The 200,282-nt window shown below is 70.0% G+C and carries 214 protein-coding genes and 1 pseudogene (1 of these 215 running past the window's edge); 80 read left to right on the forward strand and 135 right to left on the reverse strand.

Annotated elements, in window-relative coordinates; all coding sequences use genetic code 11:
- The 3 genes from DEI96_RS16985 to DEI96_RS16995 all read right to left on the reverse strand — a co-directional run.
- Positions 1-706 carry the 5' portion of an APC family permease gene (locus tag DEI96_RS16985; protein WP_110863247.1) on the reverse strand. It extends 770 nt beyond the left edge of the window, so the window shows 706 of its 1,476 coding nt (coding positions 1-706); it begins with the start codon at positions 704-706; the stop codon falls past the left edge of the window.
- A gap of 176 nt (positions 707-882) precedes the next feature.
- Positions 883-1,755, reverse strand: a complete 873-nt coding sequence (locus DEI96_RS16990) for an HAD family hydrolase (RefSeq protein WP_111023324.1) — start codon at positions 1,753-1,755, stop codon at positions 883-885.
- An 18-nt stretch (positions 1,756-1,773) separates the two neighbouring features.
- Entirely contained in the window at positions 1,774-2,595 is an 822-nt protein-coding gene (locus DEI96_RS16995) for an alpha/beta fold hydrolase (protein ID WP_110863248.1), read from the reverse strand.
- Positions 2,596-2,806: 211 nt separating this feature from the next.
- On the opposite strand from DEI96_RS16995, the gene DEI96_RS17000 reads away from it, so the two are divergent.
- Together DEI96_RS17000 and DEI96_RS17005 are read left to right on the forward strand one after the other, a co-directional pair.
- Positions 2,807-3,373: a hypothetical protein gene (locus DEI96_RS17000; RefSeq protein ID WP_111023325.1), complete on the forward strand. Its 567-nt coding sequence runs from the start codon at positions 2,807-2,809 to the stop codon at positions 3,371-3,373.
- Positions 3,374-3,382: 9 nt separating this feature from the next.
- Complete coding sequence (locus DEI96_RS17005; RefSeq protein ID WP_111023326.1) at positions 3,383-3,976, forward strand: TetR/AcrR family transcriptional regulator; 594 nt, start codon at positions 3,383-3,385, stop codon at positions 3,974-3,976.
- A 25-nt stretch (positions 3,977-4,001) separates the two neighbouring features.
- Here DEI96_RS17005 and DEI96_RS17010 read toward each other — a convergent pair whose 3' ends face one another.
- Genes DEI96_RS17010 through DEI96_RS17025 form a run of 4 tightly spaced genes read right to left on the reverse strand, consistent with a single transcriptional unit; the run spans position 4,002 to position 6,649 of the window.
- Complete coding sequence (locus tag DEI96_RS17010; protein ID WP_017885834.1) at positions 4,002-4,262, reverse strand: type II toxin-antitoxin system RelE family toxin; 261 nt, start codon at positions 4,260-4,262, stop codon at positions 4,002-4,004.
- Positions 4,259-4,519 carry a type II toxin-antitoxin system Phd/YefM family antitoxin gene (locus DEI96_RS17015; RefSeq protein ID WP_027466775.1) on the reverse strand — a complete coding sequence of 87 codons (261 nt, stop codon included), beginning with the start codon at positions 4,517-4,519 and terminating at the stop codon, positions 4,259-4,261. The genes DEI96_RS17010 and DEI96_RS17015 overlap by 4 nt, the downstream gene beginning before the upstream one ends.
- Positions 4,520-4,547: 28 nt before the next feature.
- A complete protein-coding gene (locus tag DEI96_RS17020) occupies positions 4,548-5,060 on the reverse strand; it encodes a methylated-DNA--[protein]-cysteine S-methyltransferase (protein WP_111023327.1) in 513 nt (170 codons plus the stop codon).
- A complete protein-coding gene (locus DEI96_RS17025) occupies positions 5,057-6,649 on the reverse strand; it encodes an AlkA N-terminal domain-containing protein (protein ID WP_111023328.1) in 1,593 nt (530 codons plus the stop codon). Before DEI96_RS17025 ends, DEI96_RS17020 begins: the two co-directional genes overlap by 4 nt.
- Before the next feature lie 89 nt (positions 6,650-6,738).
- Between DEI96_RS17025 and DEI96_RS17030 the strand changes: the two genes are divergently transcribed.
- Positions 6,739-7,338, forward strand: a complete 600-nt coding sequence (locus DEI96_RS17030) for a molybdenum cofactor biosysynthesis protein (RefSeq protein ID WP_244993278.1) — start codon at positions 6,739-6,741, stop codon at positions 7,336-7,338.
- Between the two features lie 63 nt (positions 7,339-7,401).
- On the opposite strand, the gene DEI96_RS17035 is transcribed toward DEI96_RS17030, so the two are convergent.
- The 5 genes from DEI96_RS17035 to folE form a co-directional block, all read right to left on the reverse strand.
- Positions 7,402-7,944 (reverse strand): type 1 glutamine amidotransferase domain-containing protein, encoded by a 543-nt coding sequence (locus DEI96_RS17035; protein ID WP_071245566.1) that lies wholly within the window; start codon positions 7,942-7,944, stop codon positions 7,402-7,404.
- A gap of 457 nt (positions 7,945-8,401) precedes the next feature.
- A complete protein-coding gene (locus DEI96_RS17040) occupies positions 8,402-9,055 on the reverse strand; it encodes an HAD-IA family hydrolase (protein WP_111023330.1) in 654 nt (217 codons plus the stop codon).
- A gap of 55 nt (positions 9,056-9,110) precedes the next feature.
- Positions 9,111-9,860 carry a pyrimidine reductase family protein gene (locus tag DEI96_RS17045; RefSeq protein WP_258372821.1) on the reverse strand — a complete coding sequence of 250 codons (750 nt, stop codon included), beginning with the start codon at positions 9,858-9,860 and terminating at the stop codon, positions 9,111-9,113.
- Entirely contained in the window at positions 9,857-10,792 is a 936-nt protein-coding gene (gene folP, locus DEI96_RS17050) for a dihydropteroate synthase (protein WP_111023332.1), read from the reverse strand. Before folP ends, DEI96_RS17045 begins: the two co-directional genes overlap by 4 nt.
- Positions 10,789-11,400, reverse strand: a complete 612-nt coding sequence (gene folE / locus DEI96_RS17055) for a GTP cyclohydrolase I (RefSeq protein WP_111023333.1) — start codon at positions 11,398-11,400, stop codon at positions 10,789-10,791. Before folE ends, folP begins: the two co-directional genes overlap by 4 nt.
- A gap of 157 nt (positions 11,401-11,557) precedes the next feature.
- On the opposite strand from folE, the gene DEI96_RS17060 reads away from it, so the two are divergent.
- The gene (locus tag DEI96_RS17060; RefSeq protein ID WP_111023334.1) at positions 11,558-13,033 is read left to right on the forward strand and encodes an NCS2 family permease; all 1,476 of its coding nucleotides are present in this window, start codon (positions 11,558-11,560) and stop codon (positions 13,031-13,033) included.
- A 150-nt stretch (positions 13,034-13,183) separates the two neighbouring features.
- Here DEI96_RS17060 and DEI96_RS17065 read toward each other — a convergent pair whose 3' ends face one another.
- On the reverse strand, positions 13,184-13,636 hold the full coding sequence (locus tag DEI96_RS17065) for a hypothetical protein (protein ID WP_017887957.1): 453 nt from the start codon (positions 13,634-13,636) through the stop codon (positions 13,184-13,186).
- Positions 13,637-13,769: 133 nt separating this feature from the next.
- Here DEI96_RS17065 and DEI96_RS17070 point away from each other — a divergent pair, with 133 nt between their 5' ends.
- Genes DEI96_RS17070 through DEI96_RS17080 form a run of 3 tightly spaced genes read left to right on the forward strand, consistent with a single transcriptional unit; the run spans position 13,770 to position 14,961 of the window.
- Positions 13,770-14,036, forward strand: coding sequence for a hypothetical protein (locus DEI96_RS17070; RefSeq protein ID WP_035809269.1), 267 nt, complete (start codon positions 13,770-13,772; stop codon positions 14,034-14,036).
- A 26-nt stretch (positions 14,037-14,062) separates the two neighbouring features.
- Positions 14,063-14,578 (forward strand): DUF1697 domain-containing protein, encoded by a 516-nt coding sequence (locus tag DEI96_RS17075; RefSeq protein ID WP_111023475.1) that lies wholly within the window; start codon positions 14,063-14,065, stop codon positions 14,576-14,578.
- Positions 14,575-14,961, forward strand: a complete 387-nt coding sequence (locus DEI96_RS17080) for a VOC family protein (RefSeq protein WP_111023335.1) — start codon at positions 14,575-14,577, stop codon at positions 14,959-14,961. Before DEI96_RS17075 ends, DEI96_RS17080 begins: the two co-directional genes overlap by 4 nt.
- Positions 14,962-14,985: 24 nt before the next feature.
- Here DEI96_RS17080 and budC read toward each other — a convergent pair whose 3' ends face one another.
- From budC to DEI96_RS17095, 3 genes are all read right to left on the reverse strand, one after another.
- Entirely contained in the window at positions 14,986-15,753 is a 768-nt protein-coding gene (budC, locus tag DEI96_RS17085; RefSeq protein WP_111023336.1) for a meso-2,3-butanediol dehydrogenase, read from the reverse strand.
- A 197-nt stretch (positions 15,754-15,950) separates the two neighbouring features.
- Positions 15,951-18,461 carry a glycoside hydrolase family 65 protein gene (locus tag DEI96_RS17090; protein ID WP_111023337.1) on the reverse strand — a complete coding sequence of 837 codons (2,511 nt, stop codon included), beginning with the start codon at positions 18,459-18,461 and terminating at the stop codon, positions 15,951-15,953.
- A 70-nt stretch (positions 18,462-18,531) separates the two neighbouring features.
- Positions 18,532-19,299 carry an HAD family hydrolase gene (locus tag DEI96_RS17095; protein ID WP_071406212.1) on the reverse strand — a complete coding sequence of 256 codons (768 nt, stop codon included), beginning with the start codon at positions 19,297-19,299 and terminating at the stop codon, positions 18,532-18,534.
- A gap of 201 nt (positions 19,300-19,500) precedes the next feature.
- Between DEI96_RS17095 and DEI96_RS17100 the strand changes: the two genes are divergently transcribed.
- Positions 19,501-20,856, forward strand: a complete 1,356-nt coding sequence (locus DEI96_RS17100; RefSeq protein ID WP_111023338.1) for an APC family permease — start codon at positions 19,501-19,503, stop codon at positions 20,854-20,856.
- A 71-nt stretch (positions 20,857-20,927) separates the two neighbouring features.
- Here the strand turns inward: DEI96_RS17100 and DEI96_RS17105 are convergent, their stop codons facing one another.
- The 4 genes from DEI96_RS17105 to hxlB all read right to left on the reverse strand — a co-directional run bounded on the left by DEI96_RS17105 (position 20,928) and on the right by hxlB (position 23,487).
- Complete coding sequence (locus DEI96_RS17105; protein ID WP_111023339.1) at positions 20,928-21,650, reverse strand: alpha/beta hydrolase; 723 nt, start codon at positions 21,648-21,650, stop codon at positions 20,928-20,930.
- On the reverse strand, positions 21,647-22,153 hold the full coding sequence (locus tag DEI96_RS17110; protein ID WP_111023340.1) for a GNAT family N-acetyltransferase: 507 nt from the start codon (positions 22,151-22,153) through the stop codon (positions 21,647-21,649). Before DEI96_RS17110 ends, DEI96_RS17105 begins: the two co-directional genes overlap by 4 nt.
- Before the next feature lie 135 nt (positions 22,154-22,288).
- A complete protein-coding gene (gene hxlA / locus DEI96_RS17115; RefSeq protein WP_071406215.1) occupies positions 22,289-22,912 on the reverse strand; it encodes a 3-hexulose-6-phosphate synthase in 624 nt (207 codons plus the stop codon).
- 11 nt (positions 22,913-22,923) lie between these two features.
- Positions 22,924-23,487: a 6-phospho-3-hexuloisomerase gene (hxlB, locus tag DEI96_RS17120; protein WP_071406216.1), complete on the reverse strand. Its 564-nt coding sequence runs from the start codon at positions 23,485-23,487 to the stop codon at positions 22,924-22,926.
- Positions 23,488-23,597: 110 nt separating this feature from the next.
- Between hxlB and DEI96_RS17125 the strand changes: the two genes are divergently transcribed.
- A complete protein-coding gene (locus tag DEI96_RS17125; protein ID WP_071406217.1) occupies positions 23,598-24,443 on the forward strand; it encodes a helix-turn-helix transcriptional regulator in 846 nt (281 codons plus the stop codon).
- Here the strand turns inward: DEI96_RS17125 and DEI96_RS17130 are convergent.
- The 3 genes from DEI96_RS17130 to DEI96_RS17140 all read right to left on the reverse strand — a co-directional run bounded on the left by DEI96_RS17130 (position 24,427) and on the right by DEI96_RS17140 (position 28,214).
- Positions 24,427-24,945: a helix-turn-helix domain-containing protein gene (locus tag DEI96_RS17130; RefSeq protein WP_111023341.1), complete on the reverse strand. Its 519-nt coding sequence runs from the start codon at positions 24,943-24,945 to the stop codon at positions 24,427-24,429. The two genes, DEI96_RS17125 and DEI96_RS17130, sit on opposite strands and share 17 nt — an antisense overlap.
- A 96-nt stretch (positions 24,946-25,041) precedes the next feature.
- On the reverse strand, positions 25,042-25,725 hold the full coding sequence (locus DEI96_RS17135; RefSeq protein ID WP_027466795.1) for a response regulator: 684 nt from the start codon (positions 25,723-25,725) through the stop codon (positions 25,042-25,044).
- On the reverse strand, positions 25,722-28,214 hold the full coding sequence (locus DEI96_RS17140) for an ATP-binding protein (RefSeq protein WP_111023342.1): 2,493 nt from the start codon (positions 28,212-28,214) through the stop codon (positions 25,722-25,724). The genes DEI96_RS17135 and DEI96_RS17140 overlap by 4 nt, the downstream gene beginning before the upstream one ends.
- A 236-nt stretch (positions 28,215-28,450) precedes the next feature.
- Between DEI96_RS17140 and DEI96_RS17145 the strand changes: the two genes are divergently transcribed.
- The gene (locus DEI96_RS17145; protein ID WP_111023343.1) at positions 28,451-29,215 is read left to right on the forward strand and encodes an Abi family protein; all 765 of its coding nucleotides are present in this window, start codon (positions 28,451-28,453) and stop codon (positions 29,213-29,215) included.
- Positions 29,216-29,223: 8 nt separating this feature from the next.
- Here the strand turns inward: DEI96_RS17145 and kdpC are convergent, their stop codons facing one another.
- From kdpC to DEI96_RS17170, 5 genes are all read right to left on the reverse strand, one after another.
- Entirely contained in the window at positions 29,224-29,823 is a 600-nt protein-coding gene (kdpC, locus tag DEI96_RS17150) for a K(+)-transporting ATPase subunit C (RefSeq protein WP_111023344.1), read from the reverse strand.
- 2 nt (positions 29,824-29,825) lie between these two features.
- Positions 29,826-31,925, reverse strand: a complete 2,100-nt coding sequence (gene kdpB, locus DEI96_RS17155; RefSeq protein ID WP_111023345.1) for a potassium-transporting ATPase subunit KdpB — start codon at positions 31,923-31,925, stop codon at positions 29,826-29,828.
- A complete protein-coding gene (kdpA, locus tag DEI96_RS17160; RefSeq protein ID WP_111023346.1) occupies positions 31,922-33,604 on the reverse strand; it encodes a potassium-transporting ATPase subunit KdpA in 1,683 nt (560 codons plus the stop codon). Before kdpA ends, kdpB begins: the two co-directional genes overlap by 4 nt.
- Entirely contained in the window at positions 33,604-33,693 is a 90-nt protein-coding gene (locus DEI96_RS17165; RefSeq protein ID WP_017887940.1) for a potassium-transporting ATPase subunit F, read from the reverse strand. Before DEI96_RS17165 ends, kdpA begins: the two co-directional genes overlap by 1 nt.
- A gap of 251 nt (positions 33,694-33,944) precedes the next feature.
- Complete coding sequence (locus DEI96_RS17170; RefSeq protein WP_111023478.1) at positions 33,945-34,889, reverse strand: helix-turn-helix transcriptional regulator; 945 nt, start codon at positions 34,887-34,889, stop codon at positions 33,945-33,947.
- Between the two features lie 62 nt (positions 34,890-34,951).
- Between DEI96_RS17170 and DEI96_RS17175 the strand changes: the two genes are divergently transcribed.
- Positions 34,952-35,371, forward strand: coding sequence for a VOC family protein (locus DEI96_RS17175; protein ID WP_111023347.1), 420 nt, complete (start codon positions 34,952-34,954; stop codon positions 35,369-35,371).
- Between the two features lie 19 nt (positions 35,372-35,390).
- Here DEI96_RS17175 and DEI96_RS17180 read toward each other — a convergent pair whose 3' ends face one another.
- Entirely contained in the window at positions 35,391-36,203 is an 813-nt protein-coding gene (locus tag DEI96_RS17180) for a putative RNA methyltransferase (RefSeq protein ID WP_111023348.1), read from the reverse strand.
- 34 nt (positions 36,204-36,237) lie between these two features.
- Between DEI96_RS17180 and DEI96_RS17185 the strand changes: the two genes are divergently transcribed.
- Genes DEI96_RS17185 through DEI96_RS17200 form a run of 4 tightly spaced genes read left to right on the forward strand, consistent with a single transcriptional unit; the run spans position 36,238 to position 39,218 of the window.
- Positions 36,238-36,993 (forward strand): SDR family NAD(P)-dependent oxidoreductase, encoded by a 756-nt coding sequence (locus DEI96_RS17185; RefSeq protein ID WP_111023349.1) that lies wholly within the window; start codon positions 36,238-36,240, stop codon positions 36,991-36,993.
- Positions 36,994-37,042: 49 nt separating this feature from the next.
- Entirely contained in the window at positions 37,043-37,663 is a 621-nt protein-coding gene (locus DEI96_RS17190; RefSeq protein WP_111023350.1) for a CG0192-related protein, read from the forward strand.
- Positions 37,664-37,714: 51 nt separating this feature from the next.
- Entirely contained in the window at positions 37,715-38,653 is a 939-nt protein-coding gene (locus DEI96_RS17195; protein ID WP_111023351.1) for an aldo/keto reductase, read from the forward strand.
- Between the two features lie 37 nt (positions 38,654-38,690).
- On the forward strand, positions 38,691-39,218 hold the full coding sequence (locus DEI96_RS17200) for a GNAT family N-acetyltransferase (protein ID WP_111023352.1): 528 nt from the start codon (positions 38,691-38,693) through the stop codon (positions 39,216-39,218).
- A gap of 112 nt (positions 39,219-39,330) precedes the next feature.
- On the opposite strand, the gene DEI96_RS17205 is transcribed toward DEI96_RS17200, so the two are convergent.
- The 5 genes from DEI96_RS17205 to DEI96_RS17225 form a co-directional block, all read right to left on the reverse strand.
- The gene (locus DEI96_RS17205; RefSeq protein ID WP_139179591.1) at positions 39,331-39,543 is read right to left on the reverse strand and encodes a hypothetical protein; all 213 of its coding nucleotides are present in this window, start codon (positions 39,541-39,543) and stop codon (positions 39,331-39,333) included.
- A gap of 64 nt (positions 39,544-39,607) precedes the next feature.
- Positions 39,608-39,844 carry a hypothetical protein gene (locus DEI96_RS17210; protein WP_111023353.1) on the reverse strand — a complete coding sequence of 79 codons (237 nt, stop codon included), beginning with the start codon at positions 39,842-39,844 and terminating at the stop codon, positions 39,608-39,610.
- A gap of 34 nt (positions 39,845-39,878) precedes the next feature.
- Positions 39,879-43,031: a GH92 family glycosyl hydrolase gene (locus tag DEI96_RS17215; RefSeq protein WP_258372823.1), complete on the reverse strand. Its 3,153-nt coding sequence runs from the start codon at positions 43,029-43,031 to the stop codon at positions 39,879-39,881.
- Positions 43,032-43,077: 46 nt separating this feature from the next.
- On the reverse strand, positions 43,078-44,733 hold the full coding sequence (locus DEI96_RS17220) for a serine/threonine-protein kinase (protein WP_111023355.1): 1,656 nt from the start codon (positions 44,731-44,733) through the stop codon (positions 43,078-43,080).
- A 127-nt stretch (positions 44,734-44,860) separates the two neighbouring features.
- Complete coding sequence (locus tag DEI96_RS17225) at positions 44,861-45,679, reverse strand: phosphatase PAP2 family protein (protein WP_111023356.1); 819 nt, start codon at positions 45,677-45,679, stop codon at positions 44,861-44,863.
- A 103-nt stretch (positions 45,680-45,782) separates the two neighbouring features.
- Here DEI96_RS17225 and DEI96_RS17230 point away from each other — a divergent pair, with 103 nt between their 5' ends.
- Complete coding sequence (locus DEI96_RS17230) at positions 45,783-46,328, forward strand: hypothetical protein (RefSeq protein WP_111023357.1); 546 nt, start codon at positions 45,783-45,785, stop codon at positions 46,326-46,328.
- Positions 46,329-46,401: 73 nt separating this feature from the next.
- Here the strand turns inward: DEI96_RS17230 and DEI96_RS17235 are convergent, their stop codons facing one another.
- The 8 genes from DEI96_RS17235 to DEI96_RS17270 form a co-directional block, all read right to left on the reverse strand.
- Complete coding sequence (locus DEI96_RS17235) at positions 46,402-48,087, reverse strand: bifunctional 3'-5' exonuclease/DNA polymerase (RefSeq protein WP_111023358.1); 1,686 nt, start codon at positions 48,085-48,087, stop codon at positions 46,402-46,404.
- A 54-nt stretch (positions 48,088-48,141) separates the two neighbouring features.
- A complete protein-coding gene (locus DEI96_RS17240; protein WP_017887924.1) occupies positions 48,142-48,336 on the reverse strand; it encodes a hypothetical protein in 195 nt (64 codons plus the stop codon).
- A 34-nt stretch (positions 48,337-48,370) separates the two neighbouring features.
- Positions 48,371-49,144, reverse strand: a complete 774-nt coding sequence (locus DEI96_RS17245) for a hypothetical protein (protein ID WP_111023359.1) — start codon at positions 49,142-49,144, stop codon at positions 48,371-48,373.
- Positions 49,141-50,001 carry a carbohydrate ABC transporter permease gene (locus DEI96_RS17250; RefSeq protein WP_246566096.1) on the reverse strand — a complete coding sequence of 287 codons (861 nt, stop codon included), beginning with the start codon at positions 49,999-50,001 and terminating at the stop codon, positions 49,141-49,143. The genes DEI96_RS17245 and DEI96_RS17250 overlap by 4 nt, the downstream gene beginning before the upstream one ends.
- Entirely contained in the window at positions 49,998-50,975 is a 978-nt protein-coding gene (locus tag DEI96_RS17255; protein WP_111023360.1) for a carbohydrate ABC transporter permease, read from the reverse strand. Before DEI96_RS17255 ends, DEI96_RS17250 begins: the two co-directional genes overlap by 4 nt.
- 9 nt (positions 50,976-50,984) lie before the next feature.
- Positions 50,985-52,310, reverse strand: coding sequence for an ABC transporter substrate-binding protein (locus tag DEI96_RS17260; protein WP_111023361.1), 1,326 nt, complete (start codon positions 52,308-52,310; stop codon positions 50,985-50,987).
- Positions 52,311-52,333: 23 nt separating this feature from the next.
- Positions 52,334-53,575 (reverse strand): Gfo/Idh/MocA family protein, encoded by a 1,242-nt coding sequence (locus tag DEI96_RS17265; protein ID WP_111023362.1) that lies wholly within the window; start codon positions 53,573-53,575, stop codon positions 52,334-52,336.
- A 147-nt stretch (positions 53,576-53,722) separates the two neighbouring features.
- Complete coding sequence (locus DEI96_RS17270) at positions 53,723-54,511, reverse strand: DeoR/GlpR family DNA-binding transcription regulator (protein WP_027466817.1); 789 nt, start codon at positions 54,509-54,511, stop codon at positions 53,723-53,725.
- Between the two features lie 133 nt (positions 54,512-54,644).
- Here DEI96_RS17270 and DEI96_RS17275 point away from each other — a divergent pair, with 133 nt between their 5' ends.
- The 5 genes from DEI96_RS17275 to DEI96_RS17295 are packed head-to-tail and all read left to right on the forward strand — an operon-like array spanning position 54,645 to position 59,437.
- Complete coding sequence (locus tag DEI96_RS17275) at positions 54,645-55,523, forward strand: SIS domain-containing protein (protein ID WP_111023363.1); 879 nt, start codon at positions 54,645-54,647, stop codon at positions 55,521-55,523.
- Positions 55,523-56,434 carry an ROK family protein gene (locus tag DEI96_RS17280; RefSeq protein ID WP_111023364.1) on the forward strand — a complete coding sequence of 304 codons (912 nt, stop codon included), beginning with the start codon at positions 55,523-55,525 and terminating at the stop codon, positions 56,432-56,434. The genes DEI96_RS17275 and DEI96_RS17280 overlap by 1 nt, the downstream gene beginning before the upstream one ends.
- On the forward strand, positions 56,431-57,549 hold the full coding sequence (nagA, locus tag DEI96_RS17285; protein WP_111023365.1) for an N-acetylglucosamine-6-phosphate deacetylase: 1,119 nt from the start codon (positions 56,431-56,433) through the stop codon (positions 57,547-57,549). The genes DEI96_RS17280 and nagA overlap by 4 nt, the downstream gene beginning before the upstream one ends.
- Positions 57,546-58,604, forward strand: a complete 1,059-nt coding sequence (locus DEI96_RS17290; RefSeq protein ID WP_111023366.1) for a 1-phosphofructokinase family hexose kinase — start codon at positions 57,546-57,548, stop codon at positions 58,602-58,604. Before nagA ends, DEI96_RS17290 begins: the two co-directional genes overlap by 4 nt.
- Positions 58,601-59,437 (forward strand): class II fructose-bisphosphate aldolase, encoded by an 837-nt coding sequence (locus DEI96_RS17295; RefSeq protein ID WP_181440535.1) that lies wholly within the window; start codon positions 58,601-58,603, stop codon positions 59,435-59,437. The genes DEI96_RS17290 and DEI96_RS17295 overlap by 4 nt, the downstream gene beginning before the upstream one ends.
- Before the next feature lie 23 nt (positions 59,438-59,460).
- Here DEI96_RS17295 and DEI96_RS17300 read toward each other — a convergent pair whose 3' ends face one another.
- From DEI96_RS17300 to DEI96_RS17310, 3 genes are all read right to left on the reverse strand, one after another.
- The gene (locus DEI96_RS17300) at positions 59,461-60,867 is read right to left on the reverse strand and encodes an L-serine ammonia-lyase (RefSeq protein ID WP_111023367.1); all 1,407 of its coding nucleotides are present in this window, start codon (positions 60,865-60,867) and stop codon (positions 59,461-59,463) included.
- A 56-nt stretch (positions 60,868-60,923) separates the two neighbouring features.
- Positions 60,924-61,118 (reverse strand): PspC domain-containing protein, encoded by a 195-nt coding sequence (locus tag DEI96_RS17305; RefSeq protein ID WP_027466823.1) that lies wholly within the window; start codon positions 61,116-61,118, stop codon positions 60,924-60,926.
- A gap of 98 nt (positions 61,119-61,216) precedes the next feature.
- A complete protein-coding gene (locus DEI96_RS17310) occupies positions 61,217-62,143 on the reverse strand; it encodes an NADP-dependent oxidoreductase (RefSeq protein ID WP_258372825.1) in 927 nt (308 codons plus the stop codon).
- 95 nt (positions 62,144-62,238) lie between these two features.
- On the opposite strand from DEI96_RS17310, the gene DEI96_RS17315 reads away from it, so the two are divergent.
- Positions 62,239-63,057: a shikimate 5-dehydrogenase gene (locus tag DEI96_RS17315; protein ID WP_111023369.1), complete on the forward strand. Its 819-nt coding sequence runs from the start codon at positions 62,239-62,241 to the stop codon at positions 63,055-63,057.
- Between the two features lie 75 nt (positions 63,058-63,132).
- Here the strand turns inward: DEI96_RS17315 and DEI96_RS17320 are convergent, their stop codons facing one another.
- From DEI96_RS17320 to DEI96_RS17345, 6 genes are read right to left on the reverse strand one after another with little or no spacing between them, the layout of a single operon-like run.
- Positions 63,133-63,576, reverse strand: a complete 444-nt coding sequence (locus DEI96_RS17320) for an SRPBCC family protein (protein ID WP_027466826.1) — start codon at positions 63,574-63,576, stop codon at positions 63,133-63,135.
- A 5-nt stretch (positions 63,577-63,581) separates the two neighbouring features.
- On the reverse strand, positions 63,582-65,027 hold the full coding sequence (locus tag DEI96_RS17325; RefSeq protein WP_111023371.1) for a phytoene desaturase family protein: 1,446 nt from the start codon (positions 65,025-65,027) through the stop codon (positions 63,582-63,584).
- A 39-nt stretch (positions 65,028-65,066) separates the two neighbouring features.
- Positions 65,067-65,735: a hypothetical protein gene (locus tag DEI96_RS17330; protein WP_111023373.1), complete on the reverse strand. Its 669-nt coding sequence runs from the start codon at positions 65,733-65,735 to the stop codon at positions 65,067-65,069.
- A gap of 54 nt (positions 65,736-65,789) precedes the next feature.
- Positions 65,790-66,317: a GNAT family N-acetyltransferase gene (locus DEI96_RS17335; RefSeq protein ID WP_181440536.1), complete on the reverse strand. Its 528-nt coding sequence runs from the start codon at positions 66,315-66,317 to the stop codon at positions 65,790-65,792.
- A gap of 27 nt (positions 66,318-66,344) precedes the next feature.
- Entirely contained in the window at positions 66,345-67,622 is a 1,278-nt protein-coding gene (locus DEI96_RS17340) for an ABC transporter permease (RefSeq protein WP_111023377.1), read from the reverse strand.
- A complete protein-coding gene (locus DEI96_RS17345) occupies positions 67,619-68,347 on the reverse strand; it encodes an ABC transporter ATP-binding protein (RefSeq protein WP_111023481.1) in 729 nt (242 codons plus the stop codon). The genes DEI96_RS17340 and DEI96_RS17345 overlap by 4 nt, the downstream gene beginning before the upstream one ends.
- An 80-nt stretch (positions 68,348-68,427) precedes the next feature.
- Between DEI96_RS17345 and DEI96_RS17350 the strand changes: the two genes are divergently transcribed.
- On the forward strand, positions 68,428-69,057 hold the full coding sequence (locus tag DEI96_RS17350; RefSeq protein ID WP_111023379.1) for a TetR/AcrR family transcriptional regulator: 630 nt from the start codon (positions 68,428-68,430) through the stop codon (positions 69,055-69,057).
- A gap of 80 nt (positions 69,058-69,137) precedes the next feature.
- On the opposite strand, the gene DEI96_RS17355 is transcribed toward DEI96_RS17350, so the two are convergent.
- The 8 genes from DEI96_RS17355 to DEI96_RS17390 form a co-directional block, all read right to left on the reverse strand.
- Positions 69,138-70,169, reverse strand: coding sequence for a glycine betaine ABC transporter substrate-binding protein (locus DEI96_RS17355; RefSeq protein ID WP_111023381.1), 1,032 nt, complete (start codon positions 70,167-70,169; stop codon positions 69,138-69,140).
- Positions 70,166-70,930: an ABC transporter permease gene (locus DEI96_RS17360; protein ID WP_111023383.1), complete on the reverse strand. Its 765-nt coding sequence runs from the start codon at positions 70,928-70,930 to the stop codon at positions 70,166-70,168. Before DEI96_RS17360 ends, DEI96_RS17355 begins: the two co-directional genes overlap by 4 nt.
- Positions 70,927-72,198, reverse strand: a complete 1,272-nt coding sequence (locus DEI96_RS17365; RefSeq protein WP_017887899.1) for an ABC transporter ATP-binding protein — start codon at positions 72,196-72,198, stop codon at positions 70,927-70,929. The genes DEI96_RS17360 and DEI96_RS17365 overlap by 4 nt, the downstream gene beginning before the upstream one ends.
- Positions 72,185-72,832 carry an ABC transporter permease gene (locus DEI96_RS17370; protein WP_071245638.1) on the reverse strand — a complete coding sequence of 216 codons (648 nt, stop codon included), beginning with the start codon at positions 72,830-72,832 and terminating at the stop codon, positions 72,185-72,187. Before DEI96_RS17370 ends, DEI96_RS17365 begins: the two co-directional genes overlap by 14 nt.
- A gap of 208 nt (positions 72,833-73,040) precedes the next feature.
- Positions 73,041-73,784 carry a DinB family protein gene (locus DEI96_RS17375; protein WP_111023385.1) on the reverse strand — a complete coding sequence of 248 codons (744 nt, stop codon included), beginning with the start codon at positions 73,782-73,784 and terminating at the stop codon, positions 73,041-73,043.
- Positions 73,781-74,392 (reverse strand): DUF6197 family protein, encoded by a 612-nt coding sequence (locus DEI96_RS17380; RefSeq protein WP_111023387.1) that lies wholly within the window; start codon positions 74,390-74,392, stop codon positions 73,781-73,783. Before DEI96_RS17380 ends, DEI96_RS17375 begins: the two co-directional genes overlap by 4 nt.
- Before the next feature lie 58 nt (positions 74,393-74,450).
- On the reverse strand, positions 74,451-75,326 hold the full coding sequence (locus tag DEI96_RS17385) for an aminoglycoside phosphotransferase family protein (protein WP_111023389.1): 876 nt from the start codon (positions 75,324-75,326) through the stop codon (positions 74,451-74,453).
- 117 nt (positions 75,327-75,443) lie between these two features.
- Positions 75,444-76,094 carry a ScbR family autoregulator-binding transcription factor gene (locus tag DEI96_RS17390; protein WP_111023391.1) on the reverse strand — a complete coding sequence of 217 codons (651 nt, stop codon included), beginning with the start codon at positions 76,092-76,094 and terminating at the stop codon, positions 75,444-75,446.
- Between the two features lie 90 nt (positions 76,095-76,184).
- Here DEI96_RS17390 and DEI96_RS17395 point away from each other — a divergent pair, with 90 nt between their 5' ends.
- A complete protein-coding gene (locus DEI96_RS17395; RefSeq protein ID WP_111023393.1) occupies positions 76,185-76,628 on the forward strand; it encodes a disulfide bond formation protein B in 444 nt (147 codons plus the stop codon).
- A gap of 29 nt (positions 76,629-76,657) precedes the next feature.
- Here the strand turns inward: DEI96_RS17395 and DEI96_RS17400 are convergent, their stop codons facing one another.
- The gene (locus DEI96_RS17400; RefSeq protein ID WP_111023395.1) at positions 76,658-77,815 is read right to left on the reverse strand and encodes a GAF domain-containing protein; all 1,158 of its coding nucleotides are present in this window, start codon (positions 77,813-77,815) and stop codon (positions 76,658-76,660) included.
- A complete protein-coding gene (locus DEI96_RS17405; RefSeq protein WP_027466841.1) occupies positions 77,812-78,588 on the reverse strand; it encodes a ThuA domain-containing protein in 777 nt (258 codons plus the stop codon). Before DEI96_RS17405 ends, DEI96_RS17400 begins: the two co-directional genes overlap by 4 nt.
- A 140-nt stretch (positions 78,589-78,728) precedes the next feature.
- On the opposite strand from DEI96_RS17405, the gene DEI96_RS17410 reads away from it, so the two are divergent.
- Both DEI96_RS17410 and DEI96_RS17415 read left to right on the forward strand, forming a co-directional pair.
- Complete coding sequence (locus DEI96_RS17410; protein WP_111023397.1) at positions 78,729-80,168, forward strand: DUF4832 domain-containing protein; 1,440 nt, start codon at positions 78,729-78,731, stop codon at positions 80,166-80,168.
- Between the two features lie 79 nt (positions 80,169-80,247).
- Positions 80,248-80,703 carry a DUF3817 domain-containing protein gene (locus tag DEI96_RS17415; RefSeq protein ID WP_111023399.1) on the forward strand — a complete coding sequence of 152 codons (456 nt, stop codon included), beginning with the start codon at positions 80,248-80,250 and terminating at the stop codon, positions 80,701-80,703.
- A 223-nt stretch (positions 80,704-80,926) separates the two neighbouring features.
- Here DEI96_RS17415 and DEI96_RS17420 read toward each other — a convergent pair whose 3' ends face one another.
- The gene (locus tag DEI96_RS17420; RefSeq protein WP_111023401.1) at positions 80,927-83,137 is read right to left on the reverse strand and encodes an NADP-dependent isocitrate dehydrogenase; all 2,211 of its coding nucleotides are present in this window, start codon (positions 83,135-83,137) and stop codon (positions 80,927-80,929) included.
- A gap of 193 nt (positions 83,138-83,330) precedes the next feature.
- Here DEI96_RS17420 and DEI96_RS17425 point away from each other — a divergent pair, with 193 nt between their 5' ends.
- Positions 83,331-83,696 carry a hypothetical protein gene (locus DEI96_RS17425; protein ID WP_111023403.1) on the forward strand — a complete coding sequence of 122 codons (366 nt, stop codon included), beginning with the start codon at positions 83,331-83,333 and terminating at the stop codon, positions 83,694-83,696.
- 3 nt (positions 83,697-83,699) lie between these two features.
- Here DEI96_RS17425 and DEI96_RS17430 read toward each other — a convergent pair whose 3' ends face one another.
- Entirely contained in the window at positions 83,700-84,194 is a 495-nt protein-coding gene (locus DEI96_RS17430; protein WP_071406257.1) for a hypothetical protein, read from the reverse strand.
- Positions 84,195-84,356: 162 nt separating this feature from the next.
- On the opposite strand from DEI96_RS17430, the gene DEI96_RS17435 reads away from it, so the two are divergent.
- The 5 genes from DEI96_RS17435 to DEI96_RS17455 all read left to right on the forward strand — a co-directional run bounded on the left by DEI96_RS17435 (position 84,357) and on the right by DEI96_RS17455 (position 89,481).
- On the forward strand, positions 84,357-85,475 hold the full coding sequence (locus DEI96_RS17435) for a M23 family metallopeptidase (protein WP_146246910.1): 1,119 nt from the start codon (positions 84,357-84,359) through the stop codon (positions 85,473-85,475).
- Between the two features lie 160 nt (positions 85,476-85,635).
- Complete coding sequence (locus tag DEI96_RS17440) at positions 85,636-86,910, forward strand: hemolysin family protein (protein WP_111023405.1); 1,275 nt, start codon at positions 85,636-85,638, stop codon at positions 86,908-86,910.
- A gap of 235 nt (positions 86,911-87,145) precedes the next feature.
- Positions 87,146-88,057, forward strand: a complete 912-nt coding sequence (locus DEI96_RS17445) for a helix-turn-helix transcriptional regulator (protein WP_071406260.1) — start codon at positions 87,146-87,148, stop codon at positions 88,055-88,057.
- A 31-nt stretch (positions 88,058-88,088) separates the two neighbouring features.
- Entirely contained in the window at positions 88,089-88,829 is a 741-nt protein-coding gene (locus tag DEI96_RS17450; RefSeq protein WP_111023407.1) for a class I SAM-dependent methyltransferase, read from the forward strand.
- Between the two features lie 169 nt (positions 88,830-88,998).
- Positions 88,999-89,481, forward strand: coding sequence for an FBP domain-containing protein (locus DEI96_RS17455; RefSeq protein ID WP_110865322.1), 483 nt, complete (start codon positions 88,999-89,001; stop codon positions 89,479-89,481).
- A gap of 95 nt (positions 89,482-89,576) precedes the next feature.
- Here DEI96_RS17455 and DEI96_RS17460 read toward each other — a convergent pair whose 3' ends face one another.
- On the reverse strand, positions 89,577-90,563 hold the full coding sequence (locus DEI96_RS17460; RefSeq protein ID WP_111023409.1) for an aldo/keto reductase: 987 nt from the start codon (positions 90,561-90,563) through the stop codon (positions 89,577-89,579).
- Between the two features lie 111 nt (positions 90,564-90,674).
- Between DEI96_RS17460 and DEI96_RS17465 the strand changes: the two genes are divergently transcribed.
- From DEI96_RS17465 to DEI96_RS17495, 7 genes are all read left to right on the forward strand, one after another.
- Positions 90,675-90,911: a hypothetical protein gene (locus DEI96_RS17465; RefSeq protein WP_111023411.1), complete on the forward strand. Its 237-nt coding sequence runs from the start codon at positions 90,675-90,677 to the stop codon at positions 90,909-90,911.
- A gap of 127 nt (positions 90,912-91,038) precedes the next feature.
- On the forward strand, positions 91,039-91,584 hold the full coding sequence (locus DEI96_RS17470; RefSeq protein ID WP_111023412.1) for an acyl-CoA thioesterase: 546 nt from the start codon (positions 91,039-91,041) through the stop codon (positions 91,582-91,584).
- Positions 91,585-91,616: 32 nt separating this feature from the next.
- Entirely contained in the window at positions 91,617-92,204 is a 588-nt protein-coding gene (locus DEI96_RS17475) for a YdeI/OmpD-associated family protein (protein WP_111023414.1), read from the forward strand.
- Positions 92,205-92,278: 74 nt separating this feature from the next.
- Complete coding sequence (locus DEI96_RS17480; protein WP_027466858.1) at positions 92,279-93,160, forward strand: aldo/keto reductase; 882 nt, start codon at positions 92,279-92,281, stop codon at positions 93,158-93,160.
- A 177-nt stretch (positions 93,161-93,337) separates the two neighbouring features.
- A complete protein-coding gene (locus DEI96_RS17485; protein WP_220039120.1) occupies positions 93,338-93,928 on the forward strand; it encodes a PadR family transcriptional regulator in 591 nt (196 codons plus the stop codon).
- A complete protein-coding gene (locus tag DEI96_RS17490; protein ID WP_111023418.1) occupies positions 93,925-94,653 on the forward strand; it encodes an ABC transporter ATP-binding protein in 729 nt (242 codons plus the stop codon). The genes DEI96_RS17485 and DEI96_RS17490 overlap by 4 nt, the downstream gene beginning before the upstream one ends.
- A complete protein-coding gene (locus tag DEI96_RS17495; protein ID WP_111023420.1) occupies positions 94,650-97,472 on the forward strand; it encodes an ABC transporter permease in 2,823 nt (940 codons plus the stop codon). The genes DEI96_RS17490 and DEI96_RS17495 overlap by 4 nt, the downstream gene beginning before the upstream one ends.
- A gap of 121 nt (positions 97,473-97,593) precedes the next feature.
- On the opposite strand, the gene DEI96_RS17500 is transcribed toward DEI96_RS17495, so the two are convergent.
- Both DEI96_RS17500 and DEI96_RS17505 read right to left on the reverse strand, forming a co-directional pair.
- Positions 97,594-98,265: an SDR family NAD(P)-dependent oxidoreductase gene (locus tag DEI96_RS17500; protein WP_027466861.1), complete on the reverse strand. Its 672-nt coding sequence runs from the start codon at positions 98,263-98,265 to the stop codon at positions 97,594-97,596.
- Positions 98,262-98,660: a (R)-mandelonitrile lyase gene (locus DEI96_RS17505; protein WP_071248546.1), complete on the reverse strand. Its 399-nt coding sequence runs from the start codon at positions 98,658-98,660 to the stop codon at positions 98,262-98,264. The genes DEI96_RS17500 and DEI96_RS17505 overlap by 4 nt, the downstream gene beginning before the upstream one ends.
- A 110-nt stretch (positions 98,661-98,770) precedes the next feature.
- On the opposite strand from DEI96_RS17505, the gene DEI96_RS17510 reads away from it, so the two are divergent.
- The 6 genes from DEI96_RS17510 (at position 98,771) to DEI96_RS17535 (ending at position 104,145) form a co-directional block, all read left to right on the forward strand.
- The gene (locus tag DEI96_RS17510) at positions 98,771-99,928 is read left to right on the forward strand and encodes a PQQ-dependent sugar dehydrogenase (protein WP_111023422.1); all 1,158 of its coding nucleotides are present in this window, start codon (positions 98,771-98,773) and stop codon (positions 99,926-99,928) included.
- A gap of 55 nt (positions 99,929-99,983) precedes the next feature.
- On the forward strand, positions 99,984-100,862 hold the full coding sequence (locus tag DEI96_RS17515; RefSeq protein WP_111023424.1) for a helix-turn-helix transcriptional regulator: 879 nt from the start codon (positions 99,984-99,986) through the stop codon (positions 100,860-100,862).
- A 201-nt stretch (positions 100,863-101,063) separates the two neighbouring features.
- Complete coding sequence (locus tag DEI96_RS17520) at positions 101,064-101,996, forward strand: helix-turn-helix transcriptional regulator (protein ID WP_111023426.1); 933 nt, start codon at positions 101,064-101,066, stop codon at positions 101,994-101,996.
- Positions 101,993-102,196 carry a hypothetical protein gene (locus DEI96_RS17525; RefSeq protein WP_111023428.1) on the forward strand — a complete coding sequence of 68 codons (204 nt, stop codon included), beginning with the start codon at positions 101,993-101,995 and terminating at the stop codon, positions 102,194-102,196. Before DEI96_RS17520 ends, DEI96_RS17525 begins: the two co-directional genes overlap by 4 nt.
- A 60-nt stretch (positions 102,197-102,256) precedes the next feature.
- Complete coding sequence (locus DEI96_RS17530) at positions 102,257-102,955, forward strand: carboxymuconolactone decarboxylase family protein (protein ID WP_111023430.1); 699 nt, start codon at positions 102,257-102,259, stop codon at positions 102,953-102,955.
- Positions 102,952-104,145 (forward strand): MFS transporter, encoded by a 1,194-nt coding sequence (locus tag DEI96_RS17535; protein ID WP_111023432.1) that lies wholly within the window; start codon positions 102,952-102,954, stop codon positions 104,143-104,145. Before DEI96_RS17530 ends, DEI96_RS17535 begins: the two co-directional genes overlap by 4 nt.
- 1 nt (position 104,146) lies before the next feature.
- Here DEI96_RS17535 and DEI96_RS17540 read toward each other — a convergent pair whose 3' ends face one another.
- The 3 genes from DEI96_RS17540 to DEI96_RS17550 form a co-directional block, all read right to left on the reverse strand.
- Positions 104,147-104,482 (reverse strand): helix-turn-helix domain-containing protein, encoded by a 336-nt coding sequence (locus DEI96_RS17540; RefSeq protein WP_258372829.1) that lies wholly within the window; start codon positions 104,480-104,482, stop codon positions 104,147-104,149.
- 70 nt (positions 104,483-104,552) lie between these two features.
- Entirely contained in the window at positions 104,553-105,524 is a 972-nt protein-coding gene (locus tag DEI96_RS17545) for an NAD-dependent epimerase/dehydratase family protein (RefSeq protein WP_111023434.1), read from the reverse strand.
- Positions 105,525-105,670: 146 nt separating this feature from the next.
- The gene (locus DEI96_RS17550; protein WP_181433003.1) at positions 105,671-106,156 is read right to left on the reverse strand and encodes a DUF4126 family protein; all 486 of its coding nucleotides are present in this window, start codon (positions 106,154-106,156) and stop codon (positions 105,671-105,673) included.
- Between the two features lie 136 nt (positions 106,157-106,292).
- Between DEI96_RS17550 and DEI96_RS17555 the strand changes: the two genes are divergently transcribed.
- Positions 106,293-106,943: an NAD(P)H-binding protein gene (locus DEI96_RS17555; RefSeq protein ID WP_111023436.1), complete on the forward strand. Its 651-nt coding sequence runs from the start codon at positions 106,293-106,295 to the stop codon at positions 106,941-106,943.
- 104 nt (positions 106,944-107,047) lie between these two features.
- Here the strand turns inward: DEI96_RS17555 and DEI96_RS17560 are convergent, their stop codons facing one another.
- Both DEI96_RS17560 and DEI96_RS17565 read right to left on the reverse strand, forming a co-directional pair.
- Complete coding sequence (locus tag DEI96_RS17560; RefSeq protein WP_111023438.1) at positions 107,048-108,034, reverse strand: matrixin family metalloprotease; 987 nt, start codon at positions 108,032-108,034, stop codon at positions 107,048-107,050.
- A 121-nt stretch (positions 108,035-108,155) separates the two neighbouring features.
- Positions 108,156-108,857 carry an SDR family oxidoreductase gene (locus DEI96_RS17565; protein WP_111023440.1) on the reverse strand — a complete coding sequence of 234 codons (702 nt, stop codon included), beginning with the start codon at positions 108,855-108,857 and terminating at the stop codon, positions 108,156-108,158.
- Positions 108,858-108,952: 95 nt separating this feature from the next.
- On the opposite strand from DEI96_RS17565, the gene DEI96_RS17570 reads away from it, so the two are divergent.
- Positions 108,953-109,348 (forward strand): MerR family transcriptional regulator, encoded by a 396-nt coding sequence (locus DEI96_RS17570; RefSeq protein WP_111023441.1) that lies wholly within the window; start codon positions 108,953-108,955, stop codon positions 109,346-109,348.
- Positions 109,349-109,407: 59 nt separating this feature from the next.
- On the opposite strand, the gene DEI96_RS17575 is transcribed toward DEI96_RS17570, so the two are convergent.
- From DEI96_RS17575 to DEI96_RS17615, 9 genes are all read right to left on the reverse strand, one after another.
- Entirely contained in the window at positions 109,408-110,685 is a 1,278-nt protein-coding gene (locus DEI96_RS17575) for a family 1 glycosylhydrolase (RefSeq protein ID WP_111023443.1), read from the reverse strand.
- A 53-nt stretch (positions 110,686-110,738) separates the two neighbouring features.
- Entirely contained in the window at positions 110,739-111,611 is an 873-nt protein-coding gene (locus DEI96_RS17580; protein WP_111023445.1) for a carbohydrate ABC transporter permease, read from the reverse strand.
- Entirely contained in the window at positions 111,608-112,561 is a 954-nt protein-coding gene (locus DEI96_RS17585) for a carbohydrate ABC transporter permease (RefSeq protein ID WP_111023447.1), read from the reverse strand. Before DEI96_RS17585 ends, DEI96_RS17580 begins: the two co-directional genes overlap by 4 nt.
- A 25-nt stretch (positions 112,562-112,586) precedes the next feature.
- The gene (locus DEI96_RS17590; RefSeq protein ID WP_111023450.1) at positions 112,587-113,852 is read right to left on the reverse strand and encodes an ABC transporter substrate-binding protein; all 1,266 of its coding nucleotides are present in this window, start codon (positions 113,850-113,852) and stop codon (positions 112,587-112,589) included.
- 134 nt (positions 113,853-113,986) lie between these two features.
- Entirely contained in the window at positions 113,987-115,027 is a 1,041-nt protein-coding gene (locus tag DEI96_RS17595; RefSeq protein WP_228516462.1) for a LacI family DNA-binding transcriptional regulator, read from the reverse strand.
- A 137-nt stretch (positions 115,028-115,164) separates the two neighbouring features.
- Positions 115,165-115,809 carry a response regulator transcription factor gene (locus DEI96_RS17600; RefSeq protein ID WP_071248572.1) on the reverse strand — a complete coding sequence of 215 codons (645 nt, stop codon included), beginning with the start codon at positions 115,807-115,809 and terminating at the stop codon, positions 115,165-115,167.
- Positions 115,806-117,149 carry a sensor histidine kinase gene (locus DEI96_RS17605; RefSeq protein ID WP_111023455.1) on the reverse strand — a complete coding sequence of 448 codons (1,344 nt, stop codon included), beginning with the start codon at positions 117,147-117,149 and terminating at the stop codon, positions 115,806-115,808. Before DEI96_RS17605 ends, DEI96_RS17600 begins: the two co-directional genes overlap by 4 nt.
- Positions 117,150-117,278: 129 nt before the next feature.
- Entirely contained in the window at positions 117,279-117,971 is a 693-nt protein-coding gene (locus DEI96_RS17610; RefSeq protein WP_258372830.1) for a DUF6766 family protein, read from the reverse strand.
- A gap of 97 nt (positions 117,972-118,068) precedes the next feature.
- A complete protein-coding gene (locus DEI96_RS17615) occupies positions 118,069-118,785 on the reverse strand; it encodes an SDR family NAD(P)-dependent oxidoreductase (RefSeq protein ID WP_111023458.1) in 717 nt (238 codons plus the stop codon).
- A gap of 138 nt (positions 118,786-118,923) precedes the next feature.
- On the opposite strand from DEI96_RS17615, the gene DEI96_RS17620 reads away from it, so the two are divergent.
- Both DEI96_RS17620 and DEI96_RS17625 read left to right on the forward strand, forming a co-directional pair.
- Complete coding sequence (locus DEI96_RS17620; RefSeq protein ID WP_111023461.1) at positions 118,924-120,327, forward strand: hypothetical protein; 1,404 nt, start codon at positions 118,924-118,926, stop codon at positions 120,325-120,327.
- Positions 120,328-120,424: 97 nt separating this feature from the next.
- A complete protein-coding gene (locus tag DEI96_RS17625) occupies positions 120,425-120,757 on the forward strand; it encodes a DUF4190 domain-containing protein (RefSeq protein WP_111023464.1) in 333 nt (110 codons plus the stop codon).
- Between the two features lie 82 nt (positions 120,758-120,839).
- On the opposite strand, the gene DEI96_RS17630 is transcribed toward DEI96_RS17625, so the two are convergent.
- From DEI96_RS17630 to DEI96_RS17645, 4 genes are all read right to left on the reverse strand, one after another.
- Positions 120,840-121,409 (reverse strand): manganese efflux pump MntP, encoded by a 570-nt coding sequence (locus DEI96_RS17630; protein ID WP_111023466.1) that lies wholly within the window; start codon positions 121,407-121,409, stop codon positions 120,840-120,842.
- A 230-nt stretch (positions 121,410-121,639) separates the two neighbouring features.
- Positions 121,640-122,494 (reverse strand): LamG domain-containing protein, encoded by an 855-nt coding sequence (locus DEI96_RS17635; protein ID WP_111023469.1) that lies wholly within the window; start codon positions 122,492-122,494, stop codon positions 121,640-121,642.
- Positions 122,491-123,375, reverse strand: a complete 885-nt coding sequence (locus DEI96_RS17640) for a S26 family signal peptidase (RefSeq protein WP_111023472.1) — start codon at positions 123,373-123,375, stop codon at positions 122,491-122,493. Before DEI96_RS17640 ends, DEI96_RS17635 begins: the two co-directional genes overlap by 4 nt.
- Before the next feature lie 170 nt (positions 123,376-123,545).
- Complete coding sequence (locus DEI96_RS17645) at positions 123,546-124,199, reverse strand: COG1361 family protein (RefSeq protein WP_027466885.1); 654 nt, start codon at positions 124,197-124,199, stop codon at positions 123,546-123,548.
- 176 nt (positions 124,200-124,375) lie between these two features.
- Between DEI96_RS17645 and DEI96_RS17650 the strand changes: the two genes are divergently transcribed.
- Positions 124,376-124,822 carry a MarR family winged helix-turn-helix transcriptional regulator gene (locus DEI96_RS17650; protein WP_181440613.1) on the forward strand — a complete coding sequence of 149 codons (447 nt, stop codon included), beginning with the start codon at positions 124,376-124,378 and terminating at the stop codon, positions 124,820-124,822.
- Between the two features lie 23 nt (positions 124,823-124,845).
- Here DEI96_RS17650 and DEI96_RS17655 read toward each other — a convergent pair whose 3' ends face one another.
- From DEI96_RS17655 to DEI96_RS17670, 4 genes are all read right to left on the reverse strand, one after another.
- The gene (locus DEI96_RS17655; RefSeq protein ID WP_111025047.1) at positions 124,846-125,814 is read right to left on the reverse strand and encodes an NAD-dependent epimerase/dehydratase family protein; all 969 of its coding nucleotides are present in this window, start codon (positions 125,812-125,814) and stop codon (positions 124,846-124,848) included.
- The gene (locus tag DEI96_RS17660; protein WP_228516464.1) at positions 125,814-126,374 is read right to left on the reverse strand and encodes an MOSC domain-containing protein; all 561 of its coding nucleotides are present in this window, start codon (positions 126,372-126,374) and stop codon (positions 125,814-125,816) included. The genes DEI96_RS17655 and DEI96_RS17660 overlap by 1 nt, the downstream gene beginning before the upstream one ends.
- Before the next feature lie 71 nt (positions 126,375-126,445).
- On the reverse strand, positions 126,446-126,865 hold the full coding sequence (locus DEI96_RS17665; RefSeq protein ID WP_027466888.1) for a DoxX family protein: 420 nt from the start codon (positions 126,863-126,865) through the stop codon (positions 126,446-126,448).
- A gap of 53 nt (positions 126,866-126,918) precedes the next feature.
- Positions 126,919-127,383, reverse strand: a complete 465-nt coding sequence (locus DEI96_RS17670; protein ID WP_146246864.1) for a hypothetical protein — start codon at positions 127,381-127,383, stop codon at positions 126,919-126,921.
- Positions 127,384-127,458: 75 nt separating this feature from the next.
- On the opposite strand from DEI96_RS17670, the gene DEI96_RS17675 reads away from it, so the two are divergent.
- Positions 127,459-128,901, forward strand: a complete 1,443-nt coding sequence (locus DEI96_RS17675; RefSeq protein WP_146246863.1) for an ArnT family glycosyltransferase — start codon at positions 127,459-127,461, stop codon at positions 128,899-128,901.
- Between the two features lie 244 nt (positions 128,902-129,145).
- Here DEI96_RS17675 and DEI96_RS17680 read toward each other — a convergent pair whose 3' ends face one another.
- Together DEI96_RS17680 and DEI96_RS17685 are read right to left on the reverse strand one after the other, a co-directional pair.
- On the reverse strand, positions 129,146-129,961 hold the full coding sequence (locus DEI96_RS17680) for a hypothetical protein (RefSeq protein ID WP_131845101.1): 816 nt from the start codon (positions 129,959-129,961) through the stop codon (positions 129,146-129,148).
- 155 nt (positions 129,962-130,116) lie between these two features.
- Positions 130,117-130,611 (reverse strand): ImmA/IrrE family metallo-endopeptidase, encoded by a 495-nt coding sequence (locus DEI96_RS17685; RefSeq protein WP_111022545.1) that lies wholly within the window; start codon positions 130,609-130,611, stop codon positions 130,117-130,119.
- A gap of 170 nt (positions 130,612-130,781) precedes the next feature.
- Here DEI96_RS17685 and DEI96_RS17690 point away from each other — a divergent pair, with 170 nt between their 5' ends.
- The 4 genes from DEI96_RS17690 (at position 130,782) to DEI96_RS17705 (ending at position 133,450) form a co-directional block, all read left to right on the forward strand.
- Positions 130,782-131,315: a Pycsar system effector family protein gene (locus DEI96_RS17690; protein WP_111022544.1), complete on the forward strand. Its 534-nt coding sequence runs from the start codon at positions 130,782-130,784 to the stop codon at positions 131,313-131,315.
- A 146-nt stretch (positions 131,316-131,461) separates the two neighbouring features.
- Positions 131,462-132,253: an adenylate/guanylate cyclase domain-containing protein gene (locus tag DEI96_RS17695; protein ID WP_207896076.1), complete on the forward strand. Its 792-nt coding sequence runs from the start codon at positions 131,462-131,464 to the stop codon at positions 132,251-132,253.
- Between the two features lie 23 nt (positions 132,254-132,276).
- Positions 132,277-132,849, forward strand: a complete 573-nt coding sequence (locus tag DEI96_RS17700; protein ID WP_146246862.1) for a type II CBASS E2 protein — start codon at positions 132,277-132,279, stop codon at positions 132,847-132,849.
- A 217-nt stretch (positions 132,850-133,066) separates the two neighbouring features.
- Positions 133,067-133,450, forward strand: coding sequence for a hypothetical protein (locus DEI96_RS17705; RefSeq protein ID WP_131845099.1), 384 nt, complete (start codon positions 133,067-133,069; stop codon positions 133,448-133,450).
- Between the two features lie 574 nt (positions 133,451-134,024).
- Here the strand turns inward: DEI96_RS17705 and DEI96_RS17710 are convergent.
- The 6 genes from DEI96_RS17710 to DEI96_RS17735 form a co-directional block, all read right to left on the reverse strand.
- Positions 134,025-135,962 (reverse strand): TniQ family protein, encoded by a 1,938-nt coding sequence (locus tag DEI96_RS17710; RefSeq protein WP_111022542.1) that lies wholly within the window; start codon positions 135,960-135,962, stop codon positions 134,025-134,027.
- A complete protein-coding gene (locus DEI96_RS17715; protein ID WP_146246861.1) occupies positions 135,959-137,056 on the reverse strand; it encodes an ATP-binding protein in 1,098 nt (365 codons plus the stop codon). Before DEI96_RS17715 ends, DEI96_RS17710 begins: the two co-directional genes overlap by 4 nt.
- Before the next feature lie 20 nt (positions 137,057-137,076).
- Positions 137,077-139,242 carry a Mu transposase C-terminal domain-containing protein gene (locus DEI96_RS17720; RefSeq protein WP_146246860.1) on the reverse strand — a complete coding sequence of 722 codons (2,166 nt, stop codon included), beginning with the start codon at positions 139,240-139,242 and terminating at the stop codon, positions 137,077-137,079.
- An 11-nt stretch (positions 139,243-139,253) separates the two neighbouring features.
- Complete coding sequence (locus DEI96_RS17725; RefSeq protein WP_111022538.1) at positions 139,254-140,183, reverse strand: TnsA-like heteromeric transposase endonuclease subunit; 930 nt, start codon at positions 140,181-140,183, stop codon at positions 139,254-139,256.
- Positions 140,184-140,389: 206 nt separating this feature from the next.
- Positions 140,390-140,644 carry a hypothetical protein gene (locus DEI96_RS17730; RefSeq protein WP_131845096.1) on the reverse strand — a complete coding sequence of 85 codons (255 nt, stop codon included), beginning with the start codon at positions 140,642-140,644 and terminating at the stop codon, positions 140,390-140,392.
- Positions 140,645-140,911: 267 nt separating this feature from the next.
- Positions 140,912-141,943: a hypothetical protein gene (locus DEI96_RS17735; protein ID WP_111022537.1), complete on the reverse strand. Its 1,032-nt coding sequence runs from the start codon at positions 141,941-141,943 to the stop codon at positions 140,912-140,914.
- A gap of 313 nt (positions 141,944-142,256) precedes the next feature.
- Between DEI96_RS17735 and DEI96_RS17740 the strand changes: the two genes are divergently transcribed.
- The 5 genes from DEI96_RS17740 to DEI96_RS17760 all read left to right on the forward strand — a co-directional run bounded on the left by DEI96_RS17740 (position 142,257) and on the right by DEI96_RS17760 (position 146,216).
- The gene (locus DEI96_RS17740; RefSeq protein WP_146246859.1) at positions 142,257-143,177 is read left to right on the forward strand and encodes a hypothetical protein; all 921 of its coding nucleotides are present in this window, start codon (positions 142,257-142,259) and stop codon (positions 143,175-143,177) included.
- Positions 143,141-143,740, forward strand: a complete 600-nt coding sequence (locus DEI96_RS17745) for a hypothetical protein (RefSeq protein ID WP_146246858.1) — start codon at positions 143,141-143,143, stop codon at positions 143,738-143,740. Before DEI96_RS17740 ends, DEI96_RS17745 begins: the two co-directional genes overlap by 37 nt.
- 244 nt (positions 143,741-143,984) lie before the next feature.
- The gene (locus tag DEI96_RS17750) at positions 143,985-144,908 is read left to right on the forward strand and encodes a metallophosphoesterase family protein (RefSeq protein WP_165901310.1); all 924 of its coding nucleotides are present in this window, start codon (positions 143,985-143,987) and stop codon (positions 144,906-144,908) included.
- Positions 144,901-145,779 (forward strand): type II toxin-antitoxin system prevent-host-death family antitoxin, encoded by an 879-nt coding sequence (locus DEI96_RS17755; RefSeq protein WP_111022533.1) that lies wholly within the window; start codon positions 144,901-144,903, stop codon positions 145,777-145,779. The genes DEI96_RS17750 and DEI96_RS17755 overlap by 8 nt, the downstream gene beginning before the upstream one ends.
- The gene (locus DEI96_RS17760; protein WP_131845091.1) at positions 145,776-146,216 is read left to right on the forward strand and encodes a hypothetical protein; all 441 of its coding nucleotides are present in this window, start codon (positions 145,776-145,778) and stop codon (positions 146,214-146,216) included. The genes DEI96_RS17755 and DEI96_RS17760 overlap by 4 nt, the downstream gene beginning before the upstream one ends.
- Before the next feature lie 210 nt (positions 146,217-146,426).
- Here the strand turns inward: DEI96_RS17760 and DEI96_RS17765 are convergent, their stop codons facing one another.
- From DEI96_RS17765 to DEI96_RS17785, 5 genes are read right to left on the reverse strand one after another with little or no spacing between them, the layout of a single operon-like run.
- On the reverse strand, positions 146,427-146,822 hold the full coding sequence (locus DEI96_RS17765; protein WP_111022532.1) for an arsenate-mycothiol transferase ArsC: 396 nt from the start codon (positions 146,820-146,822) through the stop codon (positions 146,427-146,429).
- Positions 146,823-146,836: 14 nt separating this feature from the next.
- Positions 146,837-148,234 carry an NAD(P)-binding domain-containing protein gene (locus DEI96_RS17770; RefSeq protein ID WP_220039107.1) on the reverse strand — a complete coding sequence of 466 codons (1,398 nt, stop codon included), beginning with the start codon at positions 148,232-148,234 and terminating at the stop codon, positions 146,837-146,839.
- A gap of 20 nt (positions 148,235-148,254) precedes the next feature.
- Positions 148,255-148,671 (reverse strand): arsenate reductase ArsC, encoded by a 417-nt coding sequence (locus DEI96_RS17775; protein ID WP_111022531.1) that lies wholly within the window; start codon positions 148,669-148,671, stop codon positions 148,255-148,257.
- A 19-nt stretch (positions 148,672-148,690) separates the two neighbouring features.
- Positions 148,691-150,088, reverse strand: coding sequence for an arsenic transporter (locus DEI96_RS17780; protein WP_111022568.1), 1,398 nt, complete (start codon positions 150,086-150,088; stop codon positions 148,691-148,693).
- A 5-nt stretch (positions 150,089-150,093) separates the two neighbouring features.
- Complete coding sequence (locus tag DEI96_RS17785; protein ID WP_111022530.1) at positions 150,094-151,482, reverse strand: FAD-dependent oxidoreductase; 1,389 nt, start codon at positions 151,480-151,482, stop codon at positions 150,094-150,096.
- Between the two features lie 116 nt (positions 151,483-151,598).
- Between DEI96_RS17785 and DEI96_RS17790 the strand changes: the two genes are divergently transcribed.
- Positions 151,599-151,952, forward strand: a complete 354-nt coding sequence (locus DEI96_RS17790) for an ArsR/SmtB family transcription factor (RefSeq protein WP_111022529.1) — start codon at positions 151,599-151,601, stop codon at positions 151,950-151,952.
- 27 nt (positions 151,953-151,979) lie between these two features.
- On the opposite strand, the gene DEI96_RS17795 is transcribed toward DEI96_RS17790, so the two are convergent.
- On the reverse strand, positions 151,980-152,465 hold the full coding sequence (locus tag DEI96_RS17795; protein ID WP_181440454.1) for a DUF4396 domain-containing protein: 486 nt from the start codon (positions 152,463-152,465) through the stop codon (positions 151,980-151,982).
- Between the two features lie 197 nt (positions 152,466-152,662).
- Here DEI96_RS17795 and DEI96_RS17800 point away from each other — a divergent pair, with 197 nt between their 5' ends.
- The 3 genes from DEI96_RS17800 to DEI96_RS17810 all read left to right on the forward strand — a co-directional run bounded on the left by DEI96_RS17800 (position 152,663) and on the right by DEI96_RS17810 (position 154,917).
- On the forward strand, positions 152,663-153,127 hold the full coding sequence (locus DEI96_RS17800) for a hypothetical protein (protein ID WP_111022528.1): 465 nt from the start codon (positions 152,663-152,665) through the stop codon (positions 153,125-153,127).
- 112 nt (positions 153,128-153,239) lie between these two features.
- Positions 153,240-153,842, forward strand: a complete 603-nt coding sequence (locus DEI96_RS17805; protein WP_111022527.1) for a DUF305 domain-containing protein — start codon at positions 153,240-153,242, stop codon at positions 153,840-153,842.
- Between the two features lie 379 nt (positions 153,843-154,221).
- The gene (locus tag DEI96_RS17810; RefSeq protein ID WP_146246857.1) at positions 154,222-154,917 is read left to right on the forward strand and encodes a hypothetical protein; all 696 of its coding nucleotides are present in this window, start codon (positions 154,222-154,224) and stop codon (positions 154,915-154,917) included.
- Between the two features lie 108 nt (positions 154,918-155,025).
- Here DEI96_RS17810 and DEI96_RS17815 read toward each other — a convergent pair whose 3' ends face one another.
- The 13 genes from DEI96_RS17815 to DEI96_RS17875 form a co-directional block, all read right to left on the reverse strand.
- Complete coding sequence (locus DEI96_RS17815) at positions 155,026-155,664, reverse strand: TlpA family protein disulfide reductase (protein ID WP_111022525.1); 639 nt, start codon at positions 155,662-155,664, stop codon at positions 155,026-155,028.
- A complete protein-coding gene (locus tag DEI96_RS17820) occupies positions 155,664-156,350 on the reverse strand; it encodes a DsbA family protein (RefSeq protein ID WP_111022524.1) in 687 nt (228 codons plus the stop codon). The genes DEI96_RS17815 and DEI96_RS17820 overlap by 1 nt, the downstream gene beginning before the upstream one ends.
- 18 nt (positions 156,351-156,368) lie before the next feature.
- Positions 156,369-157,592 (reverse strand): M23 family metallopeptidase, encoded by a 1,224-nt coding sequence (locus DEI96_RS17825; RefSeq protein WP_111022523.1) that lies wholly within the window; start codon positions 157,590-157,592, stop codon positions 156,369-156,371.
- Complete coding sequence (locus DEI96_RS17830; protein ID WP_181440453.1) at positions 157,589-158,191, reverse strand: copper resistance CopC family protein; 603 nt, start codon at positions 158,189-158,191, stop codon at positions 157,589-157,591. Before DEI96_RS17830 ends, DEI96_RS17825 begins: the two co-directional genes overlap by 4 nt.
- A 14-nt stretch (positions 158,192-158,205) precedes the next feature.
- Positions 158,206-158,880 carry a M23 family metallopeptidase gene (locus tag DEI96_RS17835; RefSeq protein WP_284183620.1) on the reverse strand — a complete coding sequence of 225 codons (675 nt, stop codon included), beginning with the start codon at positions 158,878-158,880 and terminating at the stop codon, positions 158,206-158,208.
- A 253-nt stretch (positions 158,881-159,133) separates the two neighbouring features.
- On the reverse strand, positions 159,134-159,547 hold the full coding sequence (locus DEI96_RS17840) for a hypothetical protein (RefSeq protein WP_146246854.1): 414 nt from the start codon (positions 159,545-159,547) through the stop codon (positions 159,134-159,136).
- Positions 159,548-159,610: 63 nt separating this feature from the next.
- Positions 159,611-160,522 carry a cation diffusion facilitator family transporter gene (locus DEI96_RS17845; protein ID WP_111022520.1) on the reverse strand — a complete coding sequence of 304 codons (912 nt, stop codon included), beginning with the start codon at positions 160,520-160,522 and terminating at the stop codon, positions 159,611-159,613.
- Positions 160,523-160,547: 25 nt separating this feature from the next.
- The gene (locus DEI96_RS17850) at positions 160,548-161,234 is read right to left on the reverse strand and encodes a cation diffusion facilitator family transporter (RefSeq protein ID WP_111022519.1); all 687 of its coding nucleotides are present in this window, start codon (positions 161,232-161,234) and stop codon (positions 160,548-160,550) included.
- Positions 161,231-161,584 (reverse strand): Cd(II)/Pb(II)-sensing metalloregulatory transcriptional regulator CmtR, encoded by a 354-nt coding sequence (cmtR, locus tag DEI96_RS17855; protein WP_111022518.1) that lies wholly within the window; start codon positions 161,582-161,584, stop codon positions 161,231-161,233. The genes DEI96_RS17850 and cmtR overlap by 4 nt, the downstream gene beginning before the upstream one ends.
- A gap of 42 nt (positions 161,585-161,626) precedes the next feature.
- Entirely contained in the window at positions 161,627-162,364 is a 738-nt protein-coding gene (locus tag DEI96_RS17860) for a cytochrome c biogenesis CcdA family protein (protein WP_111022517.1), read from the reverse strand.
- The gene (locus DEI96_RS17865) at positions 162,361-162,852 is read right to left on the reverse strand and encodes a signal peptidase II (protein ID WP_181440452.1); all 492 of its coding nucleotides are present in this window, start codon (positions 162,850-162,852) and stop codon (positions 162,361-162,363) included. Before DEI96_RS17865 ends, DEI96_RS17860 begins: the two co-directional genes overlap by 4 nt.
- Positions 162,853-162,872: 20 nt before the next feature.
- Entirely contained in the window at positions 162,873-163,481 is a 609-nt protein-coding gene (locus DEI96_RS17870; protein ID WP_111022515.1) for a cadmium resistance transporter, read from the reverse strand.
- A complete protein-coding gene (locus DEI96_RS17875; RefSeq protein ID WP_220039106.1) occupies positions 163,478-163,810 on the reverse strand; it encodes an ArsR/SmtB family transcription factor in 333 nt (110 codons plus the stop codon). The genes DEI96_RS17870 and DEI96_RS17875 overlap by 4 nt, the downstream gene beginning before the upstream one ends.
- Positions 163,811-164,152: 342 nt before the next feature.
- Here DEI96_RS17875 and DEI96_RS17880 point away from each other — a divergent pair, with 342 nt between their 5' ends.
- The 6 genes from DEI96_RS17880 (at position 164,153) to eno (ending at position 168,259) form a co-directional block, all read left to right on the forward strand.
- Entirely contained in the window at positions 164,153-164,659 is a 507-nt protein-coding gene (locus DEI96_RS17880) for a universal stress protein (RefSeq protein WP_060915497.1), read from the forward strand.
- Positions 164,656-165,399 carry a 2,3-bisphosphoglycerate-dependent phosphoglycerate mutase gene (locus DEI96_RS17885; protein ID WP_055960826.1) on the forward strand — a complete coding sequence of 248 codons (744 nt, stop codon included), beginning with the start codon at positions 164,656-164,658 and terminating at the stop codon, positions 165,397-165,399. The genes DEI96_RS17880 and DEI96_RS17885 overlap by 4 nt, the downstream gene beginning before the upstream one ends.
- Positions 165,400-165,488: 89 nt before the next feature.
- Complete coding sequence (locus DEI96_RS17890) at positions 165,489-165,899, forward strand: CrcB family protein (protein WP_055962328.1); 411 nt, start codon at positions 165,489-165,491, stop codon at positions 165,897-165,899.
- Positions 165,896-166,267: a fluoride efflux transporter FluC gene (locus DEI96_RS17895; RefSeq protein ID WP_055960823.1), complete on the forward strand. Its 372-nt coding sequence runs from the start codon at positions 165,896-165,898 to the stop codon at positions 166,265-166,267. Before DEI96_RS17890 ends, DEI96_RS17895 begins: the two co-directional genes overlap by 4 nt.
- 26 nt (positions 166,268-166,293) lie before the next feature.
- On the forward strand, positions 166,294-166,779 hold the full coding sequence (locus tag DEI96_RS17900) for an inorganic diphosphatase (RefSeq protein ID WP_055960822.1): 486 nt from the start codon (positions 166,294-166,296) through the stop codon (positions 166,777-166,779).
- 145 nt (positions 166,780-166,924) lie between these two features.
- Positions 166,925-168,259 (forward strand): phosphopyruvate hydratase, encoded by a 1,335-nt coding sequence (gene eno / locus DEI96_RS17905; protein WP_083393829.1) that lies wholly within the window; start codon positions 166,925-166,927, stop codon positions 168,257-168,259.
- On the opposite strand, the gene DEI96_RS17910 is transcribed toward eno, so the two are convergent.
- Positions 168,244-169,176, reverse strand: coding sequence for a LysR family transcriptional regulator (locus DEI96_RS17910; RefSeq protein ID WP_208385475.1), 933 nt, complete (start codon positions 169,174-169,176; stop codon positions 168,244-168,246). The two genes, eno and DEI96_RS17910, sit on opposite strands and share 16 nt — an antisense overlap.
- 165 nt (positions 169,177-169,341) lie before the next feature.
- On the opposite strand from DEI96_RS17910, the gene DEI96_RS17915 reads away from it, so the two are divergent.
- The 5 genes and pseudogenes from DEI96_RS17915 (at position 169,342) to DEI96_RS17935 (ending at position 173,926) form a co-directional block, all read left to right on the forward strand.
- Complete coding sequence (locus DEI96_RS17915; protein WP_240614499.1) at positions 169,342-170,406, forward strand: TDT family transporter; 1,065 nt, start codon at positions 169,342-169,344, stop codon at positions 170,404-170,406.
- 140 nt (positions 170,407-170,546) lie between these two features.
- Positions 170,547-170,975: a uracil-DNA glycosylase family protein gene (locus DEI96_RS17920; protein ID WP_228506156.1), complete on the forward strand. Its 429-nt coding sequence runs from the start codon at positions 170,547-170,549 to the stop codon at positions 170,973-170,975.
- 140 nt (positions 170,976-171,115) lie between these two features.
- Positions 171,116-171,718 (forward strand): recombinase family protein, encoded by a 603-nt coding sequence (locus DEI96_RS17925; RefSeq protein WP_111022513.1) that lies wholly within the window; start codon positions 171,116-171,118, stop codon positions 171,716-171,718.
- Positions 171,719-171,725: 7 nt separating this feature from the next.
- Positions 171,726-173,117: pseudogene (locus tag DEI96_RS18115) on the forward strand (transposase).
- The gene (locus DEI96_RS17935; RefSeq protein WP_111022512.1) at positions 173,114-173,926 is read left to right on the forward strand and encodes an AAA family ATPase; all 813 of its coding nucleotides are present in this window, start codon (positions 173,114-173,116) and stop codon (positions 173,924-173,926) included. The pseudogene DEI96_RS18115 and the gene DEI96_RS17935 overlap by 4 nt, the downstream one beginning before the upstream one ends.
- Positions 173,927-174,051: 125 nt before the next feature.
- On the opposite strand, the gene DEI96_RS17940 is transcribed toward DEI96_RS17935, so the two are convergent.
- The 11 genes from DEI96_RS17940 to DEI96_RS17985 form a co-directional block, all read right to left on the reverse strand.
- Positions 174,052-174,303, reverse strand: a complete 252-nt coding sequence (locus tag DEI96_RS17940; protein ID WP_111022511.1) for a hypothetical protein — start codon at positions 174,301-174,303, stop codon at positions 174,052-174,054.
- A 167-nt stretch (positions 174,304-174,470) separates the two neighbouring features.
- Positions 174,471-175,424: a hypothetical protein gene (locus tag DEI96_RS17945; protein WP_146246853.1), complete on the reverse strand. Its 954-nt coding sequence runs from the start codon at positions 175,422-175,424 to the stop codon at positions 174,471-174,473.
- An 88-nt stretch (positions 175,425-175,512) separates the two neighbouring features.
- A complete protein-coding gene (locus DEI96_RS17950; protein WP_111022510.1) occupies positions 175,513-177,147 on the reverse strand; it encodes a hypothetical protein in 1,635 nt (544 codons plus the stop codon).
- 452 nt (positions 177,148-177,599) lie between these two features.
- Complete coding sequence (locus tag DEI96_RS17955; protein ID WP_146246852.1) at positions 177,600-178,433, reverse strand: SMODS domain-containing nucleotidyltransferase; 834 nt, start codon at positions 178,431-178,433, stop codon at positions 177,600-177,602.
- Positions 178,430-178,924 carry an SLATT domain-containing protein gene (locus tag DEI96_RS18105; protein WP_181440451.1) on the reverse strand — a complete coding sequence of 165 codons (495 nt, stop codon included), beginning with the start codon at positions 178,922-178,924 and terminating at the stop codon, positions 178,430-178,432. The genes DEI96_RS17955 and DEI96_RS18105 overlap by 4 nt, the downstream gene beginning before the upstream one ends.
- Before the next feature lie 1,652 nt (positions 178,925-180,576).
- Entirely contained in the window at positions 180,577-181,941 is a 1,365-nt protein-coding gene (gene dnaB / locus DEI96_RS17960; RefSeq protein WP_031260130.1) for a replicative DNA helicase, read from the reverse strand.
- Between the two features lie 569 nt (positions 181,942-182,510).
- Positions 182,511-182,963 (reverse strand): 50S ribosomal protein L9, encoded by a 453-nt coding sequence (gene rplI, locus DEI96_RS17965; RefSeq protein ID WP_027466901.1) that lies wholly within the window; start codon positions 182,961-182,963, stop codon positions 182,511-182,513.
- A 14-nt stretch (positions 182,964-182,977) separates the two neighbouring features.
- Entirely contained in the window at positions 182,978-183,235 is a 258-nt protein-coding gene (gene rpsR, locus DEI96_RS17970; protein WP_017887834.1) for a 30S ribosomal protein S18, read from the reverse strand.
- Positions 183,236-183,335: 100 nt separating this feature from the next.
- Complete coding sequence (locus DEI96_RS17975; protein WP_027466902.1) at positions 183,336-183,905, reverse strand: single-stranded DNA-binding protein; 570 nt, start codon at positions 183,903-183,905, stop codon at positions 183,336-183,338.
- Positions 183,906-183,908: 3 nt separating this feature from the next.
- Positions 183,909-184,292, reverse strand: a complete 384-nt coding sequence (gene rpsF / locus DEI96_RS17980) for a 30S ribosomal protein S6 (RefSeq protein WP_027466903.1) — start codon at positions 184,290-184,292, stop codon at positions 183,909-183,911.
- Between the two features lie 176 nt (positions 184,293-184,468).
- Positions 184,469-185,908: a CCA tRNA nucleotidyltransferase gene (locus DEI96_RS17985; protein WP_111022563.1), complete on the reverse strand. Its 1,440-nt coding sequence runs from the start codon at positions 185,906-185,908 to the stop codon at positions 184,469-184,471.
- Positions 185,909-186,035: 127 nt separating this feature from the next.
- Between DEI96_RS17985 and DEI96_RS17990 the strand changes: the two genes are divergently transcribed.
- From DEI96_RS17990 to DEI96_RS18010, 5 genes are all read left to right on the forward strand, one after another.
- A complete protein-coding gene (locus DEI96_RS17990) occupies positions 186,036-190,199 on the forward strand; it encodes a DUF6049 family protein (RefSeq protein ID WP_220039105.1) in 4,164 nt (1,387 codons plus the stop codon).
- Positions 190,200-190,293: 94 nt separating this feature from the next.
- Complete coding sequence (trxB, locus tag DEI96_RS17995) at positions 190,294-191,292, forward strand: thioredoxin-disulfide reductase (protein ID WP_071404123.1); 999 nt, start codon at positions 190,294-190,296, stop codon at positions 191,290-191,292.
- A 66-nt stretch (positions 191,293-191,358) separates the two neighbouring features.
- Positions 191,359-191,685: a thioredoxin gene (trxA, locus tag DEI96_RS18000; protein WP_111022505.1), complete on the forward strand. Its 327-nt coding sequence runs from the start codon at positions 191,359-191,361 to the stop codon at positions 191,683-191,685.
- 150 nt (positions 191,686-191,835) lie between these two features.
- A complete protein-coding gene (locus DEI96_RS18005) occupies positions 191,836-193,140 on the forward strand; it encodes an aminotransferase-like domain-containing protein (protein ID WP_071404124.1) in 1,305 nt (434 codons plus the stop codon).
- A gap of 60 nt (positions 193,141-193,200) precedes the next feature.
- The gene (locus DEI96_RS18010) at positions 193,201-194,163 is read left to right on the forward strand and encodes a D-alanine--D-alanine ligase family protein (RefSeq protein WP_111022504.1); all 963 of its coding nucleotides are present in this window, start codon (positions 193,201-193,203) and stop codon (positions 194,161-194,163) included.
- Positions 194,164-194,778: 615 nt separating this feature from the next.
- On the opposite strand, the gene DEI96_RS18015 is transcribed toward DEI96_RS18010, so the two are convergent.
- The 8 genes from DEI96_RS18015 to rpmH all read right to left on the reverse strand — a co-directional run bounded on the left by DEI96_RS18015 (position 194,779) and on the right by rpmH (position 199,768).
- Positions 194,779-195,747, reverse strand: coding sequence for a ParB/RepB/Spo0J family partition protein (locus DEI96_RS18015; protein WP_111022503.1), 969 nt, complete (start codon positions 195,745-195,747; stop codon positions 194,779-194,781).
- The gene (locus tag DEI96_RS18020) at positions 195,747-196,640 is read right to left on the reverse strand and encodes a ParA family protein (protein ID WP_269149421.1); all 894 of its coding nucleotides are present in this window, start codon (positions 196,638-196,640) and stop codon (positions 195,747-195,749) included. Before DEI96_RS18020 ends, DEI96_RS18015 begins: the two co-directional genes overlap by 1 nt.
- 81 nt (positions 196,641-196,721) lie before the next feature.
- Entirely contained in the window at positions 196,722-197,381 is a 660-nt protein-coding gene (gene rsmG, locus DEI96_RS18025) for a 16S rRNA (guanine(527)-N(7))-methyltransferase RsmG (RefSeq protein WP_111022502.1), read from the reverse strand.
- Positions 197,378-197,878 (reverse strand): Jag family protein, encoded by a 501-nt coding sequence (locus DEI96_RS18030; protein ID WP_071248630.1) that lies wholly within the window; start codon positions 197,876-197,878, stop codon positions 197,378-197,380. Before DEI96_RS18030 ends, rsmG begins: the two co-directional genes overlap by 4 nt.
- Positions 197,879-198,847, reverse strand: a complete 969-nt coding sequence (gene yidC, locus DEI96_RS18035) for a membrane protein insertase YidC (protein ID WP_027466913.1) — start codon at positions 198,845-198,847, stop codon at positions 197,879-197,881.
- A gap of 8 nt (positions 198,848-198,855) precedes the next feature.
- Complete coding sequence (gene yidD / locus DEI96_RS18040) at positions 198,856-199,236, reverse strand: membrane protein insertion efficiency factor YidD (RefSeq protein ID WP_111022501.1); 381 nt, start codon at positions 199,234-199,236, stop codon at positions 198,856-198,858.
- The gene (gene rnpA / locus DEI96_RS18045) at positions 199,233-199,583 is read right to left on the reverse strand and encodes a ribonuclease P protein component (protein WP_111022500.1); all 351 of its coding nucleotides are present in this window, start codon (positions 199,581-199,583) and stop codon (positions 199,233-199,235) included. The genes yidD and rnpA overlap by 4 nt, the downstream gene beginning before the upstream one ends.
- 47 nt (positions 199,584-199,630) lie before the next feature.
- On the reverse strand, positions 199,631-199,768 hold the full coding sequence (gene rpmH / locus DEI96_RS18050; RefSeq protein WP_022889115.1) for a 50S ribosomal protein L34: 138 nt from the start codon (positions 199,766-199,768) through the stop codon (positions 199,631-199,633).
- Positions 199,769-200,282: the final 514 nt, after the last annotated feature.

Here is a 200,282-nt window from a genome sequence, read left to right on the forward strand (position 1 = left end):
CACCGGTGAACCACGACACGAGTGACTGCGTCCAGACGCTGCCCTCGGCACCCTTGGCGGGCTCGGCCGGCGGGATGAACGGGGTGAAGTTCGCGGCCTTGACGAAGAACGCACCGGCGACGATGACGAACACGACGATGGCGACCTTGATGACCGTGATGACCGCCGACACCCGCGACGACAGGCGGGTGCCGAAGGCGAGGAGCACCGTGAAGATCCCGACGATGAGCACCGGCCCCCAGGTGAAGGGGATCGGGCCGAGCTGGATCGTGCTCGGCAGGTCGACGCCGAACACCTTGAACGCTTCGCTGAGGTAGATGCCCCAGTACTTCGCGATCACGGCGCTGGCCGTGAGGGTCTCGAGGATGAGGTCCCAGCCCACGATCCAGGCGAGCAGCTCACCCATCGTGGCGTAGGTGAACGTGTACGCGGAGCCGGCGACGGGGATCGTCGACGCGAACTCGGCGTAGCACATGATCGCCAGGCCGCAGGTGACGGCGGCGAGCAGGAAGGAGATGATGACGCCGGGCCCCGCGAAGTTCGCGGCGGCGTTCGCGCCGACCGAGAAGATGCCGGCGCCGACGGCGACCGCGATCCCCATCGCGGCGATGTCGAACGTCTTCAGGGAGCGTTTCAGGGACCTGCCCTGCTCCTCGGAGTCGGCCAGGGAGGCCTCGATCGACTTGATGCGGAGCTTCGTTGCCATGGGGTGGATCCCGTCATCGGCTGGCGGCGGACCTCGGAAGGGTACTGGTGTACCACTGTGTCACGCAAAGCGTCCGCCCGGACGGTGGTCCGGTCCGGCGACGGCCGGGAGGCGCGGCGGCGGTCCGGCACGCACCGCTCGGGCGGCCGACGGGTGCGTCCAGGGCCGCGGTCGCGTCAGCGGCCGGCGCGCCAGTCCGCAAGGAACCGGGCTCCGGCCTCGTCGTGGATCACGCCGTCGGGCGCGGTGAGCACCGGGTAGGGCGTGGCCGGCACCCCGTCGGCGGGACGGACGTCGACGTGCGCGACCTCGTGGCCGTGGGCGTGCAGCCAGTCCGCCATGGCGTAGTCGCTGCGGGAGTCCCCCACGGTGCGCCAGGTGGCCGGGAGCTCGCCGTCCTGCCCGAGGAGCTCGAGCGAGCGCTCGGCCCCCAGGTCCTTGCCGCTGCGGTCGGACTCGACGTCGGTCGAGATGATCGTCGGGTCGATGCGCCACTGCACGGCACCGTCGGCGTCGGGCCGGACGTCGTCGAGGCGGCGGACACCGAGCCCGCGACGCTCGAGCGCGGCCATGGCCTTCGCGTCGAACTCCGGCTGGCGGGCCAGGTAGGTGGCGTTCGGCACCTCGACGCGCTGCTCGATCGACACCATGGCGCGCTTCGTCTCGTCGAAGAACACCAGGTCGGCGTACTCGTCGCGGACCAGCTCGCGCATCTCGTCGGCGTAGTCCCGCGGCAGCGCGAGGTCCTCGGCGACCGTCAGCTCGCCCATGCCGCCGTCGTACTGCGGACCGATCGAGCACCACACGGCACCCTTCTCGCAGACGGCGTGGACGCGGCCACCCTCGGCGAGGCCCCCGGCGAGCAGCGGACCGACGACCTCGGAGCGGATGAAGGCGTCGCTGCGGCCGGTGTTGAAGACGATCGGGATGCCCTCGGCGGCGAGCGCGACGAGGTCCGCGACGATGCTCGGGATCGCGATGGTGCGGGAGACCGGGCTGGCGATGGGCCCGTCGACGTCGAGCAGGAGACCGAGGCGGGGTGCGTTCACCCGCCCATCCTCTCGCAGTCAGCTGCTGGGCGAGACGATCCGGCTCCGGACGCGGTCGATCAGGGCTCCGAGGGCCGCCGGAGCGGGGACGTGTCCCTGCCCGGGCACCTCGGCGTACTCGGAACCGGGCACCGCGTCGACGAGGGCGCGGGCGGCTCGTCGCATCCACTCGAGTCCGTCGCCACCGGCGCCGACGAGCACCGGTACGCCGACCGCGGCGGCGACGCGCTCCGGCACGGCGAGGCCGTTGAGCACCCGGACCTCGCGGCTGAGCACGTGGGCGTCGACGACCAGGGAGCGCCAGAGCGACCCCTTGAGCCGCAGGGCCGTGACCTGGCCCATCGGGACCCCGAGCACCTGGGTCAGGAACCCGCGGACGGCCTGGGCCCGGCGGCCGGCACCGACGTGTTCGTCGAGCAGGTCGGCGAACACGACGTCGTCGGCGTGCGGGTCGACCGAGGCGCGGTACGGCGGTTCCCACAGGACGGCACCGTCGACGGGCAGTCCGGTGGCGAGCCCGTGCAGGACGACGCCGGCGCCGACGCAGATGCCGACGGCGGTGGTCGGTGCGCCGATGCTCTCGACGACGGCGCGCAGGTCGTCGACCTCGCGCTCGATCGCCCACGTCGCGGAGTCACCGCTGGCACCACGGCCACGGCGGTCGTAGGTCACCACGCGGTGGGTCGAGCCGAGCTCGGCGACCACACGGTCGAGGTACGGGGTCCCCCGGTGGTCGAAGGCACCGCCCACGACGACGACCGCCGGCCCGTCCCCTGCCTCGGAGACGGCGATGGTGGTGCCGTCGGAGGAGACGACCGTTCGGTCGACTGGAGGGAGCATGGGGTCCTTTGCGGGCTGTCGACGGCGATGCGTCGGGCCTCGGAGGGGACCGTGCGGATTACCGGTCCTCCGAGTGTCGCAGGCGTGGGAGTCCGTGTCTCCCCCCGCTTCCAGGGGCAGAACCCGGTCGCTCGACACCGTGGTGGTCGCCGTGCCATCCTGTTTGAGTACACCTGTACTCAAACGAACACCGCCACCGCCTCGGGGAACCATGACACTCATCGCCATCATCGCCTGCGAGATCGCCTTCTGGGTCGCGATCCTCGGCGGCCTGACCACCCGGTACCTGCTGCGACGGCCGCGCACAGGTGCGGCGATGCTCGTCGCGGCACCCGTGATCGACGTCGTGCTGCTCGCGGTCGTCACGGTCGACCTGCTCGGTGGCGGAACCGCGTCGTGGCACCACGGACTCGCGGCGATCTACATCGGCTTCTCGGTCGCGTACGGGCACCGGATGATCGCGTGGGCGGACGTCCGGTTCACGCACCGGTTCGCCGGGGGTCCCGCACCGGAACGCCTGAGTGGACGGCGGTACACGGCCCGGTGCTGGGGCGACGTGCTGCGGACCGGGCTCGCCGTGCTGATCGCCGGTGGGATCATCGGTGCGCTCGTCCTCGTCGTCGGGGACCCGGAGCGCACGGACGAGCTGCAGGGCACGGTCGCACTGCTCGGGGTCGTCCTGGGCGTCGAACTGCTGTGGGCGATCAGTTACACGATCTGGCCGCGCCGAGTCACCACCGCAGCCGCGGACCCGGCCGGAGCATCGAGCCAGCCGTAGGCTGACCCGGTGCCCCGCCGTGTCGACCTCGAGGAACGGGGATCCCTGGTGGCCGCGGCCTGCCTGCGGATCCTGGAGCGGGACGGCCTGAGCGCACTGTCGGTGCGGAACGTCGCGGACGAGGCCGGCATCGCTCCGGCATCACTCCGTCGCGTGTTCCCCACGCAGGACGCCCTGCGCGAGCACTGCCTGACGATCATCGAGGAACGGGTCACCGCTCGGCTCGCCGCTCTGCGTTCGACGGGTCGTGCGCTCGCACTGGACGTCCTCGCCCAGGTGCTGCCGCTCGATGCCGAGCGCACGACCGAGATCCTGGCGCAGGTACAGCTCGGCGTGCTCGCGCGCACCGACGAACACCTGGCTGCGAGTGCCCGACGCCTGAACGACGGGGTCCGCCGGGTGTGCACCCGGGCGCTGGAGATCCTGCGCGAGGACGGCGGCTTCGGCGACGGTCGCGACCTGACCGACGAAGCCGACCGGCTGCACGCGCTGATCGACGGGCTGGCGGTCGAGCACACGTGGGATCCCGCGGCACGGGCGCCCGAGCGGGTCCTGGCGCTCGTCGAGCTGCACGTGGACAGCCTGCGCGGCGCGATCGCCTGACGTCTGCCGGCTGCCGCCCGACGCCTCAGCGATCCCGGTAGACCTCGCGCCGGTGCCCGGCGTCGACGACCACCACGACGAGCTTGCCGTCGTCGATCCGGTAGATCAGCCGGTAGTCCCCCGAGCGGACCCGCCACCCGGGCCGGTTCACGAGCTTGCGTGCAGCGGGCGGCCGAGGGTGCTCGGCGAGGATCGCGAGGAGCCCCTCGATCCGCCGCCGCCCGTCGAGCGGGAGCTTGCGGATGACGCGTTGCGCGGCCGGGATGACCTCGACCGAGTACGTCACCCGAGACCGAGTTCGCGCTTGAGGTCGTCCCACTTGACGTTCTCGCCACCGATGCGGGCGCTCTCGGCGACGGCTTCGTCGTAGGCGACCAGGTCGTCCAGGTCCTCCGCCGCCTCGAGCAACCGGTCGAGGACGGCCGCGTCGACCACGGCTGCGACGCGCTTGTTGCGCCGGGTCAGGTAGACGGGTTCGTGCCGGGCGTCGTCGATGATCGACGCCAGGCGGCCACGGGCTTCGGAGATCGACACTTCGCTCACCTGTACATTCTAGAGCGTTTTGTACAAGTCAGACGAGTGCCGTGGTGCCGACCGACTCCCGTTCGAGCAGGGACCGCTTGACGTCGAGCCCCCACGCGAAGCCGCCGAGCGTGCCGTCCGAGCGCAACACCCGGTGGCATGGGACGAAGAGCGCCGGGGCGTTCCGGGCGCACACGCTCGCCGCCGCCCGCACGGCGTCGGGCCGGCCCATCGCCGCCGCGAACCCGGTGTAGGTCAGGGTGCCGCCGGCGGGGATCCGGCGGAGCTGGCGCCACCCCTCGGTGAACAGCTCCGTACCGAACTCGCGCACGGGCACCTGCATGGCGTGCTCGACCTCGCCCGAGTAGAAGGCGTCGACCGCGTCGGCCGAGGCGACCACGCCGTCGAGCACCCGGTCGGGGCGGTGGTGGTCGGCCAGACGGGCCAGGATCCGCTCGACGGAGTCGGTCCACCCGGACGCGAGGACCCTGCCCTCGGCGTCTTCGAGCACGGTGAACGCCCCGTCGGGGGTGTCCAGGGTCTGGATGGTTGCGTCGGTCATCGGTCGTCCTTCCGGGGGTCCTCTGAGGCACGGGCTGCACGGGCACCGGCGGTCGTGGTCATCGCGCGGTCGATGATCGGTCGCCAGCAGTGCATCGTGAGGTAGCTCCGCCAGGGGGCCACCTGCTCCGACCATAGGGAGAGCTCGCGCGCCGTTTCGGGCAGCCCGAGTTCCTGTGCACCGTTCCGCACGGCGAGGTCGCTGTGGAGGAAGATGTCGGGGTGGTGCCGGACCCGCAGCGCGACGTAGTCGGCGGTCCACGGTCCGATGCCCTTCACCGCGAGGAGTCCGTCGCGCAGGTCACCGAGGGACTGCCCACCGTCCACCACCAGGGACCCGTCGGCGAGCGCGGCGGCCACCCGCAGGATCGTGTCGACGCGGGCGGCCGGGCCGCGCAGCACCTCGTGCCCGCGTTCGGCGATCACCGCCGCCGACGGGAAGAGCAGCCCGCCGGGCCGGATGGCGTCCGGCACCGTCGCGCCGAGTGCGGCCACGAGCCGGGTCTGCGCCGTGCGCGCCGCGGCCACCGAGACCTGCTGCCCGATCAGGGTGCGGAACACGATCTCGTGCGCGTCCACCGCGCCGGGGAGCCGGAGGCCGGGCACCCGTGCGACGGGGCCGGCGAGCTCGGGCACGGCTCCGAGGACGGCGTCGACGGCGACCGGGTCGGCGTCGAGGTCGAACAGCGCACGCACCCTCGCCACGAGCGCGGGCAGGTCGGAGAGGTCGGTGACCCGCACGCGCAGGTCGATCCCGGTGCCCCGCCCGGCCACGTCGGGGACGGCGGCCGACGCGCTGAACCAGCCCGGGCCTCCAGGCAGGTCGACCAGCCGCCCGTACGACGTGACCCGACCGGTGGAGTCGGTGTCCACCTGCTCCGTGCCCGGCAGGGCGTGCAGCGCGTGCCAGTCGAGCAGGCCCTGCGCGTCGAAGGGTGCCCGGGCCGGCAGGTGGACGTGCAGTGCCCCGTCGCCGCCGTCCGTGGCACCGTCGCCTCGCCCGGACCGACGTGCGCGGAGCTCCGTCGGGGTGACGGCGAAGACCTCACGCACGGTGTCGTTGAACTGCCGGACGCTGGCGAAGCCCGCGGCGAACGCGACGTCGGCGACGGGCAGGTCGGACGAGGTGAGCAGGGTCCGCGCGGTCTGCGCCCGGTGCGCCCGGCTGAGCGCCTTCGGCCCGGCACCGAGCTCGGCCGTCATGATGCGGTTGAGCTGCCGCTCCGAGTAGCCCACGCGCGCGGCGAGCCCGGGGACGCCGTCACGCTCGACGACACCGTCGAGGACGAGTCGCATCGCTCGGCCGGCGACGTCCTCGCGCAGGTCCCACTCGGGGCTGCCGGGGGTCGCCTCGGGCAGGCAGCGCTTGCAGGCGCGGAAGCCGGCCAGGTGCGCTGCGGCGCTCGTGCGGTAGAAGGTGACGCCCGAGACCCTCGGCGTGCGCGCCGGGCAGCTGGGCCGGCAGTAGATGCCGGTGGAGTGCACGGCGGTGACGAACTGGCCGTCGAACCGCGCGTCGCGCGAGGCGACGGCGCGGTGCCGTTCGGCGTGCAGCGCGTCCGGCTGCGCGTCGGTGTCCGGGGTGGTCATGGGCTCAGCCTGACATGCGCCGCCGACGTCGACTGGCGGGAATCGGACGGAGCAGCGCACGGCCGGGAGGCCCGGCTAGCGTTGGCCGGGTGACTTCCGCAGACGACGTGGCCGGTCTCGACGACCTGCCGTTCCGGACCGAGGTCGAGGTCGCGCTGCTGCTCGTCTCGCCGCGGCACCGGTACGAGGGACGCCCGGCCGACGGCGCGCTGCCGGTGGGCGCGGACGATCCGGACGAGTCACGCGACCGGATCGAACTGCGGGCCGGGCTGGGCATCGTCGGCGACCGGTACTTCGCGGCCCGGGCGCACGTGCACGCCTCGGTCACGGTGATCGGCCTGGAGGGTCTCGAGGCCGTCGGCGCGGCGATCGGGGCGACCGTCGACCCCGCTGCGACCCGGCGGAACGTGTTCCTCCGCGGTGCCGACGTCGAGGCGCTGCGGGGCGAGCCGTTCTCGCTCGAGAGCGTGCTTCCCGGTGGCGACGGCAGCGGCACCCTTGGCCGTGCAGTCCGGTTCCGTGGCTACCGGGCGGCGAACCCCTGCGCCTGGATGGACCACGAGGTGGCGCCCGGGGCGTTCCGGGCGATGCGCGGCCGGGGCGGCGTGCGGTGCGATCCGGAGTCCGACGGTGTGCTCACCCTCGGACCCGCGGTGCTCCGCACGGCCCGCCCCGTGGCGCTCGGCTGACGCGGTCGCCGGGCGGGGCGACCGTCCTGCGCCGGCCGAGACCCGGCTCAGGCGGCGCAGTGCTCAGGCGGTGAGGGCGCTCTCGATCGCGTCGACGAACGCCGGCAGGTCGTCCGGGGTGCGGGAGGTGATGAAGCCGCCGTCGACCTGGACCTCTTGGTCGACCCACTCGGCTCCGGCGTTGCGCAGGTCGGTCTGCAGCGACGGGAACGACGTGACGGTCTTGCCCGACAGCACGCCCGCCTCGACGAGGGTCCACGGGCCGTGGCAGATCGCCGCGACCGGCTTGCTCGCCTCGGCGAAGGCCTGTACGAGCGTCGCCGCGCGGGACTCCTGGCGCAGCGTGTCGGCGTTGATCGTGCCGCCGGGGATGACGAGGGCGTCGAAGTCCTTCGCGTCGACACCGGCGATGGTGGTGTCCGGCTCGAGCGTCTGCCCCGGGTCCTTGTCACCGACCAGGGTCTGGATCGTGCCGGTCTCCTTCGCCGCCACGGTCACCGAGGCACCGCGCTCACGCAGCTGCTCGGTGGGGACGACGATCTCGTCCTGCTCCACGCCGTAGTTCGTCGTGATGACGAGGATCTTCTTGCCGTCGAGGGTTGCCATGATCCGCTCCTTCCGCGGCCCGGTCGTTCCGGCCGCACATCCGAGGGTCGTCGGGGTCGGCTGGGCAGGCCTCCAGGGGCGGCTCGGGGGTCCACTCGGGCGGTCGGGCGGGCGGTCGCGACACCCCGCTCACGTCCGCCGGGCGGTCGCGAAGCGTCGGCTGGCGGCGGCGCAGCCGACGGTTCCCGCCCACTCGGCGCAGGCCGGGCGGGGTGTCCTGACCGGCCGGCGAGGCGACGTGGACGCGCCCACGGTCGGCCTGGAGGCGCAGTGCGAGCCCGCCACGGGCCTCCAGGCCGCCACCCGGTCGGTCGCGACTCCCCGCTCACGTCCGCCGGACGGTCACGAAGCGTCGGCTGGCGGCGGCGCAGCCGACGGTCCCTGACCACGCGGCGCGCGCCGGGCGGGGTGTCCTGACCGACGGCAGACCGCCAGCCGGGCAGGACGGGCGCCGCGCTCAGCCGCGGATACGGAAGGCCCCGCCGTCGCGCTCGACGGTCAGGCCGTCGTACCCGTGCACTCGGTGCAGGCCGGCCGTCACCGGGTGCTCGAGGGGCCCGACGACGACCGTGGTCGCGCCGGAGGCGATGGCGGACTCCAGTCCGGCCGGGGCGTCCTCGAACGCCACGCAGTCGGTCGGGTCGACCCCGAGCAGAGCAGCCCCGCGCAGGTAGCCGTCGGGGTGGGGCTTGCCGTGCTCGACGTCCTCCGAGGGCACGAAGGCCTCGGGCACGGCGAACCCGGCGGCGGCCATCCGGCCCGCGGCGAGGTCACGCGGGGCACTCGTCACGAGGGCCACCGGGACGCTGAGTTCGACGAGCCGCTGCACGAAGGCGACGGCGCCGGAGATCTCGAGGATGCCCTCGGTGCTCGCGGTCTCCTCGGCGACGAGCTCCGCCGCGATCCGCTGCTGCTCGGCCAGGGGCAGGTCGGGCAGGAAGCGCCGCAGGGTGTCGATCGCCTGCCGTCCGTGCGAGAACGCGAGGATCTCGTCAGGGTCGATGCCGTTCGCGTTCCCGAACCGGGTCCAGGTCGCCTCGACCACCGCGGTCGAGTCGACGAGGGTCCCGTCCATGTCGAAGAGGACCCCGGACGCCACGATGTCGATCACGCGCCCGACCCTAGCCCACGGGGGTCAGCGCGCCCCCGGCGCCAGCGCGGGCGGGTCAGCGCACCCGGACGTACCGGGTGAGCAGCACGCCGCCGGCGCCGAGCAGCACGTGCGCCGGTCGCATCCGCCGGAGCTCCGGCGACGACCCGCGGGCGATGCGCGGCCCCTCCCCGCCCTCGAGCGACGGATCGATCGTCAGGGTCAGCTCGTCGACGGCGTCCGCCGCGATGAGCGCCCCGAGGAACGACGGCCCACCCTCGCAGTGGATCATCCCGAGCCCACGGTCGGCCAACACGCCTCGGATCCGTCGGGAGTCCACCGAGTCCGGCTCGTCGTCCGCGCTGCAGGGCACGACGTCGGCGACCTCGGCGAGCGCCTGGGCCTTCGACGACGCAGCCGCCGTCGCCGACGTCAGGACGATCGGGCGCACCGGCGCCTCGGTGAACACCCGAGACCCCGGGTCGAGCGACAGTGAGCCGGTGACGATCGCGAACACGGGGTGGTCCGGCTTGCCGTGCGCCCGACGCCAGGCGACGTCGGCGTCGTGCAGGACCATCGGCCCGTAGCCCTCGTCACGGACGGTGCCGGCGGCGACGAGCACGACGTCGGCCACCCGGCGGAGCAGGTCGAAGACGCGCAGGTCGTCGTCGCCGCCGAGCGACCCGGACACCCCGGCAGCCGAGGCCGAACCGTCGAGCGTCGCGACGAAGTTCACCCGGAGCCAGGGGGCCCCGGCGTCGGCGGTGTAGAGGTCGAGCAGGTCGTCGTCGGACAGGTCCGCGATCGACGGGGGCAGGACGTTCACGTGTTGTGCCTCGATTCCACGGGGGTGCGCCATCCGAGCGTGGCCTCGACCATGCGCATCGCGTCGACGCTCTCGGCGACGTCGTGCATCCGGACGATCCGGGCGCCGAGCATCGCGCTCACGGTCGCGACGGCGAGCGATCCGGAGAGCCGTTCCCCGCGGGAGCGTCCGAGCGACTCCCCCACGAAGTCCTTGTTCGACACCGCGGCGAGGACCGGGTAGCCGAGCGCGACGACCTCGGGCAGCCGACGGGTGAGCTCGAGCGTGTGCACGGTGTTCTTGTGCAGGTCGTGGCCCGGGTCGACGATGATCCGCGACTCGGGGATGCCCGCGGCGAGCGCCCGGTCGACCCGTTCGCGCAGGAACGCGACGACCTCGCCCGCGATGTCGCCGTACTGCGGCGGCGCCGGCAGGGGCCGTCGGGGTTCCGCGAGCGAGTGCGTGATGACGACGGTGGCCTCGGAGTCGGCGACCACGGCGGCCATCCGCGGGTCGGACAGGCCGGTGGTGTCGTTGACGACGGTCGCCCCGGCTGCGATCGCCGCCGCGGCGACCTCCGGGCGGAAGGTGTCGACGCTGATGACGACGTCGGACTGCTGGGCGAGCTGCTCGACGACGGGCACGACGCGGTCGATCTCATCGGAGGCGGGCAGTTCCGGACCAGGGGCGAACTTCACGCCACCGATGTCGACCCAGTCGGCGCCCTGTTCGGCAGCTCGGACCGAGGCGGCGACGGCACGGTCGAGCTCGAAGGTGGCGCCGCGGTCGTGGAACGAGTCGGGCGTACGGTTCACGATCGCCATCACGGCGATGCGGTGGTCGAAGTCGATGGTGCGGCGGCCGAACGTCCGGACCGGGTGGCGCAGGTCCGGCACGACCCAGCCGGGTCCGGCCGTGCCCGATGCGCCCGAGACGCCAGGGAGGCCCGTCATGCGTCGGCCCCTACAGTCTCGTCGTGCCCGGCGTCGGTCGCACGCCCCGCACCGATGAGCGCGATCGCCTCGGCCCGTCCCGCGGTGTCGGCGAGCGAACCGGTCGCCGCCACCGTCACGGTCGTCGAACCGGTCTGGCGCTCCCCACGCGTCGTGACGCACTGGTGCTGCGCGTCGAGGACCACCAGGACGCCCTCGGCGCCGAGCCCCTCGGCGATGGTCGCGGCGACCTGTTCGCCGAGTCGCTCCTGCAGCTGCGGACGGGAGGCCACCGCGTCGAGCACCCGCGCCAACGTGCCGAGCCCGATGAGCCGGTCGCCCGGCGCGTACGCCAGGTGCGCGACCCCGAGGAACGGCAGCAGGTGGTGCTCGCAGACGGAGCGGAACTTCACGTCGCGCACGATCACGAGCCGACCGCGCTCGCCGTCCTCGGCGTGCACGGTGCCGTCCCGGGCGATGGCGACCGCGTCGGTGCCGATCCCGGAGAAGAACTCGGCGTACGAGTCGGCGACACGGGCGGGGGTGCGGGTGAGTTCCGGGCGGTCGGGATCCTCGCCGATGGCGAGCAGCAGCTCGCGGACGGCGGCCTCGACACGGGCGCGGTCCATGGGTGACGTCACCCGCTCATCCAACACCAGCCCTGGCCGGAGAACGCGGGCAGACGCCCAGCGCGAGGTGCGCGAACCGCGTGGAACGGGCCTCCCGGCTGTCGCAACCTGTGAGACCGGTGTGACACGCCCGAAACCCAGCGTCCTTTAAACTCTCGTGGTGAGCGCCCCGCAGACCGACACCACGCCCCGGAACCGCTTCGCGACCGGCCTCGATCGATTCTTCTCCATCACGCAACGCGGATCGTCGATCCCCCGCGAGGTCCGCGGTGGCCTCGTCTCGTTCGTGACGATGGCGTACATCGTCATCCTGAACCCCCTCATCCTCGGCGGGTTCAGCGCCGACCAGGCCGCCAAGGACGTGAGCGGCGGATGGCTCGAGAACGCTCAGGTGGCCGCGGCGACCGGCCTCGTCGCCGGCGTCATGACCATCGCGATGGGCATCATCGCGAACCTGCCGTTCGGCATCGCCGCGGGGCTCGGGATCAACTCGTTCCTCGCCGTCAGCGTCGTGCACCAGGTCACCTGGGCCGAGGCGATGGGCCTGGTCGTCATCAACGGTGTGATCATCGTGATCCTCGCGCTGACCGGGATCCGGACGATGATCTTCACCGCCGTCCCGGCGCAGCTCAAGGCCGCGATCACAGTCGGCATCGGCCTGTTCATCGCGTTCATCGGGCTCGTCGACTCCGGCTTCGTGCGGTCCTCCGGGCTCGCGTCGCCGCCGCTGCAGCTCGGCGAGGACGGCTCCGTCGGCGCCCTGCCGACCATCGTGTTCCTGATCGGCCTGATCATCATCGGCACGCTCATGGCCCGCCGGGTCAAGGGTGCACTGCTCATCGGCATCGTCGCGACCACGATCATCGCGATCATCCTGCAGGCGATCTTCCAGGTGCCGACCTCGGTCGACTCGAAGACCGGCTGGAACCTCAACGCCCCCGGCCTGCCGAGCGCGCTGTTCGCCGTGCCGGACCTGTCGCTCGTCGGCCACGCCGACGTCTTCGGTGCCTTCACCCGCATCGGCCCGCTCGCCGCGTCGATGCTCGTCTTCACCCTGGTCTTCACGAACTTCTTCGACGCCATGGGCACCATGACCGGTCTGGCCAAGGCCGCCGGCGTCGCGAAGCCCGACGGCACGTTCCCCCGCCTGAAGTCGGCGCTCGTCGTCGAGGGCGTCGGCGCGATCGCCGGCGGTGGCGCGTCGGTGTCGTCGAACACCGTCTTCATCGACTCGGCCTCCGGCATCGGGGAGGGCGCCCGCACGGGCATGGCCTCGGTCGTCACCGGCCTGCTGTTCCTGGCGTCGATGTTCCTCACGCCGCTCACCCAGGTCGTCCCGCTCGAGGTCGCCGCCGCCGGGCTCGTCGTCGTCGGTGCGCTCATGGTCGCGCAGGTCGCGGACATCTCGTGGACGGACTTCGGGTCGGCCCTGCCGGCGTTCCTGACGATCGTCGTCATGCCGCTGACCTACTCGATCGCGAACGGCATCGGCGCCGGCTTCATCAGCTGGGTGCTCATCAAGCTGCTGTCCGGCCGTGGCCGTGAGGTCTCGTGGCTGCTCTACGTCGTCGCCGCGGGCTTCCTGCTGTACTTCGCGCGCGGGCCGCTGGAGGCGCTGCTCGGCGTCGGCTGAGGCGTTCGTCCGACCTTGCTTCCGGACGGTTCGGTTCGGTCCGGCACAACCAAGATCGGCTCGCGCCACGGGATTCCGTGGCGCGAGCCGTCTTTGGTTGTGCGGCGGCGGGCGGGACGCGGTCGACGGCGTCGGCCTGGAGGCCCGTGCTCAGTCCGGCAGGTCGCTCGGCGTCGCCTCGTGGTGGCGCTGGTCCTGGGTGCGACGGTCTTCCTTCATGCCCGCCTCGAACAGGTGGCGGCGGCCCTGCACGAGCTCGTCGCGCGCGGTGCGCTCGAGCTCCTTGGCGAGGGCGTAGTAGCCGTCGTCGTAGTCCTCGACGATCTGGAACGTCCAGCGGCCCGCGATGACGTTGCGGCCCACGAGTTCGGTGTCGATGCGCTCGGCGAGTTCGGTGTGCCCGGCCTTCCGCAGCTGCTCGACCGCCTCACCGAGGTTCAGGTCAGCGGTGCCGGTCAGTCGGTGGAACCCGTAGAGCAGGCCGCGGGCGTGCTCGATGACCTCGACCGCGGCGGACAGGCTGCCGAGTGCCTCGACCGTGGCCTCGGACACCCCCTCGGGAACCTGGTGCTGCGCGTCGGGGCCCTGTGCGTCGTTCGTCATGGGTCCCGTCTACACGAGGGCTGCTGCGTCGTTCGAGGGGTTCGTCCACGACCCGCCGGGGTCGACCGCCGGCGGTTGCGACGTCGGAGGTCGACACCTACCATTCGAACACACGTTCGAATGAGGAGACCCGATGATGATCACCGACACGGCGGCCACGGTGTGGTGGGCCGAGGGCACGCCGACGCGGCTCGTGTGGGCCGGACGGCGCTGGCGGGTGAGCGACACCCCCACCCGGCTGACCGTGACGCGCGCCGAACTGCCGACCGCGATCACCCATGCGCCCGAGCGCACCGTGGGCTGGCGGTTCCAGGCGACCAGCGACGACGACGGTGAGGCCCTGGTGGTCGACATCGTGCCGCAGGGTGCCGGCTGGGGCGTGGCCCGGACGTGGACGTGAGCGGCCCGGACCGCTACCGTCCGGACATGGACAGGTGGGTGGCGCTGCTGCGCGGGGTCAACGTGAACGGCATCACGATCCGGAGCGCTGAACTCGCGGAGCTCTTCCGAGAGCTCGGGTTCGACGACGTCCGCACCGTGCTCGCCTCGGGCAACGTCGTGTTCTCCGCCGACGTGCCCGCCGAGCAGCTCAAGACGTCGATCGAGCAGGGCTTGCGCGACCGGTTCGGGTACGACGCCTGGATCGTGCTCGTCCGGCACGACGCCCTCGCGGCCGTGGTCGACGGGTTCCCCTTCGCGCGTGCCGACGAACGGCACGACTACGTCGTGTTCGGGTCCGACGACGGTGCGCTCGACGCGTTGGTCGCGGACCTCGAACTCGACGAGTCGGTCGAGCAGGTCACCCGCGGAGACGGCGTCGTCTACTGGTCGTGTCCGAAGGGGTCGAGCACCGACACCGTGTTCGCCAAGCGGGCCGGCGCCGCCCGCTTCAAGCGCACGACGACGACCCGCAACACGAACACCCTGCGGAAGCTCCTGTGACGCTCGGCACGCTGCACCACGTCGAGCTCCGCACCGCCGACCTCGACACCGCCGTCGGCCCCTGGGGCTGGCTGCTCGGAGAACTCGGCTACGAGCCGTTCCAGCGCTGGGAGCACGGCCGGAGCTGGCGGCTCGGCCCGTTGTACGTCGTCCTCGAATCGGCGCCGCTGGACGGCGACCACGACCGGCGCCGCCCGGGGCTCAGCCACCTGGCGTTCCACGCCGGTACCGCCGAGACCGTGGAGCGGCTCTGGGCCGAGGCTCCCGGTCACGGCTGGGCACGCCTGTACGAGGACCGGCACCCGTTCGCCGGTGGCCCGGAGCACCACGCGGCCTTCCTCGAGGACGCCGAGCGGTTCAAAGTCGAGCTCGTCGCCAGCTGACGGTGCCGCCGACGCCGGGGTGGCTCAGGCCTGCGGCGGCTGCCCGTTGCTCGCCATGGTCCCGCCGTCCACCGGCAGGACCGCACCGGTGATGAACGAGGCCGCGTCGCTGGCCAGGAACAGGATCGCCTCGGCGACCTCGGCAGAGCGGCCCCCGCGGCCGAGGGCGATGCGCTCGGTGAACTTCGACTGCAGGGCCTCGTCCTCCGCCTGCTCCTGGGTCAGGTCGGTCCAGATGAGTCCCGGAGCGACGGCGTTGACGCGCACGCCGAACTGTCCGTTGTCGAGCGCGGCGGCCTTGGTGAAGTTCGTCACGCCACCCTTCGCCGCGTTGTAGGGACTCATCCGCCAGTCGGCGTCCTCACCGGAGACCGACGAGGTGTTGACGATCGACCCCTTCGTCTCGCGCAGGAACGGCAGGGCCGCCCGGGTGCCGTAGAACACACCGGACAGGTCGGTCTCGATGACCCGGCGCCACTCGGCCGTGCTGATGTCGGTGATGTCGCCCGAGCTGAAGGTCCCGGCGTTGTTCACCAGGACGTCGAGCCGGTCGAAGCGATCGATCGCCGCCGAGACGACGGTCTCCCAGTCCTCCGGGCTCGCCACGTCGGCGTGCAGGGCGACGACCCGGTGCGTCGGCAGGGCGTCGCCCACCGCGCGGACCTTCTCCTCGACGCTGTCGGTCAGCACGACCGACGCGCCCTCGTCGATGAACGCCCGCACCGTCGCCTCACCGATGCCGGACCCCGCGCCCGTGACGATCGCGACCTTGCCCTCGAACCGGTTGCCCATGATGTCTCCTCTCGTTGCACGAACCGTGCCCGGGGAGACGCCATCGACCCGAGGGGCACGGCAGACCACGGTGCCCCGGACCGACTGGACGCGTTCGGAGGCGCCGGCAACGTCCCGGGAACACAGGTCGCCCCGGCCCCGCGAGACGGAACCGGGGCGACGTGCGACTGCAGCGCAGGGCAGGGCAGGTACCGGTGTCAGCCGGTCGAGTCGTCGAGGTCGAAGTCGCGCTCCAGGGAGATCGTCGGGATCGACGCGGTGATGACCGAGCCGTCCGCCCGCAGCGTGCCCTGGATGTCGCTCGTGGTCGGAGCGTGCCCGGACATGCGCGGCCCGTGGTGCGGCAGGGGCACCACGGTGGGCTCCCCCGCCTCGATGTCCCACTGCTGGTTGTGCACCCACACCGTGAAGCCCGAACCGGTCTCGACCGTGAGCGTCATGGCTTCCTGCTCGAGGTCGACCCGGACCCGCGATCCGCGCACCGTCAGACGGTAGGACAGACGGTCCCAGTGCTTCGGCAACCGCGGGTTGAAGCTCATCCGCCCGCCGTGGTCGCGCATACCGCCGAAGCCGTTGACGAGCGCACCCCAGATGCCACCGGTCGACGCGATGTGCACGCCGTCCGAGGTGTTGCCGTGCAGGTCCGCCAGGTCGACGTAGAGCGCGGTCTGGAAGTACTGGTCGGCGAGGTCGTGGTACCCGACCTCGGCCGCCATGATCGACTGCACGACCGCGGAGAGCGTCGAGTCGCCGGTGGTGAGTGCGTCGTAGTAGTCGAAGTCGCGACGCTTCTCGGCCGCCGTGAACTCGTGTCCCTGCAGGAACAGCGCGAGCACGACGTCGGCCTGCTTCAGCACCTGGAACCGGTAGATGACCAGCGGGTGGTAGTGGAGCAGCAGCGGGCGCTTGGACTCGGGGGTGTTCTCGAGGTCCCAGAGTTCCTTGTCGAGGAACTGGGCGTCCTGCGGGTGGATGCCGCGGTGCGGGTCGAACGGGATCTCCATCGACTCGGCGGCGTGCTCCCACTCGACGAGCTCGTCCGGCTGCAGACCGGTCCGGCGCACCATGCGGTCGTACTCTTCGGCGTCGTCGGCGGCGAGCTCGCGGCACGCGTTGACGGCGAACCACAGGTTCGCCCGCGCCATGACGTTCGTGTAGAGGTTGTCGTCGACGACGGTCGTGTACTCGTCCGGCCCGGTGACGCCGTCGATGTGGAACTTCTTGTCGCCGTTGGACCGCCAGAACCCGAGGTCGGCCCAGAGCCGCGCGGTCTCCACGAGCACGTCGATGGCGCCGCGCTTCAGGAACTCGCGGTCGCCCGAGGCCCGCACGTACTGCATGAGCGCATGCGAGATGTCGGCATCGATGTGGTACTGCGCGGTGCCGGCGGCGTAGTACGCGCTGGACTCCTCGCCGTTGATCGTCCGCCACGGGAACAGGGCGCCGCGCTGGTTCAGCTCCCGGGCCCGCGCCCGTGCCGCGTCGAGCATGTTGTAGCGGAAGCGCAGGGCGTTCCGCGCGACGATCGGCGCCGTGTACGACAGGAACGGCAGGACGTAGATCTCCATGTCCCAGAAGTAGTGGCCGCCGTAGCCGGAGCCGGTGACGCCCTTCGCGGCGATGCCGTGGCCGTCGGTGCGGGCGGTGGCCTGCGCGAGCTGGAAGAGGTTCCAGCGGACGGCCTGCTGGATCGCGGGCTGACCGGCGATCTCGACGTCGCTGCGGGCCCAGTAGTCGTCGAGCCACTCGCGCTGCTTCGCGAAGGTCTCGTCGACGTTCTCGGCGTGCGCGCGGTCGAGCGTGCGGTCGCACCGGTCGGCGAGCTCGCGCACGGGCACCCCGCGGGAGGTGTGGTAGACCACGTGCTTCACGAGCCGGATGGGCTGACCGGCGCGGGCCTGCACCCGGTAGACGTGCTTCGCCAGGTCGTCCTCGATCGACGACGACTCGTCCCAGCTGTTCTCGGTCTCGATGTGGTGCTCGACGCCGACGCAGATCGTCATGCCGGAGCTGGACGCCTGGTACCCGAGGACCGAACGGCCGCCGGTGCTGCGCTTGAGCTTCGGCACGAGCACCCGCTCGGTGAACGACTCGGCCTTGCGGGGGTCGAACGCGTTCGCCGCGGCGCGCATGCCGGCGTGGTACTCGTCCTGGACGTCCTGGCGGTTGAGGATCTGGCTGGACAGCAGGATCGAGGCGTCCGCGTCGAGCACGGTGACCTCGTAGTCGATGACGGCGAGGTGCCGGTCGGTGAACGACACGAGTCGACGTGCCCGGATGAGCACCCGCTTGCCGGACGGCGTCGACCACTCGGTCTCGCGGAACAGGTACCCGCCGCGGAACTCCAGCCGGCGGGTGTGCCGGAGGATGTCGGCCTCGGCCAGCACGAGCGGCTCGTCGTCGACGTAGAGGCGGATGACCTTGGCGTCCGGCGCGTTGATGATCGTCTGCCCGGTCTTCGCGAAGCCGAAGGCGTCTTCCGCGTGCCGGATCGGCCAGGTCTCGTGGAACCCGTTGACGTACGTGCCGTACTGCACGCCGCCACGGCCTTCGTCGAGGTTGCCGCGCAGGCCGAGGTACCCGTTGCCGACGGCGAAGTTCGTCTCGGCGACGCCCTGCTCGTCGGGGGTGTACTCGGTCTCGACGAGGGCCCACTCGTCGATCGGGTAGCGGACGCGGTCGAGGGGGTCCGAGGTGATGGGGTTCATGCTGCTCCGTGGGAAGGGAGGGAGATGGGTGCGTCGGTGGCCGGCAGCCAGGGAGCGCCGGCCGGGTGGCCTACGTCGTGCTGGTGGCCGGTGCGGGCAGCTGGTCGATGAGTTCGTCGAGGTCGGACACGACGACGTCGGCACCGTGCTCGCGCAGGGCGTCCGCCCCGGCACCGCGGTCGACACCGACGACGAGACCGAACGACCCGTTGCGGCCGGCTTCGACCCCGCTGGTGGCGTCCTCGACCACGACGCACTCGGCGGCGGTGAGCCCGAACCGGGTCGCCGCGTCGAGGTAGGTGTCGGGAGCGGGCTTGCCGGTCAGGCCGTCCTGGCGCGCGACGAGCCCGTCGACGACGACGGGGAACCGGTCGAGGATGCCCGCCGTCCGGAGCACCGACGTGGCGTTCGCCGAGCTGGAGACGACCGCGACGGACATGCCTGCGGCGATCGCGGCGGTCAGGAACCGGAGCGAGCCCGGGTAGGGCTCGACGCCGTGCTCGTCGAGCTCGGCGGTGAACTCCGCGTTCTTCCGGTTGCCGAGCCCGCACACCGTGTCGGTGTCGGGTGCGTCGTCCGGGGTGCCCTGCGGCAGGTCGATGCCGCGCGACTCGAGCAGCGAGCGCACGCCGTCGTAGCGGGGCTTGCCGTCGATGGAGGTGAAGTAGTCCTGCTCGGTGTACGGCGCGACCCCGTGTGCTTCGAGGTACGGCGTGAAGAGTCGGCTCCACGCGCGCATGTGCACGTCGGCGGTGGGGGTGAGCACGCCGTCGAGGTCGAACAGGAGCGCGCGCTGGTCACTGAGTCGCGCGGGCGTGCGCTGGTCCTGCGTCGTCATCTGCGGTCCTCCGGGGACTGGTGGTGGACGTGTGGCTCCCGACGAGTCTAGGACCGCTCCAGTCCGGACGTTCCGAAGCGCCGCGCCCTGTGGAGAGAGTTCACCGGCCGCTCCGCTGCGCATGGAGGACCCCCGCTACGGTGCACCTGTGAGGTCTCTGAGACACGCCCCGGCACGCTGACCCGGACGAAAGGCACCACCATGACCAGCGACACCACGGCCGCACCCCACGACGGCACGCAGTCGAAGCTCCGCCAGGCGATCACCGGCCCGCTGCTGTTCCTCTTCATCCTCGGCGACGTGCTCGGCGCCGGCATCTACGCCCTGATGGGGACGCTGGCGAAGGACGTCGGCGGGGCGCTCTGGGCACCGCTGGTGCTCGCGCTCCTGCTGGCCCTGCTCACCGCGGGCTCCTACGCCGAACTCGTGACGAAGTACCCGAAGGCCGGCGGTGCCGCGGTCTTCGCCGAACGCGCCTACAAGGCGCCGATCGTCTCGTTCCTGGTCGGGTTCAGCATGCTCGCCGCCGGCGTCACGAGCGCCGCCGGTCTGTCGCTCGCCTTCGCCGGCGACTACCTCGGCACGTTCGTCGACCTGCCGCCCGTGCCCACCGCGATCGTCTTCCTCGCCCTGATCGCCTGCCTGAACGCCCGCGGCATCTCCGACTCGCTCAAGAGCAACGTCGTGATGACGATCATCGAGGTCTCCGGCCTCGTCATCGTGATCGTCGTCGTGGCCGTGATGCTCGGCGGTGGCGGCGGTGACGTCTCCCGGATCGGCGCGTTCCCGTCCGAGGCGAACCCGGCCCTGGCGACCCTGAGCGCCGCGATCGTCGCCTACTACTCGTTCGTCGGCTTCGAGACGTCCGCCAACATCGCGGAGGAGGTCCGCGACCCCCGCCGCGTCTACCCGAAGGCCCTGTTCGGCGCCCTCGCCACGGCCGGCGTCGTCTACGTCCTCGTCGCCCTCGCCAGCGCGATCGCCCTGCCCGCTTCGGAGCTGTCCGAGTCCAGCGGCCCGCTGCTCGCGGTCGTCTCCGCCACCGGCGTCCCGATCCCCGACTGGGTCTTCAGCCTCATCGCCCTGGTCGCCGTCGCGAACGGCGCGCTGCTCACGATGATCATGTCGAGCCGCGTGACCTACGGCATGGCCGAGCAGCGGCTCCTGCCCGCCCTGCTCGCGAAGGTCCTGCCGAACCGGAAGACCCCGTGGACCGCCATCGTCGCCACCACGGTCGTCGCGATGCTCCTGACCCTGGTGGGTGACGTCGGCGTGCTGGCCGAGACCGTCGTGCTCCTGCTGCTCTTCGTGTTCATCAGCACGAACGTCGCCGTCCTGGTGCTGCGCCGCGACCACGTCGAGCACGACCACTTCCGGGTCTGGACGTTCGTCCCGGTGCTCGGGGTGCTGTCGTGCATCCTGCTGCTGACGCAGCAGAGCGGTCAGGTCTGGCTCTACGCCGCGATCCTGCTCGCCGTCGGCGTGGTCCTGTACTTCGTCGCCCGGTTCACCGGGCGCCGTTCCGGACGCGACCACGAGGCGGGCGTGATCCACTGACGTCACGCACCACGGGCCTCCAGGCAGACCGTCTGGAGGCCCGTGGTGCGTCCGCCGGTCCGCCCGCGTGATCAGCGCAGGTCGCGCACCCAGGCCTCGATCGCGTCCGAGATCTGCTGGCGGGCATCAGCACGGCTGATGGTCGCCGTGCGGTCGCCCGGCTGGTCGCCGTAGGCACCGAAGTCGGCGTGGTTCGAGCCCTGGATCTCGGTCATGGTGGCGGTCGACGGCAGTTTGTCCCGCGCGGCGTCGACCTTGGCCGGGGTCGACAGGCCGTCACGCGAACCGGAGACGCTCAGCACGTCGATGTACGAGCGGCTGATGTCGTTCGCGCAGTAGCTGCCGAGCAGCAGCAGGCCGTCGGCGTCCTGGGCGAGCTGGCACGCGCGGACCCCGCCGAGGGAGTGCCCGCCGACCCCCCAGCGGGTGACCGAGGGCGCGTGGGCCTCGAACGTGGCGAGCGGCCGGGTGTCGAAGAACGCGAGGTTCAGCGTCGGCTTCGTGATGACCACCGTCGTGCCGTTGGCGACCACCTGCCGGAACGTGGCCATGTAGGCGTACGGATCGACCTTCGCGCCGGGGATGAAGACGATCCCGACCCCGTCGGCCTGGCCGGTCGGGGTCATCACCACCGAGTCACCGGCGTCCCGGACCGCGATCCGGTCGTCGCGCCAGACCTGCAGGGCGGCGCTGCGGGTGCCCTGCATGACGATGTGCGCCCAGACGAGGAACACCACCGCGATCAGCACGACGACGGCGACGATCCAGGTGGTCCAGCGCAGCGCTCGGTTCATGTGGCCACCGTACGGCGCATCCGGACCTCGGTCCGACCGTCGGGCAACGGATCGCCGGGTTCGTCGCGGGCGCTGAAGCCGACTCGCTCGTAGGCGCGGCGGGCGACGGCGTTGTCGGGCAGCACCGAGAGTTCGAGTTCGGTGGCTCCGGAGGTCGCCGCCCACACGGCGATCGCGTCGATGAGGGCGCGGGCGACACCGCGGCCGCGCGCTGCCGGGTCGACCCACATCGAGATGAGCTCGGCGGGGCCGTCGGGGCCGGTGGGTGGGATCCCGCTGGCCATCCCGACGACCGTGCCGGGAACCTCGGCAGCGGTGTCGACTGCGAGCAGGTCGAGCGCTCCCGGGATCGACAGGCGGGTGCGCCACCGGTGTTCGGGTGCGTTCGCCCAGTCCTGCAGCGTCGAGCCGAAGGCGTGCGGGGCATCGGCGAGCGCGCGGAGGCGCACTGGTCGCCAGGCTTCCCAGTCGTCGGCGGTCGCGCGGCGCAGTTCGATCCCCACGGCCCGACGCTACCGCGGGGCGGGGTGTGACCGCAGGGGCGGGAGCCAGTGAGCAGAAGACGTCGGGTGCGGTGGTCGCACTCGACGTCTTCTGCTCACTCGTTGACCGTCGCCCGGACGGGCGACCGAGACGCGCTACTTGATGGCGGCGCGGATCTCGGCGGCTGCTGCGCCGACGTCCGAGGCGCTGTAGATCGCGCTGCCGGCGACGGCGATGCGGGCACCGGCCTCCTGCACCGAGGCGACCGAGGACGCGTTCACGCCGCCCGCGATCGAGAACGGGACGCCCGAGTCCTTGCCGGCGTCGAGCAGGGTCGAGAACGTGAAGCCCTCTTCCGCCTGCTCGTCGAGCCCGGCGTGGACCTCGACGAACTCGGCGCCGAGCGCGACGACCTCACGGGCACGGGCGGCCTTGTCGGAGACGCCGATCAGGTCGACGACGATGCCCTTGCCGTGCTTCTTGGCGGCCTTGACGGCGCCGACGATCGTCGAGTCGCCGGCGACACCGAGGACGGTGACCAGGTCGGCACCGGCCGAGAAGGCGATGTCGGCCTCGAGCTCACCGGCGTCCATGGTCTTGAGGTCGGCGAACACGATCTTGTCGGGGTGTGCTTCCTTGATCGCGGTGACGGCGGACAGGCCGGCGCTCTTGATCAGGGGCGTGCCGAGCTCGAGGACGTCGACGTGCGGCGCGGCCGCAGCGGCGAGCTCGAGGGCGGCTTCGGTGGTCAGGGTGTCCATGGCGAACTGGAGCTGCATGGGTGTGCCTTTCATTCGAGGTTGGCGTGACGGGGCCAGAGGTCGTCGGCGGACTGCCCGCCTCGGGTCCACAGGGCGTGGAACACGGCGTCGCCCACCAGGGCGACCGCCTGTTCGAAGAGGCCACCGGCGTACTGGGCCGAGGCGGTGCCGGAGCGGTCGGTCTTCGTCGCGGCGGGCAGCACGATCGTGACGTCCGCCAGCTCGGAGAGCGGGGAGTCGTCGGTGGTCGAGAGCGCCACGACGGATGCGCCGACCTCGTGCGCGGTGCGCGCGGCCTGCACGATGCCGGTGGTCGTACCGGAGCCGCTCGCGACGAGGAGCAGGTCACCCGGTCGGATGGCCGGGGTGGTGACCTCGCCGACGACGTGGGCGTCGAGCCCGAGGTGCATGAGGCGCATCGCGGTCATGCGGAGGGCGAGGCCGGAGCGACCCGCGCCGTGGACGAACACCCGGTCGGCGCCCTCGATCAGGTCGAGTGCGCGCTGGGCCGGGGCGTCGTCGAGGCGGGCTGCCAGGTCGCCGACCTCGCGGACGACCAGGTCGAGCGCTGCGGAGACGGTGGTTGCTGCCATGCCGTCGATCCTTCCGTCGCGCGTCCCGGTCCGCCGCTACCCGCCCCGGCAGGGGTCCCATCCCATCGGGTGGGCCCGTTCGCTCGGGTGGGACGGGTACGGTCGCGTCCATGGACGCATCGGTCGACACCCTGGAGGCCCGGGGCGGCTCCGCCATCCGGCTCGCGGCCGCCGAGCACGCCCGGACCGTCGCCGAGCAGGCGGACCGGCACGCGCTCACCCTGGAGTCCGTCCTCGCCGTGCTCCGGTCGTCGCGGGTCACCGACGCTGCCGCACGGGCCGAGGCCGTCGAGATCGCCTCGGCCGCCCTCGTCGACCTGCGCACCGTGACCGATCAGCAGCGGAGCACCCTGCTCGAACCCGTCACCGGCGCGTTCTCGCGGTTGCGCGCCGACCTGCGGCCGCTCGTGCGCTTCGGGGACCTCGACGTGCAGTTCGTCGAGCCGCCGGCCACCGGGCGTGCGCTCCCGGGTGACGTCGCCCACGCGGCCCGGGCGATCGTCCGGACCGCGGTGCTCGCCCTGGTCGACGACGGTGCGGCGAAGCGGGTGCGCATCCAGTGGGACTGCGACGGCCGGAACCTGCTCATGCAGCTCCGCGACGACGGCTCCGGCACGCTCGACGTGCACGACGACGCCATGCGGCCGATCGCGGAGCGGGTCGTCACGCTCGACGGGCGGGTGCAGGTCGCGAGCACGCCCGGCTGGGGGTCCGTGCTCGACATCTCACTGCCGCTCGACCCGCGGCCGACCGAGGTGGACGCGGTCGACGACGGCGACCTGACCCCGCGGGAGCGCGACGTCCTGCGGCTCGTGGCGACCGGTGTCGGCAACCGGGAGATCGCCGAGGGACTCGGCATCAGCGTCAACACGGTGAAGTACCACGTGGCGAACCTGCTCCGGAAGCACGGTGCCCGGACCCGGGCAGAGCTCGCGGCGTTCAGCTCCCGGGCGTGAACCGTCGGGACCGCGACGAGGCGTCCCGACGAGACCGCGACAACGGGTACCGACGGTCGAGCGCGGGCTCGACGACGGTCGCCATCAGGAACTGCGAGAGCAGCCGCCCACCCGCCCAGTAGATCGGGATGACGAAGACCGCGGCACCCGGCCAGATGCGCGAACCGATCAGTGCCAGGGTGCCGAGCGTCACGACGATGCCGACGCCGGAGTACAGGTACTGCCAGCCGCGCGAAGCCGCGTCGCGCTGCGCCTGCTCCCGCTCGGCGCGCTCGTCGAGACCGCGCACCCCGGGGTCGAGCGACGCCGGCTCCTCGGTGGCGAACAGGTCGCGCACGGGGACCTCGAGGGCCGTGGCCACCGCGGACAGCGACTCGAGGCTCGCGTCGTTGCCGCTCTCCATCCGTTGCACCGTCCGCACGGCGATGCCGCTCGTCTCGGCCAGTCGTTCCTGGGTCCAGCCCCGCAGTCGTCGGAGTTCACCGATCCGCATCTCGTTCATGTCCTGAACAGTAGGGAACCGCGGAACGGCGCACCACGACAGGGACCCGCCACCGACACGACAGCTTCCCGCCAGTCCCCCGACAGCGGCGCTCGCCTACGCTCCGGGGGCGAAGCGGTAGCCCATTCCGGACTCCGTCACCAGGTACCGCGGGTGCGCGGGGTCGGGCTCGAGCTTCCGCCGCAGCTGGGCCATGTAGAGGCGCAGGTACCCGGAGTCGTTGCCGTGCGTCGGCCCCCAGACCTCGGTCAACAGCATCTCGCGGGTCATCAGGCGGTCGGGGTTCGTGACCAGGACCTCGAGCAGGCGCCACTCGGTGGGCGTCAGGCGGATCGCGGGACCCTCGGCCGGGGTGACCTGCTTCGCGACGAGGTCCACGAGCAGCGGTCCGATCGCGATCGTCGGGGTCTCCTCGGACGCCACCACCCGGCGCCGTCCGAGTGCCCGCAGCCGGGCGAGGAGCTCGTCCATCTGGAACGGCTTCGTCACGTAGTCGTCGGCACCGGCGTCGAGCGCGTCGACCTTGTCGGACGAGTCGGTCCGGCCGGAGAGCACGAGGACCGGCACCTGCGACCAAGCCCGGACGCCCTCGAGCACCCCGATCCCGTCGAGCCGGGGCATGCCGAGGTCGAGCAGCACCAGGTCGGGGCGCTCGGTGATGACGGCGTCGATCGCCTCGCGCCCGTCCCGAGCCGTGACGACGTCGTACCCGCGCGCCGAGAGCGTCACCGAGAGGGCGCGGACGAGCTGCGCGTCGTCGTCAGCGATCAGGACCTTCATCGGATCTCCACTCCCACGTGCCCGGCGATCGGCAGCCGCACCACGACGGTGAGCCCACCGCCCGGGGTGTCGTCGACCTCGATCGCGCCGCCCATGCCCTCGGTGAACCCGCGCGCGAGCGCCAGGCCGAGGCCGAGGCCGGTCTCGTTGTCGGTGTCACCGAGCCGCTGGAACGGCTGGAACACCTCGTCGCGGCGGTCCTCGGGGATCCCGGGGCCGTGGTCGGCGACGCGGAGTTCGACCCCGCCGGCGAAGGCACTGGCGGCGACCCGGACGTGGGTGCCGTCCGGTGCGTACCGGGCGGCGTTGGCGAGCAGGTTCACGACGACGCGCTGCAGCAGGACCGGGTCGGCGAGCACCGGTGGCAGGTCGGCGGGCAGGTCGAGGTCGACGTCGTCCGGGCCGAGCTCCAGCTCGTCGAGGGCGGGGGCGACCACCGTCTCGAGCGCGATCGCCGCCGGGGTGACCGCGAGGACACCGGCCTGGACACGACTGACGTCCAACAGGTCTGCCAACAGCACCGCCAGCTGACCCAGGCTCTCGTCGGCGGTCGCGAGCAGCGCCTCCCGGTCGGCCCGTGACAGGTCGATGTCGGGCGCACGCAGCGTCTGCACGGCGGCGGAGGCCGCTGCGATCGGTCGGCGCACGTCGTGGCCGACGGCCGCGAGCAGCGCGCTCCGGACCCGGTCGGCGGCGGCGATGCGCTCGGCGCCGACGGCGGTGCGGGTGAGCTCGCGGTGCTCGACGGCGGCGTCGAGCTGCTGCTCGACGACCCGCAGCAGTCGGCGCTGGGTCGGGTCGTCCGGCGCACCGGCGAACTCGAGCACGGCACCGGACGCCAGCGTCGTCGACGCGTCCGGCGTCGCACCGAACTCGCCGGAGGTCGCCGGCACCTCGTCACCCTGGCGGATCCGGACGCCGGCGAAGCCGAAGGCCTCACGGGTGCGGTCGAGCAGTGCCTGCAGGGCGTCGTCGCCGCGGAGCACGCTGCCGGCGATGCCCATCAGGAGCCCGGACTCGGCCGAGGCCCGACGGGCAGCGCGCGACCGCCGCGCGGACCGGTCGACCACGAAGCTGACCAGCACCGCACTGATCACGTACATGACCAGGGCGAACAGGTGCCACGGCTGCTGGACGGTGACCATGTAGAGGGGTTGCACGAAGAAGTAGTCGAGGCTCAGTCCGGACAGCACGGCCGTGAACACCGCCGGCCACATCCCGCCCACGAGCGCCACGACGAGGACGAGCAGCTGGTACGCCAGCACGTCCACCGTGATGGCGTCCGGATCGCTGCCGATCGACAGCACCCACGTGAGCAGCGGCCCGACCAGGACCGACAGCACGAAGGCGGCGACCACCCGGCCACGCGACAGGCTGCCGCCGAGCTTCGGCAGGGTGATCCCGCCGCCGGCGCGCTCGTGCGTGACGACGTGCACGTCGATGTCGCCGGACTCGCGGATCACGGTGTTGCCGATCCCCGGACCGGTCATCGCGGCAGCGAGCCGGCTGCGACGGCTGACCCCGATCACGATCTGGGTGGCGTCGATCGACCGCGCGAACCGCACCAGCGTGCTCGGCACGTCGTCGCCGACCACCTGGTGGTACGTGCCACCGAGCTGCTCGAGCAGGGTCCGCTGCTTGCCGAGCGCGCCGGGGTGCCGCACCCGCAGGCCGTCGTTCGTCGTCACGTGCACGGCGGCGAGCTCGCCGCCGGCACTGCGGGCGGCGATCCGGGCGCCGCGGCGCAGCAGGGTCTCGCCCTCGGGGCCGCCGGTCAGGGCGACGAGCACGCGCTCCCGGGTCTCCCACCGGTGCTCGATGCCGTGCTCGGCGCGGTAGGCCTTGAGCGCGTCGTCGACCTCGTCGGCGAGCCAGAGCAGGGCGATCTCGCGCAGTGCGGTGAGGTTGCCGAGGCGGAAGTAGTTCGACAGCGCGGCGTCGATCCGGGCCGCTGGGTAGACGAGCCCGTCGGAGAGCCGTTCGCGCAGCGCTGCCGGGGCCAGGTCGACGACCTCGATCTGGTCGGCCGCGCGCACCACGGCGTCGGGGACGGTCTCGCGCTGCACGGTGCCGGTGATCTCGCGGACCACGTCGCCGAGGGACTGCATGTGCTGCACGTTGACGGTCGAGATGACGTCGATGCCGGCGTCCCGCAGTGCCTCCACGTCCTGCCAGCGCTTCTCGTTCGGGCTCCCCGGGGCGTTCGTGTGCGCGAGTTCGTCGACCAGCGCGACCTCGGGTGCCCGGGCGATGACGGCGTCGAGGTCGAGGTCGTCCAGGTCGACACCCCGGTGCGAGACGGTGCGCCGGGGCACGACCTCGAGCCCGTCCACCAGTGCCGCGGTGGCGGCGCGCTCGTGCGTCTCGACGACGGCGACGACCACGTCGCGACCCTCGTCGAGCAACCGACGCCCCTCTTCGAGCATCGTGTAGGTCTTGCCGACACCGGGCGCCGCACCGAGCAGGACCCGCAGCTTCCCGCGCTTCACGTGCTCATCCTCTCGCGTGCGTCGTTGCAGACCAGCCGATCGACTGATATTCTCGTCGCAACCGTTCCCACCAAGGCTCGAGCCTCGGCTTCCTCAAATCGGGTGGGACTGCACCGCCCCGTGTCGCTTGTCGGCGCGGGGCACTCTTTTCTTTCGCTCACGTTCGTTTCCCACGCTGTAGTTGCTGCCGGCTTGCCCGAGATCCCTCGTTCTTCGCTCGATCTCGGAGTCGCACCATGGCGCATGCCCGCATCCCCATGTCGCAGTACCGTGCCGAACAGTTTCGCCACGCACTGCACGTGCGTGCGCTCGACACATCCGACGCATCTGTCCTGCGGACGCACGATTTCGACAGCGAGCTCCGATCGATCGCGCTTGCACTGACCGAACGGATCGAGATCGCCTTGCGCGGGCGGGTCGACCGCGCGGCACGGCACCGTTTCGGCAAGCTCTGGCACCTTGACCCGAAGGCGTTCCGAGACACGTTCGACCACGACTCGTTGCTGCGGCGCGCAGCAGGAGTACTCAACCGAGCAAGCGACCCGGTGACGCAGAAGGTCTGGCGAGAGCGAGCGCTCGATCAGGTTCCCTTCGGGATGCTGGCCGAGGAGCTCAGCTTTGGTGAACTCTCGCGGCTGACGGGCGCCCTGGAACCCCGATTGCACGATGCGGTGGCCCTCGTCTTCCGCCTGCCGGCGGGGACGCTCCGTCCGTGCCTGCACCACATCACGCACGTCCGGAACTGCTGCGCCCACCACACGCGACTCTGGGGCCGCAGCTTCCGGATCCCGCCGCCGACCTTCCGCTCCCCCGCGGACCTGGTCGCTCGACTCGAGGGACTGCCGAAGCGCACGCCGGTGCACTCCCTCGAACTGCTCGCACACCTCGCCGAGACCGTCGGCCCGTGCGACCGTCACGCCGATGCCGTTCGACGGTTGATCGACGAGCACGACGATCTGACCGACGGCATCGGCGGACGGCCGAGCTGGGCGGCGAGGTGACCGCACGGTCAGGACGCCTTCGCCAGGGCCAGGTTCAGCGACAACACGTTCACGACGGGCTCGCCGAGGAACCCGAGCTGCCGCGACTCGGTGTGCTCGGCCACGAGCGCCCGCACGTCAGCAACCGACAGGCCTCGCGCCGAGGCCACCCGCGCGACCTGCTGCGACGCGTACGCCGGGCTGATGTCCGGGTCGAGCCCCGAACCGGACGCGGTCACGGCGTCGGCGGGCACCTGCGCGGCGGGGACCCCGTCGGCCTTCGCCAGCGCCGCACGACGCTCATCAACGGCCTTGAGCAGGTCGGCGTTGTTCGGCCCGAGGTTCGAGCCGGAGGACGCCCCCGCGTCGTAGCCGTCCCCGGCGGCGGACGGCCGGGACTGGAACCAGCGGTCGGCCTGCTTGCCCGTGAACGACTGCCCGATCAACGAGGAACCGACGACCTTGCCGGACGAGTCCGTGACCATCGAGCCGTTGGCCTGGTCGTGGAACGCCGCCTGGCCGACGCCCCAGACGGCGAGCGGGTAGCCGACGCCAAGGACGACGGTGGCGACGAGGGTGAGGCGGATGGCCACACCGGCGGAACGGAAGGTGGAACGTGCAGATGCCATGACTAGAACCCCGGGATGAGACCGACCACGAGGTCGATCAGTTTGATGCCGATGAAGGGGACGACCACGCCGCCCAGCCCGTAGACGAGCAGGTTGCGGCCGAGGATCGACGACGCTGCGGCCGCGCGGTACTTGACGCCACGCAGGGACAGCGGGATGAGCGCCACGATGACGAGCGCGTTGAAGACGACCGCCGACAGGATCGCGGACGACGGGCTGTGCAGCCCCATGACGTTGAGCGCCGCGAGCCCGGGGAACGCCGCCTGGAACATCGCCGGGATGATCGCGAAGTACTTCGCGACGTCGTTGGCGATGGAGAAGGTGGTCAGGGCCCCGCGGGTGATGAGCAGCTGCTTGCCGATGCGGACGACGTCGATGAGCTTGGTCGGGTCGGAGTCGAGGTCGACCATGTTGCCCGCCTCCTTCGCCGCCGTCGTGCCGGTGTTCATCGCGACGCCGACGTCCGCCTGGGCCAGGGCCGGGGCGTCGTTGGTGCCGTCACCGGTCATGGCGACGAGGTTGCCGCCCTCCTGCTCGCGCTTGATGTACGCGAGCTTGTCCTCCGGGGTGGCCTCGGCGAGGAAGTCGTCGACGCCGGCCTCGTGGGCGATGGCGGCCGCGGTGCGTGGGTTGTCCCCGGTGATCATCACCGTGCGGATGCCCATCGACCGGAGCTCGGCGAACCGCGACGCCATGCCGTCCTTCACGACGTCCTTCAGGTGCACGACGCCGAGCAGCGCGACCGCGCCCGTTGACGAGCGACGGCCGACGACGAGCGGCGTGCCGCCCTGGTCGGAGATCTCCGCGACGGTCGCATCGATGGCCGACACGACGCCGGCTTCGGTGGTGTCCGCCCAGGCGAGCACTGCCGCAGCGGCGCCCTTCCGGATCTGCGACCCGTCGGGCAGGTCGAGACCGGACATGCGCGTCTGCGCCGTGAACGGCACCTCGACGGCGCCGTCCGGCAGTGCCGGCGCCACCCCTGCGTCAGCAGCGAGCGACACGATCGAGCGCCCCTCAGGGGTCGAGTCCGCAGCACTCGACAGGGCTGCCGCTTCCATCAGCGAAGCCTCGCTCACGCCCGGCACCGGCACCACCCGGGATGCGCGGCGGTTGCCGTAGGTGATCGTGCCGGTCTTGTCGAGCAGCAGCGTCGTGATGTCACCGGCGGCCTCGACCGCTCGGCCCGACATCGCCAGCACGTTGTGCTGCACGAGCCGGTCCATGCCGGCGATGCCGATCGCGGAGAGCAGGGCTCCGATGGTGGTCGGGATGAGGCAGACGAGCAGGGCGATGAGCACCGGCACGCTGACCGTCGCACCGACGAGCCCCGCGATGGGCTGCATCGTCAGGCAGACGATCACGAAGACGATCGACAACGAGGCGAGCAGGATGTTCAGCGCGATCTCGTTCGGCGTCTTCTGCCGTGCCGCACCCTCGACCAGGCGGATCATCCGGTCGATGAAGGTCTCGCCCGGCGTCGAGGTGATGCGCACCACGATCCGGTCCGACAGCACCCGGGTGCCGCCGGTGACGGCACTGCGGTCACCACCGGACTCGCGGATGACCGGTGCGGACTCACCCGTGACGGCCGACTCGTCGACCGACGCGATGCCGTCGATGACGTCACCGTCGCCGGGGATGACCTCGCCGGCGACGACCACGACCACGTCGCCCTTGGCCAGGTCGACGGACGCGACCTCCTCGGTCTCGTTGCCGGTTGCTGCCGCGTCGGTCGTCGCGTACCCGAGCACCCGGCGGGCGCTCGTGGTCGATCGGGTCTTCCGCAGGGTGTCGGCCTGCGCCTTGCCACGGCCCTCCGCCACCGACTCCGCCAGGTTGGCGAAGACGACGGTGAGCCAGAGCCACACGGCGATCGCGATGGTGAACGCGGACGGCTCGACGACGGCAGCCGCCGTCGTCAGCGCTGCGCCGACCTCGACGATGAACATGACGGGGTTCCGCCACATGAGTCGCGGATCGAGTTTCCGCAGGGCGCCCGGGAGGCCCGCCACCAGTTGGCGGGGTCCGAATGCGGACGAGCGGGTGGCCGGTTCCACGGCGGTGCGCGGTTCCGACTCCGTGGTCACGGGGGTGGTCATGACAGTCCTTCTGCGAGCGGACCCAGTGCGAGCACCGGGAAGTAGGTGAGTGCGGTGACGATGACGGCGACGCCGCCGAGCAGCCCGATGAACAGCGGGCGGTGGGTGGGCAGCGTGCCGGCGGTCTCCGGCACCCGGTCCTGCGCGGCGAGGGACCCGGCGAGCGCCAGGACGAACACCATCGGCACGAAGCGGCCGAGCAGCATCACGACGCCGAGCGAGGAGTTCATCCACGTGGTGTTCGCGGTGAGCCCGCCGAAGGCCGAGCCGTTGTTGTTCGCACCCGAGGTGAAGGCGTAGAGCAGCTCGGTCAGCCCGTGGTTGCCGGGGTTGAAGATCGACGTCCCGAGCACCTGTTCGCGGACCCCGGGGATCACGAGCGAGAGCCCGGTGGCCAGGAGCACGAGCGTCGGCGTGACGAGGATGTACAGCGCCGCGAAGGTCATCTCCTTGGCGCGGATCTTCTTGCCGAGGTACTCCGGGGTGCGACCGACGAGCAGGCCGCCGATGAACACCGTGATGACGGCGAGCACGAGCATGCCGTACAGGCCGGATCCGACGCCGCCGGGGGTGACCTCGCCGAGCATCATGTTGACGAGCGCCATCATCCCGCCGATCGGGGTGTAGCTGTCGTGCATCGCGTTGACGGCACCGGTGGACGTCGAGGTGGTCGCGGTCGAGAAGAGCGTCGAACCGAGGATGCCGAAGCGGCTCTCCTTGCCCTCCATCGCGGCCCCGGCAGCGTGTGTGGCGACACCGCCGCCGCCGAGCTCGGCGATCGACATGACCGACAGCGACACGAGGAAGATCGCGCCCATCACGGCGAGGATCGCGTACCCCTGGCGGTCGTCGCCGACCAGCCGCCCGAACGTGCGCGGGAGCGAGAACGGGATGACGAGCATCAGGAAGATCTCGACGAGGTTCGTCCACGCCTGCGGGTTCTCGAACGGGTGCGCCGAGTTGGCGTTGAAGTAGCCGCCGCCGTTCGTGCCGAGTTCCTTGATCGCCTCCTGCGACGCGACGAACCCGTCCGGGATGTGCTGCGTGCCACCGATGAGCGTGGTGACGTCGGTGCCGCTCCCCCACGACTGGACGACCCCGCCGGCGACGAGGACGATCGCGAAGACGAACGCCCCGGGCAGCAGCAGGCGGCCGAGGCCGCGGACGATGTCCACCCACACGTTGCCGAGCGTGCCCGACCTGCGACGGGCGAACCCGCGCACCAGGGCCACGGCGACCGAGAGGCCGACGGCTGCGGACAGGAAGTTCTGCACCGCCAGGCCGGCCATCTGCACCGTGTAGCCGAGGGTGGCCTCGGGCGAGTAGGACTGCCAGTTCGTGTTCGCGACGAACGACGCCGCGGTGTTGAACGCGAGCGAGGGTCCGACGGCGGGCAGCCCGAGATCGCCGGGCAGGACGACCTGGATGCGCTGCAGCAGGTAGACGAGCAGGAGCCCGGCGACGCTGAAGAGCAACACGCCGCGCAGGTACACGGGCCACGACTGCTCGGCGTCCGGGTCGACCCCGATCAGTCGGTAGACCCCGCGCTCGACCCGGTTGTGGCGGACGGGCGTGAAGACCTTCGCCATCCAGTCACCGAGCGGGCGGTACGCGACGACGAGCAGCAGGACGAGCGTGGCGACCTGGGCGATGCCCGCCCAGACGTCCGCGGCGCCCACTAGAAACGCTCCGGACGCACGAGCGCCCAGACGAGGTACACGACTGCGGCGATGCCGAGGACAGCGGCCGCGATGGTGATGCCGATCACAGCCGTTCCACCCCCTTGGCGATCAGTGCCACCACGCCGAACACGGCGAGGACACCGGCGACGACGAACACGTCGAACACGAGGGACTCCAGAAGATCTGCGGTGTCCGCGCCGGGTGACGCGGACCGGCACCACTTGTGGTGCCGAACCGATGCTGGATCCTGCGACGGGCCTCCAGGCCGCTCCTAACGGATCCCTGACGCCGCCCTGGCGGACGCATGCACGCTCCTAACGCGCGTGACCGAGGCGGCTCAGTCGGCCGCCGTCGCGAGTCGGGTCGACAGGTCGCGGACTGCGCCACGCAGCGCGTCCGGCCCCTCGACCCGGATCGGCACGGCCAGCCCGGCGACGACTCCGGCGAGCCCGCCCCACGACCACGATCCGAGGGTGACGCGGGCCCGGTCGTCCTCGAGCTGCTCGACCACGGCGTCCTCGGGCAGGTACGGCGCGATCCGCCGCGCATCGCCCGCGGTCATCGACACCGACCCGGTGCACGGCCACACGTCGTCGACCGCGGACCCCTTGAACCGCGCGGACACGAACGCGGCCGCATCGCCACCGGGGATCGGACGTAGCGTGAAGGGGACGCGGGTGCGCATCCGGGGCGTGATCCGGTCGATGCGGTGCGTGCGCCAGTCGTCGCGATCGGCGTCCCAGTCGAGCAGGTACCAGCGGCCGTTCCGGGCGACGACGGCGTGCGGTTCCACCCGGTGCGGGGTCTCGTCGTCGCCGTACCCGAAGCGGAAGACCTCCTGCAGGTGGACGGCCTCGCTCACCGCCACCAGGACCTCCGGGTCGGTGGTGGTCCGGCTCGTCGCGGTCACGGCCTGCACCGCGTCGACCCGGGACCGCAGCCGCGCGGGCATCACCTGCCGGACGGTCGCCAGGGCGCGGGCCGCCGACTCCGCGACGTCCGCCCCCGATGCCGGTGCCACGGCGAGCGCCAGGGCGATCGCCACAGCCTGGTCGTCGTCGAAGAGCAGCGGGGGCAGGTCGGAGCCGGCCTCGAGCCGGTAGCCGCCGGCCGGGCCACGGAGCGCCTCGACCCGGTACCCGAGCCCGCGGAGCCGATCAACGTCGCGGCGGACGGTGCGCGGACTGACGTCGAGCCGCCCGGCGAGCTCGTCCCCCGGCCAGTCGCGGTGCACCTGGAGCAGGGAGAGCAGCGCGAGCATCCGTGCGGAGGGTCCGGCCATGGCGTCCATCTTCGTCCGAGAAGCGGACACGATCTGACCGCATTGCCCGTCATCCTCGTCCCATGAGCATCGAAACGACAACCCACCTCAACTTCGACGGCGACGCCCGTGCGGCGCTCGACTTCTACGCATCGGTCTTCGGCGGCGAGGTCACCGCCGCCACCTACGGCCAGATGGGCGCCCTGGACGACCCGGCCTGGGCGGACCGGATCGTCTTCGGTCAGGTCGCCACGGCCGCCGGCTTCCGCGTCATGGCCTTCGACGTCTGGCCCGGGCAGCCCTACGACCAGGGATCGAACGCCTTCTACGTGTTCGTGCACGGCGACGACACGGCCGAGATCGAGCGGTACTGGGCCGTACTGTCCGACGGCGCCGAGGTCCGGCAGCCTCTGGAACCCTCGGCCTGGGCACCATTGGCCGGGCAGCTGCGCGACCGGTTCGGCGTGGTCTGGCAGCTCGACGTCGCCCCCGCTGGCGACTGATCCGTCCTGAGGGTCGCGGTCAGCGCGTCGGCGTCCACGTCGACACGGTGACCGCGGCCGTCACCGTCGCCGGCTCGAACACCGTGTCCGCCGAGACGTGGTGGTGGCTCGGCCCCATGTGCACGACGTCGTGGACGTCCTCCGCCGACAGCTCCATGGGCCACGTCAGGTCCTCGGAGGACCGCAAGACGAACGACGGCGTCAGGGAGTCGTGCAGCCGGCGCTCCTTCTCCGGGTCCACGCTGATCGTCGCCTCGGCGAGTTCCGCCAGGTGGCCGGCCCGTGGGGTCACCACCGCGAGCACGCCGTCGGCGTGCAGCACGCGGGCGTACTCGGTCTGGTTGCGGGGTGCGAAGACGTCGAGCAGGACGGCGGCAGCGCCGTCGACGACCGGGAGGCGCTCGGTCACGTCCCCGACGACGGCCCCCGCCCGCTCGTGGGCGCGTGCCGCACGCCGGATCGCGACGGCCGACAAGTCCAACGCGACCCCGAGCCTCCCGTCCGCCGCGCGCAGCGCATGCGCCAGGTAGGTCCCCGGGCCGGAACCGACGTCGAGCACGATGCCGGGCGCGGTGGCGTCCGCGACGATCGCGGCGAGCGCCCGCTCGACGGGCGCGTAGTGGCCGCGCCCCAGGAACCGCAGCCGCGCGTCCACCATCTCCGGGGTGTCCGCGGTGAGTGCGCGCCGCTTCGCGGGCAGGAGCGTCAGGTGGCCCTGCTTCGCCTCGTCGAACCGGTGACCGTTCGGACAGCCGACCTGGCCGCCGTCGACGCGGCCGAGGGGCTCGGCGCACACGGGGCAGGCGAGCATCGGCAGCAGGTCGTCACGCACCGGCCCAGCGTACGGGCCTCGGTAGCCTGACCGGATGTCGCTGCAGCAGCTCTTCGGCCTCGACGGCCGCATCGCACTCGTGACGGGAGGCAGCTCCGGCATCGGCCGAGCGATCGCCACCGCACTCGCCGACGCGGGTGCCCACGTCCTCGTCGCCGCCCGGACGTCCGAGACCATCGACGCCACCGTCGCCGGCATCCGCCAGGCGGGCCGCTCGGCCGACGGCATCGTCGCAGACCTGTCCTCCCGCGCTGGCGCACACGCACTCGCGGACTCCGTCGGCGACGTCGACGTGCTGGTGAACTCCGCCGGGATCAACCTGCGGCCGCCGATGCCGGAACTCGACGAGGCCACCTGGGATGCCACGATGGCCGTCAACCTCGACGCGCCGTTCGTACTCGGGCAGCGGCTCGCACCCGGCATGGCGGCCCGTGGGTACGGGCGGATCGTGTCGATCAGTTCGCAGCAGGCCCACCGCCCCTTCGCCGCCAGCGGCGCGTACGGGGTCTCCAAGGCCGGTCTGGAGGCGCTGGCCCGGTCCCAGGCAGAGGCCTGGTCCGCGCAGGGGGTCACCTCCAACGTCCTCGTCCCCGGTTTCGTGCGCACCCCGCTCAACGAACGACTCGGGTCCGACCCGGCGACGGTGGCGGCCCTCGCCGCGCGGACGCTGGTCGGCCGGAACGGGCTGGCGTCGGACTTCGCCGCGGCGGCGGTGTTCCTCGCCGGACCCGGGTCGGCCTACGTCACCGGGCAGTCCATCGCGGTGGACGGCGGGTTCTCCGTCCACTGACCTCGAGGTGCGCCGACGGCAGGGTGCTGCGCGGCAGTACGGTCGGGAGATGGCAGTCATCGAGCAGGCAACGCTCCGCCCCTCCAAGGCCGAGGCGCTCGCCGCCTGGCTCCCCGACCAGGCGTGGAGCGGCGTCGTCGCGGGAGCGCCGCTCGAGGTCGTCGGGCAGTTCCGGTTCGACGACCCCGCTGGCGAGGTCGGCATCGAGGTGCTCCTCGTCCGCACCGACGACGACCGGGTCCTGCAGGCGCCACTGACCTACCGGGATGCACCACTGCCCGGCGCCGACGCGTTCCTGGTGACCGAGATGGACCACTCCGTGCTCGGACGACGGTGGGTGTACGACGCGGTGGGCGATCCCGTGCACGCCGACGTGCTGCGCCGGGCGATCGTCACCGGCGGGCACGAAGCGGAGCTCGAGATGGCCAACGGTGCCGGACAGCGGCCGAAGGACGCCTGGGCCAGCGGGAGCGGCTCCGCACCCGACTCCCCCAGTGTCACCTCGGCGCGAGCGACCACTGCGGACGCCCTGACGTCGATCGCGACCGACCACGGCACGATCGTCGTCGCTCGGGTCGTCGGTACGGCCCTGCCCGAGGGCGAGACGCTGACCGGGACGTGGACGGACGGCTCCGAGGTGCTCGCCGTCCTGTTGCCCGAACGCGCCTGAGGTACTGGCAGGGCCTGCCTGTGCCGGGGACCGGCTGGCAGGATCGACGGCGTGAAGACACTGGAGTTGCCACAGACAGACCTCACCGCCTCCGACGTCGTCGTCGGACTGATGCGGATCAACGACATGAGCGACGAGGACATCCGTTCGCTCTACAGCGCCTCGCGCGATGCGGGCGTGAACATGTTCGACCACGCCGCGGTCTACGGCGAGTGGCACGGCTGCGAGGAGCGGTTCGGCGCCGCCGTCACGCTGACGCCCGCGGAACGCGCCGAGATCGTGCTGCAGACCAAGGTCGGCATCCGGCCGACGCCGAAGGGCGCGTACTTCGACTTCTCGTACGAGCACATCCTCGAGTCCGTGCACGAGTCGCTCGAGGCACTGCAGACCGAGTACGTCGACGTCCTGCTGCTGCACCGCCCCGACGCCCTGGTCGAGCCGGAAGAGGTCGCGAAGGCCTTCGACGAGCTGCACGCCGCCGGGAAGGTGCACCACTTCGGCGTCTCGAACCACACCCCCGGCCAGGTCGACCTGCTGAAGAAGCACGTCCGCCAGCCGCTCGCGTTCAACCAGGTGCAGCTGAGCATCACCCACGCCAACGTGATCTCGCAGGGCCTGACCGCGAACATGGGCGGCCTCGAGCAGTCGGTCGACCGCGACAACGACATCCTCAACTACTCGCGCATCAACGACATCACGCTGCAGGCCTGGTCGCCGTTCCAGAAGGGCTTCTTCGACGGCGTCTTCCTGGGCGACCGTGAGCAGTACGCCGAGCTGAACGACGTGCTCGAGGAGGTCGCCGCTGCACACGGTGTCACCCCGACCGGCATCGCGGTCGCGTGGATCACCCGCCACCCCGCGCACTTCCAGGTCGTCCTCGGCACGACGAACCCGCAGCGTGTGCGGGACTCGGCAGCCGGCTCGGACGTCGAGCTGTCGCGCGAGGAGTGGTACCGGATCTTCACCGCGGCCGGACACACCGTTCCCTGAACCGGGACCGCCCGGTCAGGTCGGGCAGGGTGGGGTCGTGCTCCACGATCTCGCCCTGCCTGTCCGCCTGACCACACGCTCCGGCGAACTGACGCTGCGGAACGCGGTGGACGAGGACCTCGATGCGCTCATGGCACTGTTGTCCGACGACCCGATCAGCGCTGCACGTGGTGACGTCGCCGCGCCGGAGGACCGTCCGCGGTACGCCGAGGCACTCCGGTCGATCGTGGACGACCAGGCGAACGCGCTGCTCGTCGCCGAGGACGCCGACGGACGGCTCGTCGGGACGCTGCAACTCACCCGGATCCCCGGGATGGCTCGTCGTGGTGCCACCCGGCTGCTCGTCGAGGCGGTGCGGGTCAGCAGTGCGCTGCGCTCCGGCGGCATCGGGAGTGCGCTGATGCGCTGGGTCACCGACGTCGCGGCGCCGGCCCTCGGGACCCCGCTCGTGCAGCTCACCTCGGACGCTGCACGGACCGATGCGCACCGTTTCTACGAACGTCTCGGCTTCACCGGCTCGCACGTCGGGTTCAAGTACCGGGTCCCCGGCCCTTCCGCGCGCTGACGTTCTTTCCCAGAACGCGTGCGATGCAAGGTGCTTTCGGGCGTACCTGGTCGAACGTTTCGACCAGGTACGCCCGATTCGACCAGCTACGGCCGATCCGACCGAAGCCGCGCTAGTCGTCGGAGGCGGAACCAGCAGACCTCGGCGTCGGAACGTTCACGTCGACCGGGGACACCCCGGCGGGATCGGCGGAGGCGCCACCCACGACGTCGAACGAGATCCCCAGCATCGCCGGGTCCTCGTCGAGTTCGAGCCCGTCCTGGCGGACCTGGTCCTCCGGGATCGCACGGCCACCGGACGGGTCCCACGAATTCGCGATCGACATGCGCACGAGCATGCCCGAGCCGCTTGGCAATCGCCCAAGAAACCCCTGAGGACCCCCGGACCGCTCAGCCGGCGAGGTCGTCCGGGTGCAGCCGATCGCCGGCGTGCGGACGCCGGAACACCGGGCCGCCGCCGGCTTCGTCCTCGTCGTGATGGCTGACGGGCGAGACGCCCGGGTCGGCGGAGTCGTCGCCGACGTCGGCGCCGCGGTCCTCCTCCATCTCGAGTTCGGACTCGTCACTGCCGTCCACGGGGATGGACCGGCCCTGCTGTTCGGGATCGAACGGTGCGCTCATCGACATGCGGCGAGCATGCTCCCGCTCGGTGAACGCCGGGTCAACGCTGTCCGTCGGCCGCGATGAGCTCGAGCTGCGTCAACGTGAGGTCGGTGCCGGCGGTGAACGTGAACGACGACCCACCGCCGAGTATCCGGAACACCCGGGTCTGCCCGGCCCACGAGAACTCGGCGCCGTCGACCGCGGTGACGGCGTCGTCGAGGCCGACCTGCCACGAGTAGGACCCCGGCGATGCCACCGTCACGGTGTACAACGAGGCGGCGGGGCACGACACGTCGAATGACACGGACTCCCCCGCGGCCAGCGACGTGACGGTGCGGCCGGTGTCGTCGGTGAGCGCCGAAGCTCCGACGGGCAGGACGTCCACCGGAGCGTCCCGGTAGCCGTGCACGTCGGAGGCGGAGACGGGGCGGGTGTCCGACGCCCAGCCCTGCGGTTCGTCGGACAGGGTGAACTCGATCCGCGACGCGGCCACGACCACGCTGTGCGGGATGGTGACCGAGGTCCAGGGCGAGCCGTCGACCGTCACCGACGCCACGTACCCGCCTGCGGAGCCGGCGGCGATCTCGATGACGGTGGGCGATCCTCCCGGCTGTCGCAGCACCGTCCTGCGGACCGACGGCGGCACGAGCACGTAGGTGCCGGTCGACGGCGCCAGCGGGTACAGGCCGATGGTCGCGAAGACGTACCAGGCGCTCATCTCGCCGTTGTCCTCGTCGCCGGGGTAGCCCTGGCCGAGGTCGGACCCGACGAACAGACGCTCGAGCGATTCGCGGACGATGCGGTGCGCGTCATCGTGGCGCCCGGTGAACATCGGGAAGAAGGGGATGTGGTGCGCGGGCTGGTTCGACAGCCCGAGCATGCCCATCCGGACGTCGCGGGCCTCGGTCATCTCGTGGATCGGGAACCCGTACGAGCCGGACCGCGCCAGCGCACCGGTCTCGGGGGTGGCGAAGAACGCGTCGAGAGCGGCATCGAACCGCTCCGGCCCGCCGTGCAGGTCGACGATGCCGGCGCCGTCGTGCGGCGCCGTGAACGCGGTGCCCCACGCGTTCGTCTCCGTGTAGTCGTCGCCCCAGTCGCGCGGGTCGAACTCGGTGCCGACCCGCCACGAGCCGTCCGGGTCGCGGCCGATGAAGAACCCGCGCTCGGAGTCGAACACGTGCCGGTACTGCAGGGACCGGCGGGCGAACCACTCGGCCTCGGCTTCGTAGCGGGACAGGTCGGCGGGCGTCCGCGCCCGTGACGCGAGCAGGCCCGCCATGACGGCCAGACCCCAGTCGTTGATGGCCGCGTCCAGGGTCCACGACATCCCCTCGTGGGTCGCCGTGTCGACGTGGCCGCGGAAGGCGCCCGGGAGGCTCCCCTTGCGTCCGACGCGCTCGTCCCGCGGCGGGACGGTCGCGTTCCGCACCGCGCTCCGGTACGCCTCGGCCAGGTCGAAGCCGCGCACGCCCTTCACCGCGAGGTCGGCGAAGACGGTGTCGCTCGTGGTGCCGGTCATGCAGTCCTCGGCTCCGGGGGCACTCCAGCGGGGCGTCCACCCGCCGTCGTGGTGGTGCTCGACGAAGCCCTGCGCGAGTTCGCCCGCGGTCTCGGGGGTCAGGAGTCCGAGGAGCGGCCAGGCCGTGCGGTAGGTGTCCCAGAAGCCGTTCGTGGTGGTGAACGGCCCCTCGACGACCTCCGGCCCGGGCTCGTCGCGGATCGGGTCCGCCAGCACGGCGCCGTACGGGGAGCGGTGCCGCGGGGTACCGGTCAGGGCGGTCTCCCCGGCGCGGTTCGGGTAGAGGAACAGCCGGTACAGGCCGGAGTACAGGCTCGTCAGCTGGTCCGGGGTCGCGCCGTCGAAGGACAGCGTCGCGAGCTTCTCGGTCCACAGCGCCTCGGCACGGGAGCACATGGCGTCGAACGAGCCGGCGTCGTCGAGGTTCGCGCGGGCATCCTCGATCGAGACGGTCGAGATGCCGAGCAGGACGTCGACCGGGCCGTCCGTGCCGCCGGCCTCTCCCACGGACAGCCAGCCGCGCAGCTCGTGCTCGCCGATCGTCGTGTGGTCGGCGGTGCCCCCCGCGACCCGCAGGTGCACGTGGTGCGGCGGCGTGCCGGGGCGGTCGTCGAGGACGGCCTCGACCACGGCGGTGCCGTCGGTGATCGTCACGGAGACGTCGGACACCCGGCCGTGGTGGTCGAGCACCACGCTGCGGGTGCCGGTGAACCGGAACCCGAGGGCGAACTCCCCCGCGGTCAGCTCGGCCGTCACACCGTGTTCGAGGGCGACCCGGTAGCGGTGCGGGCCGTCCTGCTCGTCCTCGTGGTCGAACCCGAGCGCGCGGGCGGACCGGTCGACGTCGGGGGTGTCGAGTGGCGAGGGCATCACCTGGAACACCCCGCGGTCGCCCATCCACGGCGACGGGATGTGACTCGTCGCGAAGGCCTGGATCGCCGAGCGGAGCCGCCCCTGGTCGTCGAGCCGGTCGTGCTCCTGGTACGCGTACGGCCAGCGGTTGCTCGAGGCGTCCGTCATCGGCAGGCCGAAGACTCCGCCGTGCGGGACGCCGACGAGCGGGGCGTTGTTGCCGCGGGAGAACCGGGAGGACGCCTGGGTGCCACGGGTCGTCCGGACGTGGCCGAGCGGGGTCGTCGGGGTCGGGCGCGCAGGACCGATCCGGACGGCGTCGAGCCAGCCGCGCAGTGCGGGACGTTCGCCGTCGGTGGCCGCAGCCGACGCGTCGGAGCCGAGCCGGGCCTCCAGGCGGTCGACGACCAGCCCCGCGAACGGCGTGAGGTCGACCGCGCGACGGTTCCACTGGTCCACCCACTGCTTGCGGGCCGCGTCCTGCGCGTCCGGGGTGACCGCGTCGCCGTACTGGTCGCGGACCGCGGCGTGGTCACGCAGCCGCGAGCCGTCGGTGAAGACGACGTCGACGGCGAAGGCCGTGGCGTCCCAGAAGTGCGGCAGGTCTGCTTCCGTCGGTTCCGCTGCCCCGTCGGGCAGGGTCCGCTCGGGGAACCAGACCCAGGAGAGCTCGTCGCCGGTGGCGATGGTGCGTCCGGTGCAGCCGGGGACGATCGCCTCGGCGACGGACGCTCCCGCCGGTCGTTCGATGAGCCAGGCCTCTGCTGAAGCGAAGCCGACGCCGTTCCGAGCGGCCACGGCCGTCGTCGGACCACCGCTCCGTTGCAGTTCTCGCACGGAACGAGCCTATTTGCTCCAGGGACTGGACGAAAACCCCGGCGTGTCAGTCCTTGTTGTGTCCCGGTGCGCTGCCGGACTTGCCGGGGGCGGTGTCCGACGTGGTGTCGACCGCGCCGGTGTCGACCGCGCCGGTGTCAGCCGCGCCGGTGTCAGCCGCGCCGGTGTCAGCCGCGCCGGTGTCAGCCGCGCCCGTGCCGTCCTGCGGCTCCTGCACCGGGTTCGATGCCGGGGTGCTCGGCTCCGGGCCGACGGGCGGGTCCTGGGTGGGCTGCTCCGGCTCGGTGGGTTCGCTCGGCTGCTCGCTCGGTTCCTCGGCGGGCTGCGACGGCTGCTGCTGCTCCTGCGAGGGCTGCTGCTCGGCGGGTTCGCTCGGCTGCTGTTCCTCGCCCGGATCCTCGGACGGCTGCTGCTCGGTCGGCGCGGTCGACGTGGTGTCCGTCGGGGCCGGGGTGCCGTCGTCGTCGCCGTTCAGGGCGAACACCGCGACCCCGATGCCGATCAGCACCAGGACGATCACGATGATCGCGGCGATGAGCGGTCCGCGCTTCTTCTTCTCCGGCTGGTCGTCCGGCCGGTCCCGGACCGGGCGGGGCGTGACCGGCGGCGGGGTCGGCCCGCTCGGGCCCGATGCGCCGCGGCCGTTCGCCTGGGCGCCGAGGACGGTCGTCGAGACGTCGTCGGCGGCGTTCGGACGCTGGGTGTCGAGGACGCGGGTGGCGTCGTCCCCCGGACCCGCGCCGCCGTTCGGCAGTTCGCTCGCCGGCATCACCTGCGTCCGGTCGTCGGCGTTCGCCGCTGCGGCGGCACCGGCGCCGACCGCGGCACCAGCCGCACCGGCGGCCGCGGACGTCACCGCACCGGGTGTGCCGGGCAGCAGCTGCGTGGCGTTCGTCGGCTCGTCGCGGCCCAGCGCTCGCAGGCGCTCGGCGGCCTCGGCTGCCGTCGGTCGCTCCACCGGGTCCTGCGCGGTCATCACGTGCAGCAGGGTGCGCCAGGCCGTGGGCAGCTGCCGGTCGATCTCGGGCGAACGGGTCAGCCGGGCCGTGGCCGACTCGACCGCGCTGCCCGGGAACGGCTGGCGGCCGGTCATGCACTCGAGCAGCACGAGCCCGAGCGAGTAGACGTCGGCCTTGCCGGTGATCTCCTTCGCCAGGACCTGCTCCGGGGCCAGGTACGCGGCCGTCCCCATCACGGTCCCCGTCCCCGTCACGCGAGAGGCGTCGCGGAGCAGGGCGATCCCGAAGTCGGCGAGCTTGACGTGCCGACCGTCGCTCTCGAGCAGGACGTTCGCGGGCTTCACGTCACGGTGGACGATCCCCTGCGCGTGCACGGCAGCCAGGCCGTCGGCGACCTGCGCACCCAGGCGGGCGGCGGTCGCGGGGTCGAGCGGGCCCTCGCGCAGACGGGTCGCCAGGTCACTGCCCGGCACGAGTTCCATGACGAGGTACGAGTCGCCGTCGACGTCGTCGAGCGCGGCGTCGTAGAGCGTGACGAGCTCGGGGGCGCGCAGCGTCGCGAGGGTCTGGATCTCCGCCTCGGCGCGGGCGCGCTCACCGCGGTCGACGGGGCCGATGCGGAACACCTTGACCGCGACCTCGCGACCGAGTTGCTCGTCGACCGCCCGGTACACGGACGCCATGCCACCGTGTCCGAGCGTGCCCGTGACGCGGTACCTGCCGCCGAAGACCCGTTCTTCCATGCCCGGCAACCTACCGGTCGCGGCTGACGGCGCTCTGCCGTTGGGGCGCGGGGCGGGGCGCGGCGGGGCGGGGCGACTTCGTGAGCAGAAGATGTCGGGCGCGGGCGAGCGACCCGACGTCTTCTGCTCACGAAGTGATGCGGTCGACGTCCGGCGCGGGCTCGGCACCGTGGTGGAGCGCCGTCAGGTACAACCGGTGCGCCGTGATCACGAGGGCGAGCCAGGCGAGTCCGAGCGCCCACGCCGCCAGCACGTCGGTCAGCCAGTGGTGCCCGAGGAACACCCGCGACGCCCCGACCGACAGCACGAACAGGGTGCCCACGACGATCGTCCACACCCGGGTGACGACGCGCGACTGCCGCAGGAGCAGGAGGTACACGATCGTGCCCACGATCACCGTGGAGTTGAGCGTGTGCCCCGACGGGAACGACGGCGACGTCTCGTACGGCGGCACCGCGTCGGACAGCGGCGGACGGGCACGACCGATGAGGTCCTTGCCCGCGATCGTCATGAGCAGCGAACCACCGCTCGCGGCGACCAGGAGCACCAGCGGCGTCCACGCACGGCGCTGGATCGTGAAGCCGACCAGGAACCCGAGCGCGACGATCGGCATCCCGATCGTGCCCGCGATGTCGGTCCACCAGGTGACGAGCGTGTCCGCGGTGGGTGATCGGAGTGTGAGCGCCCAGTCCAGGACGGGTCGGTCGAGCACCGCGACGTCGTCGGCTTCCCGGACGGCGTCGTAGACCTCGGACGCGATCCACGTGGCGAGGACGGCGACACCGAGGCCGACGGCGAGGGTCAGCAGCAGGACGGGCATGGCGCCGAAGCGCTTGCCGAGCGCGGTCCACACGCTGGCGACACTGCGGCCGGCCCGGGAGCGCCAACGGGTCAGGTCGACTTCGCCGACGGTGCGGTCGGCGGCGTCCCCGCGTTCGGTGTGCATCCGTCCACCCTGCCCGAAGCCGCCGGGAGCCGTCCCGGCCGAACGCTTCGCCGGTGGGTATCTGACATGCTACGTTGCAGACATCACAAAAGGGAGGTTGAACATGCGAGCAACGAAATGGCGAGGGATCACCGTCGCGGGCGGGGTACTCCTTGCAACCGTCGCCAGTGTCGGCATCACGGCACCAGCGAACGCGTCGACTGCGAGTGCCGTCGAGACCTACGGGCTCGACGGCATCACCGTGCAAGGGCTCCCGAAGTTCACGAACCATGCGGCGCTCCTCGACTACGTCGCGACGAACTCGGTCAGTACTCGGCTCGACGCGGAGACCGGCAGGATCATCTCGGTCGCACCTGTTCCTCCCGCTGAGCGACAGGCGAAGGTGTCCGTACGGAACACCTGCAAGTCCGGAGATGCGTACTGGGCAGCCGCTGCGACGCCGTACACGAACAACTGCTTCTACGGCTCCGCCGGGACCTACACGTTCCCGAGCGGAGGCACGTTCTCGCGGAAGTTCTACATGGGGAGTCACACGGCGCGCGGGGGCTGGAAGTACGGCGGCAAGCAGCACCACACTCCGAAGCAGGGACCCGGATCGGTCGCGACGCTCGACACCGCGACACAGATCAACCGCGGCCAGCTCTACTGACCGTGCCCGCTCGGGTGCCCCGTGCCTTCCTCGAGCACGCGGCACCCGACCAGGCGCTGCGGCGACAGCCCGACTAGTCCTTCGCCTCCGAGTACGCCCCCACCACCCCGACCGACAGCGGGAACGTCACGGGGAAGTCCTGGAACAACAGCCGTCCGGCATCGACGGCGGCCTCCCGGATCTGCTGCGCCACCCACTCAGCGTGCTCCGCCGGGGCGTGCACCACGATCTCGTCGTGCACGAAGAACACCAGGTGCGGCCCGTCCGTCACGGCGCCGGGGAACCGCGCGAGCAGCCGCGAGCGCAGGGACCCCATCCACGCGAGCGCCCACTCCGCCGCGGTCCCCTGCACCACGAAGTTCCGGGTGAACCGCCCCCAGCTCCGCGCGCGGGACTCGACCGCACGCTGCATCGCCGGGGTCCCCTCGACCGTGTACGCCTGGTTCCGGGCCTCGAACCACGAGTCCTCGGGCACCGGTGACGTCCGCCCGAGCAGCGTCGTGACGGGTTCGCCGCGCTCCCCCGCACGCGCGGCCCGTTCCACCATGTCGAGCGCCTGCGGGAACGCCCGGACCAGGCGCGGCACGAGCCGACCGCCCTCGCCCTGGGTCGCCCCGTACATCGCACCGAGCATCGCCACCTTGGCCTGCTGCCGGGTCTCGACCGCCCCCGAGGCCACCACGCCGTCGTACAGGTCGCGCCCGTCGCCTGCCGCGGCCATCGCCCGGTCGCCGGACATCGCGGCGAGCACCCGGGGCTCCAGCTGCGCGGCGTCCGCCACGACGAGCTTCCACCCGGGATCGGCGATGACGGCCCCGCGGATGCCCTTCGGCAACTGCATCGCTCCCCCGCCGTCGGCCGCCCAACGACCGGTGACGACGCCGCCGACGACGTACTTCGGGTGGAACCGGCCGTCGCGGATCCAGTCGTCGAGCCAGGTCCAGCCGTTGGCGGTGAGCAGTCGCGCCAGGCGCTTGTACTCGAGCAGCGGCTCGATGACGGGGTGCTCGATCTCCTGCAGCTCCCACTTCCGCGTGCTCGTGACCATCAGGCCTGCCCGGCGCAGCGACTTCAGGACGTCGGCGGGCGAGTCCGGGTTCAGACCGGGGTCGTCGAGGCGCTCGCGCACGACGGCGGCGATCTCCTCGAGGCGTCGCGGCCGCACCCCGTAGGGCACGCGCGGCCCGAGGGCGTCCTCGAGCAGCCGCTCGTGCACGTCGGCACGCCACGGCAGCCCCGCGTGCAGCATCTCGGCCGCCACGAGCGCACCGGCCGACTCCGCGGTGAGCAGCAGGCGGAGCGCGCCGGGAGCGCTCGACCCCGCCACCGCGGCGAGCTGCGCCCGGAACTCCGCCACCGGGTCGACCTCGTCGTCGGGCGCGGCGGCGGTGAACAGGGCGTCGTCGAAGAGCTGGGCCTGCGTCGGCCGGACCACGCGGGCTTCCGCGACCGGGGCGTCCAGGGCATCTGCCGGCGCAGCGGCGAGCGCGGATCCCCGTGCCGCGAGCGCGGCCCGCAGGACACGACGACCGAGGCGCAGGTCGACGCAGCGACCGACCCGCCCGCCGGCAGCGAGCACGGCCGGGTACCAACGGGCGGTGTCGTCCCACACCCAGCGCACGCCCGGTGCGTCGTGGGCCGCGACGAAGGCCGGGAGGCCCGGCTCGTCCAGGCGGATCGGCTCGCCTCCGGCGGTCCCCGCGTCGGTCAGGGGCGTCGCGAGGACGCCGCCGTCGACGCGGCGGAGGACGAGGTGCACGACACGATCATGCCGTGCCCCACCGACCCCGGCGGACCAGGGCCGGAACGGGTGTCACTCGCCGGGTCGGACAGCCGCGGTGTCGGCGACGTCGATGCGGACGTCGCCGTCCTCGGCACGGGAGACCTCGACCCGCGGATCGGCGTCGTGCTCGTCGGATCCGGACATGCGGCGGAACGTGTCCTGTCGACGTTCCTCGAACGTCATGTCGACGCCGTCGTCGAGGTGGTCGTGGTCGGGCTTCGTCATGCCGTGCACGGTACGCGGCCGCGGCTGCGCGCGGTCACGCGACCGGTGCCGTGCCGGTCCGCTCGGTCCAGTGCCCACCGCTCGCCCACCGGTCGAGCACGGCCGCACGCAACCGACCGGACGGCGCCGCGGACCGCGCGGTGGCCAGCGGCACCCCGAAGACGAACTTCGCGACGCTGGCGTCCCCCTCGGTCGCGTCGCGCTCCCCCGGCGGGACGAGACGGAAGCGCCGGGCGAAGCGCACGAGGTTGGCATCGGGACCGAGCGCGGCGGGCAGCCCCGGGTCGAGCATCCAGGAGCGGCACTGCCACCGGTCGGCAGCGAGCTGCGGTGCGAGGCCGCGCAGGACCTCGGGTGCGCGGGCGAACGAGCGGTCGCAGGCCACCGAGTCGAGCGGCCCGGTCTCCGGCACGTGCACGCCCCAGGCCGGCGTGCCGTCCGCCAGGTGGTCGCCGAGTTCGAACTGGAGGCGCCCCACGGCCACCACGCGCCCGGTCACCACGGCGACGAGCCACTCCACCCCGGTGCCGTGCAGTCCGTAGCGGGCGAGCTTGCGGTCGACGTCGGCGACGGATGCCTCGGCGAGCCCGCGCGGGAGCCCACGCTCTGCGAGGGCATCGGCGGTGTCCGGCACCGCGGCGCGGAGCGCCGCCACCAGCAGCGCGTCCCGCTCCGCGGGCCCGGCGTCGGCAACGGTGGCGGCCAGTGCGGCCGCCACCGTCGCGGAGTCGTCCGGTGACCCCACGGCGGCGGCGAGGACCGCGACGGACGCGGGACGGGCCTCCAGGCCGGGGGTCGCGGTGGTCACTTCAGACCGGACGACGCGAGCCCGTCCATCACCCGACGCTGCAGCACGACGAACATGATGAGCACCGGTGCCATCGCCATCAGGCTGGCGGCCATCAGCACCGGGTAGTCGATCGTGCGGTCGCTCGACAGCGTCGCGAGGCCGGCGGCGAGCGGCATGTCCTCGGCGCGGGTGGAGACCACGAGCGGCCAGAGCAGCTCGTTCCACGACCACAGCACCGTCGTGATCGCGAGCACGCTGATCGAGGGACGGGCCAGGGGCAGCATGATCCGCCAGAACGTCTGGAACGGGTTCGCGCCGTCCATCCGCGCTGCCTCTTCGAGCTCGGGCGGCATGTTCAGGAACGCGGTCCGCATCAGGAACGTGCCGAAGGCGCTGAACAGCCCGGGTGCGACGATCCCCATCAGGGTGTCGAGCCAGCCGAGCCCCTGCACGATCTGGTACTGCGAGATCAGGTAGACCTGCGAGGGCACGAGCAGGATCGACAGCACGATCGCGAGCAGGGCCGCCCGGCCGCGGAACCGCATCCGGGCGAAGGCGTACCCGGCGAGCGTGCACAGGACGATCTGCGCGAGCGTGCGGATGATCGTGACGTACACCGACGTGCCGAGCTGGCTGAGGAACGGCAGGCGTTCGAAGACCTGCGCGTAGTTCTGCCACTGCAGCTCCCCCGGCCAGAAGACCGGCGTGACGGACTGCACCTGCGCGTTCGTGGAGAGCGACATGATGATCTGCCACAGGAACGGGAAGGCCATCGCGAACCCGCCGATGCCGAGCACGACGTGGATCCACCAGTGGCTGCCGCCGCGACGGCCGGGTCGGCGTGCGGCCCGAGGCGGTGTGACGGTGGCGGTCATCCCTGCACCCACTTCCGTTGGACGCGGAACTGCACGAGCGTGACGATGCCGATGAGCAGGAAGATCACCATCGCGATCGCGGCCGCGAAGCCCTTGTCGTTGTCGATGAACCCGGCGCTGTAGAAGTAGAAGACGAGCGACATCGTCTTCGGGATCACCGGGTTGGTGCTGCCGAGGATCGCGTACAGCAGGTCGAACAGCTGGAAGCTCGAGATCGTCGTGACGATCACCACGAAGAAGATGCTCGGGCTGAGCAACGGCACGGTGACCGAGCGGAACTGCCGCCACCGGCTCGCGCCGTCGAGCTCCGCGGCCTCGTAGAGCTCCGGCGGGATGTCCTTGAGCCCGGCGCCGAGGATGATCATCGAGAACCCGAGGGACGACCAGAGGCCGACCAGGCTCACCGCGACCAGCGCGAAGCCGGGGGTCGAGATCCAGTACGGGCCGTCGATGCCGAAGTTCCCGAGGAACCAGTTCACGATGCCGTAGTCGCCGTTGTACATGATCCGCCAGACCAGGGCGATCGCCGCGGGCATGGCGACGTACGGCAGGAAGAAGAGCACCCGGTAGAACTGCGCGAACCGCAGCCCCGGGGTGTTCAGCAGGCTGGCGAGCCACACCGCGATCGGGATCCCGGCGAGGACGATCACGGTGTAGATCACCGTGTTGAGCAGCGACTGGTACAGCTGCGGGTCACCGACGAGTCGGACGTAGTTGGCGACGCCGGTGAACGTGGCACCGCCGAAGACGCCCCAGCTGGTGAACGAGTACCAGAACGTCTGGATGATCGGCCAGATGTAGAAGGTGCCGACGCCGACGAGCAACGGGAGCACGAAGAGCCACGGCCACCAGCCGTCGGTCCGTCGTGGCGCTCGGCCGCCGTCGGCGCGCGGCGCGGGGGCGCCCCGCCCGGACGAACGTGTCGTCCGGGCGGGGGTGGCTGCGGCCGGGGGCCGCTCGGTGTTGATCGTCACGCGCGGGTCCTACTTTTCCTTGGCGAGGGCGGCGTCCATCTCCTGTGCGAGGTCCTCTGCCACCTGGTCGACGGGCTTCGACCCGTCGAAGGCGCTCGGCAGCAGGGTGGTCTCGAGGGTGTTCCAGGCGGCGGTGTTCTTCGACACCGGCAGCGGCTTCGCGTAGTCCACCGCGTCGAGGAACACCTGCAGGTCGGCGTCGGGCATCGTCTTCGTGAAGGCGCTCTGCGTGCCCTCGTACGCCGGGATGACCGCGCCCATGTCGCCCTGCTGCTGCTGGGCCGTCTTGCCCGCGAGGTAGACCTGCAGCGCCTGGGCGGCTGCCTTGTCCTTGCTCGCCTCGGACACGACGTTCGAGACCCCGTGGATGACGGTCGCCTGCTCCTTGCCCTTCGGCAGCGGGTAGGCGACGACGTCCTTCTCGAGCTCGGTGCCGGTGAGCGCGGAGCGGAACCAGCTGCCGCCCTGGTACATCGCGAGCTTGCCCGAGGTGAACCACTGGTCGGCCGTGGTGTCGGTGAGCTGCTTGATCGAGGGCGATGCCCCCGAGTCGATCAGATCGGTCCAGAACTGCAGGCCGTCCTCGGAGGCCTTCGTGGCGTACTCGGACTCGGTGCCGTCCGCGTTCACGACCGATCCCCCGGCCTGCAGGATCGTGTTGTAGTACGTCGTCTGGCCGTCCATGCCGCCGGCCGCCCCGTAGGCGCCCTTCGACTCGAGCTTCTCGGACAGCTCGGCGCCGGTCTGCTGGAAGTCGTCCCAGGTCCAGTCCTTGGACGGCAGGTCCATGCCGGCCTGCTCGAACAGCGACTTGTTCACCCAGACGCCGATGGTGTCGAAGTCCTTCGGCACGCCGTACTGGGTGTCGTCGTACGTGTACAGGTCGTTGAGAGCGCTCGAGTACTTCGACGCGTCGATGTCACCCGAATCGACCTCGCCGGTGATCGGCGCGAGCTTGCCGTTGGCCGCGTACAGCTGGAAGTTCGGGCCGTTCATCCAGAACAGGTCGGGCAGGGTGTTGCTCGAACCCTGGGTCTGCAGCTTCGTCCAGTAGTTGGCGAACGGCGTGACGTCGACGCTCACCTTGATGTCCGGGTACTCCTCGTTGAAGCCCTTCAGGTTGGCCTTGATGGCCTTGACCTGGTTCTCGTCCCAGACGGCGTAGGTCAGGGACGCCTTGGTGTCCTTCGGCGCGGCCTCGTAGTCGCCGCCGGAGCCGGACGCTCCGGACGACGAGGAGCAGCCGGCCAGGAGCGCAGCCGCGCCGAGTGCGGCGACGGCGCCGAGGAGGACGCGGCGCACGCCGGTTCCTCGGGTGGGGATGTGTGCGGTCATCGGGGTGTCCTTTCGCACGGCCGTCAGGAGCCGACGGTCTGGGCGGGATGCGGGGTGGAGGGGGTGGAGTGCGGGGCGTTCGACGTGAAGTGCGCGATGGTCTCGGCCGGCAGGGGCGGGACGTCGATGGGGACGGACCCGTTGCGGAGCGAGCGCGTGGCCAGCGCGCCGGCGGCGACCGCGGCACGGGCCGCGATCGGGGAGAGTTCCGACGGTTCGCCGAAGGCGACGGACCGCAGGAACTCGGTCATGGTGAGCAGGTCGGCGTCGGCGTGCCCGTCCTCGACGCCGTCGATCGGGTACTCGCGGTCCCCCGCGGTGTCCCAGCCCCGGCGGTGCGTCCAGACCTTCACGACGCCACCACCGGTGTCGCCGATGTTCTCGAGGCGTCCCTCGGTGCCGATGACGGTGTAGTTCCGCCAGTAGTCCGGGGTGAAGTGGCACTGCTCGTAGCTGGCCTGCACCCCGTTGTCGAGCGTCATCATCACCATCGAGACGTCCTCGACGTCGACGACGGGGTTCAGCCCGGTCTGGGCGAGCGGCGGCCAGTTGTCGTGGGAGAACCAGTCCCCCATGAGCTCGCCGCTGCGGTCGCGCCGGTCGGTGACGTCACCGTAGACCGACAGCGACCCCATGCCGACGACCCGGGCGGTGTCACCCCCGCCGAGCGCGTGGATGACGTCGAGGTCGTGGCTCGCCTTCTGCAGGAGCAGGGAGTTCACCTTGCTGCGGTCGGCGTGCCAGTCCTTGAAGTAGTAGTCACCGCCGTTGCCGACGAAGTGCCGGCACCAGACCGCCTTGACCTGACCGATCTCGCCGCGGTCGACGATCTCGCGCATCAGGCGGACGACGGCGGCGTGCCGGAAGTTGTGCCCGACGTACAGCGGCGTCCCGGTCTCTGCCGCGGTGTTCAGGACGGCGTCGGCGTCCTCGACCGTGATGGCCAGCGGCTTCTCGAGGTAGACGGCGATGCCCGCGCGGAGCAGGTCGATCGCGATCTCGGCGTGGGTCCAGTCCGGCGTGGTGACGATGGCCGCGTCGACGTGACCGGTGAGGTCACGGTGGTGTTCGACCACCAGGGCGTCCGGGTACTCGTCGTGCCCGCGGTCCCGGCCGGCCGCGGTGACGTCCGCGACGGCCACGACCCGGGCCTGCAGCGACGGGTCGTCGGCGGTTGCCTCGGCCACGTGGCGGGCGATGGCGGACCGCTGGCCCATCCCGATCACCGCGACGCGGAGTCCTGCGTTGTCAGCGCCCATGCTCATCGCTCCCTTGCGTGAATGTGACGCCCATGATGCCGAATCGATCATGAATGCACAATAGGCGCTCACGGATCGCTCACGCATCCGTGCCGGGGAGGGTTTTACACGATCGAAACGTCCGGACCGTTCCGGGGTGGCCGCAGGGGGTGCTCAGTCGGCGACGACGAGCTCCACGCCGGCGCTGGCCAGGTCAGCGGCGAACGAGGCAGGCACCGGCTGGTCGGTGACCAGGACGTCGATGCGGTCGAGCGGGCAGATCCGGGCGAAGGTCGACCGTTCGATCTTGGTCGAGTCGGCGACCACGACGACGCGTCGTCCGACCGAGGCGAAGTGGCGGCTGACCTCGGCCTCGCCCTCGTGCATGGTCGTCGCGCCGTACTGGCCGGTGAGGCCGTCGACGCCGAGCACCACGAGGTCGAGGGCGAACTCGTCGAGGGTGTCCCGGACGAGCGGCCCGACGAGCTCGTAGGACTGCCGCCGCGCCACACCACCGGTGACCACGATCTTCACGTTGGCGCGGACGGACAGCTCGTACCCGACGTTCAGGGCGTTCGTGACGATCGTGATGCCGAACTCGCCGTCCGCGCGGATGAACCGCTCGCTCTTGCCGAGTTCACGCGCGACCTCGGTCGTGGTGGTCCCGCCGTTGAGCCCGACGGTCTCCCCCGGCTGCACCAACCGGGCGGCCGCGCGGGCGATCGCCGTCTTCGCCTCGGCCTGCCGGGCGATCTTGTACTGCAGCGGGAGCTCGTACCCGGCCCCGAGTGCTGCGGCGCCCCCGTGCGTGCGCGTGACGAGCCGCTGGTCGGCGAGGGTCGCGAGGTCACGGCGAGCCGTCGCGGCGGAGATCCCGAGCAGCTCCCCGATCTCGGCGATCGACACGTTGCCGCGTTCGCTCACCAGTTCGAGCAGGGCGTTCAGCCGCTGTTGGGGGGTCATGACGGTCATCCTACGGCGTCACCACCGTCGCGCGGTGATCGGAAATGACGTTTTCCCCTTCCCTTGCGCACGATCGCTCGCTACGCTTCCTGATCATCGATCACCCGGATCGATCCGGACCCGGAAGGCTCCCATGACCGACACCTTCGTGAGCGCTGAACTGGCCTCGCAGCCGGAGACCTGGCGTGCAGCCGCCGCGCTCCTGCCGACCTTCGCCGAGGCGCTCCCCCAGCCGGGCGAACGCGTGGCCGTGATCGGCTGCGGCACGAGCTGGTTCATCGCCATGAGCTACGCCGTCGCCCGTGAGCAGGCGGGCCTCGGCGTGACCGATGCCTTCGCCGGGTCCGAGTACCCCGCGTCCCGCGACTACGACCGCGTGCTCATGATCAGCCGCTCGGGCACCACGACCGAGATCGTCGACCTGCTGCAGGCCCTGCCGTCCCAGCGGACCGTCCTGATCACGGCCGTCGCCGACAGCCCCGCCGCGGCCGTCGCCGACCAGGTGGTCGCCCTGCCCTTCGCCGACGAGCGTTCGGTCGTCCAGACCCGCTTCGCCACCACGACCCTTGCACTGCTGCGGGCGTCCATCGGTGACGATGTCGACGCCCTCGCCGCTCAGGCCGAGACCGCGCTGACGGTGCCCATCGACGACCTGCTCGACGCCGAGCAGGTCTCGTTCGTCGGTCGTGGGGCAGCCGTCGGCCTGACGTTCGAAGCCGCACTCAAGACGCGTGAGGCCGCGCAGTTCTGGGCCGAGTCCTACCCGGCGATGGACTACCGGCACGGCCCCATCGCGATCGCCCAGCCCGGACGGCTCGTCTGGTCGCTCGGCACCGCACCCGACGGCCTGGCCGCCGAGGTCGCCGCCACCGGCGCCCGCTTCGTCCAGCACGACCTCGACCCGATCGCCGGAATCGTCGTGGTGCACCGGTTCGCCGTCGCCCTGGCCGAGGGACGCGGGCTCGACCCGGACAACCCCCGGTCGCTCACCCGGTCGGTCATCCTCACCTGATGGGTGGCGCAGGCGCGGTGCTCGGGGTCGACGTCGGCGGCACGGGCATCAAGACCCGGCTGACGACGGCCGACGGACTCGTCCTCGACGAGACCCGGGTACCGACGCCGCGCGACGACCCGGACGCTGAGCGCCTCGCCGCCGTCGTCGCCGAACTGGCCGCACAGGCCACCCGACGGGCGCCGCTCGGAGCCGTCGGGCTGGTGACCCCCGGCGTCGTCGACGAGACCCGCGGCACCGTGGACCTGTCCGTCAACCTCGGGTGGCGCGACGTCCCGGTGCGTGACCTCGTCCGCGCCGAACTCCTGCAGCAGGGGATCGACGTCCCGATCGCCTTCGGCCACGACGTCCGCGCCGGGGCCCTGGCCGAGGTCCGGGCCGGTGACCCGGCGCTCTCGCGGGGGTCGGTCTCGTTCGTGCCGGTCGGCACCGGGCTCGCGAGCGCCCTGGTGGTCGACGGCGCCGTCGTGTCCGGCGGTGGCTGGGCGGGGGAGATCGGGCAGGTCCGCATCCAGACCGGTCCGCACGCGGGCCACCGCGTCGAGGAGATCGCGTCCGCCGGGGGAGTCGCACGTCGTTCCGGGGCACCCTCCGCGCACGCCGCCATGCTCCTGGTCCGCCAGGGCGACCCGGCAGCCCGTGCGGTCTGGGACGACTGCGTCGCGGTCCTGGCCGATGCGCTCGCCTGGACCACCGCGGTCGCCGGGAACCACACGGTCATCGTCGGCGGGGGACTCGCCGAGTCGGGCCCGCTGCTGCTCGACCCGCTGCGCGACGCCGTCACGGAGCGTCTGCAGGGCGTCCGCGTCCCCGTCATCGTGCCCGCCCGGCACGGCGACGCAGCCGGCGCCCTCGGAGCGGGGATCCTCGCACGCGCGCTGCTCGAGACCGAGACCGGAGTCCTGCTGTGACGACCCTCGTCCGAGCTCATCGCATCGTCACGGCCCAGGCGGACCTGCACGACGGCTGGCTCGTCATCGGTGACGACGACACCGTGCTGGCGACCGGCACCGGGGCCCCGATGCGCACGGACACCGCCGTCACCGTCGACGGCGCGGTCGTGCCCGGGTTCGTCGACCTGCACGCCCACGGGGCGCTCGGGCACGACTTCGCCGGGTGCTCCGCCGAGGACGCCCGCGCCGCCGCTGGGCACCACCGGTCACGGGGCACGACCACCCTGATCGGGTCCATCGCCACGGGCGAGCGCGCGGACACCGTGGCGGCCCTCACCCGGCTCCGGCCGCTCGTCGCGGACGGCACGCTTGCCGGGCTGCACCTGGAGGGGCCGTGGCTCGCGCCCGCCCGTCGCGGGGCGCACCGCGTGGACCTGCTGCACGCCCCGCACCCCACTGAGGTCGACGCCTACTGCGACGCCGCGGGTGGCGCCCTGCGGATCGTCACGCTCGCGCCGGAGCTCCCGGGTGCACTCGACGCCGTCGCCCGCTTCGTCGAAGCCGGGGTCGTCGTCGCCATCGGCCACACCGACGCCACCGCCGAGCAGACCCGCCGCGCGGTCGACGCCGGGGCCTCGCTCGTCACCCATCTGTTCAACGGGATGCCCCCGCTGCACCACCGTGCGCCCGGGCCGGTCGGGGTTGCGCTCTCCGACGACCGTGTGCTGCTCGAGTGCATCGTCGACGGCCACCACTTGGACCCGGTCGCCGTCGACATCGTCCAGCGCAGCGCTCCGGGCCGGATGGTCCTGGTCTCCGATGCCATGGCTGCGACAGGTTGCCCCGACGGGGCGTACACGGTGGCCGGATCGGCGGTGAGCGTCCGCGAGGGGCTCGCCGTGCTCGCCGACGGTTCGTCGCTGGCGGGCAGCACGATCACGGTCGCCGACGCCGTCCGCCGCCTGCTCGGCGCCGGGACCGACCTGCCCGAGGTCGTCGCGGCGTCCGCGGGGCGTGCGGCACACCTGCTCGGGGCTCCGGCACCGCTCAGCGTGGGCGCCCCCGCCGACCTGGTCGTGCTCGACCCGGAGCGCGGCAGCGTCCGAGCCCTGCCGACGGCGGTGGTCGCGTGATCCTCGTCGTCACCCCGAACCCGGCCGTCGACGTGACCTACCGGGTCGCCGAACAGCGCATCGGCGAGACCCAGCGCGTGCTCGAGGTCCAGCGGCGTCCCGGCGGCAAGGGCCTGAACGTCGGACGGGTCCTCGCCGCCACCGGTGTCCCGACCCACGCCGTGCTGCCCCTCGGCGGCGACGGCGGGCGCTGGATCGCCCACGCCCTCGATGACCTCGGGCTCGCCCACACCGACGTCGCTGTCCGTGGTGAGACCCGCACGACCGTGACGGTGGTGGACGACCTCGCGCACCCGACGATGTTCGGCGAGCCCGGCCCCGTGCTCAACCCCGACGAGTGGGACGCGGTCACCACCGCGGTCGAGACACTGCTCGACGGCGATGGCGGCGATGGCGGCGATGGCGGCGATGTCGGCGATGTCGGCGATGTCGGCGATACGCGCGGTACCGCTGATGCCCCGCCCGCAGCTGCCCTGGTCGTGTCGGGCTCCCTGCCCCGCGACACCGATCCCGCGGTCGTCGCCCGCTGGGTCACCGCCGCTCGCCGCCGCGGTGTGCTCTCGGTGGTCGACTGCTCGGGCACGGCGCTGCTGGCTGCCGCCTCGGCCGGTGCGACGATCTGCAAGCCCAACCACGAGGAACTGCTCGAGGCCACGGGCGCCGACGACGAGCGCTCGGGGGCACTCCGGCTCCTCGGACTCGGCGCGACGGTCGTCGTGGTGTCCCGCGGATCCGCCGGCATCGCTGCCCACACCGCCGAGCACGTACTCGAGGTGCCGGCGGTCCCCGGGGTCTCGGGCAACCCGACCGGCGCCGGCGACGCAGCCACCGCCGGACTCGTCGGTTCGCTCGTCGCTGCCGGACTCCCCACGCTCGAGGGCAGCGTCAGCGCCCCCGGTGACGCCACCCTGCTCCGAGCCCTGCGGTCCGCCGCCGCACACGGGGCCGCCGCCGTCCTCCAGCCGGTGGCCGGCGCGGTCGACCCGGCAGACGTCCACCGCTTCCTGTCCGCCCCGCCCGCTCCCGCCCACGACCGAACGAGGACCCCCGCATGATCACCGACCTCGCCCTCACCGGCCTGCTCGACACCGCCCGCACGGCACACCGCGGGGTCGGTGCGTTCAACGTGGTGCTGCTCGAGCACGCCGAGGCGATCGTCTCCGGCGCCGAGCTGGCCGGTCTGCCGGTGATCCTGCAGATCAGCGAGAACTGCGTCCGGTACCACGGCGGCCTCGCACCGATCACGACCGCGACCCAGGCGGTCGCACGGGCCGCCGACGTCGAGGTCCTCGTGCACCTCGACCACATCGAGGACCCCGAGCTGGTCGCGGCCGGCGTCGACCTGGGCGTCGACTCGGTCATGTACGACGGTTCACACCTGGACTTCGCCGCCAACGTGGCCGCGACCCGCGAGCTCGCCGCTCGGTGTCACGCCGCGGGCGTCGCGATCGAGGCCGAGCTCGGCGAGGTCGGCGGCAAGGACGGCGTGCACGCGCCCGGCGTCCGGACCGATCCGACCGACGCCGCCGCGTTCGTGGCCGACACCGGGGTCGATGCCCTGGCGGTCGCGGTGGGGACCTCGCACGCGATGCAGACCCGCGAGGCTTCGGTGGACCGTGACCTGGTCGAGCGCCTCCGTGCCGCGGTGCCGGTGCCGCTCGTGCTGCACGGGTCCTCCGGCCTGTCCGATGACGAACTCCGTGGCGCCGTGCACGCGGGGATGACGAAGATCAACATCTCGACGCACCTGAACGGGCTGTTCACCCGTGCGCTCCGCACCGTGCTCGACGAGCGGCCGGACGTCGTCGACCCGCGCAAGTACGTGTCGGCGGGCCGGGACGCCATCGCCACCGAGACGGCACGGCTGCTGACGCTCCTGCACGCCTGACGCGGGCGCGGGCGCGCTGGCGCTCAGCAGAGCGGGACGTTCACCGCGAGCCCGCCCATCGCGGTCTCCTTGTACTTCGACGACATGTCCGCCCCGGTCTGCCGCATCGTCTCGACGACCTGGTCGAGCGACACGTGGTGCACCCCGTCGCCGCGCAGGGCCATCCGGGCGGCGTTGATCGCCTTGTTCGCCGCGATCGCGTTCCGCTCGATGCACGGGATCTGCACCAGGCCGCCGATCGGGTCGCAGGTCAGCCCGAGGTTGTGCTCCATCGCGATCTCGGCGGCGTTCTCGACCTGCTCCGGCGTGCCCCCGAGGACCTCGGCGAGCCCCGCAGCGGCCATCGACGCCGCGGATCCGACCTCGCCCTGGCAGCCGACCTCGGCGCCGGAGATCGACGCCCGTTCCTTGTAGATCGACCCGATCGCGCCGGCGGTGAGCAGGAACCGCACGACGGCGTCGTCGCGTTCGGCGGCGGGGGCCTCGGCGACCGTGGGCACGTAGGTGAGCGCGTAGTACAGGACCGCGGGGATGATGCCGGCTGCGCCGTTCGTCGGGGCGGTGACGACACGGCCGCCGGTGGCGTTCTCCTCGTTGACCGCCATGGCCACGAGGTTCACCCACTCCATCGCGAAGAGCGGGTCGTGGTCGGGGTCCTCGCGGGTGAGCTGCTCGTGCCAGGTGGCGGCGCGACGGCGGACGTCGAGTCCCCCGGGCAGGCATCCGCCCCGGCGAACCGATCGGTCGACGCACGACTCCATCACGCCGTGGATCCCGAGCAGCCCCGAGCGGATCTCGGCGTCCGTCCGGGTGACGGCCTCGTTCGCCAGGGCGACGCCGCTGATCGGCAGGCCGGAACGGGCACACGCGGCGAGCAGCTCGGCGCCGCTCGAGAACGGGTACGGCACGGCGTCGTCGACCGGGATCGCGGCACCGGCGACGGCAGCCGACGCGTCCGCCGCGGGCTCGGCCGCCTCGTCCCGTGCGATGAACCCGCCACCGATCGAGTAGTAGGTCTCGTCGGCCAGGTCGGCCCCGGCGGCGTCACGGGCGCGCAGCCGCATGGCGTTCGGGTGCCGCGGCAGCATCGTCAGGGGGTGCAGGACGATGTCGGCGAGGCGGAACGGCACGCTCGCACCGCCGTCGAGCCGCAGGACACCGTCGCGCTCCAGGGTGTCGAGCGCGAGGACCATGGCATCGGGGTCGACGGTCTCCGGGTGTGACCCCATGAGCCCGGCGACGACGGCACCGAGCGTGCCGTGGCCCTGCCCGGTCGACGCGAGGGACCCGTACAGGTCGACCACCACGGATGCGACGGGCAGGCCACCGACGAGGGTGGCGAACTCGGAACCGGCCCGCATCGGGCCGACGGTGTGCGAGCTCGAGGGGCCGACACCGACGCTGAACAGATCGAAGACGGAGACCGGCACGTCGCCACACTAACCCGTCCGGACGGACCGGTGCTCAGCGCGCGACCCCGGACCCTTCAGCGGCGCCGACCGCCCTCGGGCGGCATCACGAACCACAGCACGACGTACGCGATCCACAGCGGCCCGGGGAAGAAGCTCAGGATGACCCAGACCACCCGGACCAGGGTGCGGGACAGGTTGAAGCGATCGGCGAGACCGGCGCAGACGCCGGCCAGCAGACGACCGTTGCGGGGACGGGAGAGTGTGCTCATACCGACGACGCTACGCAACCCCGCCGGTCGAGCGCATCCGGGACGCACCCCGAGCGTGGTGGGGGAAACCCCCGGACCGGCCCTGAGCGGCCCCGGGATCAGGGGATGAGGACGATCTTGCCGCGGGTGTGGCCCCGCTCGAGCTCCTCGAAGGCGTCCTGCACACGGTCGAGCGGGTAGGTCGCGGCGAGCGGCACCTCGATCGCGCCGTTCGCGACCTCCAGTGCGAGCGCCCCGAGGATCTCCGGGTCGGCGGTGTCCGCGCTGCCCGAGGCCTTCGCCCCGACCTCGGCGGCCTCGTCGAAGGCGATGATCGTCTCGATGCGGTCGACCGGCACCCCGAGGGCGATGCCGAGCCGGACGTACTCCGCGCCGTGGGTGTCGATGACGGCGTCGATGCCGTTCGTCGCGAGTTCGGTGATGCGCTCCTGCAGCCCGTCGCCGTACGCGACCGGCCGTGCACGCTTGGAACGGAGCCACTCGTGGTTCGCCTCGGAGGCGACGGCGATGACGTCGATGCCCTCGTTCGCGAGCAGCTGGGTGACGAAGCCGCCGACCCCGCCGGCGGCGCCGGACACGACGACGGTCTCGCCCGGACGCGGGTCGACCGCACGCACGGCTGCGGCCGCGGTGGTCGCGATGACGTCGAGGCCACCCGCCACGGTCCAGTCGAGCAGGCGTGGCTTCTGGACGACCTGGACGGCCGGCACGGAGACGTACTCGGCCTGGCTCGCGCGGTCCCACGACCAGCCGATGACCTCTTCGCCCTCGTCGACGCCGTCCACCTCGGCGCCGACGGCCACCACGATGCCGGCGAAGTCGGTGCCCTGCCCGGACGGCAGGTCGCCGCCGAACGCCCCCTGGCGGATGGCCGACTCACCGGGGTTGATGCCTGCGGCGCGGACGCGGACGAGCACCCGCCCGGGCGTCACCTCGGGAACGGGCACCTCGGCGACGTGCAGGACCGATCGGTCACCCCACTCGTCGAAGCGGACAGCGCGCATGGTCTCCGGGATCTCAGTCATCGGGACCGACGCTACCCCGGAGCGCGGTACCCGGTCTGCGTGGACCGCTCCATCCCTGCGAGGACGCGAAAGCGAGAGGGTGCGAGACTGGGGGCATGCCCATCCTGAACAAGGACATGCAGGTCTGCATGTCGCTGGCCGCGCGACCGAGCAACATCGGCACCCGCTTCCACAACTACCTGTACGACGAGCTCGGCCTCAACTTCCTGTACAAGGCGTTCACCACGACCGATCTGCCCGGCGCCGTCGCCGGCATCCGCGCGCTCGGGATCCGCGGCTGCTCGGTGTCGATGCCCTTCAAGGAGGCGATCATCCCGCTGGTCGACCACATCGAGGACTCCGCCGCCGCGATCCAGTCGGTCAACACGGTCGTTAACGACGACGGCGTGCTCACCGCGTCGAACACCGACTACGAGGCGATCGCCGCCCTGCTCGGGTCGCACCAGGTCGACCCGGCTTCGCGGGTGCTGCTCCGCGGCTCGGGCGGCATGGCCAAGGCCGTCACGGCGGCGTTCCGCGGCGCCGGCTTCGACCGGTTGACGGTCGTCGCCCGCAACGAGCAGACCGGCCCGGCCCTGGCATCGCAGTACGGCTACGACTGGGTGGCCGACGAGCACGAGGCAGGGGAGACCGACCTGGTCGTCAACGTCACCCCGCTCGGCATGCGCGGCGACCAGCAGGACGCACTTGCCTTCGCGCCGGAACGGATCGAGGCGGCGCACACCGTCTTCGACGTGGTCGCGTTCCCGTCGGAGACCCCGCTCGTGCGGGCGGGACGCGATGCCGGCAAGCACGTCATCACCGGTGCCGAGGTCATCGCCCTGCAGGCGGCCCGTCAGTTCGAGCGGTACACGGGCGTCGCACTGACCGACGACCAGGTGGCGCGGGCCAGCGAGTTCTCGCGCGCCGAGTAGTCGACGCACCCACAGGGCGGACGGGAGGACCGTGGCGGCGCCGCCACGGGCCTCCCGTCCGTTCGTGGGGACGTCTCAGGCGTTCGCCGCGCGCCCGACGGCCACCCACTCGAGGCGGCGGAGGGTCTCGCGGTTGCGGATCCAGATGAGCGGCTGCATGAGGAAGTCGGGTACGTACGAGCCTGGTCCGGCCACCGCGTTCTCGGTGATCGTGACCTTGCTTCCGTGCCGGTGCGGTTCGACGGTCAGCTCGACGCGGGCCTCGCCGATGGGCCAGCCCTTCGGCTGGATGACCATGCGGTGCGGCGGCTCCCACACCAGCGACGTCGTGACGTCGTTGATGACTATCGGCCACGCGCCGAACGAGTGGTGCAGGTGGGTACCGACCTGCGGCCAACCGGACTCCTCCTTGCGCATGCGCGAGGCCCCGACCACCCAGGTCGTGTAGAGCCACCCGTCGCCGAGCACGTCGAAGACGGCTTCGGGACGGCAGTGCAGGATGCGGACGTTCTTCGCCATGGTGATCAGCCTTCCGGGGTGAGGTCGACGTCCTCCGGCAGGCCGAAGGTGTGCCGGAGTGCGCTCTTCGCCGCGTGCCACCCGGCCATGCCGTGCACGCCGGGGCCGGGCGCGGAGGACTCGGAGCACAGGTACATGCCGCCGCCCATCCGCCACGGGTCGCTGGACAGGACGGGGCGCTTGACGAGCTGCCAGAAGCTCGCGGCACCGGCGGCGATGTCGCCACCGACGTAGTTCGGGTTGTACTCGCCCATCTGCACGGCGGTACGGGAGCTCGACGACAGGATCGTGTCACGGAACCCCGGCGCGAACCGCTCGATCTGGCGGGTGACGGCCTCGGTCGGGTCGACGTCCGACCCCGCCGGGACGTGTGCGTAGGCCCAGAAGACGTGCTTGCCCTTCGGGGCGCGGGTCGGGTCCACCACGGTCGGCTCCGCGCCGAGCACGTACGGGCGCTCGGCGTGCTGCCCGTGCGCCACCGCCCGTTCGGCCTCCGCGATCTCCTGGCGGGTCCCGCCGATGTGCACGGTCCCGGCCTTCCGCAGCGACTCGTTCGTCCACAGCACCGGGTCGGACAGCGCGAAGTCGACCTTCGCCGCCGCGTTGCCGAACCGGAAGCGCCGCAGTGCACCGTGCTTCGGGGTCGGGATCTGCTTGCCCGCGATCCGGAGCATGCCCGGCACGCTGGTGTCGAACAGCACCGCCTTCGCCGGGGTGAGGTCACCGAGCGACCGGACCTCCTGCCCGGTGACGATGCGGCCGCCGTGCGCGACGAGGTCCGCGGCGAGCGCGTCCACGATCGCCTGGCTGCCACCGATCGGCACCGGCCAGCCGCGGGCGTGCGCGTACGAGCCGAGCGACAGGGCAGCCGCCGCGGTGGACAGGGACGGCAGGTGCTGGATCGAGTGCGCGGCGACGCCGGACACCATCGCCGGGGCGGCCTCGCCGCGGAAACGCAGGTTCCATGCCGCGGTGCCCTGCTCGAGCGCCCGCAGACCGAAGCGCAGGACCGTCAGGGGGTGCCGCGGCACGTGCAGCAGCGCGTCGGTCGCGAAGTCGGCGACCTGGTCCGCGTTCTCCGCCAGTGGGGCCATCAGCTGCTGGAAGGCCGGCCCGTCCACCCCGAGCTCGGCGGCGGTGCGGTCGAGGTCCTGGTAGGCGATGCCCGCGCGACCGCCGTCGAGCGGGTGGCCGTACTGCACCTCGGGCAGGCGGAGCTCGATGCGCTCCTCCATCCGGAACAGCCGGAAGAACTCGGACTGCAGGGCCATCGGGTGCACGGCGGAGCAGACGTCGTGCAGGAAGCCGGGCAGGGTGAGCTCGGCCGTGCGGGCGCCCCCGCCGATCGTGTCGTTCCGTTCGACGACCTCGACCGACAGTCCGGCGCGTGCGAGCGTCACCGCTGCCGCGAGCCCGTTCGGTCCCGCTCCGACGACCACCGCATCAACCATGCACCGAGCCTAGGGACTCGTGACTGCGTGTGATGTCGGTCAGGTGCGCGAGGTGTCGGGGTCGGCCGGGTCCGACTCGTCCTGGTCACCATCGGCGTCGTCGGGCTCGTCGGCGTCGACCGGGGTCGATCCGACGGGGTGCTCGGCGAGCAACTCGGCGAAGTCCTCGTCGAGCATCTGCTGCAGCCGGTCGTCACGGCCGATCTCGTAGTCGTCGGCCGGACGCTGTGCCCACCCGAGCCGTCCGACGACGGTGGTGCCGATGTCGTCCCAGGCGCGGGCCCGCGCGGCGAGCACGATGCCGTCGACGAAGTGCTGGTCGTCGCGCCGCTTGTCGAGCATGGCGGCGAGCTGCTCGTACGTGGCCTCGCGCATCCGGAGCTTCAGGTCGTCGCCCCGCCGGTAGTCGTGCTGGTGGCGGGAACGGCCCTTCTGCTTGCTCGAGGTGGAGCGGATCTCCCGCATGCGTGCGGCGTCGCCCCGCTCTTCCTCGGCCATGCGGTGGAGTTCCTCGCGCGTGGCCTCGGCGATGAGCGCGTGGTCGAAGTACCCCTGGTCACGCAGGGCGTTCGTGATGATGCGGTTGGCCACCGCGATGGTGACGGCGGCCTTCGCGATGAGGAAGCCCTCGTCGACCGCCCGCTTCAGTTCGACCTGGCTGATGGGTCGATCGCGCACGTCGTGGTTGCGTCGTCCGAACAAGGCCATGCTCCGACGATACCGGCGACCGGTGTCGGTCGGCCTGCACGAGGGAGTCGTTCGTCAGAGCAGCAGGCCATACACCGCGACGTCGACCCGCTCGAGCCCGAGGGGCAGCGCGCCACGCAGGGTGCCCTCGTGCGTGAAGCCGAGCCGCTCGGCGAGCCCCCGGCTCCGCGCGTTGTCGACCGCCGTCCGGATCTCCATCCGGGCGGAGCCGCGCGCCCGGGCGACCCCGATCAGCACCGTGGCGGCCCGCCGGACGACACCACGGCCCTCCTGTCCGGCGTCCACCCAGTAGCCGAGCGATGCCTGGCCCAGGTACGGGTCGAACGTCAGCGAGGCCACCCCGACGATCCGGTCGTCCTGGCGGATGACGCAGGGCAGCGCGCGGTCCATCGCGAACTGGCCGAGCAGGCGCTCGGTGTGCAGGGCGATGGTCTCGCGGGTCTGCGGATCCCATGCCCAGGGCTCGGCGGCCCGCAGACGATCGGTGTTGGCGTGCACGAGTGCGAGCACCTGGTCGACCGTCGTCAGGTCGCGCAGCGTCAGCGTGGAGCCGTCACCGAGGTCGCGTCCGAACGTCGTCACCGTCCAGACACTAGGCACCCCTGCCTGTCACTCGTACCGGAGCGCCTCGATCGGGTTCTGCCGAGCGGCTCGTCGTGCCGGCAGGGTGCCGGCCAGGAACGCGATGAACATCACGACGAGGATGATCGTGGCGACGGAGCCCGGCGCGAACTGCATGATCTGCAGCCCCGGCAGGTCCTTGAGGAGCGTGCCGGCCAGGACGTTCGAGATCCCGGTGCCGAGCAGGATCGCGACCCCGGCGCCGATGGCACTGCCGAGGAACCCGATGAACACCGCCTCGAGCGAGAACAACGTGTAGACCTTGCCGCCGCCCATGCCCATCGCCTTCATCAGGCCGATCTCGCGGGTGCGCTCCTGCACGCTCATGAGCAGCGTGTTGATGATGCCGAAGCCGGCGGCGACGAGCGCGATCACGGCGAAGGCGTTCAGGACCCCCACGATGCCGCTGATGACGGTCTGGAACTGGCCGAGCTGGTCCTGGATGGTCTGGCCGAGGAACCCGTCGTCGGCCAGGGACTTCTTGACCGTGGTCACGGATGCGCCGGTGTCGAGCGTCGCGGTTGCGCTGGCGTAGGACGTCGCGATCGAGTCGGGCTTGCCGATCTCCTGCGCGGCCTGCATGGCGTCGGTCAGTGCGGCGTTCGCCCCGGCACCGCTGCCGAACAGCGATTCGTTCTGCACCCCGACGACGGTGGCGGTGAGCGTGTGCTCCTTGCCCTGGTAGTCGTCGACGGCGATCGTGAGCTCCTTGCCGACGGCGGCCGAGGCGCTGCCGAGACCCATGTTCTTCAGGTAGTCGGTCGGCAGCATCACCTGGTTGGCGTCGGTCTCGTCGTCGAGCTGCTTGCCGCTCGCCAGGTCGGCGTCGAGCTCGCCGGCGTTGGCGGTGAGCGACACGACGTACTTGCCCTGGTCGCCGTACTCGGCGTACTTCGGTGCGAGCGCGACCGCCGGACGGAGGTTCTTGATGCCGTCCGTCTTCTCGATCGCGTCGACGTCGGACTGCGACAGGTACGAGAACGACGCGGGGCCACGGTCGACGCTCTGACCGGAGGCCTCGGGGTCGTACTTCGCCGGGCCACTGTCGGTCGAGGTGGAGTCCACGGCCTTCGTGACGACCAGGGTGCCGTCGTCGCCGATCGAGGAGACCTGGCTGTCGATGTAGTTGCTGACGCCCGTGCCGATGGCCGAGGTGAGCGTGATCGTGAAGGCGCCGATGAAGATCGCGATGACGGTCAGGGTCGTGCGCAGCTTCGAGCGGAAGGTGTTCGAGACCGCGGTGCGCAGGAGGTCGAGGAAGTTCATGCGGAGTGCCTTCCGTGCGTGGCAGACGCGCCGACCGCGTCGTCGGGTCCGCCGACGATCAGGCCGTCGCGGACGTTCACGCTGCGGTCGCAGCGCGCGGCGAGCTCTTCGTCGTGCGTGACCACGACGAGCGTGATCCCCCGCTCGCGCTGCAGCCCGAACAGCATGTCCTCGACAACCTGCCCGGTGTTCGTGTCGAGGTTGCCGGTCGGCTCGTCGGCGAAGATCACGCTCGGCTCACCGACCAGCGCCCGGGCGATGACCACGCGCTGCTTCTGGCCGCCGGACAGGTCGTTGGCGTCGTTCTTCGCCTTGTCTGCCAACCCGAGAGCGTCGAGCGCCGCCATGCCCCGGCGCTTGCGCTCGGCTCCGGAGACGCCGGCGATCTTGAGCGGGAGCACGACGTTGTCGAGCACGGAGGTCTTCGGCGTCAGGAAGAACTGCTGGAACACGAACCCGAAGGTGCTGTTCCGGGTGCGGTTGACCTGCCGCGCTCCGAGCGTTGCGGCGTCGGTGCCGTCGAGCAGCACCTGTCCGGCCGACGGCTTGTCGAGGAGCGCGAGCAGGTGCATCAGCGTCGACTTGCCGGAGCCGGACTTGCCGACGATCGCCAGGCTCTCGCCCTGGTGCACCGCCAGCGACACCCCCTTGAGCGCGTCGAACCGCGTCGCGCCGCGGCCGTAGGTCCTGGCGAGGTCACGGGCCTCGAGCACGGGAGTGGTCATGGGTTCACCGTAGTGTCCGATGCACGACTGCAAGTTTGCGTTTGCTGTAGATCATGTGACGTTCCGGTTACAGTCGGGCCATGCCCGACTCCGCGACGCCGTCAGAACTCGGTCTCCGTGACCGCAAGCGCATCGAGACCCGCAACCGCATCGCCGAGGCGGCTCGGTCCCTGGCCCTCGAGCAGGGCGTCGACGGCACCACGATCGAGCAGATCGCAGCACGGGCCGACGTCTCCCCGCGGACGTTCTTCAACTACTTCGAGAGCAAGGAGGACGCGGTCCTCGGGCACACCGAGCTCGACCTCGAACCCGCCACCCTCCAGGCGCACCTGGCCGCCGTCGCGGGGGAGCCGGCGGCGCAGGCCGTCGTGGACCTGGCGTTCCTGGTGTTCGGGTCGTCGTTCGGCGACGAGCACGAGCGGCTCGAGCGCAAGGCCGTCATCGTGCGGTTCCCGCAGCTGATGCGTCGGCAGGTCGCGCGGATGACCACGGTCGCCGAGGCGATGACCGGCGCGGTGCGCACGATCCTCGAACGCGACCCGGCCTGGGGGCCGGAGGCGGCGACCCCGCAGGCGGCGGAGATGCTGCTCGGCATGTGCATGACGGGGCTCCGCAGTGCCGCTCGGCACGAGGGTTCCGACCCGGAACAGGTGCGGGCGGCGGTGGTCGCGTCGATCCGCGACACGGCTGCGCGCATCGCCGCGGCCTGAGACGCGACCACGAACGGACGGGAGGCGTGGTGCCAGCTGGCACCGCGCCTCCCGTCCGTTCGTGGGGACGTCGATAACGGTCAGGGCTTCGTGATGAAGCCCTCCTCGACCATCCAGTCGAAGGCGACGTCCGCCGGCTCACGCCCCTCGACGTCAACCTGACGGTTCAGCTCCTGCAGCACCGCGTCCGTCAGCTTCGGCGAGATCTGGTCGTAGATCCCCTCGAGCTGCGGGTACTCCTTGAGCGTCTTCGAGTCGATGACGGGCGCGACGTTGTACGCCGGGAAGAACCCCTTGTCGTCCTCGAGCACCGTCAGCCCGAGCGACTTGATGCGGCCGTCGGTGGTGAAGACCTCACCGAAGTTGCACTTGCCGCGGTCGGTGGCCGTGTAGACCGTGCCGGTGTCGAGGATGCTGACGTTGCTGCTCGGGACACCGTTCGACCCCGAACCACCGAGCTCCAAGCCGTACTTCTTGAGCATCGGCTTGAAGCCGTCGGCACGCGAGTTGAACTCCGACTCCACGCAGAACGTGCGCTGGTCGACCGGCAGCTTGGTGATGTCGGAGAGCGTCTTGACGTCCCCGAGCTCCTTGACGGCCTCGTTGCGGACGGCGAACGCGTAGGTGTTGTTCATCGGCGCCGGCTCGAGCCAGGTCAGCCCGTTGCCGGCGTCCTCCTTCTTCACCGCCGTCCACTGCTCGGTCTTGTCCGGGATCCCCTTCGTGTGCCCCATGAAGGTCAGCCAGGCGGTGCCGGTGTACTCGTACGTGAAGTCGGCCGCGTGCGAGGTCATCAGCTCACGGACCGCGACGCTGCCGGGCACGTTCGTCTCGTCGGTGACGTCGAACCCTGCGGCCTTGGCGGCGAGCACGGCGATCTTGCCGAGCACGAGCTGCTCGGTGAAGTTCTTCGACGTCACGGTGATGTGGGCGCCGGCCGGCAGGTCGTCGATGCGCTGGATGGAGCCGGCGCCGGCCTCGGGCACGAACGACGTGGCGGGCTGCAGGCCGCACCCGGTCAGGACGAGGGCGGTGGCACCGGCGACGAACGCGGCGGCTCCGACCCGGGTGCGGGTGCGGGTGCGGCGGGTGCGGCGGGTGCGGCGGGTCATCGGAGTCCCTTCGGTCGTGCGACCGTCTCGACCACGCGGCCGAGCCAGTCGATGGAGAGGGCGAGCAGGGCGACGAGCAGGGCCCCGGCGACGAGCACCTTCGGCAGGAACAGGGTCACGCCCGTGGTGATGAGCAGACCGAGTCCGCCCGCGCCGACGAAGGTCGCCAGGCTCGCCGTGCCCACGAGCAGCACGAGGGCGGTCCGGATGCCCGAGAGCATCACGGGCACCGCGAGCGGCAGTTCGACGCGCATCAGCACGCTGAAGGCGCTCATGCCCATGCCGCGACCGGCCTCGACCAGGCGGTCGTCGACGCTCTGCACGCCGATCATGGTGTTCCGGAGCACCGGCAGGATCGCGTAGAGCACGAGCGCGATGACGGCGGACGAGCTGTTCAGGCCGAGCCAGGCGGCGAGCAGCACGATGAGGCCGACGGCCGGGGCCGCCTGCCCGAAGTTCGCGACGGCGAGCACGTACGGGCTCGCCCGGCGCAGCGGCCCGCGGGTGAGCACGACGCCCAGCGGGATGCCGATCACGAGCACCAGGACCGTCGACTGCAGGGTCAGCACGAGGTGCTGGCCGGTCAGGGCCAGGATGTCCGCCGGGTTGAGCGTCGTGCGCTCCGTCGGGGTCAGGTCCGCCGTCGCGAGCCACACCGCGAAGCCGGCCAGGACGACCAGGATCGCGATCGGCTGGAACAGCAGGCCCTTCCACGAGGTGCTCGCACCGGTGGCGGGGCCGGCAGCGGCGACTGCGCTCACAGGTCTTCTCCGGTGGGCATGGCCGACACCGGTGACGACGGCATGGTCTCGATCGGGTTCGTGTTCGTTCCGACCGGCGTGTAGGCCTGGTCGCCTGCGGCGGTCGCGCGGGAGCGGGTGATCGCCTCCATCACGGTCTCGACGGTGATGACCCCGCGGAACGCGTCACGACGACCGGTGACGAGCGCGGCGCCGGCGCTCGAGACGAGCATGGTGTCGAGCGCGTCGTTGAGGGTCGCGGCCTCGCCCACGACGGGCAGGCCGGGCTCGACGCCGTCGGGGATGCGGTCGAGGCGCTCGAGCTGGCGGCGCGACGGCCACCCGATCGGGCGCTGGCGGTGGTCGACGACGACGGCGTGCTGGTGCCCGCCGGCCTCGTTCATCCGCTGCAGCACGGCCTTGACCTCTTCGCCGGGCGAGCACGTCACGGCGGACTCGACCTCGACGTCGCGCACGCGGTTCAGCGTGAGCTGCTTCAGGCCCGCGCCGGAGCCGATGAAGTTCTCGACGAACTCGTTCGCCGGCTCGGCCAGGATCCGCTCCGGAGTGTCGTACTGCACGATGTGCGCACCCTCGGTGAAGATGACGATCCAGTCGCCGAGCTTCACGGCCTCGTCGAAGTCGTGCGTGACGATGACGATCGTCTTGTGCAGTTCCTCCTGGATGCGCAGCAGCTCGTCCTGCAGGCGCTGGCGGGTGATCGGGTCGACCGCACCGAACGGCTCGTCCATGAGCAGGACGGGCGGGTCAGCCGCGAGCGCACGGGCCACGCCGACGCGCTGCTGCTGGCCACCGGAGAGTTCGCGGGGGAACCGGTCGCGGTAGGTGTCGGGGTCGAGCGAGACCAGGTCGAGCAGCTCGTCGACGCGCGCCGCGATCTTCTCCTTCGACCAGCCGAGCATCTTCGGCACGATCGCGATGTTCGCCGCGACCGTCATGTGCGGGAAGAGCCCGCCGGCCTGGATCACGTAGCCCATGCGGCGGCGGAGCTCGTCGCCGTCGATGCCCGTGACGTCGTCGTCGCCGACGACGATCCGGCCCTGGGTGGGCTCGATCAGACGGTTGATCATCTTGAGGGTCGTCGTCTTGCCGCAGCCGGACGGGCCGACGAGCATGACGATCTTGCCGGCCGGGATCTCGAGCGTGATGCCGTCGACGGCGGGCTTCGACTGCCCGGGGTACCGCTTGGTGACCTCGTCGAGCAGGATGCTGCGCCCGGTGACGTCCCCGTCGGGCGCGGTGGTGGTGGCGGAGTCAGTGCTGGACACGGATACCTCTCGAGATGGTCAGGCGGCCGAGGCCGATGAGGAGCAGGTCGAGGACCAGGGCGAGCAGGACGACGCCGACCACCCCGACCACGACGGAGAACAGGGCGTTGGCGCCGCCGAGGCGGGACAGCCCGGAGAAGATGAAGCCGCCGAGCCCGGGGCCGAGCGCGTACGCGGCGATGGCGGCGATGCCCATCACCATCTGCGCGGCAACGCGGACACCGCTCAGGATGATCGGCCACGCCATCGGCAGCTCGACCTGCAGCAGGGTGCGGAACCGGCTCATGCCGATGCCGCGCGCCGACTCGACGACGGCAGGCGGGATCTCGGCGAGACCGACGACCGCGTTGCGCAGGATCGGCAGCGCGGCGAAGAAGACGACCGTCACGACCGACGGCAGGACGCCGAAGCCGAGCGGGACGATGAGCAGGCCGATGACGGCGAACGACGGCAGGGTGAGGCCGATGGCCGACACCCCGTTCGCGAACGCGGTCAGGCGCGGGCTGCGGTAGACGAGTGTGGCGAGCACCACGGCGATGACCGTGGCGAGGACGACGCACTGGACGACCAGTGAGAAGTGCTGCCACGATGCGAACCAGATCTGGTTCCATCGCTCCACGACGTACTGGAACACGGGTGGGCGCTCCCCTTCCGGTCGGCTGAACTGCCCACAGATCGGGGCACGAGCTCGGCCAAAGCTACGCAGCAGCTGGACCGGTTGTACAACGCAACCCCACCGAGACGGCGGTTTCCCTTGCAGTTGCGAGGATGACAACCCCTGATCAGCAGGGGTTCACCAGGGCGAGCCTGGGAGAACGGTAACGATCGGTCTGCGTGCTCGGCTATGCGCCGAGGCCGCGCAACCCCGCTCGCTCAGCGATGTCGACGAGCTGCTCGCGCCACCGGACCCATTCGTCCGGGGACTTGTCGGCCAGGTTGCCGTCACCGTCGCCGGCCAGGCCGTCGAGCATCTCGCGCACGATGTCGGCGTGACCCGCGTGCCGAGCGGTCTCGTACGCCATGTGCACCAGGATCCGGTGCAGCGTGACCTCCCGGTGCCCCTCCGGCCACCACGGCACGGTCCCGGTGGCGGTGAGGTCGAGCGCCTCGATCGTGGCGTCGGCGTGTTCGGCACTCCGGTGGTGGAAGGCCACGATGTCGGCCATGGTCTCGTCGAGCGAGGCGTACATGTCCTCGCCGTCCTCCGACTCGAGCCAGGCGGGCTGGTCCGGCAACGGCCGCCCGAACACCTCGCCGAAGTAGCCGGCCTGCACCCCGGCGACGTGCTTCACCAGCCCGAGGACGTTCGTGCCCGTCGGCGTCACCGGCCAGCGTGCCTGGCGCTCGGCCAGCCCGTCGAGCTTGGCCAGCAGGGCGGCGCGGTGCTTCTGCAGGTACCGGTGCAGCGTCCGCTTCACCGCGGCGTCGGCGGCAGCGGCGTCCGCGTGCGCGCCCGCGCCGTCCGCGACCGCCGCACCGTCGGGGTACCGCGCTGCCCCTTCGTCCGACAGCAGGGCGTTGCCGCTCGCCGCCAGGGTGCCGGTGCTCGCGGGGTGCACCTCGGGGACCGCTTCGACGTCGCTCATGCCCCCGATCGTGCCACCCGGAGCTCCTGCAGGCGCGTCGACTCCTGCACGGCGACCCGTTCGGCCGTCAGGAGCAGCCCGGCGACCTCGGCGCCGGTGCGTGCCGGGGCGTCGTTCCAGCTCGTCAGGTCGCGCACCCGCCCCATCCGGATGTCCGGCGCGGGGCACCACAGCACGGGCTCGCCCTCGTCGCGGGCGAGGGCGTGCCACACGACGTCGAGCGCGTGCTGCACCCGGGGCGCGTGCACCGCGTGCGGCCCGCCGGCGGCGGACACGACCGCGCCGACCAGGCAGGCACCGACGAGCGGCCGGCCCTGCACGTCCATCGCGGCGGCGCTGGAGGCCTTGCGCTCGCGGCCGTGCTCGTCGAGGTAGGCGAACCAGGCGTGCTGGACCCACCCGCGTTCGACGACCGCGCGGGCGTCGGAGAGCAGGTGGACGAGTTCGCCGAGTTCGCGGACCCGGTCGTCGACCCGTCGCGCGCGGGCGGCGGCGCGGCGGTCCGACAGACGGTCGAGCAGGCCGCGGAGACCGCGTCGCTCGGGTCGGACGGGGGCGGTGGAGGCGTCGGTGGCGACGTCGTGCTGGACGCGGAGCTCGAGGGTCATGGTGGCCCCTCCGATCGGCTGTGCACGGATGGTGCGGTCACGATAGCCCCGCGGGGACTCAGTCGTCCAGCACCGCGTCGATGCTCCGTCGCGCGACGCTCCGGAAGGCGCGTTCGTCGGCGGTCGCCAGCGCGGATGCGAGCGCGACCGCCCACCCCCGTGCGCGCAGCCAGGTGGCGTCCGGGGCCGCGACGCGCGCCCGGAACGCGGAACGCCCCGGTACGTCGAGCGTCAGCCAGGCGGTCGCGAGGTCGACGGCGGGGTCGCCCGCGGTGACGTCCCCGAAGTCGACCACGGCCGACAGGCGGTCGACTCCGTCCGACGAGTCGACGAGCAGGTTGAAGGGGTGCAGGTCGCCGTGCACCCAGACGGGAGGCCCGGCGTACGCGGGCACGACAGCTGCGGTCCGCCACAGCGTGGCCAGCTCTCCGGCCCGGTGCACGCCGTGCTCGTCGAGTCGCGTCAGCACGGCGTCGCTCCGCGACACGAGCGGCACCGCACGGAACGGGTTCACCGGGGCGTCGGTCGGGGCGGGGACGTGAAGGAGCCCGACGAACGCGGCGAGCGCCTCGGCGACGGGGACCCCGGCTGCACGTTCACCGATCGCCGTACCGGGCAGCCACGGCACGATGCTCCACGACCACGGGTACCCGAGGGCGGGGCGTCCGGTGCGCACCGGGGCCGGCACCGGGACGACCGATCCGACCCGGGCGGCGATGTCCGGCAACCAGCGCTGTTCGTGCTCGACGAGCCGTGCGGCCAGCTCCCGACGGGGGACCCGGACGGCCAGGTCGTCGCCCAGACGCAGCACGATGTTGTCCCAGCCGTTCGCGACGACCTCGAGCGGGAGGCCCGCCAGGTCGGGGTGCTGGTCGCGCAGCAGGGACCGGACGAGCGGGACGTCGACGTCGACCTCGGCAGCGGGTGTGGGCACCGCGTCAGGCTAGTGGGCCGCCGGACACATGCCCGCGAACTGGGGCCGGTGGCGCGACACCCTTCTCGGTAGTCTCAGAGGCGAGGTGACGTGGGTGTTTCCCTGGGGGGACCCGCGTCACTCCGGAGCGATGAGCGCGACGAGCCGCGGGATCTCCGGACGCAGCCGTTCGGTGACGAACGCGTCCAGCAGGACCGTCCAGAGTTCCCGCAGGCCCGCGAACAGGTCGGCCCGGCGGGTCATCACGTCCGAGACGGTCTGCACGCCGGTGTAGGCGCGGACGACGACCCGGCCGACCAGGTCCGGGTCCCACCGCGGGTCGAGCTCGCCCACCTCGACGGCCTGCCGCGCGAACCCGGCGACCACCGTGGTCCAGTCGGTGTACGGGTCCTGCCGGGCGACGTCGCTCGCGGCCACGTCGGTCGACAGGCGCACCCCGGCGCTCACGACGACCTCGGACGTCATCTGGACCGCGAGCCCCTGGCACAGCCACATGATCGACTCGAGCGGAGTGGTGCCCCGCGCCACCGCGGCCTCGCCGTAGCGGCGCGAGATCGCGTGCTGCTCGGCGACGACGGCCCCGGCCATGTCGGCCTTCGACGTGAAGTGGAAGTACAGCGCACCCTTGGTCATCCCGATGCGTTCGGCAATGCCGTCCATCGAAGCACCGACGTACCCGCGTTCGTCGAACTCCGCGGCCGCGCCCTCGATGATCGCCGTCCGGGTCGCGAGCGACCGCTGCTGCCGGGTCGGTCGGTCCTGCGCCATGGGGTCCGATCGTAGTCAGCGCTCGCTGCCGCCGGGGTCCACTGGCCGCATTCGGCAGGCGTTCGGCCGGGTGCCCTACGGTCGGTCGCCATGGACGAATGGCGGAACCCTGCGCGCTGGGCACGGACGGGTCGGTGGCTGCTGCTGCCGATCGCGGTGCTGGACTGGGTCGCGCTCGCGCCGCAGACCATCGTGGTGCTCGCGTTCCTGATCGCCGTCGTCGGGCTCGCCGGCATGGGTGCGGCCCTCGTGGTGCACATGCTCCGCCGGTCCCGTGGGGCGATGGCCGGCCTCGGCGTGGTGCTGCTGCTCGGCGGGCTCGTCGTGTTCGGCCTCGACCCGTTCCCGGGCTCGTTCCCGCTCATCCAGTCGTGGTGGCCGGAGTCGATCACGCAGCCGCAGCACGTCGGCAGCGCGTACTGGCAGCTCGCCGGACTGGGCATCGAGCTCGCCGGGTTCGCCCTGCTCGCCACGCTGCTCGTGGTCTCGCTGACCGGCACCCCGCGCCCGCGGACGGACCGCTTCCGCTCCTGACGCACGCGGCATGCACGCGGCATGCATGCTCAGTGCCGCGTGAGCACCACCAGCGTGACGTCGACCACGGCGTCCGTGGGGACCGCCGTGCGCACCCCTTCGATCACGGTGGCCCCGTCCGGAGCCGAGCGCACCAGCACGGCGAGGTCGTCCAGGTGCCGGAGCCCCTCCAGTGACAGGACGCCCTGGGTGCAGATCGCCAGCCGGTCACCGGGTTGCAGGTCGAGCGCGCCGGGCGACCTGGGGATCGACGCCGGCTGCAGCCCGAGCGGTAGGTCGAGCGGGTGCAGGACGCGAGCCGGACCGTCAGCGGGGACGAGCACTGCGAGGCCGTGGCCTGCGTCGCCGAAGTCGACGTGACCCGACGTCGGGTCGAGCCGCAGGTGGAAGAGCGAGCCGACGGCGTCCGCAGCCGACAGGTCGGCGGTGACCTGCGCCTCCAGGCCGACCATCGCGTCCGACATGTCGGTGCCGGTCCGTGCCGCCACGGCACCGCGGACCGCCGCGGCGAGCAGGCCCGACGCCGGGCCGGCGGCGCTCACCCGGCCGACGGTGACGTGCAGGGCACCGTCCGGTGCGACACGCCAGTCGGCGACGTCACCCCCGCCGTCGTCGTGCTGGGCCACCAGGACGTCGAGGTCGTACCCCGGCACCGCCACCGGGTCCGGCACCAGGCCGTCGAGCACCCGACGGACCCGCCCGCGGTCGATGGCGACGCCGAGCTCGCGCTCCGCCCACCGGGCCAGGTCACCCAGCAGGGCGACGTCGTCCGGCGAGAACGTACGCGGAACCGCGTCCATCAGGCACAGCGTGCCCACCCGGGTGCCGTCGACCATGGTCAACGGTGCGCCCGCGTAGAACCGGATGCCGTGCTCGGCCACCGCCGCCGTGTGCGCGAACCGGGCGTCGAGCGACGCGTCCGGGATCACCATCGGTTCGCGGGTGAGCACCGTCGACGCGCAGAACTGCTCGCTGGCGGGGACACTCGACCCCTGGTGCCAGCCGAAGGTCGACTGCGTGGTGACGAGGTCGTGGTGGACGAGGTTGAGGAAGGTCAACGGGACGTCGAACGCCTCGTGGGCCATGCGGGTGATGCGGTCGAAGCGCTCCTCGGGTCCTGATCCCAAGATGGCGAGCGCCTCGATCACCGCGGTGCGCTTGTCCGCACCGTCGAGATGGTTGGTCACCCGGCCTGTCTACCCCCATCGTCCGACAGGAACCAGTCCCGTGGGTGGGGGTCAGCCGTCAGCTCGCGGCGCTCGGACACCGGGGCGGCCCAGGCGGCGGCGTTCGACAGCACGCGCTGGATGTCCGGGTGGTGGTAGACGGGGTACTCCTGGTCGCCGGGCGAGAAGTAGAAGACCTTGCCGAGCCCCCGGCGGTAGGCGACGCCGGAACGGAAGACCTCGCCGCCGGCGAATGTCGACAGGAACACCTCTTCGTCGGGGCGCGGGATGTCGAAGTACTCGCCGTACATCTCCTGCCGGTCGATGACGATCGGGTGCGGGACCCCGGCGGCGATCGGGTGCTCGGGCGCGACGGTCCAGACGAGTTCGCGCTCGCCGTCGTTCCGCCACTTCAGCGAGCAGGTCGTGCCCATCAGGCGCTTGAACGGCTTGGAGTAGTGGCCGGAGTGCAGCACCACCAGGCCCATGCCGGCGTGCACGGCGTCGACGACCAGGTCGACGACGGCGTCGCTCACCTCGTCGTGGGCGGCGTGGCCCCACCAGAACAGCACGTCCGTGGTTGCCAGTCGTTCGGCGGTGATGCCGTGGTCGGGTTCCTGCAGGGTGGCGGTGGAGACGTCGGCCCCGGGCTGCAGCTGCCGGAGCGCCTCGGCGATCACGGTGTGCATACCGTCGGGGTAGTGCCCGATGACCGTCGCGTCACCGCGGGTCTCGTGCACGTTCTCGTTCCAGACGACGATGTTCAGGGGACGGTTCTCGGTCGACGGCGACATGGGACCCACGCTACCCGTGATCGCTTTGCGCAGGTCCTGGCGTTTTCTGATCGTTTGGCCTACCTTCGGATCACAATCGCGCAGGCGACGGTGCCAGGGGGTGCCGGTCACCGCCCGCGCCGAGGACAGGGGCTCGTCCGATGCAGCACCGCACCATCACCACCGTCGCACTCGCGGCGGCGCTCGCGCTCGCCGTACCGACCACCGCGTGGGCATCACCCACCGGCCACCACCCGACACGGACCGCGACCACCTCGACCGTGACCTACACGGCGAGCGACGCGGTCATCCCGAACCCCTCGCGCGGGTTCGACCACACCACCGAGACGCACTACCGCGCCGACGGCACCGGGTACACACCGCTCGACGCCGCGACCCTCCGGGGCTACCGGGCCGAGGGCGTCACGCAGGTCGTCCGGGTGTTCTACATGGAGGCGTTCGTCCAGCAGCGGCAACTCAGCCCGGCCTGGCTCGCGCTCGTGCAGCACGACTACGACACCGCGCGCGCAGCCGGCGTGGGTGTGATCACGCGGTTCGCGTACGTCCAGGGTGGCTCGTACCCGTACTCGGCGCCCTACGGTGACGCCGACCTGCCGACCGTGCTCGCGCACATCGAGCAGCTCACCCCGACGCTCCGCCGGAACGCCGACGTCATCCCGACCCTGCAGGGGGGATTCATCGGGCTCTGGGGCGAGGGCTACTACACCGACCACTTCGCGAGCGACCCGGCGAACCCGGGCGTCCTGACCGAGGCCGACAAGGACGCCCGACGACAGGTCCTGCAGGCCGAACTCGCCGCCCTGCCCTCCAGCCGCTCGGTCCAGGTCCGCACGATGCAGATGAAGCAGGACGCACTCCGCACGCCGTCCGGCACGGCCGGGGCACTCACACCGGAGCAGGCGCACGACGGGTCGGCAGCGTCGCGCATCGGGCACCACAACGACTGCTTCCTCGCCTCGCCGGACGACTTCGGCACGTTCCTGAGCAACCCGCTGTCGCTCGACCAGGACTACCTGGCGGCGGAGTCGCGGTACGTCCCCGTCGGTGGTGAGACCTGCGCCGTGAACGCGCCGCGGACCGAGTACCCGTCCGCCTCGGCCGAGATGGCGAAGTACCACTACAGCTACCTCAACCTCGACTACAACAAGGACGTCCTGGCGACCTGGGGTGCGGAGGGCATGACCGACGCCGCGAAGAAGCTCGGCTACCGCTTCACGATGACGTCGAGCACCGCCACCTCTGGCGCGAAGCCGTCGGTGGCGGTGTCGATCCGGAACGACGGCTGGGCGGCGCCGTACAACAGCCGCCCCGTGCAGCTCGTCCTGACCGACGGCGATCGCCGGGTGACCGTGCCCGTGGCCGCCGACGCGTCGTCCTGGCAGCCGGGACAGACCGTGACCGTCCGGGCGTCGCTGGCCGACGTGCCGAACGGGCGCTGGAGCGTCGCACTCGCCCTGCCCGCGCCGGAGGCCTCGGTGGCGGCGAACCCGGCCTTCGCGATCCAGACGGCGAACACCGGCACGTGGGACGCGAGCGCGGGTGTGAACCGCCTCGGGCAGACGGTGGTCGTGCGGCACTGAGCGGACCTGCAGCGCGCCCCGGGTCGGACGATCCGGGGCGTTCTGCTGTCTGTCAACCGGGTCCGCCACGATTGACGGCATGACTCCGCGCTCCCTGTTCCGCGCCGCTGCGGTCGCCGAACTCGTGACCTGGACCCTGCTCATCCTCGGGATGGTGCTCAAGTACGGCCTGGACGCCGGCGACTGGGGCGTCCGCATCGGCGGTGGGGTGCACGGCTTCGTGTTCCTGGCGTACCTGGTGGTCACGACGGTCGTGGCGGTGAACCAGCGGTGGTCGTTCGGGGCGCTCGTGCTCGGCTGGGCCAGTGCCGTCGTGCCGTACGCCACGGTGCCGTTCGAGGTCGCGGTCGCCCGCCGCAGCATGCTCGAGGGCTCCTGGCGCCGCTCGCCGGACGCCCACTCGGGCTTCTGGGACCGTCTGCTGTTCTTCGTGGTGCGTCGGCCCGCCGTGGCCGCGGGCATCGGGGTCGTGGCCGTCGCCCTGGTGTTCACCGGGCTGCTCGCCGCCGGCCCGCCCGTGCCGTCCCGCGGCTGACGCGACGAGCGCCCACGCGTCACTTCGTGAGCAGCGGTGGTCGGGTTCGTGGTGCGGACGCGACCATTCCTGCTCACGAAGCGCGGCGGTGGTCGCGACCACGGCCGGACGGGAGGTGGGCCCCACCAGCCGGTACCGGCGCACCGCGCCAGCGGGGTGACGGCCGTGCCTGGAGGGACGGTGCCAGCTGGCACCGGGCCTCCCGTCCGTCGGCTGGTCGCTGCTAGAGCGCTGCCAGCGCCGCGTTCAACGTGGCGGACGGACGCATGACCGCGCTCGTCTTGGCGTCGTCGGGGCGGTAGTAGCCGCCGATGTCGGCCGGGTGGCCCTGCACCGACACGAGCTCGTCGACGATCGTGCGCTCCTGCTCACCGAGCTTCGCCGCGAGGTCCGCGAACGACGCCGCGAGCTCGGTGTCCTGGGTCTGCGCCGCGAGCTCCTCGGCCCAGTACTTCGCCAGGTAGAAGTGGCTGCCGCGGTTGTCGATCGAGCCGAGCTTCCGACCAGGGGACTTGTCCTGCTCGAGGAACGTCCCGGTGGCACGGTCGAGGGTCTCGCCCAGGATCTTCGCCCGCTCGTTGCCCGTCACCCCGGCGAGGTGCTCGAGGCTGACCGCCAGCGCGAGGAACTCGCCCAGGCTGTCCCAGCGCAGGTAGTTCTGCTGCACGAGCTGCTGCACGTGCTTCGGCGCGGAACCACCGGCACCGGTCTCGAACAGGCCGCCACCGCCCAGCAGCGGGACGACGGAGAGCATCTTCGCCGAGGTGCCGAGCTCCATGATCGGGAACAGGTCGGTCAGGTAGTCGCGCAGGACGTTGCCGGTGACCGAGATGGTGTCCTCGCCGCGGCGGATGCGCTCGAGCGAGAAGCGCATGGCGTCCTCGGGCGCGAGGATCTCGATCTGCAGGCCCTCGGTGTCGTGCTCGCCGAGGTACTCGCGGACGAGCCCGATCAGGTTCGCGTCGTGCGCACGGGTCTCGTCGAGCCAGAACACGGCCGGCGTCGCGGAGGCACGGGCGCGGGTGACGGCGAGCTTCACCCAGTCGCGGATGGCGACGTCCTTGGTCTGGCAGGCGCGCCAGATGTCGCCGGGCTCGACGTCGTGCTCGATGACGACGTCGCCCGAGGCGGTCGTGACGCGGACCACACCGGCGCCGGGCAGCTCGAAGGTCTTGTCGTGCGAGCCGTACTCCTCGGCCTTCTGCGCCATCAGGCCGACGTTGGGCACGGAGCCCATCGTCGACGGGTCGAAGGCGCCGTGGGCGCGGCAGTCGTCGAGCACGGCCTGGTAGATGCCGGCGTAGCTCGAGTCGGGGATGACGGCGAGGGTGTCGTGCTCGTCGCCGTCCGGGCCCCACATGTGGCCCGAGGTGCGGATCATCGCGGGCATCGATGCGTCGACGATGACGTCGCTCGGCACGTGCAGGTTCGTGATGCCCTTGTCCGAGTCGACCATGGCGAGCTCGGGGCCGTCGGCGATGCCCTGCTTGAAGGCACGCTCGATCTCGGCGCCGTTCGGCAGCGCACCGAGGCCGGCGAGGATCGAACCGAGGCCGTCGTTCGGGGTCAGGCCCGCGGCGGCGAGGTCGGCGCCGTAGCGCTCGAACACCGACGGGAAGAACGCCTTGATGACGTGGCCGAAGATGATCGGGTCCGAGATCTTCATCATCGTGGCCTTGAGGTGCACGGAGAACAGGACGTCCTCGGCGGCGGCGCGCTCGATCTGCTTGCGCAGGAACGACTCGAGTGCGGCCACGTGCAGCACGGTGCCGTCCACGACCTCGCCCTGCAGCACGGGGATCGACTGCTTGAGGACCTGCTCGCTGCCGTCCTCGGCCACGAAGGTGATCGTCAGGACGTCGTCGGCGGGGGCGATCCAGGACTTCTCGTTCGACCGGAAGTCGTCGACGCCCATGGTGGTGACGTTCGTCTTCGAGTCACGCGACCAGGCGCCCATGCGGTGCGGGTGCTTGCGGGCGTAGTTCTTGACGGACAGGGGTGCGCGGCGGTCGGAGTTGCCCTCGCGCAGCACCGGGTTGACGGCGCTGCCCTGGACCCGGCCGTAGCGGGCGCGGACGTCGCGCTGCTCGTCGGTCGTGGCCTCGTCCGGGTAGTCGGGCAGGTCGTAGCCCTGCGCCTGCAGTTCCTTGATCGCGACCTTGAGCTGGGGGATCGACGCCGAGATGTTCGGCAGCTTGATGATGTTCGCCTCGGGGGTCTTCGCCAGGTCGCCGAGTTCGGCGAGGGCGTCGTCCAGGCGCTGCTCGTCGGTGAGCCGCTCCGGGAACTGGGCGATGATCCGGCCGGCGAGCGAGATGTCGCGGGTCTCGACGTCGACACCCGCGGTGCCGGCGAAGGCCTGGATGACCGGGAGGAAGGAGTGGGTGGCGAGGAACGGCGCCTCGTCCGTGAGGGTGTAGATGATCTTGGCCATGCTGGCGGGTACTCCCTTGTTCGACCGTCGGTACGTCCACGGTACTCGTGGCGCAGGATGTCTCGACATCAAGATACATGGCCCCCGCTTCCGCGCGGCAGATGCTCGGCCGACACCCTGGAGGCGCACTGTCGACACATAGGAACGGTGCGTGGACTGGTCTTCCGCAGCACCAGAGCGAGGGAGAGCGCGCATGACCACCACACGGCAGACCCCGGACGACTTCGGCTGGACCGCGGAGGACCTGCGGTCCGCCTACGCCTCGGACGGCAGCGGCCCCTACCGCTACGCGCCGGACGGCTCCGGCCCGTTCTCGTACGACCCCGACGGCTCCGGTCCCTGGCTCGTCGGCCCCGAGCCCCGACGGAGCACGAAGCGGTTCGCACCGCGTCAGCGTGGCAGCCGGTCGCGCTTGCGGCGGATCGGGACGGCCTGCACCGCCGGAGCGCTGGCACTCGTGCTCGCCGTCGGCAGTGTCTCCGTCGTCGCGCACGCCGCTCCGCCACACCCGTCGCTGCAGGCGGGCGCCGCGCAGGGCCCCGGATCCGACGGGGCCTGAGCCTCAGTCGCCGATCGAGACGCGGAACACCCGGACGCCGGCGGCACGGAGCCCGGCGAGGCCGAGCCGCATGCGCAGGGGCCGGAAGGGGCGGCGGAACCCGGAGGACGCCGACGCGGCATCGATCTGGTGCAGGACCTCGGACGTCAGGGTGCGCTCGAGCTTCGGCGCGAGCCGGGTCACCCCGGACACCGTGACGACGATGCGGACCGCGTGCGGCGCGAGCATCGGCGCGATGAGCTCGGCAGCCGCCTGCGCCCGGTGGAACGCGGGGTCGTCACCGGGGCGGCGGATCGCGATGACGGCCAACGCCGCGTCCCACGTCTCCTCGGGGTCCGGCAGGTCGTCGACCCCGATGACCCGCATCCGCGCGGCGTCGATCCCGGCGCGCACGGCCGCGGCCCGGAGCACGGGCAGGAGTTCCTGGGTACCGGCCAGCACGACGTCGGCCGACGCCAGATCGACCGTTCCGTACCGCTCACGCGGCGATCGGGCCATGGTGCGGGTCCTTCCGTCGCTTTCCCCCGACCGTACCGATGCGGAGGGTCCGGGGGACGCTTCCGCCCGCGGTGATCAGGGGCCTCCCAGCGCACTCGGTAACGAAAAGATCACGAAAGGGCCTGTACAAAGCGACAGAGTCGTGCAGAATGGTGGGCGGCCATGACGACTGCACCCGAACTCGACCAGCACCCGGAGACCCCGGTGGTGCACCTGTCCCGTCGCGCCGCCCTCGAGGCCGAGCGTGCAGCAGCCCGCGGACCGCAGCGTCGCAGCAGGACGGCGCCGGTCGCGAAGGCCGCCAAGGCAGAGAAGCCGGCCAAGGCAGCGAAGGTCGCCAAGCCGGCGAAGGCCGCGAAGCCGGCCAAGGCGCCGAAGGCCGCGAAGGTCACCAAGCCCGTGCAGGCCGTCGTCCTCGCGACCGCGTCCTCGGCCACCGAGCCGGCCGGCCGCCGCTCCGCAACCGCACGCGCCACCACCGAGCACGTCGACGACCGCATCCAGCGCGTCGTCCGTCGCCCCGCACCCAAGGTGACCCGCGTCGCCAGCGCACCCCGGGCCTCCCGGTCGGCCCGCGCCGGACGCATCACGCTCACCAGCGCCGCGGCCGCCATCGCGATGTTCGCCGCCTCGGCGATGCCCGCCCACGCGAGCGCCGGCACCTCGATGGCCACCTCGACCATCGCACCCATCGTGCGCACCCAGGACTACGCCGTGACCCAGGCGGTCACGGCCGCCGGGTTCGACCGTGACGGCTTCACCGTCGGCGGCGGCTCGACCGTCACCACGAAGACGGCTGGTTCCGCCGACACCGCGGCGACCGCGGGTGGCGCCGTCTCGTTCGGCGGCGCGGTCCGCTCGCCGTTCCCCGGCCCGGTGCAGATGAGCTCCGGCTTCGGGTACCGCTCGGCACCGTGCGGCGCGTGCTCGTCGCTGCACCAGGGCCTCGACTTCACCCCGGGCATGGGCACGCCGATCGGCGCCGTCGCCGCGGGCAAGGTCCGGGTCTCGGGCACGTACTTCTCGTACGGCAACGCGGTCATCATCGACCACGTGGTCGACGGCCGTCAGGTCTCCACGCTCTACGGCCACATGATCCCCGGCTCCTCGCCGCTCAAGGTCGGCGACACCGTCGCTGCCGGACAGTTCATCGGGCTCGTCGGGTCCTCCGGCGTCTCGACCGGTGCGCACCTGCACCTCGAGGTCCTGATGGACGGCGTCACGCCGATCGACCCGAAGGCGTGGCTCGAGGCACGCATCGGTCGCTCGCTCACCCTGTAGCGACCGCCTCTGTGACGACCGTGCCCCGTCGCGAGGCCGGATCCACAGCCGCTGTCGAGCGACAGCACGGTGATGTCCCAGTCGGCCTGTGCAGACTCACAGGCATGGACGATCCCCACAGACCGCCCGCCCGTCGTCGATCCGAGGCGGCTGCCCGCTGATGGGTGCCGACACCTGGATCGCCTTCGGGCTCGTCATCCTCTTCGTGCTCGTCGGCGGGGTCTTCGCGGCCGCCGAGATCGCACTCGTCTCCCTCCGCGAATCCCAGCTGCAGCAGCTCGAACGCCGCGGCCCCCGCGGGATGCGGGTCGCCGAGCTCGGCCGTGACCCGAACCGGTTCCTGTCCGCCGTGCAGATCGGCGTGACCGTCGCCGGGTTCTTCTCCGCCGCGTACGGTGCGTCCTCGATCGCACCCGACGTCGCACCGCTGTTCCAGGCGCTCGGCCTCGAGCAGGGCACGGCCGAAGCCGTCGCGCTGGTGCTGATGACCCTCGTCATCGCGTACCTGTCGCTCGTGTTCGGCGAGCTCGTACCGAAGCGCCTCGCCCTGCAGCGCGCCGAGGGCTTCTCGATGGCCGTCGCCCCGACCCTGGAGCGCTTCGCGGTGCTCATGCGGCCGGTGATCTGGCTGCTCTCGAAGTCCACCGACACCGTCGTGCGACTGCTCGGTGGCGACCCGAACGCCCGCAGCGAGTCGATGAGCACCGAGGAGCTCCGCGGCCTGGTCGACGAGCACACCGGCGTCGACGAGCAGGGACGCCGGATCGCCCGCAGCGCCCTGGACGCCGGTGACCGCATCCTGCGCGAGTCGATGCGCCCCTGGTACGACGTCTCGACGCTGGACGCCGGCCTCTCCGTCGCCGACGCCACCGACCAGGCCATCGCGGCCGGGCACACCCGGTACCTCGTGACCTCCGGCGGGCGCGACGAGGTGCAGGGCTTCGTGCACCTCCGTGACCTGCTGCGTCCGGTCGACCCCGCGGCCCCCGTCGCCACGCTCGTCCGGCCGGTGCTCGCCCTGCCCGAGACGAAGTCGCTGTCGAGCGCGATCGCGGACATGCGCACCGACGGCCACCAGATCGCCCTGGTGGTCGACGAGTACGGCGGCAGCGCGGGCATGGTCACGCTCGAGGCGCTGCTCGAGGACCTCGTCGGCCGCATCCGCGACGAGTGGGACTCCACCGAGTACGACGAGTCGGTGCTGGCGCACGACGGCGTCGACGGCGCCACGGTGCTCGAGGACCTGGCCGCGGACGGCGGTCCCGTCCTGCCGGACGGCGACTACGAGACCGTGGGTGGGCTCGTGCAGGTGCAGCTGGACCGCGTCCCCGAGGTCGGTGACGTCGTCCTGGCCGGCGGCCATCGCCTCGAGGTGACCGCCATGGACGGTCACCGCGTCGCGCGGGTGCGCATCGGGGCCGACGGGGCGCCCTGATCGCGGCCCCCCAGCGGTCGGGAGGCCCGTGGCGGCCCCGCCACGGGCCTCCCGACCGGCCCTGGTCGCGTCCACCCCGTCGAAGCGACAGAATCCCGCGAACGTTCGGGCATGATCTGTCGCTTTCGCCAACCGGACGGTAGGGCGACCCGCGAAGTGTCGCTTCTGCGCACCGGGGCTGACGGGTACCGCCCGTGCCTGCCGGACGGACAGCCCGGGCACGTACGCTCGTCCCATGGGTATCGACGTGCGCAACGAGATCCGCGACTTCCTGTCCTCCAGGCGGGCGCGGCTCACCCCCGAGCAGGTCGGCATGCCGTCGTTCGGCGGCGGGGTCCGACGCGTGCCCGGACTGCGTCGGCACGAGGTCGCCATGCTCGCCGGCGTGAGCGTCGACTACTACACGCGACTCGAGCGCGGCTCGCTCAAGGGCGTCTCGGACAGCGTGCTCGAGGGCCTGGCGAGCGCCCTGCAGCTCGACGAGGACGAGCGCGCGCACCTGTGGGACCTCACGCGCCTGGCGAACTCCGGTGCGAAGGTCATGCACCGGAACGTGCCGACCCGCGTGCGCCCCGGCGTGCAGCGGCTGCTCGACGCCATCACCGGCGCACCGGCCTGGGTGCGGAACGAGCGCGGGGACGTCGTCGCGACGAACGAGCTCGGCCGTGCGCTCTACGCACCGCTGTTCGCCGGCCCGGGACGCCCGGTGAACACCGCACGCTTCACGTTCCTCGACCCGGCCGCCCGCGACTTCTTCCCGGACTGGGCGCAGACCGCGAAGGACGCCGTGGCCGTGCTCCGGACCGCCGCGGTGTCGAACCCCTGCGAGCCGGGGCTCATCACGCTCGTCGGTGAGCTCTCCACCCGGAGCGAGGAGTTCCGCGGCTGGTGGGCGGCCCACGACGTCCGGATGCAGCGCACCGGCAAGAAGCGCATCGACCACCCGATCGTGGGGGAGCTGCGGCTGTCGTACGAGGCGCTCGACCTGGTCGCCGATCCCGGCCTGACGCTGTTCTCGTACTCGGCCGAACCGGGCAGCGAGTCTGAGCGGTCGCTCGCGCTGCTCGGCAGCTGGGCCGCGACGGAGCGGGCCGAGCAGTACGCGGCCCTGCGCGAGTCGGAGTCCGAGTCCGAGTCGGTCGACTGACCCGGCCCCCGCGGGTTCGTAGGGTGGGGACGTGACGAGGACCACGGACGGCTCAGCAGGGGACGCGGACCACCGGCAGCACCGCCGGCCCGAACCCGCGTTCGCCCGTGCGGTCGCGAAGGCCCTCGGTGACCCCCGGACCGTGCTCGACGTCGGGGCCGGCGCTGTTTCCTACGCACCGACCGACCGCGACGTGACCGCCGTGGAGCCCGCCGGAGACCTGCCCTTCGCCGACGACACCTTCGACGCCGCGATGACGACCTTCTCGCTGCACGAGTGGGACGACCTCGAACGCGGGCTCGCCGAGGTGCGTCGCGTGACCCGGGGCCCCATCGTGGTGCTGACGTTCGACCCCGACCGCATCGAGCGCTCCTGGCTCGCCGAGTACGCGCCCGAGGTGCTGGCGGCCGAGGCCCGTCGCCACCCCGCACTGCCGCGGATCGCCGACGCGCTCGGCGACGACACCGTGACGAGCACCCCGTTGCCGATCCCGTTCACGTGCGTCGACGGGTTCGCCGAGGCGTACTACGCCCGCCCCGAGCGACTCCTCGACCCCGGCGTGCGCCAGGCGGACCCGGCGTGGGGCCTGGTCGACGAGTTCACCGTCCGGCGGTCGGTGGCAGCGCTCCGCACCGCGCTCGAGTCGGGGGAGTGGGACCGGCGGCACGGGTCGCTCCGCATCCGCCCGACGTACGAGGGTTCGGTCGTCCTGGTCACGGCGACGCCGAACCGGCCGCGGACGGACCGGGCCGGGCTTGACACCCGGTCGTAGGCTGGTCGGGTGAGCTTCCAGGAGGTGGTCGGCGCCCGTATCGCCGGCATCAGGGCGTGAGGCCCTCGGTCGTGCCCTCGGGTGCGGCCGCCCTCGTCGAACCCTGACCTCCTCCGCCCGGTGCGGTGTGCGTCCGCACACCCCGGTGCCTGCACGAAAGCGATCACCCATGCTCCCCATCGTGGAGAAGACCCTCCGCACGTCCTTCGTCAACGCCTCGCGCAAGGAGGTGTCCGACCTCACGCTGCCCGCCGGCTTCGAGACGCTCGACTGGGACGCGCTCGACTACCTCGGCTGGCGCGATCCGAAGATCGGTCGGCGTGCGTACGCCGTCGTGCCGACCCTGGACGGCGACCTGATCGGCATCCTGTTCCGGCAGGCCGAGGCCTCGCCCCGCTCCCGTGCCCAGTGCTCGTGGTGCCAGGACGTCAAGCTGCCGAACGACGTCGCGTTCTACAGCGCCAAGCGATCCGGGCCGGCCGGACGCAACGGCAACACCGTCGGCACCCTGGTGTGCCAGGACTTCCAGTGCTCGCGGAACGTCCGGAAGCTGCCGCCGCCCGCCTACGAGGGCTACGACGTCGAGGCCGCGCGCCTCCGGCGCATCGAGGACCTGCAGGTCCGGGCCGCGTCCTTCGCCGCCGAGGTCTGAGACGCGGGCGTCTCGCGTCCGCTGACGCGACTGACGACGGACGGGAGGCCCGTGACGGATCCGCCACGGGCCTCCCGTCCGTCAACCGGTCGCGTCTACCGACCGATGGTCGACATGTCGGGGTAGCGGTCACCGGTCGGGACCGGCAGCGCCGACAGGCGCGACAGCTGGTCCGCCGTGAGGGTCAGGTCGGCTGCGCCGACGTTCTCCTCGAGGCGGGAGACCCGCTTCGTGCCGGGGATCGGGACGATGTCGTCGCCCTGGGCCAGCAGCCAGGCGAGCGACACCTGCGCCGGGGTGGCGCCGGCCTCGGTCGCGATGTCCTTGACCGCGTCGACGATGCGCATGTTCTGCTCGAACGCCTCCTGCTGGAAGCGCGGGTTCGCCAGGCGGAAGTCGTCGGAGTCCAGGTCGGACGGCTTCGTGATGGCACCCGTCAGGAACCCGCGGCCGAGCGGCGAGTACGGCACCAGGCCGATGCCGAGCTCGCGCAGGGTGTCGAGCACGTCGCCCTCGGGGTCACGCGTCCACAGCGAGTACTCGCTCTGCAGCGCGGTGATCGGGTGGACGGCGTGGGCCTTGCGGATGGTGTCGGCACCGGCCTCGGACAGTCCGATGTGCCGGATCTTGCCCTCCTGCACGAATCCGGCGAGCTGGCCGATGACGTCCTCGATCGGGACGGCCGGGTCGACGCGGTGCTGGTAGTAGAGGTCGATGTGGTCCGTGCCCAGGCGACGGAGGGAGCCTTCGAGCGCCTCGCGCACGGACTCCGGCTGGCTGGAGAGACCGCGCTGCTGCGTCGGGGTCTCCTCACCGGCCTCGTGGCGGTACAGGCCGAACTTGGTCGCGATGACGACGTCGTCGCGACGGCCCTCGAGCGCACGGCGCAGGAGTTCCTCGTTCGTGTAGGGGCCGTACGCCTCGGCGGTGTCGAACAGGGTGACGCCGAGGTCGATCGCGCGGTGGATGGTGCGGATCGACTCGTCGTCGTCGGTGCCGGCGCCCGTGTAGAAGGCGCTCATGCCCATGGTTCCGAGGCCGATCGGTCCGACCTCGAGGTCTGCGAGCTTGCGTGTCTGCATGCTGCAGGTCTACTCCCGGTCCCCCTGACGGCGGGAGGCACTGGCTGTACCCGCCTCCGCACCGCTACGCTGCGAGGGCCGGGGCAGACGCCCCGGGCTCGGGGGAGTGTCGTGGTCATCATCTGGATCGTCATCGCCGTGGTCGTCGTGCTCGGCGCCCTGCTGATCGTGCTCGAGGCGCAGAACCGCCGTCGTCGGCGGGCGCTCGAATCGATCGAAGACCTGTCGGATCCGCGTGACACCGCACGCGCCGCGGCCGAAGCCGATGCGGCTCACTCCAGGACCGAGGGGCTCGCCAAGTCCGCGCACCCCGGCATCACGGGCGCCGGCGGCGGCTTCCCCGGCTGAACCGCCCGACCCCGCCGCCTGCCGATTGTCGGGAGCGGCTGGTCGTGTGTCGGCAGACGGCCGCGCGCTTCGTGAGGTTCCTCCAAGGTGCTCGCAGGAGTGCTCCGCGCACCGGTGTGATCGACCCGTGAACCTGTACTTCCGACTGCTCCTGCTGCAGCTGCGCACCCGTCTGCGCGCTCGGGTCGGTGGACGGCGCCGGGCGTCGCTCTGGGACGAGGTCCGGACGCCGTTCCGGGTCGCTCCCACCGACCTCGACCCGCTGCGCCACGTCAACAACGGCAAGTACCTGTCGATGCTCGACCTCGGTCGGCTCGACCTGATGCTCCGCTCCGGGTACTGGGCAACGCTGACCGAACGTGGCTGGTACCCCGTCGTCTCGGCGCAGACGATCACGTACAAGCGGTCGTTGACGCTCGGGCAGCGGTTCGAGCTCCGCACCCACGTGCTCGGGGTCGACGACCGTGCCGTGTACCTGGAGCAGACGTTCGTGCGACAGGGTGCCGTGATGGCCCGCGCCGTGGTGCAGGCCCGGTTCCTGCGGCGTTCCGGCGGGACGGTGCCGACCGCCGATCTGCTCGAGGCTGCGGGTGGGGCGGACCGCGACCTCACCGTGCCCGACTGGGTGCACGACTGGGCGAGTGCGACCCGGATCAGCAGCAGCGCGGCCTGACCCGCGCGGCCGGCCGGTCCTACGATGACCGCATGGACATCGTCGACCTGGTGCTGCCGGACGTCGCCGCGTGGCGTGCCTGGCTCGACGACCACGAGCACGAACCGGACGGGGTGTGGCTCGTCCTCGCGAAGAAGGGCGTCACGGAGCCGACGACGCTGACCTACGACACGGCCCTCGACGAAGCACTGTGCTCCGGGTGGATCGACGGGCAGCGGCGCGGGCGCGACGACACGACCTACCGCCAGCGGTTCACCCCGCGCCGGAAGGCCTCGCTGTGGTCGCAGCGGAACCTCGGCCTGGTCGCGGCACTCATCGCCGAGGGGCGGATGCGGGAGCGCGGGCACGCCGAGATCGAGCGCGCCAAGGCTGACGGCCGATGGGACCGCGCCTACGCCGGCTCGGCAACGGCCACGGTGCCCGAGGACCTGCAGGCCGCGCTCGACGCCGCCCCCGCAGCCGCCGCGCTGTTCGCCGAGCTCGACGCCACGAACCGGTACGCCGTGCTGCACCGCATCACCACCGCCCCGAACGCCACGGTGCGGACGAGCCGGCTCACCAAGCTCGTCGGCGGACTCGAACGCGGCGAGACCCCGTACCCGCGGCCCACCCGTCCGTAGACCCTGCGAACCCGGAAAGCGGTCGGGGGACACCGATTCAGCGACCGGCAACGCACCGGGCGTAGACCGGGGTCATGACCACAGGCACTGACACCACGAACCGTCCGGCCGCGTCCTCCGGCACCTTCCGCATCGGCGGCGACCTCGAGGTCAACCGGCTCGGCTACGGCACCATGCAGCTCACCGGCCCCGGCGTCTGGGGACCGCCGAAGGACCACGACGAGGCGATCCGCGTCCTCAAGCGCGCCGTCGAGCTCGGCGTGAACTTCTTCGACACCGCCGACTCGTACGGCCCATACGTCGCCGAGGAGCTCCTCAAGGAGGCCCTGCACCCCTACGGCGACGACGTCGTCATCGCCACGAAGGCCGGCCTCACCCGCACCGGCCCGAACGTCTGGCCGCCCGTCGGCCGCCCGGAGTACCTCCGGCAAGAGGCGGAGATGAGCCTCCGCCGCCTGGGCCTGGAGCGCATCGACCTGTTCCAGCTGCACCGCATCGACCCGAAGGTGCCGCTCGAGGACCAGGTCGGCGAGCTGAAGAAGCTGCAGGACGAGGGCAAGATCCGCCACATCGGCCTGTCCGAGGTCTCCGTCGACGAGGTCAAGGCCGCGCAGGAGATCGCCACGATCGTCTCCGTGCAGAACCTCTACAACCTGCAGAAGCGTGACGCCGAGGAGCTGCTCGACTGGTCCGAGGAGCAGGGCATCGGCTTCATCCCGTGGTTCCCCCTGGCCACGGGTGGCCTGACCGGCGAGGACTCGCCGCTCACCGAGATCGCCGAGCGCAAGGGTGCCACCCCGGCGCAGCTCGCGCTTGCCTGGCTGCTCAAGCGCTCCCCGGTGATGCTGCCGATCCCCGGCACGTCGAGCGTCGCGCACCTGGAGGACAACCTCGCCGGTGCCACCGTCGAGCTGACCGACGACGAGTTCGAGGAGCTGGCGAAGCTGGGTCACTGACCCTGAGGACGCGACCGCGGGTCGCGAACGCGACGACCGGTCGGACGGGAGGCGCGGTGCCAGCTGGTACCGCGCCTCCCGTCCGTTTTGAGCCCTGTTCAGATCCGTGCTTGCGCACGCATACCGGGTATGTGCATACTCAGTATGGCCACGGTGGCCCGAGACAGGGGAAGTGTCATGAGCGTTCGGATGGGCGTACTCGCGCTGCTGGTGGGGGGACCCGGGTACGGGTACCAGCTCCGGGGGGAGTTCGAGCACCGCACCGGCGGGAGCTGGCCGCTGAACATCGGCCAGGTCTACACGACCCTGGACCGCCTGGAACGCGACGGCCTCGTGGCCCGCGGCGACGCCGACGACGACGGACACGTCGTCTACACGGCGACCGACGCGGGTCGTGCGGAGGTGGCGCGCTGGTTCAGCGAGCCCGTGCCCGCGAAGCGCGGCCGTGACGAGCTGGCGATCAAGTTCGCCCTCGCCGTGACCGTGCCCGGAGTCGACGTCGCCCGGCTGGTGCAGGTGCAGCGCGGTGCCGCGATCCGGAACCTGCAGGACCTGACGCGGCTGAAGCGGACGACCGACCCGTCGACCGACCTGGCGTGGTCGCTCGTGCTCGAGTCGATGGTGTTCCAGGCCGAGGCCGAGGTGCGGTGGCTGGACCACGTGGAGTCGAGTGTCGCGCGGTACCGGCCGGACGAGCACCCGGCGGCGCCTGCCAGTGCCGACGCTGCGGCTGCCGCTGCCGCTTCCGCTCCCCGGAGCGCGCGGTGACCGCCGCACCGCTCCTGCAGCTCGACGCCGTGAGCGTGCACTACGGGTCCGGCGCGAAGGCCGTCACCGCCCTGGCCGGCATCGACCTGCGGGTCGAGCGCGGCGAGATGGTGGCGGTGATGGGCACGTCGGGCTCGGGCAAGTCGACGCTGCTCGCCTGCGCCGGCACCCTGCTGCCGCCGACGAGCGGTGAGGTGCTGATCGACGGCGCCTTCGTGTCCGACCGTCCCGCCAAGGAGCTCGCAGCGCTGCGGCGCCGGCTCATCGGGTTCGTGTTCCAGGACTTCAACCTGATCCCCTCGTTGACCGCGGTCGAGAACGTGGCACTGCCGCTCGAACTCGACGGATGGAAGGCCTCGCAGGCCCGCCGCGCCGCGGAGCTCGCGCTGGACAACGTCGAGCTGTCGCACCGTGCCGACGCCTACCCGGACGACCTGTCCGGCGGCCAGCAGCAGCGCGTCGCGATCGCCCGCGGCGTGGTCGGCGAGCGCCGGCTCGTGCTCGCCGACGAGCCGACCGGAGCCCTCGACTCGCAGACCGGCGAGGTCGTGCTCCGCATGCTCCGTCGGCACGTCGACGCCGGAGCCGGCGCGCTCCTGGTGACCCACGACGCCCGGCACGCGGCCTGGGCGGACCGGATCGTGTTCCTGCGCGACGGTCGGGTGGTCGACGAGACCGTGTACTCGGGCGTCGAGGCTGTACTCACGGACCGGACCGCCTCGTGAGCCGGGGTCGGCGTGCCGGGACCGGCCGGACGCCGTTCGCCCTGAGACCGGCGCTCCGTCTGGGGCGTCGACTGGCGTTCGCGAAGGCGGGCCGCGCGGCACTGATCATCGCGCTCATCGGGATCCCGACCGCCGGGTTCGCCGCGGTCGCCGTCGTCGTGCAGTCGACGCAGGCCACGGTCACCGAGCGGCTGGACTACGACCTCGGCCGTGCATCGGCGCAGATGCGGGTGTCCGGCCCGGACCTGCCCGGCATGGTGCAGGACCCGGTGCAGTGGGAGTTCACCGACTCGAAGCGGAACAGCCCTGTCACCAAGTCGGACGAGGACTCACCGTTCACGAACGTCCTGGCCCACGTGCCCGACGGCGCCCTGTCGATCCCGGTGGGCAGCACGCCCGTCGTGGTCCAGGGGGCGAACGGTCCCGTCGGCCTGACCGCGGTCGAGGGCAGCGTCTGGGACCCGTCGCTCGAGGGCCACTGGCACGTGCTCGACGGTTCCACGCCGACCACGCGCAGTGAGCTCATGGTCACGCCGGCGACGCTCGAACGCCTCGGGGCGCACATCGGCGACACGGTGGACCTGACCGACCCGGTCACCAAGCGCTTCACGATCACCGGCACCATGACCGACCTGGGGACGGACCCGGGGACGCAGGGGGTGTTCCTGCCCTGGGGCACGACGCTCTCGACGACCGACACCACCGACGACGTCGGGCTCACCGACGTCACCGTGTACCTGCCGTCGGACGCCCCGACGTGGTCGGAGATCCGGCAGCTCAACGCGCACGGCATCATCGTGCAGTCGCGTCCGGTCGTGCTCGACCCGCCCGACGCCCGGCTTGCGGGTGGGCAGCTGAGCTCGACACTCGGCTGGTACCTCGGGGCGATGGGCCTGCTCGGGGTCTTCGCGATGTTCGAGGTCGCCCTGCTCGCCGGGGCCGCGTTCCTGGTCGGCACCCGGGCGGACACCCGCTCGTACGCCATCGTCACGAGCGTCGGCGGCGACAAGCGGTTCGTCCGCACGATCGTCGCCGGGTCGGGCCTGGTGCTCGGCCTCGTCGGCGCGGTCCTCGGGGTCGCCGCCGGCACCGGGATCGGCGTGCTCGCCTACCGACTGATCGACAACGGCAACGTGGCGTCGTTCCCCGGGTTGCACGTGCCGCCGCTCCTGCTGCTGTCCATCGCCGCCGCCGGGGTGCTCGCCGGACTCGTCTCCGCGCTCGTCGCCGCACGGTCGGCGACCCGGATCAACGTGCTCGCAGCCCTGCGGGGCTCGCTCCGTCCGGTGCCCGTCAGCCGTCCCGCCCGCCGTCGTCGTCGCATCTGGGGGCCGCTGCTCGTGGTCCTCGGCGCCGTGATGACGCTGGCGTGCGGTGTCGGGGTGCTCATGCTCAACGACCGTCCGGTGCAGCAGGACCGGTGGGCGTACGTCGTCGGCGCCGGCGTCGCGATCGGGCCGTGCCTGATGCAGCTCGGCATCGCCATCTGCTCACCGTGGCTGCTCGCCCTGATCACCCGGCTCACCTCGCGGGCCGGTCTGTCCGCCCGGCTCGCCGCCCGCGACGCACGCCGCAACCCGGTCCGCACGGTGCCGGTGCTGGCGAGCGTGATGAGCGTCGTGTTCGTGGCCTCGGTCGTGATCACGTGGAGTGCGTCGAGTCACGCCCAGTACGTCCGCGGGTACGAGTACTCGACGGCGGTCGGGGTGGCGACGGCCGAGGTGCAGACCGAGACGAAGGACGGCGGCAGTACCGGTCGCCACGACGCGGAACTGACGGCCCACGCCGCGAAGGTGGTGTCCGGGGTCTTAGACCAGGACCGCATCCGGGTGCTCGGTGTCACGCAGGAGCAGCCGGGCGACACCCCCTCGACCATCACGATCCCGCACCGCTGGAGCGCGTACGACTGCCCGGCGAACGACACGACGAGCTGCTCGTACTACCTGGACACGGCGAGCGCGTCGTCTCCGCACATCTGGACGGGCACCGTCGACGACTACGCCGTGCTCACCGGACACCGGCCGTCCGCCGCCGTGCGGGACGCGCTCGAGGGCGGCGAGGCCGTGTCGCTCTGGCCCGAGTACGCCCACGACGGTGCGGTCCGTGTCGACACCTTCCACGACCGGACGTGGGAGAGCGACCCCATCACCGAGCGGAGCCGACCGGCGGCCAGCGTCTCGATCCCCGCCGTGCTCGACGTGCAGACCCCGCGGATCCAGGTCGGCGTCTTCATGACGAAGGCGACCGCCGAACGGTACGGCGTGCCCGTGGTCGACGGCATGCTCGTCACGACGCTGCCCCACGACATCCAGCCGGCCCAGTGGGACGAGCTGAGCTCGGCGTGGCAGAGCTTCGGCGGCGAGGACCGTGCACGGTGGGGCGGCCCGTCGTTCATGTACGAGGCCGGCCCGATCGACAACGAGGCGATCATCCGGGCGATCGTGCTCGCACTGGCCGCGGCCGTCACGATCGGTGCGACGGCGGTGGCGATCGGACTCGCACGGTCCGACGGCCGGCGGGACGACGAGGTGCTCGACGCCATCGGTGCCGCACCACGCCTGCGCCGAGGGGTGTCGACCTGGCAGGCGGCGATCCTGGCCACGGTCGGCTCGGTGATCGGGACGCTCCTCGGACTCCTGCCGATCCGCGCCCTGACCCTGCGGTTCACCGAGAGTCCGGTCGGGGTGAACCACATGCCGTTCGTGCCGGATTGGCCGGTGCTGGCGCTGCTCGCGATCGGCCTGCCCCTCGTGGTGACGGCCGGAGCGTGGCTGACCTCGCGGGGTCGGCGGCGGGTGGCGGTGCGACGGGCGCACTGACGGACTGGAGGCCCGTGGCGGCGTCGCCACGGGCCTCCCGTCCGTCACATGGTGAGCAGGAATGGTCGGGTCGCTGTGCCGGACCCGACCATTCCTGCTCACGAAGCGGCGAGCGCCGCGCTCACGCGAGCTCGGGCAGCGCCTCCGCGTAGGTGCGGAAGTCGCCGCGCTCCGTGTGGATCGCCCACAGGCGGTCGGCGATGGACTCCCCGGAGTGCTCGGGCTGCCCGTCGTCGATGCCGAACGGGATGATGAGCTGGCCGACGTGGACGTCCTCGTCGCGGACGGCGTCGTGCAGGAGCTGCGCGTAGGCGCTCTCGGCGGCGAAGGCGACGGACGTGCCGGTGACGCGGGCTCCCGGTCGGACCGCGCTGCCGCCGTTGACGAACAGGATCGTGCCGTGGCCGATCGCGCGCATGCCGGGCAGCACCTGGCGGACGGCGTTGACCGAGCCGTAGACCGAGAACTCGATCGGGCCGACCAGGTCGTCTGCCGTGGTCTCGAGCACGGGGCGCATGTACTCCTTGGCGGGGAGCGGGCTGTACTGCAGCACCTCGATGGGGCCGAGCTGCTCCGTGGCGCGCTCGAGTGCGGTGCGCAGGGAGTCCCCGTCACGGACGTTCGCAGCGAACCCGGCTGCGGTGTGGCCGCGCTCACGCAGCTCCGCGGCGAGGCCGTCCAGGCGGTCCTGGTTGCGGGAGATCAGGGCGACGGCGAAGCCCTCACGGGCGAAACGCTCGGCGACGGCGAGGCCGAGGCCCTTGCCGGCCCCGACGATGGCGATGGTGGTCATGCGGTGTACTCCTCGTCGCTCACGTGCTCGAGCCAGGTGGTGGTCGTCGCCGGGTCGTCGGCGGCCTCGAGCATCGCGAGGTGTTCCATGTAGTCGGTGGGGGTCGCGCCGTGCCAGTGTTCCTCGCCGGCGGGCGTGTAGACGGTCTGTCCAGCCTGCACCTCGATGACGCGGCCGTCCCGGGTGCCCATCCGCGCGACGCCCTCGGTGACGTGCAGGGTCTGCCCCTTGGCGTGCGAGTGCCAGGCGGTGCGGGCGCCGGGCAGGAACCGGACCTTGGCGACGGTCATCGTCTGACCGGGCTCCTTCGGCGAGGCGATGGCGTCGAGGTACACGTCGCCGGTGAACTGCTCGGGCGGGTTCTTGACGGTCGGCTGCTTCGGTTCGATCTGCATGCCGACGACGGTAGGCCGCCGTGCGCACCGTCGGGAGGTGCCGACAGACCCCCTCAGGGGTTTCCCGAACGCAGCGTGTGTGATCGACCCACGACCCCGGGAGGATCATCGTGGACACACCCGCCGGAACACCCCGCAGCCGCCGCCTCTGGACGCTGGCCGGCCTCGCCGCCGTCGCCGCGCTGGCCCTCACCGCCTGCACGAGTGGCGACGGAGCAGAGCGGGACGGATCCAACCGGGGCGGCTCGCCGTCGGCGCGCGCGACCGCACCCGCCGACCTGTCGGCCGGGCAGGTGGCGCTCGACGGTGACACCACCGACGTGGTCACCGGCCTGGAGGCCCCCTGGTCGGTGGTCCTGACGGGTGACGACGGCGACGCGCTGGTCAGCGAGCGCGACTCGGCTCGGGTGCTCGAGCTGCGGTCCGACGGCACCACCCGTCAGGTCGGCACCGTCGACGGGGTCAGCCACGGCGGCGAGGGCGGACTGCTCGGCCTCGCGCTGCACGACGACGACCTGTTCGTGTACTCCACGGCCGACGACGGCAACCGGATCCAGCGGTACGAGCTGACGGGGAGCACCGGGTCGTGGGGGCTCGGCGAGGCGAGGACGATCATCGACGGGCTGCCGAAGAACACGTTCCACGACGGCGGACGGATCGCGTTCGGGCCCGACGACATGCTCTACGCGAGCGTCGGGGACGCCGGCGCGAGCACGGACGCGCAGGACGAGGAGTCGCTCGCGGGCAAGATCCTGCGGCTCACCCCGGACGGCGACGTCCCCGCCGACAATCCCATCGACGGCTCGCCGGTGTGGAGCCTCGGACACCGCAACGTGCAGGGCATGGGGTGGTCGTCGGACGGCACGATGTTCGCGTCGGAGTTCGGTGAGAACACGAACGACGAGCTCAACGTGATCGAGCCCGGGTCGAACTACGGCTGGCCCGAGGTGGAGGGCACCGGTGGCGAGGACCAGGGCTTCGTCGACCCCGTGCAGCAGTGGTCCACCGACGAGGCGTCCCCCAGCGGCCTCGCCGTCGTCGACGACACGGTGTTCGTCGCGAACCTGCGGGGCGAGGTGCTCCGGGCGGTCCCCGCCGACGACCCCGGCACGGCGACCGAGTACTTCGCGGGCGACTTCGGCCGCATCCGGACGGTGCTCGAGGGGCCGTCGGACACGCTCTGGTTCGTCACGAACAACACCGACGGCCGCGGGACACCGTCGAGCGGGGACGACCGGATCGTCTCCGTCCCGTTCACGCGCACGTGAAAGGGGTTCCCGCAGCCCCTCGCTCGCGCCGGACGGGGCGAAGTACCGTGACGGCATGAACCACCGCGACGAAGCGCGCGACTTCCTCTCCAGCCGTCGCGCCCGCATCACCCCCGAGCAGGCCGGTGTCGAGACCTTCGGCACGCGGCGTCGCGTCACCGGGCTGCGTCGCGAAGAGGTCGCACGCCTGGCCGGCGTCAGCATCGACTACTACACGCGGCTCGAGCGCGGGAACCTGCAGGGGGTCTCGGACAGCGTGCTCGACGCCATCGGCCGGGCCCTGCAGCTCGACCCCGCCGAGCAGGAGCACCTGCGCGACCTGTCGCAGCACCAGAACGAGACCCCGCGTCGCGCCGGTCGTGTCGTGCCCGTCGCTGCCGTCCGACCCGAGCTGCAGTACCTGCTCGACGTCGTCACGGACGCCCCGGCGATGATCATCAACAACCGGCAGGACATCGTCGCCGCGAACGCGCTCGGCTTCGCGATGCACTCGGACCTGGTCGCGGCACCGGCCCGGCCGATGAACTTCTCGCGCTTCATCTTCCTCGACCCGCAGGCGCGGAACTTCTACCAGGACTGGCAACGGGCTGCGCACACGAACGTCGCGATCCTGCGCCGCGAAGCGGGCCGGACGCCGAACGACAAGGACCTCGCCGCACTGATCGGCGAGCTGTCGATGCGGAGCGACGACTTCCGCGGCCTCTGGGCCGCGCACGACGTCCGCCGCCACTACGCCGGCGTGAAGTCGTTCCGGCACAGCGTCGTGGGGCCGCTCGAACTGCACTTCCAGACGCTCGAACTCGCCGAGGACCCGGGACTCTCGCTCACGATCTACCCGGCGACGCCGGGCAGCCCGACGGCCGACGCCCTGCGGGTGCTGGCGTCGTGGGCGGCGACCGAGGGCATCGCGGAACGGGCGCGCCAGCTCGCCTGACGCGGTGGTCGCGACCACCCAGGGCCTGGAGGCGCGGCGCCAGCCCGCACTGCGCCTCCCGGCCGCTCGTGGTCGCGTCCGACCTCCGGGATCACCCGGTCGAACCGGCTCGTGTCCGTCCCGTCCGGGTCCGGGCCGTTCCCTGCTGACGGGTACCAGCAACCCCTGCTTCCGGCACCCGGCCGGCCGTACCGTTGACGCATGGACACCAGAAGCGAAGTGCGCGACTTCCTCCGCACACGCCGCGAGCGCGTCACACCGCAGCAGGTCGGTCTGCCCGACTTCGGTGGGGTCCGCCGCGTCAAGGGACTGCGGCGCGAAGAGCTCGCACTCGTCGCGGGAATGAGCGTCGACTACTACGTCCGCCTCGAGCGCGGAAACCTGACCGGGGTCTCCGAGAGCGTCCTCGAGTCGTTGTCCCGTGCGCTGCTTCTGGACGATGCCGAGCACGCGCACCTCTTCGACCTGGCCCGTCTGCAGAACGCTTCGGGCGCCTCGCGCCGGACGATCCCGACGTCGAAGGTCCGGCCGAACGTGCAGCGGGTGCTCGACTCGATCAGCGCCCCGGCCTGGGTCCGCAACGGCCGGTTCGACTTCCTCGCCGGCAACGCGCTCGCCCGCGCGGTGTACTCGCCGCTGTTCCTGTCGCCCTCCGGCACCCCGAACACCGCGCGTTTCGCGTTCCTCGACCCGCGCGGTCAGCAGTTCTGGCGAGACTGGGACTCGGTCGCCGGCGACGTGGTCGCCGCCCTGCGCGCCGAGGCGGCCCGCTCGCCGTACGACAAGGGACTGACCGACCTGATCGGGGAGCTCTCCACCCGCAGTGACGAGTTCCGGCGGCGCTGGGCCGCGCACGACGTGATGCGGCACCGGAGCGGGGTGAAGCGTGTGCACCACCCGGACGTCGGCGACATCGACATGAGCTACGAGACGATGGAACTCGTCACGGACTCGGGGTTGACCATGGTCGTGTACGGCACCGAGCCCGGGTCGGCGTCCGAGGAACGGCTGCAGTTGCTGGCGAACCTCGCGGCGACGAGCGCGACCGGTGCGACGAGTGCGGCGGCTGCGTCGACCGCTTCCGTCGCCGGTGCTGCTGCTGCCGCTGCCGCTGCTACCGGGGAGGACGCGTGAACGAGACCGAGTCCGTCGAGACCGTCGTCCCGAGTCCGCCGACCGGGTTCCTCGGCCGACTGCGGTTCCGGTGGCGCGCCGAGCAGGAGATCCACGAGCTCACCCGCGACCGTGAACTCGAGGAACGGGTCCGAGCCGAGGCAGCGGTGCGGCTCGCGCCCGGGCCGTGGCACCTGGGGGAGCTGTTCCGGCGACGGTGACGGCTGAGGGGGGAGGACAGCACCTGTCACGGCTCCGCGGTCGGCTCTAGCGTCGAGGACATGACCTTCGCCGACACCGACCCCGAGTTCGCCCGGTACCACGCCGACTTCGTGGACGAGACCCTGCGGAACGCAGCACTCAGCGAGCACGACCGCGTGGTCGTCCAGCTCGGTGCGACGATCGCGGCCGGGGCGCCGGCGGCGTTCCGCAACCTGCTGGACGAGGCCCTCGACGGTCCGCTCTCGCCCACCGAGGCGAAGGAGATCGTCTACCAGGCCGTGGCCTACGTCGGTTCCGCACGAGTCGGCGACTTCCTGACGATCACCAACACCGTACTGGTCGCCCGCGGGGTCACCCTGCCGTTGGCCGGGCAGTCGACGACCACCCCGGCGGACCGGCTCGAGCGCGGCCGAGCGGTGCAGGGCGCCGTCGTCGGCGCGGACCGCGTCGACGCGATGTACGAGAACGCCCCCGCGGACGCCGTGCACTTCCAGCGGTTCCTGTCCGGCAACTGCTTCGGGGACACCGTCGGCCGTGACGGCCTGTCGCTGCCGATCCGGGAACTCCTGACCTTCGCGCTGCTCGCGGCGCTCGGCGGTGCCGACGCCCAGGTGCAGGGGCACGTGGCCGGCAACCTGAACGTCGGGAACACCCGCCGGCAGATGCTGGACGTCCTGACCGTGCTCGTCCCGCTCATCGGCTACCCGCGCACGTTGAACGCCCTGGCCGCCGTGAACGAGGGAGCACCCGCAGCATGAGCACGGACCACTCGATGTCGACGGGCCGGACCCTGTTGTTCGCCGTCGCCGGGGGAGCAGCGGTGGGCAACCTGTACTGGTCGCAGCCGCTGCTCGACGACATCGCATCGTCGCTCGGCACCTCGGCGTCGCTCGCCGGACTGCTCGTGACGCTGACCCAGGTCGGCTACGCCCTCGGCATCCTGCTCGTCGTGCCACTCGGTGACGTCCTCGACCGCCGACGCCTCATCCCCTGGGTGCTCGTCGCCTCCGCCGTCGCGCTGCTGCTCGCCGCGGTAGCACCGACCTTCGCGACGCTCCTGGTCGCCCTGGCGCTGGTCGGGCTGACCACGGTCGCCGGGCAGCTCCTCATCCCGCTGGCCGGGGACCTCGCCGACCCTGCGCAGCGCGGACGCGTGGTCGGCACGATCGCGTCCGGGGTGCTCACCGGCATCCTGGTGTCACGGACGATCAGCGGCCTGGTCGCGGACGCGTTCGGGTGGCGCGCGATCTACGTACTCGCCGCCGTCGTCGCGGTGGTCCTGGCCCTGCTGCTGCGGCGCGCCATCCCCGAACTCGAGGCCCGCGGCGGGGTGGCGTACCCGCAGCTCATCCTGTCGGTGTTCCGTGCCGTCCGGACCCACCGGACCGTGCAGGTCACGCTCGTGATCAGCTCGTCGGTCTTCGCCGTGTTCACGATGTTCTGGACCGCCCTGACGTTCCTGCTCAGCACCGACCCCTACGACTTCTCCACCAGCAGCATCGGGCTGGTCGGCCTGGTGGGGCTCGCGGGTGCCGTGGCGGCGCAGCGGGTCGGGCGACTGCACGACCGCGGGCTGTCGGTACCCGTCACCGGGGGAGCGATCGTGCTCCTGCTCGTCTCCCTGGTCGTCGCCGGGATCGGTGCGCACTCGATCGTCGTGGTGCTGCTCGCCGTGCTGCTGCTCGACGTCGCCGTGCAGGCCGCGAACGTGCTCAACCAGACCCGGCTCTTCTCGGTGGACCCGGCCGCGCGGAGCCGGCTCAACACGGCCTTCGTCACCTCGAACTTCATCGGCGGGGCGATCGGCTCCGCGCTGGCGTCGGTGCTGTGGAACGCCGGGGGCTGGACGGCGGTCACGATCGGTGGCGCGGTGCTGACCGGGTTCGCCGCGACGGTCTGGGCCGTGCACCGGAACCGTGGGCTCGTGGTCGAGCCGGAGCGGGCCTGAGTCAGATCGCCAACTCGACGTCACGGCCGTTGACCGTGACGACGATGCGTGGGTTCTCGGCACCGGTCGCGGTGATGTAGCTGCGGAGGGTGGAGAGCAACATGTCCTCGCGCCGTTCCATCTGCGAGACCGCCCCCTGACTGATGCCGAGCTCGTGTGCGATCTCGGCCTGCGTGCGCTTGCCCGCTTCACGAACCATCGCCAGGCTCATCGCGTGGACTCGGTCGAGGTCGTCGGCCTCGGTCTCGAGCGCGGCAACAGCGTCCGCGATGTCCGGCTGCCGCAGGAGACGCTCGACGCGGTCGTTCCCGCGGACGAAGTCCTTCTTGCCCATCATCGTTCCTTCGTTCCGCGTCGATCCTCCGGCGATATTAGCTGAGGCTGATGCGCAGTCCAGAGCCTCAAGCTCAGCAGGCCAGGGGGTTCGCGACCTCGAGCTCACCGTGGTCGACGAGCCAGCGCACGGCGTCCAGCACGGTCTCCTCGGCGGTGAACGCCGGTGCGTAGCCGAGCAGACGACTCGCCTTCTCGGTGCTGAAGACCTGGCTGCGGGACAGGTGCTCCCAGCTGGCGTCAGCGTGCTCTGGAGCCGTGGTCTCGCGGAACCGGTCCCACGTGACGGGGTCGAGCCGGGCCTCCTGGCCGAACCACGACGCTGCCAGGTGGGCGTACCCGCGTGCGGTGAGCGCCGTCGGGGCCGTGACGAAGAAGTCCTCGCCCGCCGCCGCATCGCGGTGCTCGACCGCGAGCTGGAACGCCTGCGCGACGTCGTCGGCGTGCACGTGGGCCATCGTCTCTGCGCCGAGACCGGGGACCTCGAGCGGTTCGCCGGCGGACAGCTTGGTCAGCACCGACGTGTCGAGGTTGCCGAGCGGACCGATCGGCGTCCAGCCCGGACCGCTGATGTGACCGGGGTGCAGCGACGTCGTGTCCAAACCGCCTGATGCGGTTTCCTCCTTGAGCATCCGTGCGATGGCGTCCTTCTGGACGCCGTAGTCGCCAGACGGCGGGGTCGCGTTCTGCTCGGTGATCGGCAGCACGTGCGAGACGCCGGCGCGCCAGATCGAGCCGCAGTGCACCAGGTGCGTACCGGTGCCGCGGAGCGCGTCGACCAGCGCTGCGGCGGAGGACTCGGTGAAGCAGACGAGGTCGACGACGGCGTCGGCACCGAGCGCGGCGATGCGGCTGCCGAAGGTGCCGTCGCGGTCCTCCTGCTCGCGGTCGGCGGTGATCCGCTCGACCTGCTGCCACTCCGGGGCGTCGGCGTACGGGGTGCTCGTGCCGCGGGTGACGGCGACGACCCGGTGACCCGAGCGGATGAGACGGGGGACGAGGAACGAGCCGATGTGGCCGGTGGCTCCGATGACGACGATGTGCATGGGGGCCACCGTAGGCCGAGGCGTGCGGATCGTGAGCAGGAATGGTCGGGTGCGGCGGTGCGACCCGACCATTCCTGCTCACGAAACGCGCCCGCGGCGAGCGAGGCGCCCACGAGCGCGGCCCGCCCGGCGCACGAGCGGCGCGCTCAGTCGGCGGTGATGACCTTCACGGAGCCGGCGATGGTCGCGGCGTCCTCGGCGAGCGCGACGACGGGGTCGGGCAGGCCCGCGCCCCCGAGGGCCTTGCGCGCACCCCAGCCGACGAAGCTGCCGACGAGGGCACCGACGCCACCGAGGATCGCGCCCTCGATGCGCAGGTCGCGCTTGCCGGTGGTGCCGAGGGCGGCACCGGCGAGGGCACCGGACGCGATCCGTCCGAGCAACGCCGAGGGGGCGATGCGGTTCGGGGTCTTCGGCAACTTGTCGCCGATGAGCTCACCGATGGCGGAGGCCACGAGCAGCCCACGGCCGACCGGGGTGCTGAAGACCTTCCACTGCTGCCACGAACCCTTCAGCGAGGACCGGTCGTGGTTCAGTGCGAGGACGGCGAGCGGGGTGGCGCTCCGGCCGCCGCTCATGATGCCGAGGACCAGGGTGCGGACCAGGGTGTGCTGCTCGTGCTGCTTGCTCATCGTGACTCCTGTCGTGTTGCCCCCGACGGTACGCACGGTGCCCCCGGGTGTTCCGAGCATCGCGGGCGACGGGCGACCGTCCGGCGTTCCCCGGGCGCTCCCCGGGCACGGAGCCGCCCGGAGTAGCGTCCGGCCCATGAGCAACGTCATCGTCTTCGGCGGCCACGGCAAGGTCGCACTCCTCGCCACCCGCATCCTGTCCGAGCGCGGACACACGGTCACCTCCGTCATCCGGAACGCCGAGCAGTCCGACGAGATCCGAGCGCACGGCGGCGAACCGCTCGTCGCGGACATCCAGCAGCAGTCCCTGAACGACTTCGCCGAACTCGTCCGCGGGCACGACGCCGTGGTGTGGTCGGCCGGTGCCGGTGGCGGGTCCGTCGATCGGACCTGGGCGATCGACCGCGACGCTGCGGTGCTGTCGATCCAGGGGGCGAAGCAGGCCGGCGTCGACCGCTACGTGATGGTGTCGTTCTCGGGCTCGCAGCTCGACCACGGCGTCCCGCAGGACCAGGACTTCTTCGCGTACGCGCAGTCGAAGATGATCGCCGACGCCGTGCTCCGAGACTCGGGGCTGCAGTGGACGATCGTCGCCCCGAGCACCCTGACCGACGACGAGCCGACCGGCTCCGTCGACTGGGACGGCTCGTCGACGCAGGTGCCGCGCGGTGACGTGGCGCACGTGGTCGCCGACGTGGTCGAGAACCCCGGCACGGCGGGCAACACGTTCCGGTTCAACACGGGGTCGACGCCGGTGGCTGAGTTCCTGCGCGCGGACGCGGTCTGACCAGGTCCGACCGCGCCGACGCGGTCTGACCAAGACCCACAGACCAACGGGGTCGCGGCGGTTCTCCGCCACGACCCCGTCCGTGTCCCTGCAGAGCGTCGAGCTCAGTAGAGCGTCGAGATGCCCGTCATGTCGCCACGGCCGAGCGTGCGGCCGTCGAGCTCGCAGTAGCCGCCGGACGGCTCCATGACCTGGCCGGTGCCGGTCTTCACGTGGTCGAGGCCGTACAGGTGGCCCCACTCGTGCGTCGCGACGACCTGGGTGTCGAAGCGCGCACCCGAGCAGGTGGCCGTCGAGCTCCACTTGAAGCCGGTGGCGTAGCGCTGGTCGGCCTCGCGGGCGTTGCCGTTGCCGTCGAACCAGACGCACGTGACACCGAGGGTGCCGGTCGGGAGCTTGCCCCAGCCCATCACGTTGTAGCCGTTGTTCCGCGAGCAGCCGCCCTTGTCGGTGAGGTTGGGCTTCTGGGTCGCGAGACGCAGGTAGTCGTTCTTCGCCGTCGACGTGACGGTGCGGTCACACGCCGAGATCGTGCCGTTCCACGCGTTCGCCCCCTTGCGCAGGGCGTCCTTGGCGTACGTCGACTTCTGCCCGGTCTGGTTGTAGTACCACTTGACCGTGCTCGGCCAGGTGTAGCCGGACGCCTTGTACGCCGTGCTCGTGCACTTCGTGGTCGCAGCTGTCGTCGCGGCGGGAGCGGCCTGTGCCGTCGCGGCCTGGCTCTGCGCACGCTCCTGCTGGACGGCGGGGGCCGAACCGGTCCAGGCCTCGTCGACGCGGACGGCGACACCGGCGGAGCCGTTGTTCGCGATGAGGACGTCGGCGAGCTCGGGCGCCCCGGGGGCGGCCGAGCTGCTCGCCATGACGCTCTCACCCGGCGCGGGGAGCGCGAAGGTGCGGCCGTCGGGCGTCACGACCGTGCCGGAGGTCGCCGTGCAGCCGCTCTCGAGCGTCTGCACCGACAGGGTCCCGGGGGCGCAGCTCGCGCCGGCCCCCGGGGTCGCCGCCTGGGCGGGTGCTGCGGTGATGGTGAGACCGGCGAGGATCGCGACGATCGCCCCGGTGCTCAGCGCGTTCCTGACAGGACGCATGGTTCCCTTCCAGCGGCAGGCGACGTGCCCCCCGCTCCTGATCGGGGTCCATGCTCGCCGATGACCACGCAGCGGGTCCAGGACTGCGCTGCGGGGACACGCCCCCAGTCAGGGGCGACGCTCAGGCGAACTGCGCGTAGAAGCGCTCCGGTGCATCGGCGAGCGACGCCTTCACCATCCGGCTCCAGTCGTCGACGACGACCTCTGCCGCGCCCCGCTCGACGCCGTCCAGCGCGGCCCGCGCCACGTCGGCCGGGTCGACCTTCGGCCCCTCGTAGCCGTCCATCATGTCGGTGTCCGCCGCCCCGAGGTGCAGCCCCTGCACGCTGATCCCCTTGCCGGCGAGCTCCAACCGGACGGCGTTCGTCAGGTTCCACTCGGCGGCCTTCGCTGCCGCGTACGCGCCGGATCCCGGGTAGACGAACCAGGACAGTGCGGACAGGACGTTCACGATGCCGCCGCCACCGTTCCGCTCGATCACCGGCGCGAACGCCCGGATCATCGCGAGGTTGCCCCAGTAGTGCGTGTCCATCTCGCGGCGCGCATCGGTGAGGTCGTCGGTGAGCAGCGAGCCCGTCGTCGAGATGCCGGCGTTGTTCACGAGCAGGGTGACGTCGCCCGCGGCGGCAGCCGCCGCGTCGATCGATGCCTGGTCGGTGATGTCGAGGGGCAGCGCGACGACGCCCTCGATGTCCACGAGCTCGGGTCGGCGTGCGGTCGCGTAGACCTTCGACGCCCCGCGCTCCAGCAGCTGCAGAGCGAAGCGACGTCCGATGCCGCGGTTCGAGCCGGTGACGAGTGCGACCGATCCAGCGATGTCCATGGTGTCTCCTCCTGCCGATCGGGTGTCTCCCGGAGCGGCTCGGCTACGCTAAGACCTCACATCCATGTCAGGGGCAAGCCCCGGATCGGAGCACCATGCGCATCGGTGACCTCGCAGCCGAGACCCGCGTCAGCGTCCGCTCGCTGCGGTACTACGAGGAGCAGGGACTGCTCACCGCGTCGCGCACCGCGAGCGGGCAGCGGGTCTACACGGACGCCGCCGTCGAGCGCGTCCAGCTCGTGCAGCAGCTGTTCGCCGCCGGGCTCGCGAGCCGCACGATCGTGCAGCTGCTGCCCTGCGTCGACCGCGGGGAGTCGACGCCGGAGTCGTTCGCGCTGCTCATCGCGGAGCGGGACCGGATCACCGCGCAGCTGGCCGAGCTCGAGGCGGTCCGGGGGCGGCTCGATCAGGTCATCGCGATCACCGAGCACCCGACCGCCGAGCACTGCCCGGCGCTGCGTGACCGGCCTGCGGAGCCGGTCGCGGCCTGAGACGCGGCACCGGGACGGACGGGAGGCGCGGGACCGACCCGACCCGCGCCTCCAGTCCCTCAGGTGGTCGCCGACAGGGCCGCTGCCACGGCCCGTTCCTGTCGTGTGTGCGCTGCGAACGCGTCGGCGACCGGGTTGCGGCGACGGTCGAGGCCGCCGGCGCCGTCCTCGACGAGGTCGAAGAGGCCCATCGTGAGCAGGTGCTCCTGGCGTGGGGCGTCCGTGTGCCGCCAGGTCCACTCGTACATGTCGAACAGCGGCCACCAGGTGTAGCCGACGACCGGCACCCCCTCGTCGCGGAGCCCCCGCACGGCCGTGACCGACGCGTCCAGCCAGCCGATGCGCTCCTCGACCGAACCGGTGACGCACGTCTCCGTGAGCATGACCGGGGCACCGTAGCGCTCGGCGTAGGTGGTGAGCACGTCGCGGAGCCCCTCGACGCCGGTGTCCTCGTAGGGCCGCGGATCGGCGAACCCGCCGCCGTGGTGCACCCCCGCCTCGAACACCTCGGTGGAGTGCAGCGGGTAGTAGTTGACGCCCATCACGTCGGGCCGGACCGCGTGCTGCCGGAACCAGTCGAGGTCGGCGTCGGTGACGCCGCCGGAACGCAGCCGACCGACCAGGGGGTGCGCGTCGTCGACGCCACCGGTGACCAGGTCCTCGACCAGGAACGTCTGGGCGCGCAGGCGCGCGACCGTCTCGCGGTGTTCCGGGGCGTCGACGTCGCCGACGTACCGGATGCCGGCGTCCACGTGCACGAAGGTGGCGGCGTCTCCGAGCTCACGCGTGATCGCGTGCTGCGTCGAGACGAACCCCTTGGCCAGGGCGGACGCGATCCGGGCCGACCCCTCCGCGCCGGTCAGGTACGGGGGCCAGTACCCGTACTCACCCGAGAACAGGGCGTGGATGACGGGCTCGTTGACCGGCGTGTAGTCGGTGGCGACGTCGCCGTACCGCGCCGCGAACCGGGCGGCGTACTCGGTGACGTGCGCCGGGTAGTCGGGGTGGGCGAACTGCCCGTCGAGCCAGAGCGGTGTGCCGTAGTGCAGCAGGTCGACGACGGGGCGCAGGCCGGTCTCGCGGAACCGCGCCATGACACCGTCCACCCACGACCAGTCCCAGACGCCGGGCTCGGGGGCGACCCGGTACCAGGGGACGCCCCAGCGCAGGAGCTCGGCGCCGACGTCGACCGCCAGCCCGAGGTCGGCGGCGTACTGCCGGTAGTGGTCGGTGAGCTCGTACTCGTCGATGGGCCGTTCGCCCGGTCGGGCCTGCGGGACGAAGGTGTCCTCGATGCCCAGGGCGAAGTGCAGCCTGCCGTCGTCGGACCAGTGCATGGTGTCTCGTTTCATGGTGGGCACGGCCGCTCCGGGCTCGTGCGGTGTCGTCGTCACTTGAGCCCGGTGCTGGCGACGCTCTCGATGAAGCGGCGTTGCACGAGCAGGAACATGACGGCGAGGGGCAGCACGGCGATCAGGGCGCCGGCCATCATGACGCCCTGCGGGATGATCCCGCCGGGCCCGGTCAGCAGGGTGAGGCCGGACGTGATGGTCCCCATGTCCTGGTCGGTGGTGAACACCAGCGGCCAGAGCAGGTCGTTCCAGTTGTTGACGAAGGTGAAGATGCCGAGGGTGAGCAGGGCGGGGACGGCGTTCGGCAGGACGACGCTCCGGAAGATCCGCCACTCCGAGGCCCCGTCGATCCGCGCCGCGTTGTCCAGGTCGCGGGGGAGCGACACGAAGAACTGGCGCAGGAAGAAGATCCCGAAGGCGTCGGCCGCCCGCGGCGCGATCAGCCCCGCGAACGTGTTCACCCACCCGAGGTCGGACACCAGTTGGTAGATCGGGATGAGCGTCGCTTGGAACGGGATCATCAGGCTGGCGACGATCACGATGAGCAGCACCTTGCTGCCGCGGAAGTCGAGCCGTGCCAGGGCGTAGGCGGCGAGCGCGTCGAACGCGAGCGCGAACACCGTCACACCGCCGGCGAAGGCGAAGCTGTTCAGGATGAGCCGCCCGAACGGCAGCTGCGTGAAGATCGCCTGGAAGTTGTCGAGCGTCCAGGTGTGCGGGAACAGCGTCGGCGGGTAGGCGTTGACCTCGCTCGCCGGCTTGAACGCGGTGAACACGATCACGAGCACGGGGAGCAGCACCGCCAGGGTCACGACGGCCACGGCTGCGAAGCCGAGCCACCGCATCGACGGCTGTCGACGGGCCACGGTGCGACGGCGCACGGCGGTCGCGGGACGGGGGAGCGCGGTCATGATGCGGTGTCCTCTCCGCGCTTCCCGAAGAACAGGAACTGCACGAGGCTGAGCAGCAGGGTCGCGATGAGGAGCACGTACGCCAGGGCGCTCGCGAACCCGAGGTCGAGGTCCTTGAAGCCGGACTGGTAGATCTGCATGACGATCGTCTCGGTCGACCGGTACGGACCACCGCCGGTCAGGACGTAGATCTGGTCGAACGCCTGCAGCGCGGCGATGAGGGCGACGATCACGACGAACGCCATCGTGTTGCTCAGCATCGGGAAGGTGACGTTCGCGAACCGCTGGCGGCCGTTCGCCCCGTCGAGCTGCGCGGCCTCGTACAGGCTCGTGGGGATCTCCTGCAGCCCGGCCAGGAAGATCACCATGTAGAAGCCGAAGTTCTTCCACACGGCCACGAGCACCACGGTGGGCATCGCGAGCGTCGGGTCCTGCAGCACGTTGCCGAGCCGGATGCCGACGAGCTGCAGCCAGTGGTTCAGCAGGCCGATCTGCGGGTCGAGCAGGTACGACCACGCGAACGCGGCGACGGCCAGGGACACGATGAACGGCAGGAACAACGCCGACCGGAAGAACCCGCGGAACGGCAGGGCCGGGTGGTTCAGCACGAGGGCGAGCACCAGGGCGACGACGATCGCGACGGGGGTGAAGAGCACCGAGTAGAGCGCGGTGTTGCCGATGGACCGCAGGACGTCGGGGTCGGTGAAGACCCGGACGTAGTTCGCGAACCCGATGAACGACGGGTCGCCGAACCCGCTGGCGTCGGTGAACGACAGCCGGAGCGCCGAGAGCATCGGCCAGAGCACGAACGCCCCGAGGACGACGATCGCGGGTGCGAGGAACCCGACGATGGTGGCGCGGCGGCGGAACGTGCCGTTCAGGGGCGATCGTCCGCCGAGCTGGCCCGGTGGTCGGTACCGACGGCGTCGGCCGAGTTGCTGCGTGGTCACGAGGGTCCTCCGAGGGCCGCTGCTGCTACTTCAGGGCCGACTGCACGTCGGCGTCGGCGGTGGCGAGGAGCGATCCGGGGTCCCCGCCCGCCATCGCCTTCTGGGTCGCGGTGTCCACGGCGGTGAGCACGTCGGCGCTGTCGACCACGCCGGGCAGGAGCGGGATCGTGGTGCCCGGCAGCCCGGTGAGCGTCGCGACGGTCGGGTTCTCGTCGACGTCGGCGGCGGTGACGTCGGTGCGGAGCGGCGGCCAGCCGGACCCGAGGGCCCACTTCGTCGCGACGGACTGCTCGTTGAAGTAGCGCAGGAACCGCTCGGCTGCGGCCTGCTTCGCGTCGTCGGTCTGGGCCGTCACGCCGAGCGAGATGCCGATGGCCGAGGCCACCTGCGCTTCGGGGCCCGCCGGGATCGCCGCGATGCCGTAGTCGATGTCCGACGCCTCGGCGACGCCGGCCATCCAGGGGCCGCCGATCTCCATGGCGGTCTTGCCGGCGGTGAAGAGCTTGTCCGCGGCGATGCCGTCGACACCGGTCGGCGAGATCTTGTCGTCGCGCACCGCCCTCGCCCAGTACTCGAGCGTCTCGGCGTTCGCGGCGGAGTCGATCGTGGACTTCGTGCCCGCCTCGTTCGTGATCGATCCGCCGTTGCCGGCGAACAGGCTCGGCCAGATGCCGTTGCCGACCGTCTGGTGGTCCGGCAGCACGAGCCCGTACTGCTCCGGGGTGCCGTCGCCGTTCTCGTCCTTCGTGAGCTTCTTCGCGTCGGCGACCCACTCGTCCCAGGTGGTCGGGAAGGAGTCGATGCCGGCCGCTGCGAACAGCTTCTTGTTGTAGATCACGGAGAGCGGGACGAACCCGCTCGGCACCCCGTACTCCTTGCCGTCGACCCGCTCCATAGCCACGGCCTGTCCCTTCAGGTCCCCGGTGTTGTTGGCGTCGTCGGCGTAGAAGTCGCTGAGGTCGACCAGCGCCTTCTTCTGCGCGTAGACCGGCAGCCGGTCGGAGGTCATCGCGACGAGGTCCGGGCCCTTCTTCGCGGACAGGGCGGGGAGCATCGTGTCGTCGATCACGGCCCAGGTCTTCGTCTGGGTCGTGATGGTGACCTTGTCCTGCGAGGCGTTGAAGTCCTTGACGATGCCGTCCAGGACCTTGCCGTCGGCCTCGGTGTAGCCGTGCCAGAACGTCAGGTCGACGTGGCCGCCGTCACCCGACGATCCGGGGGAGCCGGCGCACCCGGCGAGGGAGAGCGACGCCGCTGCTGCGAGCGCGACGACCGCGATGTGCTTCTTCATCGAAAACCTGCCATCCGTCCGGCACGTCGGTGTGCGGACCTCGTCCATGCCGGATTTACACCGGTGTAAATGTGGACAGTAGCCGGTGCTCGACCGCCCGGTCAAGGGGTCGGGGAGCACCCGTGGTCAACGGGTCAGGCAGCAACCGGACGCAACGGTCCGGACGACGCCCGGACGACGAGTGCGTGCGGGGAGCGCAGCACCCCCGGTGTCGCCGGGGCGCCCTCCTCGAGCTGGGCGACGAGCACCCCGACCGCCGTCGCCGCGACGCGGTCCAGGTCGGCCGACACCGTGGTCAGCGCCGGGGTCGAGTACGCCGACTCCTCGATGTCGTCGAACCCGACGACCGCGACGTCGTCCGGCACGGTCCGGCCCGCGAGCTGCAGGGCGCTCATCGCCCCGAGCGCCAGCGCGTCGTTGCAGCAGACGATCCCGTCGACCGGCACGCCGGCGTCGAGGAGCTGCCGTGCAGCCGCCGCTCCCTCGGCCCGGTGCCACAGCGCGGTCGGCACCACCCGCTCGGGCGCGAACGGCAGGCCGTGGTCGTCGAGTGCCTCGCGGTAGCCCCGCAGTCGCTCCTGCGCCGTCCGCACGGGTCCCGACGGGTCGGAGCCGATGAACGCGATCGACCGACGACCGGCGTCGAGCAGATGCGCGGTCGCGTCCCGCAGCGCGTCCGCGTTCGACATCGCGATGAACGGCACGGGGGCGTCCGGGATCGGCTCACCGAGCACGACCAGGGGGAACTTCACCTCGAGCGCGGCGGCATCGCTCGGCCGGACGGTCAGCGGGCTGTAGATGATGCCGTCGATGGAGTGCTCGCGCATCCGGGTGATCGCGTCCGCCTCGCGCACGCCGCTCGCGGTCTGCTCGATGAGCACCGTGTAGCCCACGGCTCCGGCAGCGCGGATGACGGCGTCGGCGAGTTCGGCGAAGTACGCCTGCCGCAGTTCCGGCACCGCGAGCCCGAGCACCTTGGAGCGTCCGGCGCGGAAGTTCCGGGCCGAGACGTTGAGTTCGTAGCCGAGCTCGTCGACGGCGGCCATCACACGGTCGCGCGTGCGGACGGAGACGTGTTCGTAGCCGGACAGCACGTTCGAGACGGTCTTCTTCGAGACACCCGCCACGGCGGCGACGTCGCTCATCGTGGGCGGAGAGCGGTGCCCCTGCGCCATCGGGCGCCCCCTCTCACGTGCGGACTGCGTTCGGCAGGAACCTACCGCACCAGCGTGGTGCGGACCGGACGGGAGGCCCGTGGCGGGCCCGCCACGGGCCTCCCGTCCACGCTCGGTCGGCCCGTCCAGGGCCCCGCTCAGTCCGCCAGGAACCGCAGGACCGCGAGCACCCGCCGGTTCTCGTTCGGCGTCGCCTCGAGCCCGAGCTTGGTGAAGACGGCGGTGACGTGCTTCTCGACGGTCCCGCCGGACAGGAACAGCGTGTCCGCGATCGCGGCGTTGGACCGGCCCTCGGCCATCAGGCGCAGCACGTCGGTCTCGCGGGCGGTCAGCGAGTCGAGCGGACCGCTCGTGGCACGCGGCGCCTGGACCAGTGCGGCCGCCACCTCGGGGTCGAGCACCACGTTGCCCGCTGCGACCTGGTGCAGTGAGTCGATGAAGGTGCCGACCTCGGCGACCTGGTCCTTCAGCAGGTACCCGACGCCGACCGTGGCGACGTCGAGCAGCGCCCGCGCCCACTGCGCCTCGGCGTACTGCGAGAACAGGAGCACCCCGACGTCGGGCCGGACGTCCTTCACCCGCATGGCCGCGCGGACGCCCTCGTCGGTGTGGGTCGGCGGCATCCGGATGTCCATCACCACGACGTCGACCGCGCCGTGCGCGACGGCGGCCACCGCGGCGTCGCCGTCCGACACCGGCACGACCTCGTGCCCGCGGCCGCGCAGCAGGGACGTCAGCCCCTCGCGCACGATCGTGTTGTCGTCGGCGACGACGATCCTCACCGTTCGGCTCCGCTCGGCATGCGCATCCGGATGCGGGTCGGGCCGCCGGCGGGGCTGTCCACCTGCAGGTCACCGTCGACGGCGCGCAGCCGTTCGAGCACCCCGGCCAGGCCGGTGCCGTGACCGTCGGGGGTGCCGAGCGCGACGTGGGCCCCGCCGTGGCCGTCGTCCTCGACCTCGACGAGCAGGTCGGTGCCGAGCATGCCGACCCGGACGGCGGTGGCCGAGGCTCCGGCGTGCTTCGACACGTTCGTCAGCAGCTCGAGCACCCCGAAGTACGCGATGCCCTCGACGACGCGGGACGGTCGGACGGGCAGGTCCACCGACAGCGCGACGGGGAACGGGGTCCGGGAGCACGCCGAGGTCAGCGCGGCCTCGAGCCCCTCGTCGAGAACGGGCGGGTGGATGCCGCGGGCCAGGGCGCGGAGCTCGACCAGGGCCTCCTTGGTCGACGCGTGCGCCCGGTCGACCAGTGCGGTGACCGCGTCCGGGTCGGCGCCGGTCTGCAGGCGGTCGCGGGCGTCGCCGAGGGTCATCGCCAGGCCGACGAGCCGGGCCTGGGTGCCGTCGTGCAGCTCCCGCTCGATGCGGCGCAGGGTGGTGTCGGCGTCGAGCACGGCGGCGTCGCGCGAAGCCGTGACCTGGCGGAGCCGCAGGTCGCGGGCGGTGGCACCGAGCAGGGCGCGGATGACCACACGCTGCAGTGCCGCGAGCCCGTGGTTCACCGCGGGCCAGAGGAACAGCACGATGAGCAGGCCCAGCACCGCGAACGCGACCTGCAGCGGCGGGGTGTCGACGTACACGCCGAGGAACTGCGCACCGCTGTGGAGCTCGCCGTCCGCGCCCCGCTGCGCCGGCAGGAAGTGCCCCCACGCCGCGTGGGTCATCGCGCCCAGGCCACTCACGAGCACAGCGGTCGAGACGGCGAACGTGGTCGTGGTCAGCACGAACCCCGCGAGCAGGTACGCGAACGCCCGCCAGGTCGGGCCGTCCGACAGCCGGGCGAACGCGGTGCCGAGCGGCGTCGAACCTGCAGGGGGCGGTGCCGGGGCGACCACGACGTGCCCGAGCAGCGCGGCGGACATCCGGCGGGTGAGCGCGGCGAACCAGTGCGACCCACCGAGCAGGAACGCGGCGACGACCAGGCCGACCCAGGTCAGCGACACCGGGATGCCGACGGCCAGCACCACGACGAACCAGGCCAGCGCGGCGATCGCGATCGGCAGGTGCGCGGCGTGGAACGCGAAGGCCCGCCAGGTGCTGCCGTCGGTGACGGCTCGGAACGGTCGGAACCGGGGGACGGTGGTGGGGGCGCCCGGGGTGGCGACGGCGGTGTACATGCGGACCTCTTCGTGTCGGTGACGAGCTTATTGCCCGACACCAGCCTCGCCGCGGGGGTCCGCCCGCACACCGGTGCTGCCCCCCGTGGTCGGTGGGGAAACCCCGCGATCGTCGTCAGCCGGGTCGGCTCAGGCGCCGGTCTGCTCCGTCGGCGCGGCCACGGGCTTCGACTGGCTCGACCCTCGTTGCCGCAGGGACACGGTGGCGATCACCATCACCGAGATGACCAGGAACTCCGACTGCCAGTTCTGCATCGACTCGAACCAGAACTGGCTCGTGCCCAGGTAGCCCCACCCCGAGACCACGCTGTCGCCGTGCTCGAGCTGCTCCTCGTTGTAGGCCGCAGCGCCACCGATCACGTGCCCCACGACACTGCCGAGGAACAGCACCGCGAACAGGATCAGCAGGGAGTTCTCGTACAGCACGAGCACGATCCCGCCCCGGCGCACCGGCCACGGGGCCTTCGGGTCGTCGGCGTGCTCCCGGGGGTCCTCGTCCTGCGGGCTCTGTTCATCCAGGGGCTCGGACTCGCTCGACCCCTTCTGGAACAGGAACACCGTGAAGACGATGTACGCGCCCATCTGCAGGAACTCGCTCTCCCAGTTCTCGAAGGTCGCCTCGGCGAAGTCGCCGCTCGTCAGGAAGCCCCAGAGCGACACGGCCGCCTCGCTGTGCTGGAGGGCGTCCGCCGCGGACACCCGCCACCCGGCGAACACCATGCCGACGAAGCACACGACGAAGACGGCGACGTTCGCGAGGAGCAGGCCGTGCCGTCGCACGCGCTGCCACCCGCTCGATCCGTTGTGCAGGCCGAGGGTCACCGGGTCCTCCGTTCGTCGTGTCGACGCCATCCTCGTCCGGGCGCGACGAACGCCTTCGCAGGAGCACCCGACCGGTCGCGGCGGTTCCGTCAGCGACTCAGAGCGTGATGCCGGTGGCGTCGGCGAGCGTGTCGAGCAGTTCGGTGCGGAACCGCTGGTCGGCCACCGCCGGGTGCGGTTCCTGCCGCTCCCCGTGGAACCAGTAACCGCCCGTCACGGTTTGGTTCGGGTCGGTCGCGAGCGTCTCCTGCGTGCGGTGTCCGAGCTCGAAGTCGTCCGGAGCGCCGGCCCCGCCCATCTTGGTCGCCACCCAGCCCGGGTCGACGGCGTTGCTCAGCACGCCCGGGCGTCGGAGCGGCACCTCGGCGGCGAGCGCCGTCACGAACAGCTTCGTGTCGGAGTACGAGTTCGTCTCCGACGCGCCGGTCCAGTCGACGGTGTCCAGGCGCGGGCGGCCGCCCCGGTGCATCCCGCTGCTCAGGTACACGTGCCGCTCCGGCGAGCGCAGCAACGCGGTGAACAGGTACGGCGCCACGACGTTGACCGGCACCAGGGAGCGGCCCACCCCGGCGTTGTGCACGACGGCGTCGAGCGGGGTGCCGGCGTCGAGTTCCCGGGCGGTGGCGATCACGGCGTCGCGGTCCGCCAGGTCGGCGACGACGAGTTCGGCGCCGCGCTCCACCAGGTCGGCGACCGCCTCGGCGCGGGCCGTGTTGCGCGCGTGGACGACGACGTCGTGCCCGCTGCGGAGCAGCGAGTCGGCGGTTCCCCGCCCGAGGCCGTCGGTGGATCCGGTGACGAGGATGCGTGCCATCCGCCCATCATGCGCCCGACCGCTGCGGCGGGTCCGGCAGGTGGACCGGGAACGGGCGGACGGGAGGCGCGGTGCGGGCCCGCCACGGGCCTCCCGGCTGTTCACGGCCCGGCCACAGGGCCGCGGTACGGTCGCTGCATGAGCAGCTTCCTCGAGCCGATCGACGCCGTCGGCGTCGGTGACGCGACGATCGTGCCGGACGCCACGCGACCGGTCGCGGCGATCGTCACGGGCGACGACGTGCGGTGGGTGACGTGGCCGGACGCCCCGTTGCCGGACGGTGCGGTCGACGAGGTCGGGGTCCTCGCGACCGACGAGGGCGCCTGGGTCGTCTACGGATCGCGCGAGGAGGTGGGCGACGACCTCGACGAGATGTCCCGGACCGCCGTGCACGTCACGCCGACCGGGGTGACGTGTGCCGTCGACCTCGGTGATCGACGGGTGCTCGGGGCGGACGTCGAGGGGCTGTGGATCGGCGACCCACGTGACGCGTCGATGTGGATGGGTGAGGACGAGGACTCCGAGGACGAGGGCCTCGAGGATCCGGGTGGTGACGACGAGGACTCGGACGACCCGCTCGACGGCGTCGACCCGGAGACCCTGCCCTGGGCGCCGTCGGAGCCGTTCTGGCCGTCACCGGAGGAGTGGGCGGCGGCGCTGGCTGCCGGCGAGGAGCCGGAGGACGACGAGCCCGAGCTGCTGGACGACGACGACGATGACGGCCCCCGCTTCTTCTGGAGTGCCGGATCCGACGCCGACGACCAGGACGACTTCCCTCGCCGATCGGGACCACCGGTCGATCCCGCGCCGCCCCTGCCGACCCCGTCGACTGAACTGGTGCTCGTCCGGACCGACGGCAGCCGGACGACGATCGCCGTCGACCACCTGGTCGAGGACGTCCGCCGTACCGGCTCGGTCCTCACCATCCGGTACATGCCCACCGGACCCCGGCGCACGCCCGATCCGACGGGCGGATTGACCTACCACTACGACGCTCGGGAGGTCGACCTCGACGTCGCTGTCGGCCTGCCCAGCGTCGTCACCACCGATGACCTGCCGTCCCGTGCCGCGAGCGACGAGGACGAGACGTCGTGGGAGGACGAACAGGAGCGTCTGGAAGCAGCCCGCGCTCCGTGGACGGAGCAGTTCGACCTGACCGACGTCGAGGGCGCGCACTGGCCGCTGCACGACCTGGACGCTGCCGCACGGGAGCGCGCGGTCGCGGACCTCGTGGGCGTGTTCGAGGCGCTCGACCAGCCCGGCATCCTGTGGACCCGCGACCACCCCGAACCCCGGCGGTCGGCGAGCGACTACCGAGCCGTCGAGGTCACCGTCGAGGGCGAGTGGCCGGCGACCGAGCTCGTGGTGTCGTTCGAGCACCGCGCCGTGCCGTACCTGCGGCTCCGTCGGCGCTACCGGGTGTTCGACGACGCCGGGCACGTGGAGGACTGGACCTACGTCACGGTGCACCTGGAGGAGGAGATCGCCACCGGCCACATCGCTGACCGGTCGGACGCGGTGGACGGGGTGCTCGACATCTGACGGGTGCCGTCCTGCCTGATCCCACCGCCCCGTGCGGCCCGCTGGTCCTGTACGTTTCCTGTGTAGACATCCCCCTGATCAGAGAGGACGCGGCGCCATGAGTGACGGCACGCCCCAGTACAACCAGCAGAACCCGAACCCCTACGCCGCCGGCGGGCAGCCCTACGGCGCTCCGATGCAGCCGTCGTCCGACCGCTTCAACGTCATGGCGATCGTCGGGTTCGTCCTGGCCTTCGTGGTGAACATCGCAGGCCTCGTGGTGTCGATCATCGCGCTCTCGCAGATCAAGAAGACCGGGGAGCGCGGCCGCGGTCTGGCCCTCGCCGGCATCATCATCAGCGCCCTGTCGCTCGTGCTCGGCATCATCTGGGTCATCTTCCTGATCGTTGTCGTCGCGAACGCTCCGGCGGGCAGCATGGGCAGCTACTGACACCCACCAGCACCAGACCGGAGGCCCGTGGCAGCTCGCCACGGGCCTCCGGTCTGTCTGGGGCTGGTTCCGGACCGTGGCCTCAGCCGAGGACGCCGGTGTGCTCCAGCACGATGTTCAGACCGATCAGGATCAGGACGACACCACCCGCGATCTCCGCCGGCTTGCCGAATCGGGCACCGACACGGCGACCGACCAGGACCCCGACGAACGACAGCACCGCGGTGGTGATCCCGATGAGCAGCACCGCGCCGCCGATCGAGACGGGCAGGAACGCCAGGGTGACGCCCACCGCCAGGGCGTCGATGCTGGTCGCGACCGCCAGTACGAGGAGCTCGCGGACCGGCAGCCGATCGGTGTCCTGCTCGGTGTCCTCGTGCTTCGAGAACGCCTCCCACAGCATCTTCCCGCCGATCAGCGCGAGCAGCCCGAACGCGACCCAGTGGTCGAAGGCCGCGATGTACTGCGCGAACGCCGACCCGAGCAGCCAGCCGAGCAACGGCATCACCGCCTGGAACACCCCGAACGTCAGCGCGATCACGATCGCGTGCCGCACGTCGACGCGCTTCATGTGCAGGCCCTTGCCGAGGGCGACGGCGAAGGCGTCCGCGGAGACGCCGAGCGCGATGAGGAAGAGGGCCCAGAACGACATGGGGGTGGCGCCTTTCGAGACGGTCGGATGGAGACTCCGACGTCTCAGGACCTGACGATCCTGGCACGGTCCCGGGCACGAAAAGGCCTGATCAGCGGGATTCGTCGCCCCGAATCCGCGGGTTGGTGGGCCCGGCCCGCCAACCCGGCCCACGTTCTCGACGCGACCAGGAGACGGACTGGAGGCCCGTGGCGGGGCCGCGGTGCGCCTCCAGGCCGGCAGTCAGTGCGTCAGGAACCGGCGGCCGCGTGCGCGGCCACCTGGCTGGCCGTCAGTTCGGTGCCGTAGACGGCGGCGTACCGCATCGACCCGGTGAAGTACGGGTTGTTCGTGGCACCCGGCCACCCGCTGACGACGTCGTAGCCGACGCGGAAGTACCCGGTGAAGTTCTCGGGGCTCTTGAAGGCCGCGTTCGCCGTCACGAGCGTGCCGTCGACGTACAGGCGCATGCCGTTGGTGGGCGACATCGTCGCCACCGTGTGGTGCCAGGCGCCGTCGGTGTAGGCCTTCGGCGAGGTGAGGACCTGCGTGGCGCCGTTGTACGTGCCGAACGCGAGCTGCCCGCTGGTGGTCAGGTAGAGCTTCCGGTCGTGCTGGCTCGACGCTCCGGTCTGGCTGCTGCCGAAGCCGATGAGCATGCCGCCGGCGACCGTGGTGCGGAACCAGACCTCCTCGCTGAAGGTCGTGGGGTTGGCGGAGGAGCGCGGGGTGGAGACGTAGCTCGTCGAGCCGTTGAGCGCGTACGCGCTCCCGCTGTCGCGGGGGCAGGCGTTCGGGCTCGGCGTGGTCGCGGTCATGGTGCCCTGGTAGGTGCCGTTCGCGCCGCGACCCGACCAGTCGGTGGCCGTCCGCGAACCCGAGGCCTCGGTCAGGCGGTAGGCGAACAGGGCGTTCGCGGTGTCCGCGCCGACGGCACCCGTGCACGTGAAGTACGGGGCGGTCGCCGCCGTGTTCGCGCTGTTGGTCACGCGGGCGGTGTACGCCGAGCGGGTCGGGGCGAACTGGTTCAGCAGGACGACGACGGCCAGCGCGACCACGAGCAGGACGGCGACGACGCGACCATCGCGCAGGCGACGGAGGATCACGAGGGACGCACCGCCTCGACGCGGCCGACTGCCAGGCACGCCACGAGTGGCACGAGGCAGACGGCGAACAGGGCGACCCAACCCAGGGGGTCGAGGTCGATGTTCGACATGAGCTGGTAGTGCCCGTTCTTCGTCAGCTCGTGGATGACGACCTTGCCCATCTCGCCGTCGACCAGGTGGACGCTGTTGCCGCCGTGGGCATCGACGCGGACCGGGAAGATCCCCGACGAGATCACGGTGGCCTCGACGCCGGTCGGGCTCGAGGTGTTCGTGATCGTCGTCACGTTGACGAACGGCTTGAACACGAACGCCGCGTAGGAGACGGTGAGGGCGCTGCCCGCGATCCGCAGGCACGTGCGGGTCACCCGGTCGGTGAACGCGCTGGTCAGGGTCAGGATGATCAGCGTGCCGATGAGCAGGACCGGGGCGGCGCGGAGCAGCCAGCCGATGCGGGGGACAAGGAGCGCGGGGGTGCCGATCACGTCTGCCTGGGTGAGCGTCCACGGGTCGGTCGCGCCGTTGACGTCACCGCGGGTGTGGATGCCGCCGTCCGCGTCGATCGAGACGATGCGGTGGGTGTAGACGACGTCCGGGTTGGCGGAGGTCTCGAACGAGACGATGTCGCCGACGCTGAGCGTGGCGACGTCCACCGGCAGGTCGAGCACGAGGGTGCCGACGGGGGCGGCTTCGCCCATCGAGGGGGTCTCGACGACGAACCAGCGGCCGCCGGCGGAGAGGAACAGGACGGCGGCGGTGAGGAGCAGTGCGGCGATCGCGGCGACCGACCAGGCGAGGACCGTCTCGGAGCGGGTGACCTGACGGCCGCGGAGGACCGGGCGGTCGAGCATGCCGCTGAGCGGGATCGCTGCGGTCTGGCTCATGGGCGCTGCTCCGGGAGGTCGGGGTGGGGCGGTGGTGGGGCTGGTCGTGCTGGTCGTGCTGGTCGTGTGGTCTTGCTGGGGTGGCGACGCTCGGCCGGAGGGGGGTCGGCCGAGCGTCGCCGGTCTGGGGGAGGGGTGATGGGGGGCGGATCAGGCCGGATCAGGCTGGATCAGGCCGTGAAGGTCCAGGTCATCGGGACCGAGGCGGCGAGGCCCTGGTAGGTGTTGCCGGCCGAGGAGTCCAGGGTCACCGCGAAGTTGAACGGGACGCTCGCACCGGCGGCCGGGGCCTGCGGCATCGTGAAGGCCGACGCCGCCGCACCCTTGAAGCTGGCGAGGGTGCCGCTGAACACCGTGGTCGAACCGGAGGTGACGACGAGGTTCATCTTGGCGCAGAGGTCGGTCGCGGTGCCGTTGGCCGAACCGTTGGCCGACTGGGTGCAGGTGGCGCCCGGGTTCAGCGTGAAGGTGCTGGCGTTCGCGGTGCCGGTGTTCTTGATCGAGATCGCGGTGTTGACCGTGTTGCCCGGGGTCATCGTCGTGCTGCCGCCGAACTTGTTGATCGTCGAGCAGGTCGCGGAGTTCGTCGAGACCGAGCCGCCGTCGGTGCTGAGGCAGGTGACGGTCGCGCCGGCGTTCTGCTCCTGCATGATCAGCGTGCCGCTGCCAGCAGTGTTGCTGCTGTTGGTGATGCTCGCGGCGAACCCGGAGAGGGTGCCGGTGAGCGAGAGGGAGAGCAGGACGGCGGCGAAGATACCCGCGAGGAGCGCCACGGGGGCGAAGCGGATCCGCTTCAGTGCGGAGGTGCGGAGCTTGGTGGACACGGGGTACCTCTTCGTTCGGTGGTGGTTGCAGGAAGTCGGGGGAAGCAAGGCATTCGGGCTGTTTTGCTTCAATGGTTAAGATAGTCAGTGATTCACCAAGTTGACCACTCGTATACTCACCCCAGTGCGGGGGACGCCTCTTGTCCCCCCGGTACCCGACACGGAAGAGGGCCCTCGTGGCAGCAGCACCGAACGACGACGACGCCGCCGATCTCATGGCCGCGTTCACCGCCGTCGTGCGTGCGAACGCGAGCCTGGTGAGTCAGCTCAGCGCCCGTGCGGGCGTCCACGAGAACGCGTTGCGAGCGCTCGTGCTCATCAGTGACACCGGGTACTCCACGCCGACCGAGGTCGCCGGGTACCTGGGGCTCACCTCGGGCGCGGTGACGAACATGATCGACCGGATGAGCACCGCCGGCCTACTCGAGCGCGCACCGAACCCGGCCGATCGCCGAGGCTCACTGCTGCGGTTGCTGCCCCCGGGCCATGTCGTCGTGTCGGACTACCAGGAGCGGTACGCAGCGATGCTCCGGACCGTCGACGGGGCGCACAAGGGCGAACTGCACGAGGTGCTCAACGACCTGGCGACGAGTCTGTACGAACAGGCTGCCGCCGCGTCCTGATCTCGCTCGTGGGGACCGCGCATCTACCTGGTGTGGATCGCCCGTTCCTCTGTCGACGTGAGGCCGGCACGGCGTTCCCGATCCGTCCCGCGGGCACGCTCGTGCTCGAGCACCCGCACCACGGTGTCCCGGAGGGGTCGGGTCCCTCCGCCGGCGTCCCTGAACGCCACGGTGGAGCGCTGTGCGAACCCGCCCTCCGACACCGGGATCCACAGGGGGAGTGATCGCGGTCCGGCCCAGTAGGCCACGTCGTGTGCAAGCAGGACGTCGTCGTCGACCGTGACCAGCTCGTCGTCGAAGCCGGTGACCTCGGCCACGCAGCGGAAGAACTCCTGCATCGGCACCGGAGCGCCCACGGCGTTGACCGTGCCGACGAACCCCTCGCGCCCGGCACGGACGATCCAAGCGGCGAGGTCCGCAACGTCGATCACCTGGACGAACCGCTCCGCCGTCGTCGGCACCAGCACCGGCCCACCGCGGTCGAAGCGTGCCGGCCAGTACCCGAACCGGTCACTCGGGTCGCCAGGGCCGACGATCAGCCCCGGGCGTGCGATGAGCAGCCGTGACCCGAGCCGGAGCCGCGTCATGCGCTCGGCGAGGACCTTCGCGTCGGCGTACTCGGACGGGTCCTTCGGCTCCACCAGCCGAGCGGACTCGTCGGCGCCCGGTTCGTCGTTGTCCGCGTACACCGAGACCGTGGACACCAGGGTCCAGTGCGCGGCCCGGTCGGCGAGGGCGTCGAGCGCCGGGGCGACGAGTTCGGGGGCGCTGGCGAGCTCGATGACCTCGTCCCAGTTCCCGCTGGCCTGTTCGTACGCGCCGGCCAGGGCTCGATCCGCCTGGACGAAGCGCGCTCCCTCCGGAACGCTGCCGGTGCTGCCCCGGGCGAGGCAGGTGACGTCGGCGCCCTCGGCCAACAGCTCGTCGACGATCGTCCGTCCGAGCCAACCGGTTCCGCCGAGTACCAGGACGCGTCGCACGCGCTCGGTCATCAGACTGGCTGGAGGGGTCGTCGTTCGCCGTCGGGGAGCTCGACCCGGATGCGATCGCCCGGCCGAACCGTGCCACCGGTGAGCACGACGCTCATCACCCCGCCCTTGCGCTCGACCGTGCCGTCCTCGGCGCGCCCCAACACGGCACGGAGCAGCCCCGGCTCGAAGCCGTTGATCTGCTGGCACGGGTTCCGCAGGCCCGTGACCTGCACGGAGGCGTCGTCGCCGAGGTGCAGCACTGCTCCCTCGGGCAGCCCGAGCAGGTCGATGCCACTGGTCGTGACGTTCTCGCCCATCTGTCCCGGTTCGACGCTGAACCCGGCTTCGGCGACCTCGTCGAACAGCTCGGCGTGCAGCAGGTGGACCTGGCGCAGGTTCGGCTGGGAGGGGTCACGAGCGACCCGGGAGCGGTGCTGCACGGTCGTGCCGGCGTGGGCATCCCCCTCGATGCCCCACCCCGCCACGAGCGTCACCGCGTCGACCAACGGCTTGCTGAACCGGTGCTCGCCGTCCTTGCTCACCGCGACCACGCGCGGCTGGTCCATGTCGTCCCCGCTCATGGGGCCGATTCTGCCCCATGGTCACGGTCGCGCGGGTGCAGCGTCGGTCAGTGGCGCTCGCGCGGGCCGGTTCAGCGGCGCTTGCGCAGCGCGTTCGTCGCCCACAGCGAGACAGCGATGAGCACGGGCTGGAACAGCAGGCGGACGAAGCGCTTGGTGTCGGTGTCCAGGCCGAACCCGTCGCGGTGGTGCATCCACTGCGCGATGTTGCCGGGGAAGACCGCGAGGAAGAACACCGCGACGACCCACCCGACCGTCACCTGACGCCGAGCCAGGAGCATCAGCGCAGCCCCGAGGGAGATCTCCACCACGCCGGAGGCGATCACCGTGACGTCGGTCGGCAGCGGCACGAACTTCGGCACCTGCGCCTGGAACTCCTCGCGGGCCACCGTCAGGTGACTGATGCCGGCCCAGGTGAGCATCGCACCGAACAGGATGCGGACGATGGTCCGGGGGCGGGTGGAGCGGACTGCGGGGGTGCGGGTTGCCATCGGGGTGGTGCCTTTCACGGTCGTGGTGGGGTTCGGTGGAGTGGGGGGCGAGGTCAGCGGCTGCGGAGGACGCGGCGTCGGCGTGCGGCCTCGAACGTGATCGCGGCAGCGGCGGAACCGAGCGTGAGGATCCGCGCGACCGGACGGCCGCGGGTCGAGGTGAGCAGCCGCAGCACGCCGGCGAGTGTGAGTGCGGCAGCACCACCGGTCGCGCTCGTCACCGAGCCGTCTTCGCGGTCGATCACGAGCCGGGTCCCGCCGAGGGCTGTCACCGCGATGGCGGAGCCGGTGCCGACCAGGTCGTTCACGGATGCACGGCGAACCCCCGCGGTGGCGAGTCCGAGCCCGGACAGGACTTCCAGGCCAGGGATGCCGAGCGCGTGTGGGACGCCCGGCTCGAATCCACGTCGCTGCATCTGCCGGGCTCGAGCGCGCAGCGGGGTGCGGCGGACCGTGGCGATGCCGTGCCCGGCGAGCAGGCCGCCGGTGATGAGGCCGATCCAGCTGGTGAGTTTCACGTTGCGCTCCATTAGGTTGTGCACAACCTAACACGTCGATACCGAAGACGGTCGGGGGGCCAGTAGGTTCGTCTGGTGCCATCACGAGTATCCGGGTTCGCCGGCGACCTCCGCCTCCGCCTGACGATCGCCTCCCTCGTCGTGATCGCCGCGCTCTACCAGTGCTTCTGGAACCTGGCCGGCTCGAACATCACCGGTGACGAGAACATCTACCTGCAGAGCGGGTGGCAGTACGTCCACGGCGACTTCACCGCGAACCGCGAACACCCGCCGACGGCCAAGTACCTGTTCGGGCTCGTGCAGCTCCTCACCGGGCAGGGTCCGATCGGGCCGCGGATCCTCGTCGGCGTGCTCACCTTCGCGGTCGGCGTGGTCCTGTACCTGTGGCTGCGTCGCGAGATCGGGTACTGGGGTGCCCTGCTGGCGGCGTCGCTGTGGTGGCTGACCCCGCGTGGTGGTGCGGGTGCCCGGGTCGACCGGCTCGCCCTGCTCGACCCGGTGATGACGGCCTTCGCCGTGTTCGCGATCGTCGCCGCGTGGTGGTGGATCCGCAGCGAACGGGCCTGGTGGCTCGCTCCCGTGTCCGGCGTGCTCATGGCTGCCTCGGTCACGTCCAAGCTGTCGACCATCGTGCTGCTCCCGGCGTTCCTGCTGCTCCCGGTCGTGTTCAAGGCCTGGCGGAAGGGCCTCGTCGGCGGCGTGCTCTGGGTCGCCGCCTTCACGGTGACGTTCGTCGCCCTGTACGCCCCGATGGGCATCCGTTCCGCGATCCAGTACATGGTCGCGTTCCAGGAGGGGCAGAACACCAACGGGCACCCGATCACGATCGACGGGCAGATCTACACGTTCGCACCGTGGTGGGCGAGCTTCCGGTTCCTGCTCGACGGCACGGGCAAGGGGATGCTCGTCGTCCTCGCGATCGGTGTGCTCGCTGCCCTGGTGGTGCGGGCGGACCGCCTGGTCGCGTACGTCGGCGCATCCCTGGTGCTGCTCGTCGGGTTCTACGTCGTCGTGGCCAAGATCGCGCTGCCGACCTACTACACCGCGTGGATGCCGTTCCTGCTGGTCCTCGCCGCCATCGGCTTCGCGCGACTCGCCACCGTCCCCCCGAGGGCCCTGACCGTCCCGGTCGTGCTGGTCCTCGTCGCGACGCTCGTCGTCCCCTCGTTCCGGGTGAGCCAGGCCGTCGCGCGGGCGCACCCGACCGGGATCGCGCTGTTGCCCGGGTACCTCGAGGACCACGATGTACCCGAGGGTCGGATCCTGTTCGTGTCGGCGACTCCCACGCTCTTCCTGCCGTACGTCGGCGACCACGGCACCAACCGACTCGACCGTGGCCCCTACGTCGCCATCGTCGTCGGACGCGACCAGCGGCTCCCCGCACCGGAGGCCGTGACCAACCTGCTGCACGACGACGCCTCGTCCTTCACCACGGGCAGGCTCGACGGCCTGCGCGTGTGGGTCCCGAAGGACGGCCGCATCCGCGAGGACGACGGGGCCCTCACGATCGTCCGCTAGTCGACGCGACGTCGGCGAGGCGTCGCGCGCCCACGCTGTGCACGCAGGCGCAAAGTGTCGCCGTAGAGAGGCTCGGTTACGCGGCTGCGCATCTAATCTGTCGCCGCAGTTGCGTGCGCAAAGTGTCGCTCCGCCACGAACGGCACCGTCACGGGGACCGACGGCGTCCCAGGGCAGGGTTTTATAGCCACCGGTCCCGCTGCCGACCGGTGGCACACCATCTCGCCAGTGTTCGTCGCGCCGATCAGTCGGTTGGTAGATCGTCGTCGACGGCCGAGCCTTGGCCCGCAGGGGGCGGCGGCGTTTCCGCGCCTGTGGTGTCGTTCTCCATCTGGCTCTTCAGAATGTCTTCTGGCCGCCTCGTGAACGCAGGGTTTTCTGACCCTGGCAGGTACAGCGCAGACGGCCAGCCAGGCGTCGCACTGCACGCTTCGCACAACGCAGCGACTTCACTGGGCCCACCTGATCCGGGTAGGAGAGCGCGTTCAGCTGCGTGGACCTTGTCGACATACTCTCGATCAATGGCCAACAACGGGTAGGGACGACCGTCCCAGACGCCCTTCAGCACTTTCCGTCCGAGCAAGCTCATCGGGAGCGTCTCCGTGTCACCTGTCAGTTTCTGGTGCTCGGCGATTGCCCAAGCAACCTCAACGCTGACCGTGAAGTGTCGCGCGGTTGACTCCGAGAGCACCCGGAAACCGGTGTCCACCGAAGGGCCCAAGTAGTCGAACAGATGCGTATTTGGGTTGTAGTTGTCACGCGCTGCTTCATTTAGCGCCACCGTACTGGCTTGGGACTGTGAGGTGCTTGCTGAGGGATCCAATTCGATGAATACGTGCGAATCAGGCCCAGGGAATGTGCCAATGAAAGCGCCTCCGTGGGTCTGCATGCGGTCAGTCTTCGACGTCGCTTTCTCGTACCGCTCCATGGCTTCGAGCCAGACTGCAACAGCGTCTGCAACTGCCTTCTCGTCGCGCACCACGCTGGTAAAAATCATTTCGTCCCCGACAACCTTCCAGAGCTGGAACTCCGGATCGGGTAGGCTGCCTTCTTCTGACACGGCGCCTACGAGGCGGGGAAGCTCTCGATAGAATTCGAGAAACTGGCGACCCCACCCGCCTTCTCGGTCCTCCCGCTGCTTGAACGCGGTAGACCCAACAAGGTCACAGGAGACGAACAGAAGGGATAGGTCGCCCTGGTCCCACGTGGGCCTTCTCACTGCAGTCGAAGAACCTCGGCCTGCACGCGAGCGGCCGCCGGGGAAACGCCGAAACGATCTGCGAGTCGACGCTCGCTTCCGCCGAGTTCGGTCCACGCCTCGACAAATGTGTCTCTAGGCATGAGCAGCGACGCCGCAAACACGTTCGCCTGGGTCTCTCTATGATTCCGGGCACCGCGAGCAAACCGCTCTTCCGCGTCAAGACCCGGCAACCGGTAGTGAAGAAAGTAGTGCCCTAACTCGTGCGCCATAGTGAATTTATCCCGCCACGACGATGTGAACGGCGACAATCGAATTTCGAAGTTTCCCGGCCCGGTCACGATTAGGCCCTCGCGGTCGTCTTCGTTGTAGGTAACGCGGCCACCAAGTTCGCCTACAAGCCTGAGGACATCAGTGGATCCATCCTCGTTGACGACGTTGTGTACTTGCGCGATACGCTCCGCGTACTGCCGGATGCCGGTGTACGACAGCTCATCTGCAGACTGGACCATGATGCCTCCTCTCGGGCTGGGGCTGCTGGACGTATCTTGATAGTAGTGGTAGGAGCCGACAAAACGGTCCGAGCGAGTCGACTAAATATGGCCCGGCTCATGCCCACAGCGAACGGCGGCGGCGCTCGCGCAACCGGCGGCGCGCAGTGCGACCGTCGTAGACTGCCTGCATGTTCAAGCGCCAACCGGTTGAGTCAGCGGACGAGAAGCAGGCGTTCGAGTACGCCAAGCTTGCCGTCAGCGAGACCGGCGCGTGGATCAAGAACGCAGACACCAAGGCCACGATCCTCGCCGCGGGCCTTGGTGCGACCGCGACGGTAACTGCGAGCCGTGCCGCGCCGACTTGGGCGCTGATCGCGGGATCAAACCAGGTGTTGTCGATCGCGGCCGTCATCGCTGTGTCGGTGTTCGTCGTTGGCGCCGTGGGCACGGTGTGGTGTGCAGTACGAACCCTCATCCCTCGCACCAACGTGTCGGGCGGCCGCAACCCGTTTGCCTGGCCGAGCGTGGCGAGCAGCTTTGTGGTCGATGACTCTGAGTTTCAGAAGGCGTCGGCGAAGCAGGCGTGGAATCAGGTCCACGCATTGGCCCTGATCGCGAAGGCCAAGTACGAGGCGTTCGCACTTGCACTGCGATGGTTCATCCTCACAGTGATCGGAGCTGGCGTACTCGTGGCGCTCGCTTCGACCGTCCCGCCCAATTAGGGCTACCGCGCGCAAGTAGTGCTTGAGCCGCCCCTCCCGGCTTGCCGACAGCGCACCCCGTACGTCCCCACTTACGCCGACATGTCGGGGTACGCTTGACCTGTCGGTGGTTCAGGTCATGATGATCGGGACGAAGGGGGATCCCGATGCCAGCAGCGAAGTCCGCGTTCACCGAGCGAGTACTCAGTGCCTATGACGGTCGGAAGACTCTCCGCGCGTCAGCGTCGGAGTCGTTCGCCGAGAACGAGGCTCAGACTTCTCTGCCGCCGTCGCTGCAACACCTCCGCCTGGGTGAGCAGGCCAGCCACGATGTGGCGAGTGTCTTCATAGACCTCCGCGAGTTCACGGCCCGGTCGTTCTGGGACGAACCGGCTGAAGTCGCCAATCTCGCGGACGCGGTCCTGTCGGGGGTCGCGATGATCGTCGAGGAAATGGGCGGGTGGGTAGTCGGCCTGCGAGGAGATGGCCTGTACGCGATGTTCGGCATCGATCCGTTCATCAGTGAGCAGATCGCGGTCCTCACCGCTGCGACAGCTTGCGCGCGAGCGTTGAGCGAGGTTCGTGAGAATCTGAATCCGTGGTTGGAACTGCGCGGCATCGAGCGAGTGCGGGTCCGTGCCGGCGCGGACTTCGGCACCGTCGCGTTCATCCGGAGTGGGACCGTCCACGCTAGCGAAGTGAACCCAGTCGGGTTCTCCGCGAACTTTGCCTCGAAGTGTGAGAAGTACGCGCTCGCTTGGGAAGTCGTAGTCGGCGACCGGTTCGCCCGCTCGCTTGGTGACGCTGTCGAGCATCACGCTGAGTCCCCGAAGTACTACACCCGTCACGGTGAGACGAAGTACTACCACTTCCACGACTTCGCCTGGCGGCGGCTGGTTCCGGCGCTTCCGGGGTTTGCCGAAGACATCCGCGCCGTTTTAAGCGACGCCGGCCGCTGACCGTACGAGAGATCGGATCGACGATGACCCTGCTTCAAGCCCTTCATGCACTCGGCTACGACTCTCCTCGTTGGGTGTCACCGTCGGGACGAGTGGTGTTCACCGATCCGGGTGACGCCGGATCCTCTATCACGAAGCACTCGTTCCACGGCGGTGCAGACGTCCTCGAGCATCCCAGCACTCGGGACTGGTGGACTAACGGGGGAGAACTCGCCCGGGACGTCGAAGCTATGGCATCGGCATTTCCGAGCTTCCGCATCGCAACTGAAGCCGATCGACCGCCAGTGTGGGAAGGCACGATCGACACCGGCTATGGCTTGTTCGAGATCCGGATCGAGCACCGCTTCGACCATGGTCTCCCGCGCATCATCCCCATCAAGCCCTCCCGCCGTGGCGCGAGCCGAGGTGGGAGGTTCATGCGCTCTCCGCACCTGTTCGACAGCGGAACCCTCTGCGTGGCGGAGCCGTCCGACTGGGACCCCGCCAGGGACACGTCGGCCACCGTCGTGGCATGGGCCGCGCACTGGCACGCCTGTTACGTGATGTGGTTCATCAGCGGAATCTGGCCCAGCGACGGCGTCACCGAGAACGAGTGATCGGCAGCGCCTGATGGTCGTGCTCCGCCAACCGTCAGACATCTGACACCTCTCTAATGCTGCCACCGAACTGCGTGCCCGGTGCAGTCCGGCCCGAGTCGACGCTTGCGCCGCGGGAAGCTGGCCGCCCGCCCCCCTGGGAGTCTCTCCGACAGTCATCGCTCGGTAGGGACGTGCAGGCAGCCTTCTCGCGCCAACAATGTGGCAAGCTTACGGGATGAGCGAGATTTCCTCACCGAAACCAAGATGCCCCGAGTCAGATGTTGATCACGCGGCCGCAGAGGCGCCGTTCTGGGCCTCCAGGGCGCCCTGGGTGAGTATTGCAATACTGTTGTCGTCAATCATCATGCTCATCGGCGCAGTACACGCGGGAAACGTGTCATTCGGTGTCGGAGGCTCGCCAAAAACCGGGGTCGCGACCTTCATCCTCGCTGCAGGTGCGCTCACATTACTCGGCGCCGTAGCCCGGGTGGTCGCGCACATGATGCGCACGAGTGCTCTGACGGATTCCATCGATCTCTGTGGCAAGTGGTTCGCACTCGCGGCCGCACTGTGGCTATTTCTGATCGGCTTCATGGTCCTAGGGACAAAACTGGGCTGATGCCCCCGGCGACGACGCACCCCGGGCTATCGATTCTGCTGGATTTGCGCCGGGAAGCAATTAACCCGCTCACGAGCACGTCGAGCGGGGCACACATCGTCAACAATCGCTACAGCGGCTGCAGCGACTCAGGCCCGGTAGGCCAAGGCGTCCATCCCTGCACCTAAGGCTGCTCAGGGCGGCCCGTTCCTGCCGCGTGGCTCCCCGCGGGTGAGATCCGTCCGGCCAGGACCGCGAGGGCGACCTCGGCGACCGGGCAGTTGGTTCCGCCGTGCGATGTCACGCAGCAGGTATGGGGGTCACGGCGGGGTCCACGAGGTCTCGGGCGCAGCTCGGGGCGGGCCAACCTTGACAGGACCGGCGCGGTCGTCCTTACGCTGGTGGGGACATTGGCGAAGCCGGACCGCGTGCTCTCCCGCGCGTTCGAGATCGATCCCGACGCGCGCCGTTCTCAGATGGGCGTCGTTGGTCGATGCTGATGGTCGCTGCTAACCTGCCGCGACCTTGACGCCGGTGATCAGCACCAAATGCGTCTTCCATTTGTCGAGACGTGGGGCGCCCAGTCGGACGCTGACTAGCGAGGTTGCGAGCGACTCTTCCCCGTTCGCTCGGTGTTTCTTGGGGGCCGCGACTCGACCGCCCATTCAAGCTGGCGAGGCGACACACCGGCGTGACGTGCGAGGCCCGCTTTCCCGTCCACTGCAGACGACAGGGCTGCGGCTACTCGCGCCGCCGTTGGCGGCCTGACGAAGAGTCCCTCCGGCACCCGGGGCGGAGTCGGCGACCACACCACGGGCTCGTTCACGCCATGGCCGAGGAGAAAGGACCGCAGATAGAGGTCCAGATGCTGTTGCAGCTCTTCGGTGATGCGGAGCCGGAAGGACGCATACTCATGGCCATCGGCTCGATTCCGCGGGCTCGCCAAGGCCGTCGGCGCGTTGTCGAGCGTGGTGCCGGTGAGGCGCTGGAAAGCGTACCGGCGCGCGTGGATGAGGCGGCGTGCTCCACCGATCCGCACACCAGATGCGTTCGCGATCGCTACCCAATCGCTCATCGGGAGGAGGCCCTCGAAGGGCAACTGGACGCGTCGACGGTAATCGACGGGGCACCCTTCATCGTCAAGCTGCCGGGAGACTATGCCGACAGCTTGTAGCAGCGCGTCGGTCTGTCGCGGTGTCCCGAGCATGGTCGGGCGCAACGCTCGTTTGAGAGCGGTGTCGTTGGCGACTTCGGCAGCGCTCCCGGAGCCGGTTAACCGGATCGCGACACTCAACCCGCGCTGAAGAGCCGGCCCGGTCACCGCGCCGCCGACGTCGAGCCGTTCCGCGATCTCTGGCCAGCACAGATCCGGGACTCCGCTGAGCCTTCGTGCAGCGATGTACGGTCCGGGCACGGTCGTAGCGAGGGCGGTGGTGTCGTGGAGAACCCGCTGGCCGACACCGAAGTCCTGGTCGAGCGCTCGGAGCACGTGACGGCGAAGCGTCGGTGGCGCGCCGGGCCAGCGCGCGAGCAGCTCCCGCACGCTTCCGGGGCCGTGTCCGGCGCCGCGGGGGACGTGAGAAGGCGCGCGGCTGAACGTCACCGTGCGGATGATCGGGGCGGCGGCCTCGGGTGGCATCTGTGTCAGATGGAACGCGGCGCCGGTAAGAGCCGCCATGGCAACGGCGTTCGGTGGGGGTGTCGCGCCGGCGTGGGCCTCGCTGTCAAGCATGCCGCTGAGGAGATCCCGTGGCACGCCGGCGAGGTCGGCGACGAGTTCGGGCAGCTGAGCGGCACGGAGGGCGACGGCTGCTGCTTGGAGCGACCGGATCAGATCCCAGGCCGACCCGTCGCGAGTGGAGAGGATGATCGATGCTTGCGCGATCGCGGGCCACGCGGTGGTCGGGAGCAGGGTCTGGTCCCATGTGTCTGAGAGCCGACCACCGCACACGTCTCGGCTGGGTTTGCCGTCTCGATCACGGAGGGGCGTTTGGCAGGTCGAGGGATCGAAGAGCCGTTGGGTTCGGTCGCGTGTTTCGGTGAGCGGTCGCGTGCACTGCGGGCAGCTGTCGAGGAGTACGCGCTCGTGGATCAGGCAGAAGAAGGTCCACGGGCTGCGCCAGGCGAGGTTGAACACGCCGGGGCGCTCGATGAGGCAGTCGGGGCAGTAGCGGGTTCCTGCGCGCCAAGACCACGGACCGCGGGTGGAGATGCTGGTTGTGCCGGAGGCCGTTTGATCGGTGAGGTTGACGAGTTGCCCGTCGAGTGCGCGCATGGTGGCAGCGTCGAGGGCTGCCGGCGAGATACCGGTCGCTTCGGCGATGTTGTCGCGCACTGCGGCGGGCAGTCCGACTGCAAGGCTCCGCACGAGGGCGGGCGGCACGGTCTCGAGGCCGAACGCTCGGAACAGCGCCCACCGGGACGCGCCGAACGTTTCCCAGCTCCACCGCGTGATCGCTGTGTTCAGCCACTCGCCGCGGTGCAAGCGCAGGGTGGGTCCGAGCTTTGTCGGGGCTGTCAGTCCGTAGCTCATCTCGGAGTTTCGGGGAAGTATCCCCCTGCTTCGAACACGGCCATCCGTCCGGCCCGCCCCGCTTCCACCTCCTCCTGCAGCGGTATCAGGTCGAACACCTCTCGCGTCAGCGTTTCAGCTCCGGAGTCCATCGCGCAGACAGTGGCATCGATGACGAGTCTGGCGAGGGCGTTGAGGTATCCGCTCGTGCGCGCCCACAGGTACACACCGTGGTCGTCAGCGAGCCAACCGGGCGCGGTTGGGACGTCGGAGAGCCGGATCCGCGCTTCGAATCCATCGAGGAGGGCGAACCATTCTTCTCGCCCGGCTTCGTCGTCGATGGCCATTCGGTCGATCTCAAGGGGAATCCATCTCCCGCGAGAGTTCCGGGCTCCGGCTTGCAGCTCCGCGGATCCGCTGTTGTGCAGCACCCAGTCGATGTTGTTGCCGCTGAGCACCACTCGGATGCCGAAGTTGCTCATCCATCTGATGATGTTGTGTACGTTCCGTCCGGTGCGTCCAGAGAAGTTGATGTGCTGGATCTCGTCGATGACGATCAGTTCGAGGCCGGATCTTGTCGCGGCTTCCTTGAAAGCGCGCAGGGGCCTCCGGTCGGCGATCCAGCCCAGCTCGGTGCACGCGAGGTCGATCAGCTCGTTGACCGTCATCGGGCCCTCAAGGTGGATGAAGATCGCGGGCCGGAACTGCTCGAGCGAGCTGGCGACGCCGTCCTCGATGTCGATCGAGCGATTGATCGCGAGACGGCAGAGTTCAGCGGCGACGAACATCTTCGCCAGGGTCGTCTTGCCGACACCGGGTTCGCCCGAGAGCACCAGGGTGTCCTGATTGCGGTCCTCCTGATCGACCGACGATTTCGCGGCGACGCGGAGCGTGCTGAGGACGCGCTCGCCAGCGCAGGTGATCAAGGCGGGCATCGAGCGGAGGAACCGGGCGCGGGCGCGGTCATAGCGGACGCGGTCACGTGGAGCCAGAGCGTCGATCTCCTCACGGGAACGTCGCCGCGGGTCGGGGACGTCCAGGGCGAGGATTCTACGGACGTAACCGCGGTCGTGTGGTGTGAGCAACGCCATGGCACCTTCGTCGAACTCGATCAAGGGACTGGGCGTCAACGCGGTCACTCTGCGCCTCCGGGGAGCGTGAAACTTCGCAGAGCACGGCGCGCGGGCCCCGACTTCGTTCCTGTGGTTGGCGTGTCTGCGGCGTTCATCCCCCCTGAGCTGTCAGAACCCGTGAACGGTCGCGTCGTCGAACCGCCGATGGTCTCTGACGGCCGGGCGACGGGCAGCGCCTGCCGGGAAGATGCGGCCCGTTCTGGTGCTTCGAGTACTGGAACGCCAGCCTCCGGGCTGGTGAGCCGCGCGGCCTGGAGCACGACGAGGTCGTCGATGAGGTCGACGTGGCGCATCCGCTCCAGTCGGCCGGGTTCATCGTGGGCGCCGGCCATGACCTCGGCGATTAAACGGTCGATGTCGTTGTTGCTGAGCCGCTTGTCGGCGTACTGCTCGACCACCCAATTCGTGTGCATGATGCCGAATTGTTCGGTGTGTCGGGTGAGGTACTGCCAGTGAAGGATATGGAGCGTGCCAGCCGAGTCGAAGCAGTAGGCCCATCGGAGGTCGTACGGGTCGTAGTGGATGCGCAGCTTTCCGGTTCGCATGACATCGGGGTCTCCCCGCAGGGCCTTGAGGTCGCGGCTCTTGTAGTCAAGTCGTGCGGCGCGGATCCGGTTGCCGGTGCGGATGGTGCGAGCCTCGGAGGGTAGCAACTTGATCCACTCGTGCTCCCACGACACATCCGGAACCCACCCCTGCTCCGACAGCAGCAACCCCCACATCATGAAAGGGCTGAGGCGTTCGAAGGGGTCGCCTGGGACGACCAGACCGGTGTGGGTGCGGTGGTTGTAAATGTCGATGCATTGCCGGAGTCGGCGCTCATACTCCAGCGGCGTCATCCGCGCGTCCGCGGCAGGGTCCTCCCCTTGCTCGTAGACCGAACCTCCCGTGAAGCCGGGCATAAGCGCCTCGAACATGTCCTTGATGGTGCGGAACACCCTTTCGATCTGCGCCTTGTCGGTCGGTGTGTACGAACGTTGCGGTTCGTAATGGATGCCCGCCTCGGCCATGATGCCTGTGGTGTACATCGAGACGTAGGGCCGTCCATTGTCCGCGACGGCTCCCTCAGGGTGGAAGGCTTGCGAGTAGAACGGGCTGATCTCGTGGGGGCTTCCAACGCTGATCTGCTGGAGCGAGAAGTCACCGGGCGACGTCCACGTCTCCGCGAGTTCAGCGGTCTTGGGTCGGAGGACGTCAGCGACGCAGAGGCCGATGGCGAACTGTGGTGTGTCGGCCGTGACCGCCAGTCCGACGATCGCGCGGGTCGCGAGGTCGAGGGCGAGCGTGATGTCGAGCCGAGCCTTCCGTTTTGTGCGCGGATCCGTGACCCAGACATTGGATTTCGTGGTGTCGAAGAGCACCAGCTCGCCGACGCGCGTAGCCAGACGTTGCACATCGGAGATCTCGGGGACGTTCGATGCTGACACCCGGTTCTTCGCATTGGCGCCGAGGTCGGGGAACGCCGCCCGGAGCTCCGCGACCCGCTTGCGGAGGGTGGACGAGTGCGGCATCGGCAGGACGAGCTTTTCGAGCAAGCAGAACGCGAGGAAGCCCCGCACGATGGCGGCGTTGCTCACCGACGACTTCAGATTGTGCTTGTCGATGTACGCGCACAGTTCAGTGATCACCGGTTCCGGCGTCCTGTGAGTCGACGGACGCAGCAGCCGCTTGTCGACGAGTCCGCTGCCGTTGCCGTCCCCGTAGCGTTCCCGGAGCCGCTGGAGCCGCCGCATCGCGCTCTTGTGTTTGATCCGGCCGCCGTTCCTCAGCCCGGCAGTCTGCGTCTGAGCGGCGATCTCTGCCGCGACGGCCGTCGCTCGCCGTCCGACGGGACGCTGTTCCGGATCAAGGTACGGCGGAGGTACCGCATGCGGTGGCGCGTCCGCGTGCAATCCGGTGTTCAGCACCCGCAGCAGGTCCTGGTCTCGATGTAATCGGTCGAGTGCGCTCTTGGAGAGCCTCGCTTCGACGTCGTGGAGTTTCGGAGCGTCGGGGGAGGCTCTGCCGCCTCGTGCCGCGGCGGAGACCTCTCCGAACGGGACTTCGCCGAGTCGCTCACCCAACGGCGTCTTGAGCAGCACCGTCGCTCCGAGCCGGGCGATGACGACATCCTCGCCGTCCCACCGCAGTTTCGCTCCGACCCTCAGCGTATGCGTCGACTTAGCCAACGGGGCTCGACCTATGTGCGGTGGACGATGGACCGCGTTGAGAACGGCACGGTCATATCGACCGCGAGTCTGCGTTCCCACAGGAGCCGCCGGACGGCGACAATCGCGACGTTCGCTGGCACCGCTTGTTCGGCGGCCGCGTTCGCGAGCTGTCGGACAGTCATGCCATCACGGTGAGCGGCCAGCAACGTTGGGGCGGTGTGCGTGAACAGCGAGTCGGGGACGAACGCGCCGGCAAAGTTCGCGAGGTTCTCCAACGCCGTGGGGTCCGAGCCGGTCCAGACGACGTGGCGGATTCCTGCCTGAGCCAACAATCGGGACACCGCCGCGTGCCGCTCGATCGTCTCGGGGCGCTCCGCGTCGTCAGGGCGTTTCACGTCGACGACCAGAACAGAACCGTCGGCTCCGATGAGAACGAAGTCCGGCGTGTGCAGTCGAACCGCCGAGTCTGCCGGGAATTCAAGCGTGAAGGGCTGCGCGGCGACGTGGACAGCGCCTGGGTGCCAGTCCGCGATGAGCACGAACTTCGACTCAAGTTGCGACTCACACATCACCAGATCTCGGACGGTCCGGCTGTAAAACGCGATTGGCTTGTTCAGCTGCCGTGGGCGACGGGAGTAGTCCCGGGTGGGGTGGCAGAGCACAAGATCCCGCAGCGTGAGCGACGAAAGTGTGCGCTCGTAGCCGGAGCGGCCATTAGCGGTGAGGAGGATGCGTGCTCCGCGGTCTCCCTCACGTCGCTCCGGGAACACAATCCGCCGCGGCCCTCTCACGGGACGGGACAGGCGCGCGCGCTGCCCCGGTCGCAGCCGGGATGAAGCCCGCAGGTCCTCGAGCGCGTCCCAGAGGTCCGACAACATCCGCGGTTGAGGCTCGGCGAGCCGTGAGCTTGACGGATTCCACTCACGGAACACGGGCTCGTCCCAGCGCGCAGCGATCATCAGGGGCCTCCTCGGTCGTGAATGGCCTCAGAGTCGCACGGCGCGCGGCGTCGCAATGACCGCGGGACGTCCCCCACCGGCTCGTCCACATATACCCGTATGGGGTACCGTTATGGGCCCCTGATGTCGAATCGTTCAACCTATGGCATGCGTTCACGGGACGCCGCCCTATCGAACCGTGACAGACGACTGCGGATCCGGTGGGGCTAATGGCGAAGGTGGTTTCTCGGCGAACGCTCAGCGTCTCGGGACACTCGGGCGGCTTCGAGCCACCGCTCGACCGCGTCCGCCGACTGGCCCACCGCTTCGGCGAGCATTGGCACGGGTACCCCGGTCTCGTGCGCGTAAAGGGCTTCGCGCGCTCGTGCGCCCTCCAGTTCCAAAATCTCCCGGTGCGCGTCGTCGACGTGTCGGGACGTCGCCGCGACCTGCCGCAGGAGGCGTTCTTCGTTCGAGTTCACAGCGGATGCTCCTCGTCCAGCTGGTTGTCATGGCCTCGGACGGCATGACAAAATAACCAGCAGGGATCCCCATCCGCTCCGAAAATGTCAGTGGCGAAGGGAAGACGGGCTAGGTCTTCTCGGTGCGCAGCCGACGTGTTCGGTTCACCAGCAACGCACGACTTCGTTGACGTGCTCGCCGGTCGCGACGGCTCACCTGACGGGGAGCCTCGTCGCGCGTTCTGGCGTGCTGTTCTGGCTTGATCAGGGTAGCGCTGCTTCGTTGCTTCACCCAGCCCCGAACGCCGACATCGCCGCGTGACGCAGGATGGCCACGTGAGCGAACTCTCCTCGCCCTTGCAGTTCGCAGGCCAAGACAATCGGGTCGACAGTCAAGGAACCAGCAGCTCCGGAGGGGCGCCATGAGCGCGCCGTGGCCGCGAGCGTCGGATCCTGGACGACTCGAATCTCCAGCGAGGCGTCGGCGGCGTCGCTGGGTTCGAATTGACTGTTTCCGGGTGGAGCGTTCACCGCGGCCAGCAACACCAAAGCGGGCGAGAGTGGTGTCGGTTCCAGGGAGCGTTCTGGCAGGAGGAGCGCGACGGTCTCACCGGCTCGGTACCGACTCAGTTCCGTGGCCGCGATCGCCGCCTGCTCCAGAAGCCCCAGGCTCGTCCCAGCACGCGGCCGCCAGTACGTACCCCCGCCGTTCGTGTCATGTTGCAGAAGCGCAGCGTGGTGAGCCAGGCATTCCGTCCACACAAGCTCGGGGTCGCCTGCGACGAAGCCGCGGCCAACGCGCTCTACGCCGGGGAGCCCCTGCTCAACCAGGTACTGCCAGGCCGCGGGCTGTGAGACGCCGGCTTCCCTCGCGAGCGTGGTTGGAGTGCGGGGTTCCGCCGTTCTCAGGAGCGCCCGTTGCAACGCCCACCGGCCGCGCGGCAACCGCCCACGCGAAGTCAGCTTTTTCTGGTGGTCCCTGTTGAAGACGACCAAGTCCCGCTGGTCCACGGCCACCGCGGCCACCGCGGAGTCGTAACGGGCTCGCTCCCGAAGGCTCTTGCTGATCCGGGCGGTCACGTAGAGCACGCCCACCGGTTGGCGCAGCTCACCGCCGGCGGACACAACGGGGCGCGCGCGAGCAAGCGCAGCGACTTCCGCGTCGACGCGCGCTGGCGATGGAGGGCGCTGCGAGAAGCGGATCCGGAAGAGCACGCCCTCGCCCCTTCGCCGCACATCCCAGTGCATCGGATCCTGGGGCACAACCGGGATCGCCTCGGCGCGCATCAGACGCAGCACCTCGGCGAGGTCGTCCCACATGGACGAGAACTATAAGCACTGCGGTCAAATGACGCCAACTTATAGCCGCTTGAAAACAGGTTCGCCAGCGTCGTTTCGAGCGCGCCCATCGGCTCCAGTGCCGCTCTCACCAGGTGTTGTGACATATACCAGCCTAGAACGTACTGTTCCGCGGCGTACAAGATCGCGGACGGCGGCCGACGTTTACGGCTGGACGCGACCAGAACGCCTGCGTAACTTCCCTACACGACGACGGTTCGGTGCCGTCGACGCGATCTGGTCTCGCGCCCTCGACGGGGCGCTGTTTCTGCGTGCCCGCAGAGAGGTGGTTAAGGTGAATCTGACACGTATCGAATCGTTTCCGGACCTGACCGTCCTTCCGGGATTCGCTCCCGCTGTCGTGTCCAGGATCGGCCCGACTCCACCTGGCAGCGCGGCCTCGCACTTTCCCGTCCTCGGCTCGTATATCGCTGGCGTATTAGCGGCGGGCAAGTTCTCCACGCCACCTCGCGTGGTCGTCGCGGACCCCGAACGGATCGTTCCGCGTCTGGCCCCGCCGGAGTGGCTCACCGACCTCGCGGCCGACGACCGCGGACCGTTGGCCCTGGTGAACGGCGACGGAGCCGCGGCAGATGCGTGGACGAACATCACACCGTTCCTTCGAGGCGCAGAGGACGGCGTCCGTCTCCTGGTCGCGTCCGCAACGCCGTGCCACGCTCTTGACATCGACCCGATTCCGACCAGCGACGCCGATGTCAGGGCGTGGTTTCCATCCCACGCGGCGAGGAACTGCTTCCTCAACACCGTGGCCTGGCGCGCCTGGTGCACCGTCGCCGATCTACCCGCCCCGAGACCAGCGGTCAATGAGCACTTCGTGCGGCGCGTGAATGAGCTGCTCGCGAACACGGTCCGAGCGACCGGCGTCGACGGCCTCCTCGACGCCGACCAGCTCTCCGCCGAACACCTGATCCACCACGCCGCGCAAGGCCTCGTGACGGTCGGGGCCCGGATCATTTGCTGCGGGGCGGAGAAAGACATCGCCGCGCACGGCCCACTGTTCCGTCGCTACCTCGGCCCGGCGTGGCCGACGCTGCACGACGCCGTCAGCACGATCAGGGTGGACGCCCTCGATGATCTCAAGGCGTGCCGCCCGGCCCTGGACACCCTCGCGGGATGTGTCCAGAAAGTCGTCGCATCGCTCGGTTGGGGGTGGGGGCAATGGAACGGCAAGTCACGACTAGTGCCGCGCCGCTGACCGGCGACGACAGCGATTCCGACCTCGCGGTCGCACAGCTTGCACGCATCCGAACGTTGGTCCGACGTCGACGCCTTCCAGCAAGCGTGATTTACGGAGCGCTCCTTGACGCGCTCGAGGAGCTGACCTTCGATCCCCCGGCCATCACCCGGCCCGCACCACACGACCCGGTCGCACAACGCGTCGCCTTACATGCCCGTGAGGTGCTTCAGACCCTCTCCGTCCCGGAAGCGGCGCGAAGACTCCACACGACCGCCGCGAACATCCACGACGCGATCGAGGACCAACAGCTCGTCGCGCACGTAATTCACGGCGAAGACCGCCTTCAGCGCTGGCAATTCGCCGACACCCCGTTAGGGGTCCTACCGCACACGGCTCAGATCGCGCGCGCGGTGGCCCAGCGACACATCGGCCCACTCGAGCTAGACGACCACATGGCTACGCCACAGACCCATCTCGTCGCCATGGGCGAGCTGACCCCCATCACCTGGCTCGCCCGCTTCCGCCCAGCAGCCGTGATCAAAGGCCTGGAGCGGATACCTTCGGAAGGACGACGTGAATGACTGGACAAGCTTCGAGCCGCACCCATGCCACCGGGGGACGATGCGCCTGGAAGATGACCGAACGACGCAGCGCGCGCCGTCGGCGCCGCAATGCGTGGACGGTGAAGCGGGTAGTGACATCCGGCGGCGCGCCGGCGATCGATCACCCTGGTCCCGCGACGCGCACTGCTGGGGGCGACCGGGTCAGCGACAAGTTCTGCGTTCGCTCCGGTCCGGCCACGCCGACCTCCGCCGAGGACGCGAGATGACGCTCCGTGGCCGCTCGGTGATCTCGCTCACATCGGCCGAGCGCGATGTCTGGCCAACGCCTGACGGGCAACCGGGATCGCAATGGTCGGATCTCTCCGATCGTCGGATCGCGTTGCTCGGTGACGTCGAGAGCCACATCTGGGCGTTGCGACGCCGCTTCCGGCAGATCGCCGACGTCTCACCCGATGTTCGAACGATCGTGCAGCTCGGCGACCTGCGCTATTCCAGTCCGACGCGCGTGGGCAAGAAGGTCTGGCGCCGGGGAGCTGAACTAGTTGCAGAGGTGGACGCGATGTGCCGGGCGACGGGCGTCGATCGCTTCCTCCTCGTTCCCGGCAACCATGACTGGCCGCAACGGCTGGCTCAGGAGTTCTCAGCGCACCCGGAGAGGCCATTCCGCCTGGGTGAACGTGTGTGGACGATGCCTCGAGGGTTTCGGTTCGGCCTGGCCGAAGTCCGATGCATGAGCTTCGGGGGAGCGGCGTCGGTGGCCCGTTCGACGTTCCGCCCTGATTGGCACCCGTCGGAGCTTCCATCCGAGGATGAATACCGTGCTGCCGCGGCCGGCCCGCCGGTCGACGTCCTGTTCACTCACGAAGCGGTGGACGCGGGTGTCCCGAGCGTTGAGGACGCTATCGCGAGCCCAGCGCCCACGGGCACCGAGGCCTTTGAGATGGAGCAGTCTCGCTGGTCCCGATCCTGGACCACCTGGCTCGCTCGTTCCGTCCAAGCCAAGCGCGTCTTCCATGGACACATGCACGTGTACGGCTACGGCCGCCTGTCCGATACGCAGCGTGTGATCAGTCTCGCGCCCAACTACGTCCGCTACGGCGGCGGTGGCCTTCTCGATCTTCGAACCCTGGAGTTCACGCTGATGCCCGACCACTCCGGTTACTCCGACATGGATTTCGATGTCTGAGCCGGGGGCGGCCGACCGCGGCGAGCACCGTCTCGGCGTGGTCGTGGCGTCCCGCTCGGACGCGAACCTTGTTCGTGCTGTCGCACGGAAGCTCGACGTGACGCCCGAGCAGTTCCTCCTCTCGTCGGCGGTGGTCGCGGCGGAGAAGGTCGTCGCCGCTGATATTGCAAACAGGCATTGGCGGCGCAAGGTCACGAGCCGCTGGCTCACCTTTGTCTCGGAACGGCAGCTCCAAGATCGATTCGCGCGTCTGCTCAGGCGGGCACGCCACGGTGAGGAGATCATCATCGTGCTGCATGGGCGGCCCGTCGCGCGACTCGCAGGACTTGACGGCCAGCTCGCGATTCCTGACCGTCGTACACGCTTGCCCCGACGCACGTCGCATCGTGGTGAAGGACAAGGCGACGAACGCGCCGCACAGCCCGGATTTGACGGCCTGGAGGCCGATTCGGAGCTTGCGCGTGCTCACCAGGCCGTCGCCGACGGCGCACTCGATCGTGCTCACGACGAGACGATGGCGGCGTTGATCGCGCGCTCGCTCAGCGAAGAGGCGACCAGCCGGCTGCTGCGGCAGCCCGTGGACGCGGTCCGACAAGCGGCCCACGTCGGCCGCTTGTACGCCTTCACGATTGGGGGACGAGCGCACTTTCCTCGCTGGCAGTTCCACGGCCCGGCAGTCTTGCCGTGGCTGAACGTCATCGTCGCCGCGGCCGGCGGTCCGGCTGCAGTAGCCATGCTCCAAACGTTCATGACGACGCCGTCCGATCACCTCTTGGCAGACAACCGCGCTCAAACGCCACGCGACTGGCTCCGCTCAGGACGGAGCGTGGCCCCGGTAATCGCACTCCTCGAAGGACGAAAGCACACGTGACCGACGCACCTGATGGGCAGCCGCTGCTTCTCGCCCACACGACCTTCAACGATGCGGTCTTTCCCGTCACCGTCAACGAGCCCCTCAACGGAGCCGCCGTGACTGAAGTCGCCCTCGCGCCAGAGCCGGTGTGGCTTCCAACGATGGGCCTCCCCACGACCGTCGTTCGTGTCACCTTCAGTTGCACACCCCTACGCGCGACCCAACTGCTCGGAGCAAGAATCGAAGTGGACGTCAACGCGGAACTGACTGACGTATTCTCCGGCGCAGACGTCTACCCAAGAAGCCTCGAGACGGTTCAACCGACCTCGGTCGGTCCCGGCACATTGCAGGTCGAGACGCGGCTCCCCATGTCACCATTCGTATTTACATATCCCCGCAAGCTCGGACTCAGTCTGCGCGCGCAAGCGTCCTCAGACCAGGATGATGCGTGGTGACCGGGACATCGGCCGCTGCAGCCTGCGTGCGCTGCGTCCGCTAAACGACCCGGCGTGGACATGATCGTCCCGGTAGGCGGTGATCCACGGGTCCTCTCCGGCTCAGACGAGAGGTCTGGTTCTACCGTCAGTCCCGCATCTAGCAGAGCTGTGAGCAGCTTCGCTCTGTGCCGTGCTTCTAACTTCGCTTCGTGTCGGGTAGTCCGGTCGCTAGGGCTGCAGGAGCTCTCGCTCGATGCGTGCGGCGACGGCGTCCCGCATCGGGCGCACGTCTCCTGGTGACCAGGAGGTGGGGTCGGGGAACGACCACTCCAGGACCGTGCCGCGTGGTTCGGCGGGGAGATCGAGGCCGGGCTTCATGAGGACGACGATGTCCGCGTGCTCGAGCAGGCCAGCCGTCAGTCGCCGGGGCATGCGTCCGGTGATGTCGAGGCCCAGTTCGCCGACGGTCGCGGCGATCGAGGGGTTCACCTCCTCGGCGGGGCTGATGCCGGCGGAGGTGGCGGTGTATCGGTCGGGGGCGGCGAGTTCGAGGAGGGCGGCGCCGAGTTGTGAGCGGCCGGCGTTGTGCTTGCAGATGAATAGGACGGTCGGCTTCGTGGTCATGGATGCAGGTCCGGTCAGTTGGTGCAGCACGAGGTGTTGCCGGCAGCCGAATCAGGCGGAGTGCAGCAGGTCGCGTCCTCAACGTCGGGAGTGGCGGTGGCGGCTGGGGTGGTGCAGCAGGAGCTGCCGCCGATGTCGGTGGAGCAGACGCCGGTTTCGGGGAGGACGAGTTCGACCAGGCGCGCGGCGGTGTGGTCGCCGGCGAGTTCGGCGGCGATGGAGCGGACCTGCTCGTAGCCGGTCAGGAGCAGGAACGTGGGCGCGCGGCCGTAGGACTTCATGCCGGCAATGAAGAAGTTCGGCTCCGGGTGCGCCAACTCGGCGACACCGTGCGGGGCAACGGAGCCGCAGGAGTGCAGGTTCGGGTCGATCAGCGGTGCGAGGGCTCGGGGCGCTTCGACGATGTCGTCAAGGCCGAGCCGGATCTCGCGAAGCATGTCGAGGTCGGGCCGGAACCCGGTCGCGTTCACGATGACATCAACGGTCACCGCGAAGGGCTCTCCGGCACGTCGGCCGGTGACGGTGACCTGGTCGCCGTCGGGTCGGACATCGTCGATCTCGAACGACGCGATCTGCCGCACCTGACCGGACTCGACAAGCCCGTGGACGGTGGAACCGAGCTGCCCGCGGGCGGCCAGCCCATCGGCTGCGTCCGCGCCGAGCCGGGCGGTGCCGGCGTTCCGGACAGCCCACAGCACGTCGGTACCCGGCGCGGTCTTGGCGAGGCTGGCGAGCTTGATGAGGGTGTTCGCCGCGGAGTGGCCGGCACCGACGACGAGGACCCGCTTCCCCGCGAACCGGGCACGGTCGGCACCGAGGACGTCAGGCAGTGCGTGGACGACCCTGTCGCCGAGATCCGCGGCGGGTGCGAGCCCAGCGGCAGTGAGAGGGTTCGGGGACGTGTAGGTGCCGGACGTGTCGACGACCGCACGGGCAGTGACGTCGTGCGCACCGTCGGCGGTGTGGAGGCGGAGCAGGAACGGAGTGTCGGCGCGGCCGGTGGAGCGGGTGCGATCCATGCCCTGCCGTGACACCGCCTCCACGCGGATGCCGTACTGGATCACCGGTGCGAGCTGCGGGGTCGCTGCCAGGGGTGCCAGGTACGTGTCGACGAGGTCGTGGCCAGTGGGCAGGGATGACGCCCGCGGTGCTTCCCAGCCGGTGCCTTCCAGGAGACGCCGCGCGGCAGGGTCGATGACGTACTGCCACGGGGAGAACAGCCGCGTATGTCCCCACGCGCGAACGCTCGTCCCAACCGTCGGGCCAGCTTCGTAGACGACGACGTCGAGCCCCTGCTCGAGGAGGTGCGCAGCGGCGGCGAGGCCGACGGGGCCGGCACCGATGACGGCAACGGGGAGCCCGGTGAGGCGGTCCGCGTCGGTCCGGGGTGGGACGGTGAGGGTGAGCGTCATGATCTGCGGCTTCCTGGTCGTTACGCGGTTGCGTTGGTGGGCAGCAGCTCGGCGAGGAGCGTCTGGACGCGGTGCTTGATGTCGTCGCGGATGGGGCGGACGTCCTCGATGCCGCGGCCGGCGGGGTCGGTGAGGTCCCAGTCCTCGTAGCGCTTGCCGGGGAAGATCGGGCAGGCGTCGCCGCAGCCCATGGTGATGACGGCGTCGGAGTCGCGGACGGCGTCGGTGGTGAGGATCTTCGGCTGGTTGCCGGCGATGTCGATGCCGTCTTCGGCCATCGCCTGGATCGCGATCGGGTTGATCTGGTCCTTCGGCTCGGAGCCGGCGGAGAGGACCTCGACGCGGTCGCCGCCGAGGGCGTGGGCGTAGCCGGCGGCCATCTGGGAGCGTCCGGCGTTGTGGACGCAGACGAACAGGATCGTGGGCTTGTCGCTCATGGTGTGTGTCTTTCCGGGTTCAGTGGACGAGGGTGAGCCAGCCGGCGAGGGCGGCGAGGGTGATGGCGAGGACGGGGATGGTGAGGACGATGCCGGTGCGGAAGTACTGCCCCCACCCGATGTGGATGCCCTTCTTCTCCAGCACGTGCAACCACAGCAGCGTTGCGAGGGAGCCGATGGGGGTGATCTTCGGGCCGAGGTCGGAGCCGATGACGTTGGCGTAGACCATCACCTCGTGCGTGAGCCCGGTCGCGCCGGCGCCGCCGATGGCGAGGGCGGCGATGAGGACGGTGGGCATGTTGTTCATCAGGGACGCGAGGATCGCGATGGTGAACCCGACGCCGAGCGCCGTGACGAGGACCCCGTGGTCACCGAACACGTCGAACAGCTTCGCGAGGTGATCGGTGAGGCCCTGGTTCTGCAGGCCGTAGACGACGAGGTACATGCCGATGGAGAACAGCACGATCTGCCACGGCGCCTCCCGGATCGTCTTCCACACCGGAATCACCCGCCCCGACGGCGCCTCTGCACCGCCACCGGCGGCACGGACGGTGGCGGTGCCGCCGGTGGTGACCAGGACCGGTGCGGCCTGGGCGCGGGCGAAGAGGAACGCGGGCTGCCGGGCGGCAACGAGCACGATCACGACCGCCCCGACGCCAGCGACGGCCGCGAGCGGGATGCCGAGCGGGTCGGCGGCGAAGTAGCCGACGAGTAGCAGCGCGAGGACGACCCAGCCGGCACGGAACGTCGCCCGGTCCCTGATGGCGGCGGCGGGGCTGGTGAGGGCGAGGACGTCGTACCGCTTCGGGATGCTCCTGCCGAAGTAGAGCAGCAGCATGCCGAGGGAGGCGAGGACGGAGACGATGCCGACGGGGATCATGACGGCGGCGTACTCGGCGAAGCCGAGGTGGAAGTAGTCGGCGGAGACGATGTTGACAAGGTTCGACACCACCAGCGGCAGGCTGCCGGTGTCGGCGATGAACCCGGTGGCGAGGATGAACCCGAGCGCCGCCTTCTGCGGCATGTTCAAGGCCCGGAGCATGCCGACGACGATCGGGGTGAGGATCAGCGCGGCCCCGTCGTTGGCGAACACCGCGGCGATGACGGCGCCGAGGCCGACGATGAGGACGAACAGCAGCCGTCCGTTGCCGCGGCCCCATCGGGCGACGTGGAGGGCTGCCCACTCGAAGAACCCGGCCTCGTCGAGGATCAACGAGATCAGCACCACCGCGACGAAGGTCAGGGTCGCGTTCCACACGATCCCGACCACGGTCGGGACGTCGGAGAGGCCGACGACCGTGGTGGCGAGGGCGATGCCGGCGCCGATGAGCGCGGTGTAGCCGATCGGGAAGCCCTTGGGCTGCCAGATCACCACCACGAGCGTCGCGACGAAGATCGCCGCAGCGACCACAGCCATCACCATCAGGCGCTCACCCCGGCCTGGGTCGCTGCGGCGGCGGCGCGTTCCCAGCCCTGCGCAGCGACCTGCACGGCGTCCCACGGAGACCCGAGCGGCGGCGTGTAGGAGAGGTCGAGATCGATCACGTCATCCACCGTGAGCTCCGCGTGGAGGGCGGTGGCGAACGTGTCGATGCGCTTGCTGATCTCCGCAGTCCGCTCGCCAACAATCTGGGCACCGAGGAGCCGACCGGTGGTCTGGTCGCCGGTGACGCTGATCGTCAGCGGGACGGCACCCGGGTAGTACCGCTTGTGGTCATCCGCCACCGTCACCCGCGTCAGCGGAGACACGTCCAGTGAGCCGGTCTCGTGCTGGCGGAGGCCGGTGCGGGCGGCGACGAGGTCGAACACCTTCACCACCTGCGTCCCCACCGAACCGGCGAACGTCTTCGAGCCGCCGAGCATGTTCTCCCCGGCGACCCGGCCCTGCTTGTGTGCCGTCGTCCCGAGCGGCAACCACGTTGTGCCGAGGAGGCGGTGGTGCGTCACGACGCAGTCACCGGCAGCCCACATGTGCGGCACCCCGGTCCGCATGGACGCGTCGACGACGATCGCGCCGGCCTGGCCCGGCTGTGCGCCGGCGGCGACGGCGAGGTCCGTGACCGGGCGGACGCCGACGCAGACCACGACGAGCGCGAACGTGCCCTCCGCGTCACCGGACGTGGAGCTGGTGGCGACGCGCCACTGCCCACCGCCTGCCGGGGTGATGCCCGTGACGGTGGAGCCGGTCAGGACCGTCGCGCCGTGGCGGCGGACCTCGGCCGTGACGAGAGACCCGAGTTCCGGGTCGAGGGTGGAGAGCACTTCCGGGCCGCGCTGGATCAGCGTCGTGTCGAACCCGCGCGCGACGAGCCCTTCGGTCATCTCGAGGCCGATGTAGCCGGCACCGACGACCGCCACCCGGCTCCCCGCGGGCAGCAGCTCGAGGGCGGCGACGACCTGCTCGGCATCCGTCATCGAGTGCAGCAGGTGGATGCCAGGCTCCCCGAACGGGACCCCTGCCGGGCGCACCGGCTCAGCGCCGGTGCCGATCAGCAACTCGTCGTAGGAGATCTCCTCGTCCCCAGCGGGGCCCGTGACGGTGAGGCGGCGGCGGTCGACGTCGACCGCGGAGGCCCACGTGGAGGAGCGGACGGTCATGCCGGCGGCTTCGAGGTCGGCGCGGGTGCGGTGCGCGAGCGACGCTTCCGTGGCGACGTCGCCGGACACCCAGTACGGGATGCCGCAGATGGAGAAGTTCGGGAACTCGTCCGCGAGCACCACCGTCACATCGGTGGTCGGGTCGAGTTCGCGGGCGCGGAGTGCTGCGGCGATGCCGGCGTCGCTGCCGCCGACGGCGAGGAGGTGAGTCATCAGGCTGGTCCTTCACGGATCGAGCGGGAGCCGAGAGCCGGCCCGTACATCGAAGCACGTCGATATCGATGAACGCAAATATAGACGCCCGTCGAAGTCCGTGGGAGGATGAGCCCATGACGATCGAGCTGCTTCCCATTCAGGACGTCACCGCGTGCTGCTCGCCCGTCACCACCGAAGCGATGGACCAAGCGTCCGCCGAGGTCCTCGCGAAGTCACTGAAGGCGATCGCCGACCCGGCACGGCTCCGGCTGATCTCGATGGTCGCCGCGCACGACGGCGCCGAGGCATGCGTGTGCGACCTGCAGGAGCCCCTCGGCCTGTCACAGCCAACGGTGTCGCACCACCTCAAGGTCCTCGTCGACGCCGGGATCCTGCACCGTGAGAAGCGTGGCACCTGGGCGTACTTCTCCCTCGTCCCCGGCGCCCTCGACACACTCGCCGGCCTCATCACCGTGCCGGCAAAGTAGGCCGAACCCGCGTAGCCGCGGATCTCCTCAGTGGTGGCCGTGAACGGCGGCGTGACCGCGCCCGCGGCTGATCATCCATCGATTGACGGGGGTGGTGACGATGAATGCAACCAGGAGCGAGAACGCGAGGGAGCTCCAGAACAGCCAGTCGCTTAGCTGCGCGTCCATGGCGCCGGGGACAGCGACGATGACTGTGTTGTCGATGATCTCCATGACGGCGATCGACACGGTGTCGGCGGCGAGAGCGACTTTGAACGCGGCGGAGAACGTCAGTCCGGATCGGATGACGCCGCGCATTGTGAGGGCGTAGCCGAAGATGAACGCGAGCACGATCGACAGGATGATCGTCCCGGTGTTGTGCAGGCCGGTGGCGGTGCCGATGACCATGCCGAGCACTTCGCCGATCGCGCACCCGGTGAGGCAGTGCAGCGTCGCTTGCGCAGCCATCGACCAGGTCGTCGCCCCGTGACTGCCCTCTTGTTTGGCCATCTTGTGGTCCTCGTGCGCGTCCATGGTGCTCCTCGTCAGTCGCTGTCAACGTCTCGTTCTGGTACCCCCAGGGGGTACCCTAGACGTCTAACGCCGATCCCTGTGATGTGTTCCCAAGCTGATCCGTGTGGCCGTGAATCCGCTCCGCCGGTTGCTTCCGCTTGAGCAGTTGCCGCACCATGGATTCCGCACCCCTGACCCGTCGGACTCACGAAAGCCGCATGCTCCTCACCGCCAATGCTCCGCGTCGTCGCCTGCTGCTGCAGGTCACGGCGACGTTGGCGTTGCTGCTGTTGATCGGCTTCACGGTGCTGATGCACAGCATGCTCGGCCACACCATTGGCTCCGAGCACGCGATGACCACGGCGTCGAGCGCCATGAGTGCGGAGCACGGCCACAGCGCTCCCACCAGCCACGCTGAGCACGCCGCTGCACCGGTAGGCACCGTGATGACGGGGTTGAGCGACGCCGGGTGTGACGGCGGGCTGTGTGCGCTGATGTGTTCGCTGATGGGGATGGCGTGCGCGCTGACAATCGCCCTGTTCGCGTGGGCGCTGCTGCGCGCCCGGAACGGCGGGGTCCTCTACGTCTTGGCGCGGCTACTCGCGCTGGTTGACCGGGTGGCGCGCCGCGTCGCGACAGCGAAACCGCCGTCATTGACGGCGTTGCAGGTCATTCGCATCTGATTCCTTCCCGCGGGATCCACCCACCTCGGGAGGTTCCCGCATGCCCGGAAACCCCGGGTAGGCACACGCCTGCCCGGATCACCTGACGCATCCACGGGAACGGAAACCTCTCATGCACACCACCACGCGTGCCCTCGTGGTCGCCTCCGCACTCACCATCGGCCTCACCCTCGCCGGCTGCTCGACCAACAGCACCGGATCTTCCGACAACTCGTCCTCGTCGTCGACATCGACGGCGTCGAAGCGCAACGACCAGGACGTGATGTTCACGCAGGAGATGCGCGCGCACCACCAGCAGGCGATCGAGATGAGCGACATGCTCCTGGACAAGGGCTCCGACGTTGACGCCGACGTCGTCACCCTCGCCAAGCAGATCAAGGCCGAGCAGACGCCGGAGATCAAGACCATGACCGGCTGGCTGAAGACCTGGGGTGAACCCACCGATACCTCGACCATGTCCGGGATGGATCACTCCGCGACGTCGGGCGGCATGATGTCCGATTCCGACATGGACGCCCTCGACAGGGCGTCCGCTGCGGTCGCGGGAAAGCTCTACCTCGAGCAGATGGTCGAGCACCACACCAGCGCTGTCGACATGGCGGGAGCCGAAATCGACAAGGGCAAAAACACCGGTGCGGTCGCTCTGGCGAAGTCGATCGTGTCGAGCCAGACCGAGCAGATCACCCAGATGAAGGACATACTCGCGTCGATGTGAGGCCGGCGCGGGTCGCGGCGGTGCCTCCCTCACTGCCGCGGCCCGCGACCGATCCCACCTTCTTCTCTCACTCGACTGCGATCGAGCCCCTTTGTGGAGAATGTGCATGCCCCGCACCGACCCCAGACGCTCACCCCGTCCGGGCGGACCTTCGCCGTCGACCCAGTCGGCTTCGGCCGAGCACTCCTGCACCGCCAAGTCATGCCCGGCGGCAGCAACCCCGTCGACCCATCAGACGCCGGGTTTCCTCCTGACCGCCTGCCAGTCCTTGCGCCACGCGGCGACTACGAAAACAGAGCAAATCACCAATGAGAATGGAATCGAACGTGACCGACTCAATGACACGCCGCCCCGAGGCTGACGAGCGGACGGCCAGCTGATGGCATCCAAGAGCGAGCACCGCGAGAGCGCGCGGCAGAAGGCAGCGGATCGCGCCGCAAACCAGCGAAGAGATCAGCGCCGTCGGCGGGTGCTGCTCGGCGCGGCCATCACTGTGACGCTTGCCGTCGGCGCAACGATCGGCGGGTTCGCCATCGCCGGGCAGAAGAACGCTGATGCGCCGCGCGCAAACCAGGTGACAGGGAAGGAGGTCACGACCGCACCACCGTGGGCTGCGCCAACAGATCCGTCTGCTCGAGCACGTGCCGCCGGGTTGGAGGTGGCTGGCATGGAAGGCACAGCACTCCACACGCACCAGCATCTCTCCATCACCATCGACGGTGTGCCCGTGACCGTGCCAGCAAACATCGGCGTTGACACGCAAAGCGGAGGGATGTCTGCGCTCCACACGCATGACACCGCGGGCATCATCCACGTGGAATCAGCAAAGGCTGCGCCCTTCGTCCTCGGGCAGCTCTTCACCGAATGGGGCGTTGCGCTCAAGGACCGTCAGGTGGGTGGCTACGCCAACGGACGGGACGGCACCGTGGTTAGAGTGTTCGTGAATAATGAGCAGACGTCGACCCCGCTTCCGAAGCTCCGACTCGAGGACCGGGACGACATCGCGATCGTCATAACCACTAACGGAACGACTCCAACTGCGCCGGCCCCCTTCGACTGGGCTGCTGCAGAGTAAGGCCCCTCCCGTCTTGGTAGGCGGTCGGCTACCAAGACGGGAGGAGTTCGTCGCAAACGTCCGTCAGTGTGAGCCCAGTTGTTCGGCTCGTTGCCGTCGAAGCGGAGGTCAGTCACGAAGTTCGTCGCGGACGAGCGCAGAGAGCGTTCCAACACCGTCGATCGCTCCGAGTACACGGGCGGCGACGCGGCCCTTTGTGTCGAGGACGATGGTGGTGGGAACGGCGTTGGGTGCCACCTGTCCGGAGAGCGCGAGCTGCATCCGGCCCTCGTTCGCATCGATGATGGACGGATAGCTGACTTTGAAGCGCCGTTCGAAGGCTTCCGCGGTGGAGCGCTGGTCGCGGACGTTGACGCCGATGAACTGCACGTCTTGGTCTTGGAAGCGTTCGTTGACGGCGTTGAGGTGCTTCGCTTCGGCGCGGCATGGCGGGCAGCTGGCGTACCAGAAGTTGATGACGACGACGGTGCCGGCGAGAGCGTCGGAGTTGAAGCGGGTGCCGTCGCTGGCGGTCGCATCGAAGCTGATGGGGTCGGTCCGGCCGGCGGGCGGTACCTGAGTGACGGCACCGTCGCCGGAGACGTAGTTCTGGGTTGTGCCGGACCTGTACTGTCCAGAGAGGCCGTCGTTGCTGCTGTCCGAACAGCCCGTGACGGCCAGCGCGACGAGGAGGGCGGCTGCGCTGGTCAGCGTGCCCCGGTAGCGGTTCGAGCGGGGATGGTGCGCCTGTCCGATGCGGTTCGCCATCAGCCGTCCTGCCGCTCGAGCGCGGTGGTGAGGGCTTGTTCGAGGTCGTCGTAGGTGCTGAGTTGCACGAGCTCGCCGTCGACGAAGAACGAGGGGGTGCTTTGGACCCCGAGGGTGGCGCCGTCGGTGACATCTCGTTGGATGCGGTCGCGGACGCTCTTGCTGGCGACGTCGCGGTCGTACTGGTCGAGGTCGAGGCCGAGGTCGGCGGCGTACTCGCGGAAGCGGTCGGCTTGGGAGTCGGTTCCACGTTCACCCCACTCGGCTTGTGTGGTGAACAGGCGCTGGTACATGGGTTCGAGCCGGTCTTGCCGGGCGGCGGCTTCGATCGCGTTGGCGGCGTTGCGGGCGTTGCCGTGGCCGGGGAGGGGGAAGTAGCGGAACGCGAAGGTCACTTCGCCGGCGTAGTCCTTCCGGAGCTGTTCGACGTAGGGGTAGAACGCGCCGCACGCTTCGCATTCGAAGTCCAGGAACTCGACGACGGTGACGCCGCTGGTGCCGGGCGTTCCGAGGATGTGGGTGTCGTCGCGGACGAGTGGTGCGGACGGTGACGTCGTCGTGTCCCCGGCGGGTGGGGTGGCGGTGCTGGGGGTGCTGACGCGGATGATGACGGCGATCACGACGATGAGGACGATGACGCCGGCGATGATGCCGGAGGTGATGCCGATACGGGCACTGCGGGTCATGGGAGGGGCTCCTAGGGGTCAGACGCCGCGGGCGTTGAGGAACGGCATGGGCGAGATGGCGGCACCGTTTTGGCGGATCTCGAAATGGAGGTGGCAGCCGGTGGAGAGGCCGGCGTTGCCGACGGCGGCGACGTTCTGCCCGGCGCTGACGCGTTGGCCGGCGCGGACGAGGATCCCTCCGGGGAACATGTGGGCGTAGTTGCTGGTGACGCCGTTGCCGTGGTCGATGGTGATGAGGTTCCCGTAGCCGCCGTAGGGGCCGGCGTAGGTGACGGTTCCGGCGGATGCGGCGTAGAGGCCGGTGCCGCACGGGGCGCCGAAGTCGTCGCCGGCGTGCATGCGGTAGTAGCCGAGCACGGGGTGCAGGCGGTTCCCGTACGACTGGTACGACCCGTATGAGGTGATCGGCATCGTCCACCCGGACGTCGACACTGCCCCCGGATTCGCGGCCGGCAGCGGGCGTGCTTGCGCGGCACGGGCGGCGGTGGCCGCTGCCGCGGCCCGTGCCGCCGCCGCGCGTCGACGTTCCGCTTCCGTGTACGCCGCCTCGGTGCTGAGGGTCCGGTTACGGAGGACAGCGAGCTGGTCACTGAGCTCGCGCTTCCGGGTGCGCTGCGTCGCTTCCGCTGCCGCCGCCTCGTCTGCAGCGGTGGTCGCCGTTTTGAAGGTCGCTGCAGCGTCGTCGCGGAGCCGGTCGCGGGCCGTTCGTGCGGCGGCGGCTTGCCGTCCGAGCGCGGTCGCAGTGCCGGCACGGGTGGCAGCGTCCTCGAGGGCGGCGTTCATCGTGTCGGTGACTTTCGCCGCGGTGCCGAGCCGTTCGAGGAGGTTTCCGGTGTCGGTCCCGACACTGACGGACAAGTCACGTCCGGCGGAACGGGACAGGTAGCCCGACCAGGACGCGATCTGCTCTTCTGCGCCGGCGGCGTCTTCGCGGGCGCGGGCGGCCTGCTCGGTGAGCTTGTCGTAGCGGCCGGCAGCCTCATCGGCAGCGTCTTGGGCTTCCTGTAGCTCCTTGCCGCGCGCTTTGGCAGTTGCAGCTGCTGTAGCGGTCTCATCCTCGAGTGTGGCGATGAGTGCGGTCAGTTCGGCGGCTTTGGCTGTCGCGGCTGCTTCGTCGCCGCGGGCTGCGAGCACGTCGGCCCAGGTCGGTGCCGGTGCTGCGGCGGCAGTGGGTGCGGGAAGAACAGCGCCCACGATGGCGGCGGCGGCGGTCACCGCGGAAATGATGCTGCGGCGGCTCATTCGGTGGTCTTTGGTCGGCGTCGGGTGATGAGCAGCACGGCGATGATCGCGAGGATCAGCACCGCGGTCAGGCCGGCGAGTACCCACACCGCGGGCCCGGTGTCTCGCGCACTGTCTGCAGCGGCCGCAGGCGTGGCGGACGGTTCCGTGGCGGATGCCGGATCCGGGGCAGCTGATGCCGTCGGCGTGCCGGTGGGGGTGCTGGCTGGGGCGGTGGGTGCTCCGGTGGAAGTGAACTGGTAGGTGCCGGAGATGGGGTGACCGTCGACGGAGACGCTGCGCCAGCCGAGGGTGTACGTGCCGGGCTTGGTGAGGTCGACGGGTTTCGTCAGGGTGCTGCCATCCACACGGACCGTGCCGGTGGAGGTTTCAGCACCATCGGGCCCGGTGACTTGAATGATCAGGCCCGATTCCAGACCGGCGAGTGGGGCTTCGGAGAACGTCAGGGTGACCTGGTCGAGGTCGCCGGAAACGGTGCCGTTCACGGCTGGTGTCGCCGAGGCGAGCGCGTCGTGCGCAGCAGCCGGGGCGGCAGGTACGAGCAGCGCCGTGGCAAGAGCGATCGGGAGGATGGTGAGGGCGAGAGCGCGCAGACGCACGGGAAAGCCTTTCGTCAGGACATCGCGGCGGCGTTGGCGCGCAGCCAGGCAGCGGGGTCGATTGGGGTGGTGCCGTTGGCGTGGACCTCGAAGTGCAGATGGGCGCCCGTGCTGCGGCCGGAGGAACCGACCAGGCCCACCAGATCCCCGGCGGTGACTGGCTGACCGGCGGACAGCGGTGAGGAACCGATGACCATGTGTGCGTACAGGGTCGACATGAGCCGGCCGTTGACGCGGTGGTCGATGACGGCGTACTGGCCGAACTCCGAGTGCCGGCCGGCGATCCGGACGACGCCATCGGCGACGACCTGGATTGGAGTGCCGGCGCCGGGCACGAGGTCGAGCCCTTGGTGGTTCGTTGAGCAGGTGGCGCACGGCGCCAGCCGGTAGCCGAAGCCCGAGCTCAACGGCGCGCTACCGGGGAACGGCCACTGCACCGCCCCTGGCTTCGACGCCCCCGGAGCCGGCGCCGAGCCTTGCTGCGCCACCGCCGCCGCGGCGCCGGTGGTGACCGTGAAGCCGTCTCGCTGCAGGGTCGGGTCGAGCGCCGATGCTGCGACGGTGAGGCTCTGGCCGTTCAGGGCCGGTGCGACCACAGCCTCCGGCGTGGCTGCTGCAGCGGTGTGCGCCGGGAGCGCCGCGGATGCGAAGAGCACCATCACAGCGGCAGCGCCGGTCGATGCGACCACGGAAGGCGCCGCCCGTCGGCGACGGGTTACCGCTGTGGTTCGGTCTGCGCGGTTCGATGAGGTGGTGCGCGCGGGTCGACGTAGGCCGTGGGCTGCGGCGCGTTCGGCGTCGAGGGCAGCGCGGCGAGTGAGGTGAGTGGGCAGGGAAGGGGTGTGGATGGTGGTGGTCACGGTTCCGATCAAGCGATTCCGGGGCGAGTGCGGGCAGGGCACGGCTGACGACCCCGATGATCGGGGTCGCCCGGAAGGCTGATCAGATGCGGGCGATGGCGAGCCCGGTCAGCGATACCGCAGACCACCGCTCAAACGTCCGCGGCGGTCGCACACAGGCGAGGACCCGGGACAGCATGAACAACGGCCTCTGGCGCTGCCCGATGCGGCTCCCGAGGGCGATGGTGATCACCGTCGTGATGACGAGCGCGACGAGCCCAAGTAAGGCGCAGAAAATGCCGCCGACACCGTCGTGGGCATCGATGTGCACCGTCGGCGGTTCCACGTGCCCGACGTTCGCGGTGCTGGCCGCTGCTGCGGTGAGGGTCGTGACGGCGGTGTCAGTGTGAGCTGCGTTGTTCTGCAGGGTGACGGCGCCGAGTAGCAGCAGGACGGCAGCGACGACCGCGGTGACTGCGCGCAGCAGCCGGAGCGGGAGATCACGAAGTGTCGTCATGGGAGGGGCGGCCATACCAATACGGCCGCATCCATTGTCACTGATGCTGTCAAGCCGCACAGTTCAGGCATGCGGGGTGTGTTCGTGGTCCCGGTGCATGGCGGGTTCGAGTTGGAACGTGGAGTGCTCGACGCTGACGTCGAAGTGCTCCGCGACACACGCCTGCAGCTGGTCGAGGATCTCCGGAGCGTGGTCGTCGCGGAAGCAGTCACGGGTGATGGTGACGTGGGCGGTGAGGATGGGAAGCCCAGACGCGATCTGAGAGGCGTGCAGATCGTGCACCGCCTCAACATGTTCGAGCGCCTCGAGGTGGGCGCGGACGTCGTCGAGGTCAAGACCGGCGGGTGTGGTTTCCAGCAGCACGTTGACTGCGTCCCGCAGCAGCACGAACGCGCGCGGCAGGATTAGCACGCCGATGAGGATCGCGGCGATCGCGTCGGCGCCGCCCCAGCCGGTGATGGCGATGACGATCGCGGCGATGATGACGCCGACCGAGCCGAGAGCGTCGTTGACGACCTCGAGGAACGCGGCCCGCAGGTTCAGGTTTGCTCCGCGCCCGGAGGCGAGGACGAGGATCGACACGAGGTTCCCGGCGAGGCCGATCACGCCGAAGATCAGCAGTCCCGCGGACGGGATCTCTGGCGGTGTGACCAGACGCTGGATGCCCTCGACTAGGACGAACAGGCCCACCGCGAGCAGGACCGCGGCCTGCGCGGTCGCGGCGAGGACTTCCGCTCGCGCGTATCCCCAGGTGCGGCGGGAGGTGGCGGGCCGCATCGCGAGGGTCGTCGCGAGCAGTGCCACGCCGAGCCCACCGGCGTCGGTGAGCATGTGGCCAGCGTCGACCAGCAGCGCCAAGGACCCCGTCCAAATCGCTCCGATCACTTCGGCGACGAGGACGGTGCTGGTGATCGCGAACGCGATCGCAAGCCGTTTCCGGTTGACGGTGCTGCCGTGAGCGTGGTCGTGCGTCATCCGATTCTCCGTCGGTCAGGCGATGTCAGCAGCAGTGGTCGTGGTCGTCGTGATGTTCGCGTTCCCCGGTGAGCACTGAAGCAGGAACGGCGCACGCTTCGCCGCGCCACGCTTCGAGGCCCTCGCGGACCGCGAAGACGACGATCACAAGTCCGGCGACTGCGTCTGCCCACGCCCACCCGAAGAGGGTGTTGAGCAGCAGTCCGATCAGGACTGCGGCGGAGAGGTAGGAGCAGATCAGCGTCTGCTTCGAGTCCGCGACGGCGGACGCGGACCCGAGCTCCTTGCCGGTGCGGCGCTCGAACAGGCTCAGCCCGGGCATCACCAGTAGCGAGACTGCGGTCAGGATGATGCCGACGGTGGAGTGCTCTGGGGAGCGGACACCGGTCAAACTCAGGATCGCGTCGATGCTGACGTAGAGCGCGAGTCCGAAGAAGGACACCGCGATCACCTTCAGTGCGACCCGTTCTCGTGCCTCCGGATCTGGGCCAGCGAACTGCCACGCGACGGCTGCGGCGGAGAGCACCTCGACGATCGAATCGAGACCGAAGCCGATCAGCGCGGTCGACGAGGAAACGGTGCCGGCGGCGATCGCGATGATCGCTTCGATGACGTTGTAGGTGATCGTCGCAGCGACGATCCACCGGATGCGCCGCTGCAGGATCCGCTTCCGGTCCGGCTGCAGCGTCCCGACGGCGTTCGTGGCGGTCATGCGGAGACCTCGCAGCTCATCTCGACTTCGCAGTCGTCTTCAACACAGTCGGCACCGTCATCGACGGCGAGGACGACGTCGAGCAGGGCGTGTAGTGCCGCCCCGATGTTCGGGTCAGCGATCTCGTAGCGGGTCGAGCGCCCCTCCGGGACCGCGACGACGATTCCGCACCCACGCAGACACGTCAGATGATTCGACACGTTCGACCGCGTCAGGCCGAGCGTTTCTGCGAGGCGTCCCGGGTATCCGGGGCCACTGAGGAGTTCGAGCAGGATGCGGGATCGAGTTCGATCGGTCATCGCCCGGCCGAAGCGGTTCATGACGTCGATGCGCGAAGCACTGGTCAGCATGCAATGACAATACAGCAGGCACTGACCTGTTGAGGGGGTTGTTTAGAGGAGGGTGACGTACTGCCCGATCTGCGCTCCGATGGTGTACATCAGCGAGGACCAGAGGCCCGTGACCATGAGGACGCCGATCAGGATCAGTACCCCGCCACCGATCAGGTTCACCGTGCGCATGTGTCGCTTGATCCGGGTGACTGCGGTTGTGGCCCAGCTTGCGCCGAGGGCGAGGAACAGGAACGGGATCCCGAGTCCGAGGCAGTAGGCGATGCCGAGGAGGACGCCGTTCCACGTGCTCGCCGCCTGCAGGCTCAGCAGATTGATTGCGGTGAGTGTGGGGCCAAGGCATGGAGTCCACCCGAGCCCGAACACGATGCCGAGAAGGGGTGCGCCGGCGATGCCGGTGGCGGGTTTCCAGCGTGGTTTCAGGGTGCGCTGCAGGACGCCGAAACGGCCGATGAATACGAGCCCCATGATGATCACGAAGCCGCCGAGAATCTGGGTTAGGAGGTCGCGCCAGCGGATCAGCCAGAAGCCGAGCGCGCCGAACGCTGCGGCATAGGCGACGAAGATGACGGTGAAGCCAAGGATGAACAGGAGCACCCCGAGGATGAGTGTGCTGCGGCGGCGTTGCTCGGCGACACCGCCGATGAAGCCGAGGTATCCAGGGACGAGTGGGAGTACGCACGGCGACAGGAAGGACACCAGGCCGGCGAGGAGCGCCACCGGGACGGCGACGAGCAGCTGCCCGCTGAGGATCGCTTCCGCGAAAGGGTTCCCGCTCATGCCGCCCCGTCCCTAGATGTGGGTTCGCCGGAGTGTCGGTTCGGCAGGAGGAACCGAAGGGCGAATCCGGCGATGCCGAGGGTGGCGAAGATGTCGGCGACGTTGAAGATCGCGAACCAGTCGACATTGATGAAGTCGACGACTTCACCGGTGAGCGGACCGTTCTCGGCGCGGGTGACTCGGTCCCAGAGGTTGCCAGCTGCCCCGCCGACGGCGACGCTCATCAGCCCTGTCGCGATCATGTCGGCTCCGCGAACCGCGCGGACGACTGCCCATGTCGTCAGGCACAGCGTAAGCACGATGATGCCGACCGCGAGCGGCGGACCCATGTTCCGTCCGAGGCTGAAAGCGACGCCCGGGTTGAAGACGAGCTGGAAGGTCATACCCGGCGCCAGCTCGATCACTCGCGACGGACCGAGCCCAGTGAGCGCCCACGCCTTCGAGAGCTGGTCGATGGTGAGCGCGGCGGCGGCGATCAGCAGCACCACAGCGACACGGCTGGTCGCTCTCATGACAGGACGTCGATGAGGCGCGCGATCACGCCGGATTCGATGAGGATGTAGAGGCCCAGGCCGATGAAGACGGCCGGCACGAGCCAGTGCTCGATCTTCTCGAGGGCTTCCGTGACGGTCTTGTTCGTGCCAACGAAGCGAGCGACGAGACACCACACCGCAACGAGGACGAGGAACACCGCGATCGTGACCACCGTGTCGGGAATCGGTGCTGTGCGGAATACGGGCGTGTACAGGGAGATGTTGTCGGCGCCGTTAGCGATGGTGATGCCGGCGACCCCAAGAAGGCCGCCCGCCCGCACCGCCGCGTCATCGTCATCGTCCTCGCCGCGGCGGCGCAGCGCACGGATCAACCCGACCAGGCCGATCCCGAGGGGAATGAGTCCGAGGAAGCCGACCCACTGATCGGGAACGATGGTGAGTCCAGCGGCAGCGAGGACGCTGATCGCGACGAGCGCAATGAAGCCGGCGTACTGGCCAATGACAACTTTCCACCCCGGCAGCGTGCCGCGCGTTGACGCGAGGAACAGCACCGTCAGGACCACGATGTCATCGATGTTGGTGGCAGCAAAAAGGCCTACCGCTCCTGCGATGGTGCCGATCATCGGGCATCGCGCCCGTAGGTCGAGCACAGGTCAACCTTGTGTCCGGTCGCTTCGAGCAGCAGCTCGGCAGTTTCGAGAACGTCGATGACCTCGGGGGTGCTCACCGAGTAGAAGTTCTGCCGTCCGTCTGCACGGGCAACAATGAGCCCGCAGTCCCGAAGGCACGCAACGTGCTCTGAAACTGTCGACTGGGCCAGGCCTAGCTCGTCCGTGAGATCCCGCACGCGCGCCTCGCTTCGGCTGAGTCGGCGCAGGATGATCAAGCGGTTCGGCTCAGCGAGCGAGTGGAATAGGGAGACGGCGGCGGTCATGTCTGCGGTCATCGGCATCGGCCGATCATATCGGAAACCACCGATCATGGAGACCCGTTCTCGATCTCGTGCCAGAAACCTCCGATTTCGCTACAACGGAACGAAGTCGCCGTGAGACATCCGCCGCGGCGGCGTGTCTTGTAGCTGTGGGCAGCTTCGCTCCGTGTCGTCGGAATCGCTTCCTTCGGTGTCGGGACGTCGCGGGTGCGCGAGACGGCCCGCGTGACTTGGGGTTCGGGTGCATAATGGTGGTGTCTTCGGACCCGGTAGTGGGGCTTGCCGGACCCAACCTCGACAGTTGTCGACAACAGTCCCTATCTCAGCTGGTCGCGCTTCTGCGCGCCTGAGGTAGGGAGTGTCATGACAGCACCAATCGGTTCCGGACCGGTCGTCGTCGGCGTCCTGCCCGGCCTCGCTCCGGGGGTCATCGAGGTTGCGTCGTCTATCGCGCGGCGCTTCGGTACGACGCTGGTGTGCGTCAGCGTGGATGCATCGCTCTTCGATGCCGGTACGCGCTCGGACGGGTCGGTGATGGTGGAACCGATTGACCCTGACACCGCTGACACGACACCGCAGGGCTTGTCGGACAGTGACAAGGCGGCAGTACGTGCTGCCGCAACGACCTACGGCGTCGACGTCACGTTCGTCCCGGGTGTCGGGGATCCGAGCCGGGCACTGTCGCAGGTGGCCGAAGACCGCGACGCGGCGATGCTGGTCGTCGGGGCCAGGACGGGAGCGGGTCGAATCGCGGAGTTCTTCACGGGGTCGGTCGCGGTACGGCTGACCCATCAGCAGCACCGTTCAGTGCTCGTAGTGCCCGTTGATCCGGTCGGGTTCGATGCCCCACTGCCGTGGGACACCCCGTGACCGGCCAGCTTGTTCTGCTCCGCCACGGACAGAGCACTGCGAACGCTGCCGGTACCTTCACCGGCTTGCGAGACGTCGCGCTGACCGAACAGGGCAGCGCCGAAGCGAATCGGGCTGGGTTGCTACTTCTGCATGCCGGCATCCGACCGGACCTCGTGCTCACGTCGACGCTCGAGCGGGCGCTCCACACGGCGGAGCTCGTCACCGACGTCCTCGGACGTGATGCGCCGATCGAGTCGACGTGGCGGTTGAACGAGCGGAACTACGGCGCCCTCACCGGCATGTCCAAGCAGAATGCGCAAGCGGCGTTGGGGGCGGAGCAGTTCTTCGCTGTTCGTCGGACCCGCACGGGACGGCCACCACGCATGTCGATCCGCGCGTGGCTGGCGCTCCGGCGGACGCCGGCGCTTCGTGGACTGCCGTGGGCGGCACTTCGTCGAACCGAAACACTCTCCGACGTCATCCGCCGGGTCCAACCCGTCCTGTCGCACAGCATCACCCCGGCACTCCGCGACGGGCAGACAGTGCTCGTCGTCGCGCACGGCAACTCACTGCGGGCACTGTGTGCCTGCATGGACGGCCTAACTGACGGTGAGCTCGCGGACCTGAACCTCCCCACGGGCGAACCCCTGATCTACCGGTTCGACGGCGACGGTGGGTTCTGTCCGCGGGGTGGGGAGTACCTGCATCCGGCAGCACGAGCAGCAGCGGCAGCGGTCGCTGCGGAAGGTGGAACATGACCTCCCGAACGGACACGCACCTGCCCGATGGGCAGCTCCCGCCCGACCCAGACATCGACGCCAACGACCCGGAACGTATCGACCGGCCAGTGCATCTGCGGTGGCGGTACCTCGGTGTCGTCGCACTCGGCGGCGCCATCGGTACCGCCGCACGCGACGGACTCAGCACCGCGTTCCCCGCTCAGCAGGAGGTGTCCTGGGCGATCTTCTGGATCAACATCGCCGGCGCGCTCCTACTGGGTGTGCTGCTGGAACACCTCGCGCATCGCGGACCTGACGAGGGTCGCCGCCGGACACTGCGCCTGCTTCTGGGAACCGGTGTCCTCGGCGGGTTCACCACCTACAGCACCCTCGCGACCAGCACCGCGGTGTTGTTCCTCGCTGGCCGCGGGTTGGCCGGCACCGGGTACGCGCTCCTGACGGTCCTCGCCGGCGCGATCGCCACCGGTAGCGGCCTCGCGATCGCGGGTTTGGTCCGACCGAACGGGGCCACATCATGAGCGCCCTGGCCTTCCTCAGCGTCGCGGTCGCTGGCGGTGTCGGCGCGGCCGCACGGTTCTTCGTGGATGGTGCGATCAACCGGGGTCGGCAGTTCCGGCTCCCGGTCGGGACGCTGACGATCAACATCACCGGCTCGTTCCTGCTGGGCTTGATCACCGGCGCCGCCGGTCACCTCGGCGCCACCCCCGTCGCGGTGCTCGGAACAGGGCTCATGGGTGGCTACACCACGTTCAGCACCGCCAGCTTCGAGACCGTCCGCCTCGCACGCACTGGCCGCACCACCGCGGCTGCCGTGAACGGGCTCGGGATGCTCGTCGTCTCCGTCGCCGCAGCCGCCGGGGGCGTCACCCTCGGCACCCTCACTTGACCATCCGACTGGGAGACGAACAGCTCATGCACTTCGACATCACGATCGAGATCCCCCGCGGCAGCGGCAACAAGTACGAGGTCGACCACGCCACCGGACGGATCCGCCTGGACCGGGCGGTGTTCACCAGCATGGTGTTCCCGCAGGACTACGGCTCGATCGACGACACTCTCGGCGATGACGGCGACCCCCTCGACGCGCTCGTGCTGCTGCCCCGGCCCACGTTCCCCGGCGTCGTCATCGACGTCCGCCCGGTCGGGATGCTCCGCATGGTCGACGAGAACGGCGGCGATGACAAGATCCTCACCGTCCCCGCCGGAGACGTCCGCTTCGACCACGTCCAGGACATCTCCGACGTCGCCGAGCCGGTCCTGGCGGAGATCGAGCACTTCTTCGCCCACTACAAGGAGATCGAGCACGGCAAGCACGTCACCACCAACGGGTGGGCGAACCGTGTCGACGCCGAAGCCATCATCCGCGCCGCACAGGAACGGTTCACCCCGCACCCCTGACCGGCACCCGCGCACCCGACACCATCCAGTGCGCGCCCTGAACCGCCGTGGGGAGGCAACTGGCGCCCAGTGATCGCCAGGAGGTCGTCCCTCCGCCTCCCCGCGGCCCACACCCGCACGACCAACCCGAAAGGCGACAACCGCCGTGAACGACTACATCAGCAACGTCCACCACACCACCCACCATCAGGGCGAGTACGTGACCCACACCAGCCGCCCCGTCACCATCAGCAGCCTGCACGGCTCCCGGATCCTCGACTCCCGCGGCTACCCGACGATCCAGGTGCGTCTCGAGCTCGAGGACGGCACCGTCGTCACCGGTGACGCCCCCGCAGGCGCATCCACTGGCGCGCATGAGGCTGTCGAGCTTCGCGACGGCGGCAGCAGCTACGGCGGCCGCGACGTGAGCCAGGCACTGCACCTCATCACGACGGACGTCGCACCGATGATCACCGGCCAGTCGTGGACCTCGATCGGGCAGGCCGACGCCGCCCTCGCTGCCCTCGACGGCACCCCGAACCACCGCCGGCTCGGCGCGAACAGTGTCGTCGCGACCTCGATCGCGATGGCACGCGCTCTCGCCGCCGCAGCGGAGCTGCCGCTCTGGCGTTGGATCGCAGACGTCACCGGCAGCACGCCCCGCCTGCCCGTCCCGCACTTCAACGTGCTCAACGGCGGAGCGCACGCAGCGAACGCGCTCGACTTCCAGGAGTTCATGATCGCCCCGGTGAACGCCGAGACCATGACCGACGCGGTTCGGATCGGATCGGACGTCTACCACGCGCTGGCGGCACTGGTCCGGGAACGGTTCGGCAGTCTCGGTCTCGGGGACGAAGGCGGCTTCGCCCCGTCGATCGCCGCGCCCGAGGAGGCCCTCGACCTCCTCGTCGCCGCGATCAGTGCCGCCGGTTACGAGCCCGGCGTGGACACCGTCGCGATCGCACTCGACCCGGCGGCGAACGAGTTCGCGCTCGGTGACGGTAGCTACCGGGTCGTGGACCGCCGGCTCGACCGCGCAGGCATGGTCGACTACTACCGCGACCTCATCAGCCGGTATCCGATCCGGAGCATCGAAGACGGCTTCTCCGAAGATGACCACGGCGGCTGGAAGGCGATGTCGTTCGCGCTCGGCGACATGCTCCAGATCGTCGGCGATGATCTCTACGTCACCGATCCGCAGCGCATCCGCGACGGTGGGAAGGACGGGCTCTCGAACGCGGCGCTCATCAAGCCGAACCAGATCGGCACCGTCTCCCAGACCCTCGACGCGATCGGCGTCGCACGCTCGCTCGGGATGCGGAGCATGGTGTCGCACCGGTCCGGCGAGACCACCGACACGTTCATCGCGGACCTCGTCGTCGGCACCGGAACCGGACAGATCAAGTCCGGCGCACCCGCCCGCGGAGAACGCGTCGCCAAGTACAACCGGCTCACCGAGATCGCGGAGAACAATCCGGAGCTGCCCTACGGGCTGCGCTGACCCCGACCGGTCACCTCGTGGGCGACGCGCAGGAAAGCAGAACCAGCTGGCTGAGGCTCTCCCGACCAGATCGCCCGCAACGGCCGGGCAAGTGGCGGCCCAGCGAGCGGGACCCGCACCAGCGACCCGTCGTTGATGTCGGCGGCGACCGTGCGAAGGCTCATCACCGCCGGTGCAATTCCAGCCTGCGCGTTCGCCCGGATGATGCTCGTGGTCTCCAGCACCGCGGCCGGAACCGACATGCTCAAACCGGCCTCCCTGAGCCATGCGGCGAGGGTCGCGCGAGTTCCGGAACCTTCTTCCCGCAGGAGCAGAGCCGTCGCCGCCAGGACCTCCGCAGTGATCCCGGTCGACCGAGCCCAGGGATGTTCCGGCGCAACGACGACCGCGAGCTCATCGTCCGCGATCACCTGCGCGGACACACCTGCCGCCGTCACCGGGGTCTCCGTGAACCCGAGGTTCGCGCCACCCGACTGCACGAGGTCCGTCACCGCGGCGGAGTTGCCCGCGATCAGGCGCACCCGCACGTCGGGTTCGCGGCGGCGGAATTCGAGCAGCCAGCCCGGCAGCAGCAGCTCCGCGATCGTCTGTGACGCTGCGACGACGAGCGAACCCGTGGGAGTCCGCAGCGCAGCCACTCCTGCTTCGAGGTGGCGAGACGCGTCGAGGACCGGTCCGGCCAGCCCGACGACGAGCCTGCCGGTCTCGGTCAGCACCGACCCCGTGGTCGAGCGGTGCACCAACAAGTGACCGACCATGCGCTCGGCGACCCGGATCCGAGCAGACACTGCCTGTTGCGTGACGCCGAGCGCTCCAGCGGCAGCGGAGAGGGAGCCGGTCTCGGCGACGCGTGCGAGCACGTCGAGTGTGTCGAGGTCGAGGGTTCGGTCCGTGAGTCGCCGTAGTGCCACAATCATTGATTGTGCCCTGCCAAGAGGTTCCGGGTACCGCCAGAGGCAGGATTCGCGCAGGCTTGGCCCATGACAACGCTCCGCACGGACCCTGCACCCGCGAACGGTAGCCAGCTGCCCCAACGGCCGCAGACGGCGTTGTTCCGTGACCTGGAGCGGCCAGGCCTGATCGTGTCGAATCTCACACCGAACTGGTTCGCGTCGATCATGGGCACGGGGATCGTCGCTGTCGCAGCTGCGTCACTGCCGCTGCAGTTCCCCGGGCTGCGCCTCGCGGCGACGGTCGTGTGGGCGATCGCCGCGGTGCTCCTCGTCGCCCTCACGACCGCGACGGTGCTGCACTGGATCCGCTACCGGAGCACTGCAGCCGGGCACCAGCTCAACCCGGTGATCTCGCACTTCTACGGCGCACCACCGATGGCGTTCCTCACCGTCGGCGCCGGGACACTCCTGCTCGGCAAGGACTGGGTCGGCCTGCCCGCCGCCGTCACCATCGACTGGGTCCTGTGGACCATCGGCACCATCGGAGGACTGCTCACGGCAGTGCTCGTGCCGTACCTGGCGTTCACCCGCCACGAGAACAAGCCCGACTCCGCGTTCGGCGGCTGGCTGATGCCGATCGTCCCGCCGATGGTGTCCGCCTCCACCGGTGCGCTCCTGCTGCCGTACGCCCCCGCCGGGCAGGCGCGGGAGACGCTGCTGTGGTCCTGCTACGGCTTCTTCGGCCTCAGCCTCATCACGTCGCTGGTCGTGATCACGCTGATCTGGAACCGTCTCGCGCAGCACAAGGTCGGGGCCGCCGGCATGGTCCCGACTCTGTGGATCGTCCTCGGGCCGGTCGGACAGTCGATCACCGCGGTGAACCTCCTCGCATCGAACGCCCCCACCGTTGTCGATGCGAGTACCGCGCATGCCCTGCTGGTCGTGGCGCTGGTGTACGGGTTCGCGATGCTCGGCTTCGCGCTGCTGTGGACCGTCATCGCCCTCGCGATCACCATCCGCACTGCCCGCGAACACTTGCCGTTCAGCCTGACTTGGTGGTCCTTCACGTTCCCCGTCGGGACCTGCGTCACCGGCCTGAACGGGCTCGCCCTGCACTCAGGCCTGACCGTCGTTGCCGTCCTGGCCGTCATCTACTACGCCGGCCTCGTCGCCGCATGGATCACCGTTGCCCTTCGCACCTTTCACGGATCCGTCATCCGTGGCACCCTGCTGGCACCGCCACAGCCGGCATGAGTACCCCCGAGGAACTCGCTGACGTTCGATCGCTGAACGGTCTCGCGGAGACGTGGCGGACCGCGCCCGACGGCAGCCGACGGTTCGTCCCGAGCTTCGACCCACGATCCGGCGGCAGATTCAGCCGTGTCCTGGTCCTGATGCAGTCGCCTGGCCCCCAGACCATCGCCGCAGCGCACGCAGCGATCTGCAGCGAGGACAACCCGGGCCCGACCGCGGCCGCGTTCCGAGCAGCCCGTATCGAGTCCGGACTCGCACGCGGCGAGTACGTCCGCTGGAACCTTGTCCCATGGGAACTGCCCGACCGCGTGCGACTCGAGGACATCGACGAGGGGCGGCATGCCCTCGCCACACTGCTCGCGGCCCTCCCCGCTCTCACTGCGATCGTCACGTACGGGGCCGTTGCCCTCGACGGCGTCATGCGACACTTCACCCTGGACGAGCACCCCCGACTCCTTCCGGTCATCGCAGCACCACATCCGTCTCCCGCCAACGGCCGCCACCGATCGGAACAACACCTCCGTTCCGTGCAAGCACTCCGGCTCGCCGCGCGAGCGCGGCAGACGTAACAAATACGAACGATTCCGCTACAACTATCCGTACCGGCGCTCAGTCCGGGTGCGAGGCGCCGTGTCTTGTAGCGGAACCCAGTCCCAGAATCTACGTGCCGCCACTACCCCTCCTGGTCGAGTTTCGCTACGTTCTCTTCATGGGTCACCTTCTCGGGTACGCGCGTGTGTCCACCACCGACCAGGACGCCTCGCTGCAGATCGACGCGCTCAACGCCGCCGGTTGCTACCGCGTGTTCGTCGACACCATGTCCGGGTCGCTCCAACACCGACCCGAGCTCGACAAGCTCCTCGACCAGCTCCGCCCCGGCGACACTCTCGTCGTCTGGCGACTCGACCGGCTCGGTCGATCCATCCGGCACCTCATCGACCAGCTCCACGCTCTCGCCGAGCGCGGCATCGGGTTCCGGTCTCTGCAGGAGACCATCGACACCACCTCACCCGGCGGCCGCCTCGTGTTCCACGTCTTCGCCGCACTGGCGGAGTTCGAACGGGACCTCATCAAGGAACGCACCAACGCCGGTCTCGCCGCCGCCCGCGCCCGCGGACGGACCGGAGGCCGCCCGTCTCGGCTCTCCGCGGACCAGGTGCGGACCGCGCGTCGGCTGTACGAGCAGCAGGACATGACCGTCGCGCAGATCGGCAACGTCCTCGGCGTCAGCCGCACCACTATCTACCGGGCCATCGCTCGCCACACTGAACCGGTCGCGGCGAGGCGACCTAAGCCCTCGCCGACGATGTAGCTCGATCATGGACGCGAGCGAGCGGTGGCGGATCCTTCGACTGCACGTAGACGACGCAATCCCGCTCGCCACCCTCGCCCGCTGTACGGGTATCAGCGAGCGCACCCTGCAACGCTGGCTCGCCCGCTACCGGACCGGCGGATACACCGCCCTCACCGATGACACTCGCGCCGACCTTGGTGTCCGGCGCACGGCACCGGAACTCGTCCGCCTGGTCGAAGGGCTCGCACTCACCAGGCCGCGACCGTCGATCGCCACCATCCACCGTCAGGTCGGCGTCCACTGCGCTGGACGGGGACTGCCGTCGCCGTCGTATTCCGTCGTGCGGTCGATCGTGAACGGGCTCGATCCCGGGATGGTGACGCTCGCGCTCGAGGGGCCGGCGTCGTACCGGGACAAGCACGAGCTGCTGCTCCGACGTCGCGCGGACCGCCCCAATGCGATCTGGCAGGCGGACCACACGATGTTGGACCTGCTCATCGTCGGCCCCGACGGCAAGCCCGCACGGCCGTGGTTGACGGTGATCCTCGATGATCACTCCCGCGCGATCTGCGGGTACATGGTGTTTCTCGGCGCCCCGTCAGCGGCGAACACTGCGCTCGCGCTGCGACAGGCGATCTGGCACAAGTCGGAGCCGGACTAGCCTGTCTGCGGGATCCCGGACGTGCTCTACACGGACCATGGGTCCGACTTCACCAGCCACCGCCTCGGCGACACCGCCGCTGTGCTGCATCTCCGGATCATCCACTCGCAGGTCGCCCGCCCCCAGGGCCGCGGGAAGATCGAGCGGTTCTTCGGCACGATCAACACCGAGCTGCTCCCAACGCTCGCCGGCCACCTCGCACCTGGAACCGCAGCACCGACACCCAGCCTTGATCTCGCCGGCATCGACAGCGCCATCAATACGTTCATCCGCCGCTACAACGCCCGCACCCACCGCGAGCTCCGGATGAGCCCACTGCAAGCGTGGATCGCAGACGGGTGGCTGGCACGGCTCCCGGATTCCCTCGAACAGCTCGACGGGTTCCTGCTCACCGTCCCAACCACGCGCGTCGTGCAGCGCGACGGCATCCACTTCGAGGGCCTCCGCTACACCGCGACGACCCTCGCACCGTTCGTCGGCAGCACCGTCGCCATTCGGTACGACCCTCGTGACGTCACCGAGATCCGCGTCTTCCACCGTGACGCGTTTCTCTGCACCGCGATCAGCACCGAGCATCAGACCGAGACGGTCAGCCTCAAGCAGATCCAAGCCGCCCGAAACGCTCAGCGCCGGGCTCTACGCGGGCAAATCCGCGAACGCGTCGCGATCGTCCCCCCGGCTTCAGACGACACCAGCCCACCAGCCGCCGAGCCGGAACAGCCGCGACTGAAGACCTACGAGGAGGACAGGTCATGACGAGCCAGTTCATCATCACCAAGGAGCACCGCCGGTTCGCGGAGTTCGCGGACGCCGTTCGGAAGCAGAACACCATCGGCGTCTGTTTCGGCCCTGCCGGCGTCGGCAAGACCCTCTCAGCTCGCCGCTACGCGCACTGGGACAGCATCGGCCCGTTCATCGCCAGGTGGGCCGCACGCAGCGAAGACGACACCAAGATCTACGCCGCCGCCCACCGCGCCCGCACCGTCTTCTACACGCCCGAGGTCTCCGCAACGATGCGGGCCCTCCAGGACGACCTCCGGCACGACATGCTCCGCACCGAACGTTGCATCGAGGAACACCTCCTCCTCCACGGCCGCCACTTCGACCACGCACACGGCCCCAACCCGTCCCTGCTCGAGCTGATCATCATCGACGAGTCCGAACGCCTCACCGGCAACGCCATCGAGTGGCTCCGCGACCAGTACGACCGAACAGGCATAGCGATGATCCTCATCGGCATGCCCGGCATCGAGAAGCAGTTCACCCACTACCCGCAGCTCTACAGCCGCCTTGGATTTGCCCACCAGTACCGTCCCCTCGGCCACGACGAGCTGCTGTTCGTCCTCGAACGCCAATGGCGCAAGCTCGGCAAGACGCTCGACCCCGACGACTTCACCGACGCGCAAGCCATCGCCGCTGTCGAACGCATCACCCGCGGCAACTTCCGGCTCCTCGAGCGCCTCCTCCCTCAGATCCAACGCGTCCTGAAGATCAACGAGCTGGACGTCATCACCAACGACGTCGTCGAAGCCGCCCGCAGCACCCTCGTCATCGGCACCACCTGACGCGACACTGATCGCAGCGAAAACGACGACACAGACCGAGGCTGCTCACAGGTTGCCAGCGTGGCCGTTCGCGCGCGAGGTTGGGAACGCCGAGCGTCCGGTTGACGACCGTCGAACGGACGCGGCTAGTCGTACTCCCCGATGGAGCGTCGAAGGCGATCAATCTGCGCTTCGACGGCCTCGTAGCACTCCTGGTCGGTCGGGGTGCGCCCGAGATCACGTCCGAGGTCGTTGCGGAACCTGGCGGTCATGTTCCGCGTGAGTGAGCCAGCGGCGCGAGGGTGGTCGACTGCGCCGAGGAAGGCAGCTGCGAGGTTGGCGAGGACGCCGATCATGACGCGACGGTCAGCGACGGTGACGAGCTCGGGATGATCCATGACGGCGTGCCTACTTCGTTGCGGCGATTCGGGATGAGCTCGACCTTCGTCCGGTAGCAGATCCATGCCCGCACAGCTGATCGCAGCCGCGGCCAATTGCAGGTGACACGCAAACAAAGGTCATGGCGACCGGTTCTCCGCCCGTCCCGCGACCGGGTGGGTCGGAATCAACGATACGGCGCCGCGCTTTCGAAGATTTGGACGCTCCCGTATCCCGTGGCATCCAACAACTGACGAAGAGCTCGCCCAGCACTCTCGTTACGACGAGTCGGGCCGATGCGCACAGCTCGGATCGGCAACCGCCCTAGTCGGGAGGGCGCGACGAATGGTTCATCCTCATCGAAAACTGGTGTCGATCCCGCCTCGTAAGCACCAACTTCGATGTAGGGGGTGATACCTAACCGGGACGCCCGATAGAGCACAAACTTCCACCGGGGCCATACGTCCCACGTCGTTCGAACCTCCCGTTCGTCAACGAAGCCGGGGTTTTTGAACAGAACCGTGGGGTCGACACCGGTAAAGTAGTCACCGACAAACGGAACGGTAATCCGTCCAGGCCTAGGCTTTCGGAGCCTTGAGAGAATTCGCTCTGCCTCTTCGTCGGCCCATGTGCTCCCTTCGCTGAGGTATCGAACACGTCCCCACGTGCCGCCCCATACGGACGGTTGGTCCGGGTCCGGTCCGGGGATCGGCTGGCCGTCATCGGTGTAGTCGATGATCTCTTCACCCCATCCGGGCGGTGGGCTGGGGTGTTCGGCGGCCATGTTCTGCACCACCGGGGCGAGTGGGACTGAAGGGTCGAGTTCGAGGGCGTATTCAGCCTCGGTTCCCATTCCGTAGCTGCGCCAGAGCGTAAGCGCGTCGCCGTCGCTGGAGGCCGACAGGAGGAACAGGTTGTCGGGTTGTGCGTCGTTCATCACCCCGAGAAGCTGCAGTTGCCGGGTCTGCCAGTCCTCTGCTCGCTCTGAGAGGGACTCTCGAAGAGCACGGCGGCCGGTCTGGATCTCGTCGACGTCGTTCATGAATGCAGCAGAACTTGCCCAAAGCCGGTTCGACTGCAGGATGCTGAGGAGGCCCTGCGCCGTCGTGTAATGCCAGGCGTGCTCGAGGTCAGAGCTCATCGTGATGCCCCTCGTCCGTTGGTATACCCCGATTGAGGACTTGACCAATTCTGTCTGGCCGGCGGAGCCGAGTTCCCGAGGATCCCCACTAGATCGGACCTGGCTGCTCGGCGTCGACACTCTCGGCCCATTGCGCGGCCGGGGTGGGGAGGTGGGTCCACCAACCGTCGTGTTCCCAAGACTGTCGGTTTGCCCGAGCCCAGACGTAAAGCATTGCAGTGCCGATCTGTTGGTCAGACTGGCCCGGGAAAAGCGCGGAGCGAGCCTCGGCGTCGCTCGCGATCAGCACAAAGGCTCCGTTGGCGTGAACTTGATCAAGCTCGGAACTACTCGGATAGAAGTCCATCCCGTCCGGCCTGTCGGTAGCGGTTTGCGCGACGATGCACCAGATGATGTCAAATTCGCAGAGGCTGTCGAGCAGTCGTGGCTGCAGTCCTGGATCACTTACGAGATCTGGGCGGAGTTCGGCCGTGGTGGTTGCGAGCTGCAGCGCTCGTGAGATCACGGGAGCACCTCGGAGCGTGTCTCCCCCCTCGCCCTTTGCAGTCTTCAAGAGGCCGGCACGCGCTGCGCTTGTGATCGCGTGCCGCAGCCAGGAGGCGTAGCCGTAGCTCTCATGAACCAAGTAACGCCGCAGGGTGAGGGCGCGTAGCTGTGCCCATTTCTTTCGGCGAACCGCCAAAGCACCAAGCACGTAGAGGTGCGCTAAGACCTCTAGCCAAGCACCTGCACGTCGCTGCTCCCGGGGGGTCTCATTCGTCACCGCGTCACCGATTCTGGGCACCGCGTTGTAGTAGTCAAACAGCGTCTGCAGGATCCGCTCGAGTTGCTCATCGGATCCGTAGAGCACCGCTGAGGAAGCGAGAGCGAATGCGCGATCAAGCACTGCTCGCGCCGGCGCGTACTCCTCTGACGATGCTGCCGAGCGAAGCCGCTCCGCGACCTGGATTAGGAAGCGGTCAAGGCGTGAGAGGTTCCCGGACTCGATCAACGAGTCGGCAGCAATCGCCAGAGTAGGGAGGTCCATGTCCAAGTCGATCGGTGGCGGCTGCGCCACTCCACCGCCCGAGCGATACAAACCGTCGTTCGGCTGCTCATTCAGGATCTGCACGAATCGGTGAATGAGTGCATCGCTGTCTCGACGTGCGTCCTCGCGAACCTTCTCGGTGTAGCGATCGAGAAGCCGCGGCCAGAATTCGTGCCGGAGCACGGCCGTGGTCGTCCCCTCGCGCACGATGACGTCGCCTGGTCGGAACCTGACCTTCGTCCGGGTCTTGTCGCGCTCCTGTTGCTCAAACTCACCCTGCTTTTTGACCACGAGAGGGAACAGAGAGGGCGGCGGGCCAGCGAACACCAAAGCGACGTCCCAGTCCCTACCTGACGGGGCCTTGATCGTGTGAACCGCGCTGACGATTGTCGTGGTGGCGTCGACGTACGCGGCGACCTTCTGTAGGAGAGTGGCCGAGTCGAAGTGAGCAGGAACGATGGGCTGCTGATCCTCAGCGGCCCTACCACCGTTGTCAACGCCAACGACGAGGTAGCCGCCATCCCTGAGCGACATCATCGCCAGGAGATCCTTCACGAACTCGACTTGGTCCTTCGGCACGCGGAAGTCGATCGAGGCCTTGAAGTCGAGCGGCTCCTGCTCAGCCTCCCAAGCCAAGAGCTCGTCGAGCTTGCTTCTGTCTACCCGGCCGTCAACAACGACCCCAAGATCCGCCATGTGAATGATTCTCGCATCGCTGCGGTCCAGTCGGGCGGAACCTCCAAGTGGATACGGACCTGCTCCCCGGTTTCGTCGTCTCGGAAGCCGATCGACTGCCGTGCGCTTCACCGCTCCAGTAACGCTCGAGTGGTGAAGGCCTCCGGCGACGACGATCGGCCAGCTCGCGCGCGGTACAACTTGCTTTTCGGGGGCATCTTGCTGGTGGTCGGCGTCGTACTGCTGGCGGTCGGATGGAACCTGGTCGCTGGGGTCATCTTCACCTTCGTGGGTGGCGCGATGCTCGCAGGGTGGCTCTTCCAGTGGTCGCGCAAGGACCGGGCTCGGAAGTGGCCGAGACAGACGGTGCCCGAAGATGGATCGATGCACGGACGCGCGAGCGCATCGGAACTCCGACTCTACCCAGCGCGCGTCGACCTTGACCGAGCGCCGCAGGAGCCGTGAAAGGAGAGTCAGGACAAGCCGACGATGTTGGCTAGATGACCGACTGCCAGGGGGTCATTCGAACCCAGATACGAAGTAGCAAAATCGGCATGGATTCGTGCACTAGTGACAGCGCTGCGAGCTGCCGGTAATGATGAGTCGCTCGCAGCGGGAATCCTCCGACCATCGAACCGGCTCGGGTCGTTCATCGCGGCCAGCCCTAACGAGTCGAGGTGGTGGAAGAAGCCCGCGAAGTCGTACACAACGTGGAACGGTGGGTGCTCCCGCAGATACTTCGCAGCGCGTAGCTCAAGGTACAGGGACGTGATAGGTACGCTCCGCCGGTACTTCCACAGCTTGACCAGCCGGACGAACTCCTTGGCGCGCGCAACCTTATCCCTGGACTCGTTTACGTACTCGTTGTGCTTCGCCGGGTTGGACTTGATCCACCCACTGCCCTGCGGGTCCGGGATCCAGTAGTCGTCATTGGAGGTGATGTGGGCTGGGATGATCTCCGTAGTAGGTCCATCGGACCAGTCGATGGTGACTCCTGGTCTGCGGATCGTGACAGATCGAGCGCGGTAGCCAACCCGATCGGCGAGAGCTCGCCTCAGCCTGACCAGATCGTCGTAGCTTTGCGCCGGTCGAACGTGCCGCATGGATACGAAGTAGTCAACGTCGCTCCAAACCCGCACCGCCGTCCCATGTGACCAGGAGCCGGTCTCGAAGATCCGGAACGCGTCCAGTTCCCCCTTCACCGCTGCTTCGATCGACCAACGGTTCGCGCTCGCGGCGGACCGATCTTCCGGAGACGGAGTCATCGCTCGGATCTGCTCGTCCAGGTATCCGCTCGGAGACGTCATTGGTCGACTCGATGCGCCTGGCCGTGCTCGACTTCTATGTTGCGCTTCGCCCGCAAGTACGCCCACCGGGGCGTGGGATCCGCTGCCCGGCTCGCTGCTGTGAGCTCGTCCCCTACCGCATCCAGCCGGCGCCGCAAGGCATCCACGTCATCGCCGCTGACCACATCTACCGTTCGCAGCCGACGTGCGCGATCACGCACCGCGCCGAATTGCACTGCTGCCATCCTTGCGCGCTCAGATCGTCGGGACGGCCTCAGCGTCCCATGCACGCCCGTCGCAGCCGCCGCGACGAGGGCGAGCGCACCTCCTACGTACTGCAACTCACCACTAGCGAAGGTCAGCACTCCTCCGACAGCACTTCCAGCAGCGATCACACTGCCGAGTGACCACCCTGCCAAGCTCCAACCCTTTGCCGCCTCCAAGTTGCCTTGCTGACCGAACGTTGCGTTCTCCTCAAGACGCGACGCCTCCGCGCCGATCTGAGCGAGCACTCCTCCATCGTCACTCGTCAAGAGCCGCCCCTCCGTCCGCCGGTTTGCAAGGCGGTACTGATTCTCTCGCGGACCACCGGCATGACGTGGTCAGGCCGCCACTTGGCCGTATCGATAGCCGGTCCGCCAGTGAGCCAGGAGATGCCTGCGGGGGCTTCGGACTCCTACGCCCTGCTCTGGAGTGAACCCTGCCTCACCTAGTTGGTCCGCGGACTATCTCAGTTCACGCACGCTATATGGACGCCTTCCGGCGCACGATGGCCGAGCCTGGCACTAGTCGATGTGGCTGTCCGCGCTGCCAAACAACCTGTCTAACTCCGTATTTCAGGACACGTTACGTGGCAGTAGGACAAGTTAGCTGGCGGACGACACGGCTCGCGGCTCGCGGCTCGCGGCTCGCGGCTCGCGGCTCGCGGCTCGCGGCTCGCGAGAACATCCCACAAATCGTCACCGTCATGGTTCTGCGGCTTCGTGTGCCAACGGGCTGGTCGCGGGAGGTTACAAAGAGGAGACGATGTCAGCCATCAGTAGCTCATCACGGAGACCGTCTAACTCGCCCCGGCTCTGACCGGCGCGTTGCAGTACCTCGTCGAGGATCGACGCAACATCCTGAACCTTGAGAGCCTCTACGTGTCTCGTCCCTAACCGACGAAACAAGGGGGACTTCTCTAGCCCGGCCGCCGACGAAGTGGCGGCAACCAAGCAGAGATGATCGAACCGCCTGGCATTCGCCAGGGGCTCTGCCCGGGGCGCAATTTGGGCGTACCACCCGACGAAAGCACATGCGGCGCAGAATTCGGCCTGCCGAGTTACGGGTATCCAAATGATGTTAGCGGAGGACGTCGAAACTCGAAGGCCGTCCCCGGGGTCTGCGATCACATCGCCTACCCGCAAACCTGCCAGGCTCGCGTATGTCAATCCTCCGACTGCTCCGATGAGGAGCAACGCCCGGGCGCGGTCCCCATCGGCTCCCTCAAGAGAGACTTCGATAGCTTCCAGCACACCCTCAAGCGCGTTCACCGCCGGGAAGGACTGACGCTTCATGCGATTTTGGTATCGGATGAGGCTAGAGAGAACGGCAGGCACCGGTGGAGCGGATCTGATCCGGGGAAGGTTTGCTTCCACGTGGATTGCGTCGATAACATCGACCCAACTCTTCAGCCGTCCAGCCGAATGAGAGAGTGCGCCTGAGTCGTCTACTTCCCGGGACCGATCGAGTAGATAACTTGCAACAACCGGGCCCGAAGCGGGCAACGAACTGATCTCGCGCCGTGCACACCACACCTCAAAGTCTGCCCAGGGGTCTGGGGTACGGCGACGTCGAGGCTCGGGGTCGAGGGCGAAGCTCCTGGGTGCTCCAGTGAACGGCGCAGACGCCGGCGCGGGTAGGTAGGGCGGAACCCTCACGATGTCGATCCGATCCTTGGCTCATCGTCCGCCGCATAAGCGGTCCGTCTCACTGGAACGGACTATCTCTTGGGCGGGGAGACCATCTAGTTGGGACACCGACAGCCGTCGGCGCCGTCGCGTCCCAGTGCCTCGTCATGTCTCCTGCCGTCGAAGCGTCGCCTGCGCATACAAACTGTCGCTCCGCCACAAGGCGACACTTTGCGCGCTCAGGCGACACTTTGAGGCTGCGCGCACACACGCGCCTACTGCGGCATGTCGACGAACCGCGAGAACATCCCGTGGAACGCCACGGTGATGGTGTCCGTCGGTCCGTTACGGTGCTTCGCCACGATCAGGTCCGCCTCACCCTGACGCGGGTTGTCCTTCTCGTACGCCGACTCGCGGTGCAGCAGGATGACCATGTCGGCGTCCTGCTCGATGGAGCCGGACTCACGGAGGTCGGAGATCGCCGGCTTCTTGTCGGCACGCTGCTCCGGACCACGGTTCAGCTGCGACAGGGCGATGACCGGAACCTGGAGCTCCTTCGCCATCAGCTTCAGGGCACGCGAGAACTCGGAGACCTCTTGCTGGCGACTCTCGACCTTCTTGCCCGAGGTCATCAGCTGCAGGTAGTCGATGACCACGAGCTTCAGGTTGTGCTGCTGCTTGAGTCGACGGCACTTGGCGCGGATCTCGACGAGCGTCATGTTGGGGGAGTCGTCGATGAAGAACGGGGCGTCGTTGATGCGACCGCGGGTCTGCGCGATGGTGGTCCAGTCGCGGGAGTCCACGGTGCCCTTGCGCATGTTCTGCAGCGGCACGCTGGTCTCGGCCGAGAGCAGACGCATGGCGATCTCGGCGCGACCCATCTCGAGCGAGAAGAAGGCGGCGGTCTGGTCGTGCTTGATCGCGGCGGCGCGGCACAGGTCGAGCGCCAGCGTCGACTTACCGAGGGCAGGTCGGGCAGCGACGATGATGAGCTGTCCGGGGTGGAAGCCGTTCGTCAGGCCGTCGAGCTGCGCGAACCCGGTCGGCACGCCGGTCATCTGGCCGTCGCGGCCCTTGGCGGCCTCGATCTCGTCGAGCGCGGCCGAGATGGCGTCGGTCAGCGGGACGTAGTCCTCGGTCTGCACACCACCGGCGACGTTGTAGACCTCGGCCTGCGCGCTGTTGACGAGGTCGGTGACCTCACCCTCGGACGCGTAGCCCATCTGGACGATGCGGGTGCCGGCGTCCACCAGGCGGCGGAGCACCGCCTTCTCGGCGACGATGCCGGCGTAGTAGCCGGCGTTCGCGGCGGTCGGCACCATGCTCGTGACGCTGTGCAGGTACTCGGCGCCGCCGGCGCGGGACAGCAGTCCGGTCTTGGTCAACTCGTCGGTGACGGCGATGACGTCGGTGGGCTCACCGTGCGAGTAGAGCGACAGGATGGCGTCGAAGATGACCTCGTGCTTGGGAACGTAGAAGTCCACGCCACGGGCGGTCTCGATGACGTCGGCGACGGCGTCCTTCGACAGGAGCATGCCACCGATGGTCGACTGCTCCGCGAGCATGTCGTGCGGCGGGGTGCGTTCCATGCCGCGCTCCGCGTAGTCCTGCGGTGCGGGCTCAAGATGTGCGATCGACACACGCTCTCCTCTGTTGACGACACGGACCTGGACCGGCGGGACAGCACCCACCGGACGGAACCCGCACCCCTGTTTCTACCCCCGGCAACCGACATCCCCGAGTCGCTGGGCCAACGTACGGCCCCAGAGTTATCCCCAACAAACGGCCCTGTGGATAACTCTGTGGAGAGCCTGCGGAACACGCCGGAGCGCTGTGTGGAGAACTGTGGACGCGCCTGTGGAAAAAGACCCGTACGAACACACTTTCGACCGCTTGACCTGGGCTTTCCTGTTTCACACCATGTGTGGAAAAGTGGGGTTCAAGTACCCCTTGAAGGTTCCGATTTGACACGTTTCCACTGTGTAAAACGACTTGACAAGCACCCCTCCTGTGGGAAGAGTTCTCGGCCTGTTCCCAGCCAGCGCGACCCCGTCTAAAGCGTAACCAGCCAGCCCGAGTCGAGCCGCGCCTCCAGGCCCGTGACCATGTCGGCGACAGCCGTGGGACAAGCCGCGCGACCGCCCCCGGAACGCAACGACGGGCGGGCCTCCCGGAGGAGACCCGCCCGTCGTGGAGCGGAACGTCAGTGCTACTTGGCAGCGACGACCTTGAGCGAGATCACGGCAGTGATGTCCTCGCGCAGGCGCACGGTGGCCTCGTGGTCACCGACGGTCTTGATGGTCGCGGGGACCTCGACCTTGCGCTTGTCGAGCGAGCCGACGCCCTGCGCCTGGACGGCGTCAGCGACGTCGCCCGGACGGACGGAGCCGAACAGACGACCGTCCTTGCCGGCCTTGACCGACAGGGTGATGGTCGCGTTCTCGAGCTTCATCTTGAGGTCCTGTGCCTCTTCGATGGTGGCGAGCTCGCGCGCGGTACGCGCGGCACGGATCGACTCGACCTGCTTCTCGCCGCCCTTGGACCACGCGACAGCGAAGCCCTGGGGGATGAGGTAGTTGCGGGCGTAGCCGTTCTTGACGTCGACGACGTCACCAGCGGAACCGAGGCCGGAGACCTCGTGGGTGAGGATGAGCTTCGACATGTGTCGACCTCCGATCAGCGGCCGGAGCCGGCGTAGGGGAGGAGCGCCATCTCACGGGCGTTCTTCACGGCACGGGCGATGAGGCGCTGCTCCTGGACGGAGACGCCGGTGATGCGACGGGCGCGGATCTTTCCACGCTCCGAGATGAACTTGCGAAGGGTCGCAACGTCCTTGTAGTCGATGACGCCGACCTTGATCGACTTCGCGGGAGCAGCGTTCTTGCCGCCCTTGCCGCGAGGCTTCCGGCGGTCGCCGGTGCTCTTTCCAGCCATAGTGATTTGTCCTTAGAAGAAAAGTTGTGTGTCCGTCGGAACGCTGAGGATCAGCCCGGAACTCGCAGTTGCCGCTGTCAGGCGGCGCTGCGTGCTCCGATCAGAACGGGGTCTCGTCGTCGAAGTTGCCGCCGGGGGTGCTCCACACGTCGTTCGACTGTGCGTTGCCGCCACCCTGCTGGCCGCCCTGGGGAGACCAGGGCGCGTCCGACTGACCGCCACCGTTGTTGTTCCAGTTGCCGCCGCCGTTGCCCGCGGGGGCGCTGGCGCCGCCGCCGACCTGGCCACGACCGCCGCCACTGCCACCCGCTGCGCGGGTGATCTGTGCGGTCGCGTAGCGGAGCGACGGGCCGATCTCGTCGACCTCGAGCTCGATGCTCGTGCGCTGCTGGCCCTCACGGTCCTGGTAGGAACGCTGACGCAGACGACCCTGCGCGATGACGCGCGAGCCCTTCGTCAGCGACCCCGCCACGTGCTCGGCGAACTCGCGCCACACACTCGCGCGGAGGAACAGCGCGTCGCCGTCCTTCCACTCGTTCGCCTGACGGTCGAACGTGCGAGGAGTCGACGCGATGGTGAAGTTCGCCACGGCGAGCCCGTTCTGCGTGTAGCGCAGCTCGGGGTCCGCGGTGAGGTTGCCCACCACCGTGATGACGGTTTCGCCGGCCACGGGTTACTCGGCGCTCGCGGTCGCGGTCGCGGAGGCGTTGGCGGCCTTGCGGGCCGCACGAGCCTCGTCACGCTGCTTCTGGGCGGCGACCTGCGCGATGCCCTCTTCAGCGCGGAGGACCTTCGTGCGGAGCACGGCCTCGGAGAGACCGAGCTGACGGTCGAGCTCCTTGGCGGCCTCGGGCGACGACGTGAAGTCGACGACGGCGTAGATGCCCTCGGACTTCTTCGCGATCTCGTAAGCGAGCCGGCGACGGCCCCAGACGTCCACGTTGTCGACGGTGCCACCCGCGTTGCGGATCACGGCCAGGAACTTGTCCAGGCTGGGAGCGACGGTGCGCTCATCGATCTCGGGGTCGAGGATCGCCATCAGTTCGTACTGGTGCATGCGGAACCCACCTCCTCTGGTCTCAGCGGCCCCGGGCGGTTCCCGGGGCAGGAGGGTTGATGCATGTGCCCCAGACCACGCAGGTACGCGAGGGGCAACCTGGGTAGCCTACCGGACTGCCTGGAGGCGCGCCACCGGCCTGTGGAGAGCGGTTCCGCCCGGCAGGCGGTCGCGTCTCAGGCGTCGGCGTCGCCTCGGGCGCTCCACCACTCGCGCAGGCGCTCCTCGGCCGTCTCCGGCCCGAGGGGTCCTTCGTCCATCCGGGCCTCGAGCAGGAACCGGTAGGCCTCGCCCACGGCACGCCCCGGCGGGATGTCGAGGATCCGCATGATGTCGTCGCCGGTCAGGTCCGGACGGATCGACTCGAGCTCCTCCTGCTTGGACAGCACCTCGATGCGGTCCTCGAGGTCGTCGTAGGCGAACGCCAGCCGGTCGGCCTTGCGGCGGTTGCGGGTGGTGACGTCCGATCGAGTGAGCTCGTGCAGCCGTTCGAGCTGCGGTCCGGCGTCGCGGACGTAGCGGCGGACGGCGGAGTCCGTCCAGGCGCCCTCGCTGTACCCGAAGAAGCGCAGGTGCAGCTCGATCAGGCGGGACACCGCGGCGATGGTGTCGTTGTCGAAGCGGAGCGCACGGAGTCGCTTCTTCGCCATCTTCGAACCGACCAGGTCGTGGTGGTGGAAGCTCACCGCGCCGCCGGGCTCGAGCTTGCGCGTCGCGGGCTTGCCGATGTCGTGCAGCAGCGCCGCGAGCCGGAGCACGGTGTCCGGGGGATCGCCGGCGTGCCGCTCGGCCTCGTACCCGATGGCCTGCTCGAGCACGGTGAGGGAGTGCTCGTAGACGTCCTTGTGGTGGTGGTGCTCGTCGACCTCGAGCCGCATCTCGGGCAGCTCGGGCAGGAACCGCTCGGCGAGCCCGGTGTCGACGAGCAGCCGGAGGCCGGGGACCGGGTCGTCCGTGTTGAGCAGTTTGACGAGTTCGTCGCGGACCCGTTCGGCGGACACGATGTCGATCGACGCGACGAGGTCCTGCATCGCGGCCCGCACGTCGTCGTCGACGGTGAAGCCGAGCTGGGAGGTGAACCGTGCCGCGCGCATCATCCGCAGGGGGTCGTCGCGGAACGAGACGACTGCGGTCTGGGGCGTCCGGAGCCGTGCGGCGAGCAGGTCCTCGACGCCGCCGTGCACGTCGACGAGCTCGCGGTCCGGCAGCCGCAGGGCCATCGCGTTGACGGTGAAGTCGCGACGGAGCAGGTCGTCCTCGATGGTGTCGCCGAACGCGACCTCGGGCTTGCGGGTCTCGCCGTCGTAGACGTCGCTGCGGTACGTGGTGATCTCGACCTGCTCGCCGGCGACCCGTGCGGCGATGGTGCCGAACTGTCGACCGACGTCCCAGGTGGCACTCGCGATGGGCTCGACGATCCGCAGGATGTCGTCCGGCCGGGCGTCGGTGGTGAAGTCCAGATCGGTCACCGGACGGCCGAGGAACGCGTCACGGACGGGGCCGCCGACGAGGGCGAGTTCGTGTCCGGCGTCGGCGAAGGCCCGAGCGAGGAGGTCGACGGGCTCGGTGGTGGCGAGTGCGTCGAGTCGTTCGACGGCCTGGGCAACGGACTGCATGACGGTGCTCATCCTCCCAGATCGAGGCCCCGAGTTCTCCACAAGCCGCGCGCGCACGGGACCTGTTCATGGTCGCGCCTCATACACTCGTGCTCGGCCCGAACCGACCCCGTGGCCCGCTCCCCGTATGCAGATGCTCCGCACCACGCTCGCCGCAGCCGCGTCGACCCTCGTCGCGCTCGGCCTGGTCGTCGCGCCCGTCGCCACCGATCACGCCTCGGCCGCCACGGCGTCCACCGCCAAGAGCCACGTCGCCGATCCGGCCGCCGCAGACGCGGGGAAGGCGACCATCTCGATCGCCCCGGCGAACCGCGGCGTCGTCCAGCGCGACCAGGACCTCACCCTGTCGGTCACCGTCACGAACGACACCGACGCGGCACTGCCGGCCGGCACCGCGGAGTTCGACATCTTCCGCTCGGTGAGCACGCGCGACGTCCTGGCGAGCTGGCTCAACGACACCACCACGACCGGTTACCTCGGCGCCCCGATGGACTCCGTCGACATCCCGGCGATCCCGGCGCACCGTTCGATCACCATCGACTCGGTCGAGATCGTCTCCGGCAACGTGGCACTCGGCGGGTACTCCTCGTTCGGAGCCCGGCGCATCGCGGCCGAGTACACGGCGGGCGACGCCTTCGCCGTCGACCGCTCTGCGATCACCTGGTACCCGGACTTCGAACAGGCCCCGGTCAGCGTCTCCGTCGCGATGCCGATCACCGTGCCGAAGTCGACCGACGGCATCCTCACCGCCCCCGTGCTGGCCGCGGCGACCTCGGTGGACGGCACGCTCACGCAGCAGCTCGACGCCGCCGAGGACCACAACGTCGCCGTGGCGGTGGACCCGCGGATCATCGCCTCGATCCGGATCCTCGGCGACAACGCCCCGTCGAGCGCGATCACCTGGCTGCAGCGTCTCGAAGCACTGCGCAACGAGACCTTCGCGCTGTCGTACGCCGACGCCGACGTCACCGGTCTGCGCCAGGCCGGGTCCGACGGCATCCTGTCGCCGATCTCCCTCGACCAGTCCGTCAAGTCCGAGAACTTCCCCGGCGCCGAGACCCCGGCACCGACACCGACGGCCACGCCGGGGCAGACCTCGTCGCCGGCCCCCACCGAGGCCTCGAGCGACGGCACAACGACCGACGACGGTACCGACCAGGCGCAGGAGACGCTGCCGACCACGGAGTCCCTGCTCGACTTCCCGTACTCGATGGACTCGATCGCCTGGCCGACCGAGGGCACGGTGTCCTCCGCCGACCTGCCCGCCCTCGAGCGTGCCGGCACGAAGACCACCATCGTCTCGAGCGGCAACACCTCGGCCGGCGCGGACACCACCATCACCGCGTCCGAGAAGATCGGCGACGACCACGTGCTCGTCTCCGACCAGTCGATGTCGTCGATGCTCCGCCGAGCCGCCGCCGCCACCGACCGGCAGACCTGGTCGTCGACGATGTCCGAGCTCACCGCGACACTGGCGACCTCGGCCCGTGCCGCCACCGCCACGGGACCGATCCTGCTGACCCTCGGGCGCGAGTGGCCGTCCGACTCCACCCGGCTCAGCCAGGCGCTGGACGCCCTCGAGAGCACCGCCTGGGTCGCCCCGGCCGACCTCTCCACCGCCTCGAAGGCCGTCGCCGGGTCGCTCACGCTCGCCAGCGCGTCCACCGGCGAGGCCCGGATCGACCAGCTGCAGCGACTCGTGCGGGGGGAACAGGGGCTCTCCGCGTTCGCGACGATCCTCGGCGACCCGAACCAGCTCACCGCGCCCGCCCGGCTCCGTCTGCTCGCGCTCGCCTCGAACGCGTGGCGCGACGACGACCAGGGCCTCGCCGCCGCGGTGGAGGCCCGCACGGCCGCCTGGGCGAAGAGCACCACCGAGGTCGGGATCGTCGACTCGAGCAGCCTCACCCTGCTCGGCGACCGGTCGTCCCTGCCGGTGTCGATCCGCAACAGCTCCGACTACCCGGTCACGGTGCACCTGTCCGTGCAGCCGTCCAACTCGGCGCTGCGTGTGGTCCGCAACGACATCCTCGTCGAGATCCAGCCCGACTCATCCACCCGCGCGACCGTCCCCGTGCAGTCGGTCGCGAACGGCAAGGTGGAGTTGACGATGTCGCTCTCGAGCCCCACCGGCGTCGCCGTGGCCGAGCCCGCGACCGTCGAGCTGAACGTGCAGGCGCAGTGGGAGACGGTCATCACCGCGGCCGCCGCGATCGCCCTGATCGGCATCTTCGGCTTCGGCATCTTCCGCAGCATCCGCAAGCGCATCCGCCGCCGCAACGGCGAGCTCGACGACGAGGACGACGACGACCCGAACCGCCCCCTTGCGGTCCAGCCGACGGTCGGGGGCGCGCAGGCGTCCACCACCCGGCCTGGAGGCACGGATCACCGCTCCGGAGCAGCTTCCACACCCAGCGTGGCCGCGTCCACGGCCGGCACGGCCACCGGAGCGGCGGCCGCGGCCCCGGCTGCAGCGCCGGCTGCAGAGACAACCGCGGCGGTGGACCAGGGCCCCCTGCAGGACGCCATCGCGCGCGCCGGAGCCGAGCCGCGCCTCCCGTCCGACGCAGCACGCAACACCGTCGCGGACGACCGCGACCCCGAGGAGCCGACCATCAGCACCAGCCAGCCCCAGCCCGACGTCGACGCCGAGCCGGTCGCCGAGCGCAGCCTCGGCCGGGCGAGCGCGATGCTGGCCGCCGGCACGATGCTGTCCCGCATCCTCGGCTTCGCGAAGACCTTCGTGCTGGCGTACGCGATCGGGCAGACGCAGTCACCGGCGGCGGATGCGTTCGCGGTGTCCAACCAGCTCCCGAACAACATCTACGCGCTGATCGCGGGTGGCCTGTTGTCCGCCGTGCTCATCCCGCAGATCGTGCGTGCGATGAAGCAGCACACCGACGGTGGCACGGCCTACGTCAACAAGATCGTGACGCTCGGCGGATCCCTGTTCATCGTCATCGCCGTCGTCGCCACCCTGATCGCCCCACTGCTCGTGCAGGTGTACGCGCAGACCGCGTCAGGTGAGGGCAAGGGGTTCACGCCCGGTCAGATCGACCTCGCAGTGGCGTTCGCGTTCTGGTGCCTGCCGCAGATCCTCTTCTACGCGATGTACTCCCTGCTCGGCGAGGTCCTCAACGCGAAGCAGGTGTTCGGCCCGTTCACCTGGGCGCCGCTCATCAACAACGTCATCTCGATCGCCGGGCTCGTCGTCTTCATCGCCATGTTCGGCGGCAGGGCCGCGAACTCCGGCGTCGACGACTGGACTCCGCTCAAGATCGCCGTCCTCGCCGGTAGTGCGACCCTGGGCGTCCTCGCTCAGGCCGCCTTCCTGCCGTTCTTCTGGCGCCGGGCTGGCCTGAGCTTCCGACCTGACTTCCGCTGGCGTGGCGTCGGCCTGAAGTCGACGGGCACGGCGGCCGGATGGCTGTTCGCGATGATCCTCGTCACCCAGCTGGCCGGCATCGTGCAGTCGCGCGTCGCATCGCTGGGTTCCGGTGCGGCGGGCAACGCGGTGCTGCAGAACGCCTGGCTGCTCTTCATGCTGCCGCACTCGATCATCACGGTCTCCATCGCGACGGCGTACTTCACACGGATGAGCCACGACGCGGAACGCGGCGACCTCGACGCCGTGCGGAAGAACCTGTCGCTCTCGCTGCGGATCGTCGGACTGTTCACCGTCTTCGCCTCGATCGCGCTGATGGTCGTCGCCGTGCCGTTCGGACGCATGTTCTCCAACACCTTCGACGGGGCGCTGTCGATCGGCGCGGTCCTGCTGGCCTACATGCCGGGGCTCGTGCTCTTCAGCATGTTGTTCATCATCCAGCGCGTCTTCTGGGCGATGCACGACCACCGGACGCCATTCCTCATGCAGTGCGTCCAGTCGGTGCTGTTCGTGATCGGGGCCCTCGCGGTCAGCACGCTCCCGAACGAGGCGATCGGTGTCGCGATCGCAGCGTGCACCACCCTCGCGGGCACCGCGCAGACGATCGTCGCCCTGGTGCTCGTCCGCAAGCGGCTCGGTGGCATCGAAGGACCCGTGGTCACCCGTTCGCACGTGCAGTTCGTCATCGCCGCGCTCATCGCGGGCGTCGTGGGACTCCTCGTCGTGAACTTCTTCGGGTCGTTCTCGGCGAGCGGCTTCGCGATGGCCGACTTCACCGGAGCGGCCATCACCCTCGTCCTCGCCGGCGCGGTGATGGCAGCCGTGTACTTCGGAGCCCTCGTCGTCGCGAAGAACGGTGAGATCGGCAACGCCGTCCGGATGCTCCGCAGCAAGCTCGGCCGCTGATCCCAGCCGCGCACCGCACGCTCACGGGGCGTGTGGAATGCCTCGCCGGTACGATGGGTTGACCCGGTCAGACGCAACGGAAGGGCAATCAGGCATGCGCCAGCTCATCATCATCGGTTCCGGCCCGGCCGGGTTCACCGCCGGCATCTACGCAGCGCGCGCAGAGCTCAAGCCGCTCATCGTCGCCTCCAGTGTCGAGACGGGCGGTGAACTCACCAAGACGACCGAGGTCGAGAACTTCCCGGGCTTCCCCGAGGGGATCCAGGGCCCCGACCTCATGATCAAGATGCAGGAACAGGCCGAGAAGTTCGGTGCCGAGGTCCTGTACGACGACGCCGTCTCCGTCGACCTCACCGGCAAGGTCAAGAAGGTCACCGTCGGCTCCGGCGAGACGTACGAGGCCCTCGCGGTCATCTACGCCACCGGCTCCGCGTACCGTCACCTCGGCCTCCCCGACGAAGAGCGCCTGTCCGGCCACGGTGTCTCGTGGTGCGCGACCTGCGACGGCTTCTTCTTCCGTCAGAAGAACATCGCCGTCGTCGGTGGTGGCGACTCCGCGATGGAAGAGGCGACGTTCCTCACCCGCTTCGCCGACAAGGTGACGGTCATCCACCGCAAGGACTCCCTGCGTGCGTCGAAGATCATGCAGGATCGCGCGATGAACGACCCGAAGATCGAGTTCGCGTGGAACAAGGAGGTCACCGGCATCACGGGTGACTCCGCGGTCGAGGGCGTCACGCTGAAGGACACGGTGACGGGCGAGGAGTCCGAGCTCGCGCTGGACGGCCTGTTCATCGCGATCGGCAACGACCCGCGCACGCACCTGATCCACGGCCAGATCGACATCGCGCCCGAGGGCACGATCGCTGTTCAGGGCCGTTCGTCGAAGACCAACCTGCCGGGTGTCTTCGCCGCCGGTGACGTCATCGACCCGTCCTACCGTCAGGCCATCACGGCTGCCGGTTCGGGCACGGTCGCCGCACTCGACGCCGAGAAGTACCTCGCCGAGCTCGACGACGCACTGACGGACGAGGCCGAGGGCGTCGCCCCGACCGAGCCCGCCATGGTCGACGTCATCGCCGCCCGCGCCTGACCCGCCTCGGAATACCACGACGGCATCGCCGTTGTACCCCCTGAACGACTTCTCGAAGGAGCACACATGTCCAACGCCAAGGCTGTCACCGACGCCACCTTCTCGAACGAGGTCCTCAAGTCCGACAAGACGATCCTCGTCGACTTCTGGGCCGAGTGGTGTGGCCCGTGTCGCGCGGTCTCGCCGATCCTCGACCAGATCGCCGAAGAGCACGCCGGCAAGATCGAGATCGTGAAGCTCAACGTGGACGACAACCCCCAGTCGGCCATGAACTACCAGATCACGTCGATCCCGGCGATGAAGGTCTTCAAGGGCGGCGAGGTCGTCAAGACCGTCATCGGCGCCAAGCCGAAGCCCGCGCTCGAGGCCGACCTCGCCGAGTTCCTCGCGTAGGTCGCCCCACCCGAACGGCCCCGCTCTCCCCGGAGAGCGGGGCCGTTCTCGTCCGGAGCCACCGGATGACGATCGGCCCCGTCGCGGAACCCTGGTTCCCCGGGCCGATGTCGTAGTGTGGCGGGAATGTCCCACTGAACGGAGCACTCGATGACGAACGGCAACAGCCTCGACCCCTGGTACGACTCCTACGCCCAGCGGACCGCCGGGCTGAGCGCCTCCGAGGTCCGAGCCCTGTTCGCCGTCGCCTCGCGCCCCGAAGTGGTCTCGCTGGCCGGCGGCATGCCGTTCGTCTCCGCACTCCCCAGAGAGCTCGTCACGGGCTCTCTGGACCGTGTCATGAACGAGCACTCCGCCATGGCGCTCCAGTACGGCGGCGGACAGGGCCTGCGGTCCCTCCGTGAGCACATCGTGGACGTCATGAGCCTCGAGGGCATCCGTGCGAGCGCCGAGGACGTCGTGGTCACCACGGGCTCGCAGCACGCCCTCGACCTCGTCACACGGCTCTTCATCGACCCGGGTGACGTCGTGCTCGCCGAGTCGCCGTCCTACGTCGGCGCGATCGGGGTCTTCCGGTCCTACCAGGCAGAGACGGTGCACGTCACGACGGACGAGCTCGGTCTCGTCCCCGAGGCGCTGCGCGAAGCCATCGCGAACCTCCGTACCCAGGGCAAGCGGATCAAGTTCCTCTACACGATCCCGAACTTCCACAACCCGGCCGGCGTCACGATGAGCCGCGAGCGCCGCATCGAGGTGCTCGACATCTGCCGGTCGAACAACATCCTCGTACTCGAGGACAACCCGTACGGGCTCCTCTGGTTCGACGAGCCCGCTCCGCAGGCGATCCGATCGATCGACGAAGAGGGCGTGGTCTACCTCGGCTCCTTCTCGAAGACCCTCGCACCCGGCTTCCGCGTCGGTTGGGCACTCGCGCCGCACGCCATCCGCGAGAAGCTCGTGCTCGCCAACGAGTCGGCCGTGCTCGCGCCGAACTCCTTCGGCCAGTACGTCGTGAACGCGTACCTCGACGCCGCGGACTGGAAAGGCCAGGTCGACACGTTCCGGGGCATCTACGCCGAGCGCCGTGACGCCATGCTGTCCGCACTGGGGGAGTTCCTGCCCGACCTCTCCTGGACGAAGCCGAACGGTGGCTTCTTCGTGTGGCTGACCCTGCCCGAGTCGCTCGACTCCAAGGGCATGCTGCCGCGCGCGGTCAAGGAGCTCGTGGCCTACACACCCGGCACGGCCTTCTACGCGGACGGACGCGGTGGCGGACACATCCGCCTGTCGTTCTGCTACCCGACGCCCGAGCAGATCCGGGTGGGCGTCAAGCGTCTCGCCAACGTCGTCAACGACGAACTCGAACTCATCGAGACGTTCGGCCCGACGACCCGCCCGAACACCGTGGTCCGCGAGACGTCGTCCGTCAGCGCACCGCCCCCGAACATCTCCTGATCAGCGCTTTTCCTCGGTACTGATCGCACAGCACCGCAGTTCCACACCGGAGGACCCCGCATGACCGAGCTCACCCGTCGTCACGTCGTCGTCGTCGCCGGAGGCATCTCGCACGAACGCGACGTCTCCCTCCGCTCCGGTCGTCGAGTCGCCGACTCACTGACCGGCTACGGCTGGCGGGTGGACCTGCGCGACGCCGATGCGATGCTCCTGCCGGCACTCACCGAATCACGCCCGGACGTCGTGTGGCCGGCACTGCACGGCGCCTCCGGTGAGGACGGGGCCCTGCGGGGCATCCTGGAGGCCGTGGACATCCCGTTCGTCGGCTCACGTTCGACGTCGGCTCGGTTGGCATGGGACAAGCCCACGGCGTCAGCGCTGGTCGCCCGCGCCGGCGTCCGCACTCCTCGCTCGGTGACACTGTCCCACGATGTCTTCCGCGAGCTCGGTGCCGTCGGCGTCCTCGAGGCCATCGCCACCGAGCACCCGGTGCCACTCGCCGTGAAGCCGGCGCGAGGCGGGAGCGCACAGGGCGTGACCCTGGTCGACGACGTCAAGGACCTACCCCGGGCCATGGTGACGGCCTACACCTACTGCGACGACGTCGTGGTGGAGCAGCTCATCCGCGGCACCGAGGTCGCCGTGGGGATCATCGACACCGGGGACGGCCCCGTGGCGCTCTCCGCCGTGGAGATCGTGCCGCGCAACGGCATCTACGGATTCGAGGCGCGCTACAACGCGGGGGAGACGACCTTCTACACCCCCGCACGACTGTCCGAGGAGTTCGCCGGAGCAGCCGCGGAGGCTGCGGTGGCCGCGCACGTAGCTCTGGGACTCCGTCATCTGTCCCGCGTCGACCTGATCATCGACGGGGCCGGGACGCCCTGGTTCCTCGAGGCCAACGTGCTCCCCGGGCTCACCGAGACGTCACTGCTGCCGCAGGCGCTGACCGCGTCCGGTTTCGACCTCGGCTGGACCTACGCCGAGCTCGCCGAGCAGGCCATCCGGGATCACCGCGCCTGATTGCTGCTGACCGATGTTCCACGTGGAACACCGGCACGTGTTCTTTACCTGCCCCGCGACGGGCCGTGATGTTCCACGTGGAACGGCGGCATTGAGGCGACTCTCGTGCTCTGCGAGACGACGTGTTCCACGTGGAACATCTCGCCGTGACGCTCCTCACTCAGCGCCGGTGTTGGCGCTCGGCGCGCTCGGCGGGCGCCGAGGCGCCCAAACCGCGTGAACAGACGATCGGAGAGGCCTTGACGTCAATCCGCGCGTTTCACTGCCGCACACCCTTGTGCGCAAGCTTCGACTCCCTCAACCGGCAATCCGAGGTACAGCGTCGGTTCATCCGCTCTGGACTAGCGGACTAGCTGAACGCGATACCTCGAGAGCGAACTCAGGGAACCTCGGGTCGACCGCTCGGAAGAACGTCCCTCGGGTCGCTGGCATGAAGGGCGAGCCGACGGTGGTCACGTCACCACCAACGCACCTGCGTCCGATCGCGTCCGACGAAGGCGTCCTACCGAGCGCTGCATTGCCGCAAGACCGCTCCGCAGGAGTCGCTGGTCCATCGACCCCGGCCCGACCGTCGCAGGGGCTCACAGCGCCACACAACGCCGCGAACAAGATGGTTCAGCCCTCGAGGTCCTCCACCCCGAGCTCACCGAGGATCCGGTTGAGGTCGTCGCCGTTCGCGAAGTCGATCGTGACGGAACTCTTGCGAGCACCGACCGCGATCTTCACCCGCGTGTTGAGGCGATCACCGAGCCGTTCAGCGAGATCGTTGAAGTGTGCCTGGCGCTTCGACGGTTCGGGCTTCGGCTTCGTGGCCGGCGTCTTGGCTGACAGCTGCTGCGCGATCGCCTCAGCCGCGCGCACGGACAGGTCCTCGTTGACGATCTTCTCGGCCAGGTACTCCATCGCCTCGGCGTCCGGAGCGGCGAGGATGGCACGAGCATGTCCGGCAGAGAGCACGCCTGCGGCCACTCGCCGCTGCACGGGGGAGGGGAGCCGCAGGAGTCGGATGGTGTTCGTGATCTGCGGGCGCGATCGACCGATACGCTGTCCGAGCTGTTCCTGGGTGATCCCGAAGTCCGCGAGGAGCTGCTGGTACGCCGACGCCTCTTCCAAGGGGTTGAGCTGCGCCCGGTGGAGGTTCTCCAGCAGTGCGTCGCGCAGCATCGCGTCGTCGGGGGTGTCCTTCACGATCGCCGGGATCGTGCTCAGGCCGAGTTCCTTCGTGGCCCGCAGACGGCGCTCACCCATGATGAGCTCGTATTGCGGCTCGGTGCCCGTCGCGCCAGGGATCGGCCGGACCACGATGGGCTGCAGGACACCGATCTCACGGATCGAATGCACGAGCTCCTGGAGCTCCTCCTCGCGGAACTCCTTCCGCGGCTGCTGCGCGTTGGGGATCACGTCGAGCGGATTGAGGTTGGCGAGACGGGCTCCCGGCACGGCCACCAACTCGTCTGCCGTCGGAGCGGATGCCGGCGAGCCACCCGTCGGGAAGAACACATCGACGGGACGGTCCTGCTGATCGGTCGCCGTCGGGATCAGGGCGCCGATGCCTCGGCCGAGTCCAGTTCGCTTCGGTGCCATCAGTGCTTCGCTCCTCGTGCTGCGATCTCGGCGGCCGCTTCCAAGTAGGACAGCGACCCGGTGGAGTTCACGTCGTACGCGACGACGCTCTGCCCGTAGCTCGGTGCCTCGCTCACGCGGACGGAGCGGGGGATCATCGCCTTGAGGACCTGGTCACCGAAGTGCTCCCGGACGTCGTTCGCCACCTGGTTCGCCAGGTTCGTGCGGCCGTCGTACATGGTCAGCAGGATCGTCGAGACTCGGAGGTTCGGGTTGAGGTGTCGCTCGATCAACTCGATGTTCCGCAGCAGCTGGCTCAGCCCTTCGAGCGCGTAGTACTCGCACTGGATCGGGATGAGTACCTCTTGTGCGGCAACGAAGGCGTTGATCGTCAACAAGCCCAGCGACGGCGGGCAGTCGATGAAGACGTAGTGGTACGGCTCGTCCAGCGACTGCAGGTACATGTCGAGCGCCGTCCGGAGACGCTGCTCACGTGCCACCAGTGACACGAGCTCGATCTCGGCGCCGGCGAGGTGAATGGTGGCCGGCACACACCAGAGCGTGTCCGACTCGGGGGAGGCCTGCACGGTGTCGGCCATCGGTGCCTCGTCGACGATCACGTCGTAGATGCTCGCGACCTCGGCCTGGTGATCGACACCCAGCGCGGTCGAGGCATTGCCCTGCGGGTCCAGGTCGATGACGAGCACACGGGCGCCTCCATGGGCGAGACCCGCTGCCAGATTAACGGTCGTCGTCGTCTTGCCGACGCCACCCTTCTGGTTGGAGACGGTGATGATCCGTGTCTCGGAAGGAAGCGGAAACTGCTGCGTGGCGATCGCGCGCCGGCGACGGTTCAGGTCGGCGATCTCGCGAGCGAGCGGTGTCGACGCGTCGTAATCGGTCGATGAACTCAACGAGTGCCTCTTCCCCGGTTCGATGTTTCACGTGGAACGCGGAGCCACTGGCGGCCGGATGACCCGGCCCGAGCCGCAGCGTCAGTCAACTGTAGCCCGGAAGACGCGGGTGGTCTCGTCGACAACACCTTCTCCGAGCTCGAGCACCTCGACATCAGAGAGGCGCTTCCGAAGGATGACCTTGCGGGCCTTCTCGATCTCTTCATCGACCCGCGCACCCTTCATCAGGATGAGCTGGCCGCCCGAGCGGACCAGCGGCACGGTGAGGGGGATGAGCTTCGACAGGGCGCTGACGGCGCGTGCAGTGACCTGGTCGACCACGACGTCGTCCGCTACGTCCTCGGCACGGCCACGGAGCACCGTGACGTTCTGCAAACCGAGCCGGTCAGACTCAGCCCGGAGCCAATCCGTCCGGCGCTCCATCGGCTCGATGAGGACGAACTCGACGTCCGGACGGGCGATCGCGAGCACGAGACCCGGCAACCCTGCACCCGAACCGACGTCGGCAACGCGACCCCGGGCCTCCAGGAGGGGTGCGAGCAACGCAGAATTGAGGATGTGTCGCGTCCATAAGCGAGGCTGCTCGAGCGGGCCGATCAGGCCCAGCTCCTCACCCCGCCGCGCGAGCTCGTTGGTGAACGAGCGCGCAACCTCGATCTGGTCACCGAAGAGTGCTGCAGCCGCCGCGGGCTCAACTTCGAGCACGGGCGCTGCATCGGTCGGGACGGGTGCGTCCGTCATCGGGTGACGACCGTGTGGCGGTCCCGACCCTCACCCTCGGACTCCGAGTGGAAGCCCTTCTCAGCGACCAGGTCGTGCACGAGCTTGCGCTCGTACGACGACATCGGGGGGAGCGCAGCCGACGACGAACCGGCTTCGATGCGCTCGACAGCGGTGTCAACCAGCCGCTGCAGCTCGTCAGCACGGGCGTCCCGCGAGCCACCGACGTCGAGGATGAGCCGGCTGAACTCTCCGGTCTCCGCCTGCACGGCGATCCGAGTGAGCTCCTGCAGCGCCGTCACGGTGTCGGGCTTCGACAGCACGCGGAGTGCCTCGCCGTCATCGGTGACCGACAGGTAGACGCGACCGGCGCGTTCCTCGATCTCGATGTCGCCGTCGAGGTCGCAGATGTCGAGGAGCTCCTCGATGTAGTCCGCTGCGATGTCCGCTTCGTCGCGGGCGTCCTCGGTCTCGGTGTCCGTCGTCTCGACGGCGCCTGCGGTGTCCTGCTCGGTCACTTACTTCTTCCCGTTCTTCTTCTGGCGCTGCTTGCCGACCGGCTGCTGACGCTGGGTGGTGACGCGCACGGGCTCGATCTCCGTCGCACCGGCGCCGGCACCGGCCTCGGCGAGCACCGGGGTGGCCGTTCCGCGACGCTGTGCCTTCTTGGCCAGGCGGGCTTCACGAGCCAGAGCGGCTTCGGAGCCGGGGGTCGGCATGCTGCGAATGACGAAGTACTGCTGCGCCATCGTCCAGAGGTTCGAGGCCAGCCAGTAGAACATGACGCCGAGGGGGAAGCTCAGGCCCGAGATCACAAAGACCAGCGGGAGGATGTACAGCATCATCTTCTGCTGGCGGTACATCGGAGACTCCTTGGTCTCCGGCGACATGTTCTTGGCGACGAGCTGCAGCTGCGTGATGAACTGCGACGCCGTCATCACGACGATCATGAAGCCTGCGATCGCACGGACCTCCCAGCCGGAGGCGTTCGTGAACGTCTCGTGCAGGGGCGCACCGAACAGGGCCGCGTTGCCGAACGACGCCGCGAGGTCGTTCGTGAGCAGGCCGATGCCCGTCTTGTTGATCTGGGCCTCGTGGAGCACCGAGTACAGCGAGAAGAAGATCGGCATCTGCAGCAGCAGCGGCAGGCAGGAGCTGAGCGGGTTGGTCCCGGTCTCCTTGTAGAGCGCCATCGTCTCGCGGCTCATGGCCTCACGCGAGAACTGGTCCTTCTTGCCCTTGTACTTGTCCTGGATCTTCTTGAGCTGCGGCGCGACCTCGAGCATGCGGCGCTGCGACTTGATCTGCCGCACGAAGATCGGGATCAGCGCTGCGCGCACCACGAACGTCAGGAAGATGATCGAGAGCACCCACGTGATGCCCTCATTCGGGTCCATGCCGATGTTCTCGAAGATCCAGTGGAAGCCGACGAGGATGGCCGAGACCACCCATTTGAGCGGCCAGAGGATCGTTCCGATGATGTCCATGGGGACGGCTACGCCTTTCGAGTGCGCTGGGGGAGCAGGACCGGCCGAACCGTTCCGACCGCGGGCTGCGGATGCTGCGGGATCGGCGCGAGGACGAACCCGAACCGGTTGACGACGAACGGGTGACGGCGTTCCTTGACGTCGTCGATGCCACCAGCAGCCCAGGGGTTGCAACGGGCGATGCGCCAGGCGCCCATGGCGGATCCGCGGACGACGCCGTACTGCTGGATCGCATCAAGGGCGTACCGGGAACACGACGGGTGGTAGCGGCAGACGTTGCCGTACAGCGGGGAGATCACCGCACGGTAGGCCCGGAGCACGACGACGCACGCGTTGCGTGGGAGCAACGCGATGACCCAGGCAAGCCGGGTCCACAGAGTGCGGTTCATGCTGCCTTCTCCACCCCGCGCGCGAAGGAGCGCGTGACGTCTTCGAGCAGGGTAGGCCATCCGGCCTGCGATGCGGCTGGCAGTACACGGACCACCACGTCGAAGCCCTGGGGGGTCTCGGCGAGCAGGTCGTGCGCGATCGCCTTCAGCCGCCGCCTGATCAGGTTCCGGGTCACGGCGTTCCCCACCGTCTTCGCGACGATGAAGCCGAACCGCGTCGGTCCGTTGCGGTCTGCCGTCTGACGGACCACGGACACGACGACGTGCGCCGTGGCGCTCTTGCGACCACGACGCACGACGTTCCGGTAGTCATCCCCGCGCACGATGCGGTTGGCGCTGGCCAACACTGCGACGCCGGGGTCAGACCGAGGACCGGATCAGGCGATGAGCCTGATCAGGCCGAGAGCTCGGTACGGCCCTTGGCGCGGCGCGCCGACAGGATGGCGCGGCCGGCACGCGTCCGCATGCGGAGGCGGAAGCCGTGCTTCTTGGCGCGGCGGCGGTTGTTCGGCTGGAAGGTGCGCTTGCTCATGATGTTCTCCACACGGCTGCTCGCGGCGAGCCGTCACGTATGTGTAGCCGTCCGGGTGTCGAACGACGCAGATGGGCGCGACCAAAGGGCCGCAGTCAACTGGTTAACGGTACGTGACAGCGGCGAGCAGGTCAAACCCCGCCCGGACCGGTTGCGACGGCGGCGTCGGGTCTGCCGTCGCTCGAGGCCATTCTCCACATTGGGGACAACTTCCGTTCGGTGGGACTCGGTCCGGTCCTTTACAGTGGTGTGATCGATCGCCCCGATGGCCGGTACGACAGGGAAGTACTCCTGTCCGACGGCTCGAGGTGGTCGTGGACAACACTGTGGACAACCCTGTGGGAACCTCCGCGGCAACGAGGCGTCGACGAAGCCCCCGGAGCCACCGACGATCCGCCGGCGACGACCTGGTCCCGAGTGCGGTCGCCGAGGACGCCACGGCATGTCCGACCCCGCAGGACGCACCCTCGTCCGACAGCGAACGCACGACACGACCCCTGGAGACGAGCGCGAC

The sequence above is a fragment of the Curtobacterium sp. MCLR17_031 genome (genome assembly GCF_003234775.2).
Lineage (GTDB): Bacteria > Actinomycetota > Actinomycetes > Actinomycetales > Microbacteriaceae > Curtobacterium > Curtobacterium flaccumfaciens.

Bases quoted from the DNA above. Each gene is read 5' to 3' on its own strand.
- DEI96_RS17640 (WP_111023472.1), bottom strand. From the start codon at position 123,375: ATGAGCCAGACCGCAGCGATCCCGCTCAGCGGCATGCTCGACCGCCCG.
- DEI96_RS17130 (WP_111023341.1), bottom strand. From the start codon at position 24,945: ATGAACGAGATGCGGATCGGTGAACTCCGACGACTGCGGGGCTGGACC.
- DEI96_RS17305 (WP_027466823.1), bottom strand. From the start codon at position 61,118: ATGAGCACACTCTCCCGTCCCCGCAACGGTCGTCTGCTGGCCGGCGTC.
- DEI96_RS17790 (WP_111022529.1), top strand. From the start codon at position 151,599: ATGACGATCGAGCTGCTTCCCATTCAGGACGTCACCGCGTGCTGCTCG.
- DEI96_RS17935 (WP_111022512.1), top strand. From the start codon at position 173,114: ATGACGAGCCAGTTCATCATCACCAAGGAGCACCGCCGGTTCGCGGAG.
- DEI96_RS17435 (WP_146246910.1), top strand. From the start codon at position 84,357: ATGACGACTGCACCCGAACTCGACCAGCACCCGGAGACCCCGGTGGTG.
- folP (WP_111023332.1), bottom strand. From the start codon at position 10,792: ATGACGGGCCTCCCTGGCGTCTCGGGCGCATCGGGCACGGCCGGACCC.
- DEI96_RS17595 (WP_228516462.1), bottom strand. From the start codon at position 115,027: ATGGCGCAGGGGCACCGCTCTCCGCCCACGATGAGCGACGTCGCCGCC.
- DEI96_RS17745 (WP_146246858.1), top strand. From the start codon at position 143,141: ATGGAACGGCAAGTCACGACTAGTGCCGCGCCGCTGACCGGCGACGAC.
- DEI96_RS17340 (WP_111023377.1), bottom strand. From the start codon at position 67,622: ATGAACTTCCTCGACCTCCTGCGCACCGCGGTCTCGAACACCTTCCGC.
- DEI96_RS17870 (WP_111022515.1), bottom strand. From the start codon at position 163,481: ATGATCGGCACCATCGCAGGAGCGGTAGGCCTTTTTGCTGCCACCAAC.
- DEI96_RS17545 (WP_111023434.1), bottom strand. From the start codon at position 105,524: ATGCACATCGTCGTCATCGGAGCCACCGGCCACATCGGCTCGTTCCTC.
- DEI96_RS17310 (WP_258372825.1), bottom strand. From the start codon at position 62,143: ATGACTGAGATCCCGGAGACCATGCGCGCTGTCCGCTTCGACGAGTGG.
- DEI96_RS17630 (WP_111023466.1), bottom strand. From the start codon at position 121,409: ATGTCGTTCTGGGCCCTCTTCCTCATCGCGCTCGGCGTCTCCGCGGAC.
- DEI96_RS17220 (WP_111023355.1), bottom strand. From the start codon at position 44,733: ATGGAAGAACGGGTCTTCGGCGGCAGGTACCGCGTCACGGGCACGCTC.
- DEI96_RS16995 (WP_110863248.1), bottom strand. From the start codon at position 2,595: ATGCTCCCTCCAGTCGACCGAACGGTCGTCTCCTCCGACGGCACCACC.
- DEI96_RS17250 (WP_246566096.1), bottom strand. From the start codon at position 50,001: ATGACCGCCACCGTCACACCGCCTCGGGCCGCACGCCGACCCGGCCGT.
- DEI96_RS17075 (WP_111023475.1), top strand. From the start codon at position 14,063: ATGGACAGGTGGGTGGCGCTGCTGCGCGGGGTCAACGTGAACGGCATC.
- DEI96_RS17985 (WP_111022563.1), bottom strand. From the start codon at position 185,908: ATGCAGTCCGTTGCCCAGGCCGTCGAACGACTCGACGCACTCGCCACC.
- DEI96_RS17520 (WP_111023426.1), top strand. From the start codon at position 101,064: ATGGACACCAGAAGCGAAGTGCGCGACTTCCTCCGCACACGCCGCGAG.
- DEI96_RS18010 (WP_111022504.1), top strand. From the start codon at position 193,201: ATGACCGAGCTCACCCGTCGTCACGTCGTCGTCGTCGCCGGAGGCATC.
- DEI96_RS17500 (WP_027466861.1), bottom strand. From the start codon at position 98,265: ATGACCACCATCGCCATCGTCGGGGCCGGCAAGGGCCTCGGCCTCGCC.
- DEI96_RS17945 (WP_146246853.1), bottom strand. From the start codon at position 175,424: ATGAGCTCTGACCTCGAGCACGCCTGGCATTACACGACGGCGCAGGGC.
- rplI (WP_027466901.1), bottom strand. From the start codon at position 182,963: ATGTCGAAGCTCATCCTCACCCACGAGGTCTCCGGCCTCGGTTCCGCT.
- DEI96_RS17655 (WP_111025047.1), bottom strand. From the start codon at position 125,814: ATGACCGAGCGCGTGCGACGCGTCCTGGTACTCGGCGGAACCGGTTGG.
- DEI96_RS17375 (WP_111023385.1), bottom strand. From the start codon at position 73,784: ATGAGCGACGTCGAAGCGGTCCCCGAGGTGCACCCCGCGAGCACCGGC.
- DEI96_RS17690 (WP_111022544.1), top strand. From the start codon at position 130,782: ATGTTCAAGCGCCAACCGGTTGAGTCAGCGGACGAGAAGCAGGCGTTC.
- DEI96_RS17095 (WP_071406212.1), bottom strand. From the start codon at position 19,299: ATGACGACGCAGGACCAGCGCACGCCCGCGCGACTCAGTGACCAGCGC.
- DEI96_RS17230 (WP_111023357.1), top strand. From the start codon at position 45,783: ATGCGAGCAACGAAATGGCGAGGGATCACCGTCGCGGGCGGGGTACTC.
- DEI96_RS17395 (WP_111023393.1), top strand. From the start codon at position 76,185: ATGGACGAATGGCGGAACCCTGCGCGCTGGGCACGGACGGGTCGGTGG.
- budC (WP_111023336.1), bottom strand. From the start codon at position 15,753: ATGGGCAACCGGTTCGAGGGCAAGGTCGCGATCGTCACGGGCGCGGGG.
- DEI96_RS17605 (WP_111023455.1), bottom strand. From the start codon at position 117,149: ATGTACACCGCCGTCGCCACCCCGGGCGCCCCCACCACCGTCCCCCGG.
- trxA (WP_111022505.1), top strand. From the start codon at position 191,359: ATGTCCAACGCCAAGGCTGTCACCGACGCCACCTTCTCGAACGAGGTC.
- DEI96_RS17750 (WP_165901310.1), top strand. From the start codon at position 143,985: ATGACGCTCCGTGGCCGCTCGGTGATCTCGCTCACATCGGCCGAGCGC.
- DEI96_RS17800 (WP_111022528.1), top strand. From the start codon at position 152,663: ATGCTCCTCACCGCCAATGCTCCGCGTCGTCGCCTGCTGCTGCAGGTC.
- DEI96_RS17330 (WP_111023373.1), bottom strand. From the start codon at position 65,735: ATGGCCTTGTTCGGACGACGCAACCACGACGTGCGCGATCGACCCATC.
- DEI96_RS17090 (WP_111023337.1), bottom strand. From the start codon at position 18,461: ATGAACCCCATCACCTCGGACCCCCTCGACCGCGTCCGCTACCCGATC.
- cmtR (WP_111022518.1), bottom strand. From the start codon at position 161,584: ATGCTGACCAGTGCTTCGCGCATCGACGTCATGAACCGCTTCGGCCGG.
- yidC (WP_027466913.1), bottom strand. From the start codon at position 198,847: ATGGACATCATCGGAACGATCCTCTGGCCGCTCAAATGGGTGGTCTCG.
- DEI96_RS17795 (WP_181440454.1), bottom strand. From the start codon at position 152,465: ATGGACGCGCACGAGGACCACAAGATGGCCAAACAAGAGGGCAGTCAC.
- hxlA (WP_071406215.1), bottom strand. From the start codon at position 22,912: ATGCAGCTCCAGTTCGCCATGGACACCCTGACCACCGAAGCCGCCCTC.
- DEI96_RS17535 (WP_111023432.1), top strand. From the start codon at position 102,952: ATGAGCACGGACCACTCGATGTCGACGGGCCGGACCCTGTTGTTCGCC.
- DEI96_RS17705 (WP_131845099.1), top strand. From the start codon at position 133,067: ATGAGCGAGATTTCCTCACCGAAACCAAGATGCCCCGAGTCAGATGTT.
- DEI96_RS17280 (WP_111023364.1), top strand. From the start codon at position 55,523: ATGGGTGGCGCAGGCGCGGTGCTCGGGGTCGACGTCGGCGGCACGGGC.
- DEI96_RS17345 (WP_111023481.1), bottom strand. From the start codon at position 68,347: ATGACCACTCCCGTGCTCGAGGCCCGTGACCTCGCCAGGACCTACGGC.
- DEI96_RS17590 (WP_111023450.1), bottom strand. From the start codon at position 113,852: ATGAAGAAGCACATCGCGGTCGTCGCGCTCGCAGCAGCGGCGTCGCTC.
- kdpB (WP_111023345.1), bottom strand. From the start codon at position 31,925: ATGACCACCCCCGTGACCACGGAGTCGGAACCGCGCACCGCCGTGGAA.
- DEI96_RS17560 (WP_111023438.1), bottom strand. From the start codon at position 108,034: ATGCGTCCTGTCAGGAACGCGCTGAGCACCGGGGCGATCGTCGCGATC.
- DEI96_RS17755 (WP_111022533.1), top strand. From the start codon at position 144,901: ATGTCTGAGCCGGGGGCGGCCGACCGCGGCGAGCACCGTCTCGGCGTG.
- DEI96_RS17550 (WP_181433003.1), bottom strand. From the start codon at position 106,156: ATGAGCAAGCAGCACGAGCAGCACACCCTGGTCCGCACCCTGGTCCTC.
- DEI96_RS17025 (WP_111023328.1), bottom strand. From the start codon at position 6,649: ATGACCACCCCGGACACCGACGCGCAGCCGGACGCGCTGCACGCCGAA.
- DEI96_RS17505 (WP_071248546.1), bottom strand. From the start codon at position 98,660: ATGCAGATCGAACCGAAGCAGCCGACCGTCAAGAACCCGCCCGAGCAG.
- DEI96_RS17840 (WP_146246854.1), bottom strand. From the start codon at position 159,547: ATGACGACACTTCGTGATCTCCCGCTCCGGCTGCTGCGCGCAGTCACC.
- DEI96_RS17415 (WP_111023399.1), top strand. From the start codon at position 80,248: ATGACTCCGCGCTCCCTGTTCCGCGCCGCTGCGGTCGCCGAACTCGTG.
- DEI96_RS17780 (WP_111022568.1), bottom strand. From the start codon at position 150,088: ATGGCTGTGGTCGCTGCGGCGATCTTCGTCGCGACGCTCGTGGTGGTG.
- DEI96_RS17430 (WP_071406257.1), bottom strand. From the start codon at position 84,194: ATGGCCCGATCGCCGCGTGAGCGGTACGGAACGGTCGATCTGGCGTCG.
- DEI96_RS17390 (WP_111023391.1), bottom strand. From the start codon at position 76,094: ATGGCGCAGGACCGACCGACCCGGCAGCAGCGGTCGCTCGCGACCCGG.
- DEI96_RS17685 (WP_111022545.1), bottom strand. From the start codon at position 130,611: ATGGTCCAGTCTGCAGATGAGCTGTCGTACACCGGCATCCGGCAGTAC.
- DEI96_RS17205 (WP_139179591.1), bottom strand. From the start codon at position 39,543: ATGTCGATCGCGAATTCGTGGGACCCGTCCGGTGGCCGTGCGATCCCG.
- DEI96_RS17615 (WP_111023458.1), bottom strand. From the start codon at position 118,785: ATGGCACGCATCCTCGTCACCGGATCCACCGACGGCCTCGGGCGGGGA.
- DEI96_RS17845 (WP_111022520.1), bottom strand. From the start codon at position 160,522: ATGACGCACGACCACGCTCACGGCAGCACCGTCAACCGGAAACGGCTT.
- DEI96_RS17660 (WP_228516464.1), bottom strand. From the start codon at position 126,374: ATGAGCGGGGACGACATGGACCAGCCGCGCGTGGTCGCGGTGAGCAAG.
- DEI96_RS17570 (WP_111023441.1), top strand. From the start codon at position 108,953: ATGCGCATCGGTGACCTCGCAGCCGAGACCCGCGTCAGCGTCCGCTCG.
- DEI96_RS17350 (WP_111023379.1), top strand. From the start codon at position 68,428: ATGCCCGACTCCGCGACGCCGTCAGAACTCGGTCTCCGTGACCGCAAG.
- DEI96_RS17920 (WP_228506156.1), top strand. From the start codon at position 170,547: ATGCAGTCGCCTGGCCCCCAGACCATCGCCGCAGCGCACGCAGCGATC.
- DEI96_RS17810 (WP_146246857.1), top strand. From the start codon at position 154,222: ATGGCATCCAAGAGCGAGCACCGCGAGAGCGCGCGGCAGAAGGCAGCG.
- DEI96_RS17775 (WP_111022531.1), bottom strand. From the start codon at position 148,671: ATGAGCGACAAGCCCACGATCCTGTTCGTCTGCGTCCACAACGCCGGA.
- DEI96_RS17100 (WP_111023338.1), top strand. From the start codon at position 19,501: ATGACCAGCGACACCACGGCCGCACCCCACGACGGCACGCAGTCGAAG.
- DEI96_RS17825 (WP_111022523.1), bottom strand. From the start codon at position 157,592: ATGAGCCGCCGCAGCATCATTTCCGCGGTGACCGCCGCCGCCGCCATC.
- DEI96_RS17260 (WP_111023361.1), bottom strand. From the start codon at position 52,310: ATGACCGCACACATCCCCACCCGAGGAACCGGCGTGCGCCGCGTCCTC.
- DEI96_RS17240 (WP_017887924.1), bottom strand. From the start codon at position 48,336: ATGACGAAGCCCGACCACGACCACCTCGACGACGGCGTCGACATGACG.
- DEI96_RS17455 (WP_110865322.1), top strand. From the start codon at position 88,999: ATGCTCCCCATCGTGGAGAAGACCCTCCGCACGTCCTTCGTCAACGCC.
- DEI96_RS18015 (WP_111022503.1), bottom strand. From the start codon at position 195,747: ATGGCACCGAAGCGAACTGGACTCGGCCGAGGCATCGGCGCCCTGATC.
- rsmG (WP_111022502.1), bottom strand. From the start codon at position 197,381: ATGACGGACGCACCCGTCCCGACCGATGCAGCGCCCGTGCTCGAAGTT.
- folE (WP_111023333.1), bottom strand. From the start codon at position 11,400: ATGGACCGCGCCCGTGTCGAGGCCGCCGTCCGCGAGCTGCTGCTCGCC.
- DEI96_RS17725 (WP_111022538.1), bottom strand. From the start codon at position 140,183: ATGATCGCTGCGCGCTGGGACGAGCCCGTGTTCCGTGAGTGGAATCCG.
- DEI96_RS17175 (WP_111023347.1), top strand. From the start codon at position 34,952: ATGAGCATCGAAACGACAACCCACCTCAACTTCGACGGCGACGCCCGT.
- DEI96_RS17785 (WP_111022530.1), bottom strand. From the start codon at position 151,482: ATGACTCACCTCCTCGCCGTCGGCGGCAGCGACGCCGGCATCGCCGCA.
- DEI96_RS17820 (WP_111022524.1), bottom strand. From the start codon at position 156,350: ATGACCCGCAGTGCCCGTATCGGCATCACCTCCGGCATCATCGCCGGC.
- DEI96_RS17580 (WP_111023445.1), bottom strand. From the start codon at position 111,611: ATGACCGCGCTCCCCCGTCCCGCGACCGCCGTGCGCCGTCGCACCGTG.
- DEI96_RS17770 (WP_220039107.1), bottom strand. From the start codon at position 148,234: ATGACGCTCACCCTCACCGTCCCACCCCGGACCGACGCGGACCGCCTC.
- DEI96_RS17850 (WP_111022519.1), bottom strand. From the start codon at position 161,234: ATGACCGCCACGAACGCCGTCGGGACGCTGCAGCCGGACCGGAAGCGG.
- DEI96_RS17320 (WP_027466826.1), bottom strand. From the start codon at position 63,576: ATGGCGAAGAACGTCCGCATCCTGCACTGCCGTCCCGAAGCCGTCTTC.
- DEI96_RS17065 (WP_017887957.1), bottom strand. From the start codon at position 13,636: ATGACGAACGACGCACAGGGCCCCGACGCGCAGCACCAGGTTCCCGAG.
- DEI96_RS17460 (WP_111023409.1), bottom strand. From the start codon at position 90,563: ATGCAGACACGCAAGCTCGCAGACCTCGAGGTCGGACCGATCGGCCTC.
- DEI96_RS17990 (WP_220039105.1), top strand. From the start codon at position 186,036: ATGCAGATGCTCCGCACCACGCTCGCCGCAGCCGCGTCGACCCTCGTC.
- DEI96_RS17910 (WP_208385475.1), bottom strand. From the start codon at position 169,176: ATGATTGTGGCACTACGGCGACTCACGGACCGAACCCTCGACCTCGAC.
- rpmH (WP_022889115.1), bottom strand. From the start codon at position 199,768: ATGAGCAAGCGCACCTTCCAGCCGAACAACCGCCGCCGCGCCAAGAAG.
- DEI96_RS17265 (WP_111023362.1), bottom strand. From the start codon at position 53,575: ATGAGCATGGGCGCTGACAACGCAGGACTCCGCGTCGCGGTGATCGGG.
- DEI96_RS17530 (WP_111023430.1), top strand. From the start codon at position 102,257: ATGACCTTCGCCGACACCGACCCCGAGTTCGCCCGGTACCACGCCGAC.
- DEI96_RS17875 (WP_220039106.1), bottom strand. From the start codon at position 163,810: ATGCCGATGACCGCAGACATGACCGCCGCCGTCTCCCTATTCCACTCG.
- DEI96_RS17735 (WP_111022537.1), bottom strand. From the start codon at position 141,943: ATGTGGGACGACCTCGCCGAGGTGCTGCGTCTGATGCGCGCCGAGGCG.
- DEI96_RS17325 (WP_111023371.1), bottom strand. From the start codon at position 65,027: ATGGTTGATGCGGTGGTCGTCGGAGCGGGACCGAACGGGCTCGCGGCA.
- trxB (WP_071404123.1), top strand. From the start codon at position 190,294: ATGCGCCAGCTCATCATCATCGGTTCCGGCCCGGCCGGGTTCACCGCC.
- DEI96_RS17480 (WP_027466858.1), top strand. From the start codon at position 92,279: ATGACCACAGGCACTGACACCACGAACCGTCCGGCCGCGTCCTCCGGC.
- DEI96_RS17665 (WP_027466888.1), bottom strand. From the start codon at position 126,865: ATGGCAACCCGCACCCCCGCAGTCCGCTCCACCCGCCCCCGGACCATC.
- DEI96_RS17295 (WP_181440535.1), top strand. From the start codon at position 58,601: ATGATCACCGACCTCGCCCTCACCGGCCTGCTCGACACCGCCCGCACG.
- DEI96_RS17190 (WP_111023350.1), top strand. From the start codon at position 37,043: ATGGCAGTCATCGAGCAGGCAACGCTCCGCCCCTCCAAGGCCGAGGCG.
- DEI96_RS17695 (WP_207896076.1), top strand. From the start codon at position 131,462: ATGCCAGCAGCGAAGTCCGCGTTCACCGAGCGAGTACTCAGTGCCTAT.
- DEI96_RS17035 (WP_071245566.1), bottom strand. From the start codon at position 7,944: ATGGCAACCCTCGACGGCAAGAAGATCCTCGTCATCACGACGAACTAC.
- DEI96_RS17185 (WP_111023349.1), top strand. From the start codon at position 36,238: ATGTCGCTGCAGCAGCTCTTCGGCCTCGACGGCCGCATCGCACTCGTG.
- DEI96_RS17475 (WP_111023414.1), top strand. From the start codon at position 91,617: ATGGACATCGTCGACCTGGTGCTGCCGGACGTCGCCGCGTGGCGTGCC.
- DEI96_RS17895 (WP_055960823.1), top strand. From the start codon at position 165,896: ATGAGCGCCCTGGCCTTCCTCAGCGTCGCGGTCGCTGGCGGTGTCGGC.
- DEI96_RS17225 (WP_111023356.1), bottom strand. From the start codon at position 45,679: ATGCACACCGAACGCGGGGACGCCGCCGACCGCACCGTCGGCGAAGTC.
- DEI96_RS17105 (WP_111023339.1), bottom strand. From the start codon at position 21,650: ATGAACCGAGCGCTGCGCTGGACCACCTGGATCGTCGCCGTCGTCGTG.
- DEI96_RS17440 (WP_111023405.1), top strand. From the start codon at position 85,636: ATGGGTGCCGACACCTGGATCGCCTTCGGGCTCGTCATCCTCTTCGTG.
- DEI96_RS17805 (WP_111022527.1), top strand. From the start codon at position 153,240: ATGCACACCACCACGCGTGCCCTCGTGGTCGCCTCCGCACTCACCATC.
- DEI96_RS17555 (WP_111023436.1), top strand. From the start codon at position 106,293: ATGAGCAACGTCATCGTCTTCGGCGGCCACGGCAAGGTCGCACTCCTC.
- DEI96_RS17145 (WP_111023343.1), top strand. From the start codon at position 28,451: ATGGCGCATGCCCGCATCCCCATGTCGCAGTACCGTGCCGAACAGTTT.
- DEI96_RS17955 (WP_146246852.1), bottom strand. From the start codon at position 178,433: ATGACGTCTCCGAGCGGATACCTGGACGAGCAGATCCGAGCGATGACT.
- DEI96_RS17860 (WP_111022517.1), bottom strand. From the start codon at position 162,364: ATGAGCGGGAACCCTTTCGCGGAAGCGATCCTCAGCGGGCAGCTGCTC.
- DEI96_RS17445 (WP_071406260.1), top strand. From the start codon at position 87,146: ATGGGTATCGACGTGCGCAACGAGATCCGCGACTTCCTGTCCTCCAGG.
- DEI96_RS17355 (WP_111023381.1), bottom strand. From the start codon at position 70,169: ATGACCCGCCGCACCCGCCGCACCCGCCGCACCCGCACCCGCACCCGG.
- DEI96_RS17425 (WP_111023403.1), top strand. From the start codon at position 83,331: ATGACCACCACACGGCAGACCCCGGACGACTTCGGCTGGACCGCGGAG.
- DEI96_RS17700 (WP_146246862.1), top strand. From the start codon at position 132,277: ATGACCCTGCTTCAAGCCCTTCATGCACTCGGCTACGACTCTCCTCGT.
- DEI96_RS17405 (WP_027466841.1), bottom strand. From the start codon at position 78,588: ATGTCGCCGTCGACCGAGAACCGTCCCCTGAACATCGTCGTCTGGAAC.
- DEI96_RS17420 (WP_111023401.1), bottom strand. From the start codon at position 83,137: ATGGCCAAGATCATCTACACCCTCACGGACGAGGCGCCGTTCCTCGCC.
- DEI96_RS17125 (WP_071406217.1), top strand. From the start codon at position 23,598: ATGGACGCATCGGTCGACACCCTGGAGGCCCGGGGCGGCTCCGCCATC.
- DEI96_RS17315 (WP_111023369.1), top strand. From the start codon at position 62,239: ATGCCCATCCTGAACAAGGACATGCAGGTCTGCATGTCGCTGGCCGCG.
- DEI96_RS17765 (WP_111022532.1), bottom strand. From the start codon at position 146,822: ATGACCACGAAGCCGACCGTCCTATTCATCTGCAAGCACAACGCCGGC.
- DEI96_RS17625 (WP_111023464.1), top strand. From the start codon at position 120,425: ATGAGTGACGGCACGCCCCAGTACAACCAGCAGAACCCGAACCCCTAC.
- yidD (WP_111022501.1), bottom strand. From the start codon at position 199,236: ATGAACCGCACTCTGTGGACCCGGCTTGCCTGGGTCATCGCGTTGCTC.
- DEI96_RS17515 (WP_111023424.1), top strand. From the start codon at position 99,984: ATGAACCACCGCGACGAAGCGCGCGACTTCCTCTCCAGCCGTCGCGCC.
- DEI96_RS18005 (WP_071404124.1), top strand. From the start codon at position 191,836: ATGACGAACGGCAACAGCCTCGACCCCTGGTACGACTCCTACGCCCAG.
- DEI96_RS17575 (WP_111023443.1), bottom strand. From the start codon at position 110,685: ATGCACTGGTCCGACGACGGCAGGCTGCACTTCGCCCTGGGCATCGAG.
- DEI96_RS17940 (WP_111022511.1), bottom strand. From the start codon at position 174,303: ATGGATCATCCCGAGCTCGTCACCGTCGCTGACCGTCGCGTCATGATC.
- rpsF (WP_027466903.1), bottom strand. From the start codon at position 184,292: ATGCACCAGTACGAACTGATGGCGATCCTCGACCCCGAGATCGATGAG.
- DEI96_RS17900 (WP_055960822.1), top strand. From the start codon at position 166,294: ATGCACTTCGACATCACGATCGAGATCCCCCGCGGCAGCGGCAACAAG.
- DEI96_RS17925 (WP_111022513.1), top strand. From the start codon at position 171,116: ATGGGTCACCTTCTCGGGTACGCGCGTGTGTCCACCACCGACCAGGAC.
- DEI96_RS17070 (WP_035809269.1), top strand. From the start codon at position 13,770: ATGATGATCACCGACACGGCGGCCACGGTGTGGTGGGCCGAGGGCACG.
- DEI96_RS17410 (WP_111023397.1), top strand. From the start codon at position 78,729: ATGCAGCACCGCACCATCACCACCGTCGCACTCGCGGCGGCGCTCGCG.
- DEI96_RS17135 (WP_027466795.1), bottom strand. From the start codon at position 25,725: ATGAAGGTCCTGATCGCTGACGACGACGCGCAGCTCGTCCGCGCCCTC.
- DEI96_RS17000 (WP_111023325.1), top strand. From the start codon at position 2,807: ATGACACTCATCGCCATCATCGCCTGCGAGATCGCCTTCTGGGTCGCG.
- kdpC (WP_111023344.1), bottom strand. From the start codon at position 29,823: ATGGCATCTGCACGTTCCACCTTCCGTTCCGCCGGTGTGGCCATCCGC.
- DEI96_RS17540 (WP_258372829.1), bottom strand. From the start codon at position 104,482: ATGATGGGCAAGAAGGACTTCGTCCGCGGGAACGACCGCGTCGAGCGT.
- DEI96_RS17815 (WP_111022525.1), bottom strand. From the start codon at position 155,664: ATGGCGAACCGCATCGGACAGGCGCACCATCCCCGCTCGAACCGCTAC.
- hxlB (WP_071406216.1), bottom strand. From the start codon at position 23,487: ATGGCAGCAACCACCGTCTCCGCAGCGCTCGACCTGGTCGTCCGCGAG.
- DEI96_RS17380 (WP_111023387.1), bottom strand. From the start codon at position 74,392: ATGACCCTCGAGCTCCGCGTCCAGCACGACGTCGCCACCGACGCCTCC.
- DEI96_RS17950 (WP_111022510.1), bottom strand. From the start codon at position 177,147: ATGGCGGATCTTGGGGTCGTTGTTGACGGCCGGGTAGACAGAAGCAAG.
- DEI96_RS17020 (WP_111023327.1), bottom strand. From the start codon at position 5,060: ATGACCGACGCAACCATCCAGACCCTGGACACCCCCGACGGGGCGTTC.
- DEI96_RS17275 (WP_111023363.1), top strand. From the start codon at position 54,645: ATGACCGACACCTTCGTGAGCGCTGAACTGGCCTCGCAGCCGGAGACC.
- DEI96_RS17710 (WP_111022542.1), bottom strand. From the start codon at position 135,962: ATGAGCTACGGACTGACAGCCCCGACAAAGCTCGGACCCACCCTGCGC.
- rpsR (WP_017887834.1), bottom strand. From the start codon at position 183,235: ATGGCTGGAAAGAGCACCGGCGACCGCCGGAAGCCTCGCGGCAAGGGC.
- DEI96_RS17485 (WP_220039120.1), top strand. From the start codon at position 93,338: ATGAGCGTTCGGATGGGCGTACTCGCGCTGCTGGTGGGGGGACCCGGG.
- DEI96_RS17565 (WP_111023440.1), bottom strand. From the start codon at position 108,857: ATGGACATCGCTGGATCGGTCGCACTCGTCACCGGCTCGAACCGCGGC.
- DEI96_RS17880 (WP_060915497.1), top strand. From the start codon at position 164,153: ATGACAGCACCAATCGGTTCCGGACCGGTCGTCGTCGGCGTCCTGCCC.
- DEI96_RS17620 (WP_111023461.1), top strand. From the start codon at position 118,924: ATGAGCAGCTTCCTCGAGCCGATCGACGCCGTCGGCGTCGGTGACGCG.
- DEI96_RS17170 (WP_111023478.1), bottom strand. From the start codon at position 34,889: ATGGCCGGACCCTCCGCACGGATGCTCGCGCTGCTCTCCCTGCTCCAG.
- DEI96_RS17270 (WP_027466817.1), bottom strand. From the start codon at position 54,511: ATGACCCCCCAACAGCGGCTGAACGCCCTGCTCGAACTGGTGAGCGAA.
- DEI96_RS17210 (WP_111023353.1), bottom strand. From the start codon at position 39,844: ATGTCGATGAGCGCACCGTTCGATCCCGAACAGCAGGGCCGGTCCATC.